The sequence below is a fragment of the Thalassococcus lentus genome (assembly GCF_028023555.1).
GTDB lineage: Bacteria > Pseudomonadota > Alphaproteobacteria > Rhodobacterales > Rhodobacteraceae > Thalassococcus_A > Thalassococcus_A lentus.
The window spans coordinates 1-228,230 of the sequence record NZ_JAQIOY010000002.1; the positions used below are offsets into that span (position 1 = coordinate 1).

Below are 228,230 nucleotides of genomic sequence, written 5' to 3' on the forward strand. Positions count from 1 at the left end.
AAGCTGCCTGCGGATGTCTCAGAGGCCGAGCTGTTCGCCCTGATTGACCAGTTGAACGCCGACCCCGCCGTGCATGGCATCCTGTGCCAGTTCCCGGTGCCGGATCATCTGGATGAACGTGCGGTCGTGGCGCGCATTGATCCGTCCAAGGACGTGGACGGCCTGAGCGTGGTGAACGCAGGCCTGCTGGCCAGCGGCGAAAAGGGCCTGGTGTCCTGCACGCCGCTTGGCTGCCTGATGCTGCTGCGCGATCAGATCGGTGACATGACCGGGATGGAGGCTGTGGTGATCGGACGCTCGAACCTGTTCGGCAAACCCATGGGTCAGCTACTGCTGCAGCAGAACTGCACGGTGACGATCGCGCATTCGCGCACGCGCGACCTGGCCGAGGTCTGCCGCCGCGCCGATATCCTCGTGGCGGCCGTGGGCCGCGCGGAAATGGTGCAGGCCGACTGGATCAAACCGGGCGCAACGGTGATCGACGTCGGCATCACCCGCATCCCGCACCCCGAAAAACCGGGCAAGACCAAACTGCTGGGCGACGTGAACTACGCCGAGGCCCGCGAAGTCGCCAAAGCCATTACCCCCGTCCCGGGCGGCGTCGGCCCCATGACAATCGCATGCCTGCTCGCAAACACTCTCACCGCATGCTGCAGAGCAAACAAAATAAATGAACCAAAAGGTCTAACGGCGTAAAGCTGACCGGCTGGTGCAGGCAAATTGCAGAAGCGGATGTGAGCCCTGTGCACCACCGCTTGCACGTCCGGGTTTTGCCCCCGAAATTCAGTCGGTTTCTTTGTGCTCCAAATATCCCGGGGGGTTCGGGGGGCTGGCCCCCCGATTGGTCGGCGCGCCTCAAGGCGCGGCGAAAATCTCTTGATCCAAGACCTTAGACAAGCACAGGCACCATGGTTCCAGTCAGTAGAGCCACATGTTTTTCCTTGCCTTGGTCCGAGGCGAAAACATCCGCCTGAACAACCAAGAGGCGCCGGCCAGGTTTGATAACGCGCCCGCGCGCAATCAACGCATCACCCACCGCCGGGGCCAGAAGGTTGATCTTCATCTCGGATGTCACCACCTCGAACGACGGCTCCAAAAGGCTCAGCGCGGAATAGCCAGCCGCGCTGTCACCAAGGCCAAAGGTCAGCGCAGCATGGGCAAATCCCTGTTGTTGGCCTGTTTCGGGGCGTATGGGAGCCGTTATTTCGACTGTACCGGGCGCGATAGCCGTCAAGGAGGCCTGAAAGCTGGCCATCATGCCCTGCCGGGCGAAACTGGATTGAATGCGGGTCTTGAGCTCATCAGGTGTCATGCTCCATGCGTGACACGATGTGCAGGGCGCCGCAACAAATTCGCTAGCGCGGCATCGGAATGGCACGCGCATGGGTGCCGATCAGAATGGCCCGGGCCTCGGGCTGCATCAATTTATTCAAGACCGCAGAATGGGTATGCAGGCCGCCGGTATAGGCGCCATATGCCGGAAGGATCAGCCTTTGAGTATCATATAGAAAACAGGGTTTTGTCAGGCTTCGCCCTCGCAGGTCCAGCCGCGCCTTTGGGTGATAGTGCCCCGATACTTCACCGGCCGAGACAGGACCGGCGCACGCAATGTGCCGAAACACGAGCGGACCCAGAGAAAAATCGGCCTTGTGGGTTCCGCCCAGAGCGACCGGACCGGGATCATGATTGCCTTCGATCCAGATCCAGTTCCGGCCCGCCTGAAGCCGTGTAATCCAGAGCTGTTCGTCTTCGGGCAAGGCGGCATCGATCCCTGGCGCATCAAAGCTGTCGCCCAGACAAATCACGCTTTGCGCGCCGGTGGCATCCAGATCGGCCTCGAGCCGCATCAGGGTTTCGCGGGTCTCGTAGGGGGGCAGTGGTGCGCCGCCAACGGCTGACAGGCGCGCTGACTTTCCCAAGTGCAGGTCTGAGACAACCAACAGGCCTTTTTCCGGCCAGTAAAGGGCGCCTGACGGACAGGCCACGAGCTGAGCCGTGCAAAAGGAAAAGGGGTGCGTGTTCATGCTGTGTTCTTGCCTGAGCGGTCAGTGCATCGCAAGCGGAATTGTCCACGGCACTGGACAGGCTGCATGCGAAGTGCGACGCTTTGCTATGCCTTTTGCACCCGTCCTGCGTGCCGGGGCCGTCTGGGCCGCTCTGTTTGGACCCATGGCGCCCGCAACGGCGCAAACCAGCTGCACCGAAGATGCGATGATCGTCTTCGATGGCTCGGGGTCGATGGCAGAAATTGGCTTTAACCTTATCGGCACGCCCCGGATATCCGAAGCCCGCGAAGCCATGCGGCAGGTCATGCCGGAAATCTCGAACCTGCGCCGTCTGGGCCTGATTATTTATGGTCCCGGCGGAGATAAAACATGTGAAAACATAGATTTACGGTTTGGTCCTAAAGCAGGTGCCGGCCCGCAGATATTGCGCGACGTCGAATCCTTGCAGCCCGCAGGCGGGACGCCACTGACCCTGTCTGTACAAATCGCGGCGGAGGCGCTGCAATACCGCAGCCAGCCGGGGACCATCGTGTTGGTGACAGATGGGGATGAAACCTGTGGTGGGGCGCCATGCGAGCTTGCAGCACAGTTTGCCGCCAATTCTGCGGGATTGGTGGTGCATGTGATTGGCTACAAAGTCAGGGGCGATCATTTTTCGTGGGGTGGCTCGGACGATACGGACTATAGCGATTCGACTTCGGTGGCGCGTTGTCTGGCCGAACAGACCGGGGGGCTCTACGTCGGGGCCGAGACGATCGAGGATTTGATTGGCGCCTTGCGGGTCACCTTAGGCTGCACTGTTTTGGGTTCGCTGGATATTCGCTGAGCGCGGAAATCACATCGAGGGCATTGGATCCGGGCTTGCCCCACAGCCATCCGCGCTACCTAAAACGCATGAGCAGCACGGATGATCCTTTCGCAAAATCCTCGGAGCTTCAGCAGAGGCGGGGCATCCGCGTGCCATCAGGCCGCCTGAGCCGCGCAGCGCGCATCGGGTCGATGAGTACCGGCATACTGGGCGCCATGGCGGCGGGTGGAACCCGGGCGCTGCTCTCGGGGGAAAGGCCAAAGGCCCGCGACCTTCTGTTGACCCCGGCCAACGCGCGACGCTTGGCGGATGAACTGGCCCGGATGCGCGGCGCGGCTATGAAAATGGGTCAGTTGCTCTCCATGGAGGCCTCGGACATCCTGCCGCCTGAACTGGCCGAGGTTTTGTCCCGCTTGCGCGCTGACGCCGATCACATGCCCCCGCGGCAGCTGAAACAGGTGTTGATCGGCGAATACGGCCCCGATTTCTTGCGCCGTTTCAATAAGTTCGATGTCAGACCTATTGCGGCGGCTTCGATCGGGCAGGTGCACCGGGTCGAAACCCATGATGGACGCAGGCTCGCGCTGAAAATCCAATACCCGGGTGTCCGGCAGTCCATTGATGCCGATGTGGCAAACCTTGGGGCCTTGTTGCGCGCCTCCCGCCTGCTGCCGGCCGAGGTTGCGCTTGATCCGCTTTTGGATGAAGCGCGGCGGCAGCTGCATGAAGAGGCGGACTACATCCGCGAGGCAGACCATTTGCGCCACTTCGCTGATCTGATTGGAGAAGATCCTCATTTCGTGGTTCCGGCTGTGCATTCGGATTTTTGCACGGGAAACATACTGGCAATGGATTTTGTCCAGAGCGCGCCTATCGAGACCGTGGAAGCAGCCGATCAGGCAACACGAGACGCGGTGGCCACCCGATTGTTTTCGCTATTTGCCAATGAGTTGTTGGACTGGCGCGTTATTCAGACAGATCCGAATTTCGCCAACTACCGATGGCAATCAGACCGGGGCCGGATCGTTCTGCTGGACTTTGGTGCGGCCCGTCCGTTCCCCATGGCGTTTTCGAACCGGATGCGTGATGTGCTGGCGTTGGGGCAGTCGGGGCAGGGCGATGCGGTGATGCAGCAGCTGGTGCAGGCAGATGTTTTGCCTGCGGACCTGCCGGACGGCCAGCGCTGCATTATCGATGAGATGATGGCCCTGAGCCTTCCGATGCTGAGCGCTGATAGGATCGATTTTGGCGACACTCGTTTGTTGGCGTCGCTGCGCGATCTGGGCATGCGCCTGGGCAGCGACGAAGGCTTTCGGCATATTCCGCCATGGGACGTGCTTTACATGCAGCGCAAACTCGGTGGCTTGGTGCTGTTGGCAACGCGGTTGCGGGCGCGTGTGCCGCTGTCGGAGATTCTCAAGGAGCGGCTCACCACGGCCTGAGCATACTGGCCTGAGGATACTGGCCTGAGGATACTGGGCGCGATCAGACCAAACCAAGCTCTGATACGATCCGGGCCGCCTCATCATGCGGCGAGGCCAGCACGCTGCGATCTTCACCCGGAAAGAACCGTGCCCGCGTGGCTGTCGCCAAAGGGGCCGGGGTGGTGATGTGAACCTGCGGGCCGGTCTTGGCGGTCTCGGCCTGCCAGCTGCGGACCATCGCGATCTGTGCGGATTTTGTGGTTCCGTAGTGACCAAAGAACTTCTCACCACCATGGGGATCATCAAAGAAAATGGCCTTGCCGTCGGTGCCCAGAAGCGGCGCAACGAAGGGGATCAGATGCGCCATGGCGTTGAGATTGACCGAAAGCGATTTGTCCCAATCCTTGGCGTCGAGGTGATGCACAGGGGTCAGTGGTGCGGCATGCACGGCTGTATGCGCCCAAAGCGCTACGCTGCCCCAGCGGTCATGCACGGACCGGCATAGATGTGCCATGGCATCGCGGTTGGTGATGTCCATCGGAGCCAGAGTCGCGTCGCCGCCCTTGGCTTTGATCCGGTCATCCAGATCCTCAAGGCCGCCAACAGTGCGGCCAACAGCGATGATGTGATAGGCGGGGGCCAGCGCTTCGGCGAGGGCAAAGCCCAGCCCGCGCGAGGCACCTGTGATGAGGGCGATCTGTGTCATGGGTGCGGTTTGGCCGGGTTAAAGCCAAAGGTCAAGCGGCGGCGCGGGCGTCACCGGTTCTTTGGAGTATTTGGACAGAGAAGAAACGCAGGAACAGGATGATGGATCCTACCTATGGGGGAAATCAATTGGTGCGAGGATATGCGATGGGCCTGCGCTGGCCCGGCGCTGTGCGGGCCATGCGCACTGACTTCGCCGGCGAAAGCGTTGTGACTATTCGGCGGCTTTCATCTGGAAACCCTTCTGGATCATATCCGCCGGTTCGACCGGATATTCGCCAGAGAAGCAGGCATCGCAGTACTGAGGGCATTTGCTGTCGCGGCCCTTAGCTTCGCCCACGGCGCGGTAGAGACCATCCAGAGAGATGAACTTGAGGCTGTCGACGCCCAGATGGCTGCGCATTTCCTCTTCGCTCATGGTGGCGGCCAGCAGTTTTTCGCGCTGCGGCGTGTCCACACCATAAAAACATGGCCAGGCGGTCGGTGGCGAGGCGATGCGGAAATGAACTTCGGCAGCGCCGGCATCAAGGATCATTTCCTTGATCTTGCGGCTGGTGGTGCCGCGCACAACGCTGTCGTCCACGAGGATTACGCGCTTCCCTTGAATTAGAGCACGGTTCACGTTGAGTTTGAGGCGCACACCCATGTTTCGAATCTGTTCGGTCGGTTCGATAAATGTGCGGCCCATGTACTGATTGCGGATGATCCCCATGCCGTAGGGAATGCCGGATTCATGGGCAAAGCCGATCGCCGCTGGCGTGCCGCTGTCCGGAACTGGGCAGACAAGATCCGCATCCACGGGCGCTTCTCGCGCCAGTTCAACACCGATCTGACGGCGGGTTTCATAGACCGAGCGGCCGCCAATGATGCTGTCAGGTCGTGAGAAATAGACGTGCTCAAAGATGCAAAAGCGCGGCTGCTGTGGCCGGAAGGGGCGTACGCTTTCGACGCCTTTTTCGGCGGTGATCACCACCATTTCGCCCGGCTCGATTTCGCGCACGAATTCCGCGCCAATGATATCCAGCGCGCAGGTTTCCGAACTGAGGGCCCAGCCATCCCCGATCTTGCCCAGCACCAGTGGGCGGACGCCCAGAGGGTCGCGCACACCGATCAGTTTGGTGCGGGTCATGGCCACAACGCTAAAGGCGCCTTCGACACGGCGCAGGGCGTCTTCCATGCGTTCAGGAATGTTGCGCTGCAAAGAGCGTGCCATCAGGTGAATGATGCATTCGCTGTCAGATGAGCTTTGGAAGATTGAACCGCGTTCGATCAACTCGCGGCGCAGGGCGTCGGCATTGGTGATGTTGCCGTTGTGGGCAATGGCCGCGCCGCCCATGGAGAATTCACCAAAGAAGGGTTGAACGTCGCGAATTGCGGTCTGACCCTTGGAGCCTGCTGTGGAGTAACGCACATGCCCAATGGCGAGCGGGCCGGGCAGGGTTTCCATCAGCGATTGTTTGGTAAAGTTGTCGCGCACATAGCCAAAGCGCCGTGCAGAGTTGAATCCGGTTTCGGGATCATGGCTGACGATGCCGCCGGCTTCTTGTCCGCGATGCTGTAGCGCGTGCAGACCCAAGGCTACGAAGTTTGCAGCGTCTGTGACGCCGACGACGCCGAAAATGCCGCACTCCTCCTTGAGTTTATCGCCATCGACGGCGTCGAAATCAAAGGGATGCGCGGGAGGCATTTGGAGGTCGGTCAAGGGCAGCTCCGAATCCAAGGCAGAAGGATTGCGCCCCTCTTAAGCATTTGAGGCGCGTCTGTCACGAAAGGATCGTAAAACGTGATGAGTCTGTGTCGCTTTGGCCCGCGTGTCACGAGCGATCAGGCGTCAGAGGCCGACGGTGCATCACACACGCCAACCAGCTGTTCGTACTGAGCGGTGATCCAGCCAAGGGCCTGTTCCGGGTTCTGCTCTTCGATACGCCCGGTGAAGCGGCTGAAAACAGCGGCAGAGCGGCTGTCATCGATCATTGGAATATCCTGTGCCGTGATCACCGTTTCGTAAACGAAAAAGCCAATGGCAACGAGCAGAACGCCCCGGGCGACGCCGAAAAAGAAGCCGAGCGCCTGATCCAGGCCGCCAAGGGCGGACCGCTGAACCAGCGAGGAAAAGAGCGGCGTGAACAGCGATGTAATCACCAGTGCCAAGGTGAAGACGGCCGCAAAGGCGGCGATCACCGACAATTCGCAGCTGTCCGCGAGGAATTCGCCCACAATCGGGATTTCCTTGACCAGTGGCTGAACTTGGTCGGCAAACATGAATGCGACGATGGCTGCCACGACCCAGCCGGCAATGGCCATTGTTTCGCGGACAAGCCCGCGTGAATAGGCCAGCAGGGCCGAAAGCACTATGATGACGGCAACAACACCATCCACGACCGTAAAGCCTTCCATGCGCCCAACTTCCTTCTTGTCTGGGCGCGGTGTGCCGCGCCATCTATTTCACCGGCCGGATCAACCCGCGCCGAATACGTCTCCGACGAAACTGGTCAGATCAGACATCTGAGACAGTTTCATTCCTGCACCTTTGGCGGCTTTGCCACCCTTCGGCATGATTGCGGTGGAAAAACCAAGTTTTTGCGCTTCTTTCAACCTGTTTTCGGCCTGACCGACCGGACGCAGGGCGCCAGAGAGGCTTATTTCGCCAAAAACAACCGTTTCGGGTGGCAGCGCTGAATCTTCTCGCGCGGAAAGCAGCGCAGCAGCAACGGCGAGGTCGGCGGCGGGTTCAGAGATTTTCATGCCGCCCGCCACATTCAGGTACACATCGAGCCCGGCAAAGGGGATTCCGCAGCGCGATTCGAGCACGGCAAGGATCATGGCGAGCCGCGAGCCATCCCAGCCCACGACGGACCGGCGCGGTTGCGAATGCGGGGAAGGTGCGACAAGCGCCTGTAGCTCCACAAGCACCGGGCGTGTGCCTTCGATGCCGGAAAACACCACCGAACCCGGCGCAGGCTGGCCGCGTTCCGACAAGAACAGTGCCGAGGGGTTGGTGACCTGTGCCAGACCTCCGCCGGTCATTTCAAAGACACCGATTTCGTCGGCCGGGCCAAAGCGGTTCTTGACCGAGCGCAGGATGCGGAACTGGTGGCCGCGCTCGCCTTCGAAATAGAGCACCGTGTCGACCATATGTTCGACGACGCGTGGCCCTGCGATCTGGCCGTCTTTGGTAACATGGCCAACCATGATCACCGCGCTGCCGCGTTTCTTGGCGAAACTTGTCAACTCATGTGCGGCTGCGCGAACCTGCGACACCGACCCAGGCGCGCTGCCGACATTGTCGGCCCACATGGTCTGTATCGAATCCACGATGGCCAGATCCGGGCGTTCATTGTCCAGAGTTGTCAGGATGTCCCGCAAGTTGGTTTCGGCGGCCAGTTGAACCGGCGCATCCGCCAGTCCAAGCCGCTGCGCGCGCAAACGCACCTGCGCGCTGGCTTCTTCGCCGGACACGTAGATGACCTTCAGGCCCGAGCGTGCAAAGGCTGCGGCTGCCTGCAAAAGCAAGGTGGATTTTCCGATGCCCGGATCGCCACCGACCAGAACGGCAGAGGCGGGCACGAGACCGCCGCCCAGAACGCGGTCCAGTTCATCCAGACCCGCAGCCGTGCGGGGTGGGGGCGCTTCGTTCGCGGCCAGATCGGTCAGGGTGACGGCCCGCCCGCGTCCTCCCAGCGCCTGCTTTGCGGGCCCTTCGGACAAAGGCTTTTCTTCGGCGATGGTGTTCCATTCGCCGCAGCCGTCGCATCGCCCTGACCACTTGGAAAAGGCTGCCCCGCAGGATTGGCAGACAAAAGTGAGGGTCGGTTTGGCCATGTCGGCTCCTGCATGGGGGGGGATTCAGCAGGTCGGTTATGCCCCAAGCTGGTCGGCAGGCCAATAGGGGCGACGCGGCGCAGGTTTATTCTGCGGCGCGCGGCTCCAGTTTGCGGATATTCGACAGATCCGAGGCTTCAAGGGCGTCGCCGTGTTCTTCAGCCACGAGGATTTCGTCGGTTTGAGCCGAACGGGCATCTTTTGCCTGCAATAGTTCAGGCAGGATATCGGACAGCTCTTCGCGCAGGCGTTCCAGTTGCGATGCGACCACGGCTTCTTCCATTTCGACCGACTCGGACCACTGGCGAATTTCCAACGCCATGGCCTTGGCCTTTTCGATACGTTCGTTGAAAGTTTCGATCTCCTGCTGGCGCGCGATCAGAAAATCGCGGGCGCGTGACAGGTTGTCGTCCGAATAGGTCTGGGCCAGTTCTGTGCTGACGTGGCTCATTTGTGCGGCCAGTTCCAAAACGGATGGCTCCAGCTCAGAAAGATCGGGATGGTCTCGCAGAAAGGCGATGCGCTCGCGGATCGAGTCGAATTCGCCTTTGATCTTGAAGTTGCCCTCGCGATCCGACGCATGGGCCGCATGGTAGGCGCGGGCCACATCACGCATGCCCATATGAAATCGCCGATGCGAATTTTCCAGCGCCATGATCCGCGCATTCGTTGGTAGGAAAAAACACAAGCCAACCGCGAGAAGTGTCACAGCCAACTGGATGACAATGCCCGCCAGAGGATACAGCGTTTCGCCGATTGTCAGAGGCAGGGTCAGCCACGGTGCGATGCCAAAGGCGCAGGCCAATGTGTATGCTGTGAGTGCGGCTGCAAAAAGCGTGATTGAAACAAGCGTAATCTGTTGCATAGCGAGCTGCAGCAACCGCAGCCCGGAACGGGTGGAGTGAAACATGGAACCCCCAGTTAACCAATTCACTATACCGGGGTGACAGCCCCGATATTGCATATATTACGCTGCTAAGATGTATCTCAAAGGGGAATTATTAACCTAAACGTTTCAGTTTCGTGCTGTTGCCATTGAGGGACTGTCGCGCGGCCCCGCATGCTGGATCAGCTGGTCCACCACCACAGTCCCAGCAAAACAATCACCATCAAGGCGTGAATGGCGTCGATCCAACGCCAGCGTGCTCTTGGGATCAACCCGCAGAGCGCAAAGATGCCTGACGGAACAAGCAGGGCAGCAAGTCCACCGCCCTCGGCCATGAACTGAGCGGTGTTGGTGTAAATCGCGCCAGAGTTCAGCCCCAAAGCCGGAGCAAACACAGTGTAGACGCCTGCGCCTGCCATCAAGAGCGTCAGCAAGGCGGGCCAGCGCGCAATGCCATATCCGCCGATCACCCGCAGCAGGGCCAACAGGCACAAGAGCTGCAAATAAATGAACTTCTTGTAGAAGATAAATCCCAGCAAAACCGGATCGGGCTCAAAGAAACTGTTCATCGGATCGCCTCGATCGGTCCGGTGGCGCGTCCGGAAATGAATTGATCCAGATAGGGGTCACCGCTGTCGTCCATTTGTGCAACCGGTCCCGTCCACTGAATGACCCCGTCGTGCAACATGGCGACATTGTCGGCAATGGCCCGGACCGAGGTCATGTCATGGGTGATGGTCATGGCGGTTGCGCCCATCTCGGTGACGATCTCGCGGATCAGGTCGTTGATCACACCGGACATGATCGGATCAAGCCCCGTGGTCGGCTCGTCAAAAAAGATGATTTCGGGCTCCGCTGCAATTGCTCGGGCAAGGCCGACGCGTTTTTGCATGCCGCCGGACAGCTCGGAGGGAAACAGGTCAGCCACATCCGGTGTCAGACCAACGCGCCGGAGCTTCTCAATTGCGATTTCCCGGGCCTCGGCCCGCGAGCGTTGCAAGCTGCCCCGCAACAGGCGAAAGGCAACGTTCTGCCAGACCGGCAGGCTGTCGAACAGGGCGCCGCCCTGAAAGAGCATGCCAAAGCGCGCCAAAAACGCATCTCGGTCCGCGCGCGTGACATCCTGACCGTCCAGCGTGATCACGCCGCTGTCGGGTGTGACCAACCCCAACACGGATTTCAAAAGCACGGATTTTCCAGTGCCGGAACCGCCGATGATCACCATTGAGCTTCCGCTTTCGATGGTCAGGTCGATGCCACACAAGACCTTTTTGGGGCCAAAAGCCTTATGAACGTTCGACAGCGTGATCATAGCGAAAACAGCGCTCCGGTCAGAAGGAAGTTCGCGGCGAGTATCAGCACAGCCGCTGCTTCGACCGCGCCTTTGGTCGCGCGCCCGACACCCTGTGCGCCGCGGCCCGAATGCATGCCGAAATAGCAGCCCATGACAGCGGCGATCCCGCCAAAGGCGCAGCCTTTGATCAGCGATGACAACACGTCGAGCGGTTCAAGGAAATTCACGGTATTCTTGAGATAGGCTGCCCCGTTGAAACCCAACGATCCGGTGGCGACCGAGTAGCCGCCGAATATCCCGATGACATCGCCGACGCCCACCAAGACCGGCACCACCAAAAGTGCGGCTAGCACGCGCGGTGCCACGAGGTATTTCATCGGATTGGTGGACAGGGTGGTCAGCGCGTCGATCTGTTCTGTCACCTTCATGGTCGCAATCTCGGCCGCAATCGAAGAGGTCACACGGGCCGCGATCATCAGGCCCACCAGAACAGGGCCCAATTCACGAACCATACCAATGGCGACGATTTGCGGGACCACCGCTTCGGCCGAGAACCGAGCGCCACCTGCGTAGATCTGCAAGGCAAGCGCGCCGCCGGTAAAGACAGCCGTAAGGCCAACAACAGGCAGTGACAGCCAGCCGATGTTCAGCAGCGCGACCATGAATTCGCGGCCATAAAACGGCGGACGCAGAATATGGCTGAGCGCCGAGAGCGCAAAGAGCATCACACGGCCGATCGAGGCCATGGCCGCAAGCGTACCGCGCCCCAGAACACCCAGCGAATAGAGCAGGGCCGTCATGCCTGAACGTAGGTGCGCGCATACCGCGCGCCGAGGCTTGTCAAAATTTCATACCCGATGGTGCCTGCCCAATCGGCCAGCGTGTCGACGCTCTGATGACGACCGAGCAATTCGAGATATTCCGGATCGCCGTCGACTTGCGTGACGTCCACACCGATCAGGTCCATTGAGACACGCCCCAGCACCTTGCAGCGGGTCCCATCCGCCCAGAGAATGGCCTTTGGGCCCATTGCGCGCAGCAAGCCGTCAGCGTAACCGGCTGCAATCGTGGCCACGCGTGTCGGGGTGCGTGCCACCCAGCTGTTGCCGTAGCCGACCGATTCACCAGGCTCGACCATCCGTGTCTGAATGACCGGGATATGCAGACTGACGACGGGCAGGGCATCCAGATAAGGCAATCCGCCATAAACGCCGATGCCGGGCCGGATCATATCAAAATGGTATCCGGCACCCAGCAAAGTGCCCCCTGTCGCAGCCAGAGAACGCGGCGCATCTTCGATGCCGTCAGTCAATTGGCGAAAGACATTCAACTGATGCTCATTCATTGCGTGATCAGGTTCATCTGCGCAGGCCAGATGGCTCATCAGCAGACTGGGTTTTTGCGCCAACGCGATATCGCGCAGTGCAGACCATTCTGATGGCTCCATGCCCAACCGGTTCATTCCGGTGTCGAGCTGAACACCAAAGGGATGGCCGGGCAAGCCTTCGACATGGCGTAACATCTGGTCGATCGAATTGATCAAAGGCGTGAGCCGCGCATCACGCATCAGGGCCGTATCGCCGGCCATATGGCCACCAAAGACAAAGATTTCGGGACCGGAGCCCAGAACGCGGCGCAGGGCTGCGCCTTCTTCGGCGATGGCGACAAAGAACCGCCGTGCGCCGGCTTCGGCCAGTGCGGGGCCGACCTGTTCAATACCCAAGCCATAAGCGTCGGCTTTGACCACCGCGCCTGCTTCGGTTTGCGCCAAGTTCTGCAAATTGCGCCAGTTGGTGCAAAGAGCCGAGAGATCGATTGTCAATTGTGCCTGGGCCATGGCCTGTCTTTGTCCGGCTCATCGCGCGGGTCAAGGGTAAAACATAGGCACTGCATGCATTGCGTATCACGTTCGCGCGTATCGGGCTTGCGCTGTCCATCTGCGGGCGACTAAATCGAAGCATAGCATTTGGGGGTGGCATGAGTGATTTTGAAGACGCACTGAAGCGCAAGATTGATAGCAAGACCAAGCCGGTTGGCTCGCTTGGGCGGATCGAAGCGCTGGCCATGCGTACAGCGCGTTTGCAGCGCAAGCTGGACCCTGAAATGGAACGCGCCTGTCTTGTCATCTTTGCGGGGGACCATGGCATCGCAGACGAAGGCGTTTCTGCCTATCCGGCTGAGGTCACACGTCAGATGGTTCTGAATTTTGCCGGGGGCGGTGCGGCTGCCAATGTCTTTGCGCGGGCCGGTGATCTTGATCTGCATGTGGTGAATGCCGGTGTGCGCGGCGGATCGTTCGATTTGCCCCAGATCACCGAGCAAAGTCTGGGGTCTGGAACGGTTTCTTTTCTGAAGGCCCCGGCCATGAGCGCGCCACAGGTGGTGGATGCGCTTGAACGTGGCATTTCGATTGGATCGGCGGGCGACTATCACGCCATGGCCTTTGGAGAGATGGGCATCGGCAATACTGCTTCGGCATCGATGCTTGTGCATCGCCTGACGAAAGCGCCGCTCAAAGACGTGGTCGGGCGCGGAACCGGGTTGAATAGTGCCGGGTTGTTGAACAAGGTCGAAATTCTGGAAAAGGCCAGTGCGCGGGTCAGCGGCACGCTGAGTCCGACGGCCGCCCTGTCCGAATTTGGCGGCTTTGAGATCGCCATGATGGCCGGCGCCATGATCGGCGCGGCACAGGCCAAGCGGATGGTGCTGGTAGACGGCTTTATCGCGTCGACAGCAGCCATGATTGCGGGGCAGATCGAACCCTCGTGCAGGGACGCTATGATCTTTTGCACGCTTTCGACCGAGCCGGGGCACCGATTGGTTCTGGATGCCGTAGGAGCCAAACCTCTGTTGGATCTGGGCTTGCGGTTGGGGGAAGGCACGGGTGCGGCGCTTGCCTGGCCATTGCTGCGATCAGCCGTCAGAATGCTGAATGAAATGGCCAGCTTCGAAGAGGCCGGCGTTTCCGGGAAATCTGACCTGTCGTGAGCGCCGTAATGCCTGACCTGAAAACCGAGCGCACGCTGTTCTTGCTGGCCGTGCAATTCCTGACCCGACTGCCGGTGCCGCGCGATCTGGAATTTTCGGACGATTTGCTGATCCGTGCGACCAAATACTACCCGCTGGTTGGGTGTCTTGTTGGACTGATCGGCGCGGTGACCCTGTGGATTGCCGGTCAGTGGCTGCCGCCGGTGGTTGCGGTCTTGCTGTCCTTGGCGGCAACTCTTTTCGCGACGGGGGCCTTTCACGAAGACGGGCTCGCCGATGCAGCCGATGGTTTGGGTGGTGGAATGACCCGCGATCGCGCGCTGGAAATCATGCGGGATTCGCGCATTGGAACCTATGGCACGGTCACCTTGGGCACTGCATTGGCCATCAAGGTTGCCGCGTTGTCCGCCATGACGCCGGCCACCGCAGGGCTGGCGCTGATCTTTGGGCACGGGCTGTCGCGGATGGCCGCAGTGAGCGTCATCGCGACCACACCCTATGCCCGCGATGTGGGGGCCAAGTTTGTGGCCCCGACCGTCACGCCGGATGGCTATCGGTGGGCGCAGACGACGGCGTTTTGTTTACTGATCGCTTTTGTGCTGTGCCTCGGCTTTGGTGCAGCCCTGGCAGGCGTTTTGGCCTGTGCGGTGTTGGCATGGATGTTTCGCCGGATGTTCGTTCGCAAGCTGGGTGGCTACACGGGCGATTGCCTTGGCGGAACTCAGCAATTGAGCGAGCTTGGAATATACCTTGGCGTGCTGGCATGGCTGTAGTTCTGCTCAGGCATACGACACCCGATGTGCAGGTGGGGACGTGTTATGGCATGACCGATCTGCAATTGGCTGACAGCTTTGAGCGTGAGGCGGAGGCCGCGCTGGATCAATTGCCTGAGATCAGCGCGATCTACAGTTCACCTTTGACACGCTGCCGTCGTTTGGCAGAAAAGGCAGCGGCGCGGTTTGGACAGCAGGTTTTGGTTTCAAACCATTGGCGGGAAATGGATTTTGGGTCTTGGGAAGGCCAGAGCTGGGACTCAATCCCGCGCGCAGCGCTGGATGCTTGGGCAGAAGATTTTCACGGATACGACGGGCATGGCGGCGAATCTGTATCTGCGCTGGCTGCGCGCATCAAACTGGGCCTTGGAAGCGTGCCGGACGGTGCCTTGGTGGTGACGCATGCGGGCTGCATCAAGGCCGCTGCCGCTCTGCATGGTTTGGCCGATGGCTGGGATACCCAAGTTGCATTCGGAAAAACTCTGTCGCTGTAGCGGCGGGCCTGATGCTCAATCCAGAACGCTCATGGGTGCATCGCGCCGTGCGCGATAGCTGGCAAGACGGCTGTCCAGATTGCCGCTGTGCAGCTCCAGTTTGTGCCCGTCAGGATCCAGAAAATAGAGCGATGCGCCTTCAGAGCGGTTGTCTTTCCACAAAGAGGCGGCGCCTTTGATCTGTGATGCCAAGGCGTCGAAGTCTGCTTTGGGACAGTCAAAGGCGATATGGCTGTGGTCGGTGTGGTGGTCAGGATCTCCCCGTTCAAGGCATAGCCACAAAGACCCCAGCGACAGATACGCGGCTTTGGGGCCTTGCGCCCGCAGCTCTGCGCCCAGCACGTCAGCATAAAACCGAATGGAGTGGGGCAGGTCGGTCACCACAAGTGTGATGTGGTTGATGCCCGTGATTGCCATGGCGCTAGAACTGATCGTCGCCCTGCTGCCAAGGCTTCACGAGGTTGCCAAAGCGGGTGAACTGGCTTTCGAAGGACAGCTCGACGGTGCCGATGGGGCCATGTCGCTGCTTGCCAATGATCACTTCGGCTTTGCCATGCAGGCGGCTCATGCGTTCCTGCCAGGCGGCCATTTCGTCTAGGCGATCGTCCGAGGGTTTTTCACGCTCGGCGTAGTATTCTTCGCGGAACACAAACATGACCACGTCGGCGTCCTGTTCGATCGAACCTGATTCCCTCAGGTCTGACAACTGCGGGCGTTTGTCATCGCGGCTTTCGACCTGACGCGACAGCTGGGACAGGGCGATGACCGGGATGTTCAGTTCCTTGGCGATTGCCTTCAGGCCCATGGAAATTTCCGCGATTTCCTGCACCCGATTTTCCGCAGTGCCGCGCAGCAGCTGAAGGTAGTCGACGATGATCACGTCGAGCCCATGGGTCCGTTTCAGACGGCGGGAACGGGCGGCAACCTGACTGATCGGCAGGGCCGGGGTGTCGTCGATATATAGCGGGCAGGCTTCAAGCGCTTTTGCCGCCTCGACAAAGCGGCGAAACTCGACCTCATCCATGTCACCCTGACGGATCTTGTGGGACGAAATTTCAGAGGCTTCTGCGAGGATCCGGCTGGCAAGCTGCTCGGCGCTCATCTCAAGGCTGAAGAAGCCGACAACCCCGCCTTCCAGTGCGCCTGTTGATCCGTCGGGCAACTGGCCTTTTTTGTAGGCCTTGGCGACATTGAAGGCGATGTTTGTCGCGAGCGAGGTTTTACCCATCGACGGACGACCGGCAAGGATCAGCAGGTCAGACTTGTGCAATCCGCCCAGTTTCTTGTCCATATCCATCAGGCCGGTCGAAACGCCGGCCAGACCGCCTTCGCGCTGGTAAGCTGCGTTCGCGACATTAACTGCGTCCGTTACGGCCTTGAGAAAGCTTTGAAATCCGCTTTCGGTCTGACCCTGTTCGGCGAGTTTGTAGAGTGCTTGTTCCGCCTCGACGATCTGTTCACGCGGTTCAGAGGCCACGTCAACTTTGGCCGCCTTGCTGCTGATGTCACGTCCCAGCCCGATCAGGTCGCGGCGGATCGCCAGATCATAGATCATCTGAGCATAGTCACGAACCGCAAAGGTGCTAACAGCGGCCCCCGCCAGACGGGCCAGATAGGCTGGACCGCCCAGTTCCTTTAGGCCTTCGTCGTCTTCCATGAAGGCTTTGAGCGTGACGGGGCTGGCGAGATTGTTCTTGGCGATGCGGGCCGCGGCGATTTCGAAAATACGTGCGTGAACGGGGTCAAAGAAATGCTGCGGATTGATGATCGATGCGATTTTGTCGAACACATCGTTGTTCGTCAGGATTGCGCCCAAAAGCTGCTGCTCTGCCTCGATCGAATGCGGCATGGTTTCAGCGGCTTCGACCTGAAGGCCTGTCGGATTGATTGCAGCGATTTCGTTCATTTTGCTCCCCCGGTCTGATCAGATGTCCGCTCAGGGTGCAGGGCATAGCCTCTGGTGCCCGCGTCACTCAACAGGGATAAAAATGTATGTTTCTGGGGATAACTTTTAGCCATCCATGACCACAAGATGATGTCATGGATTGGCTGTGATCGTCAATATATGCCTTGCGCGGGCTTTGGCCGACTCAGGGCCGTGTCCAAAGCGCCACAAGCAAGGCTAACTGATTTGTTAACCTTAACGTCAGTCGGAAGCCTGAGCTTTGCGCCATGCATGCGGGTCTTTCAGGAAGGCTTCAACCTCGCCCAGTACGCCTGCGTGACGCTCTGGCGCTTCGGCCAAAACTTCCCACCACGTGCAAAGGTGATGCAGGCTAACACCGTGATCACCCAGAGTTTTAATCGTCTCGTGGAAGATGCCGTAATAGAAGATAACGGCGGTATGCGCACAGTCTGCTCCGGTGTCGCGGATGGCATCCACAAAGGACAATTTGCTGCCGCCGTCGGTGGTCAGGTCTTCGACCAGAAGAACCCGTTGGCCTTCGGTCATCGCCCCTTCGATTCGGGCGTTCTTGCCGTAGCCTTTGGGCTTTTTGCGGACATAGGTCATGGGCAGGCCCATGCGCTCTGCGACGAGCGCGGCAAATGGAATGCCCGCGGTTTCGCCGCCCGCGATGTTGTCAAAGGCCTCAAATCCGGCATTGCGCATCACCGTGACTGTCAGAAAGTCCATCAAAGTGCTGCGAATACGTGGATAGGAAATCAATTTCCGGCAGTCGATGTAGACCGGCGACAACTGGCCGGAGGCCAACTTGAACGGCTCGTCCTGCATGAAATTCACCGCTTCGATTTCCCACAACATGCGTGCGGTCAGGCGCGCCATTTCTTCGGCGGTCGGATAAGTCGATGGGATCATGGTGATTTCCTTTTCTTTTCGGGCAGGCGGTTGGGGCAGGGCGCGCCTGTGTCGTTCCTCAGGTTGTGACGTTCCAATGCAGCGGCATCATCGGATCGAACACCGTCACGGGGCCGTCATCAGTTTCGATATGCGCCGGATACTGGACAGGCGTTCCTTTGGTAAGGGTGACAGTCGCGTCATTCGCCGGCAGGCCATAGAATGCCGGACCATTGAGCGATGCAAAGGCCTCAAGCTTGTCCAGGGCGCCGTCCTGTTCGAACACTTCGGCCAGAATTGACAGCGTGTTGGTGGCGGTAAAGCAGCCCGCACAACCGCAAGGCTGCAGTTTGGCCGGATCCGTATGCGGCGCCGAATCCGTTCCGAGGAAGTATGACGGATCGCCCGAGGTTGCGGCTTGGCGCAGCGCGAGACGGTGCTCCTCTCGTTTGGCGACCGGCAAACAGTAGTAATGCGGTTTGATCCCGCCCGCCAGAATGGCGTTGCGATTGATGACAAGGTGATGCGTGGTGATCGTGGCGCCCAGAGTGTCACCGCCCTCACGGGCATATTGCGCACCTTGAGAAGTGGTGATGTGTTCCATGATCACCCGCAAACCGGGCGTCGCGCGGCGCAACGGATCAAGAATGCGGTCGATAAAGACGGCTTCTCGGTCGAAAATATCAATGTCGTTGTCCACCACTTCGCCGTGAACACAAAGCGGCACGCCCGCTTCGGCCATTGCGTCGAGCACCGGGCGGACCTTGTCCATGTCGCGAACACCCGAGGCCGAGTTGGTGGTCGCGCCAGCGGGATAGAGTTTAACCGCTGTAATGATCCCGTCCCGGTGCGCCTTGACCAGATCGGCTGCGTCCGTGTTTTCGGTCAGGTAGAGCGTCATCAACGGCTTGAAGTCCGATCCGTCCGGCAGGGCGGCCAAAATGCGGTCCCGGTAGGCGATGGCCTCTGCGCCGGTCACGACGGGCGGGACGAGATTTGGCATGATGATCGCACGGGCAAAATGGCGTGCGGTCTCGGGGGCGACGGCCTGCAGCATGGCGCCATCGCGCAGGTGCAGGTGCCAGTCATCGGGGCGGCGGATCGTGATCTTTTCCATGCGGTGCGCGTTAGCATGTGCCGCGCGGCATCGCCAGAGCATTGTCGCCACAACCCGTCCACGATATTCTGGTTGAGGGAAGAGCAGGAGAGTGAGTGCAATGCTGATGACAATTTTGCTGGCAGGGCTGGCAGGTTGGGCCGCACGCCCGGCCGAAACCAAGATCGCCGAGACTTTGGCGGGCTTTGTTGGCGAACAGGGACTGCAGTCACAGGCAGACAGACGCGCGGCGGCGCTTTTGGTTTGCCTGATTGGCGCGGGACTGGTGCTTTGGATACTGGATGCCCGTGGCGGCGCGCTGGTTTTCAGCATCGGCGCGGCCTTGGGCTATTTCTTCAACGATATTCGTGAGGCGATCCTGAACCGTCAACGCTGACGGTTAGATCCCGTCGTTTAGCGATTCCAGTTCGGCCAGACGCCTGCGAAAGCGTGGCGCATGCATACGGGCCACGACGTTCTGGCACAGCAATTGTGCCAGCCCGTCCCGTTCGTCGGAATCCAGGCGGGCCAAAAGCTTGCGCAGGTACGGCGGATGATCGCGGCGCGCCCGCATCATTTGCGCGAATTCATAGGTGCCCAGACGGTCCTCTGAGACGGCCTTGAGCAATGATGGCATCAGATCCAGCGTCAGCAGATCGCTTTGCAAAGCGCCGCCCATAAAGGGCATTCTGAGCCGGGTCACGTTCCGGCGTTCAAACAGCGCCGAATGCATGGCGTCCAGTGTTTCACGCGGATCGTAGAGCACATAGGCGTGCTGCGCAGCGTCCAGCATATCCGGGGCGAACCCATAGCGGGACGTGAAATCGCGGCGACGCTGTTCGTAGAACCGGTCGTCCCATTCCGTGACACGTGGATCCAAGGTAGCCTGTGGCTGTAGCACCAGAACACGGGCGCCCGGTGCCGCAACGGAATAGGCCGCTGCTGCATAGCCACAGGGGCCAGCGCCGAAAAAGATCACCTTTTCGAAGTCGTCAAAAAAGCCATCGTCCAACAGTTGGTCGAAAAAGCCATAAACACGCGGATCGCGGAACCAGGTGTCGCCGTGGCTGAGAATGGACAATGAAGACCATCCATGGGCGGCAACCATGTCAAAACCAAGTGGCGTGCGGGTTTCCGACAATGCCTCGATACCGGGCATTGATTCAAAGGTCACAAGCAGCGTGTCGCCCTGTTCGACGAAAATGCCGGCATGGGATTTGCCCAGCGGTTCGGCAAAGCCGTTTTGCTGACCGATCTTGCGAAGCGCGCCGAGCCATTCGCCACGCGCAAGGCGTGACAGATCGGGCGGGAAACTGTGTGTCTTCTGCTGCATGGGCCTGCTCGTTCTCACGGCTCGCTTGCCGGAACGGTGCGAGCTCTGACGGAAACAATGCCCTGGGTTTCAGGCCAAATTGTGTAAAAGGCGTGGAAATACTATGAGACGCGCAGCCGCAGAAAAAACTGTTTCAGCGCAGATATTTGCTGGCTTCCTTGCGGGCGAAGGGCTTCATTTGCGCGCCGTGAGCGTCCAGAAACGCTCGCACACGGTCCGCATCATGCTTGGACAAGTCACGCAACCACCAGCCGATGGCTTTCTGAATGAACCAGTTGCGATCGGGCACATATTTTGCTGCCCAGCCCAGAATACGGTCGCGTGCCGCGTATTCCTCGGCTGATGGGTGGTTTTGCTTGGTCCAGGGCAGGGTCATGACCAGTGCGGCACGGCGGGTCCACATGTGATCGCTGCCTGTCCATGTCTCGACGGTATCCAGACGCGATGGATCAGCGACCAATCGGCGGCCACCTGCGCTGCAGACATGATCTGCGATGGCCCATCCATCAAAATCGGGAACCCAGGAATTAATCAGCGCCCAAACCTGATGATCTGGCCGAATACGCGCCTGCGTCAGCAGTTTGGGTGCCAAAATGCGCGCTTCGAACACCCCGGTCTGCCAAAGCTGATCGGCAAGGGCGACCCGTTGGTCCAGATCGAGCGACCCACGCCACTGTTTGGACAGATCGTTGAGCACAGGGTTTGGAACACCCAGAACAACGCGATCCGTCTTGTGATACTGCGCTTTGCCAGCAGCGGTGTCCGGCTCGCTTGCCGCAGCAAGCGCTGCCATGGCGTCGTCGAGTGTCATAGCGCTGTGATCCGGTTGTGCGTCATTCCACGGTCACGGACTTGGCCAGATTGCGCGGCTGATCCACGTCGGTGCCCTTAGCGTCGGCAGCGTGGTAGGCCAGCAGCTGTGCGGGTAGGGCGTAAAGCAGGGGCGACAGCACTTCAGGCACATCAGGAAGGATGATGGTCTGCCACACGTCCGCTCCGGCTGCGTCTGCACCGGCTGCATCCGTGATCAGGCAGACTTTGCCGCCACGGGCCATGACCTCCTGCATGTTGGACACGGTTTTGTCGAACAGCGAATCCCTTGGGGCCATGACGACCACCGGAACCGTTTTGTCGATCAGAGCAATCGGCCCGTGCTTCAACTCTCCCGATGCATAAGCTTCAGCGTGTATATAGCTGATTTCCTTTAGTTTTAATGCACCTTCAAGTGCGAGCGGGTACATCAGCCCCCGCCCAAGGAAAAGGACATCGCGTGCTTCGGCGATCTGGCGGGCGGCCTTGCGGATCGCGTCGCCTCGTTGCAGGGCGACGTTGAAAATGCCCGGCATTGCCCGCAATGTTTCGAGCACCTCTGCTTGTTCAGCGGAGTCCATGCGTCCACGCGATTTGGCCGCCTCCAGCGCGAGCATCAGCAAGACATTGAGCTGACAGGTAAAGGCTTTGGTCGATGCGACCCCGATCTCGACACCGGCGTGGATAGGCAAAGCCAAATCGCTTTCACGCGCGATAGAGGATGTGGGCACGTTCACCACTGACACGATTTTGTCAGCTTTTTCAGCGCAGTAACGCAAAGCCGCCAATGTATCTGCGGTTTCGCCGGATTGGCTGACAAACAGCGCCACCGTGCCTTTGGTGATCGGCGGTTCGCGATAGCGGAACTCTGAGGCGATATCGACTTCGACCGGAATGCCGGCCAGTTGCTCAAACCAGTATTTTGCCGTCAGGCAGGCATAAAAGGCGGTGCCGCAGGCGACCATGACCAGTCTTTCGACCTTGTCGAAATCCAAACCGGGATCTGGCAAAGAGATGCCGTCTTTGTCCAGATAGGCCGACAGCGCACCGGACAGCACAGTCGGCTGTTCGGCGATTTCCTTGGCCATGAAGTGTTTGAACCCGCCTTTGTCCACGCGGGCGGCATCCATCTGGATGGTCTGCTGGTCGCGATTCACGCGTTGGCCTTTGGCGTTGGTGATCGTCGCGCCTTGCCGGTTGATGACAGCGCGATCGCCTTCTTCGAGATAGGTGATCTGGTCTGTCATGGGCGCCAGCGCGATTGCATCCGAGCCAACGAACATTTCCCCGTCACCGTGCCCGATCGCAAGAGGCGAGCCCTTGCGCGCGGCAACCAGCAGGTCTTCTTCGCCATCAAACAGAAAAACCAGTGCAAAGGCGCCTTCGAGTTTGTCGATGCAGGCCATGGCGGCGTCGGTGGCCGAGGCCCCTTGATCCATCAGATGCTGGGTCATCAAAGCCACGGTTTCGGTGTCTGTTTCCGTCTGCGGCGTGATGCCATGGGTTGCCAGTTCTTCGCGAAGCTCACGGTAGTTTTCGATGATCCCATTATGCACGACTGCCACGGGACCTGCGCGGTGCGGGTGGGCATTTGTCGTGCTGGGTGCACCATGTGTCGCCCAACGCGTATGCCCGATACCAGCCTTGCCCGGCAGTGGTTCGTGAACCAGCAGATCCGAAAGGTTGACCAGCTTGCCAACCGCGCGCCGACGTTCCAGTTTGCCGCTGTTTACGGTCGCAATACCGGCGCTGTCATAGCCGCGATATTCCAGACGCCGCAGCGATTCGACCAAAGTGGGGGCAACTTCGTGTGAGCCCAGAATACCAACAATACCGCACATTATTTGGCCTCTTTTTTCTGTTTGGCCTTTCTGGCCTTTAACATTTCGAACAATTTTGTTGCAAATCCGGGCTTGGTCGATTGTTTGGCCCGGCCAATGGCGAGCGCTCCGGCAGGCACATCATCGGTGATGACCGACCCTGATCCGGTCATGGCGCCTGCACCCACCGAAACCGGCGCAACCAGCATGGTGTCTGAACCGATGAAGGCCCCGGCACCGATGGTTGTGCGATGCTTGAAGACGCCATCATAATTGCAGGTCACCGTGCCCGCGCCCAGATTTGCGCCTGCGCCCACAGAAGCATCACCGACATAGGACAGATGGTTCACTTTGGCGCCTTCATCCAGTTGCGCATTCTTGATCTCGACAAAGTTGCCGATCTTTACGTCCTCAGCCAGTTCCGCGCCGGGTCTGAGCCGCGCAAAGGGGCCAACAACGGCGCCCCGGCTGACATGGCAGCCTTCGAGGTGGCTGAATGCACGGATGCGCGCGCCGCTTTCCACAGTTACGCCCGGCGCACAGATTACATTCGGCTCGATGATGCTGTCAGCGCCGATCACCGTGTCCCAGGCTGTGTAGACTGTTTCAGGGGCATGCAACGTCACGCCATCGGCCATCAATTCCTGACGCCGCCGTGCCTGAAACCCGGCTTCGGCCTCGGCCAGTTCTGCCCGTGAATTGACACCCAGAGTTTCGGATTCATCGCAGCGCACCACACCGGCGGACAGGCCGCGTGCACGGGCGATTTCGATGATGTCAGTCAAATAGTACTCGCCCGATGCGTTTTCATTCCCAACCGCGGCGATCAGATCAAACAACAGGTCCGAATTGGCGGCGACTACGCCGGAATTGCAGAGCGTTATGGCTCGTTCTTCCTCGGTGGCGTCCTTGAATTCGACGATCTTTTCCAAAGCGTCGCCCTTGGCCACCAGTCGGCCATATCGGCCCGGGGCTGCCGCGTCAAAGCCCAGCACCACCACGTCATTGGTCTTACGGGCCTCCAGCATGGCTTCGAGCGTTTCTTCGCGGATGAACGGCGTGTCCCCGTAAAGTACGATCGCATCGCCGCCAAAACCTTCCAGCGCGGGCCGGGCCTGCGCTACGGCATGGGCCGTGCCAAGCTGCTCTTGTTGCAAAACGATCTGCGCCATCGGATCAAAGTCGTGGGCTGAGGCCTCGACCATTTCAGCTTTGTGTCCGGCGACCACAACGGTGGCTTCCGGCTCAAATGCAACGCCAGCTCGCATGGCGTGCCAGAGCATCGGCGCGTGGCCGATCTGGTGCAGGACCTTGGGCAGGTCGGATTCCATCCGCGTGCCTTTGCCGGCAGCGAGTATGATCAGGGCAATGCTCATGGCCTCAATCCCGTTTGTCTTTTGTTGGCCCCCGTTTTATCCGGTTGGAGGCGCGGGGCAAGCGGGCATTGCTCACGCTTGATTGCGGGATGTGACAGCAATGACAAAAGGGAGCAGACAATGCGCTGCGTGATTTTCGACCTCGACGGAACGCTGGCTGACACCAGTGGTGATCTGATTGCTGCGGCAAATCATTGTTTTGACGCCATGGGCCAGTCTGTTCGGCTTGATCCGGTCGCGGATGCTGGCGTTGCCTTGCGTGGCGGGCGCAGAATGCTGACGGTTGGGCTTGAGCGGGCAAACGCCTATTCGGAGCAGGTGGTCGATCAATGGTACCCCGAATTGCTGAGCGCCTATGGCGCGGCGCTGGACGTTCACACGCAGCTCTATCCCGGTACGGTCAAGGCCGTCGAAGCGTTACGCAGTGCCGGATATGCTGTTGGCATCTGCACCAACAAACCCGAAGGGCTGGCCGAGTCCTTGATGCGGTCACTTGGCGTGCGGGATATGTTCGGATCGCTGATCGGTGCCGATACCTTGCCAACACGCAAACCCGATGTTGCGCCATACTGGGCTGCCGTCGATGGTTGTGGTGGTACGCGTGACCGTTCTTTGCTGGTGGGGGACAGCGATACGGATCGCAACACTGCGCGGGCTGCGGGTGTGCCATCGATCCTCGTGACCTTTGCCCCCGAAGGCGAAGCGGTGCGTGATCTGGAACCAGAAGGCATCATTGATCACATGGATGATTTGGGCGCCGAGGTTGCAAGGCTGATCGGTTAGGACGGCCCCGGTTTTGATTGTCCGCGCTATGATACCGTGCGCCGCCGCATGTTGATCAGCACGATACCTACAGCCACCAGCGCAAGCGCGCCCAAAAAGCCCGGTCCCACAGGCTCGTCCAGCAAGGCCCATCCCATTGCCACCGACAAAACCGGCGACAGGAAGGAAAAGGCAGCCACATCGGACGCTGGATAGATCGACATGATATGCAGCCAGAACAGGAAGCCGAGCGAGGCGATGAACACCGCCTGAAAGCCCAGCCCGGCCCAGTGGACCAGTTCAGGATCGCGCATCAGCGGGCCGAACAGCGGTGCGACGACGCACAAAACCACAGCAGACACCGACAATTGCCAGAACAATTGCGATTCTGCCGGAAGCGTGGCCACGCGGGTCAGCCGGACCGACAGCGCGATGCCAACCCAGGCAAAGCAGGCCAGCAGGGCGAGCAGATCGCCAGTAATATTGCCTGCATCCCGGCTTTGTGGATCAGCCAAAGCCCAGATCACCCCGGTCATGGCCATAACCAGCCCAAGCGCCCGTCGCGGCGAAAGGCGTTCCCCGGGCAAGGTGAAATGCGCCACCAGCGCCAGCCAGACCGGCATAGAGTAGAGCAGGATTGCGCTGCGCGAGACCGTGGTCAGGTCCAGCGCTATGAACAGGAACAGAAATTCCACACTAAACAGCGCGCCCATCATCAGCCCGGGCCAGAGAGTTTCGCGTAGTCCGGTGATGCGGCGGGACATGAACAGACACCACAGGCCAAGCACGGCCAAGGCGAACAAACTGCGCAAACCAGCGCTCCAAACCGGGCCAAAACCACCGTTGGTCAGCTTGATCACCACCTGATTGAAGGCAAGCAGGGTGGCGAAACTGGTCATTCCGATTGCGCCGTAGGCGTCCATCGAAGATTTGCGGGCGGTGGTTTTGGTCATCCTGCCAGTCACACTGTCTGAGCGTCGCCGTCAAGCTTTCCCCGCGCTTGGCACTGGACGCGCGCCGGGAATCTGTCACTCTGCCCCTTGGATATTTTGAAAACGAGAGGAGCCGCCAGATGGGTCTCATGGGTACATTGGCCAAAGTTGCAATCGGATACGCTGCTGCGCGGGGTGTCGACAAACTGGCGGGCGGTGAAGGACTCGGCGGGCTCTTGGGGGGCGGTGCGCAGGTCAAAGCCAGCGATCCCAATGCCGCGGCACAGGCTCAGGTTGGCCAGATGATGGCCGGGCAGGGCGCCGAGGATGGCAACCCGCTGTCTGATATGATGTCGAAGATGCAGGAAAGCGGCTTGGGCGGCATGATGGGTGGCGGCGACGGCGCTGGCAATCCAATGGCCGATATGATGGCCAAGATGCAGGAAGGCGGACTTGGTGGGTTGATGGGTGCCATGGGCGGAGGCGCCGGAGGTGCTGGCAACCCAATGGCTGACATGATGGCCAAAATGCAAGAAGGCGGTCTTGGCGCGTTGATGGGCGGCGGACAAGCCGCGGATACGGGCGACAAGCAGGGCGGTCTGCTTTCGTCCATGGGCGGCGGCGCCGGTTTGGCCGGAATACTGGCCGCGGCCGGCGGCGCAGCGGCTGCGGCACAGGGACAGGGCGCGGGTGCCTTGCTCGACGCATTCAACACACGCGAAACGGCACCGGATGCCGAAGCAATTGCCGCGCTGATGTTGCGCGCCATGATTCAGGCAGCCAAGGCGGATGGCGGCATCGACGAATCCGAAAAAGCGAAGATCCTCGATACGCTGGGCGATGATGCCGACGCCGAGGACATTGCCTTTGTGCAGGGCCAACTGGCAGCGCCTGTGGATGTAGAGGCGCTTGCCGCAGACACTCCCGAAGCGCAGGCGGCACAGGTCTATTCCGCGTCACTCATGACGATCCGGGTCGATACGCAGGCCGAAGCGCAGTATCTGGATGCTCTGGCCAAGGCCATGGGCCTGGACGAGACAATGGTCAACACGCTGCATATGCAGATGGGCATTCAGCCGCTTTATGCCTAGACCGGGGCACATCTGCCTCTGAACGGAACGTCAATCATGCCCCAGAACAGCCGGTTTGGTCTTGTGCTCGCGCTGTTCGGGGCCCTTGTGCTGACGCCGGACGCCATGTTTCTGCGGTGGTCCGGCATGGACGGTTTCCAGATGCTGGGCTGGCGCGGCTTATGTATGGGGGTGATTTTCACGGCGATTTGGGCTGCAAGCAGCAAAAACCATCGCGCCGACATCGCGATGCTGGGCAGCGGCGCCGGTTTGATTGTCATCGGATGCCAATACTTCAATGCGCTTTTGTTCCCGGTCGGCATTGGCGGCGCGCCGGTTGCGTCGGTGTTGTTGGGGATTGCTACGGTTCCAATCTGGGCGGCGGTCTTGTCGCGTGTCTTGCACGGGGAACGCACCAGCCGCGCCACATGGATAACGATCGGACTTGTGACGCTGGGCATCGCAATTGCGGTGAGCGATAGCAACGAGGGCGGGCACGGGTCTGCGTCGTTTGGGGCTTTGTGCGGTCTGGGCGTTGCCCTGTGCCTTGCGCTCAGTTTTGCCACTTTGCGCCATGCACCGCGGGTCCCTTTGTTGCTGGCGATCGGGGTCGGGGCACTTTTGGCCGGATCAACCGGTTGGACCGTGACGGGACCGGACCGCATGACCGATGGCGCGATGTGGGCTATTCTCGTGACGGCTTGTTTCATTTTGCCGGTGTCTTTCTTTTCACTCAGTCAGGCATCGCGATTCACCAGCGCGGCTAATGTCAGTCTGCTTTTGCTGCTTGAAACGGTGCTTGGCCCGGTCTGGGTTTGGTTGGGCACCGGAGAGGCGCCGGGGCCGCTGATGTTGGCTGGGGGCGCGTTGGTGGTGGGCAGTCTTGCGCTGTATCTTTTGCGCATGACACGATCCGATCCGATCTGAAGCCTTGGCCTTGGGCCGTTGTTTTGGCACATAGGGTTATCACGCACTCGTCGCCGGAAAATTGCCATGTCAGACACCATTGCAAAACGCTGCGCTGCCCATGGCCTTCGTATGACCGGTCAACGCCGGACCATCGCGGACGTTCTGGAAAAGGCCGACGATCATCCGGACGTGGAAGAGTTGCACGCCCGGGCCAGTGCACGCGATCCTCGTATATCCATCGCCACCGTCTATCGGACCGTAAAGCTGCTGGAGGAGACGGGGATCCTTGAAAAGGTTGATTTCGGTGATGGGCGGGCGCGGTACGAAGATGCCGAACGCGATCATCATGATCACCTGATCGATATCAAAAGCGGTGCAGTGATTGAATTCGTCGATCCGGAAATCGAAGCGCTTCAGGAAAAGATCGCACGAAAACTCGGCTACAAGCTGACCGGTCACCGGATGGAGCTGTACGGCGTACCGTTGCCCAAGGGAAAACCTTAGCGGCTGTCGCGCCAATCGGCCAATGTCTTGCCCGGCTCGTCCACAAAGAGACCGGGCAGCACTTGCAGCGCATCGATCCGGTCAAGCGGAACTGACAAAAAGCCCGCCGTGGTTTCATCCCAACCGACACCTGTCCAGACGCGGCCCCAGTAATCGATGTGCAATGGGCGCAGGTCATGTGACGCGTCGCCGACCTTGATCCGCAGCTTCTGCCTTGCACGGATGGCCGCACGGAAGGCGGGCATATGCGCAAAGCCGCGGGCGGCTTCGGCAAAGGCATCTGTCGCGAATCCAAACGGGGCAGGGGCCGATCCGCTGTCTTCTGGTAAAACCGCTTCTATCTTGCCAGCGAGCGACCGGGCGGCCTGCGATTGCTCCAGCTCGGACGCCGAGAGCGCCGCCAGCGCAAGATGCAGAGCCTCCAGTTCCGGTTCTGTCAGGTTCAGCGGGGGCAGGGTGACAGCGGCCTGTGTTGTGTAGCCATAGCCACGCGCGCCTTCGACCGGAACGCCGGAGGCTGCCAGAACCTCCATATCGCGATAGATGGTTCGCACCGAAACGCCCAGATCCTGGGCCATGGCTTCGGCGGTATGCAATTGCCCATCTCTTAGGCGCTGCATCAGCTGATACAGCCGATCTTTGCGTTTCATCGGGCTTGCTCCTGACAAAAACCTGTCAACTGACAATGTCATGACAAATATGGTGGCTTCAAGGGCTGCTTTGCGCTTTTCGATTCTGAATGGAATCAGTAGACAACGTGGGTGATTTATCGCGGGCGCGATGCGTCTGCGCCGACAAAGGAGAGAGCAATGCTCAACAATATCGGCCTTCCCGGCCTTCTGCTGATCGCCGTCGTGGTGCTGGTTCTGTTCGGCCGCGGCAAAATTTCGTCGCTGATGGGTGAAGTTGGCAAAGGCATCACAGCCTTCAAGAAGGGCGTGGATGAGGGCAAGCAAGAGCTTGAAGATCAGGCTGCCGAAGAAGCCAAGGACGTCACGCCCGAGGAAGAAAAAGACAAGGTGTAAGCGCCATGTTTGATCTCGGTTGGACCGAGCTTTTGGTGATCGGGGTGGTGGCATTGATCGTCATCGGCCCCAAAGATCTGCCAATGCTGTTTCGCAATGTGGGTCGTTTCATGGGCAAAGCTCGTGGCATGGCCCGCGAATTTTCGCGCGCCATGAATGACGCTGCGGATCAGACCGGCGTGCAGGATGTTGCCAAAAGCTTTAAATCGGCCACCAATCCGGTGGGCAGCGCGATGGACGGCGTCAAAGATGCTGCCAAATCCGTGACCGCTGGTCTGGACCCCAAGAGCGAGACCGGCAAACTGTCGGCCGAGCGGCTTGAGGCCAAAAAGAAAATCGAGGCCAATGCGGCGCGCACAGCGGCCGAACGGCTCAAGCGCGAAGCAGACGAAGCGATGCGCAAAGCCGAAGAGCTGGAAACCGCTGCAAAAGCCCCCGTGGCAGACGCCAAGAAAGACAGTGACGCATGAGCACAGCCGAAGAGGAGATTGAAGACAGCGCCGCGCCGCTGATCGAGCATCTCGCTGAGTTGCGCACGCGGCTTATCCGCTGCGTGGTCTATTTTCTGATTGGCATGGTGATCTGTTTCACCGTGGCCACCCCGATTTTCAACTTCCTGACCGCGCCGCTGTGTCAGGTTCTTGGTGAACGGGGGCAGGACTGTGATCTGATCTTCATCAGCCCACAAGAAGGCTTCTTCGTTGCCATCAAGGTTTCGCTTCTGGGCGGGTTTATCCTGTCATTTCCGTTTATTGCCAATCAGTTGTGGCGTTTTATTGCCCCGGGTTTGTACAAGTCCGAAAAGGGCGCGTTCCTGCCGTTCCTGATTGCGTCGCCTTTCATGTTCTTCCTGGGCGCTTCGTTTGCCTTCTACGTCGTGACCCCGCTGGCCTATGACTTCTTCCTTGGGTTCCAGCAATTTGGCGGCGAAGGTGAAGCTGTGGTTGGGCAGGAGGTCGAACAGGGCCTTTCTGTGGTCTTTCAGGGCTCTGCGCAGGAATATCTGAACCTGACCATCAAGTTCATCGTAGCCTTTGGCATGTGCTTCCAGTTGCCTGTACTTTTGACCCTGATGGGCAAGGCCGGGCTGGTGTCGGCCAAGGGGCTTGGCGAAGTGCGTAAATACGCGGTTGTCGGCATTCTGGTTCTGGCCGCTCTCGTTACGCCGCCGGATGTCATCACTCAGGCCATTCTGTTTGTTGTTGTCTACGGTCTCTACGAAGTGTCGATCTTCCTTGTGGGACGGGTCGAGAAAAAGCGCGAGGCCGAGCTGCGCGAACAAGGTCTTTGGTTCGAGGAAGAACCCGATGTTGAAGACGATCCCATGATGGATGAATTCGACGAAGATCTCGCCGATGGTGAAGATCCGGGTGAAGATCCCAAAGATGGGGACCGTTCATGACGGAAGCCTTCGAGGCCGACGCCCTTGTGCGAATTGCGGAGGCGCTGGAGCGGATCGCTCCGGCGCCCATGCAGGCCCCCGATTTCGACGCTGCCGAGGCCTACGTCTGGCACGTCGCACCGGACCGGCTGGAACCTGTGGCGCGGGTGAACCGCATCGACATGAGCCTGCTGGTGGGGGTCGACCGGTCGCGGGATACTCTCGTGGCCAACACCCGACAGTTCGCTGAGGGCCTGCCTGCCAACAACGCGCTGCTCTGGGGCTCGCGCGGGATGGGAAAATCCAGTCTGGTCAAGGCGGTGCATGCCGCAGTTCGCGCCGAAGGGCATGACGTCAAACTGGTGGAACTGCAGCGTGAGGACCTGCCGACGGTGGGCCGCCTGATGAACGTGCTGCGCGCCGCGGATGCCCGGTTTATCCTCTTTTGCGATGATCTGTCTTTTGGCCACGACGATGAACACTACAAATCGCTCAAGGCGGTTTTGGATGGTGGTGTTGAGGGACGGCCGGACAATGTTGTGCTCTATGCCACGTCGAACCGGCGGCACCTGATGCCGCGCGACATGATCGAGAACGAGCGTTCTTCGGCGATCAACCCCTCCGAAGCCGTTGAGGAAAAGGTATCCCTATCTGACCGTTTCGGATTGTGGCTGGGCTTCCATCCCTGTTCCCAGGACGACTATCTGGCGATGATCCGGGGGTATTGTGCGGAATACGGCGTCAAGATCGACGATGACACGCTTTGGGCTGAAGCCATTGAATGGCAGGCAACCCGCGGGTCCCGGTCGGGCCGTGTGGCGTGGCAGTATTTCACGGATCTGGCGGGTCGTCAGGGCGTCGCCCTGCCTTGACCTTGGGCGCTGCGCACCGTAGCGCAGAGCCATGGCACAGGCACCTTTACTTCAGCTTTCGGATATTGCGCTGACCTTTGGCGGGGATCCGGTTTTCGATGGTCTTTCACTGACGGTTCAGCCCGGGGATCGGGTTGCGCTGGTTGGGCGAAACGGGTCCGGCAAATCCACCTTGATGAAGGTGATGGCTGGGTTGGTCGAAGCAGACAAGGGCGTCATCACAGTGCCCAGCGGCACCTCGGTCGGCTACATGGAGCAGGACCCAGACCTGTCGGGTTTTGAGACGCTGGGCGATTTTGCCAGCGCGGGTCTTGCACCATCGGAAATGTACCGCGTCGAACGGGCCGGTGAAGGGCTTAAATTCGACCCGTCAAAACCCGTTGCCACGGCCTCGGGGGGCGAACGCCGCCGTGCGGCATTGGCCCGCTTGATGGCAGAAGAGCCGGACCTGATGCTTCTGGACGAGCCGACAAACCATCTCGACATCGAAGCGATCGGCTGGCTGGAAGACGAGCTGCGCCATACGCGCGCTGCCTTTGTGCTGATCAGCCACGACCGCCGTTTCCTGACGCAGCTGACGCGCGCGACGCTATGGATTGACCGGGGGCAGGTGCGGCGGCTGGACAAGGGTTTTGCTGCCTTCGAGGACTGGCGCGACAAGGCCTGGGATGACGAAGACATGCAGCGCCACAAGCTGGATCGCAAAATCAAAGCCGAGGCCCGCTGGGCCGTGGAAGGCATCAGTGCACGCCGCAAGCGTAACCAAGGCCGCGTGCGCGCGCTTCAGGCGCTACGCGCGGAACGGGCCGGGCAGATCAAGCGGCAGGGCGCTGCTGCCATGGCGTTCGAAGCTGGTCCTAAATCCGGCAAGAAAGTCATCGAGGCGCGTGGTGTAAGCCATGCTTTTGGTGACAAAGCCATTGTGCGGGACTTTACCTTGACCGTTCAGCGTGGGGATCGCGTGGCCTTTGTCGGGCCAAATGGCGTTGGCAAGACCACCCTCATCCGCATTTTGATGGGCGAAATTGCACCGGATCAGGGCAGCGTAAAGCTGGGCACCAATCTGCTGCCGGCTGTCTTTGATCAGACGCGTGCGCAGCTCGACCCGAACATGAGCCTTTGGGACAGCCTGACCGGCGACAAGGACATGCGGGTGTCCGGTAAGGCGGATCAGGTCTTGGTGCGCGGCCAGCCCAAACATGTTGTCGGCTACCTCAAGGAATTCCTGTTTGACGAGGCACAGGCCCGCGCGCCTGTCCGGTCTCTGTCAGGGGGCGAAAAGGCACGGCTGCTGCTGGCCAAGATCATGGCGCGTGAAAGCAATCTTCTTGTGCTGGACGAACCAACCAACGATCTGGACGTTGAAACGCTGGATTTGCTGCAGGATCTGCTGGGTGAATACGACGGCACCGTGCTGTTGATCAGCCACGATAGGGATTTTCTGGATCGGGTGGCCTCGACCACGATTGCCATGGAGGGGCGGGGCCGCGCTGTGGTCTATGCTGGCGGCTGGTCGGATTATCAGGCGCAAAAGTCGGAAACCGAAACGCCGGACACGCCTGCGTCAAAGGCCAAGACGGTCAAACCGTCCCCAAAGGCCGAAGCCAAAGCCAAGTCGGCGCAATCCGGGCTTACCTTTACAGAAAAGCACCGCCTTGAGGAACTGCCGGGCCTGATCGAACGGCTCGAATCCGAGATCGCAAAGCTGGAAACCCTGATGGCGGATCCCGAATTGTTCACGCGCGAACCGGTCAAGTTCAAGAAGGCCAGCGAAGCGCTGACACAGCGCCAAGAGGCCTTGGCGTCAGCCGAAGAAGAGTGGCTGACGCTGGAAGAAAAGGCCGAGGCAGGCTGAGGAACGCGGGATTACTGCAGGTACCGCATGGGATCGAGGCTATCGAAGCCCTTGCGGACCTCGAAGTGCACGAAGGACGGATCACCCGGTGCCACCTGCGCAATGCTCTGGCCCTTGCTGACCGCATCACCCTTGCTGACCTTCAAGTCGCCAATATGCGTGTAGATTGTCACCAGATCATCCGGGTGACGGATCACGAGGATTGTCACATTCTCAGTGTTCTTGGTGACGGCGGCAACTTGACCGGACGCAGCGGCCTTGACCGTCGTGCCAGCGCTGGCGCTGATGTCGATGCCTTCGTTCCGGCCCTTGGCATATTCGCGGATGATGCTGCCGCTGACAGGCATGATCATGGCTGCGTTCGAAGGTTTGGCCTGTGACTGACCAATATCAGCGACCGGCTTTTTCTCTTCGGGTTTGGGCTGCGCCTCTGCAGCGGGGGCTGGTTCGGCCTTGGCGGGCGGAGGCGTTTCTGCGGGCAGGGGTTTGACCGCGGATGGCGGCACCGGCGTCGGAGATCCGGCACCCGGTTCGATGACCCGCGGTTCCGGCTCGGCAACCTGTTCGGGCGCTTCTTCAACGGCGGGGATTAGCAGGAACTGGCCTTCACGGATTGAATAGTCGCGGTCCAGCGCGTTCCATTCCGCCAAGGCGCGAGGACTGACGTTGTAAAGACGCGCAATGGTGAATGCGGTCTCGCCGCGCGCAACCTTGTGGCGGACCGGTTCGACCCCGGTTTGAATATCGCTGGCCTGAACGGGCGTTGGGTCTGCCCGGTCGATCGCACCCGCTGCCAATGTGGTGACATCCACTTCGGCGGCTGGACGGATTGGACCGCTGACTGCTGCGCCTGTGGCGGGCGAGGGTTCGGCCACGCGACGGGGCAGGGCAATGATTTCACCGCGCCGCAGAGTGTCGTTGATCTGAATGCCGTTGTAGCGTGCCAGTTCTGCGGCAGGCAGGCCAACCCGTTCGGCCAGAGTGGCGATCGTGTCGCCGCGTTTGGCAACCGCTACCTGATAGTTCGGGTAGGAAATGATGCCTCGGTCGTCCGGCTTTGGCCGGTCTGCGGTGGCTTTCAGAGCGGCTTCTGAGGTGTCGACGGAACCGCCGATCTTGCCGCGCAGGTCAAAGTCAATCGGGCCGGTGCAGGCCCCGAGCGCAGCCACCAGCGCAAATGCGCAGGTAAGCGAACGGGTCTGGCCAATCTGGCGCTTAGGCATTGCTGTCATCTCGATGTCCTCAAGGCGCGCCCCGTTTTTCCGGAGCGTCGGTTCATTCATTCACAAAGCTCAGTCTTTGCCGAGCCCTTCAACCAGCGGCACGAAACGCACGGGCCGCAACTCGTCATACTCAAACCCGCTTTCGTGTCGGGTGACACGGATCAGGCTTTGTACCGCGTCAGACTGGCCGACGGGCACGACCATGATACCGCCAATCTTGAGCTGCGCCAAGAGCGGGCCGGGCGGGTCTTCGGCGGCAGCGGTCACAACGATGCGATCAAAGGGGGCCTGATCCGGCAAACCGTGGCTGCCGTCGGCTGTAAAGGCGGTGATATTGGTCAGATCCATTGCCTCGAACACGGCGCGGGCGGCCTGTACCAAACGGCGGTGACGGTCGACGGTATAGACCCGCCGGGCCAGCAGGCTGAGGATTGCAGCCTGATAGCCAGACCCGGTTCCAACCTCGAGCACCTTATCTCTTGGCTGGATTTGCGCCGCCTGCGTCATCAGGCCAACAACAGAAGGTTGCGAGATTGTCTGCCCGCAGGCAATGGGCAAGGGCATGTCTTCGTAGGCCCGATCAGTGAACAGCCCCTCTTGTATGAAGGCGCCCCGGTCTATGCGCTCCATCGCGTTCAGCACAGTACTGTCGGTGACACCCTTTGAGCGCAGCGCAAACAGAAACTGCATCTTGTTTTCGGCATCAAAGCTCATTCAAAGGCGCCCTTTAGTGCGCTCAGCGCCGCGTGGTCGGTCAGGTCTGCCCGCATGGGGGTCACCGTAGTATAGCCGTCGAGGTTCAGGGCCGCGTCGCTTCCGGCGGCGGTTGCCGCACGCTGATCGCCGCCCCGGACCCAAAGGAACCTGCGCCCGGATGGAGACAGGAATGGCTCGACGCTGAAGTTTGTCTTTTCCCTGCGGCCCTGCGGCGCGATCCGCGTGCCTTTCACGGCGGCCGCTGGCACCGGGGGGAAATTCACATTGTAGAACAGTTCATAGGAACCATCGCCCTTGGTGTGTGAGGCTAGAATGCGCCGCACAACATCTGCGCCGTGTACGGCAGATGCCTCAAAGGGGTCTTCCTGCTGCGCGTTGTCCGGCCCGTAGTATTGCGACAGTGCGATGGCGGTCAGTCCTTGCAACGCTGCTTCCATCGCACCTCCGAGGGTGCCGGAATAGAGCGCGTTTTCGGCCGAGTTGTTGCCGCGGTTCACACCGGACAGGACCAGATCAGGGGGGCTGTCCTGCATGACATCGTAAAGACCGGCCAGAACACAGTCGGCGGGGCTGCCTTCGGCGGCGAAAACCCGTGGGCCCATCTGCGCGATCATGGTTGGTTCAGTATAGGAAATGCAGTGTGCAACGCCGGATTGTTCAAATGCGGGTGCGACTGTCCAGACTTCGCCGTCTGGGCCGGCCAGTTCTTCTGCAATGCGGCGAAGAACCGCCAGGCCCGGCGCATTGATGCCGTCGTCATTGGTGATGAGGATACGCATACTGCTTGCCGCCTGTTTTTCCTTGTTGCTTGCAAAAGTGCATAGGCCAAGGGGGCACATCAGGCAAGCAGAGCCGTTGGGGTGGCGATTGTTTTGCCTGCTGAGTCGCCGCGAAGCCTACGGAAAGGGTACGGCCAAAAAAAAGGCCGAGCAAAGCTCGGCCGAAGTCCAACAGGGAGGTATGAAGATGATGCGCAGATGTGCGTTTCATCGTCATATGCCAAATATGTCACCAAAGATGAGTCGATCAAGAGCATTTATGCCGCAGCCGCAGCATTGCCGCTATGCGTTGTATGCATACCACAGAACACGTTTCGCCTTTTGCGTGTGTGAATCGCCGGCTTTCCCGGCCTAAGTCGCCCCCATGGCCCGTAGGGATCTGCGGTGCGAGATGATTTCATCCTGTACGAAATCCCGAAAGGCCGCGATGCGTTTGGATTGTCGCAATTCCTCGGGGTAGGCGAGAAAGACAGGAACTTCGACTGATCCGACATCGGGCAAGACTGGCACCACCGAAGGGAAATCCTCGATGATGTAGTCTGGAAGCACGCCGATTCCGAGGTTCGACAGAACCGCCTGCAGCACGCCATAGTAATTGTTCACGGTCAGCGTCGCTTCGATATCGTAGGTCAGCAGTTCCTGGACAAGATTGAGACCGGCAGACACCTGAGCAGAGCGCGGGTTCTGACAAATCAGGCGGTGGTTGGCCAAAGCATGCAGATCCTGCGGCTCGCCATGTTCAGCAAGATATTGCGGTGTCGCATAGAGCCGCATCTTGATGCTCATCAGCTTTTTACGAACCAGATCAGCCTGACTTGGCTCTTTCATTCGAATGGCAACGTCGGCTTCTCGCATCGGCAAATCCAGAACGCGCTCTTCCAGCATCAGATCGATGTTCAGCTCGGGGTACTGTTCGTAGAGCTTTGCCAGTCGCGGTGCGAGCCACAGAGCACCGAATCCAAATGTGGTCGTTACACGCAGTTCGCCGAACACTTCTTCTTCGCTGTCGCGAATACGGGCTGTTGCCGCGTCAATCCGCTTGTTCATGGAAGACGTAGCGTCGAACAGCAATTCACCCTGTTCGGTCAGAATCAGCCCGCGCGCATGGCGATGGAACAATGTTGTGTTCAGCGATTCTTCGAGAGCGCGAATCTGGCGGGACACAGCCGACTGCGACAAATGCAGGGTGTCCCCAGCATGAGTCAGGCTTCCGGCATCGGCGACCGCGTGAAATATTCTAAGCTTGTCCCAGTCCATAACGATCACTTTTTGCTGTCTTCGCTGTTCTACACAAAGAATGTTACTATGTTAACGCCAACGGCGCGTAACCTGTGAAAAACACAAAAAATTCCCTATTCAGGTCAGCATTTATGACCTAATATGCCTTTATAACTGCCACACTCAAGCGTTGGGAGGCGCCCATGAGCAAGCAGCAGATCACACTCGAAGACCGGTTTGACCTGAGCAAGGACCAAGTCCTGCTGAATGGCACTCAGGCACTGGTACGTTTGATGTTGGCGCAACGCGCACGCGATGAACAAGCCGGGCTTAATACTGCCGGATATGTCACCGGTTATCGTGGCTCGCCCCTCGGCGCGGTCGATATGCAGATGAACCGGGCGGCAAAATTCCTGTCCGAGGCCAACGTGCTCTTCAAAGAGGGGCTGAACGAAGATCTTGCGGCCACGGCCTTGTGGGGCAGCCAACAGGCAGAACTGCGCGGCGAAGGCAAATACGATGGCGTGTTTGGTCTTTGGTACGGAAAGGGGCCGGGTGTTGATCGTACCGGCGATGTTTTCCGTCATGCCAATATGGCCGGCACGTCCAAAAATGGTGGCGTGCTTGTTGCCATGGGCGACGATCATACCGGTGAATCCTCAACCGTTCTGCATCAGTCTGAATGGGCGCTCATTGACGCCTATGTGCCGATCGTTTCGCCCGCTGGTGTGCAGGAAATTCTGGACTACGGACTATACGGCTATGCTTTGTCCCGCTTCTCCGGGCTGTGGGTTGGCCTGAAAACCATGAAGGACACGGTCGAGGCCACCGCCGTTGTCGATGGTCGCATTGACCGACTGTCCTTTGTCGAACCCGAAATCGAAATGCCCGAGGGCGGGTTGAACATTCGTTTGATCGACGATCGTTTTCAACAAGAAGACCGGCTGTTGCATCACAAACGCCAAGCGGCTGAGGCTTTCGCCCATGCCAATGGCATCGACAAGCGGGTCATGGGCAAGCCGGGCGCCAAAATCGGGTTTGTCGCGGCCGGCAAAAACTGGCTCGACCTTGTGCACAGCCTGTCCTTGCTGGGGATCGACGACGCCGAAGCCGAAAAGCTTGGCATCACGACTTACAAGGTCGGACAGGTTTGGCCTCTGGATATGCAGGGCTTTAACAACTGGGCAGAAGATCTTGATTTAATTGTTGTTATTGAGGAAAAGCGCAAGCTGATCGAAGTGCAGATCAAAGAAGCGCTGTTCGACAATCGCAATGGGCGTCGTGTGTATGGCGGCACCAAGGACGGTCAGAACTTCTTTGACACGTCCATGGCGCTCGACCCGATCGATATTGCCAAGAAACTGGGTCAGGTCATCATCGACGAAGGGCGTGGAACCGACGGTATCCGCGCCGCGATGACCGCCCTGACCGAGGCAGAAAGGGCCGACAACGCCGAGGAAATCAGCGCGCGTTTGCCGTACTTCTGCTCTGGCTGCCCGCACAATTCCTCGACCAAGGTGCCCGATGGCAGCCGCGCCTATGCGGGCATCGGGTGCCACTTCATGGCGCAATGGATGGATCGTGAAACGCTGGGCTTTACGCACATGGGCGGTGAAGGGGCCAACTGGATCGGTGAAGCGCCGTTTTCGACCCGCGATCACGTGTTCCAGAACATGGGCGACGGGACTTACAACCATTCGGGGGTTCAGGCGATCCGTGCCGCTTTGGCGGCCGGAACGACAATGACCTACAAGATCCTCTACAATGACGCGGTTGCGATGACCGGTGGTCAGGGCAACGATGGGGGGCTCACGGCGCATCAGATCATGGCCGAACTGAAGGCCATGGGCGTCCAGCGCGTCGCTGCGGTCTACGACGAAAAGGAAGACTTCGATCCGGCTTCGGTTCCTGCCGGGGTCGAAACGCATGAACGCGCTGATCTTCAATCAGTGCAGGAAAGCTTTGCCAAACAAGAGGGCGTCAGCGCCATAGTTTACGTGCAGACCTGTGCGGCCGAAAAACGCCGCCGGCGCAAACGCGGCCAATTCCCCGATCCCGACCGGCGCGTCTTTATCAACACCGATGTCTGTGAAGGATGCGGCGATTGCGGTGTGCAGTCGAACTGCGTTTCGATCGTACCGGTGGAAACAGAGCTGGGCCGCAAGCGTGCGATTGATCAAAGCAGCTGCAACAAAGATTTCTCTTGTATCAAAGGGTTTTGCCCCTCTTTCGTGACCCTGAATGGGGCGCAGGTCAAAAAGGCGGCCACAGCCGATCTGGATCTGCCGGATCTGCCGCTACCGGACTTGCCTGTCATCAACGGCACGCACAATGTGGTCATCACGGGCGTTGGTGGAACCGGCGTCGTGACGATCGGTGCCGTGATGGCGCAAGCGGCCCAGATTGATGGCAAAGGGGCCGGCATGATGGAGATGGCAGGGCTGGCTCAAAAGGGCGGCGCCGTGCACATCCACCTTCGGTTGGCCGAACGCCCTGAGGACATCAGCGCGGTTCGCGTGGCCACGGCGGAAATGGACACCCTGATTGGCGGTGATCTCGTGGTTTCCGCTGGCGCAAAGACCCTCGGCCTGATGAAAACGGGCCGCACTGGGGCTGTGGTCAACAGCCACGAGATCATCACCGGTGACTTCACCCGCAATACCGAATTCAACCTGCCGTCGGACCGACTGCAACTCGCGCTCGAAGCGCGTCTGCAGGATCGTGTCGCGCTGTTCGACGCGTCAGATCTGGCCAAGGCGACGCTGGGCGACAGCATCTTTTCCAACATGATGATCCTTGGCGCGGCCTGGCAGAATGGTCTGGTCCCGCTCAGCCATGATGCCCTGATGCAGGCCATCGCCTTGAACGGCGCCGCGGTAGAGCGGAACCAGCGTGCCTTTGAAATTGGCCGCTGGGCTGTGACACATCCAGATCAGGCGCAGCGCCTGATTCAGCCCAATGTGGTTGAACGTCCCAAAACGCCGGAGGAAATGATCGCCTTCCGCGCAGAGCATCTAATCCGGTATCAGGGCAAGCGTCTGGCCAAGCGGTATCGGAAACTGGTTGACCAGATCGAAGACCTGCGGCTGCGCGCAGCGGCTTCAAAGGGATATCACAAGCTGTTGTCCTATAAGGATGAATACGAAGTGGCGCGCCTGCACCTGGAAACCGAAGCCAAGGCACGTGCACAGTTTGACGGCGACTTTGAAATGCAGTTCCATCTTGCGCCGCCAATGCTTTCCAAAGAAGGCCCTGACGGGCGTCCGATCAAAAAGCAATATGGCCCGGGCATGATGCGCTGGTTCCGGTTGTTGGCACGCCTGAAGGGCCTGCGCGGAACGCCGTTCGATATCTTCGGACGAACTGAAGAGCGACGTATGGAGCGCGCGCTGATCAAACAATACGAGCGTGATATGGCGCAATGGCTGCCCAAAGCCGCTGAAACAAACATGGATGCCCTGGTCGCTCTGGCTGAACTGCCGCTGCAAATTCGTGGTTTCGGACCGGTCAAGGCCGCAAATGAGGCGCAAGCCGCCAAACGGCGTGAAGAGTTGCTTTCAGCGCTCAAATCAGGCCCGGCCCCCTTGGCCAAAGCGGCCGAGTAATCTTTGTCACAGAAGGCCTTTGGTCTTCTTTGTGCCCCAAATATCCCGGGGGGTTCGGGGGGTTGGCCCCCCGATCGGCCGGTGCGCCATTGGCGCGCCGGACATTCAGGTCAGGTGTCTGCGTCCAGCAGGCCGAGACCGCGCAGGTAGACACCGATCCCTGTCTCCAGCAGGTCTTCGGGCGGGTAAGGGCTCTTGGTGCCGGGGCTGCCGCGGGCAAAAAGCTCCACGACACCGTGGCTCATGGCCCAGATGTGGGCTGAAAACATAGCCGGCGGCGGGCGCTTTTCTGGCGGAATGTGCTGAGACAGCTCTTCGGCGGCCTTCTCCAAAACGCCTCGGGCCCGCGCAGACACCGACGCCAGTTCGGGCGAATGGTTCACCGATACTCCGCTTTCGAACATCGCAATGTAGTGTCCGGGATATTTGCGCGCAAAGGCCAGATAGGCCCGGCCCGTTGCTTCGAAGGCGGCCAATGCAGAAGGCTGACCGCTTTGATAGGCGTATTCCATGACGTCGGCGAAAATTTCATAGCCTTGTCGGGCGGCTTCGGCGATCAGATCCTCGCGGCCGGCAAAATGGCGATAGACAGCCGCAGGTGTAACGCCTGCCTGCTTGGCCGCCTCGGACAGTGTGAACCCTGTGGGGCCTTTGTCCTCGATCAACTCAAGCGCTGCATCAACCAAAGCCTGACGCAGATTGCCATGATGATAGCCGCGTTTACGCATCCCAGATGTCCGGGCCGCCGCAAATCCTGGCGTCGGGCCTGCCGACGACCTTTGGGTCCTTGTTGTCGTAATCCAGACTGCTCAGGACGTGCCGGATCGCTGCCAGTCGCGCGCGTTTCTTGTCGTCGCTGCGCACAACGGTCCAGGGCGCGATGTCCGAATGGGATCGTTGCAGCGTTTCCGAAATGGCATCCGAATAGGCATCCCAGCGGGGCAGGCCTTTGACGTCGATCCCTGACAGTTTCCACTGCTTGAGCGGATCGTTTTCGCGATCCAGAAAGCGGCGCAACTGTTCGGCGCGGCCCACGTTCAGCCAGAACTTGAAAAGGTGAATGCCTTCGTCCACCAGCATTTGTTCAAACTGCGGAACCTGCGCAAAAAAGTGCTCGCGCTGCTTGGGCGTGCAAAAACCAAAGACATGTTCCACAACGCCGCGATTGTACCAGCTGCGATCAAAAAACACGATTTCACCTCCAGCAGGCAGGTGATCTATGTAGCGCTGGAAATACCATTGCGAGGCTTCGACGTCCGAAGGCTTGGACAGGGCGACGTTGCGGGCGCCGCGCGGGTTCAGGTTCATGCGAAAGCGCTTTATCGTGCCGCCCTTGCCAGCGGCATCGCGCCCTTCGAAGACCATCGCCACCCGTGCGCCGGTTTCGCGCGCCCAGGCCTGCATCTTGACCAGTTCGATTTGCAGCGCTTCCATTTCCTTTTCATAGGTCTTGCGCTTCATCTGCTCGGAATAGGGAAAGCCTGAGTCAAGGATGTCGCCTTTTTCTGCACGCCGAATGGCATCGCGCACGGCGGCTGGGGCTTCTTCGTCGAAATAGCGGCTGATTGCGCCGTCAAACGGAAGGGACATGCGGCATCCTCTTATCTGCTCTGTTCTGAATATGGGATGTTAAGAGGCTTAACGCAAATGCCAAGCGGTTCTTGCCGTTGCGGAAACCCGGACCTTAGCGCAGACCAGCCCGCGATGCGGCGCGGTGGATTGCCTCCAGCACGGCGCCTTCGCGGACATGGTGAGGCATGTGCCCGATCCCTTCCAGGGTCACCAGATTGGCGTTGGGGTAGCGTTCGGCAAAAGGCGCGGAATGGATTGATACACCTACTGTGGTGTCGGCCGCTCCATGTACCATTTCAATCGGCACGTTGATTTCGCCGTAGCGCGGCTCCAGCGCGCGGACCTGTTCCAGCAGTTGGGCCCGCTGCAAGGCATTGGCCGTGATCGTCTGACGTCTGAGGGTCAGGGGAGCACCGATATGTGCGCCATAGCCTTGCGGTGCGTCCTGAGGCTCAAAGACGGCATCAATCGCATCCTCGACCACCCGGTCCGGCACCCAAGCTGCCAGCACCGGATTCACGATCGGGCCCAGCCAGCGTGACGATGTCAGGCGATAATAGGTGGACAGCCCTGTGTCCCAGGGCAGGGACGGCGAGCCAAGCGTGACGATCGCGGATACATTCTCGGGGTGATGCACGGCCCAGGCCAGCGCAACCGACCCGCCATAGGACTGCCCAAGCACGATGGGGTGATCCATGCCCAGCTCTTCCGCCGCCTTGGACAGCAACCCGGCCTGCTGCACGATGGTGGTCCCCTTGGGGTCCATTCGGTCCGTATACCCCAAACCCGGTCGATCAAAGGCGACCACGCGGTAGTCTCTGGCCAGCTTGTCGACGAGAGAAAAGGTCATGTCGCGCAAATTGCCCGATGCACCGTGGATCAGCACCAGATCCGGGCCCTGACCTTTGATGACATAGTGCACGCGAATGCCGTCCACCTCGAGGAATTCACCGGACGGCGGGAAGGCTGCCTCGGCGCGCAGTTCATGCCGGTTTGCCTTCCACAGGGTGACGATCCAGAACACCGCCACCAGGACCAGCAGGGCAACCAACACCTTCACCGTGTCACTCCGACCGCGTGGCGGCACGCCAGTCGGTGCTGGCCTGACCTATCTGGGACGCGTCAAACGGGGTGGTCAGATAAATCTCGTTCACCCAGTTGCCATAGAGCAGATGCGCGTGACTGCGCCATCTGTTTTGCGGAGGCTGGGCCGGGTCATCATCGGGATAGTAGTTCGCGGGCACGTTGATCGGCGCGCCGGCGGCGACGTCGCGATCGTACTCTTCCTTGAGCGTACCGCTGTCGTATTCAAAGTGGTTGAACACATAGAGTGCCCGATGGTTCAGGTCCTGCACCAGCGCCGGGCCTGTTTCGTCACTGTCGATCAGGATCGGCAGTCCGGCGGCGGTGATTTCCTCGCGGCGCAGCTCGGTCCAGCGCGATACGGGAATGACCATGTCGTCGGAAAACCCGCGCAGGAATGGCGATGCAGGCGCAAGATTACGGTGACGCACACAGCCAAAAGCCTTGTGATCCAGCATATGCTTGGGCACGCCGTGGAAATAGTGGATCATCGCCATTGCGCCCCAGCACACACCAAATGTCGAATGCACATTGGTCTGGGTCCAGTCGAAGACGCGCGTCAGCTCTTCCCAATAGGTCACATCCTCGTAGGGCAGATGCTCGATCGGCGCGCCGGTGATGATCAACCCGTCGAACTTTTCGCCGGTCGCCGCGACCTCTTCGAAGGGGCGGTAGAAGGCTGCCATGTGTTCGGCGGCTGTGTTCTTGGTCTGATGCTCCGACATGCGGATCAGGCTGAGTTCGATCTGCAAGGGCGTGGCACCAATGAGACGCGCGAACTGGTTCTCGGTCGCGATCTTCTTGGGCATCAGGTTCAACAGGCCGATGCGCAGGGGCCGAATGTCTTGTTTGGATGCCAGTTCTTCGGACATGACCATGACACCCTCTTGCGAGAGCACGTCATAGGCAGGCAGGTCCGAAGGCAGTTTGATCGGCATAACAAGGTTCCTTGGTTTGGATGCTCACAAATAGGGCAGCGGGGGCAGGGGTACAAGGTACGGTTGGTGCGAATCCGCCAGGCCACAGTGGCCCGTGCGGGGTCTGAAAAGGCGGATTTGGGGCTTTCGTAGCTCTGACAGGGATGCGTTGGAACGGCGGAACGATCTGGCCGGCATCCGGCGATATTCGCTCTGTTCAGTCAGGTGCCGATCAGCCCGCTTTTGTAGCCCCATCGAGCGCTGCGCTGATGACGGCGTCAAAGTCAGATGAATCGCGTACGGTGGCCATGTCCTGTGCGTCCACGGTAACGCCCCAGTTGTCCGCCATGGCCTGATACAGTGGTTGCCGGTGGGCCAGTGCCTTGGCGTAGGTCCAGCGGATGAAGGCATCGGGGTCTACCTCGGCCTCGCTGCACCCGCTTTCGTCCAGATAGCCTGTCCAGCAAGTTTCCAGAAATTCCGGCTGATAGGCCATGGGTTTCGGGGCGCGATCAAAACGGCGGACCAGCTCTTGGGTGTGGGCCTCGTCACCTTTGATCCAAACCATCAAAGCGGCTTTGGACAGCGCGGTCAGAACCGGATCACCGGGGTCTGCCGGATCAACCCATTCACAGATCGACCCGCCTGTGTCGCAGATGAAATGCGGATAGCCATAAAGGTTTTCGGCGCGGTCGATAAAATACTGAGTATCCAGCAAGGCCTGCATCTCCGCGCGGCGGAACTGTTCCTGCCTGCGCCGATACTCGGCCATGGGAAGCCCCCCAAGATCGGGGTTCCCGGGCTTGCCCAGATAGGTCGAAACTGGTGTCAGATTATCGAAGGATATGTTCGAGCCGATGTAGATGGAATCCGACAAAAGCAGATCGCGCAGGAACGGGTTCTTCATCGCCTCACGCTTGGCATTGTCGGCGATGTATTCGCCCATGTAGCGGGTGCCGATGCGATAATCGATTGAATAGTGAAACCAGTCGCCATTGTCCCGCAGCAGGTTCGAGACATGGGTTTTGCCCAGCCCTGACATTGCAAACAGAACAACGCGCTTGGCCGCAGAGTCGCGCCATTCGCTGGCGTTGGAATAGAGCATGGCGGAACCCCGGCGCTTAGGACGTTTTCACGGTCCCACTGGTTAAGGCCGGTCGCGGGCCGCGTCAAACGCTCTTGCGACGGGGCAGACGAATTCGGCCGTTCAGGATCAGCAATCCGATCGTCAATAGGCCAAATCCGGCATAGGCCGACTGGGCCAGTTGTTCGTCGCGTACCCATGCGCCGAGCACAATCGCCACAGGCGGAATGATCAGTGTGACCAGCATCAGGTTGCCTGATCCGGCCATGGCGAGCACGCGGTAATAGAGCAGATAGGCAAGGGCGGTTGCTATGGCGGCATAGTAGACAATTCCGGCCCAGGTGCTCGGCGCAAGCGCAAGGTCCGGCATACCTTCGGCCCAGATGGCGATTGGGGCCATGATCAGTGTTGCCGTGGTCAACATGCCGGTGGCCGCCACAAGCGGCGGCAGGCTGCTCAGCCGGGCACGGGCCCATGCGCTTGCCACAGCGTAGCTCAAGGTGCCGGCCAACACGGCAAGCTGCGCCAGCGAAGTTATATCGAAATTCCTGATCGCTGAGGGGCCGATCGCCGTCACAACGCCAGCGAACCCAACTGTTACACCGATAGCTTTTTGCCGCGTCAGGCGTTCGTCTGCAAAGACAAGCGCAGCGACCACGACACCAAATATGGCGGTTGTCGCGTTAAAGATTGAGGTCAGCCCAGACGGGATGAACAGCTGGCCCCATGCCATGAGCGAAAAGGGGATCACATTGTTCAGCAGCCCCATGACAAACAAACCAGCCCAAAGACGGGCAGATCTGGGCACAGCCAGCCCGCGCAACCACACCACCGGCCAGAGCAAGGCGGCGGCAATACCGGTGCGGTATAGCACCGAGGTCAAAGGTCCGATTTCGTCCAAGGCCACGCGAATGGCCAGAAAGGAACCGCCCCAAATTATGCCGAGCAACAACAGCTCGGCCCAGGCTCTGGATGAAAGTCTCGTCTGCTTCATGTGGCGAATATGGCCGCGCTGTCTGGCAAAGACGATCCGGTTCTTGCGCAAAGCCGCAGGGTCAGACGGCCTGTACCAGAAACGGGCGCAATGCCTGAACGGTTTGCTCGGGTGATTGATCGGGGAAAAAATGTCCGCCCGGTATGGCGCTATGGCGCATATTGGTCAGGCGCGGCGCCCAGGTCGCTGCCACATCCATCGCTTTGGCCATCGCGCCTTCGGCACCGTAAAGAACCAAAGCCGGGCAATCGACCGTACGATGCAGATCAGCCGCATCATCGTGGAAGTCGATATCAAGGGCCGCGCGATAGTCGTTGCACATGGATCGAATGCAGTCAGGATCGCGCCATGACTGGCGGTAGGCATCGAGCATCTCCGGTTCGAAATCCGTCAGCCGCGCCTTGCCGAAACCCAAAAGACACCTCTCGAAATAAGCGTCCGGATCGTGCCCAATCATGGTTTCCGGGAAAGGGGCGGGTTGAGCGAGGAAAAACCAATGATAGTAGGCTCTTGCAACGCCTTGGTTCAGGTGGTGCAACAAATGATGGGTCGGGACGATATCCATGACGGTCAGGCTGTGCACGCATTGCGGCGCGTCTAGTGCCATGCGGTGCGCCACCCGTGCACCGCGATCATGGCCCACCAGATGAAAGCGATCAAAACCAATGTGGGCCATCAAGGCGCGCATGTCACGGCCCATGGCGCGAAAGCTCATCTGTGCGATTTGCGCCGGTTTGCTGCTGGCACCGTACCCACGCAGGTCGGCGCTGACGACGGTATGGGTTTCGGCCAGAGCGGGAGCTATGCGGGACCACATGGCACGGGTTTGCGGGAATCCGTGCAACAACAGGACGGGCGGACCGTTGCCCATCACGTCATAGACGATGCGCTGGCTGTCGTGTTCGAAGACCCGTGTTTGGGCAAAGGATTGTTCTGTCATCTCCCGGAGGAGCTAACGAAACTCACTGAGCCCAAGTCAACCCCGGGCAGGGCATCTGACAAAGTTGCCTGCGCCGTCAGGAACATGGATTGGCTGTTATCATCCATCATGCCAAACCCGGTTTGCCAGACACTGGTGGGTGTGTAGACCAGCACCAGAGCGCCCATTGCACCCACGAGCAAACCGCCGGAATTGCGTTTTTTGCCGCCACTGCCCAGCCAGTAACGCACCGCGTGAATGGCAAAGAGAATGACCGAGGCCATCAGAAGCGCGACGAGCGCCATCATGATGCGTTCCTGTGCAAGCGGGCTCAGATTGCCTTCGCGCAGCGACGCTTCGAGAAGTTGACGGTTGGAGCCGACGGATATTACCACATAGGCCCAGGCAAAGCCTGCCAGTGCGGATGCGGTTGGTCGGCTTGCTGTCGCATCCTTAAGGCGGGCACCTTCGCCCCAGCGATGAAACGCCGGGTCCACCCGCTTAACGCGGCGGCGAAAATCGCTGTAGCCTTTGGTGTCTGACGCAAATCCCATGCCTGATTTCTAACTAAGGAATATGGCGAAGCTTTGCTCGAATGAGGCACAAATTGGGTCGGATTGCCCTAACGTCATAGAAACAATGCACACGTTATGGCGGGTTTTGTCGCCGCGAGCGTTCTCAATTCGCTGATTTTTAAATCAAAATCAGGGCTTATGGGTATCACACGCAGAGCTGATTCCCGCTCAGGCTGTGAAACGGCGCTCAGGCGATCGCGTCGAGGATGCGGGCCCAGCTGCGAATGCCTTTGTGGAAGCTTTCGAGATCGTATTTTTCGTTGGGCGAATGGATCTGGTCATCGTCCTTGCCCCAGCCAACCAGCATTGAATCCATGCCAAGGATCGACTTGAAGTACCCGGCAACCGGGATCGACCCACCACATCCCGTGAACGCCGCTTCATGCCCCCATTCAGCACCCAAAGCGCCGCGTGCCTGTTCAAAGGCCGGGTGAGTTGTTTCCATCTGGCTGGCGGGTGATGCACCATGCGGCGCAAAGTCGACCTCCACATCCGGCGGCAGTTGGCCTTTGACCCATGCGCGAAAACTGTCGCGGATGGCGTGCGGGTCCTGTTGGCCGACAAGGCGGAAACTGACTTTGGCACTGGCTTTGGAGGGCAGGACCGTTTTGAAGCCGTCGCCGGTGTAGCCACCAATGATGCCGTTGATCTCGGCTGTCGGGCGTGACCAGATCATTTCCAAAGGCGTTCGGCCGGTTTCACCGGCAGGCTCGGACAGGCTGACATCCCCCAGAAAGCCAGAATGATCGAAGTTCAGTGCATCCCACTGCTCTTTGATCGCCGCCGGCAACTCCGGAACCCCATCGTAGAAGCCGGGCACCTGCACACGCCCGTCGTCGTCATGCAGGTTGCCAAGAACGCGGGTCAGAACACGAATTGGGTTTTGCGCAGCACCGCCGAACATTCCGGAGTGCAGGTCCTTGTCCGGGCCGGTCAGGGTGATCTCTTCTCCGAGCAGACCGCGCAGCTGGGTCATGATTGACGGCACGCGGGACTCGAACAGGCCGGTATCGCAAATCAAGGCGATGTCCGCTTTCAACTCGTCAGCGTTTTCCTTCAGAAAGGGAATCAGGGATGGCGATCCGCTTTCTTCTTCGCCTTCGAAGAAGAAGGTGATCCGACAGGGCAGGGTGCCATGCTCGGCTTTCCATGTCCGACAGGCTTCGACAAAGGTCATCAGCTGGCCTTTGTCGTCCGACGATCCGCGACCTCGGATGACTTTGCCTTTGGCAGTTTCTTCGATGGCAGGATCAAAAGGGTCGCGATCCCACAACTCCAGCGGATCAACGGGCTGCACATCGTAGTGCCCATAAAATAATACGTGTGGGCCGTCTCCGTCGACGTGTCCGACGACCATTGGATGGCCGGGCGTGGGGCGTTTTTCAGCGTTCACCCCGAGGCTGGCCAGATCTTCCACGAGCCAGTCTGCGGCTTTGTCGCACTCTGATTTGAAGGCAGGATCCGTGGAAATCGACGGAATCCTCAGCAAGGCCATCAAGCGGTCCAACGCCGCGGGCAGATCGTCGTCGATGCGGGAAAGAACGGGATCAAGCGGCATGGAGCACTCCTTTGGTGTGGGATTGTTTTCACGCTGACCGTATCAAAGGCCCCGGCAGTGTCCAGAGCAGGCGGAGCCGGTCAGCCACAGGAAACATGTTTCCGATATGCGTCAATTTTTCAGACCCGGGACGGTTGTCTGTCGATTTGCTTGACCCAGATCAAGGCTGCGACGGTTGGTCCGTCGATAAACAGTTGTCACAAGTTGTCGCGAACGATAGTTATTCACAAACTTGAATGCGGCTGTATGCTGGATTTACGGCACGATGGGGGGCCGCCCGGTACGGGGTGGGCCGAAGAAAAGGAGAGACACGGTGGACTACACCGCGAAGCTCGATGACGCCTTGGCGCGTTTGCACGAAGAGGGCCGGTACCGGACCTTTATCGATATTGAACGTAAGAACGGCCAGTTTCCCCACGCGACGTGGCGCAAAACCGATGGCAGCGAACAGCCCATCACGGTTTGGTGTGGCAACGACTATCTTGGCATGGGCCAAAACCCGGTCGTGCTGGATGCGATGCATGAGGCGATCAAAGCCACCGGCGCAGGATCGGGGGGCACACGGAATATTTCGGGCACCACGGTCTATCACAAGCGGTTGGAAGCAGAACTTGCTGACCTGCACGGGAAAGAATCAGCACTGCTGTTCACCTCGGCTTACATTGCCAATGACGCAACCCTGTCGACTTTGCCGCGGCTTTTCCCCGGCCTGATCATCTATTCGGATGAGCTGAACCACGCCTCAATGATCGAAGGTGTGCGCCGCAATGGTGGTGCCAAGCGAATCTTCAAGCACAACGACGTTGACGATCTGCGTGCCAAGCTCGAAGCGGACGATCCGGCGGCGCCAAAGCTGATTGCCTTCGAATCCATCTATTCGATGGACGGCGATTTCGGTCCGATCGAAGCCATCTGTGATCTTGCGGATGAATTCGGCGCACTGACATACATCGACGAAGTCCACGCTGTGGGCATGTACGGGCCACGTGGGGCCGGTGTTTGCGAACGGGATCGTCTGATGCACCGCATCGACATCATCAACGGTACATTGGCTAAGGCCTATGGCGTGATGGGTGGATATATCGCATCGAGCGACAAAATGTGTGATGCCATAAGGTCTTATGCGCCGGGCTTCATCTTTACGACATCCATTCCGCCGGCGGTTGCCGCTGGTGCCGCGGCCTCGGTCGCCTTTCTGAAAACCACTGAAGGTCAGAAGCTGCGTGAGCAGCATCAGACACAGGCCAGCATTCTGAAACTGCGGCTGAAGGGCATGGGTCTGCCAATCATTGACCACGGGAGCCATATCGTTCCGGTCATCGTGGGCGATCCTGTGCACACCAAGAAGCTGTCTGACATGCTTCTGGACGGGTACGGAATCTACGTTCAGCCGATCAATTTCCCGACCGTTCCGCGCGGCACCGAAAGACTGCGTTTCACGCCGTCCCCGGTGCATGGCCCGAACGAGATGGACAAGCTGGTCCGCGCGATGGATGAACTTTGGAGCCATTGTGCGCTGAATCGTGCCGAATTAACGGGTTAGGCGGTGGATAACCTGTAATTCCCCTTGAGATATGCTATTCTAGGCGCAATGAACGGGCAGGCCGAGTCGGTACGCCCGTCGCGGTAAATGCAGGCGCAGGAAGAATGGTATGGTAGGGCAGGCCACATGATTGGGCGCAAATCCCGCAATACGCCAGAGCAAGAGGACGTCGTAAGCCCGCAGGGTTTTGACGACTTTACGCTGCGCCTTGGCGATATGATGCGCGGTGAGCGGGCCACATTGGGCAAATCCTTGCTGGACGTGCAGCGTGAGTTGCGCATCAAGGCCAGCTACATTGCTGCCATTGAAAACTGCGACCCTTCTGCCTTCGATACCCCGGGCTTTATTGCTGGATACGTGCGTTCCTATGCGCGGTATCTGGGCATGGACCCGGATGAAACCTTTGCGGTCTTCTGCGCCGAAAGCGGCTTTTCCGTCGCGCATGGCATGTCGGACAAGGCCTCGACGATTCGTAAGTCAGATGACGAAGCTTCGGGCCCGCGTGCCCGTGACCCTCTGGCCGAACCGAATATGCCATTCGCACCAGCGGCCGAAAGCGTGCTGTCGCGGATTGAGCCAGGCGCTGTCGGCTCGACGCTTGTGCTGCTCGCTCTGATTGGTGGCATTGGCTATGGCGGGTGGGCTGTTCTGCAAGAAGTGCAGCGCGTGCAAGTCACCCCGATCGAACAGACGCCTATTGTGCTCAGCGAACTTGATCCGCTGGACGGTGCCGTGCGCCCTGTGCAGTCGCCGGACGGCCCGGCTGAGCAAGAAGAAGTGGCTGGCCTGTTCACGCCACCTGCAAAAGACGGGTTTGACCGGCTTTACCGCCCGCAGGCATTGGACGTTCCTGTGCTCGTGGCGCGTGATGCCCCGATTTCCACACTCGATCCTTCCAATGTTGGACTGTTTGCGCAGTCCGATCGCCGGGATCTGCCACAGGTGCAGGACAGCTCGCTTGCGGCTGCTGCGCTTGAGCAGGGTCTGACCACAACAGCGCTGGCGGCGGCTGAGCAAGCCCCGGTTTTGCAAGGCGATGGTGTGACAGTCGTTGCCGTACGCCCAGCTTGGGTGCGTGTGCGTGACGAAGCGGGCACGACGCTGTTTACCGGCATTATGAATGCAGGCGACACCTACGCGGTCCCCGCGAACGCAACGGTCCCTCGGATCGAAGTGGGCGAGTCTGGCGCGGTGTATTACGCGGTCAACGGCGTGACGCTTGGCCCATCGGGGCCAAACGGCCAATTCTCTGAGGTTGATCTGGTTCCCGATGTCCTGGTCGAACGCTACGATGTCGCGGCGATTGACGCGGACAGCGATCTGAGCCGTGTGCTGGCATCGCTGGATTTGCGCCCCGAACAGCCGGTCGTTGCCGAAGTGCAGGCTCCGGTTATCGCGCAGATTGCTGGTCCGGACGTGACACGCCCACCTGAAGTTCCAGCGCGCCCCAATGCGCCTGAACGTGTGGCTCCGATTTTGGCCGAAGCACCGGCTGCACCGCAGGCGCCAGTGGCACCCGTATTGAACCGTACACAACTGGCCGATACGGCCGTACCAGCCAGCCCGCAGGTGCTGCGCAATCCATTGCCCGGAATTACTGTCGTTGCGACAGCGGAAACATGGGTTGAGGTCACGTCACCATCGGGCAAAAAGCTGTTCGCCCAGACGCTGCGCCCGGGTGATACGTACCGCGTGCCACAGACAGAACAACCGCCCACGATTTTTTCCGGCAATGCTGGCGGTGTTTTCTTTGCGGTGAACGGCCAGACTTACGGCCCCTATGGCAAAAGCGGGCAATTTGGCCGCAATCTTGCGCTGTCTGCCGAGGGCATTACGCAAAAGCTGGCCGTTGCGGATCTGAACCAGCAGCCTGCTTTGGCCAAGGTCGTCGCCGAGCTTAATGCCGGACAGGCTCTTCCTCAGGAATAATGGGGCCTAAGGGCCTTTTGGTGTGGTTATCACTGGACCTCGGTCTCCGTGTGCCTGTAGTGTAAACTTGAGTTGACATATTTTCCGGGTCAGCGCGGTACGCTTGGCCCGGTGTCAGAACGGTCAGGAAACGCGATATGTCTCACAATCACATCCGCCCGTGGCGAAACATCTATCGCCGCAAATCCCGTCAGATCATGGTGGGTTCGGTGCCTGTCGGTGGTGATGCGCCGATCACGGTCCAGACCATGACCAATACGGTAACCACGGATATTCCGGGCACGATTGCGCAGGTTCAGGCCGCGGCAGAGGCGGGTGCAGACATCGTGCGCGTATCGGTGCCCGATCAGGACAGTTCCCGCGCCCTCAAGGAGATCGTCAAGGAAAGCCCGGTTCCGATCGTGGCCGATATCCATTTTCACTACAAACGTGGGATCGAAGCGGCAGAGGCGGGCGCTGCCTGCCTTCGGATCAACCCGGGCAACATCGGCTCAGAAGATCGCGTCAAGGAAGTGATCCGTGCCGCGCGGGATCACGGGTGTTCCATTCGGATTGGCGTGAACGCCGGTTCCTTGGAAAAACACCTGCTCGAAAAATATGCCGAGCCTTGTCCCGAAGCGATGGTTGAATCCGGTTTGGATCACATCAAGATACTGCAGGACAACGATTTTCACGAATTCAAGATCAGCTGTAAGGCATCCGACGTCTTTTTGTCGGCGGCGGCCTATCAGGCCCTTGCCGATGTGACCGATGCGCCAATCCATCTGGGGATCACCGAAGCGGGTGGTTTGACTTCGGGCACGATCAAATCAGCGATTGGTCTGGGCAACCTGCTTTGGATGGGGATTGGGGATACAATTCGCGTCAGCCTTTCGGCGGATCCTGTCGAAGAAGTAAAGGTCGGGTACGAAATCCTGAAATCGCTTGGCCTGCGCCATCGTGGGGTGAACATTATTTCCTGCCCCAGCTGCGCCCGTCAGGGATTTGACGTGATCAAGACGGTTGAACGGCTGGAAAAGCGGCTTGAACATATCAAGACACCCATGAGCCTGTCGATTATCGGCTGTGTCGTGAATGGACCGGGCGAAGCCTTGATGACCGATGTCGGGTTTACTGGCGGCGGCAACGGAGCAGGGATGGTCTATCTGGCAGGCAAGCAAAGCCACAAGATGTCCAACGATCAGATGGTCGAACACATCGTTGAGCAGGTTGAAAAGAAAGCTGCGGAACTCGAAGAGCAAAACAGCGCCGAGACCCAAGCCGCTGAATAGCCTCTTGGCTGCGGGTCATTGCCTCTGAACGAGAAAGCCCCGCAGATTGCTCTGCGGGGCTTCTTTTTTGATAGCATGATCCAGTCGTTACGGGCGTGCGCGCTCTTCTGCAACGATTTGGGTCATGGCGTCGATCGGCGCGTAGCCTCGCAGCATGGTGCCACCAAAGACAAAGCTGGGCGTGCCGCTGATCTGCATCGCTTGGGCCAGTGCACGAGTTTCAGCGATCCGGCGGGCGACCTCTTCGCTCTCCATTTCTTCAAAGATGGCATCCACGTCGAGCCCCAATGACGATGCCAAACGGCTGAGCGCTGGTTCGGTCGGGTTCCCGTCCAGCGCTACCAGACCGTCATGCATTGCCTTGTAGGCATCAGGGCCTTCGGTGATCAGCGTTGCGATGGCAAAACGCGACGACACCAAGGAGGCTTCGCCGAGGATCGGGAATTCCTTAACGATCAGACGAATATCGCCATCAGCTTCGATGAGCGATTCAACTTCGGGCGCTGCGCGGCGGCAGTAGCCACAGCGATAGTCCAGAAATTCGACGATGGTGAATGATCCGTCGGGATTGCCGCCCACATAGGAAAAACCGTCATCCAGAAGCGCATCCAGATTTGCCGTGACCAGATCGCGGTCAGCTTCGGCCTGCGCTTGGTTCTGGCGCTGCTCCAGAACCGCAACAGCGTCCATGATGACCTGCGGGTCGCGCATCAGGTAGTCGCGCACCAAAGCATCGAATGCGGCGCTTTGTTCTTCGGTCATGTTGTCGAGATCCAGCGCCGCGAGCGGGGCCGCCGCATCATCTGCTTCCACCTCAACCGCGGCGTCGTCAGCAACTTCGGCCACAGTTTCCTCGGCAGCGTCATCCACTGCGTCTTCGGCGACTTCAGCAACCTCATCGGCGGTTTCGTCAACGGCCTCGATCACCGCTTCGCCAGCGCCCTCCACGGCGTCAGCAGCAACTTCGACCGCGTCTTCGGCCTTCTCGACGACAGTTTCGGCAGCGTCGGCGACGGCATCACCGACATCTTCAGCGACTTCTTCGACCTTGGTCGCAACGGCTTCGGCAGCCTCTGTTGCCGTTTCCTTTGGATCGCCGGTCAGTGCGCTGACAGCGGCCACGACGGCCAGAATGCCCGCGCCACCACCCACGATGAGGGGAAGTTTTGAATCGTCCATGTATTGCTCCCAGGTAAATCTCTTAACGTCGTAAGGCTCTTTCAGCAGCACTTAGCACATCTTGTGCCCGCTGCCACGGGCCCGATCCACGCGGCAATTGGCCCATGGCCCGTTCCGCGTGCAGTTTGGCGTCTTTCATTCGGCCTTGCAGTGCGTATCGTTCGGCTGTGACAGTGGATGCCATTCCCGGCTGGCCTTGTTTGGCGTAAGCCACAGCCAGATCGCGCAACAACCGACCGTTGGAAAAATCACGGCCACGGGCCGCCTCAAGCGACCGCAAAGCACCGCGAACGTCTCCGGCGGCCAGTTGCGCACGGCCAAGCCCGGCAAGGATCAATGGTTCACGCGGGGCGCCCTTGGCTGCTGCGCGAAAAGTTTGCACGGCAGCGTTGAAGTTGCGCGACTCCAAAAGGATCTGTCCTTTGAGATCCAGCAGAAATGGATCGGACTTGCGCACCGCGATTGCCTGATCAATCGCCTTGAGAGCGCGTTTGGTGTTGGACTGCCGATGATAGGCCGCCGCCTGTCGCATCAGGTTGATATCCTGCGAAATGCTGTCTTTGGCGCGGCGCAGGGTCCAGCTGGGTGCCCGTTTGAAGGCAGTCAGCTTGCCTTTGGCGCGTTCGAACCAGTACTGCGACGTCGTGTTCGGGCCCGCGCCTTTGTGTCCTTCGACCAGACCACGCAGGGCGCGCAGCCGGTCGCGCGACAGAGGATGCGTGCGCATATAGGGGTCTTGGCGGGCGGTGGAGAGCGCCTCTTGGCCACGGAAAATTTCCTGCACCTCCAATGCGCCGCGCGGGTCGATCCCGGCGCGCATCATGAACCGCACAGACGAGATATCTGCCGCGCTCTCTTCGGCGCGTGTGTGGGTAAAGAACAGCCGCATGGCTGATCCTTGTGTGCCCGCTGCCACGGCGGCTGCGGCTTGACCATTCCCAGATGCCGCACCGGTCACCGCCGCAAGAAGCAGGCCCAGACCGGCCGCCGTGCGGGCAGAGCGCATGTTGCCAAGGCGGCGGGCCAGATGGCCGTTCGAGATATGAGCCGCTTCATGCGCGATAACAGCCTGAAGCTGTTCTGCGGTCGTCAGCTTCATCATCAGGCCGGAATGGATAAAGATATGCTGCGTATCGACAACGAAGGCATTCAAGGCGCTGTCGTCAATCAACAGAATGCGAACTGAGTTGGGGTTCAGACCGGCCGCGGACAGCACAGGTTTGGCCAGCTGGCGCAGCGAAAACTCGATGTCCGCGTCGCGCAACAAAGTCGCGGCACGGGCAGGGGACGCGGCCAGAAGGCTTAGCAGCAGGACCACGCTCAGGCATTTTGCAATCAGTCTTGGAAGGATCATTGACGCCTCACCGTTTCTAGCCGTAGGCACAGGGACACAGGCCATGAAGGCCAAGATGGTGCGAGCAGAGTAGAGAGGCAAGTCATGCGGAATTCAACCCGGGGTGCGGTTGATCCCTTTATTGTGATGGATGTGATGGAAGCGGCGCGGCAGGCCGAGCAGGCGGGCCGTCATATCATTCACATGGAAGTGGGCCAGCCCGGCACACCTGCGCCGGCGGCTGCCCGAGACGCCTTGGCCAAGGCCATGCAGGACGAGTCGCTCGGCTATACAGTTGCTCTTGGACTTCCGGCGCTGCGTTCGCGGATCGCCCAGCTATATGGGGAATGGTACAATGTTGATCTGGATCCGGGCCGCGTTGTGGTTACCCCGGGATCCAGCGGCGGTTTCATTCTCGCCTTTTCGGCGCTGTTTGACGCCGGGGATCGTGTCGCCTTGGGCGCACCGGGATACCCGTCCTATCGGCAGATCCTGAAGGCGATGAACCTGGTTCCGGTCGAGGTGCAATCTTCGGCGGAAAACCGCCTTCAACCTACTCCCGCAGACCTCGAAGCAGTGGATTATCAGGGCCTGATGGTCGCCAGCCCTGCGAATCCCACCGGTACGATGCTGGGGCGGCCAGAATTGTCAGCACTGATATCAGCAGCGCAGGCCAGAGGCGCGGCCTTCTTGTCTGACGAAATCTATCACGGCATCGAATATGAAGCCAAAGCGGTCAGCGCGCTGGAAATCAGTGATGATGTCTGTGTCATCAATTCTTTTTCCAAATACTTCTCCATGACCGGATGGCGGGCCGGTTGGCTGGTTTTGCCAGAAGACAACATCCGACAGGTCGAACGTTTGGCGCAGAACATGTTCATCTGCGCGCCGCATGCTTCGCAGTTGGCGGCGCTGGCGGCCATGGATGCTGGTGATGAACTCGAACAGAACATGGCCGTTTACCGCAAGAACCGCGCGCTCATGCTCGAAGGTTTGCCTCAGGCCGGGTTTGATCGTATCGCACCGCCGGATGGTGCGTTTTACGTCTATGCCGATATCAGCCATTTGACCGATGACAGCCGGGCCTTTGCCCGCGCCATTCTGGACGAGGCAGGGGTCGCGGTAACCCCCGGTCTGGATTTCGATCCGGTCCGTGGCGGCGGGACCTTGCGGTTTTCCTATGCTCGCTCAACAGCCGATATCGAAGAAGGGTTGGAACGTTTGCGCGGATTTATGCAGGCCCGGGGTCATATCTGACCTGATTGGATTGTTTGGGATGCGTGCCTTGTGCGGCTCTGTTATCCTGCCCGAAACCACCCCGGGAAGAGGCGGATGAGCAGGCTTTTGCATCTTTTGACAGTCTTGGGCTGCGTGCTTGTATTTGGCGCGACCACAAGCATTGCCCAGCAGTCCGGTGGTCTGGCCCGGTTGCAATCGGCCAGTATGGAGGATGCCCGGTTTGGGCGGACGGTCATTACACTTGACCTTAGTCAGGGTGTGCCTTGGCGACTGTTCACTCTGGATGAGCCTCGCCGCCTTGTTCTCGACTTTCGTGAAGTGGACTGGAGCGGCATGATTGGTGAAGAGGTCAATTCCTCGGATCGCATCAGCGCATTGCGCGTGGGCCGGTTTCAGCCCGGTTGGTCCCGCATGGTTCTGGAACTGGCCGAACCGATGGCTGTCGAACAGGCGGAACTGCAAACGCAGCCAGAAACAGGGCTGGCGCGACTGGCGGTAACCCTGCGCCGAAGTGATGACGAGAGCTTTGCCAAAACTGCTGGGGCTCCTGTGTCTCCGGGCTGGCAGGCCATCCGGCCCGAGGCACAAGTGGCCGCGCAGGCCGGGCAAGATGGCCCCTTGCGGGTTATGCTGGATCCCGGGCATGGCGGATTGGATCCGGGCGCGGAACGCACCGGCATCAACGAAGCCGACCTGATGCTTCAGTTTGCATTTGAGCTGCGCGAGGCGTTGCTGCGGACTGGCCGTTACGAGGTATTCCTGACACGAGAGGCCGATGTATTCGTCTCGCTGGAGGCGCGGGTCGCGATGGCGCAACAGGCCAATGCCGATCTGTTCGTCTCCTTGCACGCAGATGCAATTGCCGCAGGCGTGGCGCATGGTGCGACGGTCTATGTGCTGGACGAAGAGGCTTCGGATGAGGCGTCGGCCGCTTTGGCGGAACGTCATGACCGTGACAACCTTCTGGGCGGTGTCGATTTGTCTGGTGCCGACGATCAGGTCGCGCAGGTGCTTATGGAAATTGCCCGGCTCGACAATACGCCGCGCAGCGCTGCGTTGGCGCGCCATCTGGTCAACGGTATTCGGAATGCACTAGGCCATGTGCACAAAAGGCCGCTGCGCAAGGCCGGGTTTTCGGTGCTCAAGGCCGCCGACATCCCATCGGTTCTGGTGGAACTGGGGTTCCTGTCAACGCAGCAGGATCTGAAGAACCTGCAGGATCCGGCATGGCGTGCGGGTATGGCGGCTGGTATCCGTGACGGCATCGAAGCATGGTCCATCGAGGACGAAGCTCTGTCCCGCCTGCGCCGCCAATAGGTCGCTTAGCGGAAATGCTTGGACAGTTTCAGGCCCTGACCCTGATAGTTGGAAGCAATGCCCGCGCCATATAGCTGCTGCGGTATTTCGGACATCCGTTCATAAACCAGTCGTCCGACCACTTGTCCGTGCTCCAGCACAAAAGGTGCCTCGTGGCAGCGCACTTCCAACACGCCACGCGCGCCGGTTCCTCCGGCAGCCGCGTGGCCAAAGCCGGGGTCAAAGAAGCCCGCATAGTGCACGCGGAATTCACCAACCATGGCCAGATAGGGTGCCATTTCAGCGGCATAGCCGGGTGGGATATGGACCGCTTCACGGCTGACAAGGATGTAGAAAGCGCCGGGGTCCAGAACCAACTGCCGCGTGTCAGTATAGAGCTGCTCCCAGAAATCGGCCGGATCGTACTGGCCGATGCGATCCAGATCGATCACCCCGGTGTGCGGCTTGGCACGATAACCGACCAGATTGCCCTCGCCGGGGCTCAGATCAACGGAAAAGCCCAAACCTTCGCTGATAACGGCAGGGCCGCCACCGACCAGTGTTTCCGCCTCATGCAGAGCGCGCAGTTCATCATCATCCAGAACGGCCCGACCATCGCGGAACCGGATCTGGTTCAGCCGCATTCCAGGCCGTGCCAGCACAGAGAAGCTTCGCGGGCAGATTTCAGCGTAGAGCGGCCCGGAATAGCCGGGCGCAATACGATCAAACTCGGTACCGCCATCGGTTATCACGCGGGTCAACAAATCCAATCGCCCGGTTGAGCTTTTGGCATTTGCGATGGCCTGAATACCGTTGGGCAGCGAGAGGCTTTCCATCAGCGGAACAACGTAGACACAGCCCTTTTCGAGAACCGCACCATCGGTCAAATCGATCCGGTGCATCTCAAAATCTTCTATCCGGCTGGCAACACTGCGTCCTTCACCGGCCAGAAACGAGGCTCGAACCCGATAGGCCACGGTGCCCAGACGCAGATCAAGGCTGGCAGGTTGAATCTGGCCATCCACGAAATCTGTGCCAGCGCTAAGGCCGCCTGTCGCTATCAGAGTTTCGATCTGCTGGCTTGCCAATACGCCTGGCATGTCGTGTTCCTTTCGTCCGTTGCATCTGCATAGCAAGCACATCCACAAAGCGGGAGGGCAAAAACGCAAAACGCCGCCCCAAATGGGACGGCGCTCTTTGTTTGTATTTGGGCCGGATCAGACGATATCGGCTGCTTCGTCCTCTTCCTCGGCCAGTGCCTCGAGTTCGGCCTCGGCGTCCCACCACTTCTTGTTGCTGAACGCCGCGAGGATGGTGATGATCTCGTCGCCTGAAACGATCGTCTCTACCTCTGGTGTCGATGCCTCTGCCTCGGTTTCAGCATCCTGATCCGCAACCGGGTCGCGTCCGCCGTTACCATTGTGACCGCCGTTGCCGTTGCCTTGGCCGTGGCTTGGCCGCCCGCCGGATTCTTCCGGCGCAGGTGCATCGACATCGTCATCGTCGGTGTCGACAACGGGCTCAACGCCAGTTTCAGGTTCCGGATCGACTACGTCGTCTGGCGTATCTTCAAGCGGGCCTACGTATTCGATATTCGAACGAAGGCTGGCTTCACCGCGCAATTCAAGGTGCCTGATCTCGACAGTGTGTTCACCGGCGGGCAGTTCCAATTCGACTTGCTGAAAGCCTTCCAGTTCCACATCGCGGCTGTCGAGGATCAACTCGCCGTTGACATAGAGCTGCGCCTCATCCTCTGCCTGAAGATCAACTCGGTAGACGCCGCCCTCGGCGCTGTCGATTGTCTTGGTAAAGACCGTCGCAACATTATCCGACTGGGCGCCATCGGCGAAAGCTTCGGTTGTGGCAAAGAAATCAACGTCTTCTGCCGTGTCAGTGCCATCGGCTTGTACCGAAAAGTCGACATCGTCGATCGAGCGGACAGATGGATTTAGGTTGAAGAAATCCACCGTGAATTCAGCCGCTTCTGCGGTGTCTTCCGGCTCAGGGATGACTTCGGGTTCTGGCTCAGGGATGACCTCTGGTTCTGGCTCAGGGATGACCTCCGGCTCTGGCTCAGGGATGACCTCGGGTTCTGGCTCGGGGATGACTTCGGGTTCTGGCTCAGGGATGACTTCGGGCTCTGGCTCGGGGATGACCTCTGGTTCTGGCTCGGGGATGACCTCTGGCTCCGGCTCTGGAACGACTTCGGGCTCTGGATCAACCGGTTCTGGATCGACCGGTTCTGGATCGACGGGGCCTGTTTCGCCGGAATCGATTCCAGTTCCAGTCCCATCCAGAACACCTGCCTCGATCAAGTTTTCCTCGATCACATCCACGATCGCTTCGTGATTTGCCAAAACCGATGGGTGAATATTGTCTGGCGCAGGATCAAGTTGCGGCGGGCGTTCTCCGTAGGTGGCCATGTAGGTGATCATAGAGGCCAGATAGTAGGTGGTTTCCGTACCATGCGGGGCGCTGTCTACGTAAAGCGCGTCGGCAGGAACGTCGGACAAAACAGTTGTGAACAGCTCCGAAAGCGTGGAGGCCACCGGGATCAGGGTAACGTTGGCATCGGGATCCGCCGCGTTGATCTGATCAACCAGCGTTTCGTACCAATCGTTGTAGCCGCCCATGTTATAGTCGTGATAGGCGCGCAGCGCATCGTCGGACGGCGGGATTGTGTCGCTATATGGGCCCATGTCGGCCCAGCCTTGGTAAATGAAGATTCTTGCATCTGGCTGGTCCGTGGTCACATCCGCGACAATGTCCTGAACCGCATCCAGTGGAGAACGGCTGTCGCCGAAATAGTTGATGTCGACCGACAGGTCCTGGATGAAGTTCGCGGGTGTTATAAGAACGCTGTCAAACTCCGCATCAGCAAAGCTGCCGGATTCCCACGCGCTGTCGACCCCGCTGAAACCCCACTGCGACAGGGGTTCGGGACGGTCGGCGAATTCACGCAAGAACCCGTAGGCGCCATTGGCCGCGTAGGTGTTCCCCGCTTCTTCGGCAAAGAGATCCATCCAGTAGGGGACGTTGGTAAAGGCATTGCCACCGGCGAAATTCACCAGAGAATTGCCAAAGATATACTGCGACTGTTCGATCGGCATTCACATAACTCCATGCAACTGCATGCAAACTCAAAAAAAATGTGGAGACGACGGAACGCCACCCTGAACAGGTGCGAACTTAGCAGCATTACGGGCCCCCACGGCCGTGTTCTGGGAACTAGCCTAGTTCCCTTTTCCCGGCCAGCTTTCCCATACGGCAATGGCTTCCAAAAGGGGAAAACTCAGTGTTTCCAATCATCTGACAATGTCAGATAGAACACGGATCAAGGCCGTAGACGGCAAGGCTTGGAACCTTCGGAAACTGGTGATTGGTGCGGTGGTAGCTGATTGGTCGGGCTAGCAGGACTCGAACCTGCGACCTTCCGTCCCCCAGACGGACGCGCTACCAGGCTGCGCCATAGCCCGACTGGAGACGTGTCTTACTGGTTTTGCCGGTCGGGGCAACCCCTTTTGCATGGAAATCCCGCTTGAAATGACCCGGAGCGCCGCGCTTTGACTGTTGGATCAGTTCAGACGATCCACCAATGCGCGCAGTGCAGACCTTTGTGCGCGCAGCGCTTCGATTTCTGCGGCACTGAATTCGCGTTTACTGGCCAACAGTCCCAAAACGCCCTGCGTGGTGTCGGTGGATCCATTCACATCAACAGTTTCTGCATCGCCCGCTTTTGCGGCCAAGGCGGCAGCGCCCGATGCAACAACCGTTTCGTCGGCTAACTCTGGCGTGTCATCTGTGGGTTCTTCAGCCGCCACGTCCTGATCGTCTTCCGATTGCTGCCGGTCCGCCATCGAACGGGTCAGGAAAGCGGGCAGGGCGGAGCCGCCCGACGCGGCATCCGAGGCGTCTTCGGCTACTTCTTCAACGGTGTCTTCAGGCGCGGTTTCGCCGATCTCGGCGGTGGCTGCAATTTCGCCAACAGAATCACCGCCTGAATCGATGTCTGCGCCCGTATCCTCGGCCTCAGCCATTTTTTCGGCTTCCGGCGACATTTCGTCGACCAGCGGCGCAGCTGTCGCAGCGCTGTCTTCGCCCGCATCTTCTGTGGTTGAAAGTGCGATTTCCGCTTCAGATGGTTCTATTTCTTCTGCTGGCGTTAGCTCTTCGGCAGGGGCGTCTTCAGCCTCTTCGATCGGGTCATCTAAATCGGTTTGTTCGACACCGCTCTGCCCGTCACCGGACGAGGCCGCGATCTCTGCTACGGCATCCGTAGTTTCAATATCGTCCTGAGCCATCGGCTCCGTGTCATCGCTATCATCACTGACAGCTGGAGCATCTTCGGTGGCGTTTGCATCGCCGGGTGCTTCTGCATCCGGGGCAGCTGGCGCAAAGGCTACGACACTGCTTTCTTCGGCACTTTGTTCGACCTCGATAAACGGTGCATCGGCTTCGGTGTCTGCCGGGGTCTCCGGCGCCTTGTCGTCCTGCATGGCGGGGTCGGAATCTATATCGATTGACAGTGAAGATACGTGCTTAACACCTTGTTCACGCAAGATTTTCTGCACACCTTTGATGGTCATGCCATCTTCGTGCAGCAGTTTCTTGATGCCGCCCAGCAAGGTCATGTCGGCGGGCCGGTAATACCGCCGACCCCCGGCGCGTTTCACTGGTTTGACTTGGGTGAATTTGCTTTCCCAGAAGCGCAGCACATGGGCTGGCGTATCGAGCCATTCCGCTACTTCCGAGATGGTCCGGAAGGCGTCGCGCGATTTCGCCATATCCGCGGCCTCAGCGCTTGTTGCCAGCCGCCACGCGATCCTTCATCAGATGCGATGGACGGAAGGTCAGGACCCGGCGTGGCTGGATTGGAACCTCTTCGCCGGTCTTTGGATTGCGGCCAACGCGGGCTGCTTTCTCGCGCACTGAAAAGGTGCCGAATGACGAGATTTTGACCTGTTCGCCACCCACCAGAGTGTCCGACATATGCTGCAGAACGGACTCGACCAGTTCGGCGCTTTCGTTGCGTGACAGCCCGACTTCGCGAAACACTGCTTCGCTTAGATCCATCCGTGTTAGGGTCTTCTCACCCATGTCGTCCCTCCCAGTGTTTTAAGCAAAATGCAGGAGGGTAAAACACAAGTCAATAACAAGGACTTGGCGCGAATACTTTAGATGTGAGTTGAGAGGTATTTGTGCTTACCAGCGCAGCACGACCGACCCCCAGGCCAGACCGCCGCCGATCGCTTCGGTGACAATCATGTCTCCGGTCTTGATCTGGCCGCGCTGTTTTCCAACCGACAGCGCCAGCGGTATCGACGCCGCCGAGGTGTTCCCGTGATCCTGAACCGTCACAACGACACGGTCCATCGGCAATCCCAGCTTTTTGGCAGTGCCGGTGATAATTCGAATGTTGGCCTGATGCGGGACGATCCAATCCACATCGTCTGCTTCTAGGCCGATCTTGCCCATCGAGGTTTCAGCGGTTTTGGCCAGCTTTTCGACGGCATGGCGGAACACTTCCTTGCCCTGCATTCGCAGGAAACCGGTCGACTGTGTTGAAACACCGCCGTCCACATAGAGAATGTCACGGTGCCGTCCGTCCGAATTCAGGTCTGTGGCCAGAATTCCGCGATCTGCATTGCTGCCGTCGCCTTCCTGAGCCTCGAGGATCAGCGCGCCCGCCCCATCGCCGAACAGAACGCAGGTTGTGCGGTCGGACCAATCCATGATGCGGCTGAATGTTTCCGCACCGATCACCATCACGCGCTTGGCCTGACCGGAGAGGATCAGGGCGTTCGCATTGCTGAGGGCGAAAACAAAGCCTGCACAGACGGCCTGAACGTCAAAGGCAAAGCCGCGGGTCATGCCCAGCTGGGCCTGTACCATGGTCGCTGCCGACGGAAAGGTCAGATCAGCCGTCGACGTAGCCAGAACGATTGCATCGAGAGAATCGGCGTCGATACCGGCGTCTTCCAATGCTGCCTTGGCCGCTTTGGTCGCAAGATCGGATGTGCTTTGACCCTCGGCCGCAAAGTGGCGCCGTTCGATACCAGACCGGCTGCGAATCCATTGGTCCGTTGTGTCGATCGTCGCTTCAAACTCGGCGTTTTCTACGATGCGTTCCGGCAGGTAGTGCCCGACGCCAATCACAACGGAACGCGTTGTCATGGATTCTGCTCTTTCTCTTGCGCGGATTCGGCTCCGCTTGTGGCTGCATCTTGCGTCTGTGCTGACGCAGAGGCAACCCGTGCCGCGAGTTTGTCTCCAAATCCGGATTTGGCAAGTTCAAACGCCAGCTTGACCGCGGCTGACACGCCCGTTGCATCCGCTGAGCCGTGTGACTTTACCACTGTCCCGTTCAGTCCCAGAAAGACGCCGCCATTCACCCGGCGTGGATCGATCCGTTTTTGCAAACGGCGCAGGGAGGTCACGGCCAAAAGCGAGGCGAGGCGCGAGAGGGGAGAGAATGCAAAGGCTTGCTTCAGCAGATCCCCGATCAGCGAGGCCGTGCCTTCGCCTGTTTTCAGCGCAACGTTGCCGGTGAACCCGTCTGTCACGATCACGTCGCAAACATTGCCGGGTATATCGCCGCCTTCAACGAATCCCACGAATTCGAAATTTCCCCGCTCTGCGTTTTCGCGGATCAACTCGTGCGCTTCTTTCAGCTCGGCCCGGCCTTTGTGCTCTTCGGTGCCAACATTCAAAAGCCCGATACGAGGGCGGGACAGTTCCATGCCGTTGCGGGCATAGGACACGCCCATCAGCGCATATTGAAGCAGATCCTTGGCATCGGCGCGGATGTCTGCACCCACGTCCAGCATCACGTTGAAACCCTGAGGGTTGCGCGAAGGCCAAAGGATCGCGATCGCAGGCCGGTTGACGCCGGGCAATTTGCGCAGCCGGATCATGGCCAGCGCCATCAGCGCGCCCGTGTTGCCGCAAGAGACGGCCACCGTTGCTTCGCCTGCGCGCACGGCATCCAATGTGGACCACATCGAGGTCGCCTTGCCATGCCGCATCACCTGGCTGGGTTTGTCTTCCATGCTGACAACATCATCAGCGTGGCGAATTTCGCATCGGCCAGAGAGGATTTTACGTTTAGAAACAAGTTTTTGCAGCACAGGCTGATCGCCGTGCAGCAGGAAATCCAATTCGGGATTCTTCTTGGCAGAATGCGCGATGCCGGCGACTACTGCCGCCGGCCCATGGTCGCCGCCCATAGCGTCGACCGAAATAACAATGCGTCCGGCGCCAGCCGTGTTGTGATCCTTGGATAAGGTCATTCAGGGCGCCCGAAGCCGATGTTATGCTGCGTCTTCGTCCAGATCGATTTCGTCGGTCAAGGCGACGACTTCGCGCTCTGCGTAGTGCCCGCAGGACGGACAAACGTGATGCGGACGCTTCAGTTCACCGCAGTTGTCGCACTCGTTCGGATTAGCAGCGACCAGTGCATCGTGCGCACGACGATTGTTGCGGCGCGATTTGGACACTTTGTTCTGTTGGACGGCCATGTCTCAACCTTCTCATATTACGTGATCGGCCGTGTAGGGCGGCCGCGGATTTCGATTGTTCGGCCTCTTACGCGCAAGCACGGGGCGGACACAACCCTTGTCGTCTCATGAAGGCGCGAAAATACGCAGAAAGCTTAAAAGAGCAAGCCATTTCTAGTCGCTCGGGTCTCCGTTCTGCATTTTGTCGCGCAGGGCTGCCAGACTCGCGAAGGGTTTGATGGCATCATCATCCAGCGGCACGGCACCCTCAGGTGCGAACTGTGCCTGTTCCAGTTCGGCGCCGTCCTTGCGCGGGTAGGGCGGAAGCGCCAGCGACAGGGCTTCGGACAGAATGGCTGCGAGATCGATGTCTTCACCCAAGGCTTCGGTTTCATCGTCCTCCGGCATTTCGGTTTCAGACCCGTCATCATACTGGTTCAGCATGTTTGGCGGAACAAAGCGGCGAGTCACGTCGGTGTCGATCCGGGTGGTCACCGGCTCCAGCGTTACGGAACAAGGCTGCACAACGGTTACGCCCAGTTTGGCGAAAAGTTGCCAGCCCTTTTTGCCCTTTGGCTCCAGCGTGCCGTCAAAGCGCAGTTTCTTGACCGAAATCGCGCCGAGTCTTTCGGCCAGCAAGGCCCGTTCGCCCGAATCCGGAGCGAGTGAAAAGGGTGTTTCACCGCTCTGCCTGAGTTTCGCGACACGCAAAATGTGGGGGCTGGGCGGCATATCTGACGATGCTGCGGTCATCGTGGGGTTTTCCTTGGCTTGAATGGAGCGCTAACCTTCTGTAAGCCGGATGTGAGGCATGGCCAAGGCAAGAGGTGCATCAATGCGCAGCAAATGGGCAAAATCGAAAGCGGTGATCCTGTGCGCTGTCGTATTGGCCACGGCTGGCTGTACGGCCCAGTACCGCACACACGGTTGGATGCCGCCCGAGGAAGATCTGCAACAGATCGTGCCGGGCGTCGACACCAAGGCCTCGGTCGAGGATCTCGTAGGTGTGCCGACAACGTCCGGTGTTCTGAACGATGGCGGTTACTACTATATCGAATCTGATGTAAGGACCTTTGCTTGGCAGCGCCCGCAGGTTATCGACCGCCGCGTTCTTGCGATCACCTTTGACAGTACCGACGTTGTAGACAACATCGTCAGCTATGGTCTCGAAGACGGGCGCGTTGTGCAACTGAACCGCCGTGTGACGCGATCGGGCGACGGAGACATCGGTTTCATTCGCAAACTCTTTGGCAATATCGGTGGCCTGTCAGCAGCAGAGCTGCTCGGCAACAACTGAGCCGAAGGCATGGCGCTGTCGCATAAAGTCGGCAGTTTCGTGGAACCGTTCAGCCCCCGTGCGCGCCTGCCGAACCTGCCCGCTATCAAAGGCCAGTACCGCGTGCGACTGGCGGAAGGATCCTCTGATCTGGTCCGTTCACAGAAGTTGCGTGGGCTGTCGTTTCACGGAAATGCCGCTGATCCGGACATGGACCCGTTTGATCTGGTCAGTGATCATCTGCTCGTGGAAACCCTTGATTGCGGCGCGCTGGTTGCCGCCTGCCGTCTGAGTTTTGCCGAAGCTAGCGCGATACAGAACGGTTATTCCGGCCAGTTCTACAATCTCGAAAGGCTGGCAAACGCCGCTTGCCCGGGCGTTGAGCTTGGGCGGTTTTGTCTGCATCCGGAATTTCGGGACCCCGATATCCTGCGTTTGGTCTGGGCCGCTATTGCGGCCTATGTCGATTCTCATGGCGCACGGATCCTGTTCGGTTGCAGCAGCTTTGAGGGCACAGACCCTGCTGTTTATGAGGCGGCTTTTGCGTTGTTGCGTCAGCGCCACCTTGCGCCGCCTGCTATGCGGCCAGAGCGGCGAGGCATACCAGTGGTCGAATTTTCACATCAGGCGCCCCATGACCCGGGTCAGGCCTTGCAGCACCTGCCACCGTTGCTGCGCACCTATCTGTCGATGGGCGGGTGGGTCAGCGATCATGCCGTTGTGGATCCCGAGATGAACACCATCCACGTCTTTACCGGGGTCGAAGTTGCGGCGATTCCCCCCGCGCGTAAACGAATCCTGCGCTCAATTCTGAACTGAGGGGCATCACGCCCTTGGCCCTGCCGTCTTTGGTGTTACCTAGGCCTTATGCAGGACGCCTTGTTCATAGGATCTCAAATCTATCGCGGATCGCGCTATGGCGCCAAGCATCCCTTGTCGATCGAACGCGTTCCGGCCGTCATTGATCTGTGCCGTGCGCTGGGTTGGTTGCCGGGTGCGCGATATCGCACTTCGCCGCGTGCAAAACCCGCTGCACTGCATGGTTTCCACTCTGAGCGGTACATCACGGCGCTGATGGAGGCCGAAGCCCGGCAAAAGGTCAGTGAAGAGACCCGCAGCGCCCATGGTCTGGGCACGCTTTCGAACCCTGTGTTTCCCGAAATGTACAGACGCCCGGCCACAGCGGTTGGGGGCGGATTGCTGGCCGCTGAACTTGTGGCCAGGGGCGGAGTGGTGTTCAATCCAGGGGGTGGCACCCACCACGGATTGCCGGATCAGGCGGCCGGTTTTTGCTATCTAAACGAGCCGGTCATCACCATAAGGCGCCTTCTGGAGATGGGGATCGAGCGCGTCGCCTATGTGGACATCGACGCACATCATTGTGACGGGGTGGCGGTGGGCTTTCATGGCTCGCAACAGGTGCGCATGATTTCGGTGCATGAGGACAACCGCTGGCCCTTTACTGGCGCGCTGCAGGATGATGCGGGTGGGGCAGGGTTCAACCTGCCAGTGCCACGCGGGTTCAACGATGATGAATTCGCCTTTGTGCTGAACGAAATGATTGTGCCGACGGTCGCGCAATTCAAACCCGGTGCCGTTTTCCTGCAATGCGGGGCTGATGCCCTTTTGGAAGACCCGTTATCCCGGCTGGCCTTGTCCAACCATTCGCATCGCCTTGCGTTGCGTGCGCTGCGCCCGCTTAGCCCGCGCCTGATTGTTTCAGGCGGCGGTGGCTACAATCCCTGGTCAGTCGCCCGCTGCTGGGCGGGGCTTTGGGCCGAAATATCTGGCCAGAGCATTCCCCAACGGTTGCCCGCCCATGCGCAGCAGATTCTGCAAGGACTGACATGGCACCGCAAGGCGGAACCCGGTCCTGACCTGATCGCGCAGCTGAGCGATCCATATCGGGGCGGCGAAATCAGAAGCGAAATCCGTGCCGGGGTGGCCGTTTTGCAGGGTCGCTTGCAGGCGTCCTGAGCGCAGGGGCAATGCGTATTCAGGGGACCAATTGGGACTGGCGATGTCTGGGCGATTGGAGCGGGTAACGGGAATCGAACCCGTAACTTAAGCTTGGGAAGCTCGCGTGATACCTTTTCACCATACCCGCACGCAGGCGCTTGGGATACTTGGGCCTCTGGCCATCGTCAAGACGGCGCGCGTTCGGCCCATCCGGCAAATATCTTTTCCAGCGCAACAACCACGTAGTAAAGCGCAATGCCCAGTATCGCGAGCGCGATCAGCACGGCAAACATCAGTGGATAATCCGAGTTGGTTTTGCCGGAATCGAACAGGGCACCCAGTCCGCGCCCATGCGGCGAGACGATTTCCATCAGGTTCGTTCCGATAAAGGCCAGCGTGACCGCGACTTTGAGCGCACCAAAGAACTCGGGCAGCGTTTTCGGCAGCGCGATTTTCCAGAAAATGGTGGTTTGCGACGCGCCCAGTGCCCGCAGGATGTCGCGGTATTCAGGCTCCAGCGTCGACAGACCGATCGAAATCGAAACAGCAATCGGGAAAAACGAGATCAGAAAGGCGATCAGGACAGTGTTGAAGTCATGCTGGCCCACAAAGAGCAGGGCAACAATCGGAACCAGTGTGGCTTTGGGGATCGCGTTGAACCCCACCAGAAGCGGATAAAGCGCATCGCGCATGGTGCGCGAAAACCCCATGATCATGCCGATGATCACACCGACAGCCACCGCCAGCAAAAGCCCGACGACCGTGCGCCACAGAGTTTGCCAACCCATAACGAGAAACAGTTCCCAATAGCGCGAATAGGCTGGCGGCAGATCAGAAGGCGAAGCCATGATGTAGTTGGGCCATTCGTTGAACCAGACCAATCCTTCCCAGAACAGCAAAAACACAATGATCGCCGCAATGGGAGCAAGAACTGCGCGCGACGTCAGTCGTTGCACAAACGAGGTGCCGCTGGGGGCAGCGGGTGTCGGGGCGGGGTCGGGTACATAGGCCATGGTATGCTCGTTCGTCGTTACTGTGCGGCCTGTGCATCTTCGGCACGGCCTTGCGCGATCTTGATCTGATCCCGAAGGACATGAAGCATCTCGACCGCTTCTTGTTCGTATAGAACGTCCAGATCGGTGCGTCCGTTCATCGAAGTATCCATAGTGTGCTGGACCCGGGCCGGGCGGTCCGACAGCACAATGGTCTGATCGGCCAGATAGATGGATTCGCGCAGATCATGGGTGATCAGCATGCAGGTGAACGGCTCTTCGGCGCGTAGGCGGTGCATGGTTTGCCACAGGTCCTCGCGGGTGAAAGCGTCGAGAGCACCAAAGGGTTCATCCATGATCAGAATATCGGGTTTGTGTGCAATTGCCCGGCAGAGCGAGGCGCGCTGGCGCATACCGCCAGAAAGCTCTGATGGGCGTTTCGTCTCAAAACCTTCCAGGCCTACGAGCGAGAGTAGTTCGCGGGCGCGGTCCTCTTTCTGGGACCGTGTCAGTTTGTTCGGCACGATCTCAAGCGGCAGGATGACGTTGTCGAGAATTGTGCGCCATTCCAGCAAGACCGGGTTCTGAAAGGCCATGCCAACAGTCGATCGGGGGCCTTTGACCGCTCTGCCATCCAGCAGGACCTTGCCCTGATCCGGGATCAGCAATCCGGCTACCAGTTTGGTCAAAGTGGATTTTCCGCAACCGGACGGCCCGACCACCGCGCAAAAGGAGGCGGAGGGAACGATAAAGTCCAGGTTGTCCAGAACAGGCAATTTTCCAGACGCAGTGTCATAGGCGTGAGTGACGCCGGAAATCTCGATGGTTTGTGTCATGGGGGTACGCTTTCACGCGTGGGCCGCCTTGGCAAGCGGCCCACGCAATCGTTTCAGGGATTGGTTACTTCAGCATCCGCGCGTCGGCAGAGGGCAGGTAGGCGTCTGTGAAGTACAGGCTGACATCCGGTTCATTCTGGAATTCGTAAGTCAGTTTGATTTGCTCGATGGCATTGGCCATACGATCAGCGTCCACGCCGCCCATACCATTGGTCATGGCATAGTCGGTGGCCACGTTCGCGTCGATTGCCAGCTGCAAACGGCGGGTTTCCAGGGCCGCGTCAGCCGCCGGATTCCGTTCGATCAGCGATGGGATGGCCGCAGCAGGATCTGCGATTGCGTCGGCCCAGCCTTTTGCGACAGCGCCGAGGAAACCGGTCAGCAGTTCGCCGTTTTCAGCGGCCCAATCGGTGTTTGCGATGATGGCGTTGCCATACAGATCAACACCATAGTCCGCCATCAGAATGGTCGAGATGTCGTCTTCCTCTACGCCCAGACGAACAAGGTTCAGGTAGGATGAGAAGGAAAACCCGGTGACCGCAGCAACTTCGCCCTGCGCCAGCATAGGCTCGCGTGTTGGGAAGCCAACCGGCTCAACGGTGATTGCGGCGGTGTCGAGATCATTGGCTGCGGCAAAGATCGGGAACTGTGCCCATGCACCATCCGGGGGCGGGGCACCCAGAACGCGTCCTTCGAGATCCTTGGGCGCTTCGACACCCAGAGACTTGCGTCCGACAATCGCAAACGGCGGCTTGTCATAGACCATCATCACGGCTGTGACAGGGGCACCGGGGTTCTGATCGAGGAACTTTACCAACGAGTTGATGTCGGCAAACCCGACCGGAAATGCACCGGTTGCCACTTTTGGAATGGCGTCGAGTGAGCCCTGACCGGCTGTGATCTCAACTGACAGATCGGCTTCGCCGAAATATCCTTTGTCGATTGCGACAAAGTAAGGCGCGGCGGGGCCTTCGAATTTCCAGTCCAGTGCGAAAGGCACTGCCGTTTCGGCCTGAGCGAAGCTGGCTGCGCCCACCAGTGTGGCCGCGATAAATGTCTGTCGGAACATGATTCCTCCTTGAGTGATTGTTGGACTTCGCCGCGCATTGCGCCCGCGTCAGATCACAAAGGCAAGAATATTTGCCGAAAAAATGGACAAATGCCGTTTGGCGCATGAAAATCGGGCGTTCACACGCGTTTCGGTTGTGCTATGCGCGCCGTCTTCTCCTGCGGCCGCCAGAATCGCCACCGCTGCCGGTGTTGAAGCTGACGTTGGGCAGGGTCACGATCTTGGACAACTCGGGGAAAGGATCGGTTTTGTGCGGAATGGCATTTGCCGCCACAAAGTGTTCCTGGAACCGCGGCTCGATGGCCGTTTCGACCTTTGTGATCTGCCGAACCGTTCCTTCGATTTCGCGGCGTGCCGCCAGATTGCACAGCGCGATGCGCGCACCGGTGCCTGCGGCATTGCCGGCGCTGGTGACCTTTTCCAGTGGCACGTCCGGGATCATGCCCAGCACCATGGCGTGTTTGGCACTGATATGCGCGCCGAAAGCCCCGGCCAGCACCACGCGGTCGACTTTCTCAACGTTCATTTCGTCCATCAACAGGCGCGCACCGGCATAGAGCGCGGATTTGGCAAGCTGGATCGCCCGAATATCGCCCTGTGTCACCGTGATCCGGGGGCCGCCGGTTTCGCTGGCATCGTGGATCAAATAGGCATGCGTCCGCCCCTCGGGAACGCAGCGGGCTGTCCCGGCCGCTTCGGCCGAGCCGATCAGTCCGGAATCGTCCATCAATCCGGCGATGCGCATCTCTGCGACCGCTTCGATGATGCCGGAGCCGCAAATACCGGTGATGCCTGTCTGTGCCGTGGCTTGCCAAAACCCGTCTTCGTCCGACCACTTGTCACAACCAATGACACGAAAACGCGGTTCCTTGGTTTCGGGATCGATGCGGATGGCTTCGATGGCGCCGGGGGCGGCCCGCTGGCCTGAACTGATTTGCGCGCCTTCAAATGCAGGGCCGGTGGGCGAAGAACAGGCCAAAACGCGGCTGGTGTCGCCCAGCAGAATTTCGGCGTTTGTCCCCACATCGACCACAAGAACCAGATCTTCGCTTTTGCCGGGTTGCTCAGACAGGGCGACGGCGGCTGCGTCGGCTCCGACATGGCCGGCGATGCAGGGCAGAATATAAATCTGAGAGGCCGAGGGCAGGGCGGTGATTTCCAGATCCGCGGCCCGCAGATGAAGCGGCTCAGAGGTGGCCAGTGCAAAGGGTGCCTGCCCCAATTCCACCGGGTCAATGCCGATCAGCAAGTGGTGCATTACGGGGTTGCAGACGAATACGGTCTCAAGGATCAGCGCCGGGTCAATGCCCGCTTCGGCTGAGATATCCTGCACCAGAGCATCAATGGCCAGCCTGACCGCACGGGTCATTTCGCCGTCGCCGCCGGGGTTCATCATTGCATAGGATACACGGCTCATGAGGTCTTCGCCGAACCGGATTTGTGGGTTCATGATGCCAGAGGAGGCCACAACAGCGCCGGTGTCCAGATTGGTCAGGTGTGCAGCAACCGTTGTAGAGCCGAGATCAATCGCGAGGCCAAACAAGCCGTCTTCGTGCAAACCGGGCCAAGCAGCGATGATCTGCGGTGTTGCTTCGGCGCTGTGTTTGTTCAGCGCGACCGTGATTTTCCATGCGCCCTTGCGCAGCACGGTTTGCAGCGTGCCCAGCACGGAAAAGTCCATTGTTACGGCAGGAATGTCCCATTGGGCGGCCAAGGCGCGGGCCACGCGTTCCAAATCGCCTGTGGGCTCGTGCATATCCGGCTCTTCGACTTCGATGTAGTAAAGCCGGGATGCAGGATCCATTTCGATCACGCGGGTGCTGGCGGCCTTGCGGACCACCTGCCGGTGGACCTGACTTTCGGCGGGAACGTCGATCACAACGTCCCCATGAACCAAGGCCTGACAGCCGAGTCGGCGGCCTTCTTTCAGGCCGCGTTTCTGGTCATAGCGTTCTTCGACGGCGTTCCATTCCGACAGCGCACCCTCGGCAACCGTCACGCCATGCTTGGAGAATTCGCCATAGCCGGGCGTGATTTGACATTTGGAACAGATGCCACGTCCGCCGCACACGGAATCCAGATCCACACCCAACTGACGGGCCGCTGTCAGAACTGGCGTTCCTACAGGAAAACGCCCGCGTTTACCGGACGGGGTGAAGACGACCAATGGGTCTTGGGTCATGGTTTGATCCTATGTGCAGCGCAGCGCTTTTTCGGCACAATAGACTGCGAAACGCAAAGGGAAAGCCGGGTCGCGACATAGCGCAGTGGATTGGCGTCATACGCGCGCTGAAATTCCCGTTGGTTTTGGGGAAGACCCGGCCCGGATCAGATCGAAAACGAGGTGCCGCAACCGCAGGACGACGTGGCATTGGGGTTTTCGATGACAAATCGCGCGCCGATCAGCTCATCGGAAAAATCGATCACCGCACCGGCCAGAAAGGGGAGGGAAACCGGATCGACCACGACCTTCTGACCGTCGCCTTCCAGCACAAGATCATCCCCGGATGCGTCGTCGAGCTTGATCTCGTACTGAAAGCCCGAACACCCGCCGCCTTCGACCGCGACGCGCAGCGCTTTTCCATCTGCGCCAGCGCCGATTTCTGCGAGGCGCTCAAAGGCGCGGGGCGTGACTTTGGGGGGCAACTGCATGGGATCCTCGCCGGTTTATCTTGGCTTTCCCATGTAATATAAGCGGGCACAGGACAGGCCACAAGAACGCACGGCAATAACAATGAGTGCGCTTAGAAAAGAAGGACGGCGGGAATGCGGGCAGATTTCGCATGTGACCCCAATGGCGCGCGTGGGCGCATGGTCAGCGAAGAAGAGAGCGCGTTCCGCTCATGTTTCCAGCGTGACAGGGATCGGATCATTCATTCATCGGCGTTCCGAAGGCTGAAACACAAAACGCAGGTCTTTGTTGAACACGAGGGTGATTTCTATCGCACCCGCCTGACGCATTCGATCGAGGTCGCGCAGGTCGCCCGGACAATTGCCGGGGCTTTGGGCCTGAACACCGACCTGACCGAGGCCGTGGCACTGGCGCATGATCTGGGGCACACGCCCTTTGGCCATACCGGCGAAGACGCGTTGGATCTGCTGATGCAACCCTACGGCGGCTTCGATCACAATGCGCAGACCATTCGGATCGTTACGAAACTGGAACGACACTACGCCGGATTTGATGGTCTGAACCTGACGTGGGACACGCTAGAAGGCATCGCCAAGCACAATGGGCCGGTTCAGGGCGAAATTCCCTATGCGCTGGCTGAATACAACGCAGTTCATGATCTGGAACTGAACACCCATGCCAGCGCCGAGGCACAGGTCGCTGCATTGTCTGATGACATCGCTTACAACAACCATGATTTGCACGACGGTTTGCGCGCCGGGTTGTTTACCGAAGATCAGGTTGTGCAATTGCCCATCGTTGGATCAGCCTTTGCCGAAGTGGACCGCCAGCACCCGGGTCTTGAGCCGTACCGGCGCCGCCACGAAGCCTTGCGGCGGGTGTTTGGTGCCATGGTCGCCGATGTCATCGACACCAGCGACGCGATGCTGAAGCAGTCCGGCGCAGGCAGTGCGCAGGATATCCGCGATCTGGGACGTCCGGTGATCGCATTCTCCGACGGGATGTGGGCCGATCTGAAGGTGATCCGGGCTTTTCTATTCGGAAATATGTACCGGGCGCCCAGCGTCATGACCCAAAGAGCAAAGGTTACCAAGGCGCTCGAATTCCTGTTCCCGACCTACATGAGCAACCCTGATCTGTTGCCCAACCGCTGGCGGGCTGAAATCGAAGCGGCGGGCTCAGAGGCGGATCTGGCCCGACTGGTGGCGGACTATATCGCCGGGATGACAGATCGCTTTGCTTTGCAGGCTCATGCCAAGCTGACAGGCAGTGACATCCTGCACGACGGCAGTTGACCCGCGCGTCGAAAGGCCTGATCTTGGCAGGGCTTTGCGTACAGCGACTTGAGATACGCTTTTGACAGTACGGGATTGGCAGTGTTCGGGGCCGGGTATTTCAAAGGTAAGGTGGTTGCCATCATGGGCGCAGAGCATCCTCTGGGAAGCTCGCTCGCGTTGCGTTTCAGCGGGTTTGGCGCGACCGTCATCGCGATTGGCGAAGACGAGGAAAGCCTGCATGGGCTGGCCCGCACCAATCCCGAACAAATAGAACCCCTGGCCCTGCGCAGCGGACGTGCTGATGTTTTGGGGCTTTTGCGCGATGCTTGGGGCGATGAGCCGCTTGATTGCTATATCGACACCAGCCCGATTTCCGCCGAGCGGCAAAAGCTGCAGGCTCCGGATATATTCGCCAAATCTGCCGGAACCGCGGCGGCACTGGTCCGTGGCATCCGCAATGGGCAGGCCCGTGCGGTTCTGGCCATGCCCGCGGTCAGCAGCACATCAAGCCCGACGGAAACAGCCAGACATGCAGGATACACGGCGCTTGTGCGCCAGTTCGGCAAGGAATGCATGCCGGGCCGGTTTTGCGGAGCAGAGGTGCCGGGCGATCTGGAGTGGTCGTCGGAACAATGCCTGTCTATTGGCGATGCGATCATGATGCTGGTGCATCCGGTGTCACGTGCCGTTGCGCAAGGCACGGTTATCGGGCTTGCACTGGATCGGCGCAAATAGCACGGTGCAGCCAGGTCTGGTTCACGAGGGGCGAGTATATGGCAACTGCAGAAGTGTCTGGAATGGATCCGGTAATGGCCTTTGCTCTGGTCGGCGCATTGGGCGTTGGCAGTCAATGGCTTGCATGGCGTTTGCGTATGCCTGCGATCGTTTTGATGCTGGCGGCTGGTCTGATTGTCGGGCCGGGGTTAGGCCTGTTGAACCCGGCAGAACAATTCGGATCAATGCTGGGGCCGATGGTTGCCATCGCGGTTGCGATTATCCTGTTTGAAGGTGGACTGACCCTGAACGCCCATTCGCTGTCGGACGCAGCAACCGGTGTAAAACGACTGGTCGTTGTGGGTGCGCCACTGGGGTGGATCGCCTCGACGGCGGCTCTGCATTATGTCGCCGGGCTTAGTTGGGAAGCATCGGCCGTTTTTGGTGGCATCATGATCGTCACAGGACCCACTGTGATTGCGCCATTGCTCCGTCAGGCCAAGTTGTCCAAACGGCCGGCCGCTCTTTTGCAGTGGGAAGCCATTGTCAACGATCCCGTCGGGGCGTTGGCCGCCGTTCTGGCCTTCGAAGTGGTTGTCGTTCTTCAGACCGCGACAAGCGTTGGCGAAGCTGTGCAGGCGCTGGCCCTCGGCATGGCGGTAGCCACAGTGCTTGGCATTGCGGCGGGCTGGGGCGTCGCCCGTGCCTTCCGGCTGGCCTATGTGCCTGAATATATGAAGGTACCAGTGCTGTTTGTCGTCTTGCTGGGCGTGTTTGCGCTGGCCGACAGCGTATTGCACGAATCCGGTTTGCTCACGGTCACAATCATGGGGATCTGGATCGCCAACGCGCATTTGCCGAGCTACGTGGAACTGCGCCGTTTCAAAGAGCACGCAACCGTGCTGCTGGTGTCAGGGGTTTTCATCCTGCTTGCCGCTGGCATGAGCGTCGAGTTGCTCAAATCGCTGGATTGGCGTGCGGCTGCCTTTGTGGCGTCGGTCATCCTGTTGGCGCGTCCCCTGCCAGTTCTGGTCGCGCTCGCATTTTCGAATGTGCCATGGCGCGAACGGTTGCTGGTTGCCTTTACCGGACCGCGGGGCGTTGTCCTTGTTGCTGTTGCCGGGTTGTTCGGGGAGCGTCTGGTGGCGCTGGGCATCGAGGATGCGGGCCGCATTCCGCCTTTGGCCTTTGCGCTTGTGGCCGCGACCGTTGTGCTGCACGGCTTTACACTGACCCCTGTGGCCAAGCTCTTGGGGCTGACGGCATCCAACGCGCCGGGTGTTATGATCCTTGGTGGATCGCGTTGGTCCGTTGCGCTTGCCCAAGCACTTCAGAAACTTGATCTGCCGGTGATCATTGCCGACCCGAACCATGCCCATCTGAGGGCTGCGCGCGAGGCAGGGGTTGAGACCTATTTCGGGGATATCCTTTCAGAAGCGGCCGAAGACCGGCTCGATCTCGTGGCCTATGAAAAGCTGATCTGTGCGACAGACAACGACGCCTACAACACCTTTGTTGCGACAGATCTCGCACCGGAGTTCGGGCGGGATAACGTTTTTCAGATCAAGCGGGTCAAACAGACCAGCACCCGCCATGCTCTGCCGCCCACATTGGGCGGGCGTGCCATTGGATCGGATATGACCTATTTCGAGGCAGGCGCGGCGATATCCGAAGGCAAGGAGTTCCGGGTTACAACGCTTACCGAGGAGTTCACGTTGGACGACTGGCGCGCAGAGCACCCCGATGCCTCGCCTGTGGCCGAGCTTGGGCCGAACGGTCAATTGCGTCTTCTGGGGCCGAAAACCGAGATCAAGGGCGGCGTCGGTGCACGCTTGGTTGCTCTGTCCCAGGCCCGGCCCGAACGCGCCGAAAGCTGACAAGGCCCGGATGACGCGCCGCTAGACATTTGACGCCCCGGGCCAGCGTGTTAGAGGGGGCGTCAAATCCGTTGGAGAGCTTTAATGAACCTCTTTTCCGATATCCGCTCGCTCGTGATCGCTTCCTTGCAGGACAGCGGTGTTCTGAACGATGCCCCGGACGCAAACCTCGACCCGATCACGGTTGAGCCACCGCGCGATGCGGCCCATGGCGATATGGCGACCAACGCTGCCATGGTTCTGGCCAAACCCCTGCGTCAGAAGCCACGCGATATCGCGGAAACTTTGGCCGCCGTGCTGGTCAAGGATGATCGGATCGCAAGCGCCGAGGTTGCGGGACCGGGGTTCCTCAATCTGCGGCTGGCCGCTGGCGTGTGGCAGGGCCTGCCTTCTGCTGTGCTGGCACAGGGCAAGGACTTTGGCCGTTCGTCCTTGGGGCAGGGCAAGAAAGTGAACGTTGAGTTTGTCTCGGCCAACCCGACCGGCCCGATGCATGTGGGCCACGCACGCGGTGCGATCGTGGGGGATGCCATGGCGAGCCTGCTGGATTTTGCCGGCTTCGATGTGACGCGCGAATACTACATCAACGACGGTGGCGCGCAGGTTGATGTTCTGGCGCGGTCCGTCTACCTGCGCTACCTCGAAGCGCACGGGCAGGAAGTCGAGTTTGCGGACGGCACCTATCCCGGTGACTACCTCGTGCCTGTGGGCGAAGCGCTCAAGGCCAAGGTAGGCGACGATTATCTCGATAAGGGTGAACAATACTGGCTGGCCGACGTGCGCGAATTTGCGACCGACGCGATGATGGATCTGATCCGCGCGGACCTGAAGGCGCTGGGCGTCGAGATGGATCACTTCTTCAGCGAAAAGTCGCTGTACGGGACAGGTAAGATCGAAGCGGCGATCCAGACGCTCGACGAAAAGGGCCTGATCTATCGTGGTGTTCTTGAGCCGCCAAAGGGCAAGAAACCCGAGGACTGGGAGCCGCGTGAGCAAACGCTGTTCAAAAGCACCGAACACGGCGACGACGTGGATCGTCCGATCATGAAATCAGACGGCAGCTGGACCTATTTCGCGCCGGATATTGCGTACCACTATGACAAGGTGGCGCGCGGTTTTGATCTGTTGATCGACATTTTTGGCGCCGATCACGGCGGCTACGTCAAACGGATGAAGGCCGCCGTTTCGGCGCTGTCCGATGGCAAGGTCCCGCTGGACATCAAATTGTTGCAACTGGTGAAGCTCTACAAAAACGGCGAGCCTTTCAAAATGTCCAAGCGTGCCGGGACTTTTGTCACTCTGCGCGATGTTGTGGACATGGTCGGGCCTGACGTGGCCCGGTTCCACATGTTGACCCGCAAAAACGATGCCGCGCTGGACTTTGATTTTGACAAGGTGGTGGAGCAATCCAAGGAAAACCCGGTCTTTTACGTTCAGTACGCGCATGCCCGCGTGTGTTCTGTGATCCGCAAGGCCGCGGATGAAGGCATGGATGTCAGCGATGCAAGCCTTGCCAAGGCAGACCTGAGCGGGATGACTCACGACGCGGAATTGACGTTGGCCCGGAAGATCGCTGAATGGCCGCGGCTGGTCGAGATTGCCGCAAAAGGCAACGAGCCGCACCGGATTGCCACATTCCTCAGTGAACTGGCTGCCGAGCTGCACGCGCTGTGGAACCGCGGCAATGATGAGCCTGAGCTGCGCTTTGTTCAGGGCGATGAGGCCACAACTCAGGCCAAGATCGCGCTGGCCCGCGCCACGGCGGTTGTTATTTCTGCTGGTCTTGCTATCTTGGGCGTGACTCCGATGGAGGAAATGCGCTGACAAAAGCGCGGCTCTGACGGGGCACAGGCAAGATTAACGAGCAGTGAGTCACCTGACGCGGCAAAGAATCGCGCGGGGGCAATGAGGCAGAAATGACGGATTACACCTATGACGGGGGGCAGGCGGCCCCGGCTACGCGTAATGTGGCCAGCTTGGCAAATTGGGCCGGTGCAACGGTGTCTTTGGCGCTGGTTATCGGTGTCGGTGTCTGGGGCTACAAGCTTCTGGTGCGCGACGTAACCGGTGTTCCCATTGTTCAGGCCATGGAAGGCCCGATGCGCGTAACGCCCGAAGACCCCGGCGGACGGCTTGCGGATCATCAGGGTCTCGCCGTGAATGATGTGGCGGGCTCCGGCACCACTGCACCGCCTGCGGATCGTCTTGTTCTGGCACCCAAGCCTGCGGGTCTGAGCGAAGAAGACGTGGCCCTGGGTGCGCTGGTTCCGACACATTCCCCGATGCCTGTGCAGGCCTCTATGGCGCAGAACAGTCGCCTGATGGAACTCACACCCGAAGAGATTGCCGAAGACGCGGGCCTTGCACCGCCTCTGAACGGAGACGATCAGCTTGGCGCGCTCGTTGCTCAGTTGACTGCCGATGCGCAACCGCTCAGCGATCTCGCGCCGGGAGAAACTAAGCCGATTGTCACGGCGCTTGATGGGGTGGCGCAAAGCCCGATCGTCAATGACACCTCTGTTGCGGGCGGTTTGGCGCGTTCGCTGCGTCCACGTTTGCGCCCGGCCGGACTGGGTGGCGGCGTGCGCGTTGCATCCGCTGATGCAGGGCAGGCTGTTGCTGTTGCCGCGCCTGCTGCCGGTGGCGTTAAGGAAATTGACCCGACCACGTTGCCCGCAGGCACCCGTCTTGTGCAGATCGGCGCTTTCGACAGCCCCGAGACTGCGCGGTCCGAATGGCAGCGGCTGGAAGGTCGCTTTGGTGATTACCTCGACGGCAAAGCCCGTGTGATCCAAAAGGCCAGCTCAGGCGGTCGCGTGTTCTATCGCCTTCGGGCGCAGGGCTTTGAGGATCTGTCTGACGCGCGCCGCTTCTGCGCTGCTTTTGTTGCCGGCAAGGTCGATTGCATCCCAGTGGTGACACGATGACACGCCGTTTTGGCGCGGCCATTCTGGGCTGTGCCGGAACGCGCCTGACTTCAGAAGAAAAACGTTTCTTTTCAGAGTTCTATCCGGCGGGATTCATTCTGTTTTCCCGCAATCTCGAAGATGCTGACGACATTCGGGCGCTGTGTTCGGATATGCGTGATGCTGTAGGTTGGCACGCACCGATTTTTATAGATCAGGAAGGTGGCCGCGTTCAGCGGATGCGGGCGCCTTTGGCGCGTGAATGGCTTCCGCCGCTGGATGATGTAGCCCGGTTTGGCGATCACGCTGCCGAGGCAATGGCCCTGCGGTACAAGATCATCAGCGCAGAACTGCTGGCCCTTGGGATTGATGGGAACTGTTCGCCGGCGTTGGATGTGGCCCGTCCGCAGACCCATGCAGTGCTGCGTAATCGGCTTCTTGGAGATCAACCGGACAAGGTGGCCGAGATCGGGTTGGCTGTTGCGCAGGCCCATCTGGACAGCGGCGTTCTGCCTGTGATCAAGCATATTCCCGGCCATGGTCTGGGAACCTTGGACAGTCATCTTGAACTGCCGCGTGTTTCAGCCCCACGGGACGTTCTGGACAGTATTGATTTCAAGGCGTTTGAACCCTTTGGCCACATGCCGTTGGGCATGTCGGCGCATCTGGTGTTCGAAGCCATTGATCCGGACAATCCCGCGACGATCTCGCCAGCCATGATTGACCTGATCCGCAACCAGATCGGGTTTGGCGGGTTCCTGATGACGGATGACATTTCGATGGAAGCGTTGTCCGGAACGGTTGAAGAACGCGGCGCAGCGGCGCTGGCCGCCGGGTGCGACGCGGTTTTGCACTGCAACGGCAAAATGCACGAAATGCAACCGCTGATGGAACGGATCGGAAGCCTGAGCGAGCCGGCCCAAAGGCGCATGCAAGCCGCACTGGATATGCGGAAAACACCTGCACCCATTGACATCGCGGCCTTGGAATCGGACCTTGAGGCGCTGTTGCCATAACCCGGGCCTCCATGACCGAAAACGAGTTCTCCTTTTCTGACGTTCAATCCGTCTCGGACCGGCTGGCAGCCGAGTCTCTGGTCGTGGATGTGGACGGGTTCGAGGGACCGCTCGATCTGTTGCTGACCATGGCGCGCACCCAGAAGGTGGACCTGCGCAAGATTTCGATCCTTGAGTTGTCCAAGCAATACCTGGGCTTTGTCGAAAAAGCCAAGGAACTGAGGATCGAACTGGCGGCTGACTATCTGGTGATGGCTGCTTGGCTTGCGTTTTTGAAATCTCGCTTGCTGCTGCCGCCAGACCCAACCGAAGAGGGGCCTTCGGGTGAAGAATTGGCGGCGCATCTGGCCTTTCAGCTTGAGCGCCTGCAGGCCATGCGCGAGGCTGCAGCCAAGTTGATGGCCCGCGATCAGCTTGGGCGCGATTTCTTTGCGCGGGGGCTGCCCGAGGAAATGGAACGCGTGCGGCGCGTGACCTACACGGCCACGCTGCTCGATCTGATGCAGGCCTATGCCCGCATTCGCACACGTGACGAATTCAGGCCTTTCGTGATGGACCGCGACAGTGTCTTTACCATGGAGCAGGCACTGGATCGCATGCGCAACATGATCGGTTTTGCCGGGACTTGGACGGATATTCAAAGCTATCTGCCTGACGGCTGGGAAGACGACCCGGTCAAATGGCGTTCGGCCACAGCCGCGACCTTTGCGGCGTCGCTGGAACTGGTCAAGGAAGGCAAGGCCGAGTTGCAGCAGAATGAACTGTTCTCACCCATCATGTTGCGCCGCCGGGAGGATAGCCGTGACTGATACACCACCCGAAGTGCCGCAGGACGAGGACGATAGCCCGCGCGAGTCGCTGTTCGAAGCGCCGCCCATGGCCGAACAGGAACGCATGGTCGAGGCAATCCTTTTTGCGTCTGCCGATCCGGTGTCGGTCAAGGAATTGAACGATCGGATGCCGCATGGCTGCGATGCCGCCGAGGCATTGGTCTATCTGCGCAAACGCTATGAGGGACGGGGCGTGCAGGTGGTCAAGGTTGGCGATGCATGGGCAATCCGAACCGCCGCTGATCTGGGTTTCCTGATGCAGCGCGAAACGGTTGAAACCCGCAAGCTGAGCCGCGCAGCAATCGAGACACTGGCAATTATTTCGTATCATCAACCGGTTACGCGTGCAGAGATCGAGGAAATCCGAGGCGTATCGGTCAGTCGCGGCACTGTGGATCAGTTGCTTGAAATGGAGTGGATCCGCTTTGGGCGTCGCCGGATGACACCCGGCCGCCCGGTAACGTTCGTCGTAACGCAAACGTTCCTCGATCACTTTGGGCTGGAATCGGCGCGCGATTTGCCGGGGCTTGCCGATTTGCGCGCGGCTGGTTTGCTCGAAAGCCGCCCGTTGCCAAGTGGTGTTCCGTCACCGGGTGAAGGTGATCCCGACGCGGATGAAGAGACCGAAGAGGGCCAGAGCGAGCTGTTCGAGGACTGATCGCGCATCGGACCAAGTGCGCGTGCTTGGGTCACATGCCACAAAAATGTGTTGTTCCCGCCGGAAAAACGTCTCGGGTTGTGGTATAGGGTCCGGCAAGCGGACAAGATCCGTAACCATGAGGTAGAGCATGAATTTCAATCAAATCATCAACATGATCACGCGCATGGTTATGCGCCGGGTGATCAACAAGGGCGTGAACGCGGGCATCGACAAGGCGATGGGCGCGGGCAAGGCCAATCAGGATCTCAGCCCCGAAGAGCGCGCGCAAAACCGCGCTGCCCGCAAGCAAGCACGCCAGATGAAGCAAAGCGCCAAGATGGCGCGCCGCATGAGTCGTTTCTGACATCAGAAGACCCGCATGATCACGCCAGTCTTGCCGGATACGGACCTGCGTTCGTAAAAGTGATCCAATAACCGGCAAATTCCCGCCCGGATGTGTTTTGACCGCGCTGCCAATGCCGTATAGTGAACCGGCAATCGGGCAAGGAGCAGGCGCGTGGTTCGCTTCATTTTTTCATTCTTTGGCGCGATCTTTTCGGTCGTGACACTCGGCACGATGATGGTCGCTCTGACCATCGGGGCCGTTTTCTGGATGTATGGCCGTGACTTGCCTAGCCACGAAAGCCTCGCGCAGTATACGCCGCCAACGATCAGCCGGATCTATTCCACCGAAGGGCAGGTCATTGACGAGTTCGCCCAGGAACGCCGTTTGTTCACGCCTGCGGCTGAAATTCCGGACCTGATCAAACAGGCTTTTATCAGCGCGGAAGACAAAAACTTCTATCAGCATCAGGGCTATGACATCCGCGGCATCGCCGCTGCGGCGGTTCAGGCGGTGCAAAGCCGTGGGCGCGACGTGCGTGGTGCTTCGACGATTACACAGCAGGTCATGAAAAACTTCCTGCTGTCTGGTGACCGCCGCGCGGAACGCAAGATCAAGGAAATCATACTGGCCAGCCGCGTTGAAACCGCGCTGAGCAAGGAAAAAATCCTTGAGCTGTATCTGAACGAGATTTTCCTCGGTCAGAATTCCTATGGCGTGACAGCGGCTTCACAGACCTATTTCAACAAGTCGCTGTCCGAACTTGAGCCGCACGAAGCGGCCTTTCTGGCTTCGTTGCCCAAGGCGCCATCGCAGTTCCATCCGGTTCGCCGCAAGGAACGCCTGTTGCAACGCCGGAACTTCGTGCTCGAAGAGATGTTCGAAAATGGCTACATCGACAAGGCAACCTATGATGTCGAGGTCAGCCAGCCGCTGAGATCGGTTCAGAATGGTGATTTCGAACCCTATCAGCGCAGCCTTCCGCCGCGTGACTATTTCACCGACGAAATTCGTCGCCAACTCAGCCGCGACTTTGGCGAAGAGCAGTTCTTTTCCGGCGGGTACAACGTGCGTGCGACGCTTGACCCAGAGATGCAGATCGAAGCAGCCCATGCGCTGCAACGCGCACTAGAGCAATACGACCGCGGTTTGGGCCGCTGGCGTGGCACCGGCAAAAAGATTCCGGTCGAAGCGCTGGCGAGTGAGCAGGAATGGCGGGACGCCTTGCGCAAGGTTGCCGTTGCGCGCGACGTTGATCTGGACAGCAAGTGGCACGTGGCGGTGGTCCGCGAAGTGCGGGACCAGGAACTTTTGCTGGGGATCGAGGGCCTGTCGCTGGATGATCCACGCGGGATGACCGTTCCACGCTCGGACACCAACTGGTTCAGCGGCAACCTCTTTGAAAACTTTTCGCCGGGTGATGTGATCCACATTCGTTCGCGCACCGAAGGCGGACAGCACGTGCGCTGGACCTTGCGGCAGGTGCCGCGTGTGCAGGGTGGTTTCATGGCCATGGACGTGAATACCGGCCGCGTGATCGCGATGCAGGGCGGGTTCAGCTATCAGCATTCGGTATTCAACCGCGCAACGCAGGCCATGCGTCAGCCTGGCTCCAGCTTTAAACCCTTCGTTTTTGCCGCAGCGCTCGACAGTGGCTATACGCCCGCGACGATTGTTGTGGACGCGCCGATTGAGATCAACACGCCGCAGGGCGTATGGCGTCCAAAGAACGCTTCCAACAAATTCTACGGTCCAACACCTTTGCGCACCGGGATCGAACAGTCGCGTAACCTGATGACCATCCGTCTCGCACAGGAAGTGGGCATGGGCGTCATTGCGGACTATGCCGAAAAATTCGGTGTCTATGACAACATGGGCCGTGTGCTTGCGAACGCTTTGGGCTCTGACGAGACGACGTTGTACAAAACCGTGGCGGCTTATGCGATGTTTGCCAATGGCGGCGAACGGGTGCAGCCGACACTGATTGACCGGGTTCAGGATCGTTATGGAAACACGATCTACAGCCACGATGCAGAAGATGGGAACAAGCGGGTCTGCGTGGATTGCGACAACCCGAACCTCGCCGCTGGCCGCAGCCCGCGCATTGTGAACGAACGCGAGCGCGTGATGAACGCGATCACGGCCTATCAGCTGACTTCCATGATGGAAGGCGTGGTTGAGCGCGGCACCGCCAAGAAAACCGTGAACCTGCCAGTCCCGACTGCCGGCAAGACCGGCACAACCAATGACGCCAAGGATGTCTGGTTTGTTGGCTTCACCAGCAATATCGTGGCCGGCTGTTACATCGGTTTTGACACGCCGCGCAGCCTTGGCCGCGGGGCATCCGGTGGCGGCATGTGCGGCCCGGTGTTCACACGCTTTATGCAAAAAGCCGTGCAGAAATACGGTGGCGGTGCCTTTGATGTGCCGGCGGGTTGTGAATTCATCAAGATCGATCGCTTTTCCGGCGCGCGACTGGGTGAAAGCGCATCTGGCCCCAACGTCGTTGCAGAATGCTTCCGCGAAGGGGAGCAGCCGGTCTTTGGCATCCAGTTCGACGGCGGCTTTGCCATGTCGGGCGCTTTCGATCTGATCCGCCCGAACAACAACGGCGCTGCCAAGGAAGTCACCACCTCTTCGGGCAAAAAGGCCATTGTCGGACCAAAAGCCGGATTTGGCTCGCTCAGCTCGGGTGGCCTTTACTGATCACTCTGTGAACCAGCCTGTGCTTGGTGCCTTGCCGCTTGGCGGGGGCCTTGCTATCACGCGGGGCCAGCAGTTCTTTGACAGGATTAACCATGCGCGCAGAAGCCCAGAACAACGTGGACAAGATCGTAAAGTCGCTTGATCTGCTCAAGCAACGGCTTGGCTGGGAAACGGCGCAGCATCGGCTTGAGGAATTCAACGCGCGCGTTGAAGACCCGAACCTGTGGGACGACCCGGCCGCGGCCCAGAAGCTGATGCGCGAGCGTCAGCAGCTGGTGGACGCCATGGAAACCTACACTTCGATCAAACAAGAGCTGGAAGACCAGCAGGAACTGATCGAGCTGGGCGAAATGGAAGAGGACGACGAGATCGTCGCCGAGGCCGAGGATGCGCTGAAGGTGCTTGTGGCCAAGGCCGCCAAGAAAGAACTCGAAGCGCTGCTGGATGGCGAGACGGACGGCAACGATGCCTTCCTTGAAATCAAGTCAGGGGCAGGGGGCACCGAGGCCTGCGATTGGGCCAGCATGCTGGCGCGGATGTATGTTCGCTGGGCCGAAAAGCGCGGTTTCGAGGTCGAGCTTCAGGAAGAAACTCCCGGCACCGAGGCGGGTATCAAATCGGTGACCTATCAGATCAAGGGCAAGAATGCCTATGGCTGGCTGAAATCCGAGAGTGGCACACATCGCCTTGTGCGAATTTCGCCCTTTGGCAAAGGCACGCGCGAGACGTCTTTTGCTGGGGTTGGCGCCTATCCCGTGATCGACGACAACATCGAAATCGAAGTGAACCCCGCTGATATCCGGATCGATACCTACCGGTCTTCGGGCGCAGGCGGACAGCACGTCAACACCACCGACTCGGCGGTTCGGATTACCCACCATCCAACCGGGATCGTGGTGACAAGTTCGGAAAAATCCCAGCACCAGAACCGTGACATCGCCATGAAAGCGCTGAAATCGCGGCTTTACCAGCTGGAGCTGGACCGCCGGAACGCCGAAGTGAACGCTATGCACGAGGCCAAGGGGGATGCAGGCTGGGGCGCGCAGATCCGCTCTTATGTTCTGCAGCCTTATCAGATGGTCAAGGATTTGCGCACCAACCATGAAACCGCCGACACCTCGGGCGTTCTGGATGGGGATCTGGACCCGTTCATGGAAGCTACTCTGGCCATGCAGGTCGCTGGCAAGAGCCGTGCCGAGGCGGGCGCAGAAGACTAAGCGCGACATACCCTGATCAGGTGCGACGTCGCTCGTCCTGCAGCCCTGCGGCTGCATGACCTCGCCCCGCCCACCTTCCCATGTGCCTTTGGGTGCTTTTCCCTTGTGAAGCGCAATCGTGTTTGGCTAGTCTGAAGCCGGAAACGCGCGGGCGACCTGAGGAGGAGAAGGGATGCCCGATACGCCTAAACCTGGTGTGCCGGATTTGGCCACTGCCACTGTGTCGACGCTGCGCGAGGCGCTGAGACGGGGCTGGAGAGACTTCTGCAAGGCGCCGCGTTTCGCGTTGGTCTTTGCGGGTATCTACGTTCTGGGCGGCTGGTTGATGGTCTGGATCACCAACGTCACAGGACAGACCTATTGGCTGGTCTTCGCCGCAATTGGGTTTCCATTGATCGGCCCCTTCGCAGCCGTGGCCTTTTATGATGTCAGCCGCAGGATTGAACAGGGCCGGCCACTGCAGTGGAGCGAAATCGCCAGCGTGGTTCTCAGACAGTCAAAAAGACAGCTGCCATCGATCTGCGCGATCATCATTGTTGTCTTCCTGTTCTGGTTCTTTCTGGCCCACATGATCTTTGCCTTGTTCATGGGGCTGTCCACGATGACCAATGTCTCAAGCTCTTTTGAAATTTACCTGACTTCGAACGGGTTGATGATGCTTGGATTCGGAACCGTGGTCGGCGCCGGATTTGCGACGTTGCTTTACATGATCACGGTCCTGTCTCTGCCGATGTTACTGGACCGTGAAATAGATTTTGTGACCGCGATGATTACGTCATTTCAGTTTGTTCTGAGCAATTGGGTTGTGATGTGCGGATGGGCCGTGTTCATCGCAGCGGCGACCTTTGTGGCGATGATCCCCGGCTTTTTCGGACTTTTGATTGTCTTGCCGGTTCTGGGGCACGCCAGCTGGCATCTCTACGATATGCTGGCCTATGGGCCGGACGCGGGAATGAATGCGGATTTGGCTGGGGCGTGACGGCACGCTCAGACCTCTCGGCCCGCAGCCCTGAGCCGGTCTCGCAGATCGGCTGCGCGGGGATCGCCCAGTTCAAGGGCAAAGACATAGGCGTGGGTCAGATAGAAATAGCAGGCCTCAACCGAGGCAGCCTGATCTGCAGCCTCGATATAAAGCGCGATCAGTGCCGATCGGTCATCATCTTCATGCGCACTGAGCAATCGCGCCTGAAGATCGTTCATTCCGCGGCCTGATTCTGCGCGCGCCATCTGTTTACGCGGCTTGCAACCCAGTCATGAAAGCAATGTGTCGGCCCATCCATGGCAGGGCTGAAGCGTCCGCCATCAAAGCCCGAAGCGTGGCGACCGCGCTGCATGCCTTCAACGACAAAGATGTCTTCTTCGAAGACAAGCTTCCACAACGCGGCATTGCTGGCGCGCAGCTCGGCGTCGGTATCGGGGGTTGGATAGTACAGGTGCACATGCTCAGAGGTGTGGTCCGGGCCTTCGGGCACAAGAATGAGAACAAAGGCATGATCGCGGTGAACGCCCAGCAGAACATTGGGAAAGGCTGCGATGTATTCGGCCGCGGTGTCCCATTTCTCGTCCAGCCCCGCGAAGTCCGGAAAGGTTGTTCCATCCTCACCTTTGAGTTGGCGATAGACCCATGTGCCTTGTCCCGCATAAAGCTCGGGCGCTTCGATATTGTAGTGATCTTCGAGCCGCGAATAGCTGTTCAAACCCGGATGGACCCAAGGCAGGTGATAGCTTTCGCAATAGTTTTCGACGGCCAGTTTCCAATTGGTTTTAACGTCCAGAACAAACCGGCTGTTTTCGCCACCATGGTAAACGGGTTGATCGAATTCGGCCCATCGTTGGATCAGGTCGGCCATGGCTTCTTCGAAGGGCAGGGCGTCACCGCTTACGTTGATCCAGACAACGTCGCGCCAGATGTGGCTGCGTACTTCGATCAGGCCCAATGTCGCGCGGTCGATTGCGTCGTGCGTGTTCTGGCCCGGCCCGCCCACATGGGGCGTCGACACAAGGCGGCCGTCGGTACCATAGCACCACGAATGATAGGGACAGCGAATGGCCCCTTCGATCTTGCGCGGCTCATCCACGAGGATCATGCCGCGATGGCGGCAAATGTTCTGAAAGACCCGCACCGTATCGTCACGCCCCCGCACCAGTAAAAGCGGCATGCCCAGAAACGTTATTGGTTTTGCGTCCCCAATTTCGGGCACATCGGCAGCGACGGCCAGACCGGCCCACTGACTGAACAAGAGCGCGTTGCGTTCTTCGTTAAAGACGGCTGGATCGATGTAGTGGGCGTTGGGCAATCCCTGCGCGCGTTCAACCGGTTGGCGAACCTGTGACAGATCGGTGATGTGCTTGCTCATGACGGCGCTCCTGCGTGAACTGGCTATCACCTTAGCGAGTCGCAAAAGCAAAAGCCGCGCTGGAACGCGACATAGGTTGCCGGAATCCGGCATTGCAGTGATCGATAGAGCCTGAGGTCAGCTGTTACTTGAACGCAGTGCCAATACGCAGAAGATTGCGATGGAAGGGACCAAGGGCGTCTTCTGAGCACATACCCGCGCTTCGGGCTGCGGGCAGAACCTTTTGCGCGTCGCGGCCCAGATATTCATAGACCAAGCGTTCGATCCGGCGTCCGGCCACATCTTCGCGAACCGTGCGGGCGACATAACCCACCCAAAAGTTGTTCTCGAAGGATGGTACGCGGGCCAGATAGTTGAAGGATGCGGTCACGGCGCCCCTGCGGCTGACCAGGACAGCAATCCCGTCCTCTTGGGGCATGACAGCGCCGCGGAACTCTCGGGTCGCGGGATCGGTCGGCAAGCCCTGACTGCGGACGGCTTCCTTCGCTTCGAAGCCGCGCAGGAAGACCTGTTCGTCTTTGCGGAACACATAGACCACACCCTGAACAAAGCGGCTTTCGTCAGCAAAGCTACGACGGGCAAAGCGGTAGAACCCGTTTGGGAAATCGTCTTCGGCCAGAGAACGCGCTTTTGTGCCAACAAAATCCGCAACAGCGGGGTGGTTCAGAAGGCCGCCTGCCGAGTTGCTTATTTCTTGTACAGGTTCGAGCAAAATTCGCGCGTCCACGCGAAAATAGCTGCAAATGCGATGTAAAACGTCCGGTCTGGGGAAACTTTCACCGGCCAGATAGCGATTATACTGAGTCCGATTGATTCCCAACTCGCGGCAAAGTGCGGAAATCGAGACGGCCTGTTGTGACAGCTGACGCAAATTGGCACCGAGCATATTGCGCAATTCGGCCGGACTCGGGTGCCGTTGCGCTTTCTGGTCGTTTTTTGGCCGCATAAAACCCTCACTGGTTGAGTATGTGTACTTTGTTCTCAGCCTTTTTCCAAGACTGTTCGCTTTTTAGATGTTGACTGACGCTTTTTGGCGTCAGTACTGATGCAGTTCCGCGCCAAAGGTGCAAATTTACGGCACAAAAATCAAGGGATAGACGCGGCAATAAGGATGTTTTCCGTGCGGGAAAAATTTCACTTTGGTTAAAACAGCAACCAAAGAGCGCATCATGGAAGAAAGAATGTACGGTGTTGTCCTTTGGACGGACAAACGGCAAGACAATGCGGTGATCTGGTGCGAGGATCATGGAAACCTCGCTTTTTACTCCAGCGCAGAGCAGAGCGCACATCGTGGCACACCGCTTGATGCCGGGGATCTGATCCAGTTCGACCTTCGCGAAGAGAGTGAAATCCGGCGCGCCCGTAACCCAGAGCGGGTCAACGCCAACTACGCCCCGGATCTTGTGTCCAAACTGAAGCCGGCTGGCCAGCCACTCACGGAGGGCAACGTGATCGCGTTTCCCGGCTAGTCTCCCCAGTTGCCTGGGTGGTTCCCCGCGCCCGGGCAGCAAAGACGAGAAAAGGCGCCAGTTCTCTGGCGCCTTTTTCTTTTCGTCAAATTGGAACGGCTTCAGGAGCCGCGAGAGACCGCGGCAACACCAGTGCGGGCGATTTCAATCAGTCCCAATGGGCGCATGATGTCCGCAAACGCATCCACCTTGTCCGGCGTGCCTGTGATTTGAAAGACAAAGCTTTCCAATGTGCTGTCTACGACGTTGGCGCGGAAGATGTCGGCCAGACGCAGCGCTTCGACCCGTTTGTCACCGCTTCCTGACACTTTGACCAGCGCCAGTTCGCGTTCGACCGACTGACCTTCGACCGTCAGGTCATGCACGTCATGGACAGGAACGATCCGGCCAAGCTGCGCTTTGATCTGTTCGATGACCTGAGGTGTGCCAGTGGTGACGATCGTGATGCGGCTCAGATGCCCTTCGTGATCCACTTCGGCGACAGTGAGGCTTTCGATGTTGTATCCGCGACCTGAAAACAGGCCGATCACACGGGCAAGAACGCCAGGTTCATTTTCGACCAGCACAGCCAGTGTATGCCGTTCCTGCATGTCCGAGAAATTGGGACGCAGGTTATAAGCAGAATGCTTGGAGGACCCTTTTTTGATCTGAAGCGCGGACATCGGTTTTTCCCTTGTTTTGCACGTTCCTAGGTAGCGGAACTGCTGCGAAAGGAAAAGACCAAAGCATCTGTGTCTTTTCCGGTTTCAGCAAACATTAGGAACTTGGACGTAACCAAGGGGCTGAGGATCCGCTGGATGGCACATTTCGAAATGCATCAAAGTCAGTTTCTGGACTTCGCCCGCGCCGAGGCAACACGGCTTGGGGCGGCTTTTGCGCATCTTCCGGTTTGGGGATGGGCGACAGACTCCAATTTGATTGTGACTGTGGAAAGTGATCGATTGGAACGCTGGACCGGGATTGCGCCGGAACGGCGAATTGGCAAGCCGCTCTTGGCGGTTGGGCGCGCGATGCGCATGATGGACAGATCGGCCAATGTCGCTGTCTTGGATCGGCTGGCGGATCATGCCGAGGTTGAGCTGACACCGTTTGTCACCGTACTGCATGGCCAGCCGACGGTGATGGCCCTTGCCGCAACGCCTTATTTTGACGAGCAGGGGGCGTTTCTGGGCTATATCGGTCTGACGCTCTGGTTGCGCAAGATCGAACAGATCCTTGGGCAGACGCCAAGTGGCGCCACGCAGGTGTCGCTCTGTACCGATGCAGCGCTGGAAATTCTCGAAAAGAACGCGGTGGCCGCGCAGGATGCACAGGCCTTGTTGCAGGAAATCGTCGACGCCATGGGTGAAGGGCTAATGGTAACGTCGGGAACGGATGTTGAAGACCCGGAGAACAGCATTGTTCTGACCAATCCTGCCTATCGCAGCATGTTTGACCTAAAAGCCAACCAAGCGCGTCCGGGAACGAAACTGAAGGATTTTACGCAAAGCGTTGCCGAAAATGGGATCGCGTTTGAAAACCTTGATGCCGTGGGTGATGTGAACGATGCCTTGGCGCGTGGCGAAAGCGTGCTGATGCGGCTCCATCGCACCAACAGAAGCCTCTATGTGAAGGCAACCCACAGACCCACGGGCGGTTACGTGCTTGTGCACACTGATGTCACCGATCTCGAGGCGCAAAACACGGCATTGCGGGCCGCCCGCGACGCCGCCGAGGTCGCCAATCGGACCAAATCCAACTTTCTGGCAACCATGAGCCACGAATTCCGAACGCCCATGAACGGCATTGTCGGGATGGTCGACCTGTTGGAAGGCACGCAGCTTTGCAAGGAACAACGCGAATACCTCAGAACAATTCGCAGCTCTGCACTGGCGCTGACGTCATTGATCACGGACATTCTGGATTTTTCCAAAATCGAAGCCGGGCATCTGGCGATCCATCCTGAGCCATTCTTGCTGTCTGATATGTTGGACAAGACCGTTGGCATTCTGCAACCACTGGCTCGCCAAAAGGGAATTGACCTGTCCTTGCATACCAGTCCCGGTGTCGCACCAAAGCTGGTCGGGGATGCCTTGCGGTTAAGGCAAATATTGCTGAACCTGATCGGAAACGCGGTGAAATTCACCGAAACTGGCGGTGTATCCTTGTCCGTTAGGCCCAGCAACGCCGGGGCGTTTCAATTCGAGGTTTCAGACACAGGAATTGGAATGGACGCCGAAGAATTGCAGCGGGCGTTTCAACCGTTTGAACAAATCGAATCCGGGTTTCACAGGCAATACGAAGGAACGGGTCTGGGCCTTGCGATTTCGCGCAGATTGGCCGAGGCGATGGGCGGCACTCTGATCGCGACATCCGCACGCGGGCAGGGCAGCCGGTTCGTTCTGGATATCCCGATGGAGATCGGGCAGGGCGCTTCTGATCCCAAAGCGCAGCAAGCACCAGCGGTTGATGCATTGACGGGCTGCCGTGTTTTGGTCGTTGAAGACAATCAAACCAACCAGTTGGTGGTTCGCCGGTTGCTGGAAAAGGCCGGCGCGCAGGTTTCAACCGCCGGAAATGGAAGAGACGCTCTAGAGATTTTGCGAAGGGCTGGCTTTGACGTGGCTTTGATGGATATGTCCATGCCCGTGATGGATGGGCTGACAACCACGCGCGAAATCCGGACGCAGCAAACACAACAGCGGCTTCGCCATCTGCCGGTTATCTGTTTGTCCGGCAATGCGTTCGAACGGGATCGGAATTTGGCCAAAGAGGCCGGCATGGATGACTTTCTGTCCAAGCCGGTGCGGCGCGATGATCTGATCGCTTGCGTGGCCCGCCATTGGTCGGGCGCAAAAACCATCGCTCATTCCGCAAAGAAATAGGCCGGGCGCTGTGCCCGGCCTTGTCGTAGGTTAAACCAGAACGGCGCCTTTGCTGGCGATGGCGTCTTCTGTTGTGTCGTCGCCCAAAAGCATCTTGTTGTGCGGCTCGCCCGATGGGATCATCGGGAAGCAGTTTTCGTGCTTTTCGACCAGACAATCAAAGATGACCGGCCCATCGTAGGCCAGCATTTCCTTGATCGCTTCGTCGAGATCATCGGGGTTGTCGCACAAGATGCCCTTGGCGCCAAAGGCCTCGGCCAGTTTGACGAAATCGGGCAGGGCATCGGACCAGCTGTGCGAGTAGCGGCCGCCATGCAGAAGATCCTGCCATTGGCGCACCATGCCCAGTCGTTCGTTGTTCAGAATGAATTGTTTGACCGGCAAATTGTACTGAACAGCTGTACCCATTTCCTGCATGTTCATCAGCCAGGAGGCTTCACCCGCCACGTTGATGACCAGCGCTTCGGGATGCGCAACCTGAACGCCGATCGACGCGGGGAAGCCGTAGCCCATGGTGCCAAGACCCCCGGAAGTCATCCAGCGGTTCGGGTCTTCAAAGCCAAGATACTGCGCAGCCCACATCTGGTGTTGGCCCACTTCGGTACAGATGTAGCGGTCTGTCCCCTTGGTCAGTGCTTCGAGACGGCTCAGGGCGTGCTGTGGCTTGATGGATTTTTCCGAAGGCTTGAACTTCAGGCAATCAACCCTGCGCCAGTCTTCGATCTGTTTCCACCAACGATCCAGACCTTCGCGGTTCACTTTGCGGCCCCGCGACTTCCAGACCTTGAGGATGTCCTCAAGCACATGGCCGACATCACCAACGATCGGGAAATCGGTCTTGATCACCTTGTTGATCGAACTGGGGTCGATATCCACATGGGCCTTGCGCGAATTGGGGCTGAAAGCATCCAGACGTCCGGTGATCCGGTCATCAAAGCGCGCACCAATGTTGATCATCAGATCGCAGCCATGCATCGCAAGGTTCGCTTCGTACAGCCCGTGCATGCCCAACATGCCCAGCCAGTTCTTGCCAGAAGCAGGATAGGAGCCGAGCCCCATCAGGGTCGAGGTGATCGGAATGCCTGTGGCTTCGACCAGTTCGCGCAGCAATTGGCTGGCACCGGGCCCGGAGTTGATTACGCCGCCACCGGTATAGAAAACCGGGCGTTCGGCCGTCTCCATAGCTTCAACCAGTTGCTCGATTACTGCCATGTCGCCTTTGACCTGCGGCTGGTAGTGGCGCGTGGCTGCCTTTTGCATCGGCTGATAGTCCGCTGACGCGAATTGCACGTCCTTTGGAATGTCGACCAGAACCGGGCCGGGGCGGCCCGAGGTCGAGACATGGAACGCCTCGTGGATCGTCGCCGACAGCTTTTCGGTCTCTTTCACCAGCCAGTTGTGTTTGGTGCAGGGCCGGGTGATTCCAACGGTGTCCGCTTCCTGAAAGGCGTCCGAGCCGATCATGAATGTCGGAACCTGACCTGTCAGAACAACAATCGGAATGCTGTCCATCAGCGCATCGGTCAATCCGGTCACGGCGTTCGTCGCACCCGGGCCGGATGTCACCAGCACGACACCGGGCTTTCCGGTTGCGCGCGCATAACCCTCGGCGGCGTGAACTGCGCCTTGCTCATGGCGCACCAAGAAGTGTTTGATTTCGTTTTGCTGAAACAGCTCGTCATAAATCGGTAGGACGGCACCGCCGGGATATCCGAATACCGTGTCCACACCCTGATCCTTCAGGGCTTGAACTACCATTTTCGCTCCGGTCATCTGACGTGTCATCGCTGTTCTCCGTTTACGACACTACATTTTGGTCTTGTTCGTTTTGCGCAAAAAAAAGCCCCCGGTCACTTGGGCGGGGGCGCATGGGGTCCGGTCAGGTTACCGCTACCGGTCCATACGCCTGGTTCCTACAATGACGACTAGCGGGAAAATCATGTCCCAAAGGCTCCTATCTACGCGCGAGGACATTATTGCGGGCTTTTCGGAGCGTCAACAGCGCCAATGAAAAAAGTTGTCGGTCAGGGCGAATTTCTTTTCGAAAATTGCGCAATCGGGATTTTCGGGCTCTGTGCCGGTTTGGCGAAACTTTGCCGCTTTGGCGATTGTTCGCCCGATTGCAACAACTGCGCGCGGCTTCGTGATTTGTATATGATCGGACCTTGCGTCAAAATCCCAAGCATTGGTTCAGAGGCGAAGGAGTACGCCATGACACGCCACATATTTTTTCGTGACTTCACGTTGTGCAAGGCCGGTTTGCTGGCTGCTTTGATGGGGCTGGCTGCTTTGATGGGGCTGGCTGTCTTCAGCGGCTCAGACACAGATCGGTTTGCGGCAAGCACTATTCAGGATCAGGCTGAGCAGGACAAAGCCAAGGTTCTGCCCGCGGTTCTGGGCGCTGACGAAAAGTCTGGCTGCAAAAGCTGTCTGGGCACCGACATTTGAAATTCTGACTGGCGCAAGGTCTGATCTTCAGACGTTTGCGCCCGTTCCTTGCAGGACGCCATGCTCCAACGCGTAGCGCGTCAGGCCAGCGGTCGTGCTGATCCCCAGCTTGCGCTTGATGTTCTTGCGGTGCGTTTCGACCGTGCGGACCGAAATATCCAGCGTCAACGCCACTTCCTTGTTGGAATGCCCCTGCGCCAGTTGCAGCAGGATGGTCTGTTCCCGTGTCGTCAGTTGATCGCGCACGGATTCAGACGGGATCAGGGCCCCCTCGGCACCGGTACACAGATACCTTTCTCCGCGCATCACCGCATCAATGGCCTGTTTGATTTCTTCTGTGGGCACGTCTTTCAACACGTATCCGCGGGCACCGTGGCTCATCGCGGTTGAGATGTATTCCGGGGTGTCATGCATCGACAAAACCAGAATGCGTGTTTCGGGCGCCTGTTCGAGGATCATCTCGGTTGCCGATAAACCGCCCAGACCGGGCATGTTGATGTCCATCAGGATCACGTCCGGAGCCAGCGTGTTCAACTGGTCTATCATCTGCTGACCGTCCGACAATGTCGCCAGAACTTCGATGTCATCATAACTTTCCAGAATGGCTTCGATGCCCTCGGCGACCATCGGGTGATCGTCGACCACAACGACTCGGATTGTCTTTGTCATGCTTGCACCTTCTTGGCAGGGCTGTTCTGGGGCGCGGCTTTGTCACCTTTTTCGGGTGGCAGCAAATGCGACAGGGGAACCTGCGCTTCGATAACCGTTCCGGATCTGGAAGACAGCACGCGCAACGTACCGCCCAGCTGTTCCATCCGCTCTTGCATATTGCGCAGACCAATCCCGGGTGAGGGATGACGTCTGTTGGTTTCAATCCCTTGCCCGTCGTCGGAAATGCGCAGGGTTGCACCGGTTCGGTGCCCACGCAGATCAATCTGGACACTTGATGCGCCGGAATGCCGTTCCACGTTTGTCAGCGCTTCCTGAGCGATCCGGTACAGCGCGATCTTTGCGTCCTGATCCAGACGGTTGCGAAAAACAACCGTGTTGAAGCCTGTATCGATACCAGTGCGTTGGCGGAAATCGTCAGTCAGAGCCTTCAGGGCAGGGCCGAGACCCAAATCGTCCAGAACCCCCGGACGCAGATCGCGGCTGATGCGGCGCACTTCGTTGATGGCCATCGACAAGTTGCCGATGCCTTTGTCCAGTGTTTCGCCCGCGCGCACGTCTCCGGCTTCGACGCGGCGCCGGGTTATGTCCAGAGCATATTTGATGCCCACGAGGATTTGGCTGATCCCATCGTGCAGCTCGCGTGCAACGCGCCCGCGTTCCTGTTCTTGCGTATCAAAGACACGCTGGGTCAGCTCTTTCAGCTTTGCGTCGGCCAGTCGGCGTTCGCGGATGTTCAGGAACAGGCCGGACAGGAACACAACCAAAAGCGCCGCGAGTGTAATGATACTGATATAGAAAAACGTCTGCTGCACCCGCGTTTCCACCTCGGCGCGGGTTGCCGCGACAGAAGCCAGTACGTCGTCGATGAAAACGCCGGTTCCAACCGCCCAACGCCATGATGGGAAGGAGGTGATGTAGGTGATCATCCGGCCTTCTTCGCCGGTCGAAGGTTTGGGCCAAAGGTGTTCGACGTAGCCTGCACCAGAGCGCGCGGTAAAGATGAATTCCTGAACAACGGCAGTGCCTTCGCTGTCCTGCAGGTTCCACCAGTTCCTGTTGATCATCTCAGTTTGGCGCGGAGACACGATGTTGTTTCCGTCGTAGTCGTAGACAAAGAAAAAGCCTTCGTCGCCATAGATCATGGCTGCGAGGATTTGCTGAACCGTTTCCTTTGAAGCCTCGTCCTCGGGCGATGCTGAACCGTAGATGAAATAGAACCCGTTCCGCGCCTGCGTGAGGTAGTTGCGTAGCTCGCGCTTCTTGGCTTCAATGAGCTGGGTTTCGAGACTGCGGATTTCCCGTTCGGCCAGCGCACGAGACTGAGCGGCCACAAGCAGCGCAATGGCCGATGCCGCCAGAATCAGCGGCACCGAGGCCAGAAGAAAAAGCTTCTGCCCATAAGTCAGCCTTAGTCGGTCAAACAACACGCTCATGCGCCTTAGCTAGCCCGAAGATCGGGCCAGAGGCAAATCCAGAGCGTTTTTGTGGGCTTCGACAATTGGATTTGAAGTGCGATCCGGCCCCTTGGATCTTGGCGGCCTGCCAAAAAACTGTGTTTCTGAGTTGTGTTTGGGGTTTGCTCAGCGATTTTCGAGCGTCAAATCGAGGTCCTTTCGATCGCCTGAAGGCTGGGCGTGATGGGGCGACGAATCATCGATTCGAAACAGGCGAATCTGTGGTCTGCCGTGCAATGATTTAGCCTAAATGCATGAAATGTGAGCGTTAACAGTACGATCAAACTATACGCATTTGTCCGTTTTTCGCGCTTAACTCCGTAGCAGTGGGTATTTCATTACGTAGGGGGCGCGACTACGCTTTGCGCACTTTAACCGATCCGCGCGGGGGTATGCCCCGTCGCACGACCATATCTGGGAGGATACACATGGATCGTCGTTCTTTTCTAAAAGCATCCACGGTTGGCGCAGGCGCCGCAGCGGCTTCGTCGCTGGCAGCACCGGCCTATGCGCAGGGCAAGCGTTCGCTGACCATGGTCACATCGTGGCCGCGCGGCTTTGCCGTTCTGGATGACGCGGCTACGCTGCTGGAAGAATATGTTGCCGGTATTTCCGATGGTGAACTGACCATCGACAAGAAAGCGCCGGGCGAACTGGTTGGCGCACTGGAAGTGTTTGACGCCGTTTCGTCGGGTCAGGCTGACATGTACCACTCGGCTGATTACTACTTCATCGGTCAGCACCCGGGCTATGCCTACTTCACAGCTGTTCCATTCGGTGGCACAGCACAGGAAGTCACCAACTGGTACCACCACGGTGGCGGTCAGGAACTGCACGACGAGCTGGGCCAGATCTTCAACCTGAAGGGCCTGCTGGCTGGTAACTCCGGTTCGCAGTCCGGTGGCTGGTTCCGCAAGGAAATCAATTCGGCTGACGACTTCAACGGCCTCAAGTTCCGTATGCCTGGCCTCGGCGGTAAGGTTCTGGGCAAACTGGGCGCATCCGTTCAGAACATCCCGGGCGGTGAACTGTATCAGGCGCTGTCGTCTGGTGCTCTGGACGGTCTGGAGTGGGTTGGCCCAATGGCTGACGAACGCGCCGGCTTCCAGGAAGTTGCCAAGATCTACTACACTGCGGGCTTCCACGAGCCAGGTTCGGCTCTGGCATCTTCGGTCAACCTCGACGTCTGGAATGACCTGAGCGACAAGCACAAGAACATCCTGAACGTTGCATCGCAGGCTGTTACACACTTCCAGCTGGCTCAGACACTGGCCAACAACGGTGCCGCTCTGGCCCGTCTGCAGGCACAGGGCGTCAAGACGCTTCAGTTCTCCGACGATGTATGGGACGCCTTCGGCCGTGCCTCTGCAGAAGTCATGGACGAGAACATGGGCGACGAAATCTTCGCCAAGATCCGCAAGTCCTTCGAAGAAAGCCTCGCGAACTCCGCGGCGTGGATTCAGAAGTCGGACGGCTACTACGTCGAGCAGCGCGTACGCGTGCTGGGCGGCTAAGCTTCCCGCGAAAACACTGCGAAAGGCTCCCCTGTGGGGGCCTTTCACTTTATCAAGATGAATGTCCGTCCGGCACTGTAGGCAGAGACCTATGGGTGTGCGGACAACTTTGGGGGACATAATGGAAGAAGACGCCGCAAACGGGCTTGGTTCCTGGATCCTTTGGATCGCTGAGAACCTCGCGCTGTCCATCTACAACATCGGATATGCGCTGACACATCCGTCGGCCTGGCTGGACTGGATCACCTGGAACAACACCACCGAAGACAAAGCATCGATCATGCGGGTCGTGTACTACGGCGCTTCGGTCGAGTTCTTCTTTGCCGCCTTTACCGTTTTCCTGTTGATTTTCATCGTGGGTGTCTGGCGCAACAATTTCCTGTGGGGCGTGGTTCGCGCGCTTGAAGGATTGGCCAACACGGTTGGTCGCTTTGCTGCCTGGGCCGGCCTGTTCATGGTCTTGCAGCAGGTCATCATCGTTTTCATGCAGCGGATTTTTACACGACCCGACATCTCGATCGGTTTCGGTATTCCACTGCAGTTCGACATTTCCTGGTTCGCCGAAGAACTGAAGCTTTTCAATGCCATGGTCGTGTGCCTGTGCCTGACATACACCTTCGTCCAAGGCGGACACGTGCGCGTCGATCTGGTTTACTCGGCCGTGTCTCACCGTGCCAAGCGCGTGATCGATATGGTCGGTTCAATGATCTTCATGCTTCCCATGGCGGTTCTGGTGTGGATGTACACATGGTTCTTCATGTGGCGTTCGCTGATCGTGCCTCCGGTGGCACCAACAGACCCGCTGCAGCGGCTTGAACTCAAAGCCCGCGCGGTGCGCTGGAACGTCGAAACCATCGGGTTCAGCCCGAACGGGTTCACAGGGTATTTCCTGTTCAAGATCCTGATGATCATCATGGTCGGAATGATCTTTATCCACGCATGGGCGTTCTTCTATCGCTCGTACCTGGAGTGGAAAGAGGGCCCCGAATCCGAGGGCAAATATCTGGACAAAGACGTGCTCGAGCAGGGTGAAGAACCCTACGATCACGCGGAATTCTGAGGGGCAGGAATATGATTTTCGGATTGGATGGGGTCGAAATCGGCCTGATCATCGTCTTTCTCATGCTGTTTTCGGCAATCCTGTCAGGCTTTCCGGTGGCCTTTGCCATCGGCGGAGCAGGGGTTCTGTCGTTCGGCATCATCACGGCTCTGGACAGCGCAGGATTGCTGATACACCAGGCCATCGACACTGGCTCGGACGCCTATCAGGCCTTGCTGGCCGATGGGGTCGCGGCCAAGGGCATATCCGTCTTTACGCATCCGGACTTACCCAGGATTGCCACGGACTCGATCTTCCCAGACGGGGATGCCGCCAACGCCATGAAGCGCGTGATCGCAGGCATCACAAACCGGATCAACGAACGCGTTATCGCCGGTCAGTCCATCGAAACACTTTTGGCTGTTTTGATGTTTGTTCTGATGGGCATCGTGCTTGAACGCTCCAAGATCGCGAACGACCTTCTGACCACGATGGCGCGGGTCTTTGGCCCACTGCCGGGCGGTCTGGCTGTTTCGATCGTTGTTGTGGGTGCGTTCCTTGCGGCCTCTACCGGGATCGTGGGTGCGACGGTTGTAACTATGGGCTTGCTGGCGCTTCCGACCATGCTTCGAAACAACTACTCGCCGGAATTGGCGACCGGCGTTATCGCGGCTTCGGGTACGCTTGGGCAGATCATCCCGCCTTCAATCGTGATTGTTCTGCTGGGCACGCTTGCCGGGGATTTGTACTCTGCCGCGCAAGAAGAGCGCGCCCAGTTGGAAGGTTGCACAGACGCGCTGACCTATCTGGGTGAACCGGCTGTTCTGTCGGTCGGTACCTTGTTCCAGGCGGCGCTATTGCCGGGTATCCTGCTGGCCGGTCTTTATGCGGCCTATGCCTTTGGCTTTGCGATGCTGAACCCGTCCAAGGCCCCCGCGGTTGAGCTGGGATCGGCAAACAACGAACCTGTGACCCGGTCCGAAGCCTTCACCTGGTATCTTGGTGTGCCGGTGGCTCTTATCGCCGGTGCGTTGTTGTTTGGTCAGGTCAACATCGTTGGTACTCAGAACACCACGGTTTCGAGCTTCTCTGACCTGGGTGAAGGCGCGAGCCTGCGTACCAACGTGTCAGAGCAGTGTCAGGCCTCGATGATCGAGCTGCACGGCCAGTCCGCTTGGGACACGGCAATGGAAGAGCAGGCGGCAATCGAAGCTTCTGGTGGCCAGCAGGAAAGCGTGCGCCGCTCGCCGGAAGAAATCGAACAGATCCGTGCCGACATGGTCAGCAACGCCGCCCCAATCGGGATCGGTATCGCGGTTCTGTCGGTCATCTTTGGCCTGATCTTGTCGTTCGCTCGGGGCGTGTCCCCATCGTCGGATCCGCGTCCATTGTTGATCGGTGCGGCTGGTATCGTGCTTGGCTGTCTTGTGGATATCATGCTGATAGGGCCGCTTACATCTGCCTCTGGTACTGTTGCGATGATGCTCATTCCATGGGCCATGACGGTCTTTGGGTGCTATCACGCGATGATGCGACTGGCGCAAAACGAACTGCTGCGCGTGGTCTTCCCGCCGTTGATCCTGATCATTGCCGTTCTTGGCTCGATCCTTGGCGGGATCACGAACCCGACGCCTGCAGCGGCACTGGGTGCGGCGGGCGCCATTATGCTGGCGGCTTATCGCAAGCTGAAGGACGAAGATAAATCGCCCAAGGTGATCATCTGGTCCACTCTGGCGGTTGTTCTGCTGATCCTTGTCGGGATCAACTTTGACCTTCGGATCAACACTGAAGAGGTCAGCGCCGAAAGCTGGGTGGCGTTCTTCTTTGCCAACGCGCTGTATCTCTATGCGCTCTTCGGGCTGTTGTTCTCGTGCTGGGTTCTGTACCGGTCCGGGGTTCTAACGCCGGCGGTACGGGAAACGGCCAAGGTGACGAGTATGGTCTTCACCATTCTCATTGCCTCGCAGTTGTTGAATCTCGTGGTGATCTCCTTTGGTGGCGAACACTACATCCAGCAGTTCCTGCGGAGCTTTGAGAACCCGGCCACGGCCTTCATCATCGTGATGATCATCCTGTTTATTCTGGGCTTCGTGCTCGACTTCCTGGAGATCATCTACATCGTTGTGCCAATCGTCGGTCCGGTTATCTACGGTGCGCATTTTGATCCAAAGTGGGTCACGATCATGATCGCGGTGAACCTGCAGACCTCGTTCCTCACGCCGCCCTTTGGCTTCGCGTTGTTCTACCTTCGCGGTGTGGCGCCCAAAGAGGTGACCACCGGGCATATCTATCGCGGGGTTATTCCCTTCGTGCTGATCCAGGTGGTTGGTCTGCTGATCCTGTGGTTCTTCCCCGGGATTGTGACGATCGTTCCCGATCTGATGCCCTGATACGGGGTTGACTGGATGATACAATCAGGGGCTGTCCGCTAGGGCAGCCCTTTTCAACTGTGGCACAAGTGCCAGTATCCCTAAGAAAATACACACCTAAAAGGCGAGTTCGGAATCTTTTAGGTTGCTTTGCGCCGACTGCGGGATAGCGTTGAAAAAAAGAGCAGATCAGGCAAGCACACATGGCATCAACCCGAGCGGAAGCGCTGGCGCGTTATGCGCGCACCAAGCGTGTGAATGACGTGACTTTGGTTCGCAAGCATCAAGACGGTGAAGGCTGGGACAGCGGCTTTGACGACTGGCTTGGCCCATTTCATGAACAGGACCGTTATTCGTTAGCCATTGATGCTGGCTATGTTTTGCGTGCCGCAATCCTGATCACAGGTTGTCTGACAATGACACCGGCACTGCCGTATCTGCTGGGCTAATCAGTGGTTTAGTCGGTCACGTACCGCGCGTGTCAGGCAGCGAGATATTTGCGACCTGTTCCGCAATTGGATCCGTTGAAAGAGGATGCATGTCGGACTCGTAGCGTGACGCGTCTCCCAGATCTTCCCAATGGCCCTTGCGATACACTTCAACGGCGGAAAACTGCGCCTTGTAGCCCATCTTGTCGCTGCCGGGCACCCAATAGCCAAGATAGACATAGGGCAGGCCGGTTTCGCGGGCGATGTCGATGTGATCGAGGATCATCCAGGTTCCCAGGCTCTTGCTGGCATAGTCCGGATCGTAAAACGAATAGACCATCGACAGACCGTCATCGAGCATGTCGGTCAGACAAACGGCCACCAGTTGGTCCGTGCTTTGATCAACGTATTCGATGACCCGGCTTCGGATCGGCGTTTCTTCGATCATCGCCGCGAACTCGAAGACGTCCATATCCGCCATACCGCCATCAGCATGGCGGGCATCGAGATAGCGGCGAAACAGGTCATACTGCTCTTCGCTGGCCCAAGGGCTGGCCACCCGGCGCGTCAGGCCAGAATTCCGCTTTTTCGTGCGGGATTGGCTGCGGCTTGGTTTGAAGTCTTCGATGCGAATACGCGCGGACAAACAGGCCGCGCAATCCGAACAAGAGGGCCGGTACAGAACGTTCTGCGACCGACGAAAGCCCTGTTTTGACAGGCTGTCGTTCAATTTGGATGCGCTGTCACCCTGAAGAGCCGTGAACAATTTACGCTCCATCCGGCCCGGCAGATAGGGGCAGGGCTGGGGAGCCGTCACATAAAACTGCGGCGCAAGGGGCAATGAGTGGCGCATGAAAGACCTTTTTGAGCGTTAATCAAACGGTAACAATGATTGTCAGGACAGCCAACCCCCCGAAAATGGCGAGGCCACGCCAGCAGGCGAGACCTCGCTTTTGCGATCGTGGGATCGGTTGTTTGCGGCGCTCAGGCCCGTTTGTTCAAGGCGACTGTGCCAAGCGCCATATCGGTCAGACCCTGTCCGCGTTCTGATGTGAACATGAAGCCGATGGATACCAGCTGCAAAAGAAAGGTCATGATGGTGAAGGTATAGCCCAGCGTGTGCATAAACGCCTGTTGGCGGTCCAGCCTTTGGCCATGCATGTCGCGGAACTCGATGGCCATCATGCGCATTCCCAACGTGGCCGAGCCGTGAGTGATGGTGAATACCCGGTAGAAGAAGCCAACAATAAAAAACAGCAGAGGCAAAAAGAATACGCCCAAAAAGGCAGTGAAGACGAGCACCGGAACAACAAGCAATGCCGTAATGATAAAGTCGAAAATCCATGCGACACCGCGTTTCAGGGTGACGCCTTCGTAAAATTCAGCCTGCCTGATCGGGTCGGGCAGATGGGAAATAGGGTCGCGATACATGCGTGCCTCGGAATAATGAGTCGTTCTAAGTCGGATACGCAGCCCCGGGGAGGACGGGGCTGCGGTCGACGCGTTTAGCTTACGCGTCTTCGGGCTGCTCTTGGAGGTCTTTTGCCCGTTTTGCACGATCATCCATGAAATCGTCGAATTCTGCCTTGTCCTTGGCTTCGCGCAGACGCTGCAGGAAGGCTTCGAATGCGTCTTGCTCTTCTTCCAGGCGGCGCAGTGTATCGGCCTTGTAGGTGTCAAAGGCGTGGTTGCCGCTTGGTTTCAGGGCAGCCATGGCGTGGCGGCGCGAGGAGTGGCCGCCACGGCGGCAGGAATTGTTGAACATGCGTTTGCTCCAGATCATATATGCGAGAAGGGCCAGACCGACGGGCCAGAAGAAGATGAAGCCGATAACCATTGCGGCAATCCAGGCTCCTTTCCCCCGTTGGTCCAACCAGGCCTCGGCCCGGGTCAACCAGCCAGCGTTGGCGGGCAGGGGGGCGTCATAGGTTGCGGTTGTCATTGTCGTCTCTCCGTTTCGTAATGTGTTTGTTTTCGATGTGAATGCCTTTCACATTACAACAGATCGGAACCGGGAAGGCAGCTTTCAAGGTACTATGTGAATGTTTTTTACATTAACTTTTAAATTTCATTAAAATCAGTTGGTTATAATGAAATTTTTTTACGAAACTTCGGTGAAATCAGCGACGATTGCGCCTGCTAATTGGGGCAATACAGCGGGATCAATCGGGAAAACATGCCGCGGTGTGCCTGCCGCACCCCATACACGGTCAAATTCCAGCAGGCGCGGGTCAATCCATGCGCGGATCGGGTTCAGGTGGCCCAAGGGGGCCACGCCGCCGATGGCAAACCCGGTTTGGGCGCGGATCAGCGCCGCATCCGCTTTGCCCAGCGGTTCCTGAGCCAGAACGGTTGCCTTGGCCGCATCGACCCGGTTGCCACCAGCGGTCAGGAACAGGACGGCTTCCTGCGTTGTTTCAGCCCGAAAGATAATCGATTTGGCGATCTGATCGAGATGACAGCCGACACTTTCGGCGGCTTCTTGCGCCGTGCGGGCCTGACCCACTTCTTGGATGTCGGCTATCAAACCGGCTTGCTCAAGGGCGGTGCGTACACGTTTCAGACTTTTGCTCATGGGGGATTCATCACAGGTTATTTGGAAAAAGGGATTGAGCGGCCGCTTCAATCCGGGATTCGAAACGGTTTAGTTTTTCAGGGGCCACCGATTCACTTTGATACAGGCTGAGCATGCGAAACCGGGCCTTGGGTGCGCAGGGTTTGACAACGCCCCATTTGAGACTGCGCCTGACCGGGCGCCGCGCAATGAGCCGGTCGTACCACCAAGGCGCGCCAAGCGTCGTGACCGCCAGCACGGATCTCAGGCCGCTCAGTCGGGGTATCATCGGCCCGCCGTTCGGCGCGTGATCATAGGCTACGCCGGGCATGAAAGACCGATCAATCCAACCTTTCAGAATGGCAGGCAATCCGAACCACCACGTGGGGAATACCAGCACCAGACCCTGTACATCGGACAGGGCGGCAGAATCGTCGAATGCCTTGTCAAAGTAGGCAGTCCGCTCATCGGCACTGAGGCATGGATCATAGTTTTCGGCGTATAAATCGCGACGTGTGACGCTGTGACCCGCCTGTTCGAGCGTTTCGCACAGATGATCGGCCAGCCGCATACAGAGCGACGCCGACAGAGGATGCGCGGTGACCAATAGAACCTTCATGCGTCTATGTTGCAGCCCGCGTGCCCCTTGCCAAGCCTGCAACGGCATGGCCATCTGCAGATATGAAAGACCAAGACCGCCCTCTCGCTGATCGTATCACGCGACTGCCGCGCGCCTTTGAAAAGGACCGCGGCGCTGAAACCAGAAACAGTGTTCCTTGGGCCAGCGGTGCGCTGGCTGAGTTGCTTGAGGGCACAGGCGGCTCCAGCCCCTATCTGAAGGGACTGATCGAGAAGGAAGCGGACTGGCTGGAAATAGCCGTGGGCCATCCCGAAACGGCCATGTTTGATTTGCAATCCGGTCTGGCATCAACCGGATCTGCCGAATTGCCAACCGCGCTCCGGGTCGCGAAACGGCGGGCGGCCTTGCTGATCGCGCTGTGCGATCTGGGCGGCGCATGGTCGTTGCACGAAGTAACAGGCGCTTTGACACGGTTCGCCGATGCCGCCAGTCAGGCCGCACTGGAAGATGCCATTGCAGCCGAAATCCGGCGTGGCAAGCTGCCGGGCGCGACTGAGGATGACATTCCCACAGCAGGTGGGATGGTCACGCTGGCCATGGGTAAAATGGGCGCGTTCGAGTTGAACTACTCGTCCGACATCGACTTGATCTGTCTGTTCGATGAAACCCGCTTTGATCCGGATGACTACCACGAGGCGCGATCGAGCTTTGTTCGGGCCACGCGCAAGATGGCCGCCATGCTCAACGATCTAACGGGTGACGGCTATGTCTTTCGCACGGATCTGCGGCTGCGTCCGGATCCCTCGGTGACACCGGTCTGCATCGCCATGGAGGCAGCAGAGCGATACTATGAAAGCCTTGGGCGTACCTGGGAACGGGCGGCCTATATCAAGGCAAGGCCATCAGCTGGTGACACCGGAGCAGGTGCTCGGTTTCTGGAAACGCTGCGACCGTTCATCTGGCGTAAGCATCTGGACTTTGCCGCGATCGAAGACGCGCACAATATGCGGCTGCGGATACGCGAGGCCAAGGGGCTGCATGGACCGATCACCTTGCCGGGGCACAATATGAAACTGGGGCGCGGCGGCATCCGCGAGATCGAGTTTTTCACCCAGACCCGGCAACTGATCGCGGGCGGCCGGGACGCCGAATTGCGTGTGCGTGGCACGGTCGACGGGTTGTCGGTTCTTGCGGAAAAAGGCTGGGTGCCTGACGACGCGGCGGCGGCGCTTAGCGCGCATTATGACTTTCATCGTACCGTCGAACACCGTGTTCAGATGGTCGGCGATGCGCAGACCCATGATTTGCCCAAGAGCGATGAGGGTTTCGAACGGCTGTCTTGCCTGATGGGCATGGATCGCAGCGCTCTTGAGGCCGAGCTTGGCCAGCGGCTGACCGAGGTTCACGAACTGACCGAAGGGTTCTTTGCACCCGAGGCAACAGGCGCGCTGGACAGTCTGCCCGAAGCGCTCACGGGATCGGATATTCCCTCTCGCTGGCCAACTTATCCGGCGCTGCGGTCGGAACGGGCCGGGGAAATCTTTCAAAGGTTGCGCCCTGAGATCCTGCGCCGTCTGGGGCAGGCGGCCCGCCCCGAAGAGGCGCTGGTTGCCTTTGATGGCTTCCTGTCAGGTTTGCCTGCGGGCGTGCAGCTGTTTTCCCTGTTCGAAGCGAACCCGCAGCTGATCGATTTGCTGGTGGACATAACCGATGTCTCGCCGGATCTCGGGCGCTATCTTGCCCGCAATGCTTCGGTCTTTGATGCCGTCATCGGCGGTGACTTCTTTAGTCCATGGCCCGGCATGGCAGCTTTGCGCGCCGAACTGGCTGCACAGCTCGAGGCCGAGAAAGACTATGAGCGCAGGCTCGATCTGACGCGCCGCTGGGGCAAGGAGTGGCATTTCCGGGTCGGCGTGCATTTGCTGCGCGGATTGATGGAGGCCGAAGAGGCCGGACGCGCCTATGCCGATCTGGCCGAGGCGACGCTGGCCGCACTCTGGCCGGTGGTTCAGACAGAATTTGCGCGCAAACACGGCACGCCACCGGGGCGCGGCGCTGTTGTGGTGGGTATGGGATCGCTCGGCGCGGCCCGTTTGCACGCGCGTTCGGATCTGGATGTGATCGTGATCTACGATCCTTTGGATGTAGAGGCATCGGATGGGCGCAGGCCTTTGCCGTCACGGACCTACTATGCCCGTCTGACGCAGGCCCTGATCACCGCGATGACGGCGCCGATGGCCGAGGGGCGGCTTTACGAAATGGACATGCGCCTGCGTCCCTCGGGCAATCAAGGACCGGTCGCGACCTCGCTGACCGCGTTTAAAGACTATCAGAAAACTCAGGCATGGGTCTGGGAGCATCTGGCCCTGACGCGGGCGCGTGTGGTTGCCGGGCCGTCTGAATTGGCGCAGGACGTTGAACAGTTCCGAACTACGCTTCTGGCTCAGCATTCAGACGCGGCGCATGTCTTGTCGGAAGTCGCCCAAATGCGGGCGCGTATTGCCGCTGCCAAAGAGGCGGATACCCCATGGGAGGCGAAAATCGGCACAGGGCGCATGCAGGACATTGAGCTTTTTGCGCAGGCTGCATCCCTGATCGAAGGCAAGGCGGTCCGCCAGACCGGTCGCGCATTGCGGATGGCGGATTGGCTGGATCAGGCAGACGCGGACGCCTTGACCAAGGCGTATGGGTTTTTTTGGGCTTTGCAGATTGGCGGCAAGCTGGTCAGCGACGCAGGAATTGATCCAGATTCCATGGGGCCGGGCGGGCGCGCGTTCTTACGGCGCTTGACGGGCTGCACCGAAGGCAGCACGCTGGCGGAAAGATTGATGCAACACGCATCAGAAGCCGGAACAGTGATAGACCGCCATCTGGCACGCTATCAGACGACAGGAGACAGTCATGAAGAAGGGTGACGCCACAGACCCCAAGGGACTGATTGCTGATGCCTACAGGATCGAAGGCATCACGTCGGGCGAATGTCGGTCGATATTTCTCGACTGGGCGCTGTCGCTTCCTGTTGGGGCCGATACCAATCCGCTGATTGCCAAGCTGCTGACGCGCCATCCAGAGCCGGATCATCCGATGACTGCTGTTCTGATCGAGGGACAAAAGGCCGCCGGTCCGGCCAAGCGACGTGGCGGACGCGCGGCGCGCGTGATGCAGTGAGTCCGGCGGGCTCAGCGTCTTGGATGTTTGGCTTTCAACGAGTTGGTGGCGCGGTCCAGAAATCCGCGGGCGAAATCGGCATTCGGCACATGTTCGGGCGTGGCGGGTGTAGGCCGGGCCGACAGTGAATCTTCTCTCGCCCCGTCCAGTACCTGCCGGTGCAGGTCAAACAGGCGCGATAGCCGCTCTTGCCGAGCGTTCTGGGTTTCATCGATCTTGTCAGCAGACATGCGCTTTCCTTAGCAGACATTTCGCAGCGTGAAAGCTATGAGTTGAATACGGCGAAAATAGCACGTGCCTAGGGTGATCTGTGGGCAGGGTCTTGATCATTTTCCGGGCCGGAATGGTAAATAACGTGCAGCAAGAGGAAACCTGATGAGCGTCATATTATGTTACGGAGACAGCAATACGCACGGCACGCGTCCCATGACGGTGGCGGGGCTGTCGGAACGCTATGAGCCGCAGGATCGCTGGCCCGAAGTCATGGGTGATCATCTCGGGGCTGGCACGCATGTCATCCCCGAAGGTTTGCCGGGCCGCACGACCGTGCATGAAGATCTGGTTGAGGGCGGCGCGCGCAATGGGTTGGCGGTGTTGCCTGCTGTGCTGCATAGCCACAAGCCGCTAGATTTGCTGATCCTGATGCTGGGAACCAATGATTTGAAACCGCGTTTTTCGGTCACTGCCCATGAAATCGCGCGTTCGGCCATACGTCTTGCCGTTCTGGCCCGCGCCGAACAGGTGGTTAAAGACATTCTCGTGGTAGCCCCCGCGCCGGTCCGTCCCGCTGGCTGCCTCAGCGATGTATTTGAAGGCGCTGAGCAACGGCAGCGAGGGCTGGATGTCCATATCAGCCAATTGGCGCAAGCCGAAGGTTTCGGGTTTATCGCGGCCGGAGATCATGTTGCGGTGTCGCCAACGGATGGCGTGCACTGGGAAGCGGATGCCCACAGATATTTTGGATCCGTCATGGCGGGCCATGTCGAAAAGCTTCTGACATGAGGATATTCGTCGCTGCGCTGGGTTTGCTGCTATGTGGCTGCATGGCGAATGAACCCCAGCCGCTTGGCCCCGCGACCATCCCTCTGCGCAATCCAACGGCTCCTGTTGCGTCGCAATTGGATGCGTCCCTTGCGCGTCTGGCGGGCACTTGGGTCGTTGTGCAGGGTGCGGGCCTGAACGCGGGCTCGAACCTGCGCTTTGATGGTCAGAGCGTGTCGGTCAATGGCGCGCAGCTTGCTTTGCAGGACAAGGGCAGAGGCCGCATTGTCATGGGCAACGAAGAAATCTGGGTGCATTGGATTGATGCGGACAACCGTACCGCCGCCCTGGGCGAGCCAAACGGTGGCCGTGTCTGGATCATGGATCGCACGGGCCAGCCCGGCGAACGGCTGAAAGCGGCGCGCGAAATCCTCGACTGGTACGGATACGATCTGCGCCGTCTGGCCGAAAACGGCTAACGCAAGCACCATTACAACCATTGATGTCGCAATCAGAGGCCAGTGGGTCCGGTTTTGTGATGGACGCTGCGCGGCTCTTGGGGGCAGGGTGCGCACAAGTCTTTTGGGAGAGCATCATGGCACAATCAGACAACAGAACAGCCGCCATTGTGGGCGGTGGCGTGATTGGCGGCGGCTGGGCCGCCAGATTTGCCCTGATGGGCTGGGATGTGCGGATTTTTGACCCGGATCCCGAAGCAGAGCGAAAGATCTCCGAAGTGCTGGCCGGCGCAGAACGGGCCCTGCCGATGCTCTACGATGCGCCCATGCCCACGCGAGGCCAGATAACGTTTCACAGCGATCTGGCCGAGGCAGTGAACGGTGTTGCCTATATTCAGGAAAGCGTGCCCGAGCGACTTGATCTAAAGCACAAGGTTTTTGCTCAAATTCAGGACGCGTGTCCCGAAGATGCTGTTCTGGCCTCGTCAACATCGGGCTTTAAGCCGTCCGAATTGCAAGATGGCGCATTGCGCCCGGGCCAGATCGTCGTCGCCCATCCATTCAACCCGGTCTATCTGTTGCCGCTGGCCGAACTGGTTCCGGGTGAGGGCGGAGATCCAGCAACCACCGAACGGGCAAGGCAGATCCTGCGCGAGATCGGCATGTATCCCTTGCATGTACGCGCTGAAATCGATGCGCACATCGCGGATCGCTTTCTCGAGGCGGTCTGGCGCGAAGCGCTGTGGCTGGTCAAGGACGGCATCGCGACAACCGAAGAAATCGACGATGCCATTCGCTATGGTTTCGGGTTGCGTTGGGCGCAAATGGGCCTGTTTGAGACTTACCGGATCGCCGGCGGTGAAGCGGGCATGAAGCATTTTCTGGAACAATTCGGCCCGTGCTTGACGTGGCCATGGACCAAATTGATGGATGTGCCGGAATACAACGACGCCCTTGTTGATCTGATTGCAGGCCAATCTGACGATCAATCGGGGCATATGTCGATCCGTGAGCTTGAACGTCTGCGGGACAACAATCTTGTTGCCATGATGCGTGCGCTCAAGGGGCAGGGTGCGGCTGCGGGCAAACTCATTCTCGACCATGAAACCGATTTGCGCGGTCCGCTTCAGGATGATGTTCCGCTGGTGACGATCCGCAGAACGGTTCCGGTTGATTGGACGGATGTGAACGGACACATGAACGAAGGCCGCTACGGGCAGGTCTTCAGTGATGCCTCAGAAGAACTGATGACACATGTTGGCGCCGATCGGGATTACATTGCGGCCGGAAACAGCTATTTCACGGCAGAGACGAACATCAAGTATCTTGCGGAAACCCTTGCTGCAGAATCATTTTATGTGGAAACACGGGTGCTGTTGGGAGAGGGCAAAAAGCTGCGGCTTTGGCACGAAATGAAGCGTGCGAGCGATGATGAAATCTTGGCGACCTGCGACCAGTTTCTGCTTCATGTTTCGCTGGAAACCCGCAAATCCTGCCCGCCTTTGCCCCATGTGGCCGAGGCTGTGGAGCGGTTGGCGGCGGCACATTCGGCTTAGTCGTAGCTGTATCCAAGCCCGGTTTCCAAATCCAAATCAATGGATTGCTTCATGAAGCTGATATCTGTTTCAGGCATGGAGTTGGGCGTCTCGGGGCGGGTTTCGACGGCAGGCAGAAACTTAGACCCGAGGCGTTTCATGACAGGGCGGTAGTCGGTTTGCGGGACCGTGATGCCAAAGCCTTCGTGCACCGCCTGCAGGAAAGTCTCGGGTTCTGACTGAACCGCTTCAAGTTGGGTGAAGACGAGGCTGCAACCCCTTGCCTGAAATGATAAAAGTCCATTTAACTTGGCCTGCCGAAGGGCAAACAGATTGTCAAAGGGGTGGCCTGTCACCGGGTGACGGTCGTGCTGAAGCGGCGCGCCCTCGCCACCCAGTTCGGCGACCTGCGGAAAATAGCGCTTGCGATCGGCAACGGTGGCCCATTGCGCGCGAATGAAGTCCGAAAACGTCATAGCCTGCATTGCGGGCGGGCAGTGCCAGGGTTTGGCGTGCATCGACAGCGCCCAAGAGCGCGCATCCCGCACAACGCAAATGATTGCCACATGGGCGGGGATCGCGGTCATATGTGGAAACCCGTGTTTCCAGCCAAGCTCTTCCATCGGGCGAAGAGGGCTGTTTCGCCCAAGCAACCGTTTGACGAAATTCGTACCCGAAGACCGTTCACCAAAGACCTGATATCGCGTTGGGGTCGTGCCTGTTGGGGCGATGTGCCAGCCTGTTTTCCTGAGATCCATGTGCCTGCCCGGTGGTGTTTGCGCCACGATAGCGAGCCTCTGCTCGATTTGCGATTCTCTTTGTGTTTGTGCTGCAGTACTGTTGCCGCAAAACGCGACGTAGATAACGAGCAGGCAAGTACATGCAAACCACAGCCGCCGCCCTGACAATGGTGCGTGACGATGCTTTCTTTTTGAAGGCATGGTTGCGCCACTACGGTGAAATGCTGGGGCGGGAAAATTGCTATATCGTCAATCACGGGCGCGGAGAGGTGGTGGCAGAGCTTGCCGAAGGCTGCAATGTGATCGGCATTCCCGGCGATCCGCATCCCAACTTCGATATGAAACGCTGGCGCATGCTCAACAACTTTGTTCAGGGGCTGCGGTGCTACTACAACCATGTGATCGTCGGCGATGTGGATGAGTTGGTCGTGGTGGATCCGGAGCATGGCGGCTCGCTCTTGGAGTATCTCGAAACGGTCAAGCCGCGGCGGGTTCTTACGCCCGTGGGGCTGGAAGTCATTCACCGGATCGATCTCGAGCCCGATGCGATTGAGACTGAGATCATTGGCCCGCGCCGTCATGTCCGGCTGGCGCCACATTATTCAAAGCCCTGCATTGTCAGTGCCGGGGTCAAGATTGCCCGCGGCGGGCATTTCACACAGGCCGAAAAGCTGATTGCGCCGGACCCGCTCTATCTGTTCCATCTGAAGTTTTGTGACTTCGGCGAATATGTTTCGGTCATGAACCAGCGCAACGCGGTCACCGAAGAGGTCGGGGCCTCGGTGCAGGAGGCTTCAATCGGGCGGCATTGGTTTGCCGAGGCGCGCGGTGAGGATCGGGCCGTTTTCGAGGCATTTGCAGATCTGGAGCTAAAGGAAGAGTTTGACCTGGGCTGGGTTCGCAAGCGCATGCATAGGACCTGGAAGCCGCGGGGCGAAACCGGATTTTGGCAATTCGACCGTCCCGAATATGAAGGGCAATATGTGCTGCCGGATCGGTTTGTCGGCGTGATCTGATTGCGGACCCGCAACGACCAAACCACGACGCACCCCGGGGGTTTTGCACCCCCGGACCCCCGCAGGATATTTTGAGCACAAAGAAGCCGGATCAGCCGCGCATGCGTGCGCCGTCCGCATCAAATAGCGGTGTGTCGAGCAATGTGGCGCGGCGCATCTCGCCCAGGATTTCGATTTCGGCGCTCAGTCCGGCTGTGGCGGCGTCCCGGGGGATCAGCGCGAGCGCGATGGATTTACCCAAATGGTGTGAATAGCCGCCGGATGTGCAAAACCCCTGAACGGATCCATTGATCCAGACGGGCTCGTAGGCCTGAACATCCGCATCTGCTGCGTCAACGTCAAAGGCGACAAGGGTGCGCGCGGGCGGTGTGTCCCTTTCCGCCTGTGCTGCCGCGCGGCCAATGAAATCGGCCTCTTTCGACCAAGCGATAAATCGGTCGAGACCGGTTTCGGCGCAGGTGTAATCTGGTGAGAATTCCCGGCCCCAGGAGCCGAAGAACTTGTCGAGGCGCAGGCTCATCATGGCGCGCATGCCAAAGGGCCGCATTCCGTAGGCTTGGCCGGCTTGCCAGAGCGTATCCCATAACTGGCGCTGCGCCATTGGATCACAGTAGATCTCATACCCCAGATCGCCGGTATAGCTGACCCGTTGAACAATGCAGTCGGTCATGCCGATGACGGCGCGGCGCACGTCCATGAACCGCATCCGGGCCAAATCCTGCTGCCCGCAGGCTTCCAGAACGGCTGCTGCGCGCGGTCCGGCGATTTGAAACCCATTGAGCCGATCCGAGACGTTTTCGATCTGGACGCCCTCGTCAAGCTGCTGCAGGAACCAGCGCATGTGATAGGCCTGCGCGCCGTAGCTGGCGGTCAGCTGAAATTCGGTTTCCGACAGGCAGGACACCGTGAAATCGCCGATGATGCGCCCAGAAGGTGCCAGCATCGGGTTCAGTGCCAAGCGGCCTGGGGCAGGGATGCGGCCTGCCATGATCCTGTCCAGCCAGGCACGGGCATTGGGGCCTGTGACCCGGTATTTTCCGAAGTTATGCACTTCGTTGATGCCGACCGCTTCGCGTACGGCGCGCACCTCACGCGCGGTGGCGTCCCATGCATTGGAGCGGCGGAAGCTTGGTGTCTCGAACCTCGGCTCATCATCTGCGGCAAAATAATTCACCACCTCAAGCCCGTACTGCGCGCCCCAGACCGCCCCCATATCGTCAAAGATATCGTGCATGGGCGTTGTGCGGTTTGGTCGTGCGGCAGGCAATTCTTCGTTCGGGTAGGATACGCTAAAGCGTTTTTGGTAATTCTCGATCACCTTCGGCAATGTGTAGCCAGGGCTGATCCAGTCGCCAAAACGGGCGACATCCATTGCTGCGGTGTCGCGTTCGCATTCGCCTTGGGTCATCCATTGGGCGAGCATCAGGCCCACGCCGCCGCCCTGACTGAACCCTGCCATCACGCCGCAAGCCGACCAATAACCGCGCAGACCAGGGATGGGGCCGACCAGTGGATTGCCGTCCGGCGCAAAGGTGAAGGGGCCATGAATGACGGATTTCACGCCGGCGCGCTCCAGCACCGGAAAACGGCGATAGGCAAAGGCGATGGAATCTTCAATCTTGTCAAAGTCATCGGGCAGCAACTCGTGACCGAAATTCCATGGCGTGCCATTCACCGCCCAAGGGCGGCAGGGTTGTTCGTAGAACCCGATGCAGAGCCCGCGACCTTCCTGCCGCAGATAACTTTCGCCTGCCGGATCCATCACATGCGGATGTTCTGAGCCACGCTCATAAATCTCGGCGATTTCATCGGTAACGATGTACTGATGTTCCATCGGGTGCAGGGGCAGGTAGACGCCCGCCATGGCGCCCACTTCGCGGGCCCATAGTCCGGCCGCGTTCACAACGTGCTCGGCGTGGATGGTTCCCTTGTCCGTGACCACGTCCCATGTGCCATCCGGCCGCTGGTTCGTTTCCTTGACGTGGCAGTGGGTTTCAATCGTCGCGCCGCCCATACGCGCGGCCTTGGCATAGGCATGCGTCGTGCCCGAGGGGTCAAGGTGGCCGTCGAGCGGATCGTAGAGCGCGCCGATTACGCCTTCGAGATTGACGATAGGGGCGAGCTTGGCAATCTCTTCCGGGCCGACAATTTCCGTTTCGAGCCCCATGTAGCGATGCTTTGCGCGTTCGGCCAACAGCATGTCAAAGCGTTCGGCATTGTCGGCCAGTGTGATGCCGCCCACGTGGTGCAGCCCGCAGGACATGCCTGTGATCTCTTCGAGTTCCTTGTACAGCTTGATTGTGTACCCCTGCAGGGCGGCCATGTTTGTATCGCCGTTCAGCGTGTGAAACCCGCCTGCGGCATGCCATGTGCTGCCCGAGGTCAGTTCTGACCGTTCCACCAGCATCACGTCGGACCACCCCAGTTTGGTCAGGTGATAGAGGACAGAGGCGCCAACAACGCCGCCGCCGATGATGCAAACGCGAGTGGTGGTTTTCATGGGGCATGTCCTTTGCAAACAGGGGATCGTTGAATTTGGTCCGAATGTCTCATGCAGCGCGTCGGCGTCTTGGCGAAGAGCGACAAAGTTTGTCGCTCAGGAAGGGTGGGCCAAAACAAGCGTTTTGAAAAGTATGCGATTGATCGCAATTGCTGCGCTGCGGCGAAAGATTTTGCAAAATAAGAACGAAATTCTGTTTTGCACAAAGCTGTCGGTTTTCGATTATTCGGTATTTCAAGAGAATGCGCAAATGTAGCGAAATGATCCACTCCTACCCACTCTATGCGGTGGGACTATTGCGCTTCAAGCCGCGATTTTGTCCAGCTTCCATGCTGCAGTATGCTGACCGTACAACAAAAAAAAGACGCTCACATCTCATGGATTGATCAGGCTTCCTCTCCCACCTGATACACGAGCAGGCAGAGCATACAGGCAAAGAAAGGCGGACCCTTCGGCAGGTTCGCCTTTCTCGCTTTTGGGGTTTGGAAATCTGGCGCAGATATTCCGGTCGCGACGAAAAGTGTCGGCATTGGGCATTATGGCCCTGAAGGCGCGCGCAATGTTACAACGGTCCAAACAAGGAATGCGATCCATGAAGACCCATGCACAGGCCGTTGTTATCGGTGGCGGCGTCATTGGCTGTTCAATCTTGTACCACCTGGCCAAACTTGGATGGTCTGATGTCGTTCTGCTGGAGCGGGATGAACTGACCTCGGGCAGCACGTGGCACGCGGCGGCCAATATTCACGGATTGCATGACAGCACGAACATCAGCCGGATCCAGCACTATACGATGAACCTGTACAAAGAGCTGGAGGCCGAAACCGGTCAGGGCTGCGGAGTTTTTCAGCCGGGCAGCCTTTACCTCGCTCAGACCGAAGCACGCGAGCACCAATTGCGGCTGCAGGCGGCCAAGGCCAAACTCTATGGGATGAACTTTTACGAGATTGATCGCGATGAAGCCGAGCGATTGCATCCTTTGGTCGATTTCGATGGCATCCGCTGCATCATGTATGAACCGGACGGTGGCAATGTTGATCCCAGTGGTGTCACTGCGGCCTATGCTGCCGGTGCGCGGGCCATGGGGGCTGAAATCCATCGCTTTACACCCGTCACTGCGACCGAGCCGCAGCCTGATGGCTCTTGGATTGTACGGACGCCCAAGGGCGACATCGCAACGCCATGGGTGATCAACGCAGCGGGTCTGTGGGGGCGCGAAGTGGCGGCGCTCGCAGGGATCAAACTGCCGCTGCAACCAACCGAGCATCAGTATTTCGTGACAGAAACGATTGCTGAGATTGCGGGGCTGGATCGGCGGCTGCCTTCGGTCGCGGATCGCGACGGGGAATATTACCTGCGGCAGGAAGGTCAGGGTTTGCTGATCGGTGCTTATGAGCGGGATGTCCGGCTCTGGGCTGAAAACGGAACGCCTTTGGATTTTGCCCATGATCTGTTCCCAGATGATCTGGAACGGATCGAGGACAACATGATGCGTGCCATTGATCGGGTGCCAGCCGTCGGTACGGCAGGGATCAAGCGGGTCATCAACGGCCCGATGATCTGGTCACCGGATTCGAATGTGCTGATGGGGCCTGTGCCAGAACTGCGCGGATATTTCTGCTGTAACGGGATCATCCCCGGGTTCTCTCAGTCGGGCGGCATGGGCCTGATGGCGGCGCAATGGATCATCGAAGGCGAAATGCAGTACGACATGTTCGCGTGGGATATGGCCCGCTTTGGGGACTGGGCGAACGAGGCTTTTACCAAGGCGCGTGTGTCCGACCAATATGCACACCGCTTCGCAATCCACTTTCCCAACGAGGAACGCAGCGCCGGACGGCCTGCGCGCATGCGTCCGGCCTATGAGGCCCAGCAAAAGCGGGGCGCTGTGTTCGGGCTCAACTATGGCTGGGAACACCCGTTGTGGTTTGCAGAAGAGCCGGGAACACAAGACACCAACGGGTTCACCCGCCAGAACTGGTGGGAACCGGTTGGAAAAGAGGCCCGGATGCTGCGCGAGGCAGCGGGCATCATCGATATCTCGAACTTTGCCAAATACCGCGTCAGCGGACCGGGGGCCGAGGATTGGCTGAACGCGGTTTTTGCAAACAAGATGCCAAGCGCTGTTGGCCGGTCTTGCCTGACGCCCCTGATCGGAAAACGGGGCGGGGTCGCCGGGGACTTTACCGTGACCAGACTGGCCGAGGATGAGTTCTGGGTTATCGGATCGGGCATGGCCGAGCGGTATCACCAACGGTTCTTTGCTCAGGTGCCATTGCCGCAGGATACGACGTTCGAGAGTCTCACAAACAGCCATTGCGGGTTCAACGTGGCTGGCCCAAAAGCGCGGGACATGCTGCAGCGATTGACCAACGCGTCGCTCAATACCGAAGACTTTCCATTCATGCGCTCTAAACGCATCGAGCTGGCAGGGATCGAAGTTGTTGCGCTGCGCGTATCCTTTACCGGCGATCTGGGCTGGGAATTGCACTGCGCCGAAGCCGACCAACTGGCGCTCTACGAGGGGCTTTTGGCTGCGGGCGAAGCCTTCGGTGCCGGGCCGGTTGGAAGCCGTGCCCTCATGGCGCTGCGGATCGAAAAGGGTTATGGGTCATGGTCTCGGGAATACAGCCCGGAATACTGGCCCCAAGAGGTCGGGCTTGAACGCCTTTGCAAGCTCGATAAAGATTTTCTCAACAAAGACAGTCTGTTGCGGGTGATTGATAAGCCTGCGCGAGAGGCATTGGTGGTTCTGTCACTGGACGCCGATGCCTGCAGTGCGTCAAATGCGGATGCCACAGGCGGTGAGCCGATCTTTTGGAATGGGCAAGGAATTGGCCGCGTAACCTCGGGCGGTTTCGGCTATTCCGTCGAGCAGAGCCTTGCCCTTGGATATGTCAGAGCGGGCACTGCGCAGGCTGGAGATACGGTCGAGGTGATGGTGCTGGGGCAACCGCATCAGGCCGTTATTCTGCACGAGCCGCCCTTTGATCCCGGCGGACAACGATTGCGTGCCTGATCTGGTTTCTGTGCCCATTGTGCCAGAAAAACTCGCTAAAATTTGCAAAACAAAGACGTATTGACGTCGTATTTGCACGTCATGGTTGCTCTGAGCTTTTCCGTATGGGGCGAGTACCATGACAACCAAGAACACCACTCCGAGCCTGCGCAGCGCAATCGATGAGTTGCTGGCAAATCCAGTGATCTGTCTGGCCATTTTGTTGCCGGCGGCTTTCGGATCGGCCTTTGGCAGTTTGTTTGTGGGGTTCAGCTTGGGCTTGGAGTTCCCGTTCTGGCAGCTGCTGTTCACAATCTTCTTTTATTCGCGCATGGCCTTGGCCTGGCATCGCTATTCCATGCTCGGCGAGCGTCCCAGCCTGATCGGCAAGCCGGGGCCGGCCGGTCTGCGGCGTCTTTACCTATGGCGGGTTGCCACGGCGGTCTTGCTGGCTCTGTTCTTGTCCACGTTGTTAGGCATGGCTGTTTCGCTGGACACGCTTTTGGATATGGGTGGTCTTGCCCATGAATTGGGGGTGGGCCTGTTTGTTTGGTTTGCGCTTTCGGTTGCCTGTGCCGCGATCCTTTTGACCGGCGCTGAACTACCGCTGCGGGCTGCGGAAGCTGAGGGTTTGGACAATGCCCCGATGCGACGTGGGTTCTTGACCTTGGGCTCTTTCATTTTCAGCCCGCTGGCGATGTTCAACCCGAATAAACCTGAGACACCGGGCGATTTCCTCGGTGTGCTTGGCCTGCAGGATGGATCAGGAAAACCATTTGAGCCGCTTCAAATCGCACGGCTTGCGCCAATCATGGGGCTATACGGCGCTGTGGTCTGGGTTGGACTGGCGGCTCTGCTTGGTCTGTTTGCGATGGTGCCGGGTATCGGCGCGTTGATCGGCGGGGACGTTGCCCAAATTCTTTTGTCTCAGACGCTGTTTGGATTTGGCGCTTTGATCCTGGCCAGCCTGTTGTCGCAGCACGCCAAGACCGCAGATCAAGCGCCGGCGCACCCTACGCCGGGCGCAGGTTCGGCTGGCCGGGCGTCTGGGCCCATTGACGACGATTGGAACGGCATCTTGGCGCACAGAATGGGTGCCAGTGATCCCGAACCGTTTCAGCCCGCGACGCCGGCCCCATCATGGCAGGAACGACAATCGCTTGCCGCCCGCTCTGGTGGAGCCCGGCCCGTGATGCCTGCCGCCAGAGACCCAAGGCACGCGCGGCCCGAAGAGGATGCATTGCGCGATGTTTTTCGGTCCCGACCGACCGCCGTGTCCTCGGGGCCGACGCTTCCGGCGCAGGGCGGATTTTTCCAGCGTTTAATCGACCGTTGAGTCGTTGACAGGAGCCAGCGGGCGCAGTTTCAGCTGTGTAATGCGGTTATTCTCGCGGCTCATCACCTCAAATCGGAAGCCGTGAAAGCTGAACGTCTGGCCAACGGTGGGGATCATCTGCGCCTCGTGGATCACCAGACCGGCCACGGTATTGGCTTCCTCATCGGGGAGGGACCAGTCGGTGGCTCTGTTCAGGTCTCGAATGGTCATGGCGCCATCCACCCAGTAGTGTCCATCGTCGGCCATCTGAACCTGATGATCGGCATGAGGGTCGAATTCGTCGGTGATCTCGCCCACGATCTCTTCGAGAATATCTTCGAGCGTAATCAGCCCCTCGAGCGATCCGTATTCATCAACGACAAGGGCAAAATGGGTCCGGCGCCGCAGGAACTGACGCATCTGGTCATCCAGCGATGTGGTGTCAGGGACGAAATAGGGCTTCATCATCACGTCGGTGATCTGGAACCCTTCGAGCGCGCCAGCCGTGGTTTCCCGACCGTCGATCAATTTGTACATTGCGCGCAGCAGGTCTTTGGCGTGGATCACCCCAATGATGTTTTCGGGATCGTCCCGGTAGATTGGCAGGCGCGTGTGGCTGCTTTCCAGACACTGCTGAAGAATGTCCTGCGGTGGGCTGTCGGCGTTGATCATCTCAATGCCGGAGCGGTGCAGCATGATTTCCTCAACGGTGCGTTCGGCCAGATCGAGCGCACCGAGAATCCGGTCGCGGTCTTCCTTTTCAACCACACCTTCGGAATGGCCCAACTGCAGCGCGCCGGCGATTTCTTCGCGGACCGCCAGAATGTTGCTGTCCGGGTCGGTTCGGATGCCGAAAATGCGCAGCACGCCGCGCACCAGCACCCGCACGGCGGAAACAACCGGGGCAAAGATGCGCACGACAAAGGCGATGGGACGCGCAACAAGAGAGGCGGCTGTTTCCGGGTTGGTGATGGCATAGGTCTTGGGCAGCACCTCGGCAAAGATCAGCACGAGGATCGTCATGACCAAAGTGGCCAGCGCTACACCGGATTCGCCAAACACCCGTGTCAAAAGAGCGGTCGCCAGCGATGTGGCCAGAATGTTGACCAGATTGTTCCCCAGCAGGACCGAGCCGATCAGGCGTTCGTTATCTTCGGTGATCGCAAGGGCCTTGGCGGCGCCTTTGGATCCCTTGTCAGTGGCCGCACGCAATTTGCCTCGGCTGGCAGCGGTCAGCGCTGTTTCCGAGCCTGAAAAGAACGCCGACAGGCACAGCAGGCCCAGAATTGACGCAGACGTGATCCAAAATGCGGTGTCGAGCAGCGATGTCTCGGCTTCCATCGGGGTATGTTTCCTTTATCCTTTGGCTGGTTATGGGGGCGCGACCCCCGGCAATCAAGGGCAGGCGGGCATGTCAGGGCAGCAAATCATGGATCTTGGGTCTCTTGAGGGGCCGTTGCTGGTGTTTGGTGGCCCATATTCCAATTTGCAGGCGACACAGGCCGTGCGTGCCCAAGCTGACAGGCTGGGTATCCCGCCAGAACGCTGCATTTGTACCGGCGACGTTGTTGCCTATTGCGGGGATGCCGCTGCCACGGTGGCTGAAATCCGTGACTGGGGATGTCTGGTTATCGCGGGCAATTGTGAAAAGCAGTTGGCGGCCCATGCGCTGGATTGTGGCTGTGGTTTTGACGAAGGCACGACTTGTGATCTGCTTTCGGCGGGCTGGTATGCCCACGCAAACGCGCAGGTTGATGGTCCAATGCGCGACTGGATGGCGGGACTGCCGGACTGGATCGTGTTTGAACACGCCGGGCAAAAGTGCTGTGTCATCCACGGCGGGGCGCGTGACATTGCCCGCTTTCTCTGGCCGGTCACGCCTGATGAGCTGCTTTTGGATGAACTCTCGATCTTGCCGAAGGGAACAACGCGTGTGATCGCGGGGCACAGCGGCATAGCCTTTCAAAAATCCATTGGCCCGGCTGACTGGCTGAACGCAGGGGTGATTGGCATGCCGGCACATGATGGCCGGACGCAGACCCGATTTGGTTTGATTCACCCGGATGGCCGTTTCGAAATATGCCTGTTGGACTATCCCAGTGATCAGGCCGCCATGACGATGGAGCGGGTTGGTTTGTCTCAGGGCTATCACACTTCGTTGCGTACCGGCTGGTGGCCTTCGGAAGATGTGCTACCCGAAGAGTTGCGCCGGGTTTGAACCCGTATTGAAAGAAACAGGTCGCTGAAACTACCCGTCCTTGGCAAGTGGATGGTGATCCATCACCAGTTCGCGCAGCCGCTCTTCGAGAACGTGCGTGTAAATTTCGGTGGTTGCTACATCCGCGTGGCCCAGCAGCGTCTGGATGGCGCGCAGATCCGCACCGTTGGCCAGCAAATGCGTGGCAAAGGCATGGCGCAAGGTATGCGGCGTCACCTTGGCGGGGGATACACCGCCTTCGACTGCGAATTCCTTGATCAGCAAATAGAACGCATGCCGCGTCAGATGCCCGGCCTTGCCGCGTGATGGAAACAGAAAGTTTGAAACCGGCTTGCCTGTTGCCCGGGCGGTTTCGTCCATGTCGGTCCGGATCTCCATCCAGCGGCTAAGCGCTGCGCGCGCGGGGGGTGACAGCGGCACCATGCGTTCCTTGCCGCCTTTGCCCCGGACCAGCAGCATGCGCGGATCACCCCGTGCTGAGGCGATTGGCAGGGAAACGAGTTCGGTAACGCGCATTCCCGTGGCATAGAGCAGCTGCATCAGGCACGCGTTACGGGTTTGATCCGCCTCGTTTCGTCCATGTGCGGCGCCCGCATCGAGCAAGCGGTCCACCTCTTCGACGGACAGTGTCTTGGGCAGGCGCTTGTCGCGTCCCGGGCCACTGATCTGAACTGATGGATTGTCCTGACGCAAACCCTCTTCGAAAGCGAAGCGATAGAGCTGTTTGACCGCAGACAGACGTCGGGCGCGCGTCGCCCGCGACAGGCCCTGTGCATCGCAGTCCACGAGGTATCGTTCAAGATCGTCGCGCTGTGCATCGGAATAATCGCGGCCCTGATCATCCAGCCAGTCTGCCACATGGTCGAGATCGCGTTCATAGGCGGCCAGCGTATTCGCGGCCGCGCCGCGCTCAGCGGCAATCGCTTCAAGAAAGGGCGCGATCCATCGGCGCGACATCAGCGCGCCCGCTCGGCGTCGAGGATCATCAGTTGGAGCGCCGTTCGGCGGGCCACATCTTCGAGCCCGACAGACCGCAGAACCGCCAACCCATCGGTCAAATCCGCAGCATTGCCATTTGCACCGCTGCCGATCAGCGCAATTGCACGCAGGATCGATTCACCCAGCCTGCCTTGTGCGAGTTGTTCCTGAATGACCTGCGGTGGTGCGGCACCGGCGAATGCCGTTGCCACTGCGCCAGCATGGGGCAGGTCGGTGGGCAGGTCCTGCGGTGTCAGGCCCCGCGCGATGCTGAGCAGGAATTTGGTTTCCGCCGAAGCGCCTTCATCCAGTCCCACGCTAAGCGTTTCATAGCCTGCGGACAAAAATATCATCATGCGGGCCAATCGGGCCGGGCGGGCTTTGAGGCCGTGTTCGGCCAGGGCCTCTGCGTAAAGAGAGGCAAATGGCTCCAGCAGGCGCGCGCTTGCCATTTGTGGCCAGAGCCGCACCAAAGCCGGGCCAATGGCATCCGGCGTGCCCCGGCGAAGCGCCGTTTCAAATGCCTGCAGCGCTTTGGCGCGATCCCAAACGCCACCCGAGGCGGCCGGTTTGCGCAGGGTGTAGAGACCCAGAAGCCGGTTGGCGGGCAGGGCGCCCGCACGGGCCAGCCGCTCTGCTGCCTCGATCTGGGCCTTCCATCCGTTGTCGCCGGGAAGGTCGAGGACGGAGTAAGCCAGCGGCAAAGGCGCTGTGGGCAAAGGCTCTCCCAAAGCTTCGAACAGCCGGAATTCGAGCGGCGTGGGCCGGACCGGTGGAAGCAGAGGGGGTCTTTCGTCGTTGACGCCCGAATCCAGAAATCGCTCTAGCAGGTCGGCCTTGCGGTCTCCGACGTCTCCCAAGGTCCGGGCGGTCTGCAAAAGCAGCGCTGCGCGGGACCAATCCCCACTGCGCGCCGTGCAAAAGACCCTTAGCGCCGGATCATTGCTCAGCCGTGGTTGATTGCGCAGAACGGAACATGGCTGGGCCGTGTTGCCCAGAAGCAGGTTCAAATCGGCCCAACGCCGAAACGTGCCCGGCCGGTCATGGCCAGCAATCTCCATCAAAGCCAGCGCTTCTTCGACGTGGCCTGCCTTGACCAGCCAGTCGAGCCGGGAAATCAGATGGGCTTCGGCTGATGTGCTGGTGCTCGGCGGATTGGCTTCGGCCAGCATGAGCGTGCGCATGAGACTGCGCAGGGCCGGTACGGGCGGACGCAGCGCAGCTGTCAGGGTGGCCAGCCGTTCCTGATCCGAGGCGCTCCAAAGGGTTTGCGGAAGGCCCGTGACATCTGCAGAGAGCAAACCGGCCGCGGCGGCGTTGGGCGCGCCCAGCGGCATGGCCTCGACAGCGGGGGGCGCGGCGCTGCCCGCGGTTGGATCGCTTTGCGCCTGTGCCAAAACCGGTATCATCAAAGCTGCAAGGCAGGCCATCGTGAACCGCCCACGCCGCTGTTTGGCGGTGGGACCGTCGCCACAATGGCGCAGGGGCAGAGCGCGTTCAGCTACCATCAAGCTCCACGGGCTGACGAATTTCTGTCTGCGGCGGGCTGAAATCAACGCCAAAGAACGGACCAACATAGGCGTAGGCGACAAGTGCAATACCGGCCAGGATTGCCAGATAGAACAGCCATTTGATCAATCGCCCCATAAATCTCGCCTTTGCCTCGACGTTCGTGATGCCGAAGTGTCGATTGATCCGGCTTCACGTCTTTTTATATCTTATACCCGGCCTTTTTGTCCGGTACAGGTCAATCCCGCAAGGCAAATCAGATATGGGCGCATTATGGCCGAGGCGAACGCACACACTTCCGTGATCCTGCACAAGACTGTGGTCTTTGTCGGGATGATGGGGGCGGGCAAGACGGCTGTTGGGCGAACGCTGGCGGCGCAACTGGGGGTGCCGTTTCTCGATTCGGATCATGAGATCGAGACCGCGGCGGACCGGTCTATTGCGGAAATTTTCGAACGAGATGGCGAGGCCTTTTTTCGCGAAAAGGAAACGCAGGTGATTTCGCGTCTGCTGGACGGCACACCTTGCATCTTGTCCACCGGTGGCGGTGCGTTCATGCAGGAAACCAATCGCAAGATGATTTCGGAACGCGGTGTATCGGTCTGGCTGGATGCACCGCTTGACCTGCTCTGGAGCCGCGTGCGGCACAAAGATACCCGGCCATTGCTGCGCACTGCTGATCCGTACGGCACGCTTCGCGGCATCTACGACACGCGGGTTCCCATCTATGCGCTGGCCGATGTGACAGTTCCGTCCGAGCCGGGCCTAAGCCTTGAACAGATGGGGCAACGCGTGGGGCAATCGCTTGTTGAGCAGCGTCCTGATGTACTGGAGGAAAGCCGCAAATGATGATGGAAACCGTCTCTGTACCACTCGAAGGCCGTGAATATGACGTTCGTATCGGTGAAGGCCTGCTGGCCGATGCAGGCACGCATATCGTACCTTTGTTGCATCGTCCCCGGGTGGCGATCGTCAGTGACGAACAGGTTGCGGCTGCTCATCTCGCGACGCTTGAGGCCGGGTTGGACACGGCCGGGATCAGCCATGTCGCGCTGACCTTACCGGCAGGTGAAGCAACAAAGTCATGGCCGCATTTCACCCGCACGGTTGAATGGCTTCTGGAGCAAAAGATCGAACGCCGGGACGTCGTCATCGCGCTGGGTGGCGGCGTGATCGGCGATCTGGTTGGATTTGCGGCTGCTGTCCTGCGCCGCGGTGTCCGTTTCGTGCAGGTGCCGACTTCACTTCTGGCGCAGGTCGACAGCTCGGTCGGCGGTAAAACCGGGATAAATGCGCCGCAGGGCAAAAACCTGATCGGTGCGTTCCATCAGCCCAGTCTGGTTCTGGCTGACATTGGCGTGCTCGAAACACTGACCGAACGCGACTATTTGGCTGGCTACGGCGAGGTGGTCAAATATGGATTGCTGGGGGACGCGGATTTCTTTGAGTGGCTTGAGGCCAATGGCGGTCAAGCCGCTGCTGGGGATCGGGCGGCGCGGCTGTATGCGGTCAAACGATCGGTCGAAATGAAGGCCGAGATCGTACTTCGGGACGAAACCGAACAGGGCGATCGTGCACTCTTGAACCTTGGTCATACCTTCTGCCACGCATTGGAGGCCGCCACCGGGTATTCGGATCGGTTGCTGCACGGCGAAGGTGTCGCCATCGGATGCGCGCTTGCCTTTGCCTTGTCATCCAAGCTGGGTCTGTGCAGTCAGGAAGATCCAAGCCGCGTCCGGGCGCATCTGGCCGCGATGGGCATGAAAACCGATTTGGCCGATATTCCGGGTGATTTGCCCGGCGCCGAGGCTCTGCTTGAGCTTATGGGGCAGGACAAGAAAGTCGTCGACGGTCAGCTGCGCTTCATTCTTGCCCGTGGTATCGGCGATACCTTTGTCACCTCGGATGTGCCGGGTGAAACTGTGCTGGACCTGCTTCGCGAAGAGCTTGCGTAACGCGCTGTAGAGTGCTGTTCTGTATTAACTTTTTTCGCTTTTGCGAGCGTGAAAGATAAAGCCAAGCAGGTTCATCAACAACTGAGCTGCGAGGATCGATGTAGATCCGGTGGGATCATAGTCGGGCGCAACTTCAACCAGATCGATTCCGACCACATCGTGCTGCTGCACAACCGTCTGAAGCAATTCGAGCACTTCGTAGTACAAAAAGCCGCCATGTGACGGCGTGCCTGTGCCCGGTGCGATCGACGGGCAGAACGCATCAATATCAATGGTGATATAGACGGGAACACCCTTGGGAATGCGCTGTGCAGCTTTTTGCGTGCCCAGTGCCCGCGTCTGCCGCACCGAAAGGATATCAGAGCCCATGGCGCGGGCGTCGTCGTATCCTTCCTTGGCGGTTGAGCTGACGTTTCGAATGCCGACCTGTGTCAGGCCGCTGACCCAGCTTTTTTCGGCCGCGCGCCGCATCGGATTGCCGTGGCCGCGCGTCACGCCATGCCGTTCGTCGACAAAATCCAGATGTGCGTCGATTTGCAGGACGTGAAAGGTATCATGGCCTTCAAAGGCTTCGATGCAGGGAATGTTGACCGAATGATCACCGCCAATCACTACGGGCAGCGCACCCGCAGACAAGGCCGCTTCGACCCCGGCGCGAATGTTGGCGTGGCTTTTGATGGTATCGGTGTGGACGATATCGGCGTCACCCATGTCGACGATCCGAACATCTTCGCCCAGATATGTCGCGTCATCCTCATGATCGTATGCGCCCGCATGGCCAAAGCTGAACAAAGTGCTGGCATCCCGAACGCCGCGGGGGCCAAAACGTGCACCGGCACGCCATTGCGTGCCTGCGTCGAATGGCGCGCCAAGAATGGCAACGTCAGCGTCGATCTCGGCCCAGTCATCGACCATAGGCTTTTTGGCAAAGGTGCAGATGCCGGTGAATGGCAGGTTCAGGCGGCCTGTGGCGTAGCTGTGTGTCATGCGCAGACCATGACAAGCCCGCGTTCGACCTGCAAGAGGGGGTTAGTCAGCAATAGGTTTTTGCAGCTCGCGCAGCACGTATGTCGGAATTTCATCGGCGTCGAACAGGACTTTGGAATGCGCCAGACGAATAGGATTTGCGTCTTCTTCGCTTGCTTTGTGGAAAACGACGCTGGAAATACGTGGCAAATTCTGGATTCGCTTACGCAGGAGTAAGGCGATCCCCGAGAAATACCCGACACTGGCTTGCGAAACCTTTTCGAGCATCATCACACATCCAATCCTGATCGGGTCAGAGTGCATAATAAAAAAACTGACACCGAGATCCTCTTCCATAACCATACCATGGAATTCGCGTTCCTTCGGCTTCTGTTCAGGTAGATAGCCAAGGTTTACGAGTTGCCGAGGATCATACCCTTTGGTGACAAGTGCGCCTTCGAAAACCCGGATGGACATCGGAACACGAATATACTTGGTGTTGTCGGAAAAGGACCGCCTCCAGCAAAAGTACATCCCTGTTTCGATGGTGCCCTTAGGTTCGAAAAACCGTCTTTGGTCAAAGACATATTCCAATCCGTTTGCAGTGACGGAATCCAGAAGGTTATGAAGTTTTGTAACCTTTGAATTTGGGAACGCATCCAAAGGTTCCAGCAAGATACGCGCGTCTACATTGAAGTAGTCGCAAACGCGTTTCAAAATAGCGGGCCTTGGCGTTGATGCTCCGCTTAGCAAGCGGGCCATCTGGGTTTTGGTCAGGTCCAGATCCCGCGCTGCCTGTGCGATTGAAGGCTTTGTTTCGCACAGTTTCCGGAGGTTTTCAGAAAAAACCAGGTTAACATTAACCATCCAAACACCCGAACGCTGACACAAACTGTGTCAGTTTTAGAAGGGAGCCGCCGATTGGCAAGAGGTTAATTTCTGCAGCCTCCGGGAGACTGGTAGCTGTTAGCTTTGGAAAACTGAAGCGCGTTCCGGCTTTTTGGGCGCTTTTTTCTGGAGCTTTGGCTCGCTTTCCAGTGACCTTGCGAAATCTGTGATGACTTTGGAAATCAGCATGGCATGGGCAACCTTTCTGGCATGGATTTCTCCGGCCAGCATGTAGGCTGTGTTCTCCATGGCCAGTGCCAATTCATCGAGAACTTGAACGGCACAATCTGTGGTGCTTTGTGTCGCCAACGCGCTGATGTCAGTTGTTTTCGTGATATCTGTTTGTTTCATAACGAAATTCTCCATTTGGTCTGGCGAATGCCTTTGGTCTCAAAGGGTGTGGTCGCACCTTGCTGAAACTGTTGCCTTCACGGAAGATTCAAAAACATGACCTGCAGATGCTTATTTGAAACCAGTGGGTTCAAATCTGAACCCTTCCGCTTCTTTGGCATGCCAATGCCATGTTCCTATTGCCGTGCTGCTTGACCCACGCGCTTGGGTCGGCTGCGTTCAGCGATGCCATTGACCCAAAGTCGGTAAGACGGGCATCATAGCAAAAAAACCAAACCAACAGTTGCGCTACGCGGCCAATAGATCCGGGGTTTGCGATGAAAAAAGCATTGTTTCTGACGCTGACACATGGCGTCTGTCTCGCCCTTGGCTTTGCCTTGGGGGTGTACCTGTTGCCGATCCTGACGGCCCCGGCCTCACCGGATGCCGAGATGCTGGAGCAGAAAGCCCAAAGCGCGATGTATTCTGCGGAATTAACCCGCGAATTGCGGGGCAGTGATCTGCTTCATTGGGGTGAAGGCACAATCAGCCTGACTGAAACCGAAATCGTGCACGAAGGCAAACTTGCTCCGGGCCCCGACTATAAGCTGTATCTGGTGCCGCAGTTTGTTGAGCATGAAGACGAATTTGAGCCGATCAAGGATCAGGCCCTGCAGGTCGGCGACATCAAAACCTTTGCGGGCTTTGTTCTCGACCTGCCCGAAGGGGTGGATCTGAGTCAGTACAACACGGTTGTTGTCTGGTGTGAGGCCTTTTCCGAATTCATCACGGCCGGTCAGTTTCGCTGACGGTTTCGCTGCCGCGAAAACCGATGTTGCCCGTCGTCCCGGCGGTCGGTGCTGCGCATGTTCGTCACATCTGATCGCTGCGCGACGCATTAGCCTCTTTTAACCGGCTGCAACCCGTGCAATAGGGACGTGCCAACCGATGCCCTCCCAAGGAGACCCCCCATGGAGATTCGCGAGGCTCTCACCTTTGACGATGTTTTGCTGGTTCCCGGCGCGTCCAACGTGCTGCCCAGTACCGCTGATACCCGCACTCAAGTGACCCGTTCGATCGCTTTGAACATCCCGCTGTTGTCCAGCGCCATGGATACCGTCACCGAGGCCCGCATGGCCATCACGATGGCACAGGCCGGTGGAATGGGCGTGATCCACAAAAACCTGAGCGCTGACGAACAGGCCCGTCAGGTCCGCCGTGTGAAACGCTTTGAAAGCGGGATTGTTTACAACCCGGTCACCCTGCGGCCCGATCAGACATTGGCCGATGCCAAGGCGTTGACCGAACGCTACCGCTTTACCGGATTTCCTGTTGTTGATGACGCAGGCCGTGTTCTCGGGATCGTGACAAACCGCGATATGCGGTTCGCCCAGCACGACGAAACGCCCGTGCATGCGATGATGACCGCTGACAATCTTGCGGTTTTGCAGGAACCGGCTGATCGCGAAGAAGCCATTAGCCTGATGAAGGCGCGGCGGATCGAAAAACTGCTTGTGACCGATGAAACAGGCAAGCTGACTGGCTTGCTGACGCTCAAGGATACCGAACAGGCCGTTCTCAACCCCACGGCCTGCAAGGATGAGCTGGGCCGCCTGCGTGTGGCAGCGGCCAGTTCCGTGGGTGACAGCGGATTTGAGCGGACCGAAGCACTGGTGGATGCGGGTGTTGATATTGTTGTCATCGATACCGCGCATGGGCATTCCGAAGGCGTGATCGAGGCGGTCGGCCGTGCCAAGCGCTTGTCGAACGGCGTGCAGGTTATCGCGGGCAACGTTGCCACCGCAGAGGCAACCGCAGCCTTGATTGATGCTGGTGCGGATGCGGTCAAGGTCGGGATCGGTCCGGGCTCTATCTGCACCACGCGCATGGTTGCCGGTGTTGGCGTGCCGCAACTGACGGCCATCATGGATTGTGCACGTGCCGCCGGTGATGTTCCGGTTATTGCGGATGGTGGCATCAAGTTCTCGGGCGATTTCGCCAAGGCGATTGCCGCAGGCGCGTCCTGTGCCATGGTCGGCAGCATGATTGCGGGCACCGATGAAAGCCCGGGCGAGGTGATCCTCTATCAGGGTCGTAGCTTCAAGGCCTATCGCGGAATGGGCTCTCTTGGGGCCATGGCGCGCGGCTCTGCGGACCGGTATTTCCAGAAGGACGCCGCCAGTGACAAACTGGTGCCAGAAGGCATCGAAGGGCAGGTTCCTTACAAAGGCAGCGCCGGAACCGTTGTTCACCAACTGGTTGGCGGTCTGCGGGCGGCCATGGGGTACACGGGCTGTGCAACGGTCGCTGATATGCGCAAGAACTGCAAATTCGTGAAGATCACCGGTGCAGGGCTGAAGGAAAGCCATGTGCACGATGTTCAGATTACCCGAGAAGCACCAAACTACCGGATCGGCTAAAGGATATGACCCCCGCCGCACGAGTACAGGCCGCCATCGAAGTGCTGGATCGGATCGGGGCAGGGGCTGCGGCTGAGCAGGCTCTTCTAGGCTGGTCCCGAGGCGCGCGCTATGCCGGCTCCAAGGACCGTCGTGCCGTTCGCGACCACGTGTTTGATGTGGTGCGCCGGTGGCGGTCCTGTGCCGAACTGGGCGGGGCCGAAACTGGCCGTGCGCGCATGATCGGGCTGCTGCGCTCGCAGGACGCGGACCTCGACGCAGTCTTTTCCGGACAGGGCCACGCACCTGCTCCGTTGACGCCGGACGAACGCGTCACGTCCGATCCGCCCCAGGGTTTTGCCGCGCTGGATTTACCGGATTGGTTGGGCTCCATGTTTGAGCAATCTCTGGGCGACCAAGCCAGCAATGTCGCCAGAACGCTGCAGGAACGCGCCCCGGTGTTTTTGCGGGTTAACGGTCTGAAATCCACGCGCGCATCAGCACAGCAGCAGTTGCGAGCCGAGGGCATTGAAACCACGCCTGTTGATGTGTCCCCGACAGCTTTGCGCGTCGATGTTGGCGCCCGCGCGGTTGCTCGATCGGCGGCTTATCTGAATGGTGTGGTTGAATTGCAGGACGCTGCCAGTCAGGCCGTTGTGGACGCTCTGCCGCTGAGGGCAGGAATGCGGGTTCTGGACTACTGTGCCGGGGGCGGTGGCAAAGCATTGGCCATGGCCGCGCGGCTTGGGGCAGGTCCGGTCGAGGCGCATGATATCGACCCTAAGCGCATGACCGATTTGCCAGCGCGTGCACAGCGCGCCGCAGCGGACGTTGTTCAGACCCGCGCGCCATCCGGTGTTTACGATCTGGTTTTGGCAGATGCACCCTGCAGTGGCAGCGGTGCATGGCGTCGGGCACCGGAAGGCAAATGGCGACTGAGCGAGTCCGGATTGGCAGAGCTGTGCGAAACGCAGGCGGAGATCTTGGATACCTGCGCTGGCCTCGTAGCGCCGGGCGGCATTCTGGCTTATGCAACCTGCTCCGTTCTGAACTGTGAAAATCAGGATCAAGCGACTGCCTTTGTCAAAAGGCACCCCGGTTGGACCGTCAAATCTCAAAAGTCCTTTTTGCCAGGCGAGACAGGCGATGGGCTTTTCGTTGCTTTGATTGAGGCTCCGATATAAAAACAACCCTAAGATGAATATTGCGGCGGTTAACCCTGAGTTAATGGTCACCGGCTCCTATGTGGGCAGCAATTCAGCGGGGTTATCGGCGTGCCGGCAGGAATCGGATCATGAACGGGGGGGCAACATCCCGCTTGAGTGTTTTCTCCGGGCTGGTTTTTGCTGTTCTGGCAATCGGATGCGCGGCATTGGCTTGGGGCGCGGTGCAGGGTGGTTATCAGTTCATTCTAATCGGTGCAGCCGCGACGTGCCTGACCATTTCTTTGGGTATCCTGCTGGACAGTCTGCGCCAGACTGCGCGGCACAAACGGGCGGTCGCGATGGCGGAAACCGTTGTTGCGCACGACGCTGCTTATTGTTTTGTTTGCAATGAAGATGGCTTGGTGCTGGCTGAAAACGCCGCTTCGAGAAAGGCCTTTGTCGGTGCAGCGGGTGGGCCTTTGTCCGATCGTCTGACCGGGTTGCTGGCCAACCCCGAGGGCGTACTCTACCGCATTGCCCGGCGGGCTTTGGCAGAGGGCTATGCCTTTGAGGACATAACCAGTCACGCCGAGCGCGTTCAAATCCATTCTCAGCGATTGGCACCGGGATTGCTGTTGTGGCGTATGGAAAGCGATGCAACACGCGGTGAAAGCGTTGTTTCGCTGGAACAACCTTTGATGAGCATCGGACGCAACGGTGCCATCCTCTATATGAACGCGGCGGCCAGAACGTTGTTGGGGCGACGGGCCAAGAACCTCAGCGAAGTGATCGAAGATCTGCCACTCAGACCGGGGGGCATTCATCAATGCGACGCCGCTCAGGGCACACGGGATGTTCTGGTTCAGTCTCGCGAGTCTTCGGTTGGCCGGTCGGAATTGACGCTTACCCCGATTATTGAGCCCGAGCGCTCTGCCAAAATGGAAACGGGCGAGGCAGGTACGTTCCAAACGCTGCCGGTGCCACTTCTCAGGGTTCGGGCCGATGGAACCATTCTGGACGCTAACCGCGAAGCGCGGCGCCTGCTGGATCTTTCGTCTGCGGGAACCGCGCATATCGCCGACTATATGGAAGGTTTGGGGCGCGCGCTCAGCGATTGGTTGGGTGAAGCAGCCGAAGGCCGTGGCACAACACGATCCGAGTTCCTGCGCCTGACACGCGCTGACCGTGAATTGTTTGTTCAGGTGACACTCAAACGTGTGATCGAAGACGGGGAGCCGGTGCTGATCGCGGTTCTGAACGATGCGACCGAACTCAAGACGCTAGAAGCCCAATTTGTACAGAGCCAGAAGATGCAGGCGATCGGTCAGCTGGCGGGCGGTGTGGCCCATGACTTCAACAACCTGCTGACGGCCATTTCAGGGCACTGCGATTTGCTGTTGCTGCGTCATGATCAGGGCGATCCCGACTATGGCGACCTTGTGCAAATCAATCAGAACGCCAATCGGGCTGCGGCGTTGGTCGGGCAATTGCTGGCATTCTCGCGCAAACAGACCATGCGCCCGGAAATACTCGACCTGCGCGACACAATGGCCGATCTGACGCATCTTCTGAACAGGCTGGTGGGCGAGAAAGTTCAACTGAGCCTGAATCACGATCCGATCCTGCCGCATATCCGGGGCGACCGCCGACAGCTAGAGCAGGTCATGATGAATCTCATCGTCAACGCCCGTGACGCAATGCCTGATGGCGGTGTGATCGAGGTGGAAACCGAACGGTTGGTTGTTCGTGAAAAGATGCTGCGCGATCGCGCGGTTGTCCCGCCTGGCACCTATGTCTCTGTCAGGATCAGCGATCAGGGATGCGGCATTCCCCCGGACAAGGTGCAAAAGGTCTTTGAGCCCTTTTTTACCACGAAGGGCACAACCGAAGGGACCGGTCTTGGGCTATCGACAGTCTATGGCATCGTAAAGCAATCCGGCGGCTTTGTTTTTGTCGACAGTGTGGTCGGGCAGGGCACCTGTTTCACCTTGCTGTTTCCCGCCCATGATTTGCCAGCTGAACAAAAGCCCGCGGTGCCAAGCCAGGACGAGCCGCGCAAATTGCCGGAACGCGGTTCAGGCGTCGTCTTGCTGGTCGAAGACGAAGCGCCGGTGCGGGCTTTTGCGGCGCGCGCCTTGCGGCTGCGTGGCTACACGGTGATCGAAGCGGAAACCGCCGAGGACGCGTTGGAAACTCTCGAAGATGAAACACTGATGGTTGACGTTTTTGTCACGGATGTCGTGATGCCGGGCATGGATGGCCCGAGCTGGGTCCGCAAGGCCCGCAAAACGCGGCCGGATGTCCGAGTCGTCTTTGTGTCCGGTTATACCGAAGACGCCTTTGGCGAAGGGCACGAAGAGATTCCCAACTCTGTTTTCCTGCCCAAACCGTTTTCGCTGACGGAACTGACCGAAACGGTGCATCAACAGGTGGCTTAACGCTTGCGTATGCGGCTCGATTCAAAGTGCCCGTTCCCAGACTTCGAAATCCTCCGCGCATTTGCGGCGCAGTTTGGCTTCGGTCTGGGCTGACAGCTCCAGATCGCGCCGCGGCGATACGTTTTCGCGCGGCAGATCGATCTTCATCTGCAACCTGTCTTCGAGAAACCCCAGCAGTCCGATCTGGTTTTCGTATTTGTACAAATGCGAGACGGAGACGCCATTCGGGCGCGGCTCGATGAACTTGGCCTGACTGCCCACGTTGGCGTAGGGTGGCCTGTCGCCGGTTGCATATGCGTCACAAAATGCATCAAAGCTGATCCCGCGCGTCGAGGTTGGCTTTCCCTCCAGAAACCCGCGTTGCCGGTATCTGTACCAAGAGCCCAGCCAGCTGATCGGTTCGCGGATCACCGCGAGCAGTTCCATGTCTTCGGCGCCCATCTTTTCCATCATGGGACGAAAGAATCTGTTGTAGCGGTACACCGGGGCGTGTTTCAGCTCGGGCGGGTCATAAATCGTCATGGCCGCATGGGGGCCAAGCGTGGCTTCGTAGGCGGATGTTCCCGTCTTTGGCACCGCCAGAAACACCAGTCGCTGTTTCCAAAAAACCAACATATTCCAACCTCTTGCCGAGAAACTGTTTGCGTCAACCTTTGTTTAACCATCCCGCGCCAAGCTGCAAAAGGAAAGATTTATCTTGAAATGTTCGCCTTTTGGTCTCATAGAGAACAAGAGGCGAACAAATCCTGCAATGGACGCCCCCCGCGGGGTGTGGAATAAGGGCGAGGACAATGGCAACGGCAGACCTTCTGACCATGGATAACAAGCGCGACGCAAACAAGCAAAAGGCGCTCGACAGCGCTCTGGCCCAGATCGAACGGCAGTTCGGTAAAGGGTCCATTATGAAACTGGGCGGCGACAATGCCGTGCGGGATATCGAGGCGACCTCAACAGGGTCGCTCGGGCTTGATATCGCCTTGGGCATCGGCGGTTTGCCCAAGGGTCGTATCATCGAGATTTACGGCCCTGAATCGTCGGGCAAGACGACGCTCACACTGCATTGTGTGGCGGAAGAACAGAAAAAAGGCGGTGTATGCGCCTTTGTTGACGCGGAACATGCGCTTGATCCGCAATATGCGCGCAAACTGGGCGTCGATCTGGACGAGCTTTTGATTTCGCAGCCCGACACTGGCGAGCAGGCGCTTGAGATCACTGACACGCTGGTGCGCTCAGGCGCGGTCAGCATGGTGATCGTCGACTCGGTCGCTGCTCTGACCCCCAAGTCGGAGCTGGAAGGCGATATGGGCGACAGCTCGGTTGGTGTGCATGCGCGCCTGATGAGCCAGGCAATGCGCAAATTGACCGGTTCGATCGCGCGCAGCAACTGCATGGTCATCTTTATCAACCAGATCCGGATGAAGATTGGTGTGATGTTCGGCTCGCCTGAAACAACGACGGGCGGCAACGCTCTTAAATTCTACAGCTCTGTGCGTCTGGACATCCGCCGCATCGGCGCGGTCAAGGATCGCGACGAAGTTGTTGGCAACCAGACCCGCGTCAAAGTGGTAAAGAACAAGGTATCGCCGCCGTTCAAACAGGTGGAATTCGATATCATGTACGGCGAAGGCATCTCGAAGACTGGTGAGCTTCTTGATCTTGGCGTTAAGGCTGGCGTGGTCGAGAAATCGGGCGCCTGGTATTCCTACGGGGATGAACGCATCGGTCAGGGCCGTGAAAACGCCAAGACCTTCCTTAAGGAAAACTCTGGCATCGCCTATGAAATCGAAGACAAGATCCGGGCTGCGCACGGGTTGGATTTTGAGATGCCCGAAGGCGAAAAAACAGACGATGACGATGGGGATGTGATGGAGGGTTGATCCCTCGATCCAGCCTGGACTACCTCGCAAAACGGCGCCCGGATTTGGGCGCCGTTTTTCATTTTGGCAGAGTTCTACGCGCCCGGAAGCTCTTCGAAGTGATTGTTGACATGCATGGCATGTGCTGCTGCGTAATCGGTCTTGGACAAGGCGCCATAAGCAAAATGCGGGGCCAAAGTGCCCTGATGTTCATCAAAAGATCGCAGTGCCGTTTTCAGCCGGTCCAGCGCGATTTGCGCATCGACATTCCGCAACACTTCGCCCGGAATTTCTTCGTCGAGCCCGTGGCTCATGCTGCCTTTTGCGGCAAAGACCGAAAACGCCAGAGGCCCTACGGTGCTGCGGAACAGTGCGGGCTTCAGCTCCGGATAGCCCGTCAGGGAAAACTCCACCCCTTGGGCCAAGTGATCGAAAATGCGCGCGCTTTCCCATGAACCCGTTGTCGAGAGCGTAGAAACATCCAACCCCTCAAGACGTTCCATGACCCGATCCATGGTCAGATGCGCATGTGCATGGTCGTGTCGCAAATAGACGAACCCAGCCCCCAAGGTGGCTAGCCCTCCGGCACCGAGCAACTTGAAGGTACTGCGTCTGTTCATCGCTCTCTCCCGACTTTTGCGAAAGGCTATCATGCGTCGATCTGTGGGCAAAACTGTCAATTCGGGTTCTTGGCGGCTTGGCGGCATGGACACCTGCACAAAGCCCCGCTAAATCTGCGCCAAATCCGCCGCATCCAAAGGCCCGTCCAATGCCCACATTGAATGACATCCGTTCGACCTTCCTGACCTATTTCCAGAAACAGGGCCACGAAGCCGTTGCGTCCAGCCCGTTGGTGCCGCGCAACGACCCAACTTTGATGTTTGCCAACTCGGGGATGGTTCAGTTCAAAAACCTGTTCACCGGAGTTGAAACGCGCGACTACAAACGCGCCACCACGGCTCAGAAATGTGTGCGGGCAGGCGGCAAGCACAACGATCTGGACAACGTGGGCTATACCGCGCGTCACCATACGTTCTTTGAAATGCTGGGCAATTTCAGCTTTGGAGACTACTTCAAGTCCGAAGCGATCCCGTTCGCTTGGGAGCTGGTTACCAAAGAGCTGGATATCACGCCGGAACGTCTGTTGGTCACTGTCTATCACACCGATGACGAGGCCGTGGAAATCTGGAAGAAGACCGGCGTTCCGGAAAGCCGGATCATCCGGATCGCAACCGATGATAACTTTTGGCAGATGGGTCCAACCGGTCCTTGCGGTCCTTGCACGGAAATTTTCTTTGATCACGGCGACAAGTATTGGGGTGGCCCTCCGGGAACACCGGAAGAGGATGGCGACCGCTTTGTCGAAATCTGGAACCTCGTCTTTATGCAGTACGAGCAGTTCGAGGATGGCACGCGCAAAGAACTGGCGGCGCAAAGCATTGATACAGGTATGGGCATCGAGCGGGTCGCGGCCTTGTTGCAGGGCACCAACGACAACTACAGCACTGACCTGATCCGCAGCCTGATCGAAGCGAGTGCGGATGCCACATCCAGCGATCCCGATGGTCCGGGCAAGACGCATCACCGCGTCATTGCCGATCACCTGCGATCGACCTCTTTCCTGATTGCGGATGGCGTCATGCCGTCCAACGATGGTCGGGGCTATGTACTGCGCCGCATCATGCGCCGCGCCATGCGTCACGCGCATATGCTGGGCGCGAAGGACCCGGTCATGCATAGTCTGGTTCCGGCTCTGGTTCGCCAGATGGGCGCTGCCTATCCCGAGTTGGGACGCGCGCAGGCGCTGATCGAAGAAACCCTGCTTCTGGAAGAAACGCGTTTCAAGCAGACGCTTGATCGTGGTCTCAAGCTGCTGGACGACGAACTCTCTGGCTTGCCCGAGAGTGCCGCGTTGCCGGGGCAGGCGGCGTTCAAGCTCTACGATACCTATGGTTTCCCGCTCGACCTGACGCAGGATGCCCTGCGCGAACGTGGCCGCGAAGTGGACACTGACGGCTTTGACGCGGCCATGGCTGAACAAAAGGCCAAGGCACGGGCCGCTTGGTCGGGGTCCGGCGAAGCCGCTGACCTTGCCATTTGGTTTGACATTGCCGAAACGCAGGGCGCGACGGATTTTCTGGGCTACGACACCGAACTGGCAGAAGGTCAGGTTCTTGCGCTGGTCAAGGATGGTGCCGAGGTTGATGCACTTGCGCCGGGCGAGACGGGCTGGGTGGTTCTGAACCAGACACCGTTTTATGCGGAATCCGGGGGTCAGGTTGGCGACACAGGCTGGGTTCGCCGGCTTGAGAACGAAGATGATGTGGCGGCGGTTTCCGATACGCAGAAGATGGGCGGCGGCAAGGTGTTTGCCCATCAGGTCACCGTTGAGCGCGGCACCTTTTCCAAGGGCGATGCCCTGCAGTTGGAAGTCGACCACACCCGCCGCACCGGCATTCGGTCGAACCATTCGGCAACCCATCTGCTACACGAGGCACTGCGGCGTGCCCTTGGTGATCACGTGGCACAGCGCGGATCGCTGAACGCACCCGATCGCCTGCGCTTTGATTTCAGCCATGGCAAGGCTCTGACATTGGCAGAGCTGAAACAGGTCGAGGAAGAGGTGAACGCCTACATCCGTCAAAACAGCCCGGTTACGACCCGTATCATGACACCGGACGATGCCCGTGCCATCGGTGCGCAGGCGTTGTTTGGTGAAAAATATGGGGATGAGGTGCGCGTCGTCTCTATGGGTCAACAGGCGGGGTCTGGCAAAGGCAGCGACGGTCAAACCTATTCGCTGGAACTTTGCGGTGGCACACATGTGCGCCAGACGGGCGATATTGGCCTGTTTGTGACGCTGGGCGACAGCGCATCGAGCGCGGGTGTTCGCCGGATCGAGGCGCTGACCGGCCCTGAAGCCTTTGCCTATCTTTCCGAACAGGATCATCGTCTTGCCGAAGTGGCCGGCGAACTCAAGACACAGGCCGCCGAGGTACCCGCACGGGTCAAAGCGCTGCTGGACGAGCGCAAGGCGCTGGCCAATGAGGTTGCGCAGCTGCGCCGCGAGCTGGCGATGGCCGGTGGGGCCGGGCAGGGCGGTGGTGCCGAAGCCCGCGAGGTGAACGGTGTGTCATTCGTGGCGCAGGTGCTGACCGGTGTGTCTGGCAAAGACCTGCCGTCCCTTATTGATGAGCATAAATCACGTATCGGATCCGGCGCTGTGTTGCTGATTGCGGATGCGGGCGGAAAGGCGGCTGTGGCCGCTGGCGTGACCGAGGATCTAACCGGGTCGTTGTCCGCGGTCGATCTGGTCAAGGCTGCTGTTGTTGAACTGGGTGGCAAAGGCGGCGGCGGTCGTCCTGATATGGCTCAGGGTGGCGGCAAGGACGCCGCAAATGCCGATGCGGCGATCAAGGCCGCCGAAGCTGTGATAGGAGCCTGAGCCATGCCAGCATTGTGGATCGCACATGTGACCGTGACGGACGCCGAAGCCTATGGCCGCTATGCAGAATTGGCAGGGCCGGCCATTGCCGCGCATGGTGGCAAGTTTCTGGCGCGCGGCGGCAGGTTCGTTCAGCTGGAAGGCAAGGAACGCCCGCGCAATGTGGTCGCCCGGTTTGAAACGCTGGAAGATGCAGTGGCGTGTTATCATTCTGACGCCTACCAGGCGGCGCTGAACCACGCGCGTGGCGCGTCAGAGCGCGAACTGATGGTGATCGAGACAGACACATAGGTTTGACCTTGCGTCGCGGCGATTATCCGCCGGGAAAATCTGGTCGGCGCCTTTCCGCAGGGTAAATCTGGCGGTTTGGCAATGTCCCGCTCAGCGATCGGATCTGAATCGGGTGATTCGGCGTCAGATTCGGTTAACTGTTTCCAAAATCAGCAGTATTTCCCGCGATCGAGGCAATGTTTCCGAATTGGAAACTTCCGCCTTTCTTTTGCGTTTGCTGAAATGTGGCAAAATTATGGCATTCGGGGCACAGTTCGGCCCGTAGAGCGCGAAATTCCGACCGCAAGCTCAATTTTGACCTGCCAAGTCCGGAATTCCTGTCGCGCGATCCGGATTTTCTTGGCTAACCTGAGGTCACTTTTTTAAACAAACTGTCTTGGGAGAAAAGATCATGAAAAAAGTACTTCTTGGTGCCGTGTTCGCAGCTTCGGCTTTTGCAGCCCCCGCGTTCGCATGGGAAGGTCAGGTTGTCGCCTGTTACGACAAAGTCTGGGTCCCAGCTAAGTACAAGTACAACAAGACCCTGGTCATGGCAGCTCACTCCGAGTGGGAGCACAAGAACGGCCAGATGATCAAGATGCATTACCCTGCCGTCTACAAAGAGCACAAACACCTGGTCAAGCCAGGCCACTACGTTGCTCGTAAGGCGCCCTGCAAGCACTAACTGCAGACCAAACTCCAAACAAGAAAGGCGCAGGATATTTCCTGCGCCTTTTTCTATAGATGAACGACTTTGTTAAAGCAGTGATCAAACGCCGCGCGCAGCACGCTTGCGTTCATGCGGATCCAGATGGCGTTTGCGCAGCCGGATTGCGTTCGGTGTTACCTCGACCAGTTCATCGTCGTTGATGTAGGCGATGGCCTCTTCCAGCGACAGGGTAATCGGCGTGGTCAGACGCACGGCTTCGTCGGTGCCGGATGCGCGGACGTTGGTCAGCTTCTTGCCTTTGAGCGGGTTCACTTCGAGATCGTTGTCCCGGCTGTGCTCACCGATGATCATGCCTTGATACACCTTGGCCTGCGCACCGATCATCATCTTGCCGCGATCTTCGAGGTTCCAAAGCGCGTAGGCGACGGCATCGCCATCTTCCATCGAAATCAGAACGCCAGCTCGGCGGCCCGGGATCGATCCGCGGTGTTCGGTCCAGCCGTGGAATACACGGTTCAGAACGCCGGTTCCGCGCGTGTCGGTCAGGAATTCGCCGTGATAGCCGATCAGGCCGCGCGATGGCACATGCGCGATGATGCGGGTTTTACCGGCTCCGGCCGGTCTCATTTCCACCAGCTCGCCCTTGCGGGTCCCGGTCAGTTTTTCAATCACGGCACCAGTGTAGTCGTCATCCACGTCGATGGTGGCTTCTTCGACCGGTTCCATGGTCTTGCCGTCTTCTTCGCGCATAATGACCTGCGGGCGCGAAATGCTCAGCTCAAAGCCTTCGCGGCGCATGTTTTCAATCAGAACACCCATTTGCAGTTCGCCGCGGCCGGAAACCTCAAAGGCCTCGCCGCCGGGGGTGTCCGCGATTTTGATCGCAACGTTGCTTTCGGCCTCTTTCATCAAGCGGTCGCGGATGACGCGGCTTTGCACCTTTTTACCGTCGCGACCGGCAAGAGGGCTGTCGTTGATGCCAAAGGTGACCGTGATGGTCGGCGGGTCAATCGGCTGCGCTTCAAGTGGCTCTTCCACGGCCAAAGCACAGATCGTGTCCGCCACTGTGGCCTTTGACATGCCGGCAAGACTGACAATGTCACCGGCCTGCGCTTCGTCGATGTCCTGCATGGCCAACCCACGGAAGGCCTGAATTTTAGTCACACGGAACTGTTCGATCTTTTGGCCGATGCGGCTGAGCGCCTGAACGGTCGCGCCAACCTTGATCTTACCGGATTCAACACGGCCTGTCAGAATTCGGCCCACAAAGGGATCCGCTCCCAGGGTGGTGGCCAGCATGCGGAAGTCTTCGTCCTGACGTTTGATCTGTTTGGGGGCAGGGACGTGGTTCACGATCAGGTTGAACAGGGCGGACAGATCCTTGCGTGGACCGTCCAGCTCTGCGTCCGCCCATCCGGAACGACCTGAGGCGTACATATGCGGGAAATCAAGCTGATCTTCGTCGGCATCAAGCGATGCAAACAGATCAAAGCATTCGTCGAGTGCACGATCGGGTTCTGCGTCCGGTTTGTCGACCTTGTTCAGAACCACAATCGGGCGCAGGCCGAGAGCCAGCGCCTTGGAGGTTACAAATTTGGTTTGCGGCATCGGGCCTTCGGCGGCGTCGACCAGCAGCACGACACCGTCAACCATCGACAGGATACGCTCGACCTCACCGCCGAAATCGGCGTGTCCGGGCGTGTCTACGATGTTGATCCGGGTGTTTTTCCATTCCACGGACGTGGGTTTGGCAAAGATCGTAATGCCGCGCTCACGCTCCAGATCGTTGCTATCCATGGCGCGTTCAGCCACAGCCTGATTGGCACGGAATGCGCCGGATTGCTTGAGCAGCTCATCCACGAGCGTCGTCTTGCCGTGGTCAACGTGTGCGATAATCGCGATATTGCGAAGGTCCATGGGATCGGCCTTTGAAAGGGAGTTTGCGCGCCACCTATCGCGCGCGGCACGGTTTGGCCAGCCCCCAAGTGTCACAGGCCGATTATGTGGCCGTTCGGCCCTCAGTGCTGCGCTGTTTGCGAGAACAAATGAATGACCAGAATGCCGCCAAGGATCATCGCAAGCCCGAGCATGGCAGGCCAATCGAGTTTCTGGCCAAAGACGACGAACCCGATGGCCGCGATTAGCACGATGCCCAGACCCGACCAGATGGCATAGGCCACCCCGACCGGGAAATATTTCAGGGCGTGACCCAGCAGATAAAACGCCGCGGCATAGGCCACCACAACCAGCAAAGACGGCAAAGGTCGCGTAAAGGCCTGACTGGCTTGCAAGGCCGTGGTGCCGATGGTCTCGGCGGCAACCGCAAGAATGAGGATCAAATAGGGCATGGCATGGCCTTTGCTGCGGTTACGGATCAAAGCGATAATCAAAGCGCGCGATGTCATCTGCACAAAGTTGCGAGACGAGATCCGCCAGATCATCGGTGTAATATGATCTGAAATCGCCATGGGTCGAGCGGTTTTCGTGCGGCATCTTCAATGCAAAGCCAAGATGTTGCTCAAGCGGGGCCACATCGCTGGCGAAATGTTCGAGCCGGATGAACAGCCCGTCATGCAACGTGCCGCCGATATCTGTCAGATAGCGTTCGGATGGCCAGGCCGACAGGCTGCCCATGGTGTTTGGGTGGGCCAGAAATTTGTCGAAGGGCAGGGCCTGAGACAACGCAACGGCCGGATGCTCGAATTGTTGCGTGCGCAGCCAATGGTAATAGCTCACCAGCCGGTCCCATGGGTTACGTACCAGAGCAAAGCAGAACATCGCACTGATTTCATCCGGGCTCAGGACACCATCGATGTCGGCGAGGGTCGAATGCTTCCAGATTCGGCCCCGCGCATTCAGCTTTTTCAGGCGGTTTTTGCGCTTTTGGGCCTTGGGGGTGTCTCCGATCAGAATGTCATCAGCCATGGCCCGCGATTCGAGCGCGGTGGCAAGCGATGTGCCCCCGGTTTTGGGTATGTGAACAAAGATGAACCTGCGGCCGGGCGAAATTATCATGGCTTCACCCTATGCCGATGCAACGGCGTGTTGAAAGTGCTTTTCACTGGCGAAAAGGCGCGACATTATCCCGCAAATCGCGCGAAGGAGGAGAGCGCCATGGGTTGGATGAGAGATGAGACCGGTCTGGACAAATGCGCGGCAAATCATGTGCCGCTGAGCCCGCTTTCGTTTTTGCAACGTGCGGCCCGGGTCTGGCCGGAAAAGCCCGCTGTCGTCTACGGCGCACATCGGGCCAACTATGCGCAGTATCATGCGCGTGCCAGCCGACTTGCCTCGGCCTTGAGCGGTCTTGGCGTGGCGCCCGGTGATGTGGTCGCAACGATGTTGCCGAATATTCCGGCGCAAGCTGAGGCGCATTTTGGCGTTCCAGCCTGCGGCGCGGTTCTCAATACCATCAACACCCGACTGGATGTCGACACGGTCGCCTACATTCTGGATCACGGCGAGGCCAAGGTTCTGCTGGCCGATCCACAGTTCATCGGTGTCGCGATGCAGGCAATCGAGCGCATGGACGGCCCGGCCCCCAAACTTATCGAGGTGGCGGATGACGAGGCCGGTTTTCCGGCGTCCGGCGCGCATCTGACCTATGAGGCGCTGCTGGAGCAGGGCGATCCCGATGCCGCGTGGCATATGCCTGAGGATGAGTGGGAAAGCCTGGCGCTGAACTATACCTCAGGAACCACCGGTCGTCCCAAGGGCGTGGTCTATCATCACCGGGGTGCTTATCTGATGTGCATGGGCACTGTCGTCAGCTGGCAGTTGCCCTTGCACGCGAGCTATCTGACGATTGTTCCGCTGTTTCATTGCAATGGCTGGAACCACACGTGGCTGATGCCGATGATCGGTGGGCGGGTCGTATGCTGCCGCGATGTGACGGCCACGGCGATCTACACGGCGATTGCCGATGAAGGTGTGACGCATTTCGGCGGCGCGCCGATTGTGCTGAACATGATCGTAAACGCCGACGACAGCGAGCGGCGGAGCTTTGAGCACGAAGTGAAAGTCTTTACTGCCGGAGCACCGCCCGCCCCGGCGACGCTGGCCAAGATCGAACCGCTCGGGTTTTCGGTGATGCAGGTCTACGGGCTGACTGAAACCTACGGCCACGTCACCGAATGCGTCTGGCAGGAAGATCGCTGGGGCGCGCTCGAACCGGGCGAGAAGGCAGGGATCAAGGCCCGACAGGGTGTGGCCTTTCCCATGATGGAGAATATCCGGGTCACCGATGAGGCCATGAGTGATGTGCCAAAGGATGGTGCCAGCAAAGGCGAGATCATGATCCGGGGCAATTCGGTGATGAAAGGGTATCTCAAGAACCCAGATGCCACCGCCGAGGCCTTTGCGGGCGGCTATTTTCATTCCGGCGATATCGCGGTGATGCATGATGACAGCTATGTGCAGATTGCCGACCGCGCCAAGGACATCATCATTTCGGGGGGCGAGAATATTTCATCCGTCGAAGTGGAAGGCTGTCTGATGGGACATGAGGCGGTCAGCCTTTGCGCGGTCGTTGCCAAGCCTGACGAAAAATGGGGCGAGGTGCCCTGCGCCTTCGTTGAATTGAAGGCAGGCGCCAGCGCGGATGAAGCGGAACTGATGGCATTTGCCCGCAGCCAGTTGGCCGGTTTCAAGACGCCCAAGAAGGTTGTGTTTCAGGAATTGCCCAAAACCTCGACTGGCAAAATCCAGAAGTTCGAGTTGCGCAAGCTGGCTGCAGATTTGTAGCGATTTCGCCGCAGCCATGCTGCGGCGACCGGTTGAGGGGCTCTGCCCCTCAAACTCCCCGGGATATTTTGGGCACAAAGAAACCGTGTTGCGGATTGTCCAGCGCTAGGCTTCGTCGAGCCAGCGCAGGATTTCCCCGCGGTTGCCGTCAAGGTCCGGGGCCGGGGCGCGGGTTGTCGGATCGGGCGCATCGGTCATCTTGATCGGATTGCCCGCGGCCTTGTACGTCACCCGGCCATTTTTATCGAGCACATCGACGATCATGTTGCGCGCTATGAGTTGTGGGTCCTTGAGCACCTGATCGACCGATTGAATTGGCCCGGTTGGAATGCCTGCCGCGGTCAGTTTTGCAATCCAGCTGGAGCGGGTGTCGTCCAGAGTGATGGCTTCGATCAGCCGTTTGAGCAGGCGGGCGTTTTCGCAACGCGCGGCGTTGGTGGCAAAGCGCGGATCATCCCAGAGAGGAAGGTTCAGCGTTATGCAGAGTTTTTCGAAGAGTTTGTCATTTCCGGCGGCGATCACGAACAATCCGTCAGAGGCATGAAAGGTTTCGAAAGGGGTGATTGACGGGTGGCGTGCGCCCGATGGCTCGGGGGCCTGTCCGGTCACGGTGGTCAGGGCGATGGCGTGTTCGAGGATGGCCAATTGCGAGTCCAGCATTGCCACGTCAACCTTGCGGCCTTTGCCGGTTTGCGTGCGGTCGAGAAGCGCGGCCAGCAATCCCTGCGCCAGGAACATGCCGGCGACAATATCCCCGATCGAGGCGCCAACGCGCACAGGATCGCGGCCTTTCTCTCCAGTAATCGACATGACCCCGCCACGGGCCTGAACGACCATATCATAGGCCGGACGCTTGGCATCGGGGCCTGTATGGCCAAAGCCGGAGACTGCGCCGTAAATCAAGTGCGGAAAGGCCTTGTGCAGGGTATCCCAGCCATAACCAAGCCGATCCATCACGCCGGGTCTGAAGTTTTCGACCAATACATCGGCGCGGGTCAGCAGCTTTTCAAAGATAACGCGGTCTTCTTCGGACTTCAGGTCGAGTGCGATCGAGGACTTGCCATGATTGATGGCGGCGAAATATGCGCTCTTTCCGTCTTTGAAGGGGGGGAAGGCGCGGGTGTCGTCACCGGTTTGCGGGCGCTCGACCTTGATCACGGTTGCCCCCAGATCGCCAAGAGTCATAGTGCAAAAGGGGCCTGCCAGAACATGGGTCATGTCCAGAACCGTTACGCCTTCCAGCGGCTGTGTCATTGCGATTCTCGCGTTTGTTTGTAGGGGCTGCTCAGGATAAGGGGAGCGCATGCGCGGGGTTGTTTGCAAGCTCTTTTCTCAACTCACGCGCCGGTTTGCCGATGACAGCCGGGCCCTGAACAGAAAAAAGGCCGCTGAAGGAGCGGCCTTTGTGTTCAACAATGCGGATGCGTTGCCTAGAACGGGATTTCGTCGTCGATGTCACGGGATGGCGCGCGCGCCGGTGCCGATCCACCACCCGAGCCACCGCCATAGCCGCCCTCATCATAGCCGACGTTGCCGCCGCCACCGCCGTAGTCGCCACCGTAGCTGCCGCCACCGCCGCCACCACCGCCGCTGCCGCCGTCACGACCATCGAGAAAGGTCATTTCGCCAGCATAGGGGCGCAGGACCACTTCGGTTGAATACCGGTCCTGACCGGATTGATCCTGCCATTTGCGGGTTTCCAGCTTGCCCTCGATGTAAACCTTGGAGCCTTTGCGCAGGTACTGTTCGGCCAGACGCGCCAGGTTTTCATTGAAGATCGCGACGGAATGCCATTCGGTACGTTCGCGCCGTTCCCCGGTGTTGCGGTCTTTCCAGTTTTCGGAGGTCGCAATGCGAAGATTGCAGACCTTGCCGCCGTTCTGGAACGTGCGCACTTCGGGGTCGCGGCCGAGATTCCCGATAAGGATCACCTTGTTGACGGAGCCTGCCATAACCTCTTCCTTTCGAATCTATCGGCGGATGTTCGCCAGACCCTACAACAGCCGCCCGGGCTGGGCGAGCAGGAACGGATGCAGACTGGCGGTCCGGCCAAAAAACGCTATAGTCGCCCCATTAGAATGACGTGACAGGGTTAATGGGGGCATAATGGGTAAACGGGCTGTAGTGACCGTGCTGGCATTGGCCGCACTGGTTGGTGAAACCGCCGTTGCCGACGTTTTGGCTACGCAGGGCCGTGCGCGCATCTTTGACAGTCAGACCCGCGTTCTGGATAACCGGGCCCGTCAGCAATACAATAATTCGGTGCGGCTGAAGCCACCAACCGTTGTCACGCCGACCAAGTATGGCACTCTCAAAGAGGGCCGTATTCCGGCGTATCGCGGAAGCTACAAAGGTGTTTACGCCGACATGGCCCGGGCCGCTGCGCGCAAGCACGGCGTGCCGGAGGACCTGTTCCTGCGTCTGGTCAATCAGGAAAGCCGGTTCAACCCAAAGGCAAAGTCTCATGCCGGGGCAATCGGTCTGGCACAGTTGATGCCCGGCACTGCGAAACAGCTGGGCGTTAACCCGCATGATCCCAAACAGAATCTCGAAGGTGGCGCCCGTTATCTCAAGGAGCAATACCGCACTTTTGGATCGTGGCGTTTGGCTCTGGCTGCCTACAATGCGGGTCCGGGAGCCGTGCAAAAACACGGTGGCATCCCGCCTTACCGCGAAACACGCAATTATGTGAAAATCATTTGGGGCAGCTGATCAGGGCAGCCCCTTTTTGTTAGCCCTTCATTATAATTTTGCTGCCAGTTTGCAGGCCGGGACAATCACGGCAGGCAGAGCATGGCGCAGGGCAATCCATGGACAATTCGGTATTTGCTGCGATGTCAGGTCGCGCTTCGATGGACGTTGGCGGCGGCGGCTTTGTTGGCTGTTTTGGCGAACCCGGCTACCGCATGCCAATTGCCGCAAACGCTCCAACAACTGACCTTGCATCTGTCCACTGCTGCGGTGCAATCCACAGCGGCTCCGCGTCAGAGTCAGGCGGTACGGGATCTTTTGTCTGGCTCGGCTGAGACAGATTTGATGCGTGACCTGTCAGAGGCAGGGCAGCGCGAGCTTCAGCCGCTGGCGCTGGATTTGCTGGCACAGGGGCAGCAACTGGCCGCTGAAGGGTTTGTGCAGCGCCCCGCGACGGTACAGGCGTTGCTCAGTCAGATGGACAGCGCGCTGATCGCAGTCTGTGAAACACAGCAGGCTGACACGGCTTGGATGAATGTCGCCGGCTGGCTGACTGGCGATGAGGATGGCGATGGTGGTTGGCTGTCGGGCTTGGTGAACAGTCGTTCTGCTCAGGCTGGAATGCTGATGGGTGCCTTGGGCAGCTTTATCATCCTGCTCTATCTCACGGACTTTGCGTACCGGCAGGCTATGGCTCTGTTCTACAACAGAAAGATGTGTCTGATCCCTGCCAGCATCGAGGCGGGCAAAGCGACGGTTTCCGGCCATGTTGTCACCTTGGGACGCGGCGGTTTTCGCTTTGAGCCTGCGGCGCAGGCAGGCGATGACGCGCTGAGGCAATCGGTTGCCGCATTGCACGCCACCTTGGACATCGGCGGGCTGCAATTCGCAGCGCGACCCAGCGCCCTGACGGACACATATGCGGATTTCCGGCTGGATGAACCGCTTTCTCTGTCCAATCAAAAAATGCTGCTCTCTGCGTCCGTGATTTCGCCGTTCTATGTACGAAAATCACGCAGAGGCCAGCAGCGCGCCCTCAAACGGGGCGCTGCCAGCGATCTTGATGAGATTGCCGCCAATGCGAAAATGGCTACTCAGCGGCCACTTTGATCACAGGCTGCATTTCGTCGAGCACGGCATCATCGAGATGGCATTTGATCTGATGACCATCTGCCATGACCCGAACGGGCGGAACTTCCTTTTCACAAAGCCCGCCGCCGACACGCGTTTTCCAGCGGCACCGGGTCTGGAAAGGACAGCCAGAGGGTGGGTTCATCGCCGAAGGGATGTCGCCTTCAAGAACGATGTGTTCCTTTTCAACCGAGGTGTCCGCGATAGGTACCGCCGACAGCAACGCCTCGGTGTATGGGTGATAGGGCGGCGCAAAGACCTGATCCGTTGTGCCCAGTTCGACCACATGCCCGAGATACATCACCATCACCCGGTCGCTCAGGTAGCGGACGATCGACAGGTCGTGGCTGATGAACAGCAGTGTGGTTTTGTGTTCACGCTGAATTTCCATCAACAGATCGGTCACGGCGGCCTGCACGGAGACATCCAGCGCTGAAACCGGCTCATCTGCGACGACGATCCGTGCATCACCGGCAAAGGCCCGGGCAATGCCAACACGCTGTTTCTGCCCGCCGGACAGCTGCCTGGGCATGCGGTCGGCAAACTCGCGCGGCAATTTCACCAGGTCGAGCAAGCGCAGCATACGATCGCGGCGGTCATCCTCGGATTCGCCAATCCCGAAGATCTCGAGCGCCCGCATGATCTGGCGCCCAACCGTCATGGAGGGGTTCAACGTATCAAAGGGATTCTGGAACACCATCTGAACGTCGGCGACCGTCTTAGTGTCACGTTGCTGGATCGCGGTGTCCTGAATTTCGCGATTGTCGAGAATGATCTTCCCTTCGGTCGCAGTCTCAAGCCCCATCAAAACCTTGGCAAAGGTGGATTTACCACATCCGGATTCGCCGACAATCGCCAGCGTTTCACTTTCGCGCGCCTCGAAACTGAGCGTTTCATTGGCTTTGACCACGCGCACATCCCCGGACTTGCCGAACAGCGCATTGGCCGCGACCTGATAGTATTTCTTGAGGTTGTCCATTTTCAGAACGACCTGACCGGGCTCCGGTTTCTGCGAGGTCTCGCCAACGTCCATTGGCGCATCCCAGTCGATTTCCTGGAACTTCAGACAGCGTGTGGCATGACGATCGTTGCCGGGCACATCTGACATGGGGATGTCCTGCGCATCGCAGCGACCGGCCTCAAAGTAGTCGCAGCGCGGACCGAAATTACATCCGTTTGGCCGTTCATGCGGCAAAGGGAAGTTGCCGGGAATAGCGCGCAACGGACGCGCATTCTTGTCAGCGCCGGGCAGGGGGATCGACCGGAACAGCGCCTGTGTGTAGGGGTGCTGCATTTCGTCGAACACATCCTCAATGGAGCCGCGTTCAACGGCTTCGCCGGAATACATCACGCACAGGCGGTCACAGGTTTCCAGCACCAGCCCGAGATTGTGCGAAATGAACAGCATCGAGGTGCCGTATTTCTTGCCCAGTTCCTTGACCAGTTCCACAACCGCGGCTTCCACAGTTACGTCCAGAGCAGTTGTCGGTTCATCCAAAATCAGCAGCGACGGTTCGGCCATCAGGGCCATCGCGATCACGATGCGCTGCTGTTGTCCGCCCGACAGCTGGTGTGGATAGGCATCCAGAATGCGTTTCGGGTCCGGCAACTTCACATCGGTGACAACCTGCAAGGCCCGGTCATAGGCTTCCTGCTCGGATGCGCCGCGATGGATCATCGGTACTTCCATCAACTGACGCCCGATCTTCATGGCCGGGTTCAGGCTGGCCATGGGTTCCTGATAGATCATCGCGATCTCAGAGCCACGGATGTCCCGCAGTTCTTCGGCGCTCATCTGCCCCAGATCCCGTCCCTTGAACTTGATCGATCCGCCGACAACACGGCCATTCTTGCCAAGGTCCTGCATGACGCCCAGCGCCACGGTGCTCTTGCCGCAACCGGATTCTCCGACAAGACCCACGGCCTCGCCCGGTTGAACGGCTACGGAAAAGTCCATCACGGCGGGGATTTCGCGCAGGCGCGTGAAAAAGGAAATCGAAAGCTTGTCGATCTCCAGGATCGGGCCGTCATAGGCATCTTTCATGTCGTCTCTCCCATACGGGTGGCACCGAACCCCTGCGGGTTTCTTTGTGCCAGAAATATCCCGGGGGTCCGGGGGCTGGCCCCCGGTCCACCCTGTGAAGTCAGTCGCGCAGGCTTTCTTCGCGCAGGCCGTCCGCCAAAAGGTTCAGACCCAGAACAAGGCTCAGCAATGACAGCGCCGGTACAATGGCCGGGTGAAGGTAGATCTGCAGCAGGCGGCGTCCGTCGTTGATTGTTGTTCCCCAGTCCGGGCTTTCCGGTGGCAGGCCAAGCCCAAAGAAGCCCAAGGTGCCCAAAAGGATCGTGGTATAGCCAATGCGCAGACAGAAATCGACGATCAGCGGCCCACGTGCATTGGGCAGGATTTCCCAAAGCATGATGTACCAAGGCCCTTCGCCACGGGTCTGTGCGGCCGCAACATAATCCCGTGTCTTGATGTCCATGGTCAGGCCCCGCACGATCCTGAAGACCGTGGGCGAGTTGACAAAGACAACCGACACGAAGACCACCAAAATGCCGGACGGGACGTCAAACAGATCGGCAAAGCCGGGGATGACATGCACCTTTGATCCGACTTCCGAGATCAGCGACAGGTACAGCCAGCCCATCACACCCAACACGCCAATCAGCAGTGGTGTGCGCAGTCTTGGCCGTGTGTGATAGCGCGAGTTCAACAGCACCGCCGCAAAGACGATCGGGAAGATGAACAGGAAGGTCGCCATGTAGTTGGGAATACCGGTCGCGATGATTTCCGGTGTGACCAGAAGGTAGAAGAGCAAGATCACCGGAAAGGCGAGGATCAGGTTGGCAAGAAACGAAAGGAACGTGTCCAGCCGTCCGCCGTAGTACCCGGCGGGCAGGCCCAGCGTGATGCCAACCATAAAGGCAAACAGCGTGGCCAGTGGTGCAATCTGCACGACAACCCACGCGCCATCGATCATTCGACTAAAGACGTCACGCCCGAGATTGTCACCGCCAAAGAGATAGTAGGGGTATTGGCCCTCTTCAGCGCCCGAGATCGCCCAGCCGGGCACCTTGTTTTTCATCGAAGCGATTTGCTTGAGGCTGTCACTGGTCACGATCAGATCCATGGCACCAAAGATGCCTGTGAACACCCAGAACATCACCAGTGCAAAACCGATCATGCCGATGATGCTGTCGAACATTTTACCATAAAGACCCAGCCGCCGTTTATAGAGGATCGACACAACAAAGAGCAAAACGAGTGCGATCCAGACGGGTGTGAACTGGGCAAGGACGCGGACGAAGATTTCGCCCCAGGAAAGCGGATCCATGATTGTCTCCTCAGTTCACGCTGATGCGTGGGTTTAGGTAAACGTAGCCGATATCCGAAATCAGCTGCGTGATGAGCACCACAAAGACCGACACAACCGACACGCCCAAGAGCAGTTCGATATCGTTGTTGCCGGCGGCCTGAACGAGGGTCCAGCCAAAGCCTTTGTAGTTGAACAGGGTTTCAACGATCACGACACCGTTCAACAGCCATGGAAACTGCAGCATGATCACCGTGAAGGGGGCGATCAGTGCATTGCGCAGCGCATGTTTGATCACGATGTTCGGAAAGCTGACGCCCTTGAGACGGGCTGTGCGGATGTATTGCGCGGTCATGACCTCGGCCATCGAGGCCCGGGTCATGCGTGCGATGTATCCCATGCCGTAAAGCGCAATGGTCAGCACCGGTAGAAAGAAGTTCTCAAAGTTGGCGTTATCCATGGCCTGCGTGGCGGTTCCCTTGAACCACTTCAGGCCAACAGCCGAGGACGCAAAGACCGCGATCAGAATAACCCCCGAGACATATTCGGGCGTTGCCGTCGTCGTAATGGCCACCGTTGAGAGCGTTCGGTCGGTTGCTGAGCCTTCCCGCATGCCCGCCAGAACCCCCAGCAGCAGCGCCGAGGGCACCATCAGGACCATGACCCAGAACATCAGCTTGCCGGTCAAAGCCAGCGCGGTTCCGATAATACCGCCTGCAAATTCCTGAAAGACCGTGGAATAGCCCCAGTCGCCCTGCAATACGCCGCAAAAGGTCGGGGCCTCTTCGGGCGCTATGCCTTCCCGGATACACTTGCCGCGGATCGTGCCATCAGGGCCTTCAATCACGTAGCCCGGCAGCACGCCCAGCCACTGGCCATATTTCACGCCCGTCGGTTGCAAGTAGCCGCGGTTCGTCAGCCAACTGTCCACTTCCTCTTCGGACATGCGGAAGTTGCCTTGCGTCTTGGCGAGCTTTTCTAGGTTTGGATAAAGGTTGGTCAGAAAGAAGACGATGAACGTCAGGCAAAGCGCCGTCAGCAACATAATCCCCAATCGCCGAATGATAAAAAGTCCCATTGCACCCCCTGCGGCTGGGCGTTGTTTGGTTGGGGCCGTTCTTGTGCGGCCCTCAATTCGAAACGGGCCGCCCCTTTAGGAGCGGCCCGCAATCTTTTGAAAGTATTAGGCTTTCCAGCCGTACTTATAGATCTGTGGCAGGTATGCGATGTGCATGTCCGTGCCCATCAGCTCTGGCTTGGCGTGGCGGTAGAGCGAACGCCAGTATGGCTGGATCGTCACGCCTTCTTCGACCATGATCGACTGCAGCTTGCCCATGACTTCGCGGCGCGCTTCGACGTCTGCCAAAGAGTTGGCTTCGGACAGCAGGCTGTCGAACTCTTCGTTGGCAAAGCCGGATTCGTTCCACGCTTCGCCGGAACGGTAGGCCAAGGCCAGAACCTGTGTGCCCAGCGGACGGTGGTTCCAGTTGGTCGAGCTGAACGGATACTTCGCCCAGTCGTTCCAGAAGGTGGTGCCGGGCAGAACGGTCCGCTTGACCTTGATGCCCGCGTCACGCAGCTGAGCGGCAACCGCATCAGTTGTGTTCTTGCGCCAGTCATCGTCGATCGACAGCAGTTCGTGCTCGTAGTCGCCCATGCCGGCTTCATCCATCAGGGCCTTGGCCTTGGCGGGGTCCATCGGCAGACGGCCTGCATCGGGGTTGTACTCAGGGTGCACAGGCGCGACGTGGTGGTTGTCCGCTGCAACACCGCGACCCGAGTAGCCCAGCTCAAGGCAAACCTGGTTGTCGACGGCCATGGCAAGGGCCTGACGCACGCGCTTGTCGGCGTATGGCTTCATGCCGTCAACTTCGGCCTGCTGGTTTGGACGGATAACAACGGTCGCGCCGGTTACAACCTCGGAACGCTGGTAGCCGATGGCATCCAGGATATCGATGAAGTCACCAACGGATTCGTAGAACATGTCCACTTCGTCCGCTTCGGCCGCCGCAACCCATGCAGCAGGGTCGGTGCCATAGTCGATGTATTCGATACGATCGAGGTAGAAGCCACCTTCTTCGAACGCGTCGTTGCCCCACCATGGGTGATCGCCTTTGACCAGTACGGCTTTCTTGCCGACTTCGAGCGATTCAATCACCATCGGGCCAGTGCCTACGAGTTCGCTGATGTTGGCGTTCGGATCATAGCTGGAGTGCACAACCGCTGCCGGATAGTCAGCCATACCAGCGATGATGCTGATGTCTGGCGTTGGCAGTGTCAGCGTCAGGGTGTGGTCGTCCACGATGGTGACCACGCCGTCAGCCAGTTTGCCGCTGTCGGCATCGATCAGGGTCGCCATGCGGCCAGCCATCGAGTTGCCTTCGACGGACTTGTCACACCAGCGCTCGACCATGCGCGCAACGTCGGCAGAGGTGAAGTCGTCACCGTTGTTCCACTTGATGCCCTTGCGAACGTTCAGAGTGTAAACTGTGGCGTCGTCATTGGCCGCCCAGCTTTCGACCAGCATGCCGCGGAACGAGCCATCCGAGTTATACTCGACCAGATACTCCAGAGTGCCCGCAGTCACGAAGGCCATCTGTGTCCAGTCATATGTGCGCGGATCTTTGTGCAGACGCACTTCGTTTTGGATGCGGATTGTACCGCCGGACTGTGCGTGGCCAGCCGCCTGAGCAGGTGAGCCGAGGCCGCCGAGCGTGTAGGCCGCTGCTGCGGTCATGCCCAGCGCGGTCGAGCGCGCGATGAATTCACGACGGTCGATGTGACCCTCTTTCATTTCGCGAGCATACATTTCCGCGGCGGGGTGCACCCACGCGTCTTGTTTGGTGTGCGTCATCTTATTCTCCCTGTGACACATTTCGTTGGTTCGGATCATCTGTGTGCTTTCAATCGGCTCTCATCCCAGCGCCGAATAGTGTGTGATCCGTTGCATCGCCTATTCGGCATGCTTTCATCCCGGACGTCAACGAGCGGTTTCGGCAAAATGGGGTCTGAAAGCGACATAACTCTGATACAAAAGCGACAGCACCGGAAAGGCAAGCGGATTCCGCTCACAATTACCCTAGCGTCAGCTGTGATCGGGCCGGGTGGTTATGCCGTTATCGGAGCGGGCCTTTGGGGTTTGGCCTGACGTCTCAAGGCGCTGGGGGCCTGTCCGGTCTGGTTCTTGATGAACCGTGTGAAATAAGCGGATGAATGAAACCCCAGATCTTCCGCAATCTGTTTGATAGGAGGGCTGGGCAATTCCAACGCCACGCGCGCCGCGTGCAACTTGCGCTCGGTCAGCAGGTCTGCGGCTGTTTTCCCGCAGCTCGACTTGCACACGCGCGTCAGGTGCGTCGTCGTCACATCCAGAGCGCTGGCATAGTCATTCACCAGCCGATCGCTGCGAAATCCGCGTGCGACGGCCTGCGCGTAGCGTCTGCTGAGGCGCCGGGCCGCGTTCGTTTTCTGGTTGACCGTTTCTCCAGCCTCGACCTGCCGACGCAGCCAGACGCCAATCAGCCGGATATAGGCGCCAACAGCCGAGTCGTGGTCTGGGCGGCCCTGGGATAGCTCACGGCGCATCGAATCGATGTACCCGGTCAGCTCGGCCTGAGCGAGACTGTCGCGAACGGCAAGATGTAGCGATTCCTGAGGGCCATCTCCGGGGGAAAATCGGGGAAACGTGGCCAACAAAGCCTGCGTGTTGCTGGGAATATCCAGCGAAAAAAGGGTTCCGCCGGGCACGAATACGGCGTGGTTCAACCCAAGCCCGAGCCTAACACCGCCCACGGTAACACGGCCCTGACCGCGGGTGATCATCAGCAGCAAATCTTCGCTGCGGTCATGCGTCAGTGCAAACCGCCATGGCGCGGGCTGCGCGATCAGAGCAAATGAGCCGGCGCGAACAACGGGTTGCGCCTCTTGGCTTGAGCGCTTTGGCGGGGGCGGCGGCATGGCCGCGCCTTTACGCAGAAAGCTGGGAATGTTGCTCATGCAGAGGGGGCCTCGAGATAGCTGTCTTCTGGCACCGAAACGCGGGCCCAGCGGCCCATTCGGGCGCGGAACCATGTGCGCTGCCGTTTGGCAAATTGGCGCGTCAGGATGGTCGCGCGTTCACAGGCGTCTTGCAAGCTAATCTCACCTTTTAGGTGTGCGATCAGCTCTGAAGCGCCGATTGCCTTGGCGGATGGCCGGGACGGGCTCCAATCGGGCAGGTTTGCGCGGGCCTCGTCCAGAGCGCCTTGTTCGATCATCTGCCCAAAGCGCATTTCAATGCGCGGTGTCAGCCAGTCCTTGGGCGCGTCGAACAGGATCGGTTGCGCCTGCGTCAGCGGCAACAGCGGCGGTGGCGTGTCGTCCTGCCAGTCGGCAAGGCCCCGGCCCGTGGTTTGCAAGACTTCCCAGGCCCGCATTACACGCGCCGGATTGGCCAGATCGATTCTGTCCCGTGTCGATTTATCCAACGTGCCGATAAGGGCAGCCAGACCCTCTGACGCCAGTCGTGTCTCACCCGCGCTGCGAATCTCTGCCGGTGTCGGCGGAATGTCGGCCAGTCCTTCGGTCAGCGCTGAAAAATACAAACCGGTCCCGCCAACGATGATGGGGCGGCGCGCGCCGGGTTTGAGAAGCGGTGCAACCTGTTTGAGCCAATGCCCCACGGAATAGGCCTGATCGCCGGGAACGTGGCCGTATAACAGATGTGTCGCCAGGGCTTCGTCGCCGGGCGACGGGCGCGCCGTCAGAATGCGCCAGTCGTCGAACACCTGAATGGCGTCTGCGTTTACAACGACACCGCCCTGTGCCTGCGCGATGGCCAGAGCGAGCGCGGATTTCCCACTGGCGGTCGGGCCCGCAATCAGAACCGGACGATCTGGGGATAACCGCTCAAGGCAAGTTTGGAAGACCTTTGGATGCGCCATGCCTGTCCTCTGGCTGGACGATCGGGCGGGTGTGTCATTTCCCCGATCTGACCCTGCGGAAGGCGGACGCATGCCATTGCAGAGGCAACGATTTTCCGCCAAAGATAGAGCACACATATAACCGGGCAAAGGCGGAGCGCAACATGAGTGAGGGCAGCACGGAAAAGACCGCGTTCAAACGGGTCATGCTAAAGATTTCCGGCGAAGCGTTGATGGGGGACCAAGGGTTTGGTCTGCATCCGCCGACCGTTGAACGGATCGCACGCGAAGTGAAATCGGTGCACGATCAGGGCGTTGAAATCTGTATGGTTATTGGTGGCGGCAACATCTTTCGCGGGTTGGCCGGCAGTGCGCAGGGAATGGAGCGCACTACAGCGGACTACATGGGCATGCTGGCAACCGTGATGAATGCGCTTGCCATGCAATCGGCGTTGGAAGGGCTGGGTGTGTTCACGCGGGTCATCAGCGCAATCCGCATGGACGAAGTGGCCGAACCTTATATTCGCCGCCGCGCGGTGCGCCATCTTGAGAAAAAGCGCGTCTGCATCTTCGCAGCGGGCACCGGCAATCCGTATTTCACCACGGACACCGCCGCGACTTTGCGTGCAAATGAAATGGCTTGTGAGGCGATCTTCAAAGGCACCAAGGTGGACGGCGTCTATGACAAAGATCCTGTCAAACACGACGATGCTGTGCGGTATGACACTGTCAGCTATGATGATTGCCTTGCCAAAAATCTGAAGGTGATGGATGCCTCAGCCATTGCATTGGCGCGGGACAATAATTTGCCAATCATCGTGTTTTCGCTCGATGAGCCGGGTGGTTTCCGGGGCATTCTGGCGGGCAGCGGCACCTTTACCTGGGTGGGCGAAGGGAAATAACCCGGGATTCCAAGGGCATTGGACGGCGATAGGCTTTCCCTTGTGGCCTTGTACGGGTTAAACACGCATGAAATGCCGCGCAAAGCGGTGCTGAGACAGTCAGGGAAAGACGACCTATGTCAGACGATTTTGAACTGGATACCGACGATATCAAGCGCCGCATGGAAGGCGCCATGAGCAATCTGCGCACCGAATTTGCCTCACTGCGCACCGGCCGCGCTTCGGCGTCCATGCTGGAGCCAGTGATGGTTGACGCCTACGGGTCGATGACCCCGATCAACCAGGTCGGAACAGTGAACGTTCCCGAACCGCGGATGGTTACAGTCAACGTCTGGGACAAGGGCCTTGTCGGCAAGGTTGAAAAGGCGATCCGTGAAAGCGGGCTGGGGATCAATCCACAGCTGAACGGCACCATCATCATGTTGCCAATCCCGGAACTGAACGAAGAACGCCGCCGCGAGCTGGGCAAGGTTGCTGGCCAATACGCCGAAAGTGCGCGGGTGTCTGTCCGCAACGTGCGCCGCGACGGTATGGATCAGATCAAGAAGGCCAAAGCCGACGGTATGTCCGAAGACGATCAGAAATTCTGGGAATCCGAAGTTCAGGATCTGACCGATGCCTTTATCAAGCGCATCGATGAGTCGCTTGAGACCAAGCAAGAAGAAATCATGCAGGTCTGATTTGGGCCTATTGGCTCTGGCCGGGCGGCGCGTTGGCGTCTTTCGGCCAAGTGCCTTTCCGATTTGCAGATGTTTGCGCTAGAAGTGGTGCTGACGTGACTTCTCAACGAAAGTGATTGAATGGCTGATCCGATCCGTGACACCGATGGCCCTCGACATGTGGCCATCATCATGGACGGCAATGGCCGTTGGGCGACACAGCGGCGCAGGCCGCGGTTGTTTGGGCACCACGCGGGTGCCAAACGGGTCCGCGAAGTCGTCGAAGCCTGCCCAAAGATTGGCGTCAAGTACCTGACAATATTCGCATTTTCGACTGAAAACTGGAAGCGGACACAGGTTGAAGTCGCCGGATTGATGAGCCTGTTCCGGCGTTACATCGCCAAAGAGGCCAAGGCCCTTCGGGATGAAAACGTGCGGGTGCGTTTTATCGGGGATCGTGTTCGGCTGGACAAAAAGCTGATTGCGCTGATGGATGAACTCGAGCGCATGACGGAACCTTGCACCGGTGTGAACCTGACCATCGCTCTGAACTACGGCGGGCGCGATGAGGTGGCACGCGCCACCCGGCGCTTGGCGCAGGATGTGGCAGACGGCCATTTGCTGCCCGAGAACGTGAACGAAGAAACACTGCCAAAGTACCTTGATACACGGGTGCTGCCCGATCCTGATCTGGTGATCCGAACCAGTGGTGAGGCGCGGATTTCAAACTTCCTGCTTTGGCAGTCGGCCTATGCGGAATACGAATTCGTCGATACACTTTGGCCTGACTTCACAGCCGAGGAATTGGGGCGTCTGGTTGGGTCCTTTGGTGGACGCGAGCGGCGCTACGGGGCGGTTAAAGCATGAGCGGATCAAACTGGGATGACTTGAAGGCGCGCGTTGGCTCTGGCGTAGTGATGATTGTCATTGCCGGCGTTGGTGTCTGGCTGGGCGGCATCTGGTTTCACGCTTTGATTGCGGCCGCATGCGGCATTATGATCTGGGAACTGGTGTGCATGCTCGATCCTGCGCGCAAGCAGAGCCAATATGCGCTGGCTGCGGCCGCTGGCTTGGCCTCGTTCGTCGCGGTGTATTTGCCGGTAGGCATTTCGCTCTTGGTTCTATTGGTGCCTTCGCTATTGGGACTGGCCAGATTGCAGAAGGGCAAGACAACCTATGCAGTCTTCGCGGCGCTGATCCTTCTGGCAGGCTACGGCATGATGGGGCTGCGCGATGATTTCGGGCTGGTCTGGATATTCTGGTTGCTGCTGGTTGTTATTGCCACTGACGTTGCCGGCTACTTCGCGGGTCGCATGATCGGCGGGCCGAAACTCTGGCCGCGCGTCAGCCCGAAAAAAACATGGTCTGGTGCCATAGCCGGATGGCTGAGCGCGGCGGTTGTCGGGGGAATTTTTGCCTCAATTACCGGGGCTGGCTTTGGGCTGGTCCTCATTTCGATCATCGTCAGCATGGCAAGCCAGATGGGTGATATTGCCGAATCTGCGATCAAACGCCGGGCAGGGGTCAAGGACAGCTCGGCCCTGATCCCGGGTCATGGTGGCTTGCTGGATCGATTCGATGGGATGCTGGGGGCCGCGCTGTTCATTTTGCTGGTGGGGCTGCTGGTCGGCTTTCCGCCGGGCGCTGGATAACGCGGGGCAGGGCGCATGCGCAAAGTTTCCATTTTCGGCGCCACCGGCTCTATCGGCCAGAACACTATTGATCTGATCGCGCGGGATCCTGACGCTTATGATGTGATTGCGCTGACGGGTGGGCAAAATATCGCCCAACTCGCGGAGGATGCCCGGCGATTGAATGCGAAGATCGCGATCACGGCGGAAGATACCAAACTGGACGCGCTGCGCGATGCGCTGGCCGGAACCGGGATCGAGGTTGCCGCAGGGCGTGAAGCGTTGATCGAGGCTGCAGGGCGCCCCGCGGACTGGGTCATGTCCGCGATTGTGGGCGCGGCCGGGTTAGAGCCGGGTTTGCGGGCCTTGGAACAGGGCGCGACGCTTGCGCTGGCCAACAAGGAAAGCATGGTCTGCGCAGGGCCATTGATGATGCAGACGGCCAAGGCTCATGATGGCAGCATCCTGCCGGTGGACAGCGAGCACTCCGCTGTTTTTCAAGCCTTGATCGGCGAAGACATGGCAGCGGTTGAACGGGTGATCATCACCGCCTCTGGCGGGGCATTTCGTGACTGGCCAATCGAAGCGCTGGAAAACGCCACCCCAGCCGAAGCCGCAACGCACCCCAACTGGGACATGGGCCAGCGCATAACGATCGATTCAGCTTCCATGTTCAACAAGGCGCTGGAACTTATTGAAACACGGGAGTTTTTTGATCTGGAGCCACAGCAGATCGAAACGGTTGTTCATCCCGAAAGCATGATCCACGCACTGGTCGGTTTCAACGATGGAGCGCTGATGGCTCACGTGGGACCCCCGGATATGCGTCACGCAATCGGGTTCGCGTTGCACTACCCCAAACGTCTGGAATTGCCTGTGGCGCGACTGGATCTGGCGGCTTTGGGCCAGCTGAATTTCCGCAAGGCCTGCACGACGCGCTGGCCTGCACTTCGATTGGCGCGCGAAGTGATGGAGGCGCGCGGTTTGGCTGGTGCGGTCTTTAACGCGGCCAAGGAAACGGCGCTGGATGGCTTTATCGCCGGTCAGATCAAATTCACCCGCATGGCGGGCGTCGTGGAAGAGACACTCACCCTTCTTTCGGCCCATACAGGCCTTAAAGATGCCGATTTTACACTTGATACGGTCCTCAAAGCAGACCATCTCGCTAGGCAGACAGCCCGAGACATTATAGAGCAACAGGCCTGAAACGGGGGCATTTCGCTTGGAACTAACCAGTTTGATCCCGCAGTTTGGCGGTTTGATTTGGACGCTGATCGCTTTCGTGATCGCTTTGTCCGTCATTGTCGCGATCCACGAATACGGCCATTACATCATTGGCAAATGGTCCGGCATCTTCCCCGAAGTGTTTTCGCTGGGTTTCGGTCCTGTGTTGTTCAGCCGGGTCGACAAATTCGGCACCAAATGGCAATTCGCGGCGCTTCCCTTTGGCGGCTACGTCAAATTCAGGGGCGACTCCAATGCCTCGGGCGGTGTTGACGAAGACACAATGGACGCGCTGACAGCCGAGGAACGGCGAAGCACAATGAACGGCGCTCCGCTCTGGGCGCGTACAGCTACTGTGGCGGCTGGCCCGTTGTTCAATTTTGCCCTGTCGATCATCATTTTCACGTCGGTTTTCATGTTCCGCGGCGTCGTGGCTGAACCACTGACCGTTGGGGAATTGCGCACATTGCCAGCTCAGCAGGAATTGCAGAGCGGCGACGTGATTGTGCAGGTTGAGGGCAAGGCGCCCCCGGCTTTTGATGATCCTGTGGCTTATGAGGCCTTTATGAAGGCGCTGCCGCAACAGCCGCAGTTGAACTTCATCGTTGAACGCGCAGGCCAAGAAGTGGCCGTGGAAGGCCCCTATGTCTATCCGCCAATCGCGACTCAGATCGCGCCCCGTTCAGCGGCCGGCGACGCCGGAATGCAGGCGGGCGATGTGATTTTGTCCATCGATGGGCAGGAAATCTTTGCCTTTGATCAGCTCAAGCAGCGGGTCGAGGGCTCTGAAGGCGCGACACTGGCGCTTGAGGTTTGGCGCAACGGCGAGATTTTGCCGATTGATCTGACCCCAAAGCGGGTGGATGAGCCGCAGCCCGACAACACGTTCAAGACCTTCTACCGAATCGGAATCGTGGGCGGTATCGCCTTTGAGCCAGCCACGGAAACCCCCGGATTTGGCGAAGCGTTTATGTCCGGAACTGGTCAGGTCTGGGCAATCATGCAGGGGTCGATCTCTGGGCTGTGGCACATGGCGACCGGTTCCATCAGCACCTGCAATCTGTCCGGCCCGATCGGGATTGCCGAAACCTCTGGTGATATGGCCAGCCAGGGCACTGCGAGCTTTATCTGGTTCATTGCCGTTCTGAGCACGGCCGTAGGACTTTTGAACCTGTTCCCGGTTCCGGTTCTGGATGGCGGACACCTTGTGTTTTATGCCTATGAGGCGGTCTCTGGCCGCCCTCCAAGCCCCCGTGCACTTCAGGTTCTGATGAGCATCGGTCTGACGCTTATCCTGGGTCTGATGGTCTTTGCACTGACAAACGATCTGTTTTGCCCGTAACTGTTTCGGGCAATTCAACAATTGCCCGAACTGTTGCCCTATTCCTGCCTGAATCATTCGTTACCAAAGTTGCGTAATGTAGAGGAATTGGACCCATGCAAACCATTCAGGCCGGCTATCGCAGCATGTGGCTTCTTGTGTCGATCAACTGGGATCGGCTGCTCTACATTTGCACCATCGTTTTCGCGCTGTTTTTCGGCGCCTACCTTGGTGCAATGCTCCACTGAGTGAGGATTGCGACCAAAGCCTCCACAATATGTGGAATTTTTGCGCAGCTGCGTTTTGACAAGCCCCCGCATTCCCGATACTGACAAAACGTGGGATGTCATATTGGGTTTGCTGCAATGACCAAAGTCATTTTTGCGCGAAATTTGCGCCGGTCTGGGGAAAAGTTGAACGTCGCCAAGGTGGCCAAGGCAGTGGCTGTATCCATTGCCCTTGGAGCTGGGGTTGGTGTTGCGACTTTGCCGACACCTGTGCATGCGCAATCTTATGCGTTCACTTCGGTTACAATCGAGGGAAACCAGCGGATCGAGGCTGGAACCATCCTGACCTACGCTGGCATTGCTCGCGGGGCACGGATCAGCGGTGCCGAACTGAACGACGCCTATCAGCGCATTCTGGGCTCGGGCCTGTTCGAATCTGTCGAACTCATCCCGCAGGGATCGCGCCTCGTGATCCGGGTTGTGGAATTTCCGACGGTGAACCGTATCGCCTTCGAAGGGAACCGCCGCATCAAGGATGAGGACCTGAGCGCGATCGTGCAATCGCAATCCCGCCGCGTATTCAGCCCTCGCGTTGCAGAAGCGGACGCACAGGCGATTTCCGAAGCTTATGTCCAGCAGGGCCGGATCGCAGCGCGCGTCTCTCCCAAGGTCATTCGCCGGTCCGACAACCGCGTCGATCTGGTGTTTGAAGTCTTCGAAGGTGGCGTGTCCGAGATTGAGCGCATCGGTTTCGTGGGCAATGGTGTGTATTCCGACAACCGCCTGCGCCGCGTTCTGGAGACCAAGCAGGCCGGCCTGCTGCGCGCGCTCATCCGCAAAGACACCTTTGTCGAAGACCGCATCGAGTTCGACAAGCAGCTGCTCAATGATTTCTATCAGGCCCGCGGCTACGTTGATTTCCGTGTCACCGGCGTGAACGCCGAACTGGCGCAGGAACGTGACGGCTATTTCGTGACCTTCAATATCGAAGAAGGCCAGCAGTTCGCTGTGGGCGCGGTTTCGGTCACGTCCGATTTGCCGGATGTGGACACCGAACTGTTCCAGAGCCGGGTCAAGCTGCGTGAAGGGCAGATTTATTCGCCCACCCGCGTTGAAAACGAAATCGCCCGTCTCGAACGCCTCGCGATCAAAGAAGGCCTGAACTTCGTTCGCGTTGATCCGCGGGTCACACGCAATGACCGCGATCTGACGCTGGATGTCGAATTCAACCTAACACGTGGCGAACGCATCTTTGTCGAGCGCATCGATATCGAAGGCAACACGACCACGCTTGACCGTGTTGTGCGTCGCCAGTTCGACGTGGTCGAAGGCGATCCCTTCAACCCACGCGCTATCCGCGAAAGTGCGGAACGCATCCGGGCACTTGGTTTCTTTAGCAAGTCCGATGTTCAGGCCCGTGAAGGTTCGAGCCCGCAGCAGGTCATCGTGGATGTGGATGTTGAAGAACAGCCGACCGGTGCGCTTAGTTTCGGTGGCTCCTATTCGACCACAGATGGTTTTGGCGCTGCGATTTCCTTCAGCGAGCGCAACTTCTTGGGTCGTGGCCAGGCACTCAGCCTCGGTTTCAACACCTCGTCTTCGGCCCGGAACTATTCATTCAGCTTCCTTGAGCCTGCATTCCTTGGGCGCAACGTCGCCTTCGGCCTCGACCTCAGCTATTTCGAAACCGATGGCCTTGCCGCCGATTGGGACACCGCCGAAGGCTTGTTCCAGCCGTCCTTCAGCTTCCCGGTTTCTGAAAACGGGCGCCTGCAGCTGCGCTATGGTCTGCGTTTCACGGAAATGCTGGATCCGGGTGACGGTGCGATTGGTAATGTGATCGCGTCCGAAATTGCCCAAGGTCCGCGGTTCGACAGCTATCTTGGCTATACCTACAGCTACGACACACGTCGCACCGGTCTGAACCCGAATGCGGGTGTCTTGCTTGAGTTTGGACAGGACTTCGCAGGCCTCGGCGGCGATAGCACTTATATCAAGACACAGGCCAAGGCCGTCGCTCAGACCAAGATCCTGAACGAAGAGGTCACGTTGCGGGCCAGCTTTGAAGGGGGCGCTCTGAGCTACTCCAAGGGCAACAGCCGCTCCATCGACCGCTTCCAGATCGGCACCAGCGTCATGCGCGGTTTCGAATACGGAGGGATCGGTCCAAGGGAAATCGGCGGTGGCGTGAATGACCCACTGGGCGGCAACTTCTTTGCCGTTGCAAAGTTCGAAGCAGAATTCCCGGTTGGTCTTCCGGAAGAATACGGTATTTCCGGCGGTGTGTTCTATGACATCGGCTCGGTCTGGGGGCTTGATGGCTCCACAATGGCGGCGGGTGCGGGGAACATCGTGTCCGAAGGGTTCGACGCACGTCACGTGGTTGGTGTTTCGATCTTCTGGGACAGCGCGATCGGGCCGCTCCGTTTGAACTTCTCGGAAGCTGTCAAAAAGCAAAAGAACGACAAGCCGCTGAATTTCAACCTGACCATCTCGACTGAATTCTGATCTCATGCTTGGTCTGAGCCGTTTGCTGGCTTTGGTCTGCGGGACGATGCTCGCGCAGCTTGCGGTGCCTGTACCGGCGACGGCTCAGCAGATTGGCGGCGTGTTTGACACCGGCGACGTGCAGAGCTCCATTCTGGTTGTCGAATTTGACCGTCTGTTCACGCAAAGCGCCTTTGGCCAGCGGTTCACCCGCGAGGCCGAGGCCGAAAGCGCGAACATCAACGCCCAGAACCGCGCTATAGAAGCGGAACTGACCGAAGAAGAACGCCAGCTGACCGAACAGCGCAGCCAGATGGAGCCGGCAGAGTTCCGAGCGTTGGCAGACGCCTTTGACGAAAAGGTTCAGCGTTTGCGGGACGAGCAGGACGCAAAGGCCCGCGCTTTGGGCCAGCGCAGCGACGAGGAACGCCGCCGGTTTCTGGCAATCGCCCGACCTGTGATCGACAGATTGATGCAGGAATCCGGAGCGACAATCGTTCTGGACCGCCGGGCGGTTTTCCTGTCGGCGGATTTCATCGACATCACGGATCAGGCCATTGAACGGATTGACCGCACAATCGGTGACGGGGCCGCGCCGGAACAAGACCAATGACACTGGGCCTTGCGCTGCGCCTTGCTCTCTCGGGCGGTCGTTGCTAGGGACATATGCACAAAAGACGAAGGCAGGCTTTCCATGAGTGACACCCATCTGAGCGCCGATATCCAACTGATCCAGCGCATTCTTCCGCACCGTTATCCGTTTTTGCTGGTGGATCGCGTCGAAGAGATCGAAGGCACGCAATCGGCAGTCGGCATCAAGAATGTCACCATGAACGAGCCGCATTTCCAAGGACATTTCCCCGGTCTGCCTATCATGCCCGGAGTCACCATTGTCGAGGCCATGGCCCAGACTGCTGCCGTGATGGTGGGAACCGCGCTGGATATGGCGGACAAGGAAATGAAGGTCTACTTCATGTCCATCGACAAATGTAAGTTCCGCCGCAAGGTGGTGCCCGGCGATCAGTTGCGCATGCGCCTGACAACGCTGCGCGGCAAGCCCGGTGGCAAGGTCTGGAAGTTCGGCGGCGTAGCCGAAGTTGAAGGCGAAATGGCAGCCGAAGCCGAGTTTACCGCCATGATGGATTTGCCCGGGTGAGCGCGACAGGCATTCATCCGAGCGCAGTCATCGAGGACGGTGCGCAGATTGGCGAAGGCTGTGTGATTGGCCCGTTTTGCCACATCGGTCCTTCGGTTGTTCTGGGCGACCGTGTTGAGCTGAAAAGCCACGTTGTCGTTTCGGGCAAGACCGAGATTGGCGAAGAAACGATCGTGTTTCCGTTTTCGGTGATCGGTGAGATTCCGCAGGATCTGAAGTTCAAAGGCGAAGAGACCCGTTTGGTCATCGGCAAACGCAACCGGATCCGTGAACATGTCACGATGAACACCGGCACCGAAGGTGGTGGCGGCGTCACACGTGTGGGCGATGATGGCTTGTTCATGGCAGGCTGCCACGTTGCCCATGATGCGCAGGTTGGAAATCGGGTGATTGTCGTGAATTCGGCCGCCTTGGCCGGACATTGCGTGCTCGAAGATGACGTGATCATTGGCGGTTTGTCCGGTGTGCATCAGTGGGTGCGGATCGGGCAGGGTGCGATCATCGGTGCTGTCACCATGGTGACCAATGATGTGATCCCCTATGGCCTCGTTCAGGCGCCACGCGGCAAGCTGGATGGCCTGAATCTTGTCGGGCTCAAGCGCAAGGGCGTGGACCGCAGCGACATCACCGCCCTTCGGGCTGCGTTTCAGATGCTGGCACAGGGCGAGGGTGCCTTTCAGGATCGTGCGCGCCGGTTGGGCGCGGAAACCCAAAGCGACTATGTTCAGCAGATTGTCGATTTCGTTCTCGGCGATAGCGATCGGTCGTTCCTGACGCCGGGTTGACCCGTATGCTGGCTTTGATCGCCGGCAAAGGGGCTTTGCCTGGGGCTGTGGCCGCCGCGCAGCCCGAACCACCGTTGATTTGCGCCTTGGGGTCTTCGCCGCCGGATTCGGTCGCGCCGGATCGCGTGTTTGATCTTGAGCGGCTGGGTGGTTTCATGCGTTGGCTGCGCGCGCAGGGCGTGACGCATGTGTGTCTGTGTGGAGCCGTGTCGCGCCCGCAAGTGCGCTGGTGGCGCATGGATGCGCGCACGCTGTTTTTGCTTCCTCGCATTCTCAAGGCTTTGCGCAGTGGCGACGACAGCGCGTTGCGGATTGCCATCAGTATTCTGGAGGCGGGCGGCTTTACCGTTGTCGCGGCCCATGAGGCCGCGCCTGCGCTGTTGTTGCAGGCTGGCGTGCCAACCGTCGCCAAACCGGATGCAGAAGCCGAACAGGCCGCCCTGCAAGGCGATGCTGTAAGCATAGAACAGGGGCAGGCCGATCTGGGGCAGGCCTGTGTCGTTGCGCCCGGCAAAACGATTGCGCGCGAAGACATCAGCGGAACCGATGCGATGCTCGTCCGACTGGGCGCGCCGGCGCGTGGTGCGTGGTTCTACAAGGCCACCAAACCGGGCCAGGACCGGCGCGCGGATTTACCGGTCGTCGGGCCGGACACCGCCCGACGGGCCGCCGAAAAAGGGCTGGCCGGGCTGATCATCGAAGCGGGCGGCGTCATGGTTCTGGATGCTCCAAAAACATTGGCCACTCTGGATCAGGCCGGGCTGTCGTTGTGGATCCGGGAAAGGGCGCTCTGATGCGCGTATTCATCACAGCCGGCGAAGCCTCGGGTGATAAATTGGGCGCAGCCCTCATAGAGGGTTTGCGGGCCTTGGTGCCCGATGTGACCTTTGAAGGCATCGGCGGGCCACGCATGAGCGAGGCAGGGCTGCAAAGCCTGTTCCCGATGGATGAAATCTCGATCATGGGGATCGGTGAAATCCTGAAGGAATACCGGCATCTCAAGGCGCGCATTCGTGAAACGGCGGACGCGGTTGTGGCCGCACAGCCTGATGTCTTGATCACCATTGATCTGCCCGAGTTTTCCCTGCGCGTTGCTCGACTCGTCAAAGCAGCATCGGATGTGCGCTGTGTCCATTACGTGGCGCCCACAGTCTGGGCGTGGCGTCCAAAGCGCGCGGATAAGATGGCTGCGCATATCGATCAGGTGCTGGCGGTTCTACCGTTTGAGCCGCCCTATATGCAGGCTGCCGGGATGGAATGCGATTTCGTTGGGCATCCGGTTGTGATGGATCCTCAGGCCAGCGCGGCCGAAGCCCAAGCCTTCAGGCAGGCGCAGGGCATTCAGGGCCCGTCTGCACTGATCCTTCCGGGCTCGCGCCGGTCCGAAGTGGCGCGGCTGCTCCCGATTTTTGCCGATGTGGCGCGGCGTCTGCACGACCAACGCCCTGAGATGCGTCTGATTGTGCCCGCTGGCATCCAAGTGGTGGACACGGTTCAGGAGGCAGCGCGCAACTGGCCCGGTGATCCGATCATCCTTGATCCGCGGGCTGATGTGGATGGTGCGCAAAAACGGGCTGCGTTCCGGGCGGCGGATGTCGCTGTCGCGGCCTCCGGCACTGTGTCGCTTGAACTGGCGGCAGCGGGGACACCGATGGTCATCGCCTACGACATGAGTTGGCTCAGCCGTCAGATCATCGGGCGGATGCTGCTGGTGGATACTGTGACCCTGGTCAATCTGGTGTCAGAGGACCGGTCCGTGCCCGAATTCATCGGCAAGGATTGTGATCCGGTCGCCATTACCAATGCAGTTCTGGATGTTCTGGACGATCCGCAATCCCAGAATGCGGCCATGGAATTGACCATGGATCGATTGGGGCGCGGCGGGCCAAGCCCGGGTGAACGCGCCGCGCGCGCAGTACTGGATGGAATCCGCCGGAGCGCCGATCGCAAGCCCTGACCGGCGTACGGGCGCAGTGCGATCAGCGTTCAGGCAGCAACCCGCGCGGGCTGAACCGCAACACCAGCAACAAAATGACCCCCATGGTCAGCAGGCGCAGATGTTGCGCGCTGTTGAGCAGATGGTCCTTCAGCGCGCTTCCATCGGCCATGCCTGCGGTGATCAGGGTCATCAGGCCTTGCCCCATCGGTTCCACCTGAACCCAGAGGAACCAGATCAGGAAACCGCCCAGAACAGCCCCAAGGTTGTTGCCCGAGCCGCCTACGATCACCATAACCCAGATCAGGAATGTATAACGCAAGGGCTGATAGGTGCCGGGGGTCAACTGCCCATCCAGCGTGGTCATCATGGCCCCTGCAATCCCGCAAATGGCACTGCCCAGAACAAAGACCTGCAAGTGACGCGCGGTGACGTCCTTGCCCATGGCGCGTGCCGATACTTCGTTGTCTCGAATGGCGCGCATCATGCGGCCCCACGGCGAATTCAAGGCCAACTGCGCCAGCACCAGCAGGACGATAAGAACCGCGGCAAATAGCAGAGAATACCCCAGTTTGACGGTCAATGTGGACGCAGTTGTCGGATCAAGCCCCAGTCCCGAGGCGCGCTCGACGAATGAGGGATCATTCTGCAAGTCCACTTCATAGGGAACAGGGCGAGGCAGGCCGATCACATTCTTCACGCCGCGGGCCAACCAGTCTTCGTTCTTGAGCACAGCAATCACGATTTCAGCAATTCCCAGCGTCGCAATCGCCAGATAGTCCGAGCGCAAACCCAGCGCCGTCTTGCCAATCACCCAAGCCGCCCCGGCGGCGAGCAATCCACCGACAGGCCATGCCAAAACAACCGGTAGACCCAGTCCTCCAAGGTATCCCGCCAACGCCGGATCCACGGCTTCGATGGCTTCGACGGCGGGATCAAGGATGGCCCGGTAGACAAAGAACCCGCCCAGCAGCAACGCCGCCACGGCCCATCCCTTGCGCAGACGTTTCCACAGGTAGACGGCCGCAACAACCAGACCCGCGCCCGCAGCCAGCGCCAGCAACACCCGCACCCCGCCAGCGGCCCAAGCCGCTCCAACAGGGGGCATGGAGGTCAGCACAACGGCCAATCCACCCAGCGCCACAAAACCCATGACACCCACGTTGAACAGACCTGCGATGCCCCATTGCAGGTTTACACCCAGCGCCATGACTGCGCTGACCAGTCCCATGTTCAGGATCAGCAGAGCGGTGTTCCAGCTTTGCAGGAAACCAGTGCCCAGAATGAGAAGGGCAACCATTGCAAATAATGCGATTGTTCTGACCGATTGTGTCATACCGCTTTGCCTTTCATCAGACCGGTGGGTTTGAACAGCAGGACGATCACGAGGATCACAAAGCTGACCGCGAATTTGTAGTCGGTGGACAACAGCTGAACGAGGCTGTCAGGCGCCAGACTGTCGGGCAGGGCGTAGCCGAGCACCTTCTTCCAAGCATAGGTGATGCCAACCTCTGAAAAGGCGATGACGAACCCGCCCAGAATGGCGCCCAATGGATTGCCCAGACCGCCGACGATCGCGGCTGCAAAGATCGGCAGCAGCAATTGGAAATAGGTGAAAGGCTTGTAGCTCTTGTCGAGACCGTACAGCACACCCGCCACCGTGATCAGTGCAGCCACAATCAACCACGTGACGCGTTCAACCTTTTCAGGATTGATACCAGAGAGCAGCGCCAGATCTTCATTGTCTGAATAGGCCCGCATGCTTTTGCCGGTGCGGGTTCGGTTCAGGAACCAGAACAGCAGGGCCACCACGATGATCGCGGTCACGACGGTAATACCCTGTGTTGTGCGGATCGCGAGCCCTTCGCTCAACCCGGTCATTGCCTTGAATTCGCGCGCCGAAATAATGAAACGTTCTCCATCGGCGAACCGCTGGTCATCGGGCCCCAGAATGACGCGGGTCAGGCCGTTGTAGATAAACATGACCCCAATCGAGACGATGACCAGAATGACCGGTTTGGCCTTTTGCTTGCGATAGAACCGATAGACAGCCCGATCCGTAGCCAAGACCAGAACCGCCGTCGCAGCGATCCCGAAGGGAATGGCCAACAGAGCTGTGGGCAGGGGCCCCAGCGATATGCCCAGCGATTGCAGCCACCATGTCACCAGCACCACAACCATCGTGCCAAAGGCCATGGTGTCGCCATGGGCAAAATTCGAAAAGCGCAAAATGCCATAGATAAGCGTGACCCCCAGCGCCCCCAGCGCCAGTTGGCTGCCATAGGCAACGGCCGGGATCAGCACGAAATTGGCCAGTGCTACGATTGCATTGAGCAGATCCATCAGATTTCCAATCCCAAATTCGGTCGCGCGTGCGTAAGCGCACACCCATCAGCGGCGCGTATTGTGGCGGCCAGACGGTGTGTCATGTCACGGCACAGTCCCATCATTGTGTGCAGCTTCCGTGATAGCGAACCGCATAAGAGCCTTCGAAAAGACCGACTTCGGTGTATGTGGCCGCACCATCGCTCAGAAGGGTCATCAGCCCAACAGCGCCATTGCTCGCGCCTGAGGCAAAGGCGCGGTGGCCCTCCTCTTCGCTCAGCAGATCAAAGGCTCTCTCACCGGCGATGCCGGACATCAAAAACCGGTCTTCCATCGCGCCAAAGGTCACCTCGTAGCTGGTTTCCTGACACCCTTCGGTGTCCAGACATTCGGTCGTAAAGAGACAGCTCAGCGTCTGCGCCGCAACCGGGTTGGCTGAAAGCGTCATGATCAACAGGCCCGCAAGGGTTTGAAGATTTCTCATTGGTCCACCTCACATGTTCCGCGCCACATGTCCCGTCCAAAGCTCAGCGAGGCCGATCCTTCGGGGTCCACGATCATCAGTATATCGACGTCCGGCGGCGTATCGGCATGAAATCCGGCCCAGCCGCCGGGCAGGGCGACCGCCTCGGCCACCAATTTGCGCCCGTTGAGATCCACCTTGGCCACAACCCGCTGCGGTGGCTCGTCCCGCGATATCGGCGGCGCAAGTTGCGCGCGGTCCAGAGAAAAGCGCACCGGCATCTGTGCGCCCTCCTGCGCCAGATCGCAGGCATAGGTCATCACCGTGCCTGCCCGGGCTCCCGAAGCCAAAGCGCAAAGGATCGCCGCAGCCATGATCATGCGTCCGGGCTTCTTCTTTTTCCAAATACGCCATCCCACATCAGCCCCCCAGAAACGAGCGGCGCACGTCCGGGTCGGCCAGCAGATCCTTACCAGTGCCTGTATGCGCATTCGCGCCCTGCACCAGCACATAGCCTTTATCCGCGATCTCCAGAGCCTGCCGGGCGTTCTGTTCCACCATCAATATGCAGATCCCGGTTCGGGCCACTTCGATGATGCGATCAAAAAGTTCGTCCATCACAATGGGCGAAACCCCGGCGGTGGGTTCATCCAGCATCAGGACCTTTGGCTGGGTCATCAAAGCCCGGCCCACAGCCACCTGCTGGCGCTGACCGCCCGACAACTCACCCGCAGCCTGCGCGCGTTTTTCACGCAGGATCGGAAACAGCTCGAACACCTGCTCCATGGTTTCGCGGTAGTCATCCTCGCGGATGAATGCCCCCATCTCCAGGTTCTCTTCGACCGTCATCGAGGTAAAGATGTTCGACGTCTGCGGAACAAACCCCATGCCTTTGCGCACACGGGCCTGCGGGCTGAGTTCGGTAATGTCCTGCCCATCAAGGCGCACAGCGCCCTGCCGCAAATTGAGCATTCCGAAAACAGCCTTCATCGCCGTCGACTTGCCAGCTCCGTTGGGCCCGACGATCACCGCGATCTCTCCGCGTTCAACGGCGATAGTGCAGTCGTGCAGAATGTCCGGGCCGGATTTCCCGTAGCCACCGGTCATACTGTCACCGATCAAGAATGGCTCGCCGCTCATGCTGATCTCCCGTGTTTCTTTGTGCCCCAAATATCCCGGGGAGTCGGCGCGTGCGGCGACGGGGCAGAGCCCCGCGCGTGGGCCGCAGGCCCGCGCGCCCTACGGCGACGCCCTTGGGCGGCGCAATCCTGTACCGGCACAGGCATTCGTTGGCCCGTCAGCATCATGTGGCCGCTTCCTTGTTTTTCAGTCCGGTGCCCAGATAGGCCTCGATCACCTGCTCGTTGGCCTTGATTTCGTCCAGCGTGCCTTCGGCCAGCTTCTTGCCCTCAGCCATGACGATCACCGGATCACAAATGCGACCGATAAAGTCCATGTCGTGTTCAATCACGCAGAAGGTATACCCGCGTTCGCGGTTCAGACGCTGGATCGTGTCGGCGATGGTATTCAGCAAGGTCCGGTTCACACCGGCGCCAACTTCGTCCAGAAAAACAATCTTGGCGTCCACCATCATGGTGCGGCCCAGTTCCAGCAGCTTTTTCTGCCCGCCCGAAACAGCCCCCGCCGGATGGTCTGCAAGATGTGAAATGGTCAGGAACTCAAGGACTTCATCCGCCTTGGCGCGCAGCGCGCGTTCTTCCTCGGCAATGCGTTTGCGTCCGAACCAGGTGTTCCAGAGCTGTTCCCCGGATTGTCCGCCGGGCACCATCATCAGGTTCTCGCGGCAGCTCATGGATGAAAATTCATGGGCAATCTGGAATGTGCGCAGCAGGCCTTTGTGAAACAAGGCGTGCGGGGGCAGACCGGTGATGTCTTCGCCATCCATAAAGACGCGCCCGGATGTGGGTGGCAGTGCCCCGGCGATCACATTGAACAGCGTGGTCTTGCCTGCGCCATTCGGGCCAACCAGCCCGGTGATTGATCCCGTAGCGATCTCAAGCGATGCACCATCAACAGCTCTGAAGCCGCCAAAGTGGCGGTGCAGGTTTTCAACCCGGATCACGATGATATCCCCTTATGCAGCGTTTGGACGCTGTCTTTGGTCTTGTGAAAACGGCCCGGATGTCCGGGCCGCTTCTGTTTTCTCGTTCGTCAGATCAGCGGTAGCCGACAACGGCCAATGCGCCATCCTTGACGGTATATTCCGCATAAGAGCCTGCGGCTTCGCCTGGGCCGACCAGCTCAACGCCTGTGGCGCCTGCGTAGTCCACATCACCGCCTGCGGCGAGGATCTCGATGGCCTTGCCCAGCTCACCGGGAAGGATCGGCTCGCCCGGTGCATTGGCTACGTCCATGATTTTGGCTGCATAGTCGCCGGGCTCAACAGAACCTGCGGCGGCCATGGCCAGCATGATCAGGGCTGCAGCGTCATAGCTTTCGCCAGCGTAGACAGAGGTGCCGTCGATGCCGGCTGCGCTTGCCATTTCAGCAAAGATCGCGCCGCCTGCGTTGTCCGAACCCGGAGCCGTGCCGATGGTGCCATCAATGTCGCTGCCGAAGGCCGCTGTCAGGCTGTCACCGATCATGCCGTCGCCGAGGGCGAACATGTCGAATGCACCGGTGTCCAACGAGGCCTGAATGACGCCTGCGCCACCTTGATCGACGTAGCCCAGAACAACCAGCGCGTCGCCGCCAGCGGATGCCAGTGCGCCAACTTCTGCCGAGTAGTCCGCTTTGCCATCTTCATGGGCCGCGGCCAGAGTGACAGAACCACCAGCGGCCTCATAGGCTGCCTGGAATGCGTCAGCAAAGCCTTTGCCGTAGTCGTTGTTGGTGTAGGTCACCGCAACGGAAGAGACGCCTTTTTCCATCAGGATACCGGCCAGAACTTCGCCCTGACGCGCATCGGATGGCGCGGTGCGGAAGAAAAGACCGTTGTCTTCGGCTGCCGACAGAGCAGGCGATGTCGCCGATGGCGATACCATCACGATGCCGTTTGGCACGGCGACGTTCGACAGGATTGCACCGGTCACACCCGAGCAATCGGCACCCATGATGCCTTTGACGCCGTCCGATGTGATCAGACGTTCCGCTGCGGCGGAGGCCGCTGCCGCGTCAACGCATGTGCTGTCTGCGCGCACGGGCATGACAGACATGCCGTCCATCAGCTTGCCGCTTTCGGTGACTTCGGCCATTGCCATTTCAGCGCCTGCCGCCATAGCGGGTGTCAGCGATTCAATCGGGCCGGTAAAGCCAAGGATCACGCCCAGCTTCAGTTCAGACCCGTGACCATCTGCATAGGCGCCGCCGGCAAGCAGCGCGCTGGCCGCGGTAGCGATCATCAGTTTTTTCATGTTTCATCTCCCTGTTGGATCATTCTTGTCCGGCCCTCAGATTAGGGCTGGCACAGGGAAAAGAAAAGGGGCCGCGGAAATGCCTGCCCCAGCGTAAATTGTGGCGTTGATCAGGCTACTTGGCCTTGCCGCAGGCAGTGCTGCCCCCATATGTTTCCCAGTACACAAAGGCAGGAGTCTTTCATGGTTTTTCGCGCGGGTCTGATTTCGATGTCCCTGATCTGTGGGACGGCGTCCTTTGCCGGGCCAGTGGATACCATGGCGGGCCAGATGCAGGCCGAAGCGGTCGTCGAAGACCTGTTTACGCCCTGGGCCTTTGGCTTTCTGCCCGATGGCACCATCCTGATCACCGAAAGGGATGGCGAGTTGCTGTCGTTCAAAGATGGTCAGCGCAGTGAAATCTCGGGGCTTCCCAAGATTCTGGTCGACGGGCAGGGCGGCCTGCTGGATGTTCTTGTTCCTCGGGATTTTGCACAAAGCCGGCAATTGTTTTTCACCTATGCGAAAAAGCAGTTCCTGCGCGGCTCAGGGACGGCCGTTTACCGGGCAACACTGTCCGAGGATGGAACCTCGCTTGAGGACGGCGAAACGATTTTTCAGATTGCGCGCGGTACAGGCGGAGGATTCCACTTTGGCTCCAGGCTTGTAGAAGCGCAGGACGGCACTTTGTACGTGACCATCGGCGATCGCGGCAATCCGGATCAGGCGCAAGACCTTGAGATGCACAACGGATCGGTTCTGCGGATCACCAAGGACGGGCGGGCGCCCGATGACAATCCGTTTGTCGGTCAGCGCGGGGCTTTGGATGAAATCTGGTCCTATGGGCATCGCAACCCGCAAGGTGCGGCCATGGATGCCGAGGGACAGATCTGGGTGGCGGAACATGGTGCCAAGGGCGGGGACGAAGTGAACCGGATTGCCAAAGGCGCGAACTTTGGCTGGCCAGTCATTTCCTATGGCGTGAACTATGACGGATCCAAAATTGGCGAAGGCACCGCAAAGGATGGCATGGAACAGCCCGTACACTACTGGGACCCATCAATCGCGCCGTCCGGGATGACATTCTATGACGGTGTCGTTTCGGACTGGGCTGGAAATGCTTTTGTTGGATCGTTGAAATTCAGTTATATTTCAAGACTTTCCGGAGACCCTCTGGCCGAGGTGGAGCGTATCGAATCCGAAGAAACCTCGCGTGTTCGCGATGTCCGGCAAGGCCCGGATGGCGCGCTTTGGTTTCTGTCGGTCGGCAATGGCGCACTCTATCGGTTGGCCCCCGCAACGGGTGGCTGAACCGTCCGCGCCGGTGTCAAAGTCTGGCATTCCCGCCTAGCCATCGGCGCGCAGCCCTGCCATTCTGGAGATGCATTTCACCAGGAGGCCATTATGCGTTCAGCCCTTTTGACCCTACCGTTCGCCGCCATGTTGCTTGCGTCCCCGGTTGCTGCCCAGCAACCGGATTCGGTGTTCAACGACTATGCCGATATGCGCGCTCAGATGGATGAGCTGACAAAAACCCGGAACATTCAGCAGCTTATGCTGCGTTTTGGCGGTGCGGACGAAATGACCACCGTTCAGTTGGACAACCTCGATGCGCAGGTCGAACAGATCTATGCAGTAGACTTCGAGCAGGTCTCAGTTCTGCGTCGCACCGAACATGACAACGGCTTTTACCAAGAGTTGCTCGCGTATTGGACCGGCTTGAACTACCTCTATGTCTACGTTTTCTACCATGAACGTGACGGAAAGATCGTGGCGATAAATTTCCGTTTTAATAGCGATTTCAATGCATTGAACAATTTGTTTTAAGCGTCGCTTGAGCGTTTCAGCCTGTAGTAGGCGGTGTCGGTCATCTCGATGCCGCCGTAGTCGAAGTTTTCCTTTTCGACGCCGGTCAGTTCAAAGCCAAGTCTGCCCAGCAGCTTGGCAGACGACAGGTTGCGCGGATCAATTTCGGCGGTCAGGGCCGGTGCATCGGGAAATTGGGTCCACACCGTGCCTATCAGCGCGGCGACCGCTTCGCTTGCATAGCCGTGACCCCAATAATCCGGATGCAGGATGTAGGCGATCTCGTAGCGTCGCCAAAGCCCGGCGCGGCCGATCAATTGGCCGTCTAGCGTGATGCCGAGCTCAAGGTGGTCCTGAGGGGCATGGCGCATGAAATCGGCAAGCACGCCCTTTGTTTTCTCGGGATCGTTCCAGGCTGGCCTGTCCCAATACTGCATGGCCCGCGGATCCGAGAAAATACTGTGCAATGCATCGAGGTCCGCATCGCAAAACGGACGCAGTGTCAGCCGCTTTGTATGGATCACACCGAAAGGCGTGATGCATGCGCACCACGTTCGCGGTAGGGCGTGGTTTCATAATGCGCACGGTAGCATTTCGAAAAATGCGACGGCGAGGCAAAGCCGCAAGCCAAGGCGACATTGATCACGCTCATATCTGTTTGCATCAGCAGGTTACGCGCTTTTTGCAGCCTCAGTTCCATGTAGTAGCGCTTGGGCGAGCGGTTCAGGTAGCGCCGGAACAAACGCTCCAGCTGGCGGGTCGACATGCCAACTTCCGAGGCCAGGATCGAAGGGCTGATCGGCTCTTCGATGTTGGCTTCCATCATCTGGATGACCTGGCTGAGTTTCGGATGCCTGACACCAATACGCGTAGGCACGGACAGGCGCTGTGTGTCCTGATCGGTGCGGATCGAGCTGTAAATCTGCTGATCGGCCACAGCATTGGCCAGCTCTTCGCCATGTTCATTTGAGATGACCTGCAAAAACAGGTCGATCGAGGATGTGCCGCCAGCGGTCGAGAACCGGTTTCCATCAATCGTGAACACCGATTTTGTCAGTTCCACCTCTTCGAATTCTTCAGAAAAGCTGTCCTGATTTTCCCAGTGAATCGTCGTGCGTTTGCCGTCGAGCAGTCCAGCGGCTGCAAGCGAGTAAGACGCCGTGCAAAGGCCGCCAATCTGGATGCCCTTACGGGCCTCGCGGCGCAACCAGTTCAACAGGCGTTTTGTTGTGGCGGCCTGTACGTCCCGTCCGCCGCAAACGACGATGGTATCATCACGGTGCAACTCTGTCAGGTCGTCGTCCAACTGAAACACTGTTCCCGTTGAGCAAGCCATGGTTTGACCGCCTTCGCCCACCACACGCCATGAATACAGGGGCTTTCCAGACATCTGGTTGGCAAGGCGCAGGCAGTCCAGCGCGGCCGCAAAGCTGAGCAGCGTGAAGTTTTCGAGCAGTACAAACACGAAGCGTCTTGGTTTGTCGGGAACCGTGTCAACCGAAACGCTGTTTTGCTGAACCGGAGGAAGCATCTTGGCGGTATTCCTTTGCCATTCCGCACCACGTTTTCGGCGTTTGCGGCATCTTTCTTCTCAGATGGTCAGAACTCAAAGGAAGCGTCAAGACATGTTGCGCGATTCCGCCTCTGGTCTTGGTTGACGCAGAGCGCTATACAGAGTTCCTGTTAACGCTCACGTCGAGCACCACACCGGAGATTGAAGACCATGACGGAATGGCACAAAACGAACTGGCGCAACAAACCGCGGGTTCAGATGCCGGATTATACGGATCAGGACGCGTTGCACTCGGTCGAGGCACAGCTGGCCAAGTATCCACCGCTGGTCTTTGCCGGTGAGGCGCGCAAGCTGAAAAAGCAACTGGGCGCGGCGTCGCGCGGCGAGGCGTTTTTGCTTCAGGGTGGCGACTGTGCCGAGGCGTTTGATCAGTTCAGCGCAGACGGCATTCGTGACACCTTCAAGGTGATGCTGCAGATGGCAATGGTGCTGACATACGGTGCCAAGGTTCCTGTTGTGAAAGTGGGCCGCATGGCCGGCCAATTCGCCAAGCCACGTTCGGCGCCGACAGAGACCGTCGATGGTCTGGAACTGCCCAGCTACCGCGGTGACATCATCAACGAGCTGGCCTTTACGCCAGAGGCTCGTATTCCCGACCCGAAAAAGATGCTGCAGGCCTACACGCAAGCTGCGGCAACTCTGAACTTGCTGCGCGCCTTTTCGACTGGTGGTTACGCTGATGTTCATCAGGTCCACAGCTGGACTCTCGGCTTTACCGAAAGCGAAAAGGCCGCCCGGTTCCGCGAGATGGCCAACCGGATCTCGGACACGCTTGATTTCATTTCGGCTGCGGGTCTCGACAGCGATCAGGAACCCAGCCTTCAGACAGTGGATTTCTACACAAGCCATGAATCTCTGCTGCTGGAATACGAAGAGGCTCTGTGCCGTCTGGACAGCACGTCAGGCAAATGGCTGGCTGGCTCGGGTCATATGGTCTGGATTGGTGACCGGACGCGTCAACCCGATGGCGCCCACGTCGAATTCGCTCGCGGGGTTCTGAACCCGGTCGGTCTGAAATGCGGTCCAACCACCACGGCCGAAGACCTCAAGGTTCTCATGTCCAAGCTGAACCCTGAAAACGAAGCCGGTAAACTGACGCTGATCGCCCGGTTTGGTGCAGGCAATGTTGCGGAACATCTGCCGCGTCTGGTCAAGGCCGTTCAGGAAGAGGGCGCCAATGTGGTTTGGGTCTGTGATCCGATGCATGGCAACACGATCAAATCCTCGACCGGCTACAAAACGCGTCCGTTCGATTCCGTTCTGCGTGAGGTCAAAGAGTTCTTTGGCGTTCATCAGGCAGAGGGAACGATCCCCGGCGGTGTTCATTTCGAAATGACCGGCCAGAACGTGACTGAATGCACGGGTGGCGTTCATGCCGTCACAGACGAGGATCTGTCCGATCGATACCACACAGCCTGTGACCCGCGTCTGAATGCATCGCAGTCGCTGGAACTGGCATTCCTGGTGGCCGAAGAGCTGTCGGCCCGCCGCAATGCCGCGTCCGAGGCAGCCAACGGCTAATTGGTCTGACAATCAGAAAAATAGGCCCCGCGCTTGATCATGAAGCGCGGGGCTTTTTTTGATCCCCCATCAGCCAGCGCTGTACCGCTGGTCAATCGTCGTTCGAGACAACCAGCTTCAATTGTGGGCGTTCGGTTGGTCGGAGCGTAGCGGTTTCAAAGGCTGCGCGCGCTTCGGCAAAGCCCAGTGCAGGGTCTTTGGATTCTGCCGGTGTTTCGCCAAAGGGAACTGCTTCGATTTGTGTGGCCACGCGCACACCGGGTTGCAGCAATGGTTCAATTTCGATCTGAACAATGTCGAAACGCCGCGGGGCCCGTCCGATGCGCCCTTTGGTGATCAGGGCGCCCAATCCGCGGGACACATCGCCGAAATCTGACTCAAGCGGCATTAACAGCAATTCGCCATCAATCGCTGGCTTTCCAAAGCTGGTTTCCCCGCGCAGCAGGATACGAACAATCGCCGGGTCTGCAAAAAGCCGCGCCACGGCACCGCCCAGCCGATCACGATCCGCAGGCGCGATGATGCTGGACAGTGGCATCCCGGCAACCTGCATGCCCATCAGGTCGGACAGATGGGCACCGGCGACCCGGAACTTGGCCAGCCGGGGCGCGATCCGTTCGATCAAAAATGCATGTTCAAGCGCGCTCTCGATGCCGCGCGGATCAACCTCACTGCGCAGCGGAACCTGCCGCTCATCGCAAAGACCGTGCCAGTATGCTTCGACCATCCGCAGGGGTGTTCGATGCTTGCTTTGTTCACGCTCGGTCATGGATACCACGTTGCCAAAACCACTCCCCTTGCTCAACATATCAGCGCTCCGTCCAGTTCGGCGCAGTCGGGGCGAGTTCATGTTGTCCCAAACTGCGTAATCTTCGTTACCAAAAGATTACTATCAGCCTGCCCGCGCAATTTCGCTCAAATTCGCTACAATGGGTTAACGCGTTGCAAACCAAGTTGTCTTGCGCGCGGCGCTGGGACTGGATAGGCCAGAGGCAGCGACACTCATGCATCAAGGAACAGACCATGCGCCAATCAATGACCGGTTTTGCCAGCCTTCAGGGCAGCGGTGCAGGCTTTGACTGGACGTGGGAATTGCGCGGTGTGAATGGCAAGGGACTGGATCTGCGCTTGCGCGTTCCCGATTGGATCGAGGGGCTCGAAGCCGCCGTTCGCACGCGTGCAGGCAAGGCCATTGGTCGCGGCAACGTTCAGATTTCGCTCAAGCTTCAGGCAGGGGAAGAGGCGCAAACTGTTGCGGTGGATCCTGTGCAATTGCGCGGCATGCTAAACGCAATGGCAGAGGTCGAAACCGAAGCCATGGCCATGGGTGTCACGCTGGCACCATCGCGCGCCGGTGACATCCTCGGGCTGCGCGGCGTTCTGGCCAGCGGGGCCGCAGATGTTGATCATAAGGCATTGCTGGCTGCCCTGATGGCCAGTTTTGATGCGGCCCTTGAGGCGTTTCGCGAGATGCGGATCGCCGAGGGTGACAAGTTGAACGAAATCCTGACCCGGCAGGTGGATGAGATCGAGACTCTGACCGCGCAGGCCAGCGATGCGGCCCGGTCAAGGGCCGGCGCACAGGCTGAACGGATGAAGGCACAGTTGGCCCGGGTGATGGACAACACTGACGGTGTGGACGAAGCGCGCATTGCTCAGGAACTGGCACTGATCGCGGTCAAGGCCGACATCACCGAAGAAATAGACCGGCTGGGTGCCCATGTGACTGCCGCGCGCGATCTGATGCAGACAAAGGGGCCGATTGGCCGCAAGCTCGACTTTCTGATGCAGGAGTTCAACCGCGAGGCCAACACGCTTTGCAGTAAATCGGGTGACGCTGCGCTCACGCAGGTCGGTCTTGCGCTCAAGACCGTGATTGATCAGATGCGCGAGCAAGTCCAGAACGTGGAGTGATCCTATGACCCCATCAACATCGGCTGATCGCCGCGGTCTCTTGATTATCCTGTCGTCGCCTTCGGGCGCAGGCAAAAGCACACTGTCCCGGCGGCTGTTGGAGTGGGACGAAAGCCTGAGCTTTTCGGTCTCGGCCACAACCCGCGCACCGCGTCCGGGCGAACAGGACGGCCGTGAATACCACTTTCTGACCGATGACGCATTCAAGCGCAGCGTTGCCGAAGATGGCATGCTCGAACATGCCCATGTCTTTGGTCATTTCTATGGAAGCCCGCGGGCACCGGTGCAAAAGGCAATTGAGCAGGGTCGCGATGTATTGTTTGATATTGACTGGCAGGGCGCACAGCAAATCGTGAACTCGGCGCTGGGTCAGCATACGCTGTCCATCTTTATCCTGCCCCCATCAATCGCAGAATTGCGCCGCAGGCTGATCAGTCGGGGTCAGGACAGCGAAGAGGTGATCAGCAAGCGCATGCAGAAAAGCTGGGACGAGATCAGCCACTGGGGCAGCTATGACTATGTTCTGGTGAATGATGATCTCGAAGCAACCTTTGACAGGCTCAAGACAATCGTCACCGCGACGCGCCTGCGCCGCTTGCAGCAGCCGGGCCTCGTGGACCACGTGCGCGCGCTTCAAACAGAATTCGAGGATCTGGCATGACCCTTTACGCTTTGGATGATATCGAACCACGGGTTGCCGCGGATGCATGGGTTGCTCCGGATGCGAACCTGATTGGCCGCATCGAGATAGAGGCACGGGCCTCTGTCTGGTTCTGCAGCACGCTGCGCGGCGACAATGAACTGATCCGCGTAGGCGAAGGCAGCAATGTTCAGGAAAACTGCGTGTTCCATACCGACATGGGGTTCCCTTTGGATATTGGTGCTGGATGCACCATTGGTCACAAGGTCATGCTACACGGCTGCACAATTGGGGAAAACTCGCTCATTGGTATGGGCGCAACGATCCTGAACGGTGCCAAGATCGGCAAGAACTGCCTGATTGGGGCAGGGGCGTTGATAACCGAAGGCAAGGAAATTCCGGACGGCAGTCTGGTCATGGGTGTGCCGGGCAAGGTCGTGCGGCAGTTGGATGACGCCGCTATTCAAAACCTGCGCGCCTCGGCGCTGCATTATCAGGAAAACGCTGCGCGCTTTGCCAAAGGGCTGCGGGCGCTGTGACAAGAGGGGCTGAGCTATGAAGCATACAATTCAAAGACCACAGGTGCCCCATGTGGGCGCGTCCCGGCCTGTCGTGGCGCCGATCTATCCGTCGGTTGTCTATGCCTCGGACGATCCCGACATGCTGGACGCCCAGTACGAAGGGCGCACGCCCGGATTCACCTACGCGCGCGAAGGGCATCCGAATGCTGATGCTCTGGCACGGCGCATTGACGTCATGGAGCGCACACTGGACGGGCTGGTTCTGGGGTCTGGCATGGCGGCGGTGGCTGCCGTGTTGCTTGGGCTGACCAAGGCCGGAGACCATGTGATCGGCGGCAATCAGCTCTATGGTCGGTCTCTGCGCATGATGAACGAAGACCTGCCTCGGTTGGGGATCGAGACAAGTCTGGCCGATCCTACGGATGTGGCAGCGTTCGAGGCTGCTTTGAAACCCAACACAAGGCTTGCCTTGATCGAGGTGGTTTCCAACCCGACGCTGCGCGTCGCGGACGTGGAAGGCATCGCCAAACTCTGCCGGGATCGTGGCATTCTGCTGGTCGTCGACAACACCTTTACGACGCCCGCTGCCATTCGGCCGCTGGAACTGGGCGCGGACATTGTCTTGCATTCCGTGACCAAGCTTTTGGCGGGGCATTCCGACGTTACCTTGGGTTGGGTCGGCGCAAACGATCAGGACCTGATGGACAAAATCCGGGTTTTTGCAGTCACCACCGGGATGACGCCAAGCCCGCAGGAATGCTGGCTGGCTGAACGCGGCTTGGCCACTTTTGATCTGCGCTTTGAACGGGCACAGGCCACGGCCGAGGCGCTCGCGGCTTACTTGTCGGTGCAAAAAGGGGTCAAGCGCGTGCTTTATCCGACCCGCGCGGATCATCCGGATGCCATGCGCGCACAGGGATTGTTGCGCGGTTATGGCTGCAACATGGTCAGCTTTGAAATCGAAGGCGGGCGGGCTGCGGCCAACGCCTTTGTACGCGCCGCGGACGGCGTGGCCTTTGCGCCGACTTTGGGGGATGTGGGCACCACACTGTCGCATCCCGCGTCTTCCTCGCATCGTGCCCTGTCGCCCGATGCCCGCGCCGATTTGGGAATTTCCGAAGGTTTCTTCCGGGTATCCGTCGGTCTGGAAGACCCCAAGGCGCTGACCGCGACCTTTGAGGCGGGATTAAAGGCCGCGCGCGCGGTGAAATGACAGACCTGGCCCAGATGGTTGAAGCAATCCCGCTTCCGGCGCTGGTGATCGGCGCCGACGAGCGGATTACGGCGGTCAACCGTGAGGCTTGCAATTTTCTGGGCTCAGGTCTGACCGGGCGTCACTTCATCACTGCGCTGCGGCAACCGGATCTGCTCGACAGCATCGAAGCGAGCCTGCGAGATGGCGCGCCGCGCTCGGCGCAATACCTCGGCAATGAAGGGGGCGAGGACACCAGCTTTGATGTGAGTGTGCGCCCCGTGACGACAAAGGGGCGCGCGGGTGTTCTGGTTTGTTTCATCGACACGACGCCCATGGAGCGGGCCGGGCAGATCCGCCGTGATTTCGTTGCCAATGTCAGCCATGAGCTGCGCACGCCTCTGACCGCGCTGCTGGGCTTTATTGAGACGCTCAAAGGCCCAGCGTCGAATGATGCGGCGGCCCGTGACCGGTTTCTGGGCATCATGCGAAACGAAGCGGAGCGCATGAACCGGTTGGTGAGTGACTTGTTGTCGCTTAGCCGCGTGGAAAGCGAGGCGCGTATTCGTCCCACTGACCCGGTGGACCTGGCTGCCTTGATTCAGGCGGCCGAACACGCATTGGCCCCCTTGGCCAATGACGCACAGGTGTCCGTTACCCTTGATCTGGCCAATCCCGTGCAGCGCGTCTGTGGTGACGAAGATCAGTTGCGGCAAGTGATCACCAACCTGCTGGAAAACGCTGTGAAGTATTCCGGAAAAGGGGCCCATGTCACGGTGTCCCTTGGTGCTCCGGACTATGAGCCAAAACTGCGAAACAAGGGCGTGCGTCTTGCCGTGCGCGATACGGGGCCGGGGATTGCATCCTTGCATGTGCCGCGTCTGACCGAACGGTTTTATCGCGTCGATGGCCATCGGTCGCGGGAAAAAGGCGGCACCGGGCTCGGGCTTGCCATCGTCAAACATATCGTTGAACGTCATCGTGGACGGATCGAAATACAGTCTGATCCGGGACAGGGCAGCTGCTTTACCGTCTTGTTGCCGCTTGAATAACCGGGAATGCGCGGCACAGGCCGCTGAAGCCAGGAACCATGGCCATGAGCGTCGAGAAAGACACTAACCGTCGTCGCAAGCTATCGGACGAAGTGCGTGAACGGCTGCTGGAACTGATTAAAACCGAAGGGTTGGCGCCGGGCGATGTCATTCCTTCTGAACGTGCCCTGATGGCCCAGTTCGGTGTTGGTCGTCCTGTCGTACGCGAGGCTATGCAATCGCTGCAATCTGCTGGATTGATCGATATCCGGCATGGTGAGAGGCCCAAGGTTGCCTCACCTTCCATGCCCGCCTTGTTGGGTCAGCTCGGCGAGTCTGTGCGACACAGTCTGGTTCATTCGGACACATCGCTGGATGATCTTAAACAGGCGCGCGCCTTGTTTGAGGCGCAGATGGCCGGCCTTGCGGCTGCCAATCGCACAGACCGCGACATCGCGGCATTGCGCGACATATTGGGTCGTCAGTCTGATGCCCGTGAGAATTCGGCCGAGTTTTTGCGTCTGGATGGCGCTTTTCATGCCCGTATCGCCGACATGTCTGGCAACGCAATCTTTCAGGGGCTGAGCCGGTCGCTGTTCGATTGGCTGGCAGAATTTCATACAGGGTTGGTGCGTGCCGAAGGGCATGAGTCTGTGACCGTGGATGAACACGGTGCAATTCTGGATGCGATCGACCAAGGGGCCTGTGCGTTGGCCGGGCAACGAATGAGCGATCATCTCAACCGCGCTAACAAACAATACCGCAAACCGCAGACCGGTTAGACGGCACTGTTTCGAGATGTGCCTAACTGGTATGATTTCTTGACTTGATAAACTGGTATGATGAGTATGCGGCAAGACACAGAATGATTCCGGAAGGGTGAGCCGTGGTTGTGCGGATCGAAGCTGACTATTTGATGGAAACATCCATCGATCCAGAACGCGCCGCCTTGGTTCTGGCGGGCGAGCAATCATCCGGTACCTTCGTTGCTGTGCCGGGGGAAACGTCAGAGCTGAAGGAACGCTCAGGCGCGCGCTTAGAAAAGCTGGATGTGCTTGGATCCATTGCAGGCCCCAGTTTGCCCGGTGCAAAATCCGGATCCTGTGTTGTTCAGGCAAAGATTACTTTGTCGTGGCCGTTGCAGAACACTGGTCCAGATTTGCCCAATCTCATGGCAACAATCGCTGGCAACCTGTTTGAATTGCAGGAAGTTTCGGGATTGCGTCTGCTGGATTTCCGTTTGCCCGAAGCCTTTGCAAAGGCCTATCCCGGGCCGCAATTCGGGGTCGACGGAACGCGCCAGTTGGCCGGCGTGGCCAAGGGCCCGATGATCGGCACGATTATCAAGCCGAGTGTCGGCTTGAACCCTTCCGAGACTGCTGCACTTGCCGCCACGCTGGCAAAGGCCGGGATTGATTTCATCAAGGATGATGAGTTGCAGGCAAACGGCCCATCCTGTCCGTTCGAAGAGCGGGTGCGCGCCGTCATGACGGTCTTGGATGAACACAGCCAGCGCACGGGTAAAAAGGTCATGTACGCCTTCAACCTGACAGGCGAAATAGACGACATGCGGGCCCGTCACGACCTGGTGCGTGATCTGGGCGGCACCTGTGTGATGGTCAGTGTCAATTCGGTGGGGCTGGGCGGCATGCTGGCGCTGGCGCGTCACACTGAACTGCCGATCCACGCGCATCGCAACGGATGGGGCTATCTCTCCCGGCACCCGGCACTGGGGTGGTCCTATCCGGCATGGTCCAAGCTTTGGCGTCTGGCCGGGGCTGACCACATGCATGTGAACGGTCTGAACAACAAATTCAGTGAAGACAACGACAGTGTTATCGCGGCGGCCAAATCCTGTCTGGAGCCGATGTTTGACAGCAAAGCCTGCGCGGTGATGCCGGTGTTTTCATCCGGTCAGACGGTTTTGCAGCCTTGGGAAACCTATGAACGGCTGGGTACGGCTGACCTGATCTATACCGCTGGCGGCGGGATCATGGCGCATCCGCAGGGGCCAGCCACAGGGGTAAAGGCGCTGCGCGAAGCATGGGATGCGGCCATCGCCGGTGTTCCGGCGGATGACTATGCCGCAACGCACCCAGCCTTGGCGTCGGCGCTGAATTGGTATCGGTCATGACCGCACTGCCTGACGGATTGCTGGCCGCCTGGTATGGGGATGATTTCACAGGCGCCGCGGCAACGATGGAGGTCTTTGCCTTTGCCGGTCTGGATGCGGTGCTCTTTGTCGATGTTCCAACACCGGAACAAATCGCCCGTTTTGCTGATGCCCGCGGTATCGGGATCGCGGGTGTGTCCAGATCGCATTCACCGCAGTGGATGCGCCGTGAGTTGCCAAAGGTCTATCAAGCTCTGGCTGGGCTGAAAGCGCCGTTCAATTTCTATAAAGTCTGTTCCACCTTCGACAGCGCCCCTGATGTGGGCTCGATCGGTTGCGCGGTGGAACTGGCTCTGGATCACTTTCAAAGCGACTGGATGCCAATGCTGGTTGCAGCGCCCGATATTGGGCGATGGCAGGTCTTTGGTCACTTGTTTGCGGCGGGGCCGGGTGGGAACTACCGGCTGGACCGTCATCCCGTCATGGCGCGCCATCCCGTAACGCCGATGGTCGAATCTGATTTGTGCCGTCACTTGGCCGCGCAGACCGATCTGCCGTCAGGTCTGGTCTCCATCCGTGATCTGGCGGTGGACGGGCAGGGCGCGCTGGGGCGTGTTCAGCAAGAGGCGCGGATCGTTTCCCTCGATGCCGTAGATGAAACATCGCTTGCCGCAGCGGGCGCGTTGATCTGGGAGAACCGCGCGACAGGGCGGTTTGGCATTGGATCACAAGGGGTGCTGTATGCTTTGATCGCCTACTGGCGTGCGCAGGGACTTCTTGAGGCGGAACCAGCTGTTCCAAGCGCCGGCCACACAGATCGGCTTGTTGTGGTTTCAGGCTCCGCCTCGGTTGTGACGGCGGCACAAATCGACTGGGCTTTGGACAACGGTTTTGCAGGCGTACGCTTTGACGCCGCTGCCGTGCTCGGGACGGCCGGCTCGGCAGAGGCCGAAGATCAGGCCGTCACCGAAGCGCTGCAGGCCCTGGAGCGCGGCATGCAGCCTTTGATTTTTGCCGCCAAAGGGCCGGATGATCCCGCAATTGCGGCTTTTGAAGCGGCGGCGTGCGCCGCAGGGATGCCGCTCGAGGACGCGCGCGGGCGCATTGGTGCGGCGCTTGGCCGTGTGCTGCGCCGGTTGCTCGAACAAACCGATTGTCGGCGTGCGATCATTTCCGGTGGCGACACCTCGGGCCATGCGACACAGCAGTTGGGAATCTATGCGCTGAAGGCTTTGGCCCCGACGATCCCGGCGGCGGCGCTGTGCCGGGCGTTTTCGGAGAACCCGAGATTTGACGGCCTCGAACTGGCGCTGAAGGGCGGTCAGATGGGCGCAACAGACTATTTCGGCGCGGTGCGTGCCGGTGGTGGAACACAGCAAGAGGACCAATGAGATGACCAGAATTGCCTTGATGGGTGCGGGCGGAAAAATGGGTGTGCGCCTGTCCAAGAACCTGATCGACTCGCCCTATGATGTTGAGCACATCGAAATTTCCGAAGCGGGCCGTGAAAGACTGGCACAGAAAGCAGGGCTTCAGTCCGTTGCGGGAACCGACAATATAGGTGAAGCCGATGTGGTTCTTCTGGCGGTTCCGGACCGGATGATCGGTAAGATCGCCCATTCGATCATCGATGATGTAAAGCCCGGCGCGGCGCTCGTCGTTCTGGATGCGGCGGCGCCCTACGCCGGTGAGATGCCCAAACGGGACGATGTTACCTATTTTTGTTCGCATCCCTGCCATCCACCAATCTTTGATTTCACCCCGGATGAAGCGGTCCAGCGGGATTTCTTTGGCGGGATTGATGCGCCGCAAGGGATTGTCTGCGCTCTGATCCAAGGCCCGGAAGAGCACTACGCCTTGTGCGAGGACATCGCCAAACGCATTTACGGCCCGGTGTCCCGGTCGCATCGTTGCACGCTTGAACAGATCGCGATCCTCGAACCGGCTCTGTCGGAATCGGTTGGCGCAACCATGTGCATGGCCCTACGCGAAGCTGCGGACAAGGCTGAGGCCATGGGCGTTCCCAAGGATGCGGCGCATGATTTTCTGCTTGGACATATGAAGATTCTGCTGGCTATCGCCTTTGACATCTTCCCCGAAGGCAAGCTTTCGGACGGCGCCATTCACGCGGTCAATCAGGCCAAGCCGAGGATTTTCAAGGAAGACTGGCTGGACAACATCTTTTCGACCGAGGCGGTCAGGCAGTCCGTGATCGACATTTGCCACCCCGAAGGCATCGACACGTAATCCGGCCAAGGATCAGGCAAACCAGCAGACAGGGGCGGCAACCCAAAGGGCCGCGCCCTTATGTTTGCATTGCGATGAGGGCGGATCGCGTCGGTACAGGCAAAAAACTCGATGCCAAATATCCATTTGGCAGGATAAAAATTCACCTGTCATAAAACCGTTACACAACTGTCACAAAAGCATAGCCGAGCGCTCTTAGACCGCATTGCATACGGTCGTCACAGGGGCGACCGATGTCTGCTATTGTGGAGAAGACAATGACATTGAAACTGACCGCGTCTGCGATTGCGATTGCTGCCGTCACTGCGACAACAGCCTCTGCGCGTGACAACGTTCAGGTGGCGGGTTCCTCGACGGTTCTGCCATATGCGTCGATCGTCGCCGAAGCCTTTGGCGAAAACTTCGACTTCCCAACACCGGTTGTTGAATCGGGCGGATCGTCGGCCGGTCTTAAGCGGTTTTGTCAGGGCGTTGGCGAAGAGCACACCGACATTGCCAATGCATCGCGCAAGATCCGCGAAAAGGAAATCAAGGCCTGCGCCGAGAATGGTGTGACCGATATTATCGAGGTGCGTATCGGCTATGACGGGATCGTCTTTGCATCGCAGCTGGACGGGCCGGACTACACGTCTTTTACTCAGGCTGATCTGTTCAACGCGCTGGCGCCCAAGGTCATGGTGGACGGTGCACTGGTTGATAACCCCTATAAGCAGTGGGCAGACTTCAACGCAGATTTGCCCGCAGAAGACATCCTTGCCTTCATTCCCGGCACCAAGCACGGCACCCGTGAAGTGTTCGAAGAAAAGGTGATCGCAGTCGGATGCGAGCAAACCGGCGCAATGGCGGCGATGATCGAAGCCGGAATGTCTGAGCACGATGCAGAAGATGCCTGCCTCGAGGTGATGTCCGACGGCCGGGCGGTCGATATCGATGGCGACTACACCGAAACATTGGCCTCGATCGATGCCAATTCAAATGCCGTGGGTGTGTTCGGCCTCGCGTTTTATGAGAACAACACAGACAAGCTGAAAGTGGCGGATATGGCCGGGGTCACGCCTTCGACCGACAGCATTTCCAGCGGCGAATATCCTGTGTCGCGTCCGCTCTACTTCTACATCAAGAAAGCCCACATCGGAGTGATCCCGGGCCTCAAGGAATTCGCTGAATTCTTTGTGGCAGAAGAGATTGCAGGCCCCGACGGACCGCTGGCTGAATATGGTCTGGTGTCTGATCCTGAACTGGAAATGACCCAAGACATGATCGCGGACGAACAAATCATGGGCGACGCCATGTGACCCGCTTTTGGGGGCCGACCAAGCCCCGAGCAAGGCCGGGGCGGCATATTTCGCCGCCCCGTTACGTCTTTTAGGACCTTTACCAAACTGATGCTTCCGGGGGATGCATGCCTGTACTTTGGCTTTTCTTGATCGTGATCGGCCTTGGGGCGACCGGCTATTTTGTCGGCCGGACCCGCGCGTTTGGCGTTGTGGGGGGCGATCGTCGTCTGTTGCATTCTCTGCCCAGCTATTATGGCTGGAACGCGCTGATCAAGACGGTGTTCCCGGCCTTTGGGGTCATGATCGTGTGGTTGATTGCTCAGCCGATGCTGATCAACAACTCAATTTCCCAGATGATCCCCGAAACTGAAATTGCCGAAGGATCAAGTCTTGGGTTGGCGCTTGCCGAGGTACGGCGGACTGCCGAAGGGCTGGATCGGGCCATTGAGGCCGGTGTGATTGAGATGGCCATGGCCGACGATCCTCAGGCCGACGTGACCGTGATCACCCAGCAGCTCAAGGACGCAGGTCAGATCGTGACGTCGGACATCACGCGCCCGGTTTTGCTGGCAGCGCAGCAGTACCGCCAGACCAGCGCCACGGCGACGCTGTACATGGCCATCGCTGTCATCGCCGTCGCCTTTGCGGGCATGTTCTGGGGCCTGTCGCAGATATCGGCAAAGTTTCGGGCGCGGAACACGGTGGAAAAGGCTGTTTTGGCCATTCTGATCGCGGCGGCATCGATCGCCATATTGACGACTCTTGGCATTGTGCTTTCGCTGATCTTCAACACGGTTGAATTTTTTCGTCTGTATCCGGCGATGGAGTTCTTTACCTCGCTGAAATGGGCCCCAAGCTTTTCCGGTCGCGGCGGCGCGTCCGAGTTGGGCATTCTGCCGCTGCTATGGGGCACCATCTATATCTCTTTCGTGGCGCTGCTGGTGGCTGTGCCCATTGGATTGTTCGCAGCAGTCTATCTGAGCGAATATGCATCCAAGCCGGTTCGCAGCGTCGCCAAGCCGATGCTGGAGGTTCTGGCCGGCATTCCGACGATCGTTTATGGCCTTTTTGCTTTGTTGACGATTGGCCCGATCCTGATGACTGCCTTTGGCGATGACACGGTTGGCTGGATGCAGGGTCAGCGCGCTGTCATGACCGCCGGTATTGCCATGGGCATCATGTTGATCCCCTTCGTCAGTTCGTTGTCTGACGACATCATCAATGCGGTGCCGCAATCCATGCGCGATGGATCCTACGGGCTGGGCGCCACGAAATCCGAAACCATCAAGCAGGTGATCCTGCCCGCAGCACTGCCGGGTATCGTGGGTGCGATCCTGCTCGCGGCCAGCCGGGCGATCGGAGAGACAATGATCGTGGTGCTGGGGGCAGGGGCAGCGGCCCGTTTGTCCCTGAACCCCTTTGAAGCCATGACGACCGTAACGGCCAAGATTGTCAGTCAGCTTACCGGCGATAGCGATTTTGCGTCCCCCGAAGCCTTGGTCGCCTTTGCACTGGGTATGAGCCTGTTTGTCATGACACTCGGGCTGAATGTCCTCGCGCTTTATATCGTCCGCAAGTACCGGGAGCAGTACGACTGATGACGGATACCAGCATGCAACAAACGGGCAAACCGCCCGTATCCACCAGCTCGCTGCTCGCAGAAGATGCGCGCACCAGAAAACGCAACGCAGCTGAAAAGCGATTCCAGATGTACGGGATCGCAGCCATCGGCGCGGGGCTGTTCTTTTTGGTTGTGCTGCTGGTGACAATCATCGGATCGGGCGTCGGCGCATTCCAACAGAGTTTCATCACCGTGCCGGTCTATCTGGATGAAGCAAAGCTGGACAAAAAGGGTGAACGCAATCTCGATGATATCAAGAAGGTTTCGACCTTTGGCTACACCCCGCTGATCCAGCAGGCGGTGTTCGACAAGATTGCGGCGCTCAACATTGAAACGCCCCTGACCAAGCGCAAGAACATGAAGGCTTTGTTGTCAGCGTCGGCTGCCGCGCAGGTGCGTGACACGGTGATCGATGATCCAAGCCTGATTGGCCAGACCGTCGAATTTCGGATGTTGGCATCCAGCCGGGTTGATGGCTACCTCAAGGGCCGGGTCCAGCGCGAGGATGTCGCCCGGGACAAGAACATCGATGCGGAACATCTCGATCTCGTCGATGCTTTTCAGCAAGCCGGGATCATCAAAAAGCAGTTCAACGTGGACTTCATTTTGGGGGCCGATGCCTCTGAAAGCCGCCCGGAACAGGCTGGCATGGGTGTTTCTATGCTCGGATCCTTGTTCATGATGGTGGTGGTGCTGGTTCTGGCCTTGCCGATTGGTGTCGCCGCCTCGATCTATCTTGAAGAATTTGCCCCCAAGAACCGTTGGACCGATCTGATCGAGGTGAATATCTCGAACCTTGCGGCGGTGCCTTCCATTGTCTTTGGTATCCTTGGTCTGGCGGTCTTTATCCAGTTTGCGCATCTGCCCCAATCGGCGCCCTTGGTGGGCGGCTTGGTTCTGACGTTGATGACGCTGCCGACGATCATCATCTCGACCCGTGCCTCGCTCAAGGCAGTGCCACCGTCGATCCGGGATGCGGCGCTCGGGGTTGGCGCCTCGAAAATGCAGTCGGTTTTTCACCATGTTCTTCCGCTGGCGATGCCCGGCATCCTGACCGGTACGATCATCGGTTTGGCGCAGGCACTGGGCGAAACAGCGCCGCTGCTCCTGATCGGCATGGTGGGCTATATCGCGACCAATGTGCCGGACGGGATTGCCTCGGGCTTTCTCGATCCCAATTCGGCCATGCCGGCGCAAATCTACGAATGGGCCAAGCGGGCAGACCCGGCCTACTATGAGCGGGCATGGGGCGGGATCATCATCTTGCTGGTTTTCCTGCTGACCATGAACATCATCGCCATTTTGCTGCGCCGTCGCTTTGAGCGCCGCTGGTAGGCACTTCGCCATATCTTCGCGCCGGAGGGGCCACTATGTATGACACAACGACGACGACCGGAAAGGACATCAGCGTGACCGATGTTAAGATTTCAGCGCGCGACGTGCAGGTTTACTATGCCGACAATCACGCCATCAAGGATGTCACCGTGGACATCGAAGATAAGACGGTCACAGCCTTTATAGGCCCGTCCGGTTGCGGAAAATCCACGTTTCTGCGGTGTTTGAACCGGATGAATGACACCATCGATATCTGCCGTGTTGAGGGCAAAGTCGAGATCGATGGTGAGGATATCTACGACAAACGGATCGATCCGGTGCAACTGCGGGCCAAGGTCGGGATGGTGTTTCAGAAACCAAACCCTTTTCCAAAGTCGATCTACGACAACGTGGCCTATGGTCCCCGTATTCACGGGATGGCCAAGAACAAGGCCGATCTGGACGAGATCGTTGAAAAGGCTCTGCGGCGGGGTGCGATCTGGGACGAGGTCAAGGACCGCCTGGATGCGCCGGGAACGGGGCTCTCTGGTGGTCAGCAGCAGCGTCTGTGCATCGCGCGGGCTGTGGCGACCGAGCCTGAAGTGCTCCTGATGGACGAGCCGTGTTCGGCCCTTGATCCGATTGCCACAGAACTGGTCGAAAACCTGATCGCCGATCTGCAGCAGAACTATTCGGTGGTGATCGTCACCCACTCGATGCAGCAGGCCAGCCGGGTGAGCCAACGCACAGCGTATTTCCACCTTGGCGAGATCGTGGAATATGGTGACACCGCGCAGATTTTCACCAACCCGCAGGATCAGCGGACGGAAAACTACATCACCGGGCGGATTGGATAAGCAGATGAATACTTCCCCACATATTTCCCGCGCGTTTGATCGCGATCTCGAAGCCATTCAGGCCAAAATCATGAAAATGGGCGGTCTGGTTGAAGTTGCTATTCGCAATGCTGGTATTGCTCTGGAAACCCGAGACATTGAACTGGGGGAACAGGTTCGCGCTGGTGACAAGGCGATCGACATTCTGGAGGAACAGATCAATGAGGATTGTGCCCGTGTGATCGCGCTGCGCGCACCCGCCGCGATCGATTTGCGTGTCATCCTGTCGGTGATGAAGATTGCCGGAAACCTTGAGCGGATCGGGGACTACGCAAAGAACATCGCCAAGCGCACCTCCGTGCTTGTCCAGCAACCAGCGGTGGGGGAAACCGGCATTTCGCTGCGCCGTCTTGCGCGCGACGTGGACCGGATGCTCAAGGACGCGCTGGACAGCTATATTCAGCGAGACGATGCGCTGGCGCTCGATGTAATCGATCGCGACCGCGAAGTGGACCAGATGTACAACACGCTGTTTCGCGAGTTTCTGACCTTCATGCTCGAAGATCCGCGCAACATCACCGCCTGTATGCACCTGCACTTCATTGCCAAGAACATAGAACGCATGGGCGATCATGTGACATCAATTGCCGAACAGGTTGTCTTTCTGACCACCGGGGAAAAGCCCGATGAGACGCGGGTCAAAATGGACCGTACCTCGGTCGATGCTCAAATGAGCGACCCTCAGGCCCTGGGTCTGGGCGAGGAATAATCCATGAGTGCGACAAGCCCACTGGTGCTGGTGGTCGAGGACGAACCGGCACAACGTGAGGTGCTGGGCTACAATCTTGAGGCCGAGGGCTTTCGGGTTGCCAGGGCCGCGGACGGCGAAGAAGGTCTGCTGCTGCTGGACGAGGAAACACCGGACATCATTGTGCTGGACTGGATGCTCCCGACCGTTTCGGGGATTGAGGTCTGCAGGCAGATCAAAACCAGATCAGACACCCGCGGTATCCCGGTGATCATGTTGTCTGCACGCTCTGAAGAAGTCGACAAGGTGCGCGGTCTTGAAACCGGTGCGGACGACTACGTGGTCAAACCCTACTCGGTGGCCGAACTGATTGCCCGCGTGCGTGCACAATTGCGGCGGGCCCGTCCAGCTGCGGTCGGGGTCATGCTCGAATTCGAAGACATCATGCTCGATCCTGAAACCCACCGTGTGACGCGGGCGGGAATCGCGCTCAAACTTGGGCCCACCGAATACAGGTTGCTGGCACATTTCATGGAAAAGCCGGGGCGCGTTTACAGCCGGGAACAATTGCTGGACCGGGTTTGGGGCAGGGACATCTATGTCGACACACGCACCGTTGATGTTCATATCGGCCGCCTTAGAAAAGCGCTCTGCGCCAATGGTGGTGACGATCCGCTGCGTACCGTGCGCGGTGCGGGATACGCCTTGGGTTAGATCCTATTGCCCGGGCGGCAAAATCTGCTTGAAATTCGGATCACGGGCGTCAACTCTTGGCCGGTCGGGACAACAACAAGGGTTGGGATGATGCGTATCCTGTTTGGTTTACTGGGCTTTCTGGCTTTTGCGAATGTCGCGGCTGCACATGAAGTGCGGCCAGCCATTGGTGATATGTCCGTGGCGGATGGCAAGCTGAGTCTGTCGCTGCAACTGAATGCCGAAGCGTTGTTGGCTGGCATTGATCTGGAAGGTGTCGAAGATACCAATGACACCGACGGGTCCGACCAAGTCGATGCTTTGCGCGCGCTTGCGCCCGAGGTGCTGGCTGAACGCCTGCGTGCCTTTGCACCCGAGCTGTCCGACGGTTTGGCGGCCAAGGCGGGCGGCACGGCCCTGACGCTTGCGCTGAGCGAAGTCGACGTCGATGAGATTGGCAATGTCGAGCTGCCACGGGACAGCCGCGTGCGCCTTGAAGCAGCGCTGCCCGAAGGCACTCAGAGCGTTGAGATCAGCTGGCCTGCCAGCTACGGCACGCTGATTTTACGGCAGGTCGGGGTTGAGGACGGCTATACCGGCTATTTGGCGGGGCAAAGCAGCGGTCCAATCGCCGTTGAAGGTGGTGATGCAAAAGGGGCCTGGGCCACATTCGGGTCATATATCCCGGTCGGTTTCGACCATATCCTGCCCAAAGGTCTGGATCATATCCTGTTCGTGCTGGGCCTGTTTCTGTTGTCGACGCATCTTGGAACGCTGATTTGGCAGGTATCAGCCTTTACGCTGGCTCATACAGTGACATTGGCGCTTGGCGCCTTGGGCTATGTGAATATTCCCGGCTCTATCGTCGAGCCGATCATTGCCGCTTCGATTGTCTATGTTGCCGTCGAGAATATCGTTTCGGACAAGCTGCACAAATGGCGGCCCTTGGTGATTTTCGTGTTCGGCTTGCTGCACGGGTTGGGTTTTGCATCGGTCCTGGGCGACTTTGGTCTGCCGGAAGGGCAATTCATTCCGGCCTTGATCGGCTTTAACATCGGCGTCGAAATCGGGCAGCTGACCGTCATTGCAATCGCGTTCCTTCTGGTGGCACTGGCTCAGCGGGTGGATCGCGGCGAAGCGGATGTGCGTACGGGGCAAATCACCTATGGCGTCTTGGCTGTGGCCTTTGTTGCGCTCGGCTTTGTCTTGAACGGTCCTGGCTTTGTGCAGACGATGGGCGCAGGCGCTCCGGTGTTCTTCTGGCCGCTGGCGGCCGTTGCCGGGCTATGCGTGCTCTCGGCCAGTTTCATCGATCATCTGGATGCCTACCGCAAATTCGTGGCGGTTCCCGCATCTTGCGGCATCGCACTGGTTGGCGCCTATTGGTTCGTTGAGCGCGTTTTCCTGTAAACGTGACATGAATGCGTTGGGCCAGCGCTGGGTTGGCCCAACAATTCCTTTTCCGAAAATGCGCTGTCGCTAGGCGGCAAAGAAATCCGAAAGAACCGTATTGAACAACTCGGGCTTTTCCATGTGCGGAGAATGCGCGCAGTTTGGAATGACCGCCAAGCTTGCATTGGGCAGCGTCCGCCAAAGCTGTTCGGTTTGGCTCCAGGGGTAGGTGCGATCATGATCGCCCCAAACAACCAAGGTATGCGCTTCTAGTGTCGGCAGGTTTTCTGTGCCGTTCCACTGGTTCATTGCATCCAGCCCGCTGAGGATCGCGTCGATGTGACTGCGCTCTGCAATCTGGGCGCAGGCGTTATAAGCCAGTGATTTGTCGCGCTCCAGAAACCAGGTTGCCGAGATTCGTCGCGCCGTAGCAGTCGCTCCATCCGCCAGCGCGCGCTGCTTGGATGTTTCGATGGTTTCAAACCGGCCGGGCAGAACGCCCTGAGCACCGGTCCCATACAGAACCAGTTGCACCACCCGGTTGGGCGCCTGAGCGACCATATCCTGAGCAATCATTCCGCCCATGGAATGCCCCACGAGATGAAAGCGCGTTATGCCCTGATCCTTCAATTCCTGCAGAACCCATGCCGCATAAGCGTCGATGCTGCTGAGAGGTTTGAGGTGGGCATTGTCACCAAAGCCCGGCAGGTCGACCGTGACCATCGGAGCGCCTTCAAAGGCGTCCTGCTGCGCGGCCCATTGTTTGCTGCCGCCCATGAACCCGTGAACGAAAACGACCGGTATCATCTGCGGCCGCCCTGAACGATCCGGTCAAGGATCATTGCACAGAACAGGATGGAGAAGCCGGCAAGAATACCTTGACCCACGTTTGCGTATTGCAGCGCTTCCAGAACGTCTTCGCCCAGACCCTTGGCGCCGATCAGCGAGGCAACAACAACCATGGCCAGCGATAGCATGATGGTCTGATTGATGCCCGCCCGGATTGAGGGGCTGGCCAGCGGCAAATCCACCTTGGTCAGCAGATACCATTTGTTTGCACCGAAACTGATGGCGGCTTCGCGGACGCTTTCCGGCACGCCGCGCAGGCCCAGCACGGTCAGTCTCACCACGGGTGTCCCACCAAAGATCATGGTGGTCACGACAGCCGCAGGCTTGCCTGTTCCGAAAAAGGCAATCACGGGGATCATGAAAACAAAGGCCGGCATGGTCTGCATGAAATCCATGATCGGTTGGATGAAGGAATAAAACCGCGGGCGGCGGGCCGCAAACATGCCCAGAGGGATGCCGATTATGATCGACAGGCACGCAGCGGTGCCCAGCAGGGCCAGAGTTGTCATGGCCTTTTCCCAAAAGCCCAGCAATCCCATGTAGGCAAGAAACGCACCGGAATAGATCGCCATGCGCACGCCGGCGGTTAGCCATGTCAAAAGCACGATCAGTGCTGCGATGACGATCCATGGCGTGCTGACAAACACCAGTTCCAACGCGTCGAGCACCAGCCGGATGCAATAGGTGATTGCATCGAACAGGGCCTCTCCGTTCAGAACGGCCCAATTGAAGAAGGCCTCGACCCCATCAATGCTGACCAGCCGGATGTCCGGGTCTGTCGGAAAATCGCTGAGCAGCGAGAACCGGCCCGGAAACGAATAGTGCAGCATGGCGGCTGATACGATCAGAACCATGAAGACGGCGCTGAAGACGATCTGTGAGACAGGCATGCCGGATCGAACGCTCCGGTCGGACAGCCATTCGGAGAACCGCGCTTCCAGCGCCCAGTTCGCCATGAAGGCCTGCACCAGTTTGACGACAATAAGAATGGCCAGACCGGTCATCGCGATCGAGGGTCCTTCGGCGGCCAAGGCTTCGGCCTCGGCGCGGATACCGCCAATATTTGCCTCAAGGGAATCCACCGTGCGTTGGTAGACGTCGACCTTGTCCGAATTGTTTTCAATCGCCGAGGCCAACTGCTGTTTGCGCAATTCCAGCGTGCCTTCGATGGACGCGATCCGCGCCATGGCGTCGGCGGCCAGATCCCCGAACAGACCGCGGGCAATCTGAACGAAACCCAAGGCTTCGAGGATCAAAAAGGGCAGGGCCCAGTTCCACAATCCACGCGCGCCGAACCAGATCGGACCGAATAGGCCCGCCATAAAGTTGAAGGTGGCCGTGAACGAGGCGGAGGCACCAATCTTGTCGAACATACGGATGTAGTAGTCCGGACTGGTGCGCACAAAGGTGCGGATGTTTTCGCGTCGCTCTTCGGCATAGGCCACTGCCGCATCCGATGATGTGTCTTCAAGCGGGTTCACACCAAGATCGCTGTTTTCTTGGGTCATGATACTTCTGTCCCTTCAATCACGGTGCGCAACAGATCGGCGCGGGTGATGATGCCGAGGTCCTTGCCGTCTTTTTCGACGACAATGGGGTTGTCGTCATCGATGGCCATGTTGATCAGAGTGCTGAGCGTTTCATCTGGACCGACCCGCAAGGCTTGGGCCGCAAGAGGGCCATTTTTGGCGACATGGTCCTCAATCGGTTGCATGACCGCATGGGCGTGAACGACCTTGAGCCGCGAGATGCCAGCGACAAAGTCGGCGACGTAGTCATCGGCCGGATCCATCACGATGTCTTCGGCGGTTCCGATCTGGACCATCTGGCCGTCACGCATGATGGCAATGCGGTCACCGATGCGAACCGCTTCGTCCAGATCGTGCGTGATAAAGATCGTCGTCTTTTTCAGGATCTTGCTGAGCCTGATGAATTCGTCCTGCAATTGGCGCCGGATCAACGGATCAAGCGCGGAAAACGGCTCGTCCATCAGCAGAACGTCAGGGTTGGCTGCCAAGGCGCGGGCGAGGCCGACACGCTGCTGCATGCCGCCGGACAACTCATGCGCAAACTTGGCACCCCATGCGCCCAGTTCAACAATATCGAGGATCGCAGCGGCCTGACGCATCCGTTCGTTCTTGGGCACCTGCCGGATTTCCAGAGGCATGGCCACATTGTCGAGAACCGAGCGGTGCGGCATCAAGGCAAAGTTCTGAAAAACCATGCCGATCTTCTGATTGCGAAACTTCTGAAGCGCCCTTGGACCAAGGCCCATCACGTCAGTGCCTTCGATTTCGATGCGGCCCGCCGTCGGTTCAAGCAAACGATTGAAGTGACGCACCAACGTGGACTTGCCACTGCCGGACAGGCCCATGATGCAAAAAATCTCGCCACGGTTCACTGACAGGCTGACGTCCGCGACGCCTACGACGGCGTTGTATTCGGACAAGACCTGAGCCTTGGTCAACCCACGCTCGCGCACCGCACGCAGGGCATCTTCGGCGCGGGCTCCGAATATCTTCCAGACATTGGAAATCTCAACGACGGTGTCCTGAGCCATGTCGCATCTCTTTTTCAAAATAAGAGGGGAGGAGAATGCGGCACCGACGTAGCCAGCCGGTGCCGCGGGTTCACTGAAAGATTACAGACCCAGCATCGCGTCAACGCGATCTGAGTTTGCCTCGACCCATGCTTTTGCGGCATCGGCCGGATCAACGCCATTGGCAGAGATTTCGAAAGCGAGTCCGCTGACGTCATCAGCTGTCAAAGAGAAGTTGGCGAAGAATTCTGCGATCGCAGGCGAGCGATCCTCAAGCGAGTTTGACCAGGCGATCTGAACGTTTTTCAGCGCGTCTTTGGTCGCAACCGACGACTTGTTGTACCAATCCGCATCGTCGGAAGGCTGGACCATGGTGTATTTGGCCGGGTCATATGTCGGCTCGCTCAGCATTTCCACGTCGAACATGAACCAGACCGCATGTGGCTTGTAGCAGTAGAAGGCATAACCTTCGCCCTTGGCGATGCTGTCCTTGATGCGCGCGGTTTTCACGCTTTCTTCGGCGCGAATGGGTTCAATGAAGTCCAGAAGACCGTAGTCGCGGGTCTTGACCTCGTTCACGTTGGCAGAGGCCCAGCCTGGCGCGCCGATCCACATCTCGCCCTTGCCGTTGCCGTCGCTGTCCATCAGTGCCGCAACATCCGGGCGGCCCAGATCTGCGATGTCAGTGATGTTGTTGGCTTCGCCAAAGTCCTTGGTGACGCAGAAACCCTGGTTGCCTTCGTAAGGGTTCGACGAAAGGGTCACAGTGCCTGCCTCGTCGACATATTTCTTGGTAAAGCTTTCCTGGTTCGGCAGCCAGACGTCTGGGTGCACGTCGATGTCACCTTTGCCCTGATCCATCGCCTGAAAGATCGTTGCGTTGTTGCCGGGCACATATTCGACCGAGCCGCCAATGCGCGAGGTGACGATTTCACCCAGCACGTGGCCGATCGCCTGGGCGCCAGTCCAGGACGGCAGGCCGATTTTGACTTCTTCGGCGGCAAAGGCGGGCAGGGCAAATGCGCTGACAGCTGCGGCCAGGATATGGGCTTTGAAGTTGGTTTTCACAGTCTTCTCCTCAGTTGGATCATGCCGGGTCCGGCATTGATATGAGTTGGTTCATTGTCTGCACCATTCGGCGCTTGTTGTTGGCTTTCGCGAAAGTGAGCGGATTTGCCGATACGGCCCCGCTTATGCGTACCAAAAGTGTAGGGGCAGGGTTTCGCGTGGCGCAAATTCGAACATCTCATAAAACTATTCCAAATTTGCATGATATGAGTTCACCATGGAGAATTCCTGACTTCCGAGAGGGTGATTCCGCGATGGACCTGAACTGGCTGCGTGATTTTGAATGCCTTGCGCGAACCTTGAACTTCACGCGCGCCGCTGAGGAGCGGAACATCACGCAGTCTGCTTTCAGTCGTAGAATCAAAGCCTTGGAGAGCTGGGTCGGCTTGCCGCTGGTCAATCGGGCGACCTATCCGATCCAGATCACCGAAGCGGGGCGGCAGTTTTTACCGGTTGCGCTGGCCGCTGTTTCGCAGCTGACGGATTCGCGGCAGGCCATTCGCGATGCCGGCGTGAGCGACAGCCGCTTTATTCGTTTTTCGGTGCTTCACACGATTTCGGTTAATTTTTTAGCACATCGGATCGAAGAGCTGCAGGAAATCATCCCCGATTTGCGCACGCGGGTTATTTCCGATTCTCTGAGCTCGTGCTGCGAGCTGCTGATCGAAGGCGCGGTGGACATCATGATGTGCTACTACCACGCCTCGGTTTCGCCGCGCATTGATGATGCGGCCTTTACGCGCCGCGATCTGCGCAAGGAACGGCTGATCCCCGTGGCCGCCGCCGCGCCCGCAAAACAGCACGGGTGGAGCCTGACCAACCGCACCGGCACACCGATCCCATATTTGGCCTACGAGCAATCGTCCTTCCTTGGGATGGTGGTGGACAGCATCGTGCAGAAACGGCCCATGCGGGTCGAGACGATCTATGTGGACGGGCTGGTCGAGACGATCAAACGCCGGGTGCTGAACGGCAGTGGCTTTGCATGGATGCCAGAAACCGCCATCGAGAACGAACTGGCCGAAGGCACCGTCGTCCCGGTCGGCGGCCCCGACTGGGAAACCCGCCTGACCATCGCCGCATTGGCCAACCCCGAAACCTTCAACGCCCAAACACGGGTGCTGTGGGATTTGTTGTGAGGGGGGCGGGCGGAATTCTTCGATCACATAATCTGGTGCAAATGTGATTATGCCCGTGCGCGCAAACCGTGCACCATTGGACTGCAACATCACGGCGCGGCGCTACCAAACTTTCTGGGCAAGTGCCCATGAATAGCCGGATGTATAAGTCGAGATTTTTCGCTGCGGTCGGCAAATAAGAATAGAAGGTCCAGTCTTTGTGTTTGCAATCCTAACTTTCCCCCGGGTTTTCATCTTTGGCGCTGCCTTTCTGTTTGGCTCGATTTTGGCGGACGACCTGAAGGCAGAAGGCAGCAACCCACTCCCGGACTACGTGATCGAGGCGTTTGGCCATCCGCCACCTGTGCCGGAAGGGCCATTATCTCCGGCGATGCAGTTCGCCCTTCGCGTCGCGTTCGTTGATAGCGTCACATTGTCGACATGGGATGAAAACCAGACCCTGGCCTTGGCGGAAATTGCCAGTTCCGAAGACCCCCGTTTGGCGTGGCTCATCAGCGATCTGATGCGATTTGTTCCGTCCGAGCGGCTGAATGCGGCATTGACAGATGCCGCCTCTGAGTTGCTTGGCAAGCAGCTCCCGCTTGAAAACAGTTGGGGTGCACTGACCGATCATCTCATCGCTTGGGACATCCCGGCTCCGCCACAATATTTGCGGTTCAAAAGCGCCATTTTCACCGGCCTCGTTCCCGGTTGGGATCGCTTGTTCGTCGAAGGTGATATTGACTGGCGGCTGGTGTCATGGGGGGGTGTTCTTATTGATGACCGTCCTTATGATACCACCGACAATGGCTGCAATTGCATCCCTGCGGCTGACAATCCGGTGGTCACCAGCGCAGAGGACGCGAGATGGCTGAAAGACGATGACATCGTCTTTGGCATTGAGGTGAACGGGGAATACCGTGCCTATCCAAGACGCATCATGGAAGTCCGCGAGATGGTCAACGATACGCTGGGTGGGCGCGATCTAGGAATCCCTTACTGCACCTTGTGTGGCTCGGCGCAGGCCTATTTCACAGACGGTTTGCCGGATGGGATCGATCGCCCAATCTTTCGAACTTCCGGGCTACTCGTCAGATCGAACAAGGTGATGTACGACATCAATACCTATTCTATCTTTGATACATTCCTAGGCCGTGCAGTCACCGGGCCGCTCGCCGAAAAGAAACTGCAATTGGAACAGACGGCCGTTATCACCTCGGATTGGGGGGCGTGGAAAGCGGCGCATCCCGAAACGACTGTTTTGCTTGAACAATATGCGCTGGGACGTGACCCCGATTTCCGCAACGGGCGTGATGCAAACGGCCCAATCTTCCCGGTTGGCGATGTCGATCCGCGCTTGCCCGTTCATGAGGACGTCATCGGAGTCGTGACGGCAAGTGGACAAGCAATTGCATTCCAAAGAAGCACGGCGTTTGTGGCCTTAGAGCGCGGAGACGAAATCGCCTATGAGAATGTCCGCCTGCAGCTGGATGCAGGTGGTATTCGCGCGGTTGATTTGGATGGATCGGATCTCGGTAGTCATCAGGCCTTTTGGTTTGCGTGGTCGCAGTTTCATCCCGAGACGGAGCTGTGGAGACAATAGTATTTGCTTGTTCTGCAACTGACTGTTCAATTGCGAGTCCAACAAAGCGAGTCCTCAAATTTACGCTGAAGACTGTTCGGAATTGCGCGCCGCAGCTCTGGCTGAGAGAGACGCGCAATATTCCCCAAGAAAACAAAAAACCCGAGGCCTCTGCCTCGGGTTTTTGTGTGTTAGTTCCGAATGTTGTTTACAGCGTGACCCAGCGGTCGGTGTGTTCAAAGGCAAAGTCGTAGCCGCCGAGCGCTGCGGCGCCACCGGTGTGCAGGAAGACCACGCGTTCGTCCTTGAACGCGCCTTTGCGGGCCAGATCGATCAGACCGGCCGCACCTTTGGCCGAGTAGCACGGGTCCAGCAGGATGCCTTCGAGTTCGGCAAACATCCGGATCGCTTCGATGCCGCTTTGGGTCGGCAGGCCATAGCCGTCGCCCACGTAGTCGGTATTGGCCATGACGTCTTCGCGTTTGACCACGCCCGCGCAGCCCAGTTTCTCGGCGGTTTTGCATGCCAGATCATAGACCATCTGTTCCTGTTTCGGCTGGGGCGCGCGGGTGCCGATGCCCAGCACCGGGATCTGGGCGTTCATGGCGCACATGCCCGTGACCAGCCCGGCCTGCGTGCCGGAAGAGCCGGTGGCATGGACCAGACGGTCGATCCGCAGCCCGCGGTCATTGGCCTGAGACACCAGTTCAAAAGCTGCATTCACGTACCCAAGCGCGCCGGTCGGATTGGAGCCGCCGCCGGGGATCACATAGACCTTGCGCCCTTCGGCCCGCATCTTTTCAGCGGCCTTTTCCATTTCGCCGGGCATGTCGTGGCCGCCGGGGAACTTCTGCGTGGTCGCGCCGTGCAGATGGTCGAGCAGAACATTGCCGTTGGTGTTGTAGTTGCCGTCCTGATAGCCGGTGCGGTCTTCGAGCAGGATGTGGCAATCGAGGCCCAGCTTGGCCGCAAAAGCTGCGGTCTGGCGTCCGTGGTTGGTCTGGGTGGCGCCCTGCGTCATGACCATGTCGGCGCCTTGTTCCAGCGCCTCTGCCATCAGAAATTCCAGCTTGCGCGTCTTGTTGCCGCCTGTGGACATGCCGGTGCAGTCATCACGCTTGATCCACAGCTCCACACCCAGCTCTTTCGACAGACGCTCCATCGGTTCAAGCGGCGTGGCCAGATGGGCCAGATGGACACGGGGAAAACGGGCGAGATGCATGGCAGTGTTCCTTTTGCTCTTTGGGCCAATTTATCCGCGCGCTGGCGGCAATCCCAATGCAAATTTCGCATCGCGCCGGGGTGGGTGGCCCCCAAGGGGGCGGAACTGTAAAAGGGGGCGACTTAAGCGGGCGCTGAAATGGATCAAAACCCCTTGCGCCCGTGCCAAACCGCGTCTATACGCGCGCTCACGAACCCCGCAGGCGGGGGCGGGCCTTGGGACAGACATCCCCCAACGTCCACCGGTTGGTGCAAATGCACTGATCCCCCGCCGAGGATTGAAACCGGAAAGGAATAAGGCATGGCTCTTCCTGAGTTCACCATGCGCCAGCTGCTTGAAGCCGGCGTTCACTTTGGCCACCAGACGCAGCGCTGGAACCCCCGTATGGGTGAGTTCATCTACGGTGCGCGTAACGGCATCCACATCATGGACCTTACACAGACCGTCCCAATGCTGGACGCTGCGCTGAATGCTGTCCGTGAAACTGTCGCCAAGGGTGGCCGCGTATTGTTCGTCGGCACCAAGCGTCAGGCGCAGCAGCCTGTGGCCGACGCCGCTGAGAAATGCGCGCAGTACTACATGAACCACCGCTGGCTGGGCGGCACGCTGACCAACTGGCAGACCGTTTCGCAGTCCATCAACCGTCTCAAGCAGATTGACGAGCAGATGGAGCAGGGCGCAGAAGGCCTGACCAAGAAAGAGCGTCTTGGCATGGAGCGTGACCAGCAGAAGCTGCAGGCGTCGCTGGGCGGTATCCGCGAAATGGGCGGTGTTCCTGACATGCTTTTCGTCATCGACGTCAAGAAAGAAGCACTGGCCGTTGCCGAAGCCAATAAGCTGGGTATCCCGGTTGTGGCGGTTGTCGACACCAACTGCTCGCCCGATGGCGTTGACTACATCATCCCCGGCAACGACGACGCGGCCCGCGCAATCGCGCTGTACTGCGATCTGGTTAGCCGTGCCGCACTCGACGGCATGAGCGCTCAGATGGGCGCCGCTGGTGTTGACCTCGGTGCGCTCGAAGAAGCACCCGTCGAAGAAGCCGTCGCCGAAGCGCCTGCTGAGACCCCCGCAGAGGGTTGATTTGGACGGCCTGCATGACGATATGCGGGCTGAACAATCACAAAGGCACATGAGGGTGGCCCCGGGTCGGGGCTGCCCAACCGCACTTGATGAGACAAGGAGAGCCGAGATGGCGATCACAGCTGCACAGGTTAAAGAACTGCGTGAAATGACTGGCGCTGGCATGATGGATGCCAAGAAAGCACTGGTCGAAACCGAAGGTGACATGGAAGCGGCCATTGACTGGCTGCGCACCAAGGGTCTGGCCAAAGCCGCCAAGAAATCCGGCCGTACCGCGGCTGAGGGTTTGGTTGCTGTAAACGTCGATGGTGGCAAGGGCGTCGCTGTCGAAGTGAACTCCGAGACCGACTTTGTTGGCAAGAACGCCGAATTCCAGGAAATGGTTGCCGGTATCGCAGCCAATGCCATGGGCGCTGCAGATGTTGAGGCGCTTCTGGCGTCCGACATGGGCGGCAAATCCGTTCAGGATGTCATCACCGACAAGATCGCGACAATCGGTGAGAACATGTCCCTGCGCCGCATGGCCTCGGTTGAGGGCGATGTCGTTGCGTCTTACGTGCACAACGCCGCTGCAACTGGCATGGGCCAGATCGGTGTGCTGGTTGCACTGAAAGGCGGCGACGAAGCATTCGGCAAGCAGGTTGCCATGCACATCGCTGCGGCCAACCCAGCGTCGCTGTCCGAAGCGGACCTCGACCCGGCGGTTGTCGAAAAAGAGCGTCAGGTTCAGATCGACATCGCACGCGAATCCGGCAAGCCTGAGCAGGTCATCGAAAAGATGATCGTTGGCCGTATGAAGAAGTTCCTCGCAGAAGTGACCTTGCTGGGTCAGCAGTTCGCGCTGAACACCGACGTCACCGTTGAGCAGGCAGCCAAGGATGCCGGCGCGGAAATCGTTGGCTTTGTACGGATGCAGGTTGGCGAAGGTATCGAGAAAGTCGCAGAAGACTTTGCTGCCGAAGTTGCCAAGGCAGCTCAGGGCTAAGCTCTTTCGCTAAATGTTAGGAAAGCGCCGGATGTTTCCGGCGCTTTTTTTGTTGTGCGGGTTATTGGCCCAAGGGCTGTTGCACGCACGACTCAGTCTGATGCGATCATCTGCTGGCCGGGTGACAGAGCTGCCCGGACTTTGGCAGTTAGGGGCTAGCGCAGTCCTGCCAAAGGGAACCGGCCACCGTGATCGCCTATGAAAAAGCCAGAAAATCACTGCGTGGCATTCTGCCTCTGAACGCTGCCTATGCGTCAGACGCTGTCTGGATGGTTCTTGGGGTGGCTTTGTCATTCGCCAGACGGGCCGGTCGTGATTGCGCTGTTTTTGGTGATGCTCCGGCCTGGCAAGATCTGTCCGTGGCCGAAAGGAAGGCGCTCGCGGCTTGTTGGCGTATGGTTGGGCCGGAACGGCAGCCCGCCAATGAGGTGTCTCGCGACTACCCGTTTCTCGCCCAGCAATGGCAGGCTTTGGAGTGGGCAATAGACCAAATGGAACGTGCGCCCGACGGCCTGCGATTGTCGCGCCGCCGTTTGCGTCAAAGCGGGATGCGACAGGCACAGTATTCCTGCGCCGCCAATGCAGGGCAGGGCGACAGGCCGCTTCACGCGCAGATTGCTTATGTCATGGACCTTGCCGCAGCGTTGGAGGCCCGTTTCGGCGTCCAAAGGCCGGCGATGCCCGATCCTTGTGGTTTTACGTTGTCAGTATTGGAAGCAGATGAAACCTGGCTGGCGGCAAACCGGGATCCGGATTTCTGGCACGTGCTTTTGCCGACCTTGGTCGAACTTTGCTTTGTGGCGAATTTTGCGCGTCAGGTTCTGCCGGTGCTGGATTGGATGCTGGCCCAGCCCGATTGTGATCAGGCCACGGCTGCGGCGGCCTTTGTTCTGCTGGATGGGCCACGACTTGCCCCGGTTGAACCGGGCTGTGTGACAGGCTGGGAACAAGAACAGCAACGTCAGGTGTTGTGCCAGTCCATCACAGAGCGTGCAGAATCCGGACTATACGAAGGGCGCTGGCTTTTGCCTTCAACATTGGGGTTGCCGGATGATCTGTCGGCACGTGCGGGTGGGGCTGCTTTGCCTGTTGCGCTGTTCGGCAGCCCGTTCACTGGGCGGGAGCCTGAAACACCGTACTATGTTGAAAACGGGACGATCCATCTTGCGATGATCTGACTGTCCATAGCGATCTGACGGTCGTGGCAGGGATCGGGGCCCCCGCGAGACATTGGGGATGAGATGGGGGACCCCGATGGGTGCCGGTCCTGAAGTTGCGGTAATTGCTTTCCAGAACCGGCCCGGTTTACACCGGTGATGAAGCTGCATTGCCCGGAAATAGCGCGGGTTGCGGCCCCTTCGTTCCATGGCCAAAGCCACCACTCACGGAACTTTTGTAGAATGCCAACTCAGGGGCGAGTTAGGAAGTCCGGTTTTCCGGACCCCACGTCAGTTTTCCAGTTTTTTAGACTAAAGTGCAGGCCCGCGCGCAATTTCCGGGCGAGTCTATCGTCCGAAAGCGGAAGGTTGCCGCGCTCAGAGAATCAGGCGTGAACGATATACATCTGGTTCAGGAAGGCGGCCTTGGCCACGGCCTGAGCGGTTGTTTCAACGTTCAGCGTTTCGCGCGCGAGGCGCAGATGCTTTTCGATCGTCGCCTGCGTCAGGCCCATGATCTGTGCAATGTCCTGCATTGTCTTGCCGTCGCCAACCCATTCCAGCGCCTCGCGCTGGCGCGCGGTCAATGACTGGTGCGCCAGATTAACAGGCAAAGTGAGAACCTTCAGGTGGGCGAGGTTATTCATAAGAACAATGTCTTCGCCGTGCTCTTTCCAAATGGCGTCTGCATCATCCTGGGTCATCTCGGGGCGCGTTGTGAGCGAAATGGCCCCCTTTGAGCGGCGCGAAACCGACTGAAAGCTGATGGTGTAGCCGGCATGAACACTGTGCGACAGGTTGAACTGCACCACCGCAGCGGCCTTTTCATCCAGTCCACCTTTGGCAACTTGTTCGCCCAGAACACGCCAGCTGCACCAGCCTTCGTTTTCGAGCGCCCAGCGTACCATCGGCGCGTAGCGATACAGGCCATCCTCGACAAAGCCCTTGCGGTACTCTGGTGAATGGTTTGTCAGAACCACGAAATCATTTGGATCGCCCAGCGAGTTTTCCGACATGAAGCGTGTGAACCCATAGATCAGCCGGTCAAAGCCGTATTGTTCCATCCGCTCGCAATGCTGTTTCCACATCTCTTCGATGCTGTCTGTGTTCGTCAGATCAATCAGGTAGTCGCGCAGTTCCGGTTTCATGCGGTTTTCTCCAAATGGCTGATCAACGCATCCATCGCCAGAGTGTACCCCCGTGCGCCGAAACCGCAAATCTGGCCGATGGCGACCGGGGCAATAAAGGATTTGTGTCGAAATGGTTCGCGCGCGTGGATGTTGGAAAGATGCAGTTCGACGGTCGGCAAACCGACCGAGCTGATCGCATCCATCAGCGCGACAGAAGTATGGGTATATCCACCGGCATTCAGCACAACACCATCATGGACGCCGCGGGCGGCATGCAAGGCATCAACAAGATCGCCTTCATGATTGGATTGGTCAAAAGCGACTTTGACACCAATGGCTTGTGCGAATGTGCGGCACATCTCTTCGACGTCCGCGAGGGTCGTTGATCCATAGACCTCTGGCTGGCGCGTGCCGAGCAAATTGAGGTTGGGACCATTCAAAATCAGAATCGAGCGCATGACTGCTCCGCAATTGGTTTGCGTCTGCGTAAGGCGCGTACGGTGTTCTGTCCAGAAGGCGCTTCGTGTCAAAGCAGTAATGTTGCGCGGACGTTGCCCACAGGTCGCGGCGCAGAATGCCCCTCAGGGCTGCGGCAGAATCAGGATGGCGCGGAAGTCGTTCACATTTGTCAGGGTCGGCCCCGTTACGATTTGACCGCCGATAGCGCCGAAAAAGCGGTGCGCGTCGTTCTGATCCAAGGCTTTCGCGGCATCGATCCCTGTATCGTGCGCCGTTTTCAACGTCTCCGGCCCGGCATAGGCCCCTGCGACTTCGGCAGCGCCATCAACGCCATCGGTGTCACAGGCCAGAACATGGATGCCTTTTGCCCCCTCTAGCGCGGTTGCTGCCGCAAGAACGTATTCGGCATTCGGCCCGCCGATCCCTTCACCGCGCCGCGTAACCGTACATTCGCCACCGGACAGCAGCAAAATCGGCCGGTTGGATTGCGACGCCTCTGCCTGAAGGGTCTGCGCCATCTGGCATTGTTCAATCGCCAATTCCCGCGCTTCGCCCTCGAGTGCGTCGCCTAGAATGCGTACATCACATCCCGCGGCTGTGGCGATTTCGGATGCGGCCTGCAATGACTGCGAGGGCGCTGCAATAATACGCGTTTCCGATTGTGCCAGTCGGGGATCATCCGGGCTGACGACGCTTGAGCCGGCTTCCAGACATGCCAGAACACTGGCCGGCACATCGATGCCATAGCGGTCGATGATTGCGCGCGCATCCTGCGCCGTGGTGGTGTCACCGACGGTTGGGCCAGAGGCCACTTCGGCAGGATCGTCGCCAGGAACGTCAGAGATCATCAAGGTCAATAGGCGGGCAGGATGGCAGGCTGCCGCGAGTTGGCCGCCCTTGACTGCGCTCAGGTGCTTTCGCACGACATTCATCTGGCCAATCGGTGCACCGGATGCCAGCAATGCCTTGTTGACGCTCATTTTTTCGCTGAGGGTCAGGCCCGCTCGCGGAGCGCACAAAAGCGCAGAGCCACCGCCTGAAATCAGTGCAATTACTGTGTCTTCTGGCCCAAAGCCGTCGGCCATAGCCATTAGTTTCTGGGTCGCGGTTTCACCCGCGGCGTCCGGTACCGGATGGGCGGCCTCGACGATTTCGATACCTTGGGTCGTGCGGGCGTATCCGTAGCGGGTGATGACGAAGCCTTCGCATGGGCCATAATGAGCCTCAACCGCTTCAGCCATCCGGGCGCTGGCTTTGCCCGCGCCGATTACGATCAAGCGGCCCTTCGGCTTTTCCGGCAGGTGCTCGGCCACAACGCGCATGGGATCTGCGGTTGCAACAGCGGTCTTGAACAAATCTGTCAAAAAAGCGCGGGGATCCGCGATCGTCTCGTACATGGGTTGTCCTCAGAGCGGCTCCAAAGGCAGTGAGCGCTGCATGAACCAGCGTTGATGGCCTTTGGGGTGTTGATCAGGGGCATTTGCAAGGCAACCAAAATCACAAAAGCCCATTTTCGTCCATGCCACATGCGCGGAGGGGCTTGAGGTGTCCAGCCACGCACTGTGGCAGCCACGATCACGGGCCAGCGCAAAAGCCTCGTTCAGGAGTTGTCTTGCGTAGCCCTGTCGTCGATGGACTTCGGCCACCCACATCATATGAACATGCAGCCAGCCATAAGAGGTTGAGCCGGTAAGCCCGGCAATCAATTCACCATTGGTATCCCGAACGGCCAGATTTATAGGCCCGTTCTGAGCCTGAGTGTTTTCCGCACGCAGGCTCGAAAGCAGGTGTTCTTCCAGCTCAGATTCGAATTGTTTAATTTTTTCAGAGTTTTGCGGCGTCAACTTCAACCAAGCCACTTTGCATAGTCACTGACGAGCAAATGCCGGGGGGCCACGTCTTCTTCGATCTCGGCAAACCGTCCGATCGGTTCGCGGAAGATGTTGTCGGTCTCGTCGTCGTTTACGGTAGATACCTCTCCGATCAACACGTCGCCGCCTTCGCCCCAGAATGCATGCCAGTCACCGGGGCGGAGCGTTACGCTTTCGCCCGGCGCGAGGCTCAGCTTTTCACCGGCGCCATAGTCGTGCCGGACTCCGTCCAGCCAAACTGTGCCACCCTTGTCCTCGGCAAAGTTGCCGTCGTCATCAGAACCGAAAAGTTCCACCACCAATGTGGCGCCGCCACGGTTGATGATGTCCTCGGCCTTGATCACATGCGTGTGCATCGGGCTCAGCTGGTCTTGCCGTGAGATGAGCAGCTTTTCCGCGTAGCACATGCCGCCGCCTTTCTGCAGATCGCTCAGCAGGCCGTTGCGCAGCGTGAACAGGAACAGACCCATCTCGTCGAAGCGGCCTTCGCCATAGTCGGTAATGTCCCAACCGCAGCGGGCGTCAATGACATGGCGCGCAGTGTCAGACTTCGCTTTGAACTGATCGGGCGTCCAATAGGCAAAACCGGGCAGGTTAAAGCCATGGCTGCGGATCAGATCGTCGGCCGCAGCCATGATATCGTTGATTTCAGAGCGTTTCATGCGGGCTCTTTCTGGGTGCTGAGTATTTCGATGACCATGGCGGCCGTCCATGTAAAGCTGCCGCCGCCGCAGGGTTCTGCGGTCTTGGGATCGTAGTATTCGGCAAAGCCGCTTTCTTCAATCAATCGAATGCTGTCATCGCGGATTCTGTCGCGTACGCTCATTTGTCCGGCTTCACCCATGCCATCAGAAATCATGTAGTTGACGATCAGCCAGACCGGGCCGCGCCAATAGCGGGTTCCGTCGAATTCGGGGGCAGTGGGGTCGTGGCTTGGCACTGTAAAGCGCGCAGCATTGGCGAGCGTTGTAATGCGCGCGGCGATTGCCTTGGCCCGGGCGGATGGAATTGCACAGAACGCAGCCAGAAGCCCACCAATGGACGCGCTATCGATCAGCTTGCCGGTGGAACGATCATAGCAGCTGTACTGGCCGAGTGAAACGTTCCAGAGTTTTTCCATGGCCGCAATTCCCTTGGCGGCAAAGGCGCGGGACTGTTCTGCGATTTCCGGCTCGCCCAGGTGGTCTGCCAGATCTGCCACGTCACTGCAGGAGCGGATCAGGATGGCGTTGAACCCGGGGTCCACCATCTGGAAGGGCGATGCATCGTGCAGTTTGGCATTGTCCCAGCCGAGGCTGCGGAAATGCTGCACCAGCCAGATGTAGCGCTTGTATTGTTCGTCTGTTGGCCGGTGCTCGGGATTGGCGTGGGATGTATCACGGCGCTGGAATTCACCGACCCCATCTGTTGGCACCCGTTCAAAGGCATCGTCCCAATCGACCGAATTGTCCCGTCCGGATTCCCAAGGGTGCAGGATCGCGACCAGTCCGGTCCCGGCCGGATCACGATCGCGATAGAACCACTGGTGCCAGGCATGAATTCTGGGCAACAGGGCACGGGCGCGGCGTTCGGCCATGGCGCGATCGCTGGCGCGGTCAAAAATGCGCCGGACAGCAAAGCCTGTGACTGCGGGCTGCGTGATGCCAGATGTGGGGACATCGCGCTGCGTGCCCCAGACGTCCGGGCCCGGGAAATAGCCATCATCGTTCTGATGAAAGATGATGTGTGGAACCATGCCATCTTCCCACTGGTGCGCCATCAGTGTTTCGATTTCAGTCCAGGCACGAGCCTCATCGAAATGGGCAAAGCCAAGCGCACTCAGGGCCGAATCCCAATTCCACTGGAACGGATAAAGGCCATGGGTCGGAACCGTGTAGGAACCACGGTCGTTGCGTTCCAATACGGCGCGGGCCTGATCAATCAGATCTTGTCTCATTCTGTGTTCCTCAGGCTACGGCCAGGGTTGTTTCGGGATTAAACCAGCGCACCCGGTCTGTCTGTGGCGCGAGGGTCAGCACGTCTCCGGGCTTTACGGTCATATCGCTGTCCAGCACGGCGCGAAAGAGCGCGCCCTCGACATCGCAGGTGACCAGCAGATGGGCTCCAAGCGGCTCGACCACCTTTGCGGTGGCTTTCAAACCGGTTTCTGATGGTCGCAGATCTTCCGGCCGAATGGCGAACTTAAGGGTTTCGGACGAAACCGGGCCGTCCATGTCCTGACCACCGACCGTCCATTTGCCGTTGCCCGACGGGGTTGCTGGCAAGAAGTTCATCGGTGGGTTGCCGATAAAGCCAGCGACGAATTCAGCTGCCGGGTTGCGGTAGACTTCAATCGGCGAGGCGGCCTGAACGATCTTGCCCTGATGCATGACGCTGATCCGGTCTGCCATCGACATGGCCTCGACCTGATCGTGGGTGACGTAGATCGCGGTGGTATTGCTTTCGGCCAGAACGCCCTTGAGTTCCGCACGCATTTCCATGCGAAGGAGCGCGTCAAGGTTGGAAAGCGGCTCATCCATCAGGATTACGTCGGGCTCCATCGCAAGTGCCCGAGCCACCGCAACACGCTGGCGCTGACCGCCGGACAATTCGCCTGAATAGCGTTTGAGCAATTGTTCGATATGCATCAGCTCAGCGGTGCGCTCGACCCGGCGTTTCACTTCGTCGTTCGGCAGCTTTTGCATGCGCAGACCAAAGCCGATATTTTCGAAGACGGTCAGATGCGGGAATACTGCGTAGTTTTGGAACACCATTGCGATGCCGCGGTCTTTGGGTGGCAGGTGGTCGATCCTGCGTCCGCCGATCCAGACTTCGCCGGTGGTTGCCGTTTCCAACCCGGCCACGATCCGCAACAATGTGGTCTTGCCGCATCCGGATGCGCCCAGCAGAACCATGAATTCCTGATCCTGAATGGTCAGATTGATGTCATGAAGCGCTTGGTACGCTCCAAAGGTCTTGGCGACATTTTTGATTTGGATTTCAGCCATAACTTGAGCTCCTGTTTCGGTCGCGCCGCCTCAGCGGTTGGCGATGCCCCACATGGCAAAGAGGTATTTACGCACAGCGAAGATGAAGATCAGCGCTGGCACGACGAGGATGAACCCGCCCGCGAATTTCAGGTGAAGCGGAGAGGTGTCTAGATTTTGCAAAAGGAATGCGGTCAGCGTGCGGTTCTCGATTGTCAGAACAGCCGCCGCAAAAACCTCGTTCCATGAGATCACGAAGGCAAAGATCGCGCTGGCTGTGATGCCCGGCAAGATTAGCGGCAGAACCACCTTGGTGAACGCAGTCAGTCGCGTGCAACCGAGGGTCCATGCGGCTTCTTCCAGTTCGATCGGAATGCCCGAGAAAAGCGAGAATGTGATCAGCACCGCAAATGGGATTGCCAAAGTGGTGTGCACAAGCGCCAGACCGAACACTGTGTCGTCCAGACCCGTCTGGATGAACATGACGGCCAGGGGAAGCGCCAGAAGCGGAAGCGGAAAGGCCCGGGTCAGCAGGATCAGCAGACGGAACAGTTCCTTGCCGCGAAAATCAAAGCGCGACAGCGCATATCCCGCCGGGGCTCCGATCACGATCGACATGATCATGGTCATTCCTGCCACGAGGATCGAGTTCTTGAGCGCGGTCAGCATTCCTGCAAAGCCCGCAAAGAATGTCAGGCTGCCCAGATCGAATTCGGGCCAGAACGGCTTGGGAAAGCTGTTGACGGTGTCCGGGGAACTCAGCGTGTTGATCAGTAGAAAGTAGATCGGAACCAGAACCCATGCACAAAGCAGGACAACGGCTGTGACATAGACGAACCTTCCGGCCTTGCGCGCATCAGGCGCCGCGACATCGGTTGTGACAGAGGTCATATCGTTGCTCCTTTCGGGACGCGCAGCAGACGCAGGATGATCAAGGTAAAGCCAATCGAGATGGCGAGAATGATCAGGGCCATGGCTGCAGCTGCGCCAGAGTTCAGAAGATCGAACTGATAGGCATAGGTTTCACCCATGAGGACCGGGAAGAGCGTGCCGCCCAGTGCTGCCACAACGGCGAAGATTTCAAAGGCGAGAATGACACGCAGCACCAGCGCCGTTTGCAGGCTGGGCCGCAAAAGGGGCAGGGTGATCCGGGTGAACCGTTTCCATGGGCTGGCACCAAAGACCTCGGCGGCCTCATAGTATTCCTTGGGGATCAGGCCGATGCCTGCGACCAGGATTACGAGCATGATCGCCGTCGCCCGCCAGATCTCGGCCAGCGCAATCGCCAGGAACACAAGCCCGGGGTTTTGGAAGGTCAGCAGGTTCACCGGCTTATCAACGATCCCCAGACCGTTCATCATCGAGTTCAGAAAACCGGACTGTTCGAAGATCGCCAGCCAGATGATACCGGCAGCCAGATCCGAAATGCCCAACGGAATGGTCCAGACGTACAGGATCAGATCGCGGCCTTTTTGCATTTTGTTGACCATGGTGGCCATGAGCAGCGCCAGAGCGAGCTGAACAGGCACGACCGCGGCAGCCAGCAAGAAGGTATTGCGCAGCGTGGTCGGGAACTTCCAGTAGCTCGTGACTTCGCGGAAATTGTCCAGTGTAAATCCCGATCCAGTGCTGAAGGCCTGTTTGGACACCAGCAAAAACGGATAAAGGAAAAACAGACAAAGAAAGAGCGTCACTGGCAAGATCAGGACATAGGGTAACACCCGAGCGTTCATGGGACCGCTCCTTTCATGGCGCAGTGGCGCGCTGAATTAGAAATGTCATCGGGGTAGGGGGCCCGGACCCAACTATATAGACAGGTCCGGGCTTTGGGAGGAATACCTCCCGGCCTTATTCGACCGGGCAGGCACCTTCGGAAGGTGCGTCAGGCGCCCAGCAAGGTGCGCCGGTTTCTTCCATGATTGCGGCCAACTTGCCTTTTTGATCGTCCAGAACCATGCGGATGTCCTGACCGGCCAGAACGATACGTTCAAAGCTGTCGACGAAGACGCGGTTGAAGTCGCCTCCCTTGTCGCCGAGACCGGCAGGCAGCAGGCCCGGGTTCGCGTCGGCAGAACCGGACATCTTGGCAACTGCATCGCCAGCGGCTTTGACCGATGGTGGCAGATCTTCTGGGAGAGCAACGTCAACAACGGGGAAGAAGTTGGTCGCCCGCAGAGTTGCGATCTGGGTTTCCGGCTTCAGCATGTATTCGACCAGCGATTTGGCCGCGTCCATGTCTGGTGCTGTTTTCGGAATGGCAACGCCTGCCAGAACAGGCATGAAGCCACGGCCGGTTGGGCCAGCTGGGGCCGGGAATGCCACGAAATCATCCGGACGCTCGTTGAACGCCTGTGCCAGACGCGAGGTGTGGTCAAACACGATCCATGCATCGCCGGACAGCAGCTGTTCCTGCATGAACGAGAAGTTGGTGGAAGCTGGGTTTGTGTGTTCCCACAGCTTACGGAACGCTTCCCATGCGCCTACGGCTTCGTCAGACGCAAACGTGCGTACAACACCGTTGGTGTAGGACGGGTAGAGGTAGCCCTGGAAGAAGCGGTGCTTCAGACCCTTGGGACCTGCAGGAAAGCCGAACTTTGGCTCGCCGGCTGCTTCATGAGCGTTCGCGGCCCACTGGATCAGCTGGTCGTAGGTCAGTGCGTTGATGTCGGCACCATCAGGCAGGTACTGCAGCGCGTCCTTGTTGGCGGCCATGATGTAGCTGGCCTGCATCCAAGGGATGTACTGCATACTGTCTGTGCCAAGCTTGGCAAGATCGTTGAAGGTTCCGGATGCGCTCATGACACCCATGTCCGACAGATCAACCAGGTCATCAGGATTCATCGCGGAGAAGTCACCGTGCAACGCGCCCAGCACACCGATCGTACCCGATCCGGCCTGCAGTTCCGCGTTCAGACGTGTCAGCCATGGGCCGCCGTCATTTGGCTGGTAGTCTACGCCGGCCTCAAAGCCGCCGAGGACCTGTTCGCGCATTGCCTGCGCTTCTTCCACTGGCTTGGCCTGTGTGGACCAGAACAGCGTTTCGGCCTGTGCAGCCATACCCGTGCACGCAATCGCGAGACCCGATGCTGCGCCGAGAATTTTGGAATAAAAAGTCATATTTCCTCCCAGTTTGGTTTGGCGCCGAAAGGTGTTCGACGCCGGATTCTAACAGGTGTTCCCGGATGGCGAATCCGGGCTGTCGATTATCAGGAGGACATGAAATTCGGCGCAATTCTTGCGGCAAATCGAATCTCCTCCCTTGGTGAAAGATTGGTATATCGTTATACCTACTGTCAAATGATATTTGCGCCCAATTCGGTTGTCGATGTTGCGATCGATCCAAAAACCCTTGCTTTTCAAGGAAAAAAAATACACAAAGATGATGAAACGATATATCTAATCCTAGGGAAAAACGTGTCCGGTAAGCCAACTTTGGGAACCGTTGCAAAGGCAGCGGGTGTATCTGTACCTACCGCCAGTCAGGTGTTGCGGGGCACAGGACGCATTTCCGAAGAAACACGTGAAAAGGTTCTGGAGGCGGCGCGCCGCCTGCATTACGTCAAGGACTCTCGTGCAGCTTCGATGCGGTCGGGCGACAATCGTGAAATTGGTTTTGTTATCAACCAATTGCAGAACCCTTTTAATGCGGAAGTAATCAGCGGTGTCGTAGATCTGCTGGAAACTAAGGGTTATCTCGTCTCTGTTGTGGATACCCGTGACGACCTTGAGCGGCAAAATCGTCAGCTTGAAGCCTTTATCCGGCATGGCCGTGGCGGTCTGCTTTGGGTTCCCGCGCTGGAAACGGAGCCCAACACGATAGAGTTGCTCCGCACACACCGAATTCCGACAGTGACGTTCCTGCGGCCTCTGCATCGAGATTTCGACCATGTGGGTATTCGAAATGCGGAAGCCACCAGCAATGCAACGGCCTATCTGGCTGATCTGGGACACCGGCACATCGCATATTTTGGTGGTACGGACATGACGATTGTTCGCGCCGAGCGGATCTCGGGTTACCGGCAGGAAATGTCGAAGCGTGGTTTGGGGCAGGGTGTTGTCTGGGATTGCGACAACACGAAACTGTCTGGTCTGGATGCGATGATCGCGTTGAAACAACAGCACCCGGACGTCACGGCCATTGTGTGCAACGGTGACATGGTGGCATTGGGCGCAAGCCTTGGGTTGACGCGTCTGGGATTAGAGCCTGGCGTGGATGTATCGATCGTTGGCTTCGATGACATTCAGGACGCGGCTGTTGCGACGCCGCCGTTGACGACAATGGCCATCCATCCACAAAAGCTTGGCCGTAAGCTGGCGCGCGTTTTGCTGGACCGCATAGAAGAACCTGCAATGCCCGCAACCGTATCCGAGATATCTGCGGAGCTGGTTGTACGAGATACCTCTGGGCCGGTGCATAATTAAGTATACAAATACAACGATTTACGGTGTGGAGCGCAGGTAAATTCGGTCTCCTGCGTGTTGCGTTTATTTACATAATACTGATTATAAGATTAATGCATGAAAGAAAAAGGGCCAGATTTGCATCTGACCCCCATTGTTTTTCGTCACATCAAAAGAATGCCTGAAGCCCAGTTTGCGCCCGCCCCAGGATCAAGGCGTGCACATCATGCGTGCCCTCATAGGTGTTGACCGTCTCGAGGTTCATCATATGCCGGATAACCTGGAATTCTGCCGAGATGCCGTTGCCGCCGTGCATGTCCCGGGCCATCCGCGCAATATCCAGCGCTTTGCCGCAGTTGTTGCGTTTGAGAATGGAGATCATCTCGGGCGCACCGCGCGCTTCGTCCAGCAAACGTCCGACGCGCAGACATCCTTGCAAGGCCAGTGAAATCTCGGTCTGCATGTCCGCCAGTTTGCGTTGGAACAATTGGGTTTGTGCGATGGGCTTGTTGAACTGCTTGCGCTCAAGTCCATAGTTCAGGGCCGCGTGCCAGCAGAATTCTGCCGCGCCCAACACCCCCCAGCTGATGCCGTAGCGGGCACGGTTCAAACAGCCAAACGGGCCCTTGAGCCCCTGAACATGTGGCAACAAGGCGTCCTCGCCGACCTCGACACCGTCCAGAACGATTTCACCGGTTACCGAAGCCCGCAGGCTTAGTTTGTTTGCAATTTTCGGTGCGGATAGGCCCTTGGCGCCCTTCTCAAGGACAAAACCGCGGATCTTGCCGTCATGCGCTTCGGACTTGGCCCAGACGACAAAGACGTCTGCGATCGGACTGTTGGAAATCCACATCTTGGAGCCAGTTAGCCGGTAACCACCGTCGATTTTTTCCGCGCGGGTTTTCATTCCAGCTGGGTCACTGCCTGCGTCGGGTTCGGTCAAACCGAAGCATCCGATCCACTCGCCGCTGGCCAGTTTTGGCAGGTACTTCTGACGCTGCTCTTCGCTGCCATAGGCATAAATCGGATACATGACCAGCGAGGACTGGACCGACATCATGCTGCGATATCCCGAGTCCACACGCTCGATTTCCCGGGCCACCAAACCGTAGGACACATACGAGCCCCCTAGCCCGCCGTATTCCTCTGGCACCGTGATGCCCAGCAATCCCATGCTGCCCATCTCTGCAAAGACTTCGGGGGCAACGGTTTCGTTGTTGAAGGCCTCGACGACGCGCGGCGCCAGCTTTTCTTCGGCAAAGGCGCGCGCGCCATCGGCCAGCATGCGCTCTTCTTCGGTTAGCTGATCGCTCAGCAGAAAGGCATCCTGCCAGTCAAAGCTGCCCAGATCCGGAGCGTCTTTGGCCTTGAGGGAGGGTTTTGGTTGGCTCATCTCATTCATTTTACGCTCCTTTGAATGGGCAACTCTGCGCTGCGGCGCTTGATTTGATCAAATTATAGGGCACAACGCCACCTAAGAAAATGGATATCAAGGACGCAGGGTGACGCAACCCGTTGCTTGCTCTGATCCGTCCCATGGGCCACAAGGACGCCATGAGCAAATCAGCAGACATTTTGTGTATTGGCTCGGTCCTGTGGGACGTGATCGGGCGCAGCCCGTCGGTCATGCGCGCCGGGTCAGATGTGCCGGGACGGATCACCCGGATTCCTGGCGGTGTGGCGCTGAATATCGCCATGACGCTTGCGCGGTTCGGGCTGACGCCTGCTTTGTTGTCGTCGATCGGCCGGGATGCCGAGGGCGATGAACTTGTGACCGAATGCGAGCGCTTAGGCTGCCTTACGAACCATCTGTATCGTTCGGACGATCTGCCAACCGATGTTTATATGGCGATCGAGGGCGCCAATGGATTGATTGCGGCGATTGCAGATGCCCATTCATTGGAGGCGGCGGGCGCGCGCATTTTGAACCCTTTGACAGACGGCGCTCTGGGCAGTGCAGCGGCCCCCTACCCCGGCGTGATCGCGCTGGATGGCAATCTGACGGAATCGCTTTTGGATGATGTGGCCCGCAATCCGGCCTTTGGACACGCCGATTTACGGATCGCACCAGCGTCACCGGGCAAAGCAGAACGTCTGCTGCCGTTTTTGCGGGCTGGTCGCGGCACACTCTATGTGAACCTCGAAGAAGCAGGCCTGCTGAGCCAGACCAGTTTCGAAACCGCGCAGGATGCCGCCATGGCATTGTTGGAGCGCGGCGCGGCGCGGGCCATAGTAACCGACGGAAGCCGCACTTGCTGTGACGCGGATGCGGATGGTCTGTATCAGGGCACGCCGCCGGATGTGCTGGTCACGCGCATTACAGGCGCTGGTGACACCTTTATGGCGGCCCATATCGCCGCAGAAATTGCAGGATCGTCGCGCGATCAGGCACTCGAAAAGGCCCTGAGGGCCGCCGCAAGCTATGTATCCGGAGAAATCGCCCAATGAGCCTCGTTCACCTGTCCCCTGATGTCCAAGCCGCTCTTGAGGCCGGCAAGCCGGTTGTCGCCTTGGAATCGACTATTATAACCCATGGGATGCCATGGCCGCAGAATCTCGAAGTGGCCCGTCAGGTCGAAGCGACCGTAAAAGACGCGGGTGCAGAGCCGGCCACCATCGCGGTTCTGGATGGCCGGCTGTGTGTCGGTCTGGATGATGCGCAGCTTGAACAACTGGCGCAGGCCAAGGGTGTGGCAAAGCTGAGCCGCGCCGATATGGCGGTTTGCATGGCCGAAGGACGCACCGGCGCTACAACGGTTGCGGCGACGATGATCGCCGCCGAGCGTGCCGGAATATCCGTTTTTGCAACGGGTGGAATTGGCGGCGTTCACAAAGGCGCCGAGAGCAGCTTTGATATCTCTGCCGACTTGCAGGAACTGGCGCAAACAGCGGTCACGGTGGTTGCGGCGGGTGCAAAGGCCATTCTTGATCTGCCGAAAACGCTTGAGGTTTTGGAAACGCTCGGCGTTCCTGTAATCGCCTATGGGCAAGACCAGTTGCCGGCATTCTGGTCGCGCGAAG

At 58.8% G+C, this 228,230-nt stretch carries 216 protein-coding genes and 2 tRNA genes (1 of these 218 running past the window's edge); 106 read left to right on the forward strand and 112 right to left on the reverse strand.

The genetic code is table 11. The annotated features are described in order from the left end of the window. The coding region (gene folD / locus PFY00_RS05125; RefSeq protein ID WP_271431464.1) for a bifunctional methylenetetrahydrofolate dehydrogenase/methenyltetrahydrofolate cyclohydrolase FolD at positions 1-696 on the forward strand (696 nt) is incomplete at its 5' end. 193 nt (positions 697-889) lie between these two features. Here folD and PFY00_RS05130 read toward each other — a convergent pair. Together PFY00_RS05130 and pdeM are read right to left on the reverse strand one after the other, a co-directional pair. Then, positions 890-1,312 carry a PaaI family thioesterase gene (locus PFY00_RS05130; RefSeq protein ID WP_271431465.1) on the reverse strand — a complete coding sequence of 141 codons (423 nt, stop codon included), beginning with the start codon at positions 1,310-1,312 and terminating at the stop codon, positions 890-892. 43 nt (positions 1,313-1,355) lie between these two features. Then, a complete protein-coding gene (pdeM, locus tag PFY00_RS05135) occupies positions 1,356-2,024 on the reverse strand; it encodes a ligase-associated DNA damage response endonuclease PdeM (protein ID WP_271431466.1) in 669 nt (222 codons plus the stop codon). Between the two features lie 88 nt (positions 2,025-2,112). Here pdeM and PFY00_RS05140 point away from each other — a divergent pair, with 88 nt between their 5' ends. Together PFY00_RS05140 and PFY00_RS05145 are read left to right on the forward strand one after the other, a co-directional pair. Beyond that, positions 2,113-2,832, forward strand: a complete 720-nt coding sequence (locus PFY00_RS05140; protein WP_271431467.1) for a vWA domain-containing protein — start codon at positions 2,113-2,115, stop codon at positions 2,830-2,832. Between the two features lie 68 nt (positions 2,833-2,900). Continuing rightward, positions 2,901-4,256 (forward strand): ABC1 kinase family protein, encoded by a 1,356-nt coding sequence (locus tag PFY00_RS05145; protein WP_271431468.1) that lies wholly within the window; start codon positions 2,901-2,903, stop codon positions 4,254-4,256. Positions 4,257-4,299: 43 nt separating this feature from the next. Here PFY00_RS05145 and PFY00_RS05150 read toward each other — a convergent pair whose 3' ends face one another. The 9 genes from PFY00_RS05150 to alr all read right to left on the reverse strand — a co-directional run bounded on the left by PFY00_RS05150 (position 4,300) and on the right by alr (position 12,782). Beyond that, positions 4,300-4,944: an SDR family NAD(P)-dependent oxidoreductase gene (locus PFY00_RS05150; RefSeq protein WP_271431469.1), complete on the reverse strand. Its 645-nt coding sequence runs from the start codon at positions 4,942-4,944 to the stop codon at positions 4,300-4,302. 213 nt (positions 4,945-5,157) lie between these two features. Continuing rightward, the gene (purF, locus tag PFY00_RS05155; RefSeq protein WP_271432203.1) at positions 5,158-6,630 is read right to left on the reverse strand and encodes an amidophosphoribosyltransferase; all 1,473 of its coding nucleotides are present in this window, start codon (positions 6,628-6,630) and stop codon (positions 5,158-5,160) included. Between the two features lie 137 nt (positions 6,631-6,767). After that, on the reverse strand, positions 6,768-7,340 hold the full coding sequence (locus PFY00_RS05160) for a CvpA family protein (protein WP_271431470.1): 573 nt from the start codon (positions 7,338-7,340) through the stop codon (positions 6,768-6,770). A gap of 60 nt (positions 7,341-7,400) precedes the next feature. Beyond that, positions 7,401-8,765, reverse strand: a complete 1,365-nt coding sequence (gene radA / locus PFY00_RS05165; protein ID WP_271431471.1) for a DNA repair protein RadA — start codon at positions 8,763-8,765, stop codon at positions 7,401-7,403. 85 nt (positions 8,766-8,850) lie between these two features. Further along, complete coding sequence (locus tag PFY00_RS05170) at positions 8,851-9,675, reverse strand: nucleoside triphosphate pyrophosphohydrolase family protein (protein WP_271431472.1); 825 nt, start codon at positions 9,673-9,675, stop codon at positions 8,851-8,853. A gap of 158 nt (positions 9,676-9,833) precedes the next feature. Continuing rightward, entirely contained in the window at positions 9,834-10,220 is a 387-nt protein-coding gene (locus PFY00_RS05175) for a hypothetical protein (protein ID WP_271431473.1), read from the reverse strand. Next, entirely contained in the window at positions 10,217-10,963 is a 747-nt protein-coding gene (locus PFY00_RS05180) for an ABC transporter ATP-binding protein (RefSeq protein ID WP_271431474.1), read from the reverse strand. Before PFY00_RS05180 ends, PFY00_RS05175 begins: the two co-directional genes overlap by 4 nt. Beyond that, complete coding sequence (locus tag PFY00_RS05185; RefSeq protein ID WP_271431475.1) at positions 10,960-11,745, reverse strand: MlaE family ABC transporter permease; 786 nt, start codon at positions 11,743-11,745, stop codon at positions 10,960-10,962. Before PFY00_RS05185 ends, PFY00_RS05180 begins: the two co-directional genes overlap by 4 nt. Further along, a complete protein-coding gene (alr, locus tag PFY00_RS05190; protein WP_271431476.1) occupies positions 11,742-12,782 on the reverse strand; it encodes an alanine racemase in 1,041 nt (346 codons plus the stop codon). Before alr ends, PFY00_RS05185 begins: the two co-directional genes overlap by 4 nt. A 140-nt stretch (positions 12,783-12,922) precedes the next feature. On the opposite strand from alr, the gene cobT reads away from it, so the two are divergent. From cobT to PFY00_RS05205, 3 genes are read left to right on the forward strand one after another with little or no spacing between them, the layout of a single operon-like run. Next, positions 12,923-13,933, forward strand: coding sequence for a nicotinate-nucleotide--dimethylbenzimidazole phosphoribosyltransferase (cobT, locus tag PFY00_RS05195; RefSeq protein WP_271431477.1), 1,011 nt, complete (start codon positions 12,923-12,925; stop codon positions 13,931-13,933). A gap of 8 nt (positions 13,934-13,941) precedes the next feature. Next, positions 13,942-14,706, forward strand: coding sequence for an adenosylcobinamide-GDP ribazoletransferase (gene cobS, locus PFY00_RS05200; RefSeq protein WP_271431478.1), 765 nt, complete (start codon positions 13,942-13,944; stop codon positions 14,704-14,706). After that, positions 14,697-15,200, forward strand: coding sequence for a histidine phosphatase family protein (locus PFY00_RS05205; RefSeq protein ID WP_271431479.1), 504 nt, complete (start codon positions 14,697-14,699; stop codon positions 15,198-15,200). Before cobS ends, PFY00_RS05205 begins: the two co-directional genes overlap by 10 nt. Positions 15,201-15,215: 15 nt before the next feature. On the opposite strand, the gene PFY00_RS05210 is transcribed toward PFY00_RS05205, so the two are convergent. From PFY00_RS05210 to pyrC, 4 genes are all read right to left on the reverse strand, one after another. Then, entirely contained in the window at positions 15,216-15,617 is a 402-nt protein-coding gene (locus tag PFY00_RS05210; protein ID WP_271431480.1) for a VOC family protein, read from the reverse strand. 4 nt (positions 15,618-15,621) lie between these two features. Continuing rightward, a complete protein-coding gene (locus PFY00_RS05215) occupies positions 15,622-17,106 on the reverse strand; it encodes a replicative DNA helicase (protein WP_271431481.1) in 1,485 nt (494 codons plus the stop codon). Positions 17,107-17,346: 240 nt separating this feature from the next. After that, positions 17,347-18,018 carry an orotate phosphoribosyltransferase gene (locus tag PFY00_RS05220; RefSeq protein WP_271431482.1) on the reverse strand — a complete coding sequence of 224 codons (672 nt, stop codon included), beginning with the start codon at positions 18,016-18,018 and terminating at the stop codon, positions 17,347-17,349. A 58-nt stretch (positions 18,019-18,076) separates the two neighbouring features. Next, positions 18,077-19,114 (reverse strand): dihydroorotase, encoded by a 1,038-nt coding sequence (gene pyrC, locus PFY00_RS05225; RefSeq protein WP_271431483.1) that lies wholly within the window; start codon positions 19,112-19,114, stop codon positions 18,077-18,079. 100 nt (positions 19,115-19,214) lie between these two features. Here pyrC and PFY00_RS05230 point away from each other — a divergent pair, with 100 nt between their 5' ends. Then, positions 19,215-19,490: a hypothetical protein gene (locus PFY00_RS05230; protein ID WP_271431484.1), complete on the forward strand. Its 276-nt coding sequence runs from the start codon at positions 19,215-19,217 to the stop codon at positions 19,488-19,490. Positions 19,491-19,493: 3 nt separating this feature from the next. Here PFY00_RS05230 and PFY00_RS05235 read toward each other — a convergent pair whose 3' ends face one another. The 4 genes from PFY00_RS05235 to glmU all read right to left on the reverse strand — a co-directional run bounded on the left by PFY00_RS05235 (position 19,494) and on the right by glmU (position 24,432). After that, complete coding sequence (locus tag PFY00_RS05235; protein ID WP_271431485.1) at positions 19,494-20,426, reverse strand: phosphoadenosine phosphosulfate reductase; 933 nt, start codon at positions 20,424-20,426, stop codon at positions 19,494-19,496. Between the two features lie 133 nt (positions 20,427-20,559). Beyond that, positions 20,560-21,237 carry a DNA alkylation repair protein gene (locus tag PFY00_RS05240; RefSeq protein WP_271431486.1) on the reverse strand — a complete coding sequence of 226 codons (678 nt, stop codon included), beginning with the start codon at positions 21,235-21,237 and terminating at the stop codon, positions 20,560-20,562. A 22-nt stretch (positions 21,238-21,259) separates the two neighbouring features. Further along, entirely contained in the window at positions 21,260-23,077 is a 1,818-nt protein-coding gene (gene glmS / locus PFY00_RS05245; protein WP_271431487.1) for a glutamine--fructose-6-phosphate transaminase (isomerizing), read from the reverse strand. Then, on the reverse strand, positions 23,077-24,432 hold the full coding sequence (gene glmU, locus PFY00_RS05250; RefSeq protein WP_271431488.1) for a bifunctional UDP-N-acetylglucosamine diphosphorylase/glucosamine-1-phosphate N-acetyltransferase GlmU: 1,356 nt from the start codon (positions 24,430-24,432) through the stop codon (positions 23,077-23,079). Before glmU ends, glmS begins: the two co-directional genes overlap by 1 nt. Positions 24,433-24,552: 120 nt before the next feature. On the opposite strand from glmU, the gene PFY00_RS05255 reads away from it, so the two are divergent. Next, positions 24,553-25,215 carry an HAD-IA family hydrolase gene (locus PFY00_RS05255; RefSeq protein WP_271431489.1) on the forward strand — a complete coding sequence of 221 codons (663 nt, stop codon included), beginning with the start codon at positions 24,553-24,555 and terminating at the stop codon, positions 25,213-25,215. Positions 25,216-25,241: 26 nt separating this feature from the next. On the opposite strand, the gene PFY00_RS05260 is transcribed toward PFY00_RS05255, so the two are convergent. Then, complete coding sequence (locus PFY00_RS05260; RefSeq protein ID WP_271431490.1) at positions 25,242-26,147, reverse strand: DMT family transporter; 906 nt, start codon at positions 26,145-26,147, stop codon at positions 25,242-25,244. Positions 26,148-26,266: 119 nt separating this feature from the next. Between PFY00_RS05260 and PFY00_RS05265 the strand changes: the two genes are divergently transcribed. The 3 genes from PFY00_RS05265 to PFY00_RS05275 all read left to right on the forward strand — a co-directional run bounded on the left by PFY00_RS05265 (position 26,267) and on the right by PFY00_RS05275 (position 28,609). Next, the gene (locus PFY00_RS05265) at positions 26,267-27,217 is read left to right on the forward strand and encodes a DUF533 domain-containing protein (protein ID WP_271431491.1); all 951 of its coding nucleotides are present in this window, start codon (positions 26,267-26,269) and stop codon (positions 27,215-27,217) included. A 36-nt stretch (positions 27,218-27,253) separates the two neighbouring features. Next, entirely contained in the window at positions 27,254-28,123 is an 870-nt protein-coding gene (locus PFY00_RS05270; RefSeq protein ID WP_271431492.1) for a DMT family transporter, read from the forward strand. 66 nt (positions 28,124-28,189) lie between these two features. Then, positions 28,190-28,609 carry a Fur family transcriptional regulator gene (locus PFY00_RS05275; RefSeq protein ID WP_271431493.1) on the forward strand — a complete coding sequence of 140 codons (420 nt, stop codon included), beginning with the start codon at positions 28,190-28,192 and terminating at the stop codon, positions 28,607-28,609. Here the strand turns inward: PFY00_RS05275 and PFY00_RS05280 are convergent. Further along, positions 28,606-29,259: a helix-turn-helix transcriptional regulator gene (locus PFY00_RS05280; RefSeq protein ID WP_271431494.1), complete on the reverse strand. Its 654-nt coding sequence runs from the start codon at positions 29,257-29,259 to the stop codon at positions 28,606-28,608. The two genes, PFY00_RS05275 and PFY00_RS05280, sit on opposite strands and share 4 nt — an antisense overlap. 159 nt (positions 29,260-29,418) lie before the next feature. Here PFY00_RS05280 and PFY00_RS05285 point away from each other — a divergent pair, with 159 nt between their 5' ends. The 5 genes from PFY00_RS05285 to PFY00_RS05305 are packed head-to-tail and all read left to right on the forward strand — an operon-like array spanning position 29,419 to position 33,742. After that, the gene (locus PFY00_RS05285) at positions 29,419-29,634 is read left to right on the forward strand and encodes a twin-arginine translocase TatA/TatE family subunit (RefSeq protein WP_271431495.1); all 216 of its coding nucleotides are present in this window, start codon (positions 29,419-29,421) and stop codon (positions 29,632-29,634) included. A gap of 5 nt (positions 29,635-29,639) precedes the next feature. Beyond that, the gene (gene tatB, locus PFY00_RS05290) at positions 29,640-30,104 is read left to right on the forward strand and encodes a Sec-independent protein translocase protein TatB (protein WP_271431496.1); all 465 of its coding nucleotides are present in this window, start codon (positions 29,640-29,642) and stop codon (positions 30,102-30,104) included. Then, entirely contained in the window at positions 30,101-31,036 is a 936-nt protein-coding gene (gene tatC / locus PFY00_RS05295; RefSeq protein ID WP_271431497.1) for a twin-arginine translocase subunit TatC, read from the forward strand. Before tatB ends, tatC begins: the two co-directional genes overlap by 4 nt. Further along, positions 31,033-31,887, forward strand: coding sequence for an ATP-binding protein (locus tag PFY00_RS05300; RefSeq protein WP_271431498.1), 855 nt, complete (start codon positions 31,033-31,035; stop codon positions 31,885-31,887). Before tatC ends, PFY00_RS05300 begins: the two co-directional genes overlap by 4 nt. Before the next feature lie 31 nt (positions 31,888-31,918). After that, a complete protein-coding gene (locus PFY00_RS05305; protein ID WP_271431499.1) occupies positions 31,919-33,742 on the forward strand; it encodes an ABC-F family ATP-binding cassette domain-containing protein in 1,824 nt (607 codons plus the stop codon). Positions 33,743-33,753: 11 nt separating this feature from the next. On the opposite strand, the gene PFY00_RS05310 is transcribed toward PFY00_RS05305, so the two are convergent. The 4 genes from PFY00_RS05310 to PFY00_RS05325 form a co-directional block, all read right to left on the reverse strand. Next, positions 33,754-34,965 carry a LysM peptidoglycan-binding domain-containing M23 family metallopeptidase gene (locus tag PFY00_RS05310; RefSeq protein ID WP_271432204.1) on the reverse strand — a complete coding sequence of 404 codons (1,212 nt, stop codon included), beginning with the start codon at positions 34,963-34,965 and terminating at the stop codon, positions 33,754-33,756. 69 nt (positions 34,966-35,034) lie between these two features. Next, positions 35,035-35,679, reverse strand: coding sequence for a protein-L-isoaspartate(D-aspartate) O-methyltransferase (locus tag PFY00_RS05315; protein ID WP_271431500.1), 645 nt, complete (start codon positions 35,677-35,679; stop codon positions 35,035-35,037). Beyond that, a complete protein-coding gene (gene surE, locus PFY00_RS05320) occupies positions 35,676-36,461 on the reverse strand; it encodes a 5'/3'-nucleotidase SurE (protein ID WP_271431501.1) in 786 nt (261 codons plus the stop codon). The genes PFY00_RS05315 and surE overlap by 4 nt, the downstream gene beginning before the upstream one ends. Positions 36,462-36,812: 351 nt before the next feature. Continuing rightward, on the reverse strand, positions 36,813-37,718 hold the full coding sequence (locus PFY00_RS05325; protein ID WP_271431502.1) for a LysR family transcriptional regulator: 906 nt from the start codon (positions 37,716-37,718) through the stop codon (positions 36,813-36,815). A 164-nt stretch (positions 37,719-37,882) separates the two neighbouring features. Between PFY00_RS05325 and PFY00_RS05330 the strand changes: the two genes are divergently transcribed. Further along, a complete protein-coding gene (locus PFY00_RS05330) occupies positions 37,883-41,284 on the forward strand; it encodes an indolepyruvate ferredoxin oxidoreductase family protein (RefSeq protein ID WP_271431503.1) in 3,402 nt (1,133 codons plus the stop codon). 110 nt (positions 41,285-41,394) lie between these two features. Here PFY00_RS05330 and PFY00_RS05335 read toward each other — a convergent pair whose 3' ends face one another. The 9 genes from PFY00_RS05335 to PFY00_RS05375 form a co-directional block, all read right to left on the reverse strand. Beyond that, on the reverse strand, positions 41,395-42,012 hold the full coding sequence (locus PFY00_RS05335) for a TetR/AcrR family transcriptional regulator (protein ID WP_271431504.1): 618 nt from the start codon (positions 42,010-42,012) through the stop codon (positions 41,395-41,397). Next, the gene (gene ppk2, locus PFY00_RS05340; protein WP_271431505.1) at positions 42,005-42,874 is read right to left on the reverse strand and encodes a polyphosphate kinase 2; all 870 of its coding nucleotides are present in this window, start codon (positions 42,872-42,874) and stop codon (positions 42,005-42,007) included. The genes PFY00_RS05335 and ppk2 overlap by 8 nt, the downstream gene beginning before the upstream one ends. 94 nt (positions 42,875-42,968) lie before the next feature. Continuing rightward, positions 42,969-43,916, reverse strand: coding sequence for an alpha/beta fold hydrolase (locus tag PFY00_RS05345; RefSeq protein ID WP_271431506.1), 948 nt, complete (start codon positions 43,914-43,916; stop codon positions 42,969-42,971). Between the two features lie 4 nt (positions 43,917-43,920). Continuing rightward, positions 43,921-44,877, reverse strand: coding sequence for a homoserine O-succinyltransferase (locus tag PFY00_RS05350; protein ID WP_271431507.1), 957 nt, complete (start codon positions 44,875-44,877; stop codon positions 43,921-43,923). 211 nt (positions 44,878-45,088) lie between these two features. Further along, entirely contained in the window at positions 45,089-45,961 is an 873-nt protein-coding gene (locus PFY00_RS05355; protein ID WP_271431508.1) for an ATPase, read from the reverse strand. A 64-nt stretch (positions 45,962-46,025) separates the two neighbouring features. After that, complete coding sequence (locus PFY00_RS05360) at positions 46,026-46,934, reverse strand: DMT family transporter (RefSeq protein WP_271431509.1); 909 nt, start codon at positions 46,932-46,934, stop codon at positions 46,026-46,028. A 61-nt stretch (positions 46,935-46,995) separates the two neighbouring features. Then, positions 46,996-47,874 (reverse strand): alpha/beta fold hydrolase, encoded by an 879-nt coding sequence (locus PFY00_RS05365; RefSeq protein WP_271431510.1) that lies wholly within the window; start codon positions 47,872-47,874, stop codon positions 46,996-46,998. After that, entirely contained in the window at positions 47,871-48,407 is a 537-nt protein-coding gene (locus PFY00_RS05370) for a hypothetical protein (RefSeq protein WP_271431511.1), read from the reverse strand. Before PFY00_RS05370 ends, PFY00_RS05365 begins: the two co-directional genes overlap by 4 nt. A gap of 208 nt (positions 48,408-48,615) precedes the next feature. Further along, a complete protein-coding gene (locus PFY00_RS05375) occupies positions 48,616-49,986 on the reverse strand; it encodes a M20/M25/M40 family metallo-hydrolase (RefSeq protein ID WP_271431512.1) in 1,371 nt (456 codons plus the stop codon). A 313-nt stretch (positions 49,987-50,299) separates the two neighbouring features. On the opposite strand from PFY00_RS05375, the gene hemA reads away from it, so the two are divergent. The 3 genes from hemA to ispG all read left to right on the forward strand — a co-directional run bounded on the left by hemA (position 50,300) and on the right by ispG (position 54,729). Beyond that, a complete protein-coding gene (gene hemA / locus PFY00_RS05380; protein WP_271431513.1) occupies positions 50,300-51,529 on the forward strand; it encodes a 5-aminolevulinate synthase in 1,230 nt (409 codons plus the stop codon). Positions 51,530-51,655: 126 nt separating this feature from the next. Continuing rightward, the gene (locus PFY00_RS05385) at positions 51,656-53,458 is read left to right on the forward strand and encodes a helix-turn-helix domain-containing protein (RefSeq protein WP_271431514.1); all 1,803 of its coding nucleotides are present in this window, start codon (positions 51,656-51,658) and stop codon (positions 53,456-53,458) included. A 137-nt stretch (positions 53,459-53,595) separates the two neighbouring features. Further along, the gene (ispG, locus tag PFY00_RS05390; protein WP_271431515.1) at positions 53,596-54,729 is read left to right on the forward strand and encodes a flavodoxin-dependent (E)-4-hydroxy-3-methylbut-2-enyl-diphosphate synthase; all 1,134 of its coding nucleotides are present in this window, start codon (positions 53,596-53,598) and stop codon (positions 54,727-54,729) included. An 87-nt stretch (positions 54,730-54,816) separates the two neighbouring features. On the opposite strand, the gene PFY00_RS18965 is transcribed toward ispG, so the two are convergent. Together PFY00_RS18965 and PFY00_RS05400 are read right to left on the reverse strand one after the other, a co-directional pair. Beyond that, on the reverse strand, positions 54,817-55,908 hold the full coding sequence (locus PFY00_RS18965) for a DsbA family protein (RefSeq protein ID WP_333908194.1): 1,092 nt from the start codon (positions 55,906-55,908) through the stop codon (positions 54,817-54,819). Positions 55,909-55,930: 22 nt separating this feature from the next. Then, entirely contained in the window at positions 55,931-57,262 is a 1,332-nt protein-coding gene (locus PFY00_RS05400; protein WP_271431516.1) for a M48 family metalloprotease, read from the reverse strand. An 84-nt stretch (positions 57,263-57,346) separates the two neighbouring features. On the opposite strand from PFY00_RS05400, the gene PFY00_RS05405 reads away from it, so the two are divergent. Then, positions 57,347-58,498, forward strand: coding sequence for a pyridoxal phosphate-dependent aminotransferase (locus tag PFY00_RS05405; RefSeq protein WP_271431517.1), 1,152 nt, complete (start codon positions 57,347-57,349; stop codon positions 58,496-58,498). Between the two features lie 114 nt (positions 58,499-58,612). Continuing rightward, on the forward strand, positions 58,613-59,797 hold the full coding sequence (locus PFY00_RS05410) for an N-acetylmuramoyl-L-alanine amidase (RefSeq protein WP_333908195.1): 1,185 nt from the start codon (positions 58,613-58,615) through the stop codon (positions 59,795-59,797). A gap of 5 nt (positions 59,798-59,802) precedes the next feature. Here PFY00_RS05410 and PFY00_RS05415 read toward each other — a convergent pair whose 3' ends face one another. The 9 genes from PFY00_RS05415 to PFY00_RS05455 all read right to left on the reverse strand — a co-directional run bounded on the left by PFY00_RS05415 (position 59,803) and on the right by PFY00_RS05455 (position 68,025). Beyond that, positions 59,803-60,876, reverse strand: a complete 1,074-nt coding sequence (locus PFY00_RS05415; RefSeq protein WP_271431519.1) for a 2'-deoxycytidine 5'-triphosphate deaminase — start codon at positions 60,874-60,876, stop codon at positions 59,803-59,805. 117 nt (positions 60,877-60,993) lie between these two features. Then, positions 60,994-62,886 (reverse strand): PA14 domain-containing protein, encoded by a 1,893-nt coding sequence (locus PFY00_RS05420; protein ID WP_271431520.1) that lies wholly within the window; start codon positions 62,884-62,886, stop codon positions 60,994-60,996. A 289-nt stretch (positions 62,887-63,175) separates the two neighbouring features. Next, positions 63,176-63,252 (reverse strand) — tRNA-Pro (locus PFY00_RS05425). Positions 63,253-63,351: 99 nt separating this feature from the next. Further along, positions 63,352-64,560 carry a MerR family transcriptional regulator gene (locus PFY00_RS05430; protein WP_271431521.1) on the reverse strand — a complete coding sequence of 403 codons (1,209 nt, stop codon included), beginning with the start codon at positions 64,558-64,560 and terminating at the stop codon, positions 63,352-63,354. Between the two features lie 10 nt (positions 64,561-64,570). Next, a complete protein-coding gene (gene ihfA, locus PFY00_RS05435; protein ID WP_271431522.1) occupies positions 64,571-64,873 on the reverse strand; it encodes an integration host factor subunit alpha in 303 nt (100 codons plus the stop codon). A gap of 105 nt (positions 64,874-64,978) precedes the next feature. Continuing rightward, positions 64,979-65,950: a beta-ketoacyl-ACP synthase III gene (locus tag PFY00_RS05440; protein WP_271431523.1), complete on the reverse strand. Its 972-nt coding sequence runs from the start codon at positions 65,948-65,950 to the stop codon at positions 64,979-64,981. Continuing rightward, a complete protein-coding gene (plsX, locus tag PFY00_RS05445) occupies positions 65,947-67,065 on the reverse strand; it encodes a phosphate acyltransferase PlsX (RefSeq protein WP_271431524.1) in 1,119 nt (372 codons plus the stop codon). The genes PFY00_RS05440 and plsX overlap by 4 nt, the downstream gene beginning before the upstream one ends. Positions 67,066-67,086: 21 nt before the next feature. Beyond that, the gene (gene rpmF, locus PFY00_RS05450) at positions 67,087-67,293 is read right to left on the reverse strand and encodes a 50S ribosomal protein L32 (RefSeq protein ID WP_271431525.1); all 207 of its coding nucleotides are present in this window, start codon (positions 67,291-67,293) and stop codon (positions 67,087-67,089) included. Positions 67,294-67,446: 153 nt separating this feature from the next. Beyond that, a complete protein-coding gene (locus tag PFY00_RS05455; protein ID WP_271431526.1) occupies positions 67,447-68,025 on the reverse strand; it encodes a YceD family protein in 579 nt (192 codons plus the stop codon). 58 nt (positions 68,026-68,083) lie between these two features. Here PFY00_RS05455 and PFY00_RS05460 point away from each other — a divergent pair, with 58 nt between their 5' ends. From PFY00_RS05460 to PFY00_RS05470, 3 genes are read left to right on the forward strand one after another with little or no spacing between them, the layout of a single operon-like run. Beyond that, positions 68,084-68,569 carry an outer membrane protein assembly factor BamE gene (locus PFY00_RS05460; protein WP_271431527.1) on the forward strand — a complete coding sequence of 162 codons (486 nt, stop codon included), beginning with the start codon at positions 68,084-68,086 and terminating at the stop codon, positions 68,567-68,569. A gap of 9 nt (positions 68,570-68,578) precedes the next feature. Continuing rightward, positions 68,579-69,367 (forward strand): GNAT family N-acetyltransferase, encoded by a 789-nt coding sequence (locus PFY00_RS05465; RefSeq protein ID WP_271431528.1) that lies wholly within the window; start codon positions 68,579-68,581, stop codon positions 69,365-69,367. A 48-nt stretch (positions 69,368-69,415) separates the two neighbouring features. After that, positions 69,416-70,525, forward strand: coding sequence for an acetoin utilization protein AcuC (locus tag PFY00_RS05470; RefSeq protein WP_271431529.1), 1,110 nt, complete (start codon positions 69,416-69,418; stop codon positions 70,523-70,525). Between the two features lie 56 nt (positions 70,526-70,581). Here PFY00_RS05470 and PFY00_RS05475 read toward each other — a convergent pair. From PFY00_RS05475 to PFY00_RS05500, 6 genes are all read right to left on the reverse strand, one after another. Continuing rightward, positions 70,582-70,655 (reverse strand) — tRNA-Gly (locus PFY00_RS05475). Positions 70,656-70,692: 37 nt separating this feature from the next. Beyond that, positions 70,693-71,520, reverse strand: coding sequence for an ABC transporter permease (locus PFY00_RS05480; RefSeq protein ID WP_271431530.1), 828 nt, complete (start codon positions 71,518-71,520; stop codon positions 70,693-70,695). Positions 71,521-71,537: 17 nt separating this feature from the next. Further along, on the reverse strand, positions 71,538-72,335 hold the full coding sequence (locus PFY00_RS05485; RefSeq protein ID WP_271431531.1) for an ABC transporter ATP-binding protein: 798 nt from the start codon (positions 72,333-72,335) through the stop codon (positions 71,538-71,540). A gap of 64 nt (positions 72,336-72,399) precedes the next feature. Beyond that, complete coding sequence (locus PFY00_RS05490; protein ID WP_271431532.1) at positions 72,400-73,404, reverse strand: ABC transporter substrate-binding protein; 1,005 nt, start codon at positions 73,402-73,404, stop codon at positions 72,400-72,402. A 139-nt stretch (positions 73,405-73,543) separates the two neighbouring features. Continuing rightward, complete coding sequence (locus PFY00_RS05495; protein ID WP_271431533.1) at positions 73,544-75,586, reverse strand: ASKHA domain-containing protein; 2,043 nt, start codon at positions 75,584-75,586, stop codon at positions 73,544-73,546. Between the two features lie 146 nt (positions 75,587-75,732). Continuing rightward, positions 75,733-76,056 carry a HesB/IscA family protein gene (locus tag PFY00_RS05500; protein WP_271431534.1) on the reverse strand — a complete coding sequence of 108 codons (324 nt, stop codon included), beginning with the start codon at positions 76,054-76,056 and terminating at the stop codon, positions 75,733-75,735. 114 nt (positions 76,057-76,170) lie between these two features. Here PFY00_RS05500 and PFY00_RS05505 point away from each other — a divergent pair, with 114 nt between their 5' ends. From PFY00_RS05505 to PFY00_RS05560, 12 genes are all read left to right on the forward strand, one after another. After that, entirely contained in the window at positions 76,171-77,331 is a 1,161-nt protein-coding gene (locus PFY00_RS05505; protein ID WP_271431535.1) for a deoxyguanosinetriphosphate triphosphohydrolase, read from the forward strand. Positions 77,332-77,406: 75 nt separating this feature from the next. Further along, positions 77,407-78,048: a Rossmann-fold NAD(P)-binding domain-containing protein gene (locus PFY00_RS05510; RefSeq protein WP_271431536.1), complete on the forward strand. Its 642-nt coding sequence runs from the start codon at positions 77,407-77,409 to the stop codon at positions 78,046-78,048. A gap of 38 nt (positions 78,049-78,086) precedes the next feature. Beyond that, complete coding sequence (locus PFY00_RS05515; RefSeq protein WP_271431537.1) at positions 78,087-79,904, forward strand: cation:proton antiporter; 1,818 nt, start codon at positions 78,087-78,089, stop codon at positions 79,902-79,904. An 84-nt stretch (positions 79,905-79,988) separates the two neighbouring features. Then, the gene (argS, locus tag PFY00_RS05520; RefSeq protein ID WP_271431538.1) at positions 79,989-81,728 is read left to right on the forward strand and encodes an arginine--tRNA ligase; all 1,740 of its coding nucleotides are present in this window, start codon (positions 79,989-79,991) and stop codon (positions 81,726-81,728) included. Positions 81,729-81,820: 92 nt separating this feature from the next. Continuing rightward, positions 81,821-82,831: an SPOR domain-containing protein gene (locus PFY00_RS05525; protein ID WP_271431539.1), complete on the forward strand. Its 1,011-nt coding sequence runs from the start codon at positions 81,821-81,823 to the stop codon at positions 82,829-82,831. Further along, the gene (locus tag PFY00_RS05530) at positions 82,828-83,826 is read left to right on the forward strand and encodes a glycoside hydrolase family 3 N-terminal domain-containing protein (protein WP_271431540.1); all 999 of its coding nucleotides are present in this window, start codon (positions 82,828-82,830) and stop codon (positions 83,824-83,826) included. Before PFY00_RS05525 ends, PFY00_RS05530 begins: the two co-directional genes overlap by 4 nt. Before the next feature lie 11 nt (positions 83,827-83,837). Further along, positions 83,838-84,635, forward strand: coding sequence for a segregation and condensation protein A (locus tag PFY00_RS05535; RefSeq protein WP_271431541.1), 798 nt, complete (start codon positions 83,838-83,840; stop codon positions 84,633-84,635). Positions 84,636-84,702: 67 nt separating this feature from the next. Beyond that, positions 84,703-85,314 carry an SMC-Scp complex subunit ScpB gene (gene scpB / locus PFY00_RS05540; protein WP_271432206.1) on the forward strand — a complete coding sequence of 204 codons (612 nt, stop codon included), beginning with the start codon at positions 84,703-84,705 and terminating at the stop codon, positions 85,312-85,314. A gap of 130 nt (positions 85,315-85,444) precedes the next feature. Next, on the forward strand, positions 85,445-85,660 hold the full coding sequence (locus PFY00_RS05545) for a hypothetical protein (RefSeq protein WP_271431542.1): 216 nt from the start codon (positions 85,445-85,447) through the stop codon (positions 85,658-85,660). Between the two features lie 153 nt (positions 85,661-85,813). Then, positions 85,814-88,345: a penicillin-binding protein 1A gene (locus PFY00_RS05550; RefSeq protein WP_271431543.1), complete on the forward strand. Its 2,532-nt coding sequence runs from the start codon at positions 85,814-85,816 to the stop codon at positions 88,343-88,345. A 92-nt stretch (positions 88,346-88,437) separates the two neighbouring features. Further along, the gene (gene prfB / locus PFY00_RS05555; protein WP_271431544.1) at positions 88,438-89,562 is read left to right on the forward strand and encodes a peptide chain release factor 2; all 1,125 of its coding nucleotides are present in this window, start codon (positions 88,438-88,440) and stop codon (positions 89,560-89,562) included. A gap of 172 nt (positions 89,563-89,734) precedes the next feature. Then, positions 89,735-90,541, forward strand: coding sequence for a DUF2189 domain-containing protein (locus PFY00_RS05560; protein ID WP_271431545.1), 807 nt, complete (start codon positions 89,735-89,737; stop codon positions 90,539-90,541). A gap of 8 nt (positions 90,542-90,549) precedes the next feature. Here the strand turns inward: PFY00_RS05560 and PFY00_RS05565 are convergent, their stop codons facing one another. From PFY00_RS05565 to PFY00_RS05575, 3 genes are all read right to left on the reverse strand, one after another. Then, the gene (locus PFY00_RS05565; protein ID WP_271431546.1) at positions 90,550-90,762 is read right to left on the reverse strand and encodes a hypothetical protein; all 213 of its coding nucleotides are present in this window, start codon (positions 90,760-90,762) and stop codon (positions 90,550-90,552) included. Then, positions 90,759-91,919, reverse strand: a complete 1,161-nt coding sequence (locus tag PFY00_RS05570; RefSeq protein WP_271431547.1) for an aromatic ring-hydroxylating oxygenase subunit alpha — start codon at positions 91,917-91,919, stop codon at positions 90,759-90,761. The genes PFY00_RS05565 and PFY00_RS05570 overlap by 4 nt, the downstream gene beginning before the upstream one ends. Before the next feature lie 124 nt (positions 91,920-92,043). After that, positions 92,044-92,805 (reverse strand): helix-turn-helix domain-containing protein, encoded by a 762-nt coding sequence (locus tag PFY00_RS05575; RefSeq protein ID WP_271431548.1) that lies wholly within the window; start codon positions 92,803-92,805, stop codon positions 92,044-92,046. 283 nt (positions 92,806-93,088) lie between these two features. Here PFY00_RS05575 and PFY00_RS05580 point away from each other — a divergent pair, with 283 nt between their 5' ends. Next, complete coding sequence (locus tag PFY00_RS05580; protein ID WP_271431549.1) at positions 93,089-93,388, forward strand: hypothetical protein; 300 nt, start codon at positions 93,089-93,091, stop codon at positions 93,386-93,388. Positions 93,389-93,489: 101 nt separating this feature from the next. On the opposite strand, the gene ilvN is transcribed toward PFY00_RS05580, so the two are convergent. Beyond that, on the reverse strand, positions 93,490-94,050 hold the full coding sequence (gene ilvN / locus PFY00_RS05585) for an acetolactate synthase small subunit (protein WP_271431550.1): 561 nt from the start codon (positions 94,048-94,050) through the stop codon (positions 93,490-93,492). Positions 94,051-94,185: 135 nt separating this feature from the next. Here ilvN and PFY00_RS05590 point away from each other — a divergent pair, with 135 nt between their 5' ends. Further along, complete coding sequence (locus tag PFY00_RS05590; protein ID WP_271431551.1) at positions 94,186-96,252, forward strand: ATP-binding protein; 2,067 nt, start codon at positions 94,186-94,188, stop codon at positions 96,250-96,252. A gap of 30 nt (positions 96,253-96,282) precedes the next feature. Here PFY00_RS05590 and PFY00_RS05595 read toward each other — a convergent pair whose 3' ends face one another. Next, complete coding sequence (locus PFY00_RS05595; protein WP_271431552.1) at positions 96,283-98,037, reverse strand: acetolactate synthase 3 large subunit; 1,755 nt, start codon at positions 98,035-98,037, stop codon at positions 96,283-96,285. A gap of 426 nt (positions 98,038-98,463) precedes the next feature. Here PFY00_RS05595 and PFY00_RS05600 point away from each other — a divergent pair, with 426 nt between their 5' ends. Then, positions 98,464-98,700 (forward strand): hypothetical protein, encoded by a 237-nt coding sequence (locus PFY00_RS05600; protein WP_271431553.1) that lies wholly within the window; start codon positions 98,464-98,466, stop codon positions 98,698-98,700. Positions 98,701-98,727: 27 nt separating this feature from the next. Here PFY00_RS05600 and PFY00_RS05605 read toward each other — a convergent pair whose 3' ends face one another. Next, positions 98,728-99,369 (reverse strand): response regulator transcription factor, encoded by a 642-nt coding sequence (locus PFY00_RS05605; RefSeq protein ID WP_271431554.1) that lies wholly within the window; start codon positions 99,367-99,369, stop codon positions 98,728-98,730. Then, positions 99,366-100,805, reverse strand: a complete 1,440-nt coding sequence (locus PFY00_RS05610) for a cache domain-containing protein (RefSeq protein ID WP_271431555.1) — start codon at positions 100,803-100,805, stop codon at positions 99,366-99,368. Before PFY00_RS05610 ends, PFY00_RS05605 begins: the two co-directional genes overlap by 4 nt. A gap of 449 nt (positions 100,806-101,254) precedes the next feature. On the opposite strand from PFY00_RS05610, the gene PFY00_RS05615 reads away from it, so the two are divergent. The 4 genes from PFY00_RS05615 (at position 101,255) to PFY00_RS05630 (ending at position 106,197) form a co-directional block, all read left to right on the forward strand. Further along, a complete protein-coding gene (locus PFY00_RS05615) occupies positions 101,255-102,340 on the forward strand; it encodes a TRAP transporter substrate-binding protein (RefSeq protein ID WP_271431556.1) in 1,086 nt (361 codons plus the stop codon). Between the two features lie 121 nt (positions 102,341-102,461). Beyond that, positions 102,462-103,400, forward strand: coding sequence for a TRAP transporter small permease subunit (locus PFY00_RS05620; protein ID WP_271431557.1), 939 nt, complete (start codon positions 102,462-102,464; stop codon positions 103,398-103,400). A gap of 11 nt (positions 103,401-103,411) precedes the next feature. Further along, positions 103,412-105,769 carry a TRAP transporter large permease gene (locus PFY00_RS05625; protein ID WP_271431558.1) on the forward strand — a complete coding sequence of 786 codons (2,358 nt, stop codon included), beginning with the start codon at positions 103,412-103,414 and terminating at the stop codon, positions 105,767-105,769. A gap of 182 nt (positions 105,770-105,951) precedes the next feature. After that, on the forward strand, positions 105,952-106,197 hold the full coding sequence (locus tag PFY00_RS05630; protein ID WP_271431559.1) for a hypothetical protein: 246 nt from the start codon (positions 105,952-105,954) through the stop codon (positions 106,195-106,197). A gap of 16 nt (positions 106,198-106,213) precedes the next feature. Here PFY00_RS05630 and PFY00_RS05635 read toward each other — a convergent pair whose 3' ends face one another. From PFY00_RS05635 to PFY00_RS05655, 5 genes are all read right to left on the reverse strand, one after another. Continuing rightward, the gene (locus PFY00_RS05635; protein WP_271431560.1) at positions 106,214-107,029 is read right to left on the reverse strand and encodes an arginyltransferase; all 816 of its coding nucleotides are present in this window, start codon (positions 107,027-107,029) and stop codon (positions 106,214-106,216) included. Positions 107,030-107,160: 131 nt separating this feature from the next. Further along, positions 107,161-107,607: an RDD family protein gene (locus PFY00_RS05640; RefSeq protein ID WP_271431561.1), complete on the reverse strand. Its 447-nt coding sequence runs from the start codon at positions 107,605-107,607 to the stop codon at positions 107,161-107,163. Between the two features lie 79 nt (positions 107,608-107,686). Further along, complete coding sequence (locus PFY00_RS05645; RefSeq protein WP_271431562.1) at positions 107,687-108,118, reverse strand: DUF2852 domain-containing protein; 432 nt, start codon at positions 108,116-108,118, stop codon at positions 107,687-107,689. Between the two features lie 159 nt (positions 108,119-108,277). After that, positions 108,278-108,751 (reverse strand): YbaK/EbsC family protein, encoded by a 474-nt coding sequence (locus tag PFY00_RS05650; protein ID WP_271431563.1) that lies wholly within the window; start codon positions 108,749-108,751, stop codon positions 108,278-108,280. A gap of 10 nt (positions 108,752-108,761) precedes the next feature. Further along, positions 108,762-109,349: an NAD(P)H-dependent oxidoreductase gene (locus PFY00_RS05655; protein ID WP_271431564.1), complete on the reverse strand. Its 588-nt coding sequence runs from the start codon at positions 109,347-109,349 to the stop codon at positions 108,762-108,764. A gap of 62 nt (positions 109,350-109,411) precedes the next feature. Between PFY00_RS05655 and PFY00_RS05660 the strand changes: the two genes are divergently transcribed. Next, the gene (locus tag PFY00_RS05660; RefSeq protein WP_271431565.1) at positions 109,412-112,225 is read left to right on the forward strand and encodes a [protein-PII] uridylyltransferase family protein; all 2,814 of its coding nucleotides are present in this window, start codon (positions 109,412-109,414) and stop codon (positions 112,223-112,225) included. After that, positions 112,212-112,478 carry a hypothetical protein gene (locus PFY00_RS05665; RefSeq protein WP_271431566.1) on the forward strand — a complete coding sequence of 89 codons (267 nt, stop codon included), beginning with the start codon at positions 112,212-112,214 and terminating at the stop codon, positions 112,476-112,478. The genes PFY00_RS05660 and PFY00_RS05665 overlap by 14 nt, the downstream gene beginning before the upstream one ends. An 11-nt stretch (positions 112,479-112,489) precedes the next feature. Here PFY00_RS05665 and PFY00_RS05670 read toward each other — a convergent pair whose 3' ends face one another. Further along, complete coding sequence (locus PFY00_RS05670; protein ID WP_271431567.1) at positions 112,490-112,708, reverse strand: hypothetical protein; 219 nt, start codon at positions 112,706-112,708, stop codon at positions 112,490-112,492. A gap of 145 nt (positions 112,709-112,853) precedes the next feature. Between PFY00_RS05670 and PFY00_RS05675 the strand changes: the two genes are divergently transcribed. From PFY00_RS05675 to PFY00_RS05685, 3 genes are all read left to right on the forward strand, one after another. Continuing rightward, positions 112,854-113,480, forward strand: a complete 627-nt coding sequence (locus PFY00_RS05675; protein WP_271431568.1) for an SGNH/GDSL hydrolase family protein — start codon at positions 112,854-112,856, stop codon at positions 113,478-113,480. Beyond that, entirely contained in the window at positions 113,477-113,938 is a 462-nt protein-coding gene (locus PFY00_RS05680) for a lipocalin family protein (protein ID WP_271431569.1), read from the forward strand. Before PFY00_RS05675 ends, PFY00_RS05680 begins: the two co-directional genes overlap by 4 nt. 116 nt (positions 113,939-114,054) lie before the next feature. Further along, positions 114,055-115,473: a carnitine 3-dehydrogenase gene (locus tag PFY00_RS05685; protein WP_271431570.1), complete on the forward strand. Its 1,419-nt coding sequence runs from the start codon at positions 114,055-114,057 to the stop codon at positions 115,471-115,473. Here the strand turns inward: PFY00_RS05685 and PFY00_RS05690 are convergent. Further along, positions 115,470-116,210 carry a hypothetical protein gene (locus PFY00_RS05690; RefSeq protein ID WP_271431571.1) on the reverse strand — a complete coding sequence of 247 codons (741 nt, stop codon included), beginning with the start codon at positions 116,208-116,210 and terminating at the stop codon, positions 115,470-115,472. The two genes, PFY00_RS05685 and PFY00_RS05690, sit on opposite strands and share 4 nt — an antisense overlap. Before the next feature lie 122 nt (positions 116,211-116,332). Between PFY00_RS05690 and PFY00_RS05695 the strand changes: the two genes are divergently transcribed. Further along, positions 116,333-117,208: a glycosyltransferase family 2 protein gene (locus tag PFY00_RS05695; RefSeq protein ID WP_271431572.1), complete on the forward strand. Its 876-nt coding sequence runs from the start codon at positions 116,333-116,335 to the stop codon at positions 117,206-117,208. Between the two features lie 91 nt (positions 117,209-117,299). Here the strand turns inward: PFY00_RS05695 and PFY00_RS05700 are convergent, their stop codons facing one another. After that, positions 117,300-119,708 carry a GcvT family protein gene (locus PFY00_RS05700; protein ID WP_271431573.1) on the reverse strand — a complete coding sequence of 803 codons (2,409 nt, stop codon included), beginning with the start codon at positions 119,706-119,708 and terminating at the stop codon, positions 117,300-117,302. Positions 119,709-120,300: 592 nt separating this feature from the next. On the opposite strand from PFY00_RS05700, the gene PFY00_RS05705 reads away from it, so the two are divergent. Both PFY00_RS05705 and PFY00_RS05710 read left to right on the forward strand, forming a co-directional pair. Further along, positions 120,301-122,727, forward strand: coding sequence for a GcvT family protein (locus tag PFY00_RS05705; RefSeq protein WP_271431574.1), 2,427 nt, complete (start codon positions 120,301-120,303; stop codon positions 122,725-122,727). A gap of 118 nt (positions 122,728-122,845) precedes the next feature. Then, positions 122,846-124,042: a hypothetical protein gene (locus PFY00_RS05710; RefSeq protein WP_271431575.1), complete on the forward strand. Its 1,197-nt coding sequence runs from the start codon at positions 122,846-122,848 to the stop codon at positions 124,040-124,042. Here the strand turns inward: PFY00_RS05710 and PFY00_RS05715 are convergent. Next, positions 124,028-125,362 carry an HlyC/CorC family transporter gene (locus tag PFY00_RS05715; RefSeq protein ID WP_271431576.1) on the reverse strand — a complete coding sequence of 445 codons (1,335 nt, stop codon included), beginning with the start codon at positions 125,360-125,362 and terminating at the stop codon, positions 124,028-124,030. The genes PFY00_RS05710 and PFY00_RS05715 overlap by 15 nt on opposite strands. Before the next feature lie 88 nt (positions 125,363-125,450). Between PFY00_RS05715 and PFY00_RS05720 the strand changes: the two genes are divergently transcribed. Continuing rightward, positions 125,451-126,239 (forward strand): metallophosphoesterase family protein, encoded by a 789-nt coding sequence (locus tag PFY00_RS05720; protein WP_271431577.1) that lies wholly within the window; start codon positions 125,451-125,453, stop codon positions 126,237-126,239. A 30-nt stretch (positions 126,240-126,269) separates the two neighbouring features. On the opposite strand, the gene PFY00_RS05725 is transcribed toward PFY00_RS05720, so the two are convergent. From PFY00_RS05725 to PFY00_RS05735, 3 genes are read right to left on the reverse strand one after another with little or no spacing between them, the layout of a single operon-like run. Continuing rightward, the gene (locus PFY00_RS05725; protein WP_271431578.1) at positions 126,270-127,196 is read right to left on the reverse strand and encodes a site-specific tyrosine recombinase XerD; all 927 of its coding nucleotides are present in this window, start codon (positions 127,194-127,196) and stop codon (positions 126,270-126,272) included. Then, complete coding sequence (locus tag PFY00_RS05730; RefSeq protein ID WP_271431579.1) at positions 127,196-128,725, reverse strand: hypothetical protein; 1,530 nt, start codon at positions 128,723-128,725, stop codon at positions 127,196-127,198. The genes PFY00_RS05725 and PFY00_RS05730 overlap by 1 nt, the downstream gene beginning before the upstream one ends. Next, positions 128,715-128,864 carry a hypothetical protein gene (locus PFY00_RS05735; RefSeq protein ID WP_271431580.1) on the reverse strand — a complete coding sequence of 50 codons (150 nt, stop codon included), beginning with the start codon at positions 128,862-128,864 and terminating at the stop codon, positions 128,715-128,717. The genes PFY00_RS05730 and PFY00_RS05735 overlap by 11 nt, the downstream gene beginning before the upstream one ends. Positions 128,865-128,999: 135 nt before the next feature. Between PFY00_RS05735 and PFY00_RS05740 the strand changes: the two genes are divergently transcribed. Beyond that, entirely contained in the window at positions 129,000-129,575 is a 576-nt protein-coding gene (locus PFY00_RS05740; RefSeq protein ID WP_271431581.1) for a shikimate kinase, read from the forward strand. Further along, positions 129,575-130,681: a 3-dehydroquinate synthase gene (gene aroB / locus PFY00_RS05745; RefSeq protein ID WP_271432207.1), complete on the forward strand. Its 1,107-nt coding sequence runs from the start codon at positions 129,575-129,577 to the stop codon at positions 130,679-130,681. Before PFY00_RS05740 ends, aroB begins: the two co-directional genes overlap by 1 nt. A gap of 24 nt (positions 130,682-130,705) precedes the next feature. On the opposite strand, the gene speB is transcribed toward aroB, so the two are convergent. The 3 genes from speB to PFY00_RS05760 all read right to left on the reverse strand — a co-directional run bounded on the left by speB (position 130,706) and on the right by PFY00_RS05760 (position 132,886). Then, on the reverse strand, positions 130,706-131,668 hold the full coding sequence (gene speB, locus PFY00_RS05750) for an agmatinase (RefSeq protein WP_271431582.1): 963 nt from the start codon (positions 131,666-131,668) through the stop codon (positions 130,706-130,708). 42 nt (positions 131,669-131,710) lie between these two features. Then, positions 131,711-132,364 carry a hypothetical protein gene (locus tag PFY00_RS05755; RefSeq protein WP_271431583.1) on the reverse strand — a complete coding sequence of 218 codons (654 nt, stop codon included), beginning with the start codon at positions 132,362-132,364 and terminating at the stop codon, positions 131,711-131,713. Between the two features lie 249 nt (positions 132,365-132,613). Beyond that, complete coding sequence (locus tag PFY00_RS05760; RefSeq protein WP_271431584.1) at positions 132,614-132,886, reverse strand: hypothetical protein; 273 nt, start codon at positions 132,884-132,886, stop codon at positions 132,614-132,616. A gap of 317 nt (positions 132,887-133,203) precedes the next feature. Here PFY00_RS05760 and PFY00_RS05765 point away from each other — a divergent pair, with 317 nt between their 5' ends. From PFY00_RS05765 to PFY00_RS05780, 4 genes are all read left to right on the forward strand, one after another. Continuing rightward, positions 133,204-133,674 (forward strand): DM13 domain-containing protein, encoded by a 471-nt coding sequence (locus PFY00_RS05765; RefSeq protein WP_271431585.1) that lies wholly within the window; start codon positions 133,204-133,206, stop codon positions 133,672-133,674. 162 nt (positions 133,675-133,836) lie between these two features. Then, entirely contained in the window at positions 133,837-135,285 is a 1,449-nt protein-coding gene (guaB, locus tag PFY00_RS05770; RefSeq protein ID WP_271431586.1) for an IMP dehydrogenase, read from the forward strand. Between the two features lie 5 nt (positions 135,286-135,290). Continuing rightward, positions 135,291-136,448 carry an RsmB/NOP family class I SAM-dependent RNA methyltransferase gene (locus PFY00_RS05775; RefSeq protein ID WP_271431587.1) on the forward strand — a complete coding sequence of 386 codons (1,158 nt, stop codon included), beginning with the start codon at positions 135,291-135,293 and terminating at the stop codon, positions 136,446-136,448. Between the two features lie 110 nt (positions 136,449-136,558). Then, entirely contained in the window at positions 136,559-138,847 is a 2,289-nt protein-coding gene (locus PFY00_RS05780; protein WP_271431588.1) for a hybrid sensor histidine kinase/response regulator, read from the forward strand. A gap of 21 nt (positions 138,848-138,868) precedes the next feature. Here PFY00_RS05780 and PFY00_RS05785 read toward each other — a convergent pair whose 3' ends face one another. Continuing rightward, the gene (locus PFY00_RS05785; RefSeq protein ID WP_271431589.1) at positions 138,869-139,462 is read right to left on the reverse strand and encodes a gamma-glutamyl kinase; all 594 of its coding nucleotides are present in this window, start codon (positions 139,460-139,462) and stop codon (positions 138,869-138,871) included. A 176-nt stretch (positions 139,463-139,638) separates the two neighbouring features. On the opposite strand from PFY00_RS05785, the gene recA reads away from it, so the two are divergent. Then, positions 139,639-140,724, forward strand: coding sequence for a recombinase RecA (recA, locus tag PFY00_RS05790; RefSeq protein ID WP_271431590.1), 1,086 nt, complete (start codon positions 139,639-139,641; stop codon positions 140,722-140,724). Between the two features lie 74 nt (positions 140,725-140,798). Here the strand turns inward: recA and PFY00_RS05795 are convergent, their stop codons facing one another. Continuing rightward, positions 140,799-141,323 (reverse strand): DUF1569 domain-containing protein, encoded by a 525-nt coding sequence (locus PFY00_RS05795; RefSeq protein ID WP_271431591.1) that lies wholly within the window; start codon positions 141,321-141,323, stop codon positions 140,799-140,801. Positions 141,324-141,472: 149 nt separating this feature from the next. Between PFY00_RS05795 and alaS the strand changes: the two genes are divergently transcribed. From alaS to PFY00_RS05810, 3 genes are all read left to right on the forward strand, one after another. Beyond that, the gene (gene alaS, locus PFY00_RS05800) at positions 141,473-144,148 is read left to right on the forward strand and encodes an alanine--tRNA ligase (RefSeq protein ID WP_271431592.1); all 2,676 of its coding nucleotides are present in this window, start codon (positions 141,473-141,475) and stop codon (positions 144,146-144,148) included. A gap of 3 nt (positions 144,149-144,151) precedes the next feature. Then, positions 144,152-144,439: a DUF1330 domain-containing protein gene (locus PFY00_RS05805; protein ID WP_271431593.1), complete on the forward strand. Its 288-nt coding sequence runs from the start codon at positions 144,152-144,154 to the stop codon at positions 144,437-144,439. Positions 144,440-144,830: 391 nt separating this feature from the next. Then, the gene (locus PFY00_RS05810; protein WP_271431594.1) at positions 144,831-145,103 is read left to right on the forward strand and encodes a hypothetical protein; all 273 of its coding nucleotides are present in this window, start codon (positions 144,831-144,833) and stop codon (positions 145,101-145,103) included. Between the two features lie 84 nt (positions 145,104-145,187). Here the strand turns inward: PFY00_RS05810 and typA are convergent, their stop codons facing one another. The 3 genes from typA to PFY00_RS05825 all read right to left on the reverse strand — a co-directional run bounded on the left by typA (position 145,188) and on the right by PFY00_RS05825 (position 148,103). Next, positions 145,188-147,005 (reverse strand): translational GTPase TypA, encoded by a 1,818-nt coding sequence (gene typA, locus PFY00_RS05815; protein ID WP_271431595.1) that lies wholly within the window; start codon positions 147,003-147,005, stop codon positions 145,188-145,190. A gap of 101 nt (positions 147,006-147,106) precedes the next feature. After that, the gene (locus tag PFY00_RS05820; protein ID WP_271431596.1) at positions 147,107-147,436 is read right to left on the reverse strand and encodes a DMT family transporter; all 330 of its coding nucleotides are present in this window, start codon (positions 147,434-147,436) and stop codon (positions 147,107-147,109) included. A 19-nt stretch (positions 147,437-147,455) separates the two neighbouring features. After that, positions 147,456-148,103, reverse strand: coding sequence for a sulfotransferase family 2 domain-containing protein (locus tag PFY00_RS05825; protein WP_271431597.1), 648 nt, complete (start codon positions 148,101-148,103; stop codon positions 147,456-147,458). Positions 148,104-148,202: 99 nt separating this feature from the next. Here PFY00_RS05825 and PFY00_RS05830 point away from each other — a divergent pair, with 99 nt between their 5' ends. Next, positions 148,203-149,831 (forward strand): AMP-binding protein, encoded by a 1,629-nt coding sequence (locus PFY00_RS05830; RefSeq protein WP_271431598.1) that lies wholly within the window; start codon positions 148,203-148,205, stop codon positions 149,829-149,831. Positions 149,832-149,936: 105 nt separating this feature from the next. On the opposite strand, the gene PFY00_RS05835 is transcribed toward PFY00_RS05830, so the two are convergent. Both PFY00_RS05835 and ssb read right to left on the reverse strand, forming a co-directional pair. Continuing rightward, positions 149,937-151,085 carry a CaiB/BaiF CoA transferase family protein gene (locus PFY00_RS05835; protein ID WP_271431599.1) on the reverse strand — a complete coding sequence of 383 codons (1,149 nt, stop codon included), beginning with the start codon at positions 151,083-151,085 and terminating at the stop codon, positions 149,937-149,939. A gap of 176 nt (positions 151,086-151,261) precedes the next feature. Further along, entirely contained in the window at positions 151,262-151,783 is a 522-nt protein-coding gene (ssb, locus tag PFY00_RS05840; RefSeq protein WP_271431600.1) for a single-stranded DNA-binding protein, read from the reverse strand. Positions 151,784-151,937: 154 nt separating this feature from the next. On the opposite strand from ssb, the gene PFY00_RS05845 reads away from it, so the two are divergent. Beyond that, positions 151,938-152,543 carry a lytic transglycosylase domain-containing protein gene (locus tag PFY00_RS05845; protein WP_271431601.1) on the forward strand — a complete coding sequence of 202 codons (606 nt, stop codon included), beginning with the start codon at positions 151,938-151,940 and terminating at the stop codon, positions 152,541-152,543. A gap of 81 nt (positions 152,544-152,624) precedes the next feature. Next, positions 152,625-153,632, forward strand: a complete 1,008-nt coding sequence (locus PFY00_RS05850; protein ID WP_271431602.1) for a hypothetical protein — start codon at positions 152,625-152,627, stop codon at positions 153,630-153,632. On the opposite strand, the gene PFY00_RS05855 is transcribed toward PFY00_RS05850, so the two are convergent. The 6 genes from PFY00_RS05855 to miaA form a co-directional block, all read right to left on the reverse strand. Then, positions 153,613-155,697, reverse strand: a complete 2,085-nt coding sequence (locus PFY00_RS05855; RefSeq protein ID WP_271431603.1) for a dipeptide ABC transporter ATP-binding protein — start codon at positions 155,695-155,697, stop codon at positions 153,613-153,615. The two genes, PFY00_RS05850 and PFY00_RS05855, sit on opposite strands and share 20 nt — an antisense overlap. 100 nt (positions 155,698-155,797) lie before the next feature. Then, positions 155,798-156,991 carry an ABC transporter permease gene (locus PFY00_RS05860; protein ID WP_271431604.1) on the reverse strand — a complete coding sequence of 398 codons (1,194 nt, stop codon included), beginning with the start codon at positions 156,989-156,991 and terminating at the stop codon, positions 155,798-155,800. A gap of 10 nt (positions 156,992-157,001) precedes the next feature. After that, positions 157,002-158,048, reverse strand: coding sequence for an ABC transporter permease (locus tag PFY00_RS05865; RefSeq protein WP_271431605.1), 1,047 nt, complete (start codon positions 158,046-158,048; stop codon positions 157,002-157,004). 105 nt (positions 158,049-158,153) lie between these two features. Beyond that, positions 158,154-159,824, reverse strand: coding sequence for an ABC transporter substrate-binding protein (locus PFY00_RS05870; RefSeq protein ID WP_271431606.1), 1,671 nt, complete (start codon positions 159,822-159,824; stop codon positions 158,154-158,156). 254 nt (positions 159,825-160,078) lie between these two features. Then, positions 160,079-160,966 (reverse strand): helix-turn-helix transcriptional regulator, encoded by an 888-nt coding sequence (locus PFY00_RS05875; RefSeq protein WP_271431607.1) that lies wholly within the window; start codon positions 160,964-160,966, stop codon positions 160,079-160,081. Then, complete coding sequence (gene miaA, locus PFY00_RS05880) at positions 160,963-161,892, reverse strand: tRNA (adenosine(37)-N6)-dimethylallyltransferase MiaA (RefSeq protein ID WP_271431608.1); 930 nt, start codon at positions 161,890-161,892, stop codon at positions 160,963-160,965. Before miaA ends, PFY00_RS05875 begins: the two co-directional genes overlap by 4 nt. A 143-nt stretch (positions 161,893-162,035) precedes the next feature. Here miaA and pyrH point away from each other — a divergent pair, with 143 nt between their 5' ends. The 13 genes from pyrH to lpxB all read left to right on the forward strand — a co-directional run bounded on the left by pyrH (position 162,036) and on the right by lpxB (position 174,220). After that, positions 162,036-162,773 (forward strand): UMP kinase, encoded by a 738-nt coding sequence (gene pyrH, locus PFY00_RS05885; protein ID WP_271431609.1) that lies wholly within the window; start codon positions 162,036-162,038, stop codon positions 162,771-162,773. A 116-nt stretch (positions 162,774-162,889) separates the two neighbouring features. Next, positions 162,890-163,453 carry a ribosome recycling factor gene (frr, locus tag PFY00_RS05890; protein WP_271431610.1) on the forward strand — a complete coding sequence of 188 codons (564 nt, stop codon included), beginning with the start codon at positions 162,890-162,892 and terminating at the stop codon, positions 163,451-163,453. A gap of 120 nt (positions 163,454-163,573) precedes the next feature. Beyond that, positions 163,574-164,299, forward strand: coding sequence for an isoprenyl transferase (locus PFY00_RS05895; RefSeq protein WP_271431611.1), 726 nt, complete (start codon positions 163,574-163,576; stop codon positions 164,297-164,299). Then, positions 164,296-165,084: a phosphatidate cytidylyltransferase gene (locus PFY00_RS05900; protein ID WP_271431612.1), complete on the forward strand. Its 789-nt coding sequence runs from the start codon at positions 164,296-164,298 to the stop codon at positions 165,082-165,084. The genes PFY00_RS05895 and PFY00_RS05900 overlap by 4 nt, the downstream gene beginning before the upstream one ends. A gap of 15 nt (positions 165,085-165,099) precedes the next feature. Beyond that, positions 165,100-166,269: a 1-deoxy-D-xylulose-5-phosphate reductoisomerase gene (gene dxr, locus PFY00_RS05905; protein ID WP_271431613.1), complete on the forward strand. Its 1,170-nt coding sequence runs from the start codon at positions 165,100-165,102 to the stop codon at positions 166,267-166,269. Positions 166,270-166,285: 16 nt separating this feature from the next. Further along, a complete protein-coding gene (gene rseP / locus PFY00_RS05910; protein WP_271431614.1) occupies positions 166,286-167,629 on the forward strand; it encodes an RIP metalloprotease RseP in 1,344 nt (447 codons plus the stop codon). Positions 167,630-167,724: 95 nt separating this feature from the next. Then, positions 167,725-167,856: a hypothetical protein gene (locus PFY00_RS05915; RefSeq protein WP_271431615.1), complete on the forward strand. Its 132-nt coding sequence runs from the start codon at positions 167,725-167,727 to the stop codon at positions 167,854-167,856. Between the two features lie 117 nt (positions 167,857-167,973). Next, the gene (bamA, locus tag PFY00_RS05920; protein ID WP_271431616.1) at positions 167,974-170,343 is read left to right on the forward strand and encodes an outer membrane protein assembly factor BamA; all 2,370 of its coding nucleotides are present in this window, start codon (positions 167,974-167,976) and stop codon (positions 170,341-170,343) included. 4 nt (positions 170,344-170,347) lie between these two features. Continuing rightward, positions 170,348-170,935, forward strand: a complete 588-nt coding sequence (locus PFY00_RS05925; RefSeq protein WP_271431617.1) for an OmpH family outer membrane protein — start codon at positions 170,348-170,350, stop codon at positions 170,933-170,935. An 81-nt stretch (positions 170,936-171,016) separates the two neighbouring features. Next, positions 171,017-171,478, forward strand: coding sequence for a 3-hydroxyacyl-ACP dehydratase FabZ (gene fabZ / locus PFY00_RS05930; protein WP_271431618.1), 462 nt, complete (start codon positions 171,017-171,019; stop codon positions 171,476-171,478). Further along, complete coding sequence (gene lpxA / locus PFY00_RS05935; RefSeq protein ID WP_271431619.1) at positions 171,475-172,263, forward strand: acyl-ACP--UDP-N-acetylglucosamine O-acyltransferase; 789 nt, start codon at positions 171,475-171,477, stop codon at positions 172,261-172,263. The genes fabZ and lpxA overlap by 4 nt, the downstream gene beginning before the upstream one ends. A 5-nt stretch (positions 172,264-172,268) precedes the next feature. Continuing rightward, positions 172,269-173,057, forward strand: a complete 789-nt coding sequence (locus PFY00_RS05940) for an LpxI family protein (RefSeq protein WP_271431620.1) — start codon at positions 172,269-172,271, stop codon at positions 173,055-173,057. After that, on the forward strand, positions 173,057-174,220 hold the full coding sequence (gene lpxB, locus PFY00_RS05945) for a lipid-A-disaccharide synthase (RefSeq protein WP_271431621.1): 1,164 nt from the start codon (positions 173,057-173,059) through the stop codon (positions 174,218-174,220). Before PFY00_RS05940 ends, lpxB begins: the two co-directional genes overlap by 1 nt. Before the next feature lie 22 nt (positions 174,221-174,242). Here the strand turns inward: lpxB and PFY00_RS05950 are convergent, their stop codons facing one another. From PFY00_RS05950 to PFY00_RS05980, 7 genes are all read right to left on the reverse strand, one after another. After that, positions 174,243-175,535, reverse strand: coding sequence for a branched-chain amino acid ABC transporter permease (locus tag PFY00_RS05950; protein WP_271431622.1), 1,293 nt, complete (start codon positions 175,533-175,535; stop codon positions 174,243-174,245). Then, entirely contained in the window at positions 175,532-176,542 is a 1,011-nt protein-coding gene (locus tag PFY00_RS05955) for a branched-chain amino acid ABC transporter permease (RefSeq protein WP_271431623.1), read from the reverse strand. Before PFY00_RS05955 ends, PFY00_RS05950 begins: the two co-directional genes overlap by 4 nt. A gap of 103 nt (positions 176,543-176,645) precedes the next feature. Further along, the gene (locus PFY00_RS05960; protein WP_271431624.1) at positions 176,646-177,008 is read right to left on the reverse strand and encodes a hypothetical protein; all 363 of its coding nucleotides are present in this window, start codon (positions 177,006-177,008) and stop codon (positions 176,646-176,648) included. After that, positions 177,005-177,406, reverse strand: a complete 402-nt coding sequence (locus PFY00_RS05965; protein ID WP_271431625.1) for a hypothetical protein — start codon at positions 177,404-177,406, stop codon at positions 177,005-177,007. The genes PFY00_RS05960 and PFY00_RS05965 overlap by 4 nt, the downstream gene beginning before the upstream one ends. Position 177,407: 1 nt before the next feature. Next, entirely contained in the window at positions 177,408-178,127 is a 720-nt protein-coding gene (locus PFY00_RS05970; RefSeq protein WP_271431626.1) for an ABC transporter ATP-binding protein, read from the reverse strand. 163 nt (positions 178,128-178,290) lie between these two features. Next, positions 178,291-179,070 carry an ABC transporter ATP-binding protein gene (locus tag PFY00_RS05975; protein ID WP_271431627.1) on the reverse strand — a complete coding sequence of 260 codons (780 nt, stop codon included), beginning with the start codon at positions 179,068-179,070 and terminating at the stop codon, positions 178,291-178,293. 94 nt (positions 179,071-179,164) lie between these two features. Further along, positions 179,165-180,361 (reverse strand): ABC transporter substrate-binding protein, encoded by a 1,197-nt coding sequence (locus tag PFY00_RS05980; protein ID WP_271431628.1) that lies wholly within the window; start codon positions 180,359-180,361, stop codon positions 179,165-179,167. 183 nt (positions 180,362-180,544) lie between these two features. Here PFY00_RS05980 and PFY00_RS05985 point away from each other — a divergent pair, with 183 nt between their 5' ends. Both PFY00_RS05985 and PFY00_RS05990 read left to right on the forward strand, forming a co-directional pair. Beyond that, a complete protein-coding gene (locus PFY00_RS05985) occupies positions 180,545-181,651 on the forward strand; it encodes a PQQ-dependent sugar dehydrogenase (protein ID WP_271431629.1) in 1,107 nt (368 codons plus the stop codon). Positions 181,652-181,744: 93 nt separating this feature from the next. Next, the gene (locus PFY00_RS05990; protein WP_271431630.1) at positions 181,745-182,167 is read left to right on the forward strand and encodes a hypothetical protein; all 423 of its coding nucleotides are present in this window, start codon (positions 181,745-181,747) and stop codon (positions 182,165-182,167) included. Here PFY00_RS05990 and PFY00_RS05995 read toward each other — a convergent pair. Both PFY00_RS05995 and PFY00_RS06000 read right to left on the reverse strand, forming a co-directional pair. Next, positions 182,164-182,670 (reverse strand): GNAT family N-acetyltransferase, encoded by a 507-nt coding sequence (locus PFY00_RS05995; protein WP_271431631.1) that lies wholly within the window; start codon positions 182,668-182,670, stop codon positions 182,164-182,166. The two genes, PFY00_RS05990 and PFY00_RS05995, sit on opposite strands and share 4 nt — an antisense overlap. Then, the gene (locus PFY00_RS06000; protein WP_271431632.1) at positions 182,667-183,677 is read right to left on the reverse strand and encodes a GlxA family transcriptional regulator; all 1,011 of its coding nucleotides are present in this window, start codon (positions 183,675-183,677) and stop codon (positions 182,667-182,669) included. The genes PFY00_RS05995 and PFY00_RS06000 overlap by 4 nt, the downstream gene beginning before the upstream one ends. A gap of 192 nt (positions 183,678-183,869) precedes the next feature. Between PFY00_RS06000 and PFY00_RS06005 the strand changes: the two genes are divergently transcribed. Beyond that, on the forward strand, positions 183,870-185,240 hold the full coding sequence (locus tag PFY00_RS06005) for a class II 3-deoxy-7-phosphoheptulonate synthase (RefSeq protein ID WP_271431633.1): 1,371 nt from the start codon (positions 183,870-183,872) through the stop codon (positions 185,238-185,240). Between the two features lie 91 nt (positions 185,241-185,331). Here the strand turns inward: PFY00_RS06005 and PFY00_RS06010 are convergent, their stop codons facing one another. Then, positions 185,332-186,009, reverse strand: a complete 678-nt coding sequence (locus PFY00_RS06010; protein ID WP_271431634.1) for a PAS domain-containing protein — start codon at positions 186,007-186,009, stop codon at positions 185,332-185,334. 254 nt (positions 186,010-186,263) lie between these two features. On the opposite strand from PFY00_RS06010, the gene PFY00_RS06015 reads away from it, so the two are divergent. The 16 genes from PFY00_RS06015 to PFY00_RS06090 all read left to right on the forward strand — a co-directional run bounded on the left by PFY00_RS06015 (position 186,264) and on the right by PFY00_RS06090 (position 202,797). After that, a complete protein-coding gene (locus PFY00_RS06015) occupies positions 186,264-187,154 on the forward strand; it encodes a YicC/YloC family endoribonuclease (protein ID WP_271431635.1) in 891 nt (296 codons plus the stop codon). A 4-nt stretch (positions 187,155-187,158) separates the two neighbouring features. Next, positions 187,159-187,815 (forward strand): guanylate kinase, encoded by a 657-nt coding sequence (gene gmk, locus PFY00_RS06020; protein ID WP_271431636.1) that lies wholly within the window; start codon positions 187,159-187,161, stop codon positions 187,813-187,815. Then, complete coding sequence (locus PFY00_RS06025) at positions 187,812-188,333, forward strand: gamma carbonic anhydrase family protein (RefSeq protein WP_271431637.1); 522 nt, start codon at positions 187,812-187,814, stop codon at positions 188,331-188,333. The genes gmk and PFY00_RS06025 overlap by 4 nt, the downstream gene beginning before the upstream one ends. Before the next feature lie 16 nt (positions 188,334-188,349). After that, positions 188,350-189,528, forward strand: coding sequence for a trans-sulfuration enzyme family protein (locus PFY00_RS06030; protein ID WP_271431638.1), 1,179 nt, complete (start codon positions 188,350-188,352; stop codon positions 189,526-189,528). Next, on the forward strand, positions 189,525-190,559 hold the full coding sequence (locus PFY00_RS06035; RefSeq protein ID WP_271431639.1) for an ATP-binding protein: 1,035 nt from the start codon (positions 189,525-189,527) through the stop codon (positions 190,557-190,559). The genes PFY00_RS06030 and PFY00_RS06035 overlap by 4 nt, the downstream gene beginning before the upstream one ends. A 44-nt stretch (positions 190,560-190,603) precedes the next feature. Further along, positions 190,604-191,320: a transcriptional regulator NanR gene (gene nanR, locus PFY00_RS06040; protein WP_271431640.1), complete on the forward strand. Its 717-nt coding sequence runs from the start codon at positions 190,604-190,606 to the stop codon at positions 191,318-191,320. Between the two features lie 104 nt (positions 191,321-191,424). Then, entirely contained in the window at positions 191,425-192,672 is a 1,248-nt protein-coding gene (locus tag PFY00_RS06045; protein WP_271431641.1) for a ribulose-bisphosphate carboxylase large subunit family protein, read from the forward strand. Continuing rightward, entirely contained in the window at positions 192,669-194,042 is a 1,374-nt protein-coding gene (locus PFY00_RS06050) for a four-carbon acid sugar kinase family protein (protein ID WP_271431642.1), read from the forward strand. The genes PFY00_RS06045 and PFY00_RS06050 overlap by 4 nt, the downstream gene beginning before the upstream one ends. 1 nt (position 194,043) lies before the next feature. Continuing rightward, on the forward strand, positions 194,044-194,898 hold the full coding sequence (locus PFY00_RS06055) for a phosphogluconate dehydrogenase C-terminal domain-containing protein (protein ID WP_271431643.1): 855 nt from the start codon (positions 194,044-194,046) through the stop codon (positions 194,896-194,898). Between the two features lie 257 nt (positions 194,899-195,155). Then, on the forward strand, positions 195,156-196,193 hold the full coding sequence (locus tag PFY00_RS06060; protein WP_271431644.1) for a substrate-binding domain-containing protein: 1,038 nt from the start codon (positions 195,156-195,158) through the stop codon (positions 196,191-196,193). Positions 196,194-196,300: 107 nt separating this feature from the next. After that, on the forward strand, positions 196,301-197,773 hold the full coding sequence (pstC, locus tag PFY00_RS06065) for a phosphate ABC transporter permease subunit PstC (RefSeq protein WP_271431645.1): 1,473 nt from the start codon (positions 196,301-196,303) through the stop codon (positions 197,771-197,773). After that, positions 197,773-199,131, forward strand: coding sequence for a phosphate ABC transporter permease PstA (gene pstA, locus PFY00_RS06070; RefSeq protein ID WP_271431646.1), 1,359 nt, complete (start codon positions 197,773-197,775; stop codon positions 199,129-199,131). The genes pstC and pstA overlap by 1 nt, the downstream gene beginning before the upstream one ends. A 35-nt stretch (positions 199,132-199,166) precedes the next feature. After that, positions 199,167-199,967: a phosphate ABC transporter ATP-binding protein PstB gene (pstB, locus tag PFY00_RS06075; protein ID WP_271431647.1), complete on the forward strand. Its 801-nt coding sequence runs from the start codon at positions 199,167-199,169 to the stop codon at positions 199,965-199,967. Positions 199,968-199,971: 4 nt separating this feature from the next. After that, positions 199,972-200,715: a phosphate signaling complex protein PhoU gene (gene phoU / locus PFY00_RS06080; RefSeq protein WP_271431648.1), complete on the forward strand. Its 744-nt coding sequence runs from the start codon at positions 199,972-199,974 to the stop codon at positions 200,713-200,715. Positions 200,716-200,718: 3 nt separating this feature from the next. Beyond that, positions 200,719-201,408: a phosphate regulon transcriptional regulator PhoB gene (gene phoB, locus PFY00_RS06085; protein ID WP_271431649.1), complete on the forward strand. Its 690-nt coding sequence runs from the start codon at positions 200,719-200,721 to the stop codon at positions 201,406-201,408. An 87-nt stretch (positions 201,409-201,495) separates the two neighbouring features. Continuing rightward, positions 201,496-202,797 carry a HupE/UreJ family protein gene (locus tag PFY00_RS06090; protein ID WP_271431650.1) on the forward strand — a complete coding sequence of 434 codons (1,302 nt, stop codon included), beginning with the start codon at positions 201,496-201,498 and terminating at the stop codon, positions 202,795-202,797. Between the two features lie 69 nt (positions 202,798-202,866). On the opposite strand, the gene PFY00_RS06095 is transcribed toward PFY00_RS06090, so the two are convergent. From PFY00_RS06095 to PFY00_RS06110, 4 genes are all read right to left on the reverse strand, one after another. Continuing rightward, positions 202,867-203,586: an alpha/beta fold hydrolase gene (locus PFY00_RS06095; RefSeq protein ID WP_271431651.1), complete on the reverse strand. Its 720-nt coding sequence runs from the start codon at positions 203,584-203,586 to the stop codon at positions 202,867-202,869. After that, positions 203,583-205,136: an ABC transporter permease gene (locus PFY00_RS06100; RefSeq protein WP_271431652.1), complete on the reverse strand. Its 1,554-nt coding sequence runs from the start codon at positions 205,134-205,136 to the stop codon at positions 203,583-203,585. Before PFY00_RS06100 ends, PFY00_RS06095 begins: the two co-directional genes overlap by 4 nt. Continuing rightward, positions 205,133-206,188, reverse strand: coding sequence for a quaternary amine ABC transporter ATP-binding protein (locus tag PFY00_RS06105; protein ID WP_271431653.1), 1,056 nt, complete (start codon positions 206,186-206,188; stop codon positions 205,133-205,135). Before PFY00_RS06105 ends, PFY00_RS06100 begins: the two co-directional genes overlap by 4 nt. A gap of 81 nt (positions 206,189-206,269) precedes the next feature. Continuing rightward, positions 206,270-207,235 (reverse strand): ABC transporter substrate-binding protein, encoded by a 966-nt coding sequence (locus PFY00_RS06110; protein ID WP_271431654.1) that lies wholly within the window; start codon positions 207,233-207,235, stop codon positions 206,270-206,272. 206 nt (positions 207,236-207,441) lie between these two features. Between PFY00_RS06110 and PFY00_RS06115 the strand changes: the two genes are divergently transcribed. Next, positions 207,442-208,374 (forward strand): LysR family transcriptional regulator, encoded by a 933-nt coding sequence (locus PFY00_RS06115; protein ID WP_271431655.1) that lies wholly within the window; start codon positions 207,442-207,444, stop codon positions 208,372-208,374. A 199-nt stretch (positions 208,375-208,573) separates the two neighbouring features. Continuing rightward, positions 208,574-209,956, forward strand: a complete 1,383-nt coding sequence (locus tag PFY00_RS06120) for a DUF3179 domain-containing (seleno)protein (protein WP_271431656.1) — start codon at positions 208,574-208,576, stop codon at positions 209,954-209,956. A 187-nt stretch (positions 209,957-210,143) separates the two neighbouring features. Here PFY00_RS06120 and cuyA read toward each other — a convergent pair whose 3' ends face one another. Further along, positions 210,144-211,157: a D-cysteate sulfo-lyase gene (gene cuyA, locus PFY00_RS06125; RefSeq protein WP_271431657.1), complete on the reverse strand. Its 1,014-nt coding sequence runs from the start codon at positions 211,155-211,157 to the stop codon at positions 210,144-210,146. 300 nt (positions 211,158-211,457) lie between these two features. Here cuyA and rpsB point away from each other — a divergent pair, with 300 nt between their 5' ends. The 3 genes from rpsB (at position 211,458) to PFY00_RS06140 (ending at position 214,403) form a co-directional block, all read left to right on the forward strand. Beyond that, positions 211,458-212,240 (forward strand): 30S ribosomal protein S2, encoded by a 783-nt coding sequence (gene rpsB, locus PFY00_RS06130; protein WP_271431658.1) that lies wholly within the window; start codon positions 211,458-211,460, stop codon positions 212,238-212,240. Positions 212,241-212,349: 109 nt separating this feature from the next. Further along, positions 212,350-213,225 (forward strand): translation elongation factor Ts, encoded by an 876-nt coding sequence (gene tsf / locus PFY00_RS06135; protein WP_271431659.1) that lies wholly within the window; start codon positions 212,350-212,352, stop codon positions 213,223-213,225. Positions 213,226-213,413: 188 nt separating this feature from the next. Continuing rightward, on the forward strand, positions 213,414-214,403 hold the full coding sequence (locus PFY00_RS06140; RefSeq protein WP_271431660.1) for a hypothetical protein: 990 nt from the start codon (positions 213,414-213,416) through the stop codon (positions 214,401-214,403). A gap of 365 nt (positions 214,404-214,768) precedes the next feature. On the opposite strand, the gene PFY00_RS06145 is transcribed toward PFY00_RS06140, so the two are convergent. The 10 genes from PFY00_RS06145 to PFY00_RS06190 form a co-directional block, all read right to left on the reverse strand. Further along, on the reverse strand, positions 214,769-215,530 hold the full coding sequence (locus tag PFY00_RS06145; protein WP_271431661.1) for a helix-turn-helix transcriptional regulator: 762 nt from the start codon (positions 215,528-215,530) through the stop codon (positions 214,769-214,771). Further along, positions 215,527-215,970, reverse strand: coding sequence for a type II 3-dehydroquinate dehydratase (gene aroQ / locus PFY00_RS06150; RefSeq protein ID WP_271431662.1), 444 nt, complete (start codon positions 215,968-215,970; stop codon positions 215,527-215,529). The genes PFY00_RS06145 and aroQ overlap by 4 nt, the downstream gene beginning before the upstream one ends. 123 nt (positions 215,971-216,093) lie before the next feature. After that, positions 216,094-217,368, reverse strand: a complete 1,275-nt coding sequence (locus PFY00_RS06155; RefSeq protein ID WP_271431663.1) for a glycerate kinase type-2 family protein — start codon at positions 217,366-217,368, stop codon at positions 216,094-216,096. A gap of 9 nt (positions 217,369-217,377) precedes the next feature. Continuing rightward, positions 217,378-217,830, reverse strand: a complete 453-nt coding sequence (locus PFY00_RS06160) for a GNAT family N-acetyltransferase (protein WP_271431664.1) — start codon at positions 217,828-217,830, stop codon at positions 217,378-217,380. After that, positions 217,818-218,504 carry a D-lyxose/D-mannose family sugar isomerase gene (locus PFY00_RS06165; protein WP_271431665.1) on the reverse strand — a complete coding sequence of 229 codons (687 nt, stop codon included), beginning with the start codon at positions 218,502-218,504 and terminating at the stop codon, positions 217,818-217,820. Before PFY00_RS06165 ends, PFY00_RS06160 begins: the two co-directional genes overlap by 13 nt. Beyond that, positions 218,501-219,778, reverse strand: a complete 1,278-nt coding sequence (locus tag PFY00_RS06170) for an MGH1-like glycoside hydrolase domain-containing protein (protein WP_271431666.1) — start codon at positions 219,776-219,778, stop codon at positions 218,501-218,503. Before PFY00_RS06170 ends, PFY00_RS06165 begins: the two co-directional genes overlap by 4 nt. 10 nt (positions 219,779-219,788) lie before the next feature. Then, the gene (locus PFY00_RS06175) at positions 219,789-220,829 is read right to left on the reverse strand and encodes an ABC transporter ATP-binding protein (RefSeq protein ID WP_271431667.1); all 1,041 of its coding nucleotides are present in this window, start codon (positions 220,827-220,829) and stop codon (positions 219,789-219,791) included. A gap of 30 nt (positions 220,830-220,859) precedes the next feature. Continuing rightward, a complete protein-coding gene (locus PFY00_RS06180; RefSeq protein WP_271431668.1) occupies positions 220,860-221,699 on the reverse strand; it encodes a carbohydrate ABC transporter permease in 840 nt (279 codons plus the stop codon). Continuing rightward, positions 221,696-222,541 carry a carbohydrate ABC transporter permease gene (locus PFY00_RS06185; protein ID WP_271431669.1) on the reverse strand — a complete coding sequence of 282 codons (846 nt, stop codon included), beginning with the start codon at positions 222,539-222,541 and terminating at the stop codon, positions 221,696-221,698. The genes PFY00_RS06180 and PFY00_RS06185 overlap by 4 nt, the downstream gene beginning before the upstream one ends. 115 nt (positions 222,542-222,656) lie before the next feature. After that, entirely contained in the window at positions 222,657-223,925 is a 1,269-nt protein-coding gene (locus PFY00_RS06190) for an ABC transporter substrate-binding protein (RefSeq protein WP_271431670.1), read from the reverse strand. Positions 223,926-224,222: 297 nt separating this feature from the next. On the opposite strand from PFY00_RS06190, the gene PFY00_RS06195 reads away from it, so the two are divergent. Beyond that, positions 224,223-225,230, forward strand: a complete 1,008-nt coding sequence (locus tag PFY00_RS06195; RefSeq protein WP_271431671.1) for a LacI family DNA-binding transcriptional regulator — start codon at positions 224,223-224,225, stop codon at positions 225,228-225,230. Positions 225,231-225,378: 148 nt separating this feature from the next. Here the strand turns inward: PFY00_RS06195 and PFY00_RS06200 are convergent, their stop codons facing one another. After that, entirely contained in the window at positions 225,379-226,602 is a 1,224-nt protein-coding gene (locus PFY00_RS06200) for an acyl-CoA dehydrogenase (RefSeq protein WP_271432208.1), read from the reverse strand. 161 nt (positions 226,603-226,763) lie between these two features. On the opposite strand from PFY00_RS06200, the gene PFY00_RS06205 reads away from it, so the two are divergent. Both PFY00_RS06205 and PFY00_RS06210 read left to right on the forward strand, forming a co-directional pair. Further along, positions 226,764-227,657: a PfkB family carbohydrate kinase gene (locus tag PFY00_RS06205; RefSeq protein WP_271431672.1), complete on the forward strand. Its 894-nt coding sequence runs from the start codon at positions 226,764-226,766 to the stop codon at positions 227,655-227,657. Further along, positions 227,654-228,230, forward strand: partial view of a pseudouridine-5'-phosphate glycosidase gene (locus tag PFY00_RS06210; RefSeq protein ID WP_271431673.1) — the 5' portion only. 338 nt of this gene lie beyond the right edge of the window; only the first 577 of its 915 coding nucleotides appear in the window; its start codon is at positions 227,654-227,656; its stop codon lies beyond the right edge, outside the window. The genes PFY00_RS06205 and PFY00_RS06210 overlap by 4 nt, the downstream gene beginning before the upstream one ends.

Coding starts and splice junctions, on each gene's coding strand:
- PFY00_RS05925 (WP_271431617.1), top strand. CDS start 170,348: ATGCTTGGTCTGAGCCGTTTGCTGGCTTTGGTCTGCGGGACGATGCTC.
- PFY00_RS05130 (WP_271431465.1), bottom strand. CDS start 1,312: ATGACACCTGATGAGCTCAAGACCCGCATTCAATCCAGTTTCGCCCGG.
- PFY00_RS05695 (WP_271431572.1), top strand. CDS start 116,333: ATGCAAACCACAGCCGCCGCCCTGACAATGGTGCGTGACGATGCTTTC.
- PFY00_RS05270 (WP_271431492.1), top strand. CDS start 27,254: ATGCCCCAGAACAGCCGGTTTGGTCTTGTGCTCGCGCTGTTCGGGGCC.
- PFY00_RS05500 (WP_271431534.1), bottom strand. CDS start 76,056: ATGCAGTTGCCCCCCAAAGTCACGCCCCGCGCCTTTGAGCGCCTCGCA.
- PFY00_RS05915 (WP_271431615.1), top strand. CDS start 167,725: ATGCAAACCATTCAGGCCGGCTATCGCAGCATGTGGCTTCTTGTGTCG.
- phoB (WP_271431649.1), top strand. CDS start 200,719: ATGAGTGCGACAAGCCCACTGGTGCTGGTGGTCGAGGACGAACCGGCA.
- PFY00_RS05575 (WP_271431548.1), bottom strand. CDS start 92,805: ATGCTCGGTGCCAATTTGCGTCAGCTGTCACAACAGGCCGTCTCGATT.
- PFY00_RS06095 (WP_271431651.1), bottom strand. CDS start 203,586: ATGATACCGGTCGTTTTCGTTCACGGGTTCATGGGCGGCAGCAAACAA.
- PFY00_RS05780 (WP_271431588.1), top strand. CDS start 136,559: ATGAACGGGGGGGCAACATCCCGCTTGAGTGTTTTCTCCGGGCTGGTT.
- PFY00_RS06035 (WP_271431639.1), top strand. CDS start 189,525: ATGACAGACCTGGCCCAGATGGTTGAAGCAATCCCGCTTCCGGCGCTG.
- PFY00_RS05670 (WP_271431567.1), bottom strand. CDS start 112,708: ATGTCTGCTGACAAGATCGATGAAACCCAGAACGCTCGGCAAGAGCGG.
- PFY00_RS05820 (WP_271431596.1), bottom strand. CDS start 147,436: ATGCCCTATTTGATCCTCATTCTTGCGGTTGCCGCCGAGACCATCGGC.
- PFY00_RS06060 (WP_271431644.1), top strand. CDS start 195,156: ATGACATTGAAACTGACCGCGTCTGCGATTGCGATTGCTGCCGTCACT.
- PFY00_RS05175 (WP_271431473.1), bottom strand. CDS start 10,220: ATGAACAGTTTCTTTGAGCCCGATCCGGTTTTGCTGGGATTTATCTTC.
- ihfA (WP_271431522.1), bottom strand. CDS start 64,873: ATGGGTGAGAAGACCCTAACACGGATGGATCTAAGCGAAGCAGTGTTT.
- PFY00_RS05985 (WP_271431629.1), top strand. CDS start 180,545: ATGGTTTTTCGCGCGGGTCTGATTTCGATGTCCCTGATCTGTGGGACG.
- ilvN (WP_271431550.1), bottom strand. CDS start 94,050: ATGTCCGCGCTTCAGATCAAAAAAGGGTCCTCCAAGCATTCTGCTTAT.
- PFY00_RS05570 (WP_271431547.1), bottom strand. CDS start 91,919: ATGAGCAAGCACATCACCGATCTGTCACAGGTTCGCCAACCGGTTGAA.
- PFY00_RS05760 (WP_271431584.1), bottom strand. CDS start 132,886: ATGAAACAAACAGATATCACGAAAACAACTGACATCAGCGCGTTGGCG.
- rpmF (WP_271431525.1), bottom strand. CDS start 67,293: ATGGCCGTCCAACAGAACAAAGTGTCCAAATCGCGCCGCAACAATCGT.
- PFY00_RS05385 (WP_271431514.1), top strand. CDS start 51,656: ATGATTGGGCGCAAATCCCGCAATACGCCAGAGCAAGAGGACGTCGTA.
- PFY00_RS06190 (WP_271431670.1), bottom strand. CDS start 223,925: ATGACTTTTTATTCCAAAATTCTCGGCGCAGCATCGGGTCTCGCGATT.
- surE (WP_271431501.1), bottom strand. CDS start 36,461: ATGCGTATCCTCATCACCAATGACGACGGCATCAATGCGCCGGGCCTG.
- PFY00_RS06015 (WP_271431635.1), top strand. CDS start 186,264: ATGCGCCAATCAATGACCGGTTTTGCCAGCCTTCAGGGCAGCGGTGCA.
- PFY00_RS05895 (WP_271431611.1), top strand. CDS start 163,574: ATGGCTGATCCGATCCGTGACACCGATGGCCCTCGACATGTGGCCATC.
- PFY00_RS05185 (WP_271431475.1), bottom strand. CDS start 11,745: ATGACGGCCCTGCTCTATTCGCTGGGTGTTCTGGGGCGCGGTACGCTT.
- PFY00_RS05970 (WP_271431626.1), bottom strand. CDS start 178,127: ATGAGCGGCGAGCCATTCTTGATCGGTGACAGTATGACCGGTGGCTAC.
- PFY00_RS18965 (WP_333908194.1), bottom strand. CDS start 55,908: ATGGACGATTCAAAACTTCCCCTCATCGTGGGTGGTGGCGCGGGCATT.
- PFY00_RS05600 (WP_271431553.1), top strand. CDS start 98,464: ATGACACGCCACATATTTTTTCGTGACTTCACGTTGTGCAAGGCCGGT.
- PFY00_RS05230 (WP_271431484.1), top strand. CDS start 19,215: ATGCTGATGACAATTTTGCTGGCAGGGCTGGCAGGTTGGGCCGCACGC.
- PFY00_RS05735 (WP_271431580.1), bottom strand. CDS start 128,864: ATGGGGCGATTGATCAAATGGCTGTTCTATCTGGCAATCCTGGCCGGT.
- PFY00_RS05145 (WP_271431468.1), top strand. CDS start 2,901: ATGAGCAGCACGGATGATCCTTTCGCAAAATCCTCGGAGCTTCAGCAG.
- PFY00_RS06100 (WP_271431652.1), bottom strand. CDS start 205,136: ATGACCCAAGAAAACAGCGATCTTGGTGTGAACCCGCTTGAAGACACA.
- PFY00_RS06055 (WP_271431643.1), top strand. CDS start 194,044: ATGACCAGAATTGCCTTGATGGGTGCGGGCGGAAAAATGGGTGTGCGC.
- PFY00_RS05515 (WP_271431537.1), top strand. CDS start 78,087: ATGGCAACTGCAGAAGTGTCTGGAATGGATCCGGTAATGGCCTTTGCT.
- PFY00_RS06155 (WP_271431663.1), bottom strand. CDS start 217,368: ATGTACGAGACGATCGCGGATCCCCGCGCTTTTTTGACAGATTTGTTC.
- PFY00_RS06090 (WP_271431650.1), top strand. CDS start 201,496: ATGATGCGTATCCTGTTTGGTTTACTGGGCTTTCTGGCTTTTGCGAAT.
- PFY00_RS05785 (WP_271431589.1), bottom strand. CDS start 139,462: ATGTTGGTTTTTTGGAAACAGCGACTGGTGTTTCTGGCGGTGCCAAAG.
- PFY00_RS05485 (WP_271431531.1), bottom strand. CDS start 72,335: ATGACACAAACCATCGAGATTTCCGGCGTCACTCACGCCTATGACACT.
- PFY00_RS05150 (WP_271431469.1), bottom strand. CDS start 4,944: ATGACACAGATCGCCCTCATCACAGGTGCCTCGCGCGGGCTGGGCTTT.
- typA (WP_271431595.1), bottom strand. CDS start 147,005: ATGGACCTTCGCAATATCGCGATTATCGCACACGTTGACCACGGCAAG.
- PFY00_RS06180 (WP_271431668.1), bottom strand. CDS start 221,699: ATGACCTCTGTCACAACCGATGTCGCGGCGCCTGATGCGCGCAAGGCC.
- PFY00_RS05845 (WP_271431601.1), top strand. CDS start 151,938: ATGGGTAAACGGGCTGTAGTGACCGTGCTGGCATTGGCCGCACTGGTT.
- PFY00_RS05825 (WP_271431597.1), bottom strand. CDS start 148,103: ATGATAATTTCGCCCGGCCGCAGGTTCATCTTTGTTCACATACCCAAA.
- PFY00_RS05990 (WP_271431630.1), top strand. CDS start 181,745: ATGCGTTCAGCCCTTTTGACCCTACCGTTCGCCGCCATGTTGCTTGCG.
- PFY00_RS05715 (WP_271431576.1), bottom strand. CDS start 125,362: ATGGAAGCCGAGACATCGCTGCTCGACACCGCATTTTGGATCACGTCT.
- PFY00_RS05980 (WP_271431628.1), bottom strand. CDS start 180,361: ATGAAAAAACTGATGATCGCTACCGCGGCCAGCGCGCTGCTTGCCGGC.
- PFY00_RS06145 (WP_271431661.1), bottom strand. CDS start 215,530: ATGAAACCGGAACTGCGCGACTACCTGATTGATCTGACGAACACAGAC.
- PFY00_RS05950 (WP_271431622.1), bottom strand. CDS start 175,535: ATGACACAATCGGTCAGAACAATCGCATTATTTGCAATGGTTGCCCTT.
- PFY00_RS05335 (WP_271431504.1), bottom strand. CDS start 42,012: ATGCGTAAACGCGGCTATCATCATGGCAATCTGCGTCAGGCTTTGGTT.
- rpsB (WP_271431658.1), top strand. CDS start 211,458: ATGGCTCTTCCTGAGTTCACCATGCGCCAGCTGCTTGAAGCCGGCGTT.
- ssb (WP_271431600.1), bottom strand. CDS start 151,783: ATGGCAGGCTCCGTCAACAAGGTGATCCTTATCGGGAATCTCGGCCGC.
- cobT (WP_271431477.1), top strand. CDS start 12,923: ATGAGTGATTTTGAAGACGCACTGAAGCGCAAGATTGATAGCAAGACC.
- PFY00_RS05775 (WP_271431587.1), top strand. CDS start 135,291: ATGACCCCCGCCGCACGAGTACAGGCCGCCATCGAAGTGCTGGATCGG.
- pyrH (WP_271431609.1), top strand. CDS start 162,036: ATGAGTGAGGGCAGCACGGAAAAGACCGCGTTCAAACGGGTCATGCTA.
- argS (WP_271431538.1), top strand. CDS start 79,989: ATGAACCTCTTTTCCGATATCCGCTCGCTCGTGATCGCTTCCTTGCAG.
- PFY00_RS05660 (WP_271431565.1), top strand. CDS start 109,412: ATGAAAGACCAAGACCGCCCTCTCGCTGATCGTATCACGCGACTGCCG.
- PFY00_RS05525 (WP_271431539.1), top strand. CDS start 81,821: ATGACGGATTACACCTATGACGGGGGGCAGGCGGCCCCGGCTACGCGT.
- PFY00_RS05495 (WP_271431533.1), bottom strand. CDS start 75,586: ATGACCCAAGACCCATTGGTCGTCTTCACCCCGTCCGGTAAACGCGGG.
- PFY00_RS06105 (WP_271431653.1), bottom strand. CDS start 206,188: ATGGCTCAGGACACCGTCGTTGAGATTTCCAATGTCTGGAAGATATTC.
- PFY00_RS05470 (WP_271431529.1), top strand. CDS start 69,416: ATGCAGGACGCCTTGTTCATAGGATCTCAAATCTATCGCGGATCGCGC.
- PFY00_RS05240 (WP_271431486.1), bottom strand. CDS start 21,237: ATGACACTCGACGACGCCATGGCAGCGCTTGCTGCGGCAAGCGAGCCG.
- PFY00_RS05645 (WP_271431562.1), bottom strand. CDS start 108,118: ATGACAACCGCAACCTATGACGCCCCCCTGCCCGCCAACGCTGGCTGG.
- recA (WP_271431590.1), top strand. CDS start 139,639: ATGGCAACGGCAGACCTTCTGACCATGGATAACAAGCGCGACGCAAAC.
- PFY00_RS05160 (WP_271431470.1), bottom strand. CDS start 7,340: ATGGAAGGCTTTACGGTCGTGGATGGTGTTGTTGCCGTCATCATAGTG.
- PFY00_RS05305 (WP_271431499.1), top strand. CDS start 31,919: ATGGCACAGGCACCTTTACTTCAGCTTTCGGATATTGCGCTGACCTTT.
- PFY00_RS05400 (WP_271431516.1), bottom strand. CDS start 57,262: ATGATCCTTCCAAGACTGATTGCAAAATGCCTGAGCGTGGTCCTGCTG.
- PFY00_RS05740 (WP_271431581.1), top strand. CDS start 129,000: ATGGCCGAGGCGAACGCACACACTTCCGTGATCCTGCACAAGACTGTG.
- PFY00_RS05690 (WP_271431571.1), bottom strand. CDS start 116,210: ATGGATCTCAGGAAAACAGGCTGGCACATCGCCCCAACAGGCACGACC.
- PFY00_RS05810 (WP_271431594.1), top strand. CDS start 144,831: ATGAAAAAAGTACTTCTTGGTGCCGTGTTCGCAGCTTCGGCTTTTGCA.
- PFY00_RS05710 (WP_271431575.1), top strand. CDS start 122,846: ATGACAACCAAGAACACCACTCCGAGCCTGCGCAGCGCAATCGATGAG.
- PFY00_RS05870 (WP_271431606.1), bottom strand. CDS start 159,824: ATGACGCACACCAAACAAGACGCGTGGGTGCACCCCGCCGCGGAAATG.
- PFY00_RS05605 (WP_271431554.1), bottom strand. CDS start 99,369: ATGACAAAGACAATCCGAGTCGTTGTGGTCGACGATCACCCGATGGTC.
- pstB (WP_271431647.1), top strand. CDS start 199,167: ATGTATGACACAACGACGACGACCGGAAAGGACATCAGCGTGACCGAT.
- cuyA (WP_271431657.1), bottom strand. CDS start 211,157: ATGCATCTCGCCCGTTTTCCCCGTGTCCATCTGGCCCATCTGGCCACG.
- PFY00_RS05350 (WP_271431507.1), bottom strand. CDS start 44,877: ATGCCGATCAAACTGCCTTCGGACCTGCCTGCCTATGACGTGCTCTCG.
- pstC (WP_271431645.1), top strand. CDS start 196,301: ATGCCTGTACTTTGGCTTTTCTTGATCGTGATCGGCCTTGGGGCGACC.
- PFY00_RS06030 (WP_271431638.1), top strand. CDS start 188,350: ATGAAGCATACAATTCAAAGACCACAGGTGCCCCATGTGGGCGCGTCC.
- PFY00_RS05465 (WP_271431528.1), top strand. CDS start 68,579: ATGGCGCTGTCGCATAAAGTCGGCAGTTTCGTGGAACCGTTCAGCCCC.
- PFY00_RS05835 (WP_271431599.1), bottom strand. CDS start 151,085: ATGACACAGCCGCTGGAAGGCGTAACGGTTCTGGACATGACCCATGTT.
- PFY00_RS05285 (WP_271431495.1), top strand. CDS start 29,419: ATGCTCAACAATATCGGCCTTCCCGGCCTTCTGCTGATCGCCGTCGTG.
- PFY00_RS05330 (WP_271431503.1), top strand. CDS start 37,883: ATGAGCAAGCAGCAGATCACACTCGAAGACCGGTTTGACCTGAGCAAG.
- PFY00_RS05480 (WP_271431530.1), bottom strand. CDS start 71,520: ATGGCCTATGTACCCGACCCCGCCCCGACACCCGCTGCCCCCAGCGGC.
- PFY00_RS05795 (WP_271431591.1), bottom strand. CDS start 141,323: ATGAACAGACGCAGTACCTTCAAGTTGCTCGGTGCCGGAGGGCTAGCC.
- PFY00_RS05685 (WP_271431570.1), top strand. CDS start 114,055: ATGGCACAATCAGACAACAGAACAGCCGCCATTGTGGGCGGTGGCGTG.
- gmk (WP_271431636.1), top strand. CDS start 187,159: ATGACCCCATCAACATCGGCTGATCGCCGCGGTCTCTTGATTATCCTG.
- guaB (WP_271431586.1), top strand. CDS start 133,837: ATGGAGATTCGCGAGGCTCTCACCTTTGACGATGTTTTGCTGGTTCCC.
- PFY00_RS05440 (WP_271431523.1), bottom strand. CDS start 65,950: ATGACAACGCGTTCCGTTGTGATTGGCGTCGGGCACTACCTGCCGGAA.
- pstA (WP_271431646.1), top strand. CDS start 197,773: ATGACGGATACCAGCATGCAACAAACGGGCAAACCGCCCGTATCCACC.
- fabZ (WP_271431618.1), top strand. CDS start 171,017: ATGAGTGACACCCATCTGAGCGCCGATATCCAACTGATCCAGCGCATT.
- PFY00_RS05315 (WP_271431500.1), bottom strand. CDS start 35,679: ATGAGCTTTGATGCCGAAAACAAGATGCAGTTTCTGTTTGCGCTGCGC.
- PFY00_RS06115 (WP_271431655.1), top strand. CDS start 207,442: ATGAGTTCACCATGGAGAATTCCTGACTTCCGAGAGGGTGATTCCGCG.
- PFY00_RS05850 (WP_271431602.1), top strand. CDS start 152,625: ATGGCGCAGGGCAATCCATGGACAATTCGGTATTTGCTGCGATGTCAG.
- pdeM (WP_271431466.1), bottom strand. CDS start 2,024: ATGAACACGCACCCCTTTTCCTTTTGCACGGCTCAGCTCGTGGCCTGT.
- PFY00_RS05705 (WP_271431574.1), top strand. CDS start 120,301: ATGAAGACCCATGCACAGGCCGTTGTTATCGGTGGCGGCGTCATTGGC.
- PFY00_RS05855 (WP_271431603.1), bottom strand. CDS start 155,697: ATGAAAGATGCCTATGACGGCCCGATCCTGGAGATCGACAAGCTTTCG.
- PFY00_RS05265 (WP_271431491.1), top strand. CDS start 26,267: ATGGGTCTCATGGGTACATTGGCCAAAGTTGCAATCGGATACGCTGCT.
- PFY00_RS06010 (WP_271431634.1), bottom strand. CDS start 186,009: ATGACCGAGCGTGAACAAAGCAAGCATCGAACACCCCTGCGGATGGTC.
- tatC (WP_271431497.1), top strand. CDS start 30,101: ATGAGCACAGCCGAAGAGGAGATTGAAGACAGCGCCGCGCCGCTGATC.
- PFY00_RS05865 (WP_271431605.1), bottom strand. CDS start 158,048: ATGGGACTTTTTATCATTCGGCGATTGGGGATTATGTTGCTGACGGCG.
- PFY00_RS05255 (WP_271431489.1), top strand. CDS start 24,553: ATGCGCTGCGTGATTTTCGACCTCGACGGAACGCTGGCTGACACCAGT.
- PFY00_RS05655 (WP_271431564.1), bottom strand. CDS start 109,349: ATGAAGGTTCTATTGGTCACCGCGCATCCTCTGTCGGCGTCGCTCTGT.
- PFY00_RS05220 (WP_271431482.1), bottom strand. CDS start 18,018: ATGATCCCATCGACTTATCCGACCGCCGAAGAAATGGCGCGCCTGACC.
- PFY00_RS05365 (WP_271431510.1), bottom strand. CDS start 47,874: ATGACAGAACAATCCTTTGCCCAAACACGGGTCTTCGAACACGACAGC.
- tatB (WP_271431496.1), top strand. CDS start 29,640: ATGTTTGATCTCGGTTGGACCGAGCTTTTGGTGATCGGGGTGGTGGCA.
- lpxB (WP_271431621.1), top strand. CDS start 173,057: ATGCGCGTATTCATCACAGCCGGCGAAGCCTCGGGTGATAAATTGGGC.
- PFY00_RS05360 (WP_271431509.1), bottom strand. CDS start 46,934: ATGAAGCAGACGAGACTTTCATCCAGAGCCTGGGCCGAGCTGTTGTTG.
- PFY00_RS05610 (WP_271431555.1), bottom strand. CDS start 100,805: ATGAGCGTGTTGTTTGACCGACTAAGGCTGACTTATGGGCAGAAGCTT.
- PFY00_RS05300 (WP_271431498.1), top strand. CDS start 31,033: ATGACGGAAGCCTTCGAGGCCGACGCCCTTGTGCGAATTGCGGAGGCG.
- PFY00_RS06165 (WP_271431665.1), bottom strand. CDS start 218,504: ATGAAACGCTCTGAAATCAACGATATCATGGCTGCGGCCGACGATCTG.
- PFY00_RS05595 (WP_271431552.1), bottom strand. CDS start 98,037: ATGACACGTCAGATGACCGGAGCGAAAATGGTAGTTCAAGCCCTGAAG.
- PFY00_RS05375 (WP_271431512.1), bottom strand. CDS start 49,986: ATGCCGCTTGATCCCGTTCTTTCCCGCATCGACGACGATCTGCCCGCG.
- PFY00_RS05275 (WP_271431493.1), top strand. CDS start 28,190: ATGTCAGACACCATTGCAAAACGCTGCGCTGCCCATGGCCTTCGTATG.
- PFY00_RS05560 (WP_271431545.1), top strand. CDS start 89,735: ATGCCCGATACGCCTAAACCTGGTGTGCCGGATTTGGCCACTGCCACT.
- PFY00_RS05140 (WP_271431467.1), top strand. CDS start 2,113: ATGCCTTTTGCACCCGTCCTGCGTGCCGGGGCCGTCTGGGCCGCTCTG.
- PFY00_RS06185 (WP_271431669.1), bottom strand. CDS start 222,541: ATGAACGCTCGGGTGTTACCCTATGTCCTGATCTTGCCAGTGACGCTC.
- prfB (WP_271431544.1), top strand. CDS start 88,438: ATGCGCGCAGAAGCCCAGAACAACGTGGACAAGATCGTAAAGTCGCTT.
- scpB (WP_271432206.1), top strand. CDS start 84,703: ATGGCCGAACAGGAACGCATGGTCGAGGCAATCCTTTTTGCGTCTGCC.
- PFY00_RS05940 (WP_271431620.1), top strand. CDS start 172,269: ATGCTGGCTTTGATCGCCGGCAAAGGGGCTTTGCCTGGGGCTGTGGCC.
- PFY00_RS05210 (WP_271431480.1), bottom strand. CDS start 15,617: ATGGCAATCACGGGCATCAACCACATCACACTTGTGGTGACCGACCTG.
- pyrC (WP_271431483.1), bottom strand. CDS start 19,114: ATGGAAAAGATCACGATCCGCCGCCCCGATGACTGGCACCTGCACCTG.
- radA (WP_271431471.1), bottom strand. CDS start 8,765: ATGGCCAAACCGACCCTCACTTTTGTCTGCCAATCCTGCGGGGCAGCC.
- PFY00_RS05420 (WP_271431520.1), bottom strand. CDS start 62,886: ATGCCGATCGAACAGTCGCAGTATATCTTTGGCAATTCTCTGGTGAAT.
- dxr (WP_271431613.1), top strand. CDS start 165,100: ATGCGCAAAGTTTCCATTTTCGGCGCCACCGGCTCTATCGGCCAGAAC.
- PFY00_RS05860 (WP_271431604.1), bottom strand. CDS start 156,991: ATGGATCCGCTTTCCTGGGGCGAAATCTTCGTCCGCGTCCTTGCCCAG.
- alr (WP_271431476.1), bottom strand. CDS start 12,782: ATGGCCCAGGCACAATTGACAATCGATCTCTCGGCTCTTTGCACCAAC.
- glmS (WP_271431487.1), bottom strand. CDS start 23,077: ATGTGCGGTATTGTTGGTATTCTGGGCTCACACGAAGTTGCCCCCACT.
- PFY00_RS06200 (WP_271432208.1), bottom strand. CDS start 226,602: ATGAGCCAACCAAAACCCTCCCTCAAGGCCAAAGACGCTCCGGATCTG.
- PFY00_RS05235 (WP_271431485.1), bottom strand. CDS start 20,426: ATGCAGCAGAAGACACACAGTTTCCCGCCCGATCTGTCACGCCTTGCG.
- PFY00_RS06025 (WP_271431637.1), top strand. CDS start 187,812: ATGACCCTTTACGCTTTGGATGATATCGAACCACGGGTTGCCGCGGAT.
- PFY00_RS05900 (WP_271431612.1), top strand. CDS start 164,296: ATGAGCGGATCAAACTGGGATGACTTGAAGGCGCGCGTTGGCTCTGGC.
- PFY00_RS06000 (WP_271431632.1), bottom strand. CDS start 183,677: ATGCTTCCTCCGGTTCAGCAAAACAGCGTTTCGGTTGACACGGTTCCC.
- PFY00_RS05415 (WP_271431519.1), bottom strand. CDS start 60,876: ATGCCAGGCGTATTGGCAAGCCAGCAGATCGAAACTCTGATAGCGACA.
- PFY00_RS05530 (WP_271431540.1), top strand. CDS start 82,828: ATGACACGCCGTTTTGGCGCGGCCATTCTGGGCTGTGCCGGAACGCGC.
- tsf (WP_271431659.1), top strand. CDS start 212,350: ATGGCGATCACAGCTGCACAGGTTAAAGAACTGCGTGAAATGACTGGC.
- PFY00_RS05565 (WP_271431546.1), bottom strand. CDS start 90,762: ATGAACGATCTTCAGGCGCGATTGCTCAGTGCGCATGAAGATGATGAC.
- PFY00_RS05355 (WP_271431508.1), bottom strand. CDS start 45,961: ATGCTCTATTCCAACGCCAGCGAATGGCGCGACTCTGCGGCCAAGCGC.
- PFY00_RS06050 (WP_271431642.1), top strand. CDS start 192,669: ATGACCGCACTGCCTGACGGATTGCTGGCCGCCTGGTATGGGGATGAT.
- nanR (WP_271431640.1), top strand. CDS start 190,604: ATGAGCGTCGAGAAAGACACTAACCGTCGTCGCAAGCTATCGGACGAA.
- PFY00_RS05215 (WP_271431481.1), bottom strand. CDS start 17,106: ATGAACGAAATCGCTGCAATCAATCCGACAGGCCTTCAGGTCGAAGCC.
- bamA (WP_271431616.1), top strand. CDS start 167,974: ATGACCAAAGTCATTTTTGCGCGAAATTTGCGCCGGTCTGGGGAAAAG.
- ispG (WP_271431515.1), top strand. CDS start 53,596: ATGTCTCACAATCACATCCGCCCGTGGCGAAACATCTATCGCCGCAAA.
- PFY00_RS05580 (WP_271431549.1), top strand. CDS start 93,089: ATGGAAGAAAGAATGTACGGTGTTGTCCTTTGGACGGACAAACGGCAA.
- PFY00_RS05370 (WP_271431511.1), bottom strand. CDS start 48,407: ATGGGATTTGCGTCAGACACCAAAGGCTACAGCGATTTTCGCCGCCGC.
- frr (WP_271431610.1), top strand. CDS start 162,890: ATGTCAGACGATTTTGAACTGGATACCGACGATATCAAGCGCCGCATG.
- PFY00_RS05635 (WP_271431560.1), bottom strand. CDS start 107,029: ATGCGCCACTCATTGCCCCTTGCGCCGCAGTTTTATGTGACGGCTCCC.
- PFY00_RS06205 (WP_271431672.1), top strand. CDS start 226,764: ATGAGCAAATCAGCAGACATTTTGTGTATTGGCTCGGTCCTGTGGGAC.
- PFY00_RS05765 (WP_271431585.1), top strand. CDS start 133,204: ATGAAAAAAGCATTGTTTCTGACGCTGACACATGGCGTCTGTCTCGCC.
- cobS (WP_271431478.1), top strand. CDS start 13,942: ATGCCTGACCTGAAAACCGAGCGCACGCTGTTCTTGCTGGCCGTGCAA.
- PFY00_RS05875 (WP_271431607.1), bottom strand. CDS start 160,966: ATGAGCAACATTCCCAGCTTTCTGCGTAAAGGCGCGGCCATGCCGCCG.
- PFY00_RS05680 (WP_271431569.1), top strand. CDS start 113,477: ATGAGGATATTCGTCGCTGCGCTGGGTTTGCTGCTATGTGGCTGCATG.
- PFY00_RS05325 (WP_271431502.1), bottom strand. CDS start 37,718: ATGGACTGGGACAAGCTTAGAATATTTCACGCGGTCGCCGATGCCGGA.
- plsX (WP_271431524.1), bottom strand. CDS start 67,065: ATGACCTTATCCAAGGATCACAACACGGCTGGCGCCGGACGCATTGTT.
- PFY00_RS05700 (WP_271431573.1), bottom strand. CDS start 119,708: ATGAAAACCACCACTCGCGTTTGCATCATCGGCGGCGGCGTTGTTGGC.
- PFY00_RS05620 (WP_271431557.1), top strand. CDS start 102,462: ATGGAAGAAGACGCCGCAAACGGGCTTGGTTCCTGGATCCTTTGGATC.
- PFY00_RS05460 (WP_271431527.1), top strand. CDS start 68,084: ATGGCCAAGGCAAGAGGTGCATCAATGCGCAGCAAATGGGCAAAATCG.
- PFY00_RS05490 (WP_271431532.1), bottom strand. CDS start 73,404: ATGTTCCGACAGACATTTATCGCGGCCACACTGGTGGGCGCAGCCAGC.
- PFY00_RS06175 (WP_271431667.1), bottom strand. CDS start 220,829: ATGGCTGAAATCCAAATCAAAAATGTCGCCAAGACCTTTGGAGCGTAC.
- PFY00_RS05180 (WP_271431474.1), bottom strand. CDS start 10,963: ATGATCACGCTGTCGAACGTTCATAAGGCTTTTGGCCCCAAAAAGGTC.
- PFY00_RS05405 (WP_271431517.1), top strand. CDS start 57,347: ATGCGGAATTCAACCCGGGGTGCGGTTGATCCCTTTATTGTGATGGAT.
- PFY00_RS05535 (WP_271431541.1), top strand. CDS start 83,838: ATGACCGAAAACGAGTTCTCCTTTTCTGACGTTCAATCCGTCTCGGAC.
- PFY00_RS05665 (WP_271431566.1), top strand. CDS start 112,212: ATGAAGAAGGGTGACGCCACAGACCCCAAGGGACTGATTGCTGATGCC.
- miaA (WP_271431608.1), bottom strand. CDS start 161,892: ATGGCGCATCCAAAGGTCTTCCAAACTTGCCTTGAGCGGTTATCCCCA.
- glmU (WP_271431488.1), bottom strand. CDS start 24,432: ATGAGCATTGCCCTGATCATACTCGCTGCCGGCAAAGGCACGCGGATG.
- PFY00_RS05730 (WP_271431579.1), bottom strand. CDS start 128,725: ATGGTAGCTGAACGCGCTCTGCCCCTGCGCCATTGTGGCGACGGTCCC.
- PFY00_RS05675 (WP_271431568.1), top strand. CDS start 112,854: ATGAGCGTCATATTATGTTACGGAGACAGCAATACGCACGGCACGCGT.
- PFY00_RS05640 (WP_271431561.1), bottom strand. CDS start 107,607: ATGTATCGCGACCCTATTTCCCATCTGCCCGACCCGATCAGGCAGGCT.
- PFY00_RS05590 (WP_271431551.1), top strand. CDS start 94,186: ATGGCACATTTCGAAATGCATCAAAGTCAGTTTCTGGACTTCGCCCGC.
- PFY00_RS05505 (WP_271431535.1), top strand. CDS start 76,171: ATGCGGGCAGATTTCGCATGTGACCCCAATGGCGCGCGTGGGCGCATG.
- PFY00_RS05830 (WP_271431598.1), top strand. CDS start 148,203: ATGGGTTGGATGAGAGATGAGACCGGTCTGGACAAATGCGCGGCAAAT.
- PFY00_RS05650 (WP_271431563.1), bottom strand. CDS start 108,751: ATGAGCAAAAGTCTGAAACGTGTACGCACCGCCCTTGAGCAAGCCGGT.
- PFY00_RS06170 (WP_271431666.1), bottom strand. CDS start 219,778: ATGAGACAAGATCTGATTGATCAGGCCCGCGCCGTATTGGAACGCAAC.
- PFY00_RS06005 (WP_271431633.1), top strand. CDS start 183,870: ATGACGGAATGGCACAAAACGAACTGGCGCAACAAACCGCGGGTTCAG.
- PFY00_RS05960 (WP_271431624.1), bottom strand. CDS start 177,008: ATGAGAAATCTTCAAACCCTTGCGGGCCTGTTGATCATGACGCTTTCA.
- speB (WP_271431582.1), bottom strand. CDS start 131,668: ATGACACACAGCTACGCCACAGGCCGCCTGAACCTGCCATTCACCGGC.
- PFY00_RS05630 (WP_271431559.1), top strand. CDS start 105,952: ATGGCATCAACCCGAGCGGAAGCGCTGGCGCGTTATGCGCGCACCAAG.
- PFY00_RS05205 (WP_271431479.1), top strand. CDS start 14,697: ATGGCTGTAGTTCTGCTCAGGCATACGACACCCGATGTGCAGGTGGGG.
- PFY00_RS05170 (WP_271431472.1), bottom strand. CDS start 9,675: ATGTTTCACTCCACCCGTTCCGGGCTGCGGTTGCTGCAGCTCGCTATG.
- purF (WP_271432203.1), bottom strand. CDS start 6,630: ATGCCTCCCGCGCATCCCTTTGATTTCGACGCCGTCGATGGCGATAAA.
- aroB (WP_271432207.1), top strand. CDS start 129,575: ATGATGGAAACCGTCTCTGTACCACTCGAAGGCCGTGAATATGACGTT.
- PFY00_RS05615 (WP_271431556.1), top strand. CDS start 101,255: ATGGATCGTCGTTCTTTTCTAAAAGCATCCACGGTTGGCGCAGGCGCC.
- PFY00_RS05545 (WP_271431542.1), top strand. CDS start 85,445: ATGAATTTCAATCAAATCATCAACATGATCACGCGCATGGTTATGCGC.
- PFY00_RS05955 (WP_271431623.1), bottom strand. CDS start 176,542: ATGGATCTGCTCAATGCAATCGTAGCACTGGCCAATTTCGTGCTGATC.
- aroQ (WP_271431662.1), bottom strand. CDS start 215,970: ATGCGCTCGATTCTGATTTTGAATGGTCCCAACCTCAATTTGCTCGGC.
- PFY00_RS05310 (WP_271432204.1), bottom strand. CDS start 34,965: ATGCCTAAGCGCCAGATTGGCCAGACCCGTTCGCTTACCTGCGCATTT.
- PFY00_RS05625 (WP_271431558.1), top strand. CDS start 103,412: ATGATTTTCGGATTGGATGGGGTCGAAATCGGCCTGATCATCGTCTTT.
- PFY00_RS05260 (WP_271431490.1), bottom strand. CDS start 26,147: ATGACCAAAACCACCGCCCGCAAATCTTCGATGGACGCCTACGGCGCA.
- PFY00_RS05430 (WP_271431521.1), bottom strand. CDS start 64,560: ATGGCGAAATCGCGCGACGCCTTCCGGACCATCTCGGAAGTAGCGGAA.
- alaS (WP_271431592.1), top strand. CDS start 141,473: ATGCCCACATTGAATGACATCCGTTCGACCTTCCTGACCTATTTCCAG.
- PFY00_RS05280 (WP_271431494.1), bottom strand. CDS start 29,259: ATGAAACGCAAAGATCGGCTGTATCAGCTGATGCAGCGCCTAAGAGAT.
- PFY00_RS05455 (WP_271431526.1), bottom strand. CDS start 68,025: ATGACCGCAGCATCGTCAGATATGCCGCCCAGCCCCCACATTTTGCGT.
- phoU (WP_271431648.1), top strand. CDS start 199,972: ATGAATACTTCCCCACATATTTCCCGCGCGTTTGATCGCGATCTCGAA.
- PFY00_RS05725 (WP_271431578.1), bottom strand. CDS start 127,196: ATGTCGCGCCGATGGATCGCGCCCTTTCTTGAAGCGATTGCCGCTGAG.
- ppk2 (WP_271431505.1), bottom strand. CDS start 42,874: ATGTCCCTTCCGTTTGACGGCGCAATCAGCCGCTATTTCGACGAAGAA.
- PFY00_RS05720 (WP_271431577.1), top strand. CDS start 125,451: ATGGATCTTGGGTCTCTTGAGGGGCCGTTGCTGGTGTTTGGTGGCCCA.
- PFY00_RS05805 (WP_271431593.1), top strand. CDS start 144,152: ATGCCAGCATTGTGGATCGCACATGTGACCGTGACGGACGCCGAAGCC.